215 protein-coding genes, 7 tRNA genes and 6 pseudogenes (1 of these 228 running past the window's edge) are annotated in these 224,468 nt (G+C 63.7%); 126 read left to right on the forward strand and 102 right to left on the reverse strand.

Features of this window, described 5'->3' with window-relative positions:
- Window positions 1-327 (reverse strand): Tad domain-containing protein (locus P1U48_RS00005; protein WP_301066071.1); only part of this gene is annotated, 327 nt, incomplete at its 3' end.
- Between the two features lie 338 nt (window positions 328-665).
- On the opposite strand from P1U48_RS00005, the gene P1U48_RS00010 reads away from it, so the two are divergent.
- The gene (locus P1U48_RS00010) at window positions 666-2,096 is read left to right on the forward strand and encodes a Glu/Leu/Phe/Val dehydrogenase (RefSeq protein ID WP_301066072.1); all 1,431 of its coding nucleotides are present in this window, start codon (window positions 666-668) and stop codon (window positions 2,094-2,096) included.
- Window positions 2,097-2,177: 81 nt separating this feature from the next.
- Here the strand turns inward: P1U48_RS00010 and P1U48_RS00015 are convergent, their stop codons facing one another.
- Window positions 2,178-2,681 (reverse strand): hypothetical protein, encoded by a 504-nt coding sequence (locus P1U48_RS00015; RefSeq protein WP_301066073.1) that lies wholly within the window; start codon window positions 2,679-2,681, stop codon window positions 2,178-2,180.
- Between the two features lie 177 nt (window positions 2,682-2,858).
- Here P1U48_RS00015 and P1U48_RS00020 point away from each other — a divergent pair, with 177 nt between their 5' ends.
- The 11 genes from P1U48_RS00020 (at window position 2,859) to ribD (ending at window position 17,055) form a co-directional block, all read left to right on the forward strand.
- Window positions 2,859-4,820 carry an acetoacetate--CoA ligase gene (locus P1U48_RS00020; protein WP_301066074.1) on the forward strand — a complete coding sequence of 654 codons (1,962 nt, stop codon included), beginning with the start codon at window positions 2,859-2,861 and terminating at the stop codon, window positions 4,818-4,820.
- A gap of 160 nt (window positions 4,821-4,980) precedes the next feature.
- A complete protein-coding gene (locus P1U48_RS00025) occupies window positions 4,981-6,234 on the forward strand; it encodes a sarcosine oxidase subunit beta family protein (protein ID WP_301066075.1) in 1,254 nt (417 codons plus the stop codon).
- A gap of 67 nt (window positions 6,235-6,301) precedes the next feature.
- Window positions 6,302-6,559, forward strand: a complete 258-nt coding sequence (locus P1U48_RS00030; protein ID WP_301066076.1) for a sarcosine oxidase subunit delta — start codon at window positions 6,302-6,304, stop codon at window positions 6,557-6,559.
- Complete coding sequence (locus tag P1U48_RS00035; protein WP_301066077.1) at window positions 6,556-9,489, forward strand: sarcosine oxidase subunit alpha family protein; 2,934 nt, start codon at window positions 6,556-6,558, stop codon at window positions 9,487-9,489. Before P1U48_RS00030 ends, P1U48_RS00035 begins: the two co-directional genes overlap by 4 nt.
- Window positions 9,482-10,033 carry a sarcosine oxidase subunit gamma family protein gene (locus tag P1U48_RS00040; protein WP_301066078.1) on the forward strand — a complete coding sequence of 184 codons (552 nt, stop codon included), beginning with the start codon at window positions 9,482-9,484 and terminating at the stop codon, window positions 10,031-10,033. Before P1U48_RS00035 ends, P1U48_RS00040 begins: the two co-directional genes overlap by 8 nt.
- Before the next feature lie 95 nt (window positions 10,034-10,128).
- Complete coding sequence (gene dnaG, locus P1U48_RS00045; RefSeq protein WP_301066080.1) at window positions 10,129-12,066, forward strand: DNA primase; 1,938 nt, start codon at window positions 10,129-10,131, stop codon at window positions 12,064-12,066.
- A gap of 148 nt (window positions 12,067-12,214) precedes the next feature.
- Window positions 12,215-14,191 carry an RNA polymerase sigma factor RpoD gene (gene rpoD / locus P1U48_RS00050; protein ID WP_301066082.1) on the forward strand — a complete coding sequence of 659 codons (1,977 nt, stop codon included), beginning with the start codon at window positions 12,215-12,217 and terminating at the stop codon, window positions 14,189-14,191.
- Between the two features lie 71 nt (window positions 14,192-14,262).
- Window positions 14,263-14,832 (forward strand): hypothetical protein, encoded by a 570-nt coding sequence (locus tag P1U48_RS00055; protein ID WP_301066084.1) that lies wholly within the window; start codon window positions 14,263-14,265, stop codon window positions 14,830-14,832.
- Between the two features lie 168 nt (window positions 14,833-15,000).
- The gene (locus P1U48_RS00060; protein ID WP_301066085.1) at window positions 15,001-15,273 is read left to right on the forward strand and encodes a hypothetical protein; all 273 of its coding nucleotides are present in this window, start codon (window positions 15,001-15,003) and stop codon (window positions 15,271-15,273) included.
- A 191-nt stretch (window positions 15,274-15,464) separates the two neighbouring features.
- Window positions 15,465-15,941: a transcriptional regulator NrdR gene (gene nrdR / locus P1U48_RS00065; protein WP_301066086.1), complete on the forward strand. Its 477-nt coding sequence runs from the start codon at window positions 15,465-15,467 to the stop codon at window positions 15,939-15,941.
- 10 nt (window positions 15,942-15,951) lie between these two features.
- A complete protein-coding gene (ribD, locus tag P1U48_RS00070; RefSeq protein WP_301066087.1) occupies window positions 15,952-17,055 on the forward strand; it encodes a bifunctional diaminohydroxyphosphoribosylaminopyrimidine deaminase/5-amino-6-(5-phosphoribosylamino)uracil reductase RibD in 1,104 nt (367 codons plus the stop codon).
- A gap of 6 nt (window positions 17,056-17,061) precedes the next feature.
- Here the strand turns inward: ribD and P1U48_RS00075 are convergent, their stop codons facing one another.
- Complete coding sequence (locus P1U48_RS00075; RefSeq protein WP_301066088.1) at window positions 17,062-18,243, reverse strand: cytochrome P450; 1,182 nt, start codon at window positions 18,241-18,243, stop codon at window positions 17,062-17,064.
- 59 nt (window positions 18,244-18,302) lie between these two features.
- Here P1U48_RS00075 and P1U48_RS00080 point away from each other — a divergent pair, with 59 nt between their 5' ends.
- From P1U48_RS00080 to P1U48_RS00100, 5 genes are all read left to right on the forward strand, one after another.
- On the forward strand, window positions 18,303-20,039 hold the full coding sequence (locus P1U48_RS00080) for an ATP-binding protein (RefSeq protein WP_301066090.1): 1,737 nt from the start codon (window positions 18,303-18,305) through the stop codon (window positions 20,037-20,039).
- Window positions 20,040-20,100: 61 nt separating this feature from the next.
- Window positions 20,101-21,333 carry a sigma-54 dependent transcriptional regulator gene (locus P1U48_RS00085; RefSeq protein WP_301066092.1) on the forward strand — a complete coding sequence of 411 codons (1,233 nt, stop codon included), beginning with the start codon at window positions 20,101-20,103 and terminating at the stop codon, window positions 21,331-21,333.
- A gap of 235 nt (window positions 21,334-21,568) precedes the next feature.
- Window positions 21,569-22,570, forward strand: a complete 1,002-nt coding sequence (locus P1U48_RS00090) for a DctP family TRAP transporter solute-binding subunit (RefSeq protein WP_301066093.1) — start codon at window positions 21,569-21,571, stop codon at window positions 22,568-22,570.
- Between the two features lie 107 nt (window positions 22,571-22,677).
- Window positions 22,678-23,346, forward strand: coding sequence for a TRAP transporter small permease (locus tag P1U48_RS00095; protein ID WP_301066094.1), 669 nt, complete (start codon window positions 22,678-22,680; stop codon window positions 23,344-23,346).
- 3 nt (window positions 23,347-23,349) lie between these two features.
- On the forward strand, window positions 23,350-24,744 hold the full coding sequence (locus P1U48_RS00100; RefSeq protein WP_301066095.1) for a TRAP transporter large permease: 1,395 nt from the start codon (window positions 23,350-23,352) through the stop codon (window positions 24,742-24,744).
- A gap of 173 nt (window positions 24,745-24,917) precedes the next feature.
- On the opposite strand, the gene tpiA is transcribed toward P1U48_RS00100, so the two are convergent.
- The 7 genes from tpiA to P1U48_RS00135 form a co-directional block, all read right to left on the reverse strand.
- Complete coding sequence (gene tpiA, locus P1U48_RS00105) at window positions 24,918-25,667, reverse strand: triose-phosphate isomerase (protein WP_301066096.1); 750 nt, start codon at window positions 25,665-25,667, stop codon at window positions 24,918-24,920.
- Between the two features lie 94 nt (window positions 25,668-25,761).
- Window positions 25,762-26,151 (reverse strand): TfoX/Sxy family protein, encoded by a 390-nt coding sequence (locus P1U48_RS00110; RefSeq protein WP_301066098.1) that lies wholly within the window; start codon window positions 26,149-26,151, stop codon window positions 25,762-25,764.
- Window positions 26,151-26,501, reverse strand: a complete 351-nt coding sequence (locus tag P1U48_RS00115; RefSeq protein WP_301066100.1) for an iron-sulfur cluster assembly accessory protein — start codon at window positions 26,499-26,501, stop codon at window positions 26,151-26,153. Before P1U48_RS00115 ends, P1U48_RS00110 begins: the two co-directional genes overlap by 1 nt.
- Window positions 26,502-26,526: 25 nt before the next feature.
- Window positions 26,527-27,261 (reverse strand): DUF3307 domain-containing protein, encoded by a 735-nt coding sequence (locus P1U48_RS00120; protein WP_301066102.1) that lies wholly within the window; start codon window positions 27,259-27,261, stop codon window positions 26,527-26,529.
- On the reverse strand, window positions 27,258-27,920 hold the full coding sequence (locus tag P1U48_RS00125; RefSeq protein WP_301066104.1) for a hypothetical protein: 663 nt from the start codon (window positions 27,918-27,920) through the stop codon (window positions 27,258-27,260). Before P1U48_RS00125 ends, P1U48_RS00120 begins: the two co-directional genes overlap by 4 nt.
- A gap of 76 nt (window positions 27,921-27,996) precedes the next feature.
- Window positions 27,997-28,359, reverse strand: coding sequence for an SUF system Fe-S cluster assembly protein (locus P1U48_RS00130; RefSeq protein ID WP_301066106.1), 363 nt, complete (start codon window positions 28,357-28,359; stop codon window positions 27,997-27,999).
- Between the two features lie 126 nt (window positions 28,360-28,485).
- Window positions 28,486-29,274, reverse strand: coding sequence for an enoyl-CoA hydratase-related protein (locus P1U48_RS00135; RefSeq protein ID WP_301066108.1), 789 nt, complete (start codon window positions 29,272-29,274; stop codon window positions 28,486-28,488).
- 108 nt (window positions 29,275-29,382) lie between these two features.
- On the opposite strand from P1U48_RS00135, the gene tgt reads away from it, so the two are divergent.
- Window positions 29,383-30,513 (forward strand): tRNA guanosine(34) transglycosylase Tgt, encoded by a 1,131-nt coding sequence (tgt, locus tag P1U48_RS00140; RefSeq protein WP_301066109.1) that lies wholly within the window; start codon window positions 29,383-29,385, stop codon window positions 30,511-30,513.
- 8 nt (window positions 30,514-30,521) lie between these two features.
- Here the strand turns inward: tgt and P1U48_RS00145 are convergent, their stop codons facing one another.
- From P1U48_RS00145 to P1U48_RS00155, 3 genes are all read right to left on the reverse strand, one after another.
- Window positions 30,522-32,384: a DUF4114 domain-containing protein gene (locus P1U48_RS00145; RefSeq protein WP_301066110.1), complete on the reverse strand. Its 1,863-nt coding sequence runs from the start codon at window positions 32,382-32,384 to the stop codon at window positions 30,522-30,524.
- Window positions 32,385-32,497: 113 nt separating this feature from the next.
- Window positions 32,498-33,307, reverse strand: coding sequence for a hypothetical protein (locus P1U48_RS00150; protein WP_301066112.1), 810 nt, complete (start codon window positions 33,305-33,307; stop codon window positions 32,498-32,500).
- On the reverse strand, window positions 33,304-34,359 hold the full coding sequence (locus P1U48_RS00155; protein ID WP_301066114.1) for a GSCFA domain-containing protein: 1,056 nt from the start codon (window positions 34,357-34,359) through the stop codon (window positions 33,304-33,306). The genes P1U48_RS00150 and P1U48_RS00155 overlap by 4 nt, the downstream gene beginning before the upstream one ends.
- A gap of 256 nt (window positions 34,360-34,615) precedes the next feature.
- Here P1U48_RS00155 and lon point away from each other — a divergent pair, with 256 nt between their 5' ends.
- The gene (lon, locus tag P1U48_RS00160; RefSeq protein ID WP_301066116.1) at window positions 34,616-37,024 is read left to right on the forward strand and encodes an endopeptidase La; all 2,409 of its coding nucleotides are present in this window, start codon (window positions 34,616-34,618) and stop codon (window positions 37,022-37,024) included.
- Between the two features lie 23 nt (window positions 37,025-37,047).
- Here the strand turns inward: lon and P1U48_RS00165 are convergent, their stop codons facing one another.
- The gene (locus tag P1U48_RS00165) at window positions 37,048-37,311 is read right to left on the reverse strand and encodes a hypothetical protein (protein WP_301066117.1); all 264 of its coding nucleotides are present in this window, start codon (window positions 37,309-37,311) and stop codon (window positions 37,048-37,050) included.
- A gap of 258 nt (window positions 37,312-37,569) precedes the next feature.
- Entirely contained in the window at window positions 37,570-37,758 is a 189-nt protein-coding gene (locus tag P1U48_RS00170; protein WP_301066118.1) for a hypothetical protein, read from the reverse strand.
- A 191-nt stretch (window positions 37,759-37,949) separates the two neighbouring features.
- Between P1U48_RS00170 and P1U48_RS00175 the strand changes: the two genes are divergently transcribed.
- From P1U48_RS00175 to P1U48_RS00190, 4 genes are all read left to right on the forward strand, one after another.
- Complete coding sequence (locus tag P1U48_RS00175; RefSeq protein WP_301066119.1) at window positions 37,950-38,429, forward strand: HU family DNA-binding protein; 480 nt, start codon at window positions 37,950-37,952, stop codon at window positions 38,427-38,429.
- 19 nt (window positions 38,430-38,448) lie between these two features.
- Window positions 38,449-38,523, forward strand: a tRNA-Val gene (locus P1U48_RS00180).
- Window positions 38,524-38,589: 66 nt separating this feature from the next.
- Window positions 38,590-39,162 (forward strand): histidine phosphatase family protein, encoded by a 573-nt coding sequence (locus P1U48_RS00185; RefSeq protein WP_301066120.1) that lies wholly within the window; start codon window positions 38,590-38,592, stop codon window positions 39,160-39,162.
- Window positions 39,163-39,321: 159 nt separating this feature from the next.
- Entirely contained in the window at window positions 39,322-41,067 is a 1,746-nt protein-coding gene (locus tag P1U48_RS00190) for a sugar phosphorylase (RefSeq protein ID WP_301066122.1), read from the forward strand.
- Here the strand turns inward: P1U48_RS00190 and P1U48_RS00195 are convergent.
- Both P1U48_RS00195 and P1U48_RS00200 read right to left on the reverse strand, forming a co-directional pair.
- Window positions 41,051-41,647, reverse strand: a complete 597-nt coding sequence (locus P1U48_RS00195) for a TetR/AcrR family transcriptional regulator (RefSeq protein WP_301066124.1) — start codon at window positions 41,645-41,647, stop codon at window positions 41,051-41,053. The genes P1U48_RS00190 and P1U48_RS00195 overlap by 17 nt on opposite strands.
- Before the next feature lie 107 nt (window positions 41,648-41,754).
- Complete coding sequence (locus tag P1U48_RS00200) at window positions 41,755-42,075, reverse strand: 2Fe-2S iron-sulfur cluster-binding protein (RefSeq protein ID WP_301066126.1); 321 nt, start codon at window positions 42,073-42,075, stop codon at window positions 41,755-41,757.
- Window positions 42,076-42,273: 198 nt separating this feature from the next.
- Between P1U48_RS00200 and P1U48_RS00205 the strand changes: the two genes are divergently transcribed.
- Both P1U48_RS00205 and P1U48_RS00210 read left to right on the forward strand, forming a co-directional pair.
- Entirely contained in the window at window positions 42,274-43,548 is a 1,275-nt protein-coding gene (locus P1U48_RS00205) for a cytochrome P450 (RefSeq protein ID WP_301066128.1), read from the forward strand.
- 89 nt (window positions 43,549-43,637) lie between these two features.
- On the forward strand, window positions 43,638-44,735 hold the full coding sequence (locus tag P1U48_RS00210) for a C4-dicarboxylate TRAP transporter substrate-binding protein (protein WP_301066130.1): 1,098 nt from the start codon (window positions 43,638-43,640) through the stop codon (window positions 44,733-44,735).
- 93 nt (window positions 44,736-44,828) lie between these two features.
- Here the strand turns inward: P1U48_RS00210 and P1U48_RS00215 are convergent, their stop codons facing one another.
- Together P1U48_RS00215 and P1U48_RS00220 are read right to left on the reverse strand one after the other, a co-directional pair.
- Entirely contained in the window at window positions 44,829-46,049 is a 1,221-nt protein-coding gene (locus P1U48_RS00215) for a glycosyl transferase (RefSeq protein ID WP_301066131.1), read from the reverse strand.
- 13 nt (window positions 46,050-46,062) lie between these two features.
- Window positions 46,063-46,875, reverse strand: a complete 813-nt coding sequence (locus P1U48_RS00220; RefSeq protein WP_301066132.1) for an HAD hydrolase family protein — start codon at window positions 46,873-46,875, stop codon at window positions 46,063-46,065.
- A 46-nt stretch (window positions 46,876-46,921) separates the two neighbouring features.
- On the opposite strand from P1U48_RS00220, the gene P1U48_RS00225 reads away from it, so the two are divergent.
- Both P1U48_RS00225 and P1U48_RS00230 read left to right on the forward strand, forming a co-directional pair.
- Window positions 46,922-46,997: transfer RNA gene (locus tag P1U48_RS00225), tRNA-Val, on the forward strand.
- 111 nt (window positions 46,998-47,108) lie between these two features.
- On the forward strand, window positions 47,109-48,326 hold the full coding sequence (locus P1U48_RS00230; protein ID WP_301066134.1) for an MFS transporter: 1,218 nt from the start codon (window positions 47,109-47,111) through the stop codon (window positions 48,324-48,326).
- Between the two features lie 292 nt (window positions 48,327-48,618).
- Here the strand turns inward: P1U48_RS00230 and P1U48_RS00235 are convergent, their stop codons facing one another.
- On the reverse strand, window positions 48,619-50,757 hold the full coding sequence (locus tag P1U48_RS00235) for an acetate--CoA ligase family protein (protein ID WP_301066135.1): 2,139 nt from the start codon (window positions 50,755-50,757) through the stop codon (window positions 48,619-48,621).
- Between the two features lie 256 nt (window positions 50,758-51,013).
- Here P1U48_RS00235 and P1U48_RS00240 point away from each other — a divergent pair, with 256 nt between their 5' ends.
- Genes P1U48_RS00240 through P1U48_RS00250 form a run of 3 tightly spaced genes read left to right on the forward strand, consistent with a single transcriptional unit; the run spans window position 51,014 to window position 57,637 of the window.
- Window positions 51,014-54,355, forward strand: a complete 3,342-nt coding sequence (locus P1U48_RS00240; protein ID WP_301066136.1) for a transglutaminase family protein — start codon at window positions 51,014-51,016, stop codon at window positions 54,353-54,355.
- 3 nt (window positions 54,356-54,358) lie between these two features.
- On the forward strand, window positions 54,359-56,755 hold the full coding sequence (locus P1U48_RS00245; RefSeq protein ID WP_301066137.1) for a circularly permuted type 2 ATP-grasp protein: 2,397 nt from the start codon (window positions 54,359-54,361) through the stop codon (window positions 56,753-56,755).
- Between the two features lie 3 nt (window positions 56,756-56,758).
- Entirely contained in the window at window positions 56,759-57,637 is an 879-nt protein-coding gene (locus P1U48_RS00250; RefSeq protein WP_301066138.1) for a transglutaminase family protein, read from the forward strand.
- A gap of 147 nt (window positions 57,638-57,784) precedes the next feature.
- Here P1U48_RS00250 and P1U48_RS00255 read toward each other — a convergent pair whose 3' ends face one another.
- Complete coding sequence (locus tag P1U48_RS00255; RefSeq protein WP_301066139.1) at window positions 57,785-58,888, reverse strand: hypothetical protein; 1,104 nt, start codon at window positions 58,886-58,888, stop codon at window positions 57,785-57,787.
- A gap of 429 nt (window positions 58,889-59,317) precedes the next feature.
- Window positions 59,318-59,401, reverse strand: a tRNA-Tyr gene (locus tag P1U48_RS00260).
- Window positions 59,402-59,553: 152 nt separating this feature from the next.
- On the opposite strand from P1U48_RS00260, the gene rlmB reads away from it, so the two are divergent.
- The 3 genes from rlmB to P1U48_RS00275 all read left to right on the forward strand — a co-directional run bounded on the left by rlmB (window position 59,554) and on the right by P1U48_RS00275 (window position 61,950).
- Window positions 59,554-60,336 (forward strand): 23S rRNA (guanosine(2251)-2'-O)-methyltransferase RlmB, encoded by a 783-nt coding sequence (gene rlmB / locus P1U48_RS00265; RefSeq protein ID WP_301066848.1) that lies wholly within the window; start codon window positions 59,554-59,556, stop codon window positions 60,334-60,336.
- 216 nt (window positions 60,337-60,552) lie between these two features.
- Complete coding sequence (locus P1U48_RS00270) at window positions 60,553-61,026, forward strand: CoA-binding protein (protein WP_301066140.1); 474 nt, start codon at window positions 60,553-60,555, stop codon at window positions 61,024-61,026.
- Window positions 61,027-61,155: 129 nt separating this feature from the next.
- Window positions 61,156-61,950 (forward strand): enoyl-CoA hydratase-related protein, encoded by a 795-nt coding sequence (locus P1U48_RS00275; RefSeq protein WP_301066141.1) that lies wholly within the window; start codon window positions 61,156-61,158, stop codon window positions 61,948-61,950.
- 13 nt (window positions 61,951-61,963) lie between these two features.
- On the opposite strand, the gene P1U48_RS00280 is transcribed toward P1U48_RS00275, so the two are convergent.
- The 3 genes and pseudogenes from P1U48_RS00280 to P1U48_RS00290 form a co-directional block, all read right to left on the reverse strand.
- Window positions 61,964-62,281, reverse strand: coding sequence for a phosphoribosyl-ATP diphosphatase (locus P1U48_RS00280; protein ID WP_301066142.1), 318 nt, complete (start codon window positions 62,279-62,281; stop codon window positions 61,964-61,966).
- Entirely contained in the window at window positions 62,278-63,039 is a 762-nt protein-coding gene (gene hisF, locus P1U48_RS00285; protein WP_301066143.1) for an imidazole glycerol phosphate synthase subunit HisF, read from the reverse strand. The genes P1U48_RS00280 and hisF overlap by 4 nt, the downstream gene beginning before the upstream one ends.
- 67 nt (window positions 63,040-63,106) lie before the next feature.
- A pseudogene (locus P1U48_RS00290) lies at window positions 63,107-63,475 on the reverse strand (DUF2867 domain-containing protein); the annotation flags it as partial.
- A 454-nt stretch (window positions 63,476-63,929) separates the two neighbouring features.
- On the opposite strand from P1U48_RS00290, the gene P1U48_RS00295 reads away from it, so the two are divergent.
- Window positions 63,930-64,175 carry an EF-hand domain-containing protein gene (locus tag P1U48_RS00295; RefSeq protein WP_300240033.1) on the forward strand — a complete coding sequence of 82 codons (246 nt, stop codon included), beginning with the start codon at window positions 63,930-63,932 and terminating at the stop codon, window positions 64,173-64,175.
- A gap of 114 nt (window positions 64,176-64,289) precedes the next feature.
- Here P1U48_RS00295 and P1U48_RS00300 read toward each other — a convergent pair whose 3' ends face one another.
- Window positions 64,290-64,589 carry a hypothetical protein gene (locus tag P1U48_RS00300; RefSeq protein WP_301066144.1) on the reverse strand — a complete coding sequence of 100 codons (300 nt, stop codon included), beginning with the start codon at window positions 64,587-64,589 and terminating at the stop codon, window positions 64,290-64,292.
- A gap of 39 nt (window positions 64,590-64,628) precedes the next feature.
- A complete protein-coding gene (hisA, locus tag P1U48_RS00305; RefSeq protein ID WP_301066851.1) occupies window positions 64,629-65,351 on the reverse strand; it encodes a 1-(5-phosphoribosyl)-5-[(5-phosphoribosylamino)methylideneamino]imidazole-4-carboxamide isomerase in 723 nt (240 codons plus the stop codon).
- 131 nt (window positions 65,352-65,482) lie between these two features.
- Between hisA and P1U48_RS00310 the strand changes: the two genes are divergently transcribed.
- Entirely contained in the window at window positions 65,483-65,866 is a 384-nt protein-coding gene (locus P1U48_RS00310; RefSeq protein WP_301066145.1) for a DUF2147 domain-containing protein, read from the forward strand.
- 90 nt (window positions 65,867-65,956) lie between these two features.
- On the opposite strand, the gene hisH is transcribed toward P1U48_RS00310, so the two are convergent.
- Both hisH and hisB read right to left on the reverse strand, forming a co-directional pair.
- The gene (gene hisH, locus P1U48_RS00315; protein ID WP_301066146.1) at window positions 65,957-66,595 is read right to left on the reverse strand and encodes an imidazole glycerol phosphate synthase subunit HisH; all 639 of its coding nucleotides are present in this window, start codon (window positions 66,593-66,595) and stop codon (window positions 65,957-65,959) included.
- 191 nt (window positions 66,596-66,786) lie between these two features.
- On the reverse strand, window positions 66,787-67,374 hold the full coding sequence (hisB, locus tag P1U48_RS00320) for an imidazoleglycerol-phosphate dehydratase HisB (protein ID WP_301066147.1): 588 nt from the start codon (window positions 67,372-67,374) through the stop codon (window positions 66,787-66,789).
- A 229-nt stretch (window positions 67,375-67,603) separates the two neighbouring features.
- On the opposite strand from hisB, the gene phnC reads away from it, so the two are divergent.
- From phnC to phnE (P1U48_RS00340), 4 genes are all read left to right on the forward strand, one after another.
- The gene (phnC, locus tag P1U48_RS00325; RefSeq protein WP_301066148.1) at window positions 67,604-68,440 is read left to right on the forward strand and encodes a phosphonate ABC transporter ATP-binding protein; all 837 of its coding nucleotides are present in this window, start codon (window positions 67,604-67,606) and stop codon (window positions 68,438-68,440) included.
- A 69-nt stretch (window positions 68,441-68,509) separates the two neighbouring features.
- A complete protein-coding gene (gene phnD / locus P1U48_RS00330; protein ID WP_301066149.1) occupies window positions 68,510-69,412 on the forward strand; it encodes a phosphonate ABC transporter substrate-binding protein in 903 nt (300 codons plus the stop codon).
- Between the two features lie 58 nt (window positions 69,413-69,470).
- Window positions 69,471-70,355, forward strand: coding sequence for a phosphonate ABC transporter, permease protein PhnE (gene phnE, locus P1U48_RS00335; protein ID WP_301066150.1), 885 nt, complete (start codon window positions 69,471-69,473; stop codon window positions 70,353-70,355).
- Complete coding sequence (gene phnE / locus P1U48_RS00340; RefSeq protein ID WP_301066151.1) at window positions 70,352-71,671, forward strand: phosphonate ABC transporter, permease protein PhnE; 1,320 nt, start codon at window positions 70,352-70,354, stop codon at window positions 71,669-71,671. The genes phnE (P1U48_RS00335) and phnE (P1U48_RS00340) overlap by 4 nt, the downstream gene beginning before the upstream one ends.
- 96 nt (window positions 71,672-71,767) lie before the next feature.
- Here the strand turns inward: phnE (P1U48_RS00340) and P1U48_RS00345 are convergent, their stop codons facing one another.
- The 3 genes from P1U48_RS00345 to ppk2 form a co-directional block, all read right to left on the reverse strand.
- On the reverse strand, window positions 71,768-72,544 hold the full coding sequence (locus tag P1U48_RS00345) for a PhnD/SsuA/transferrin family substrate-binding protein (RefSeq protein WP_301066152.1): 777 nt from the start codon (window positions 72,542-72,544) through the stop codon (window positions 71,768-71,770).
- Window positions 72,541-72,978 (reverse strand): TerB family tellurite resistance protein, encoded by a 438-nt coding sequence (locus P1U48_RS00350; RefSeq protein ID WP_301066153.1) that lies wholly within the window; start codon window positions 72,976-72,978, stop codon window positions 72,541-72,543. Before P1U48_RS00350 ends, P1U48_RS00345 begins: the two co-directional genes overlap by 4 nt.
- An 83-nt stretch (window positions 72,979-73,061) precedes the next feature.
- On the reverse strand, window positions 73,062-73,985 hold the full coding sequence (ppk2, locus tag P1U48_RS00355; RefSeq protein WP_301066154.1) for a polyphosphate kinase 2: 924 nt from the start codon (window positions 73,983-73,985) through the stop codon (window positions 73,062-73,064).
- A gap of 243 nt (window positions 73,986-74,228) precedes the next feature.
- Here ppk2 and P1U48_RS00360 point away from each other — a divergent pair, with 243 nt between their 5' ends.
- Complete coding sequence (locus P1U48_RS00360; protein ID WP_301066155.1) at window positions 74,229-74,558, forward strand: excalibur calcium-binding domain-containing protein; 330 nt, start codon at window positions 74,229-74,231, stop codon at window positions 74,556-74,558.
- A gap of 5 nt (window positions 74,559-74,563) precedes the next feature.
- Here P1U48_RS00360 and P1U48_RS00365 read toward each other — a convergent pair whose 3' ends face one another.
- The 3 genes from P1U48_RS00365 to P1U48_RS00375 all read right to left on the reverse strand — a co-directional run bounded on the left by P1U48_RS00365 (window position 74,564) and on the right by P1U48_RS00375 (window position 77,305).
- Entirely contained in the window at window positions 74,564-76,207 is a 1,644-nt protein-coding gene (locus tag P1U48_RS00365; RefSeq protein WP_301066156.1) for a CTP synthase, read from the reverse strand.
- Between the two features lie 179 nt (window positions 76,208-76,386).
- Window positions 76,387-76,743, reverse strand: coding sequence for a preprotein translocase subunit SecG (gene secG, locus P1U48_RS00370; RefSeq protein WP_301066158.1), 357 nt, complete (start codon window positions 76,741-76,743; stop codon window positions 76,387-76,389).
- A 166-nt stretch (window positions 76,744-76,909) separates the two neighbouring features.
- Window positions 76,910-77,305 carry a DUF6524 family protein gene (locus tag P1U48_RS00375; protein ID WP_301066159.1) on the reverse strand — a complete coding sequence of 132 codons (396 nt, stop codon included), beginning with the start codon at window positions 77,303-77,305 and terminating at the stop codon, window positions 76,910-76,912.
- 255 nt (window positions 77,306-77,560) lie between these two features.
- On the opposite strand from P1U48_RS00375, the gene P1U48_RS00380 reads away from it, so the two are divergent.
- From P1U48_RS00380 to P1U48_RS00390, 3 genes are all read left to right on the forward strand, one after another.
- Window positions 77,561-78,856: an adenylosuccinate synthase gene (locus P1U48_RS00380; protein ID WP_301066160.1), complete on the forward strand. Its 1,296-nt coding sequence runs from the start codon at window positions 77,561-77,563 to the stop codon at window positions 78,854-78,856.
- A 4-nt stretch (window positions 78,857-78,860) separates the two neighbouring features.
- A complete protein-coding gene (locus P1U48_RS00385) occupies window positions 78,861-79,082 on the forward strand; it encodes a DUF2842 domain-containing protein (RefSeq protein WP_301066162.1) in 222 nt (73 codons plus the stop codon).
- A 124-nt stretch (window positions 79,083-79,206) separates the two neighbouring features.
- The gene (locus P1U48_RS00390) at window positions 79,207-80,430 is read left to right on the forward strand and encodes a multidrug effflux MFS transporter (RefSeq protein WP_301066164.1); all 1,224 of its coding nucleotides are present in this window, start codon (window positions 79,207-79,209) and stop codon (window positions 80,428-80,430) included.
- 24 nt (window positions 80,431-80,454) lie between these two features.
- Here the strand turns inward: P1U48_RS00390 and P1U48_RS00395 are convergent, their stop codons facing one another.
- Together P1U48_RS00395 and P1U48_RS00400 are read right to left on the reverse strand one after the other, a co-directional pair.
- Complete coding sequence (locus tag P1U48_RS00395) at window positions 80,455-83,640, reverse strand: valine--tRNA ligase (protein WP_301066166.1); 3,186 nt, start codon at window positions 83,638-83,640, stop codon at window positions 80,455-80,457.
- A 127-nt stretch (window positions 83,641-83,767) separates the two neighbouring features.
- Window positions 83,768-84,202, reverse strand: a complete 435-nt coding sequence (locus tag P1U48_RS00400) for an Lrp/AsnC family transcriptional regulator (RefSeq protein ID WP_301066167.1) — start codon at window positions 84,200-84,202, stop codon at window positions 83,768-83,770.
- Between the two features lie 109 nt (window positions 84,203-84,311).
- Here P1U48_RS00400 and P1U48_RS00405 point away from each other — a divergent pair, with 109 nt between their 5' ends.
- The 3 genes from P1U48_RS00405 (at window position 84,312) to P1U48_RS00415 (ending at window position 88,856) form a co-directional block, all read left to right on the forward strand.
- The gene (locus tag P1U48_RS00405; protein WP_301066168.1) at window positions 84,312-85,436 is read left to right on the forward strand and encodes a type III PLP-dependent enzyme; all 1,125 of its coding nucleotides are present in this window, start codon (window positions 84,312-84,314) and stop codon (window positions 85,434-85,436) included.
- Between the two features lie 68 nt (window positions 85,437-85,504).
- Entirely contained in the window at window positions 85,505-87,799 is a 2,295-nt protein-coding gene (locus tag P1U48_RS00410) for a xanthine dehydrogenase family protein molybdopterin-binding subunit (RefSeq protein ID WP_301066170.1), read from the forward strand.
- The gene (locus tag P1U48_RS00415; protein ID WP_301066852.1) at window positions 87,777-88,856 is read left to right on the forward strand and encodes a DUF2235 domain-containing protein; all 1,080 of its coding nucleotides are present in this window, start codon (window positions 87,777-87,779) and stop codon (window positions 88,854-88,856) included. Before P1U48_RS00410 ends, P1U48_RS00415 begins: the two co-directional genes overlap by 23 nt.
- On the opposite strand, the gene P1U48_RS00420 is transcribed toward P1U48_RS00415, so the two are convergent.
- Genes P1U48_RS00420 through metF form a run of 4 tightly spaced genes read right to left on the reverse strand, consistent with a single transcriptional unit; the run spans window position 88,853 to window position 91,051 of the window.
- A complete protein-coding gene (locus P1U48_RS00420) occupies window positions 88,853-89,251 on the reverse strand; it encodes a PaaI family thioesterase (RefSeq protein WP_301066172.1) in 399 nt (132 codons plus the stop codon). The two genes, P1U48_RS00415 and P1U48_RS00420, sit on opposite strands and share 4 nt — an antisense overlap.
- Entirely contained in the window at window positions 89,248-89,655 is a 408-nt protein-coding gene (locus tag P1U48_RS00425) for a PaaI family thioesterase (protein WP_301066174.1), read from the reverse strand. Before P1U48_RS00425 ends, P1U48_RS00420 begins: the two co-directional genes overlap by 4 nt.
- Window position 89,656: 1 nt before the next feature.
- Complete coding sequence (locus tag P1U48_RS00430; RefSeq protein ID WP_301066176.1) at window positions 89,657-90,133, reverse strand: PaaI family thioesterase; 477 nt, start codon at window positions 90,131-90,133, stop codon at window positions 89,657-89,659.
- A 51-nt stretch (window positions 90,134-90,184) separates the two neighbouring features.
- The gene (gene metF / locus P1U48_RS00435) at window positions 90,185-91,051 is read right to left on the reverse strand and encodes a methylenetetrahydrofolate reductase [NAD(P)H] (RefSeq protein WP_301066178.1); all 867 of its coding nucleotides are present in this window, start codon (window positions 91,049-91,051) and stop codon (window positions 90,185-90,187) included.
- Window positions 91,052-91,143: 92 nt separating this feature from the next.
- Here metF and P1U48_RS00440 point away from each other — a divergent pair, with 92 nt between their 5' ends.
- Complete coding sequence (locus P1U48_RS00440; RefSeq protein WP_301066180.1) at window positions 91,144-92,049, forward strand: LysR family transcriptional regulator; 906 nt, start codon at window positions 91,144-91,146, stop codon at window positions 92,047-92,049.
- Between the two features lie 253 nt (window positions 92,050-92,302).
- Entirely contained in the window at window positions 92,303-93,091 is a 789-nt protein-coding gene (locus P1U48_RS00445; protein ID WP_301066182.1) for an inositol monophosphatase family protein, read from the forward strand.
- Window positions 93,092-93,138: 47 nt separating this feature from the next.
- On the opposite strand, the gene P1U48_RS00450 is transcribed toward P1U48_RS00445, so the two are convergent.
- The 3 genes from P1U48_RS00450 to P1U48_RS00460 all read right to left on the reverse strand — a co-directional run bounded on the left by P1U48_RS00450 (window position 93,139) and on the right by P1U48_RS00460 (window position 97,690).
- On the reverse strand, window positions 93,139-95,154 hold the full coding sequence (locus P1U48_RS00450; RefSeq protein ID WP_301066184.1) for a capsular polysaccharide biosynthesis protein: 2,016 nt from the start codon (window positions 95,152-95,154) through the stop codon (window positions 93,139-93,141).
- Between the two features lies 1 nt (window position 95,155).
- On the reverse strand, window positions 95,156-96,304 hold the full coding sequence (locus tag P1U48_RS00455; protein WP_301066185.1) for a polysaccharide biosynthesis/export family protein: 1,149 nt from the start codon (window positions 96,302-96,304) through the stop codon (window positions 95,156-95,158).
- Window positions 96,305-96,397: 93 nt separating this feature from the next.
- Window positions 96,398-97,690: a capsular biosynthesis protein gene (locus P1U48_RS00460; RefSeq protein ID WP_301066186.1), complete on the reverse strand. Its 1,293-nt coding sequence runs from the start codon at window positions 97,688-97,690 to the stop codon at window positions 96,398-96,400.
- Between the two features lie 252 nt (window positions 97,691-97,942).
- Here P1U48_RS00460 and P1U48_RS00465 point away from each other — a divergent pair, with 252 nt between their 5' ends.
- The 5 genes from P1U48_RS00465 to P1U48_RS00485 all read left to right on the forward strand — a co-directional run bounded on the left by P1U48_RS00465 (window position 97,943) and on the right by P1U48_RS00485 (window position 101,389).
- Window positions 97,943-98,539 carry a riboflavin synthase gene (locus P1U48_RS00465; RefSeq protein WP_301066187.1) on the forward strand — a complete coding sequence of 199 codons (597 nt, stop codon included), beginning with the start codon at window positions 97,943-97,945 and terminating at the stop codon, window positions 98,537-98,539.
- 256 nt (window positions 98,540-98,795) lie between these two features.
- Window positions 98,796-99,932, forward strand: coding sequence for a 3,4-dihydroxy-2-butanone-4-phosphate synthase (gene ribB / locus P1U48_RS00470; RefSeq protein ID WP_301066189.1), 1,137 nt, complete (start codon window positions 98,796-98,798; stop codon window positions 99,930-99,932).
- Complete coding sequence (locus tag P1U48_RS00475) at window positions 99,932-100,486, forward strand: 6,7-dimethyl-8-ribityllumazine synthase (RefSeq protein WP_301066191.1); 555 nt, start codon at window positions 99,932-99,934, stop codon at window positions 100,484-100,486. Before ribB ends, P1U48_RS00475 begins: the two co-directional genes overlap by 1 nt.
- A 21-nt stretch (window positions 100,487-100,507) precedes the next feature.
- Complete coding sequence (gene nusB / locus P1U48_RS00480) at window positions 100,508-100,990, forward strand: transcription antitermination factor NusB (protein ID WP_301066192.1); 483 nt, start codon at window positions 100,508-100,510, stop codon at window positions 100,988-100,990.
- 99 nt (window positions 100,991-101,089) lie between these two features.
- Entirely contained in the window at window positions 101,090-101,389 is a 300-nt protein-coding gene (locus P1U48_RS00485) for a hypothetical protein (RefSeq protein ID WP_301066193.1), read from the forward strand.
- 304 nt (window positions 101,390-101,693) lie between these two features.
- Here the strand turns inward: P1U48_RS00485 and P1U48_RS00490 are convergent, their stop codons facing one another.
- Window positions 101,694-101,831: a hypothetical protein gene (locus tag P1U48_RS00490; RefSeq protein WP_301066195.1), complete on the reverse strand. Its 138-nt coding sequence runs from the start codon at window positions 101,829-101,831 to the stop codon at window positions 101,694-101,696.
- Between the two features lie 3 nt (window positions 101,832-101,834).
- Here P1U48_RS00490 and P1U48_RS00495 point away from each other — a divergent pair, with 3 nt between their 5' ends.
- Window positions 101,835-102,308, forward strand: coding sequence for an MmcB family DNA repair protein (locus P1U48_RS00495; RefSeq protein ID WP_301066197.1), 474 nt, complete (start codon window positions 101,835-101,837; stop codon window positions 102,306-102,308).
- Between the two features lie 8 nt (window positions 102,309-102,316).
- On the opposite strand, the gene P1U48_RS00500 is transcribed toward P1U48_RS00495, so the two are convergent.
- Window positions 102,317-102,523: a DUF6324 family protein gene (locus P1U48_RS00500; protein ID WP_301066199.1), complete on the reverse strand. Its 207-nt coding sequence runs from the start codon at window positions 102,521-102,523 to the stop codon at window positions 102,317-102,319.
- 549 nt (window positions 102,524-103,072) lie between these two features.
- On the opposite strand from P1U48_RS00500, the gene P1U48_RS00505 reads away from it, so the two are divergent.
- Window positions 103,073-103,149: transfer RNA gene (locus P1U48_RS00505), tRNA-His, on the forward strand.
- Window positions 103,150-103,193: 44 nt separating this feature from the next.
- Here the strand turns inward: P1U48_RS00505 and P1U48_RS00510 are convergent.
- Entirely contained in the window at window positions 103,194-103,493 is a 300-nt protein-coding gene (locus P1U48_RS00510; protein ID WP_301066200.1) for a DUF6476 family protein, read from the reverse strand.
- Between P1U48_RS00510 and P1U48_RS00515 the strand changes: the two genes are divergently transcribed.
- The 5 genes from P1U48_RS00515 (at window position 103,492) to P1U48_RS00535 (ending at window position 107,783) form a co-directional block, all read left to right on the forward strand.
- Window positions 103,492-104,508, forward strand: coding sequence for an RluA family pseudouridine synthase (locus P1U48_RS00515; protein WP_301066201.1), 1,017 nt, complete (start codon window positions 103,492-103,494; stop codon window positions 104,506-104,508). The two genes, P1U48_RS00510 and P1U48_RS00515, sit on opposite strands and share 2 nt — an antisense overlap.
- 183 nt (window positions 104,509-104,691) lie before the next feature.
- Window positions 104,692-105,588, forward strand: a complete 897-nt coding sequence (rpoH, locus tag P1U48_RS00520; protein ID WP_301066202.1) for an RNA polymerase sigma factor RpoH — start codon at window positions 104,692-104,694, stop codon at window positions 105,586-105,588.
- A 75-nt stretch (window positions 105,589-105,663) separates the two neighbouring features.
- Complete coding sequence (locus tag P1U48_RS00525) at window positions 105,664-106,473, forward strand: hypothetical protein (protein WP_301066203.1); 810 nt, start codon at window positions 105,664-105,666, stop codon at window positions 106,471-106,473.
- Window positions 106,470-107,429 carry a hypothetical protein gene (locus P1U48_RS00530; RefSeq protein ID WP_301066205.1) on the forward strand — a complete coding sequence of 320 codons (960 nt, stop codon included), beginning with the start codon at window positions 106,470-106,472 and terminating at the stop codon, window positions 107,427-107,429. The genes P1U48_RS00525 and P1U48_RS00530 overlap by 4 nt, the downstream gene beginning before the upstream one ends.
- Window positions 107,430-107,492: 63 nt before the next feature.
- Window positions 107,493-107,783 (forward strand): DUF4389 domain-containing protein, encoded by a 291-nt coding sequence (locus P1U48_RS00535; protein WP_301066207.1) that lies wholly within the window; start codon window positions 107,493-107,495, stop codon window positions 107,781-107,783.
- Between the two features lie 192 nt (window positions 107,784-107,975).
- Here P1U48_RS00535 and P1U48_RS00540 read toward each other — a convergent pair whose 3' ends face one another.
- Window positions 107,976-109,799, reverse strand: coding sequence for a M3 family oligoendopeptidase (locus tag P1U48_RS00540; protein WP_301066209.1), 1,824 nt, complete (start codon window positions 109,797-109,799; stop codon window positions 107,976-107,978).
- Window positions 109,800-110,046: 247 nt separating this feature from the next.
- Between P1U48_RS00540 and P1U48_RS00545 the strand changes: the two genes are divergently transcribed.
- Window positions 110,047-110,874 (forward strand): fumarylacetoacetate hydrolase family protein, encoded by an 828-nt coding sequence (locus P1U48_RS00545; RefSeq protein ID WP_301066211.1) that lies wholly within the window; start codon window positions 110,047-110,049, stop codon window positions 110,872-110,874.
- Between the two features lie 3 nt (window positions 110,875-110,877).
- Here P1U48_RS00545 and P1U48_RS00550 read toward each other — a convergent pair whose 3' ends face one another.
- Together P1U48_RS00550 and P1U48_RS00555 are read right to left on the reverse strand one after the other, a co-directional pair.
- The gene (locus P1U48_RS00550; RefSeq protein WP_301066213.1) at window positions 110,878-111,816 is read right to left on the reverse strand and encodes an alpha/beta hydrolase; all 939 of its coding nucleotides are present in this window, start codon (window positions 111,814-111,816) and stop codon (window positions 110,878-110,880) included.
- A gap of 37 nt (window positions 111,817-111,853) precedes the next feature.
- Entirely contained in the window at window positions 111,854-112,141 is a 288-nt protein-coding gene (locus P1U48_RS00555; protein WP_301066214.1) for an SCP2 sterol-binding domain-containing protein, read from the reverse strand.
- Window positions 112,142-112,227: 86 nt separating this feature from the next.
- On the opposite strand from P1U48_RS00555, the gene P1U48_RS00560 reads away from it, so the two are divergent.
- The 5 genes from P1U48_RS00560 to P1U48_RS00580 all read left to right on the forward strand — a co-directional run bounded on the left by P1U48_RS00560 (window position 112,228) and on the right by P1U48_RS00580 (window position 117,292).
- A complete protein-coding gene (locus P1U48_RS00560; RefSeq protein WP_301066215.1) occupies window positions 112,228-112,776 on the forward strand; it encodes a tetratricopeptide repeat protein in 549 nt (182 codons plus the stop codon).
- Window positions 112,777-112,783: 7 nt separating this feature from the next.
- The gene (locus P1U48_RS00565) at window positions 112,784-115,687 is read left to right on the forward strand and encodes a helicase-related protein (RefSeq protein WP_301066216.1); all 2,904 of its coding nucleotides are present in this window, start codon (window positions 112,784-112,786) and stop codon (window positions 115,685-115,687) included.
- A gap of 9 nt (window positions 115,688-115,696) precedes the next feature.
- Complete coding sequence (locus tag P1U48_RS00570) at window positions 115,697-116,092, forward strand: RNA-binding S4 domain-containing protein (RefSeq protein WP_301066217.1); 396 nt, start codon at window positions 115,697-115,699, stop codon at window positions 116,090-116,092.
- Between the two features lie 53 nt (window positions 116,093-116,145).
- The gene (gene fdxA, locus P1U48_RS00575) at window positions 116,146-116,484 is read left to right on the forward strand and encodes a ferredoxin FdxA (protein WP_301066218.1); all 339 of its coding nucleotides are present in this window, start codon (window positions 116,146-116,148) and stop codon (window positions 116,482-116,484) included.
- 298 nt (window positions 116,485-116,782) lie between these two features.
- Window positions 116,783-117,292 (forward strand): CarD family transcriptional regulator, encoded by a 510-nt coding sequence (locus P1U48_RS00580; protein ID WP_301066219.1) that lies wholly within the window; start codon window positions 116,783-116,785, stop codon window positions 117,290-117,292.
- Window positions 117,293-117,368: 76 nt separating this feature from the next.
- Here P1U48_RS00580 and P1U48_RS00585 read toward each other — a convergent pair whose 3' ends face one another.
- Genes P1U48_RS00585 through P1U48_RS00600 form a run of 4 tightly spaced genes read right to left on the reverse strand, consistent with a single transcriptional unit; the run spans window position 117,369 to window position 119,422 of the window.
- Entirely contained in the window at window positions 117,369-117,638 is a 270-nt protein-coding gene (locus tag P1U48_RS00585) for a DksA/TraR family C4-type zinc finger protein (RefSeq protein WP_301066220.1), read from the reverse strand.
- 49 nt (window positions 117,639-117,687) lie between these two features.
- Window positions 117,688-118,029: an arsenate reductase (glutaredoxin) gene (arsC, locus tag P1U48_RS00590; RefSeq protein ID WP_301066221.1), complete on the reverse strand. Its 342-nt coding sequence runs from the start codon at window positions 118,027-118,029 to the stop codon at window positions 117,688-117,690.
- Window positions 118,026-119,087 carry a quinone-dependent dihydroorotate dehydrogenase gene (locus P1U48_RS00595; RefSeq protein WP_301066222.1) on the reverse strand — a complete coding sequence of 354 codons (1,062 nt, stop codon included), beginning with the start codon at window positions 119,085-119,087 and terminating at the stop codon, window positions 118,026-118,028. The genes arsC and P1U48_RS00595 overlap by 4 nt, the downstream gene beginning before the upstream one ends.
- The gene (locus tag P1U48_RS00600; protein WP_301066223.1) at window positions 119,084-119,422 is read right to left on the reverse strand and encodes a DUF952 domain-containing protein; all 339 of its coding nucleotides are present in this window, start codon (window positions 119,420-119,422) and stop codon (window positions 119,084-119,086) included. Before P1U48_RS00600 ends, P1U48_RS00595 begins: the two co-directional genes overlap by 4 nt.
- A gap of 113 nt (window positions 119,423-119,535) precedes the next feature.
- Between P1U48_RS00600 and P1U48_RS00605 the strand changes: the two genes are divergently transcribed.
- The 3 genes from P1U48_RS00605 (at window position 119,536) to P1U48_RS00615 (ending at window position 123,943) form a co-directional block, all read left to right on the forward strand.
- The gene (locus P1U48_RS00605) at window positions 119,536-121,095 is read left to right on the forward strand and encodes a bifunctional metallophosphatase/5'-nucleotidase (RefSeq protein WP_301066224.1); all 1,560 of its coding nucleotides are present in this window, start codon (window positions 119,536-119,538) and stop codon (window positions 121,093-121,095) included.
- A 147-nt stretch (window positions 121,096-121,242) separates the two neighbouring features.
- Window positions 121,243-122,070, forward strand: a complete 828-nt coding sequence (locus tag P1U48_RS00610; protein WP_301066225.1) for a TIGR00282 family metallophosphoesterase — start codon at window positions 121,243-121,245, stop codon at window positions 122,068-122,070.
- A 94-nt stretch (window positions 122,071-122,164) separates the two neighbouring features.
- A complete protein-coding gene (locus tag P1U48_RS00615) occupies window positions 122,165-123,943 on the forward strand; it encodes an SLC13 family permease (protein ID WP_301066226.1) in 1,779 nt (592 codons plus the stop codon).
- Window positions 123,944-124,066: 123 nt separating this feature from the next.
- Here the strand turns inward: P1U48_RS00615 and P1U48_RS00620 are convergent, their stop codons facing one another.
- Window positions 124,067-125,317, reverse strand: coding sequence for an Hsp70 family protein (locus P1U48_RS00620; RefSeq protein WP_301066227.1), 1,251 nt, complete (start codon window positions 125,315-125,317; stop codon window positions 124,067-124,069).
- Window positions 125,318-125,391: 74 nt separating this feature from the next.
- The gene (locus tag P1U48_RS00625) at window positions 125,392-127,164 is read right to left on the reverse strand and encodes an SLC13 family permease (protein ID WP_301066228.1); all 1,773 of its coding nucleotides are present in this window, start codon (window positions 127,162-127,164) and stop codon (window positions 125,392-125,394) included.
- 429 nt (window positions 127,165-127,593) lie between these two features.
- Here P1U48_RS00625 and P1U48_RS00630 point away from each other — a divergent pair, with 429 nt between their 5' ends.
- From P1U48_RS00630 to P1U48_RS00650, 5 genes are all read left to right on the forward strand, one after another.
- The gene (locus tag P1U48_RS00630; protein ID WP_301066229.1) at window positions 127,594-128,334 is read left to right on the forward strand and encodes a YebC/PmpR family DNA-binding transcriptional regulator; all 741 of its coding nucleotides are present in this window, start codon (window positions 127,594-127,596) and stop codon (window positions 128,332-128,334) included.
- Window positions 128,335-128,405: 71 nt separating this feature from the next.
- A complete protein-coding gene (locus P1U48_RS00635) occupies window positions 128,406-128,975 on the forward strand; it encodes a DinB family protein (protein ID WP_301066230.1) in 570 nt (189 codons plus the stop codon).
- Complete coding sequence (locus P1U48_RS00640; protein WP_301066231.1) at window positions 128,972-129,577, forward strand: LysE/ArgO family amino acid transporter; 606 nt, start codon at window positions 128,972-128,974, stop codon at window positions 129,575-129,577. The genes P1U48_RS00635 and P1U48_RS00640 overlap by 4 nt, the downstream gene beginning before the upstream one ends.
- Before the next feature lie 106 nt (window positions 129,578-129,683).
- Window positions 129,684-130,592, forward strand: a complete 909-nt coding sequence (locus tag P1U48_RS00645; RefSeq protein WP_301066232.1) for a DMT family transporter — start codon at window positions 129,684-129,686, stop codon at window positions 130,590-130,592.
- 207 nt (window positions 130,593-130,799) lie between these two features.
- Entirely contained in the window at window positions 130,800-131,051 is a 252-nt protein-coding gene (locus tag P1U48_RS00650; RefSeq protein ID WP_301066233.1) for a YdcH family protein, read from the forward strand.
- On the opposite strand, the gene P1U48_RS00655 is transcribed toward P1U48_RS00650, so the two are convergent.
- The gene (locus P1U48_RS00655; protein WP_301066234.1) at window positions 131,036-132,433 is read right to left on the reverse strand and encodes a helix-turn-helix transcriptional regulator; all 1,398 of its coding nucleotides are present in this window, start codon (window positions 132,431-132,433) and stop codon (window positions 131,036-131,038) included. The two genes, P1U48_RS00650 and P1U48_RS00655, sit on opposite strands and share 16 nt — an antisense overlap.
- A gap of 74 nt (window positions 132,434-132,507) precedes the next feature.
- The gene (locus P1U48_RS00660) at window positions 132,508-133,443 is read right to left on the reverse strand and encodes an MFS transporter (RefSeq protein ID WP_301066235.1); all 936 of its coding nucleotides are present in this window, start codon (window positions 133,441-133,443) and stop codon (window positions 132,508-132,510) included.
- A 264-nt stretch (window positions 133,444-133,707) separates the two neighbouring features.
- On the opposite strand from P1U48_RS00660, the gene P1U48_RS00665 reads away from it, so the two are divergent.
- The 6 genes from P1U48_RS00665 to P1U48_RS00690 all read left to right on the forward strand — a co-directional run bounded on the left by P1U48_RS00665 (window position 133,708) and on the right by P1U48_RS00690 (window position 139,267).
- Complete coding sequence (locus P1U48_RS00665) at window positions 133,708-135,240, forward strand: acyl-CoA carboxylase subunit beta (RefSeq protein ID WP_301066236.1); 1,533 nt, start codon at window positions 133,708-133,710, stop codon at window positions 135,238-135,240.
- A gap of 14 nt (window positions 135,241-135,254) precedes the next feature.
- Window positions 135,255-135,659, forward strand: coding sequence for a DUF6497 family protein (locus tag P1U48_RS00670; protein WP_301066237.1), 405 nt, complete (start codon window positions 135,255-135,257; stop codon window positions 135,657-135,659).
- A 214-nt stretch (window positions 135,660-135,873) separates the two neighbouring features.
- Entirely contained in the window at window positions 135,874-136,014 is a 141-nt protein-coding gene (locus P1U48_RS00675; RefSeq protein ID WP_301066238.1) for a hypothetical protein, read from the forward strand.
- Between the two features lie 81 nt (window positions 136,015-136,095).
- Window positions 136,096-136,452, forward strand: coding sequence for a hypothetical protein (locus P1U48_RS00680; RefSeq protein WP_301066239.1), 357 nt, complete (start codon window positions 136,096-136,098; stop codon window positions 136,450-136,452).
- Between the two features lie 403 nt (window positions 136,453-136,855).
- The gene (locus tag P1U48_RS00685) at window positions 136,856-137,071 is read left to right on the forward strand and encodes a hypothetical protein (protein ID WP_301066240.1); all 216 of its coding nucleotides are present in this window, start codon (window positions 136,856-136,858) and stop codon (window positions 137,069-137,071) included.
- A gap of 150 nt (window positions 137,072-137,221) precedes the next feature.
- Entirely contained in the window at window positions 137,222-139,267 is a 2,046-nt protein-coding gene (locus P1U48_RS00690; RefSeq protein WP_301066241.1) for an acetyl/propionyl/methylcrotonyl-CoA carboxylase subunit alpha, read from the forward strand.
- A 63-nt stretch (window positions 139,268-139,330) separates the two neighbouring features.
- On the opposite strand, the gene P1U48_RS00695 is transcribed toward P1U48_RS00690, so the two are convergent.
- The gene (locus P1U48_RS00695; RefSeq protein WP_301066242.1) at window positions 139,331-139,777 is read right to left on the reverse strand and encodes a DUF4174 domain-containing protein; all 447 of its coding nucleotides are present in this window, start codon (window positions 139,775-139,777) and stop codon (window positions 139,331-139,333) included.
- A gap of 515 nt (window positions 139,778-140,292) precedes the next feature.
- Between P1U48_RS00695 and scpA the strand changes: the two genes are divergently transcribed.
- The 6 genes from scpA to P1U48_RS00725 all read left to right on the forward strand — a co-directional run bounded on the left by scpA (window position 140,293) and on the right by P1U48_RS00725 (window position 145,688).
- Window positions 140,293-142,425, forward strand: a complete 2,133-nt coding sequence (gene scpA / locus P1U48_RS00700) for a methylmalonyl-CoA mutase (RefSeq protein WP_301066243.1) — start codon at window positions 140,293-140,295, stop codon at window positions 142,423-142,425.
- Between the two features lie 10 nt (window positions 142,426-142,435).
- Complete coding sequence (locus P1U48_RS00705) at window positions 142,436-142,939, forward strand: MAPEG family protein (RefSeq protein ID WP_301066244.1); 504 nt, start codon at window positions 142,436-142,438, stop codon at window positions 142,937-142,939.
- A 61-nt stretch (window positions 142,940-143,000) separates the two neighbouring features.
- Window positions 143,001-143,498 (forward strand): GNAT family N-acetyltransferase, encoded by a 498-nt coding sequence (locus P1U48_RS00710; protein WP_301066245.1) that lies wholly within the window; start codon window positions 143,001-143,003, stop codon window positions 143,496-143,498.
- Between the two features lie 31 nt (window positions 143,499-143,529).
- The gene (locus P1U48_RS00715) at window positions 143,530-144,219 is read left to right on the forward strand and encodes a TerB family tellurite resistance protein (RefSeq protein WP_301066854.1); all 690 of its coding nucleotides are present in this window, start codon (window positions 143,530-143,532) and stop codon (window positions 144,217-144,219) included.
- Window positions 144,219-145,244 carry an endonuclease/exonuclease/phosphatase family protein gene (locus P1U48_RS00720; protein WP_301066246.1) on the forward strand — a complete coding sequence of 342 codons (1,026 nt, stop codon included), beginning with the start codon at window positions 144,219-144,221 and terminating at the stop codon, window positions 145,242-145,244. Before P1U48_RS00715 ends, P1U48_RS00720 begins: the two co-directional genes overlap by 1 nt.
- Window positions 145,245-145,280: 36 nt before the next feature.
- Window positions 145,281-145,688 (forward strand): hypothetical protein, encoded by a 408-nt coding sequence (locus P1U48_RS00725; RefSeq protein ID WP_301066247.1) that lies wholly within the window; start codon window positions 145,281-145,283, stop codon window positions 145,686-145,688.
- 3 nt (window positions 145,689-145,691) lie between these two features.
- Here P1U48_RS00725 and P1U48_RS00730 read toward each other — a convergent pair.
- A pseudogene (locus tag P1U48_RS00730) lies at window positions 145,692-145,895 on the reverse strand (transposase); the annotation flags it as partial.
- 283 nt (window positions 145,896-146,178) lie between these two features.
- Here P1U48_RS00730 and P1U48_RS00735 point away from each other — a divergent pair.
- Window positions 146,179-146,417 (forward strand): annotated as a pseudogene (locus tag P1U48_RS00735) (transposase); the annotation flags it as partial.
- Window positions 146,418-146,454: 37 nt separating this feature from the next.
- Window positions 146,455-146,556: pseudogene (locus P1U48_RS00740) on the forward strand (IS5/IS1182 family transposase); the annotation flags it as partial.
- Between the two features lie 196 nt (window positions 146,557-146,752).
- On the opposite strand, the gene P1U48_RS00745 reads toward P1U48_RS00740, so the two are convergent.
- A complete protein-coding gene (locus P1U48_RS00745; protein WP_301066248.1) occupies window positions 146,753-147,259 on the reverse strand; it encodes a MarR family transcriptional regulator in 507 nt (168 codons plus the stop codon).
- Window positions 147,260-147,519: 260 nt separating this feature from the next.
- Between P1U48_RS00745 and ectA the strand changes: the two genes are divergently transcribed.
- The 4 genes from ectA to P1U48_RS00765 are packed head-to-tail and all read left to right on the forward strand — an operon-like array spanning window position 147,520 to window position 151,179.
- A complete protein-coding gene (gene ectA / locus P1U48_RS00750) occupies window positions 147,520-148,005 on the forward strand; it encodes a diaminobutyrate acetyltransferase (RefSeq protein ID WP_301066249.1) in 486 nt (161 codons plus the stop codon).
- A 53-nt stretch (window positions 148,006-148,058) separates the two neighbouring features.
- A complete protein-coding gene (gene ectB, locus P1U48_RS00755; protein WP_301066250.1) occupies window positions 148,059-149,348 on the forward strand; it encodes a diaminobutyrate--2-oxoglutarate transaminase in 1,290 nt (429 codons plus the stop codon).
- Window positions 149,349-149,353: 5 nt separating this feature from the next.
- Window positions 149,354-149,758 (forward strand): ectoine synthase, encoded by a 405-nt coding sequence (locus tag P1U48_RS00760; RefSeq protein WP_301066251.1) that lies wholly within the window; start codon window positions 149,354-149,356, stop codon window positions 149,756-149,758.
- Window positions 149,755-151,179 carry an aspartate kinase gene (locus P1U48_RS00765; protein ID WP_301066252.1) on the forward strand — a complete coding sequence of 475 codons (1,425 nt, stop codon included), beginning with the start codon at window positions 149,755-149,757 and terminating at the stop codon, window positions 151,177-151,179. The genes P1U48_RS00760 and P1U48_RS00765 overlap by 4 nt, the downstream gene beginning before the upstream one ends.
- Before the next feature lie 417 nt (window positions 151,180-151,596).
- Here P1U48_RS00765 and P1U48_RS00770 read toward each other — a convergent pair whose 3' ends face one another.
- From P1U48_RS00770 to P1U48_RS00795, 6 genes are all read right to left on the reverse strand, one after another.
- On the reverse strand, window positions 151,597-152,700 hold the full coding sequence (locus P1U48_RS00770) for an NADH:flavin oxidoreductase/NADH oxidase (RefSeq protein WP_301066253.1): 1,104 nt from the start codon (window positions 152,698-152,700) through the stop codon (window positions 151,597-151,599).
- Between the two features lie 140 nt (window positions 152,701-152,840).
- Window positions 152,841-153,587, reverse strand: coding sequence for an acyl-homoserine-lactone synthase (locus P1U48_RS00775; protein WP_301066254.1), 747 nt, complete (start codon window positions 153,585-153,587; stop codon window positions 152,841-152,843).
- A 225-nt stretch (window positions 153,588-153,812) separates the two neighbouring features.
- Complete coding sequence (locus tag P1U48_RS00780) at window positions 153,813-155,363, reverse strand: HAMP domain-containing sensor histidine kinase (protein ID WP_301066255.1); 1,551 nt, start codon at window positions 155,361-155,363, stop codon at window positions 153,813-153,815.
- Window positions 155,364-155,386: 23 nt separating this feature from the next.
- Complete coding sequence (locus tag P1U48_RS00785; RefSeq protein WP_301066256.1) at window positions 155,387-156,472, reverse strand: response regulator; 1,086 nt, start codon at window positions 156,470-156,472, stop codon at window positions 155,387-155,389.
- Window positions 156,473-157,057: 585 nt separating this feature from the next.
- Window positions 157,058-157,999: a nitronate monooxygenase gene (locus P1U48_RS00790; RefSeq protein WP_301066257.1), complete on the reverse strand. Its 942-nt coding sequence runs from the start codon at window positions 157,997-157,999 to the stop codon at window positions 157,058-157,060.
- 4 nt (window positions 158,000-158,003) lie between these two features.
- Entirely contained in the window at window positions 158,004-158,603 is a 600-nt protein-coding gene (locus P1U48_RS00795; protein WP_301066258.1) for an SDR family oxidoreductase, read from the reverse strand.
- A 296-nt stretch (window positions 158,604-158,899) separates the two neighbouring features.
- Between P1U48_RS00795 and P1U48_RS00800 the strand changes: the two genes are divergently transcribed.
- Window positions 158,900-159,793 carry an acyl-CoA thioesterase II gene (locus P1U48_RS00800; RefSeq protein WP_301066259.1) on the forward strand — a complete coding sequence of 298 codons (894 nt, stop codon included), beginning with the start codon at window positions 158,900-158,902 and terminating at the stop codon, window positions 159,791-159,793.
- A gap of 65 nt (window positions 159,794-159,858) precedes the next feature.
- Here the strand turns inward: P1U48_RS00800 and P1U48_RS00805 are convergent, their stop codons facing one another.
- The 4 genes from P1U48_RS00805 to P1U48_RS00820 all read right to left on the reverse strand — a co-directional run bounded on the left by P1U48_RS00805 (window position 159,859) and on the right by P1U48_RS00820 (window position 164,262).
- Window positions 159,859-160,749 carry an alpha/beta fold hydrolase gene (locus P1U48_RS00805; RefSeq protein ID WP_301066260.1) on the reverse strand — a complete coding sequence of 297 codons (891 nt, stop codon included), beginning with the start codon at window positions 160,747-160,749 and terminating at the stop codon, window positions 159,859-159,861.
- Window positions 160,750-161,416: 667 nt separating this feature from the next.
- On the reverse strand, window positions 161,417-162,544 hold the full coding sequence (locus P1U48_RS00810; protein WP_301066261.1) for an NADH:flavin oxidoreductase: 1,128 nt from the start codon (window positions 162,542-162,544) through the stop codon (window positions 161,417-161,419).
- Window positions 162,545-162,591: 47 nt separating this feature from the next.
- Window positions 162,592-163,005, reverse strand: coding sequence for a hypothetical protein (locus P1U48_RS00815; protein WP_301066262.1), 414 nt, complete (start codon window positions 163,003-163,005; stop codon window positions 162,592-162,594).
- A gap of 51 nt (window positions 163,006-163,056) precedes the next feature.
- Window positions 163,057-164,262 (reverse strand): pyridoxal phosphate-dependent aminotransferase, encoded by a 1,206-nt coding sequence (locus P1U48_RS00820; RefSeq protein ID WP_301066264.1) that lies wholly within the window; start codon window positions 164,260-164,262, stop codon window positions 163,057-163,059.
- A gap of 88 nt (window positions 164,263-164,350) precedes the next feature.
- Here P1U48_RS00820 and P1U48_RS00825 point away from each other — a divergent pair, with 88 nt between their 5' ends.
- The 3 genes from P1U48_RS00825 (at window position 164,351) to P1U48_RS00835 (ending at window position 165,608) form a co-directional block, all read left to right on the forward strand.
- Entirely contained in the window at window positions 164,351-164,752 is a 402-nt protein-coding gene (locus P1U48_RS00825; protein ID WP_301066266.1) for a helix-turn-helix domain-containing protein, read from the forward strand.
- Window positions 164,749-165,018, forward strand: coding sequence for a succinate dehydrogenase assembly factor 2 (locus P1U48_RS00830; RefSeq protein ID WP_301066268.1), 270 nt, complete (start codon window positions 164,749-164,751; stop codon window positions 165,016-165,018). The genes P1U48_RS00825 and P1U48_RS00830 overlap by 4 nt, the downstream gene beginning before the upstream one ends.
- A gap of 137 nt (window positions 165,019-165,155) precedes the next feature.
- Window positions 165,156-165,608 carry a winged helix DNA-binding protein gene (locus P1U48_RS00835; protein WP_301066270.1) on the forward strand — a complete coding sequence of 151 codons (453 nt, stop codon included), beginning with the start codon at window positions 165,156-165,158 and terminating at the stop codon, window positions 165,606-165,608.
- A gap of 11 nt (window positions 165,609-165,619) precedes the next feature.
- On the opposite strand, the gene P1U48_RS00840 is transcribed toward P1U48_RS00835, so the two are convergent.
- From P1U48_RS00840 to P1U48_RS00860, 5 genes and pseudogenes are all read right to left on the reverse strand, one after another.
- The gene (locus P1U48_RS00840; RefSeq protein ID WP_301066272.1) at window positions 165,620-166,360 is read right to left on the reverse strand and encodes a DUF1194 domain-containing protein; all 741 of its coding nucleotides are present in this window, start codon (window positions 166,358-166,360) and stop codon (window positions 165,620-165,622) included.
- A pseudogene (locus P1U48_RS00845) lies at window positions 166,357-167,096 on the reverse strand (DUF1194 domain-containing protein). Before P1U48_RS00845 ends, P1U48_RS00840 begins: the two are co-directional and overlap by 4 nt.
- Window positions 167,093-167,521 carry a VOC family protein gene (locus P1U48_RS00850; protein WP_301066273.1) on the reverse strand — a complete coding sequence of 143 codons (429 nt, stop codon included), beginning with the start codon at window positions 167,519-167,521 and terminating at the stop codon, window positions 167,093-167,095. Before P1U48_RS00850 ends, P1U48_RS00845 begins: the two are co-directional and overlap by 4 nt.
- A gap of 66 nt (window positions 167,522-167,587) precedes the next feature.
- On the reverse strand, window positions 167,588-169,000 hold the full coding sequence (locus P1U48_RS00855; RefSeq protein ID WP_301066274.1) for a hypothetical protein: 1,413 nt from the start codon (window positions 168,998-169,000) through the stop codon (window positions 167,588-167,590).
- Complete coding sequence (locus tag P1U48_RS00860) at window positions 168,997-169,998, reverse strand: thymidylate synthase (RefSeq protein WP_301066275.1); 1,002 nt, start codon at window positions 169,996-169,998, stop codon at window positions 168,997-168,999. Before P1U48_RS00860 ends, P1U48_RS00855 begins: the two co-directional genes overlap by 4 nt.
- 200 nt (window positions 169,999-170,198) lie before the next feature.
- Between P1U48_RS00860 and thyX the strand changes: the two genes are divergently transcribed.
- From thyX to P1U48_RS00875, 3 genes are all read left to right on the forward strand, one after another.
- Entirely contained in the window at window positions 170,199-171,104 is a 906-nt protein-coding gene (thyX, locus tag P1U48_RS00865; protein ID WP_301066276.1) for an FAD-dependent thymidylate synthase, read from the forward strand.
- A 326-nt stretch (window positions 171,105-171,430) separates the two neighbouring features.
- The gene (locus P1U48_RS00870; protein ID WP_301066277.1) at window positions 171,431-171,730 is read left to right on the forward strand and encodes a hypothetical protein; all 300 of its coding nucleotides are present in this window, start codon (window positions 171,431-171,433) and stop codon (window positions 171,728-171,730) included.
- Window positions 171,700-172,086 (forward strand): hypothetical protein, encoded by a 387-nt coding sequence (locus tag P1U48_RS00875; RefSeq protein ID WP_301066278.1) that lies wholly within the window; start codon window positions 171,700-171,702, stop codon window positions 172,084-172,086. Before P1U48_RS00870 ends, P1U48_RS00875 begins: the two co-directional genes overlap by 31 nt.
- Window positions 172,087-172,102: 16 nt before the next feature.
- Here P1U48_RS00875 and P1U48_RS00880 read toward each other — a convergent pair whose 3' ends face one another.
- Window positions 172,103-172,309 (reverse strand): cold-shock protein, encoded by a 207-nt coding sequence (locus P1U48_RS00880; RefSeq protein ID WP_301066279.1) that lies wholly within the window; start codon window positions 172,307-172,309, stop codon window positions 172,103-172,105.
- Between the two features lie 211 nt (window positions 172,310-172,520).
- Between P1U48_RS00880 and P1U48_RS00885 the strand changes: the two genes are divergently transcribed.
- Complete coding sequence (locus tag P1U48_RS00885; protein WP_301066855.1) at window positions 172,521-172,835, forward strand: ArsC/Spx/MgsR family protein; 315 nt, start codon at window positions 172,521-172,523, stop codon at window positions 172,833-172,835.
- Window positions 172,836-172,864: 29 nt separating this feature from the next.
- Complete coding sequence (locus tag P1U48_RS00890) at window positions 172,865-173,233, forward strand: hypothetical protein (protein WP_301066281.1); 369 nt, start codon at window positions 172,865-172,867, stop codon at window positions 173,231-173,233.
- On the opposite strand, the gene P1U48_RS00895 is transcribed toward P1U48_RS00890, so the two are convergent.
- The 4 genes from P1U48_RS00895 to P1U48_RS00910 form a co-directional block, all read right to left on the reverse strand.
- On the reverse strand, window positions 173,184-173,756 hold the full coding sequence (locus P1U48_RS00895; RefSeq protein WP_301066283.1) for a DoxX family protein: 573 nt from the start codon (window positions 173,754-173,756) through the stop codon (window positions 173,184-173,186). The genes P1U48_RS00890 and P1U48_RS00895 overlap by 50 nt on opposite strands.
- Window positions 173,753-174,502, reverse strand: a complete 750-nt coding sequence (locus P1U48_RS00900; RefSeq protein ID WP_301066284.1) for a DNA-binding domain-containing protein — start codon at window positions 174,500-174,502, stop codon at window positions 173,753-173,755. The genes P1U48_RS00895 and P1U48_RS00900 overlap by 4 nt, the downstream gene beginning before the upstream one ends.
- Window positions 174,499-175,362 carry a DUF692 domain-containing protein gene (locus P1U48_RS00905; RefSeq protein WP_301066285.1) on the reverse strand — a complete coding sequence of 288 codons (864 nt, stop codon included), beginning with the start codon at window positions 175,360-175,362 and terminating at the stop codon, window positions 174,499-174,501. The genes P1U48_RS00900 and P1U48_RS00905 overlap by 4 nt, the downstream gene beginning before the upstream one ends.
- 73 nt (window positions 175,363-175,435) lie before the next feature.
- Window positions 175,436-175,741, reverse strand: coding sequence for a DUF2282 domain-containing protein (locus P1U48_RS00910; RefSeq protein WP_301066287.1), 306 nt, complete (start codon window positions 175,739-175,741; stop codon window positions 175,436-175,438).
- A 165-nt stretch (window positions 175,742-175,906) separates the two neighbouring features.
- Between P1U48_RS00910 and P1U48_RS00915 the strand changes: the two genes are divergently transcribed.
- Window positions 175,907-176,461: a sigma-70 family RNA polymerase sigma factor gene (locus tag P1U48_RS00915; RefSeq protein WP_301066288.1), complete on the forward strand. Its 555-nt coding sequence runs from the start codon at window positions 175,907-175,909 to the stop codon at window positions 176,459-176,461.
- The gene (locus P1U48_RS00920) at window positions 176,458-177,099 is read left to right on the forward strand and encodes a DUF1109 domain-containing protein (RefSeq protein ID WP_301066289.1); all 642 of its coding nucleotides are present in this window, start codon (window positions 176,458-176,460) and stop codon (window positions 177,097-177,099) included. Before P1U48_RS00915 ends, P1U48_RS00920 begins: the two co-directional genes overlap by 4 nt.
- 43 nt (window positions 177,100-177,142) lie before the next feature.
- Here P1U48_RS00920 and thrS read toward each other — a convergent pair whose 3' ends face one another.
- Window positions 177,143-179,092 (reverse strand): threonine--tRNA ligase, encoded by a 1,950-nt coding sequence (gene thrS / locus P1U48_RS00925; RefSeq protein ID WP_301066290.1) that lies wholly within the window; start codon window positions 179,090-179,092, stop codon window positions 177,143-177,145.
- Between the two features lie 241 nt (window positions 179,093-179,333).
- On the opposite strand from thrS, the gene P1U48_RS00930 reads away from it, so the two are divergent.
- Both P1U48_RS00930 and P1U48_RS00935 read left to right on the forward strand, forming a co-directional pair.
- A complete protein-coding gene (locus tag P1U48_RS00930) occupies window positions 179,334-180,089 on the forward strand; it encodes an alpha/beta hydrolase (RefSeq protein WP_301066291.1) in 756 nt (251 codons plus the stop codon).
- Window positions 180,090-180,189: 100 nt separating this feature from the next.
- A complete protein-coding gene (locus P1U48_RS00935; protein WP_301066292.1) occupies window positions 180,190-180,900 on the forward strand; it encodes an alpha/beta fold hydrolase in 711 nt (236 codons plus the stop codon).
- An 8-nt stretch (window positions 180,901-180,908) separates the two neighbouring features.
- Here the strand turns inward: P1U48_RS00935 and P1U48_RS00940 are convergent, their stop codons facing one another.
- The 4 genes from P1U48_RS00940 to fsa form a co-directional block, all read right to left on the reverse strand.
- Entirely contained in the window at window positions 180,909-181,601 is a 693-nt protein-coding gene (locus P1U48_RS00940; protein ID WP_301066294.1) for a CDP-alcohol phosphatidyltransferase family protein, read from the reverse strand.
- Between the two features lie 47 nt (window positions 181,602-181,648).
- A complete protein-coding gene (locus P1U48_RS00945; protein WP_301066296.1) occupies window positions 181,649-182,569 on the reverse strand; it encodes a tyrosine recombinase XerC in 921 nt (306 codons plus the stop codon).
- The gene (locus P1U48_RS00950) at window positions 182,566-183,273 is read right to left on the reverse strand and encodes a DUF484 family protein (RefSeq protein ID WP_301066298.1); all 708 of its coding nucleotides are present in this window, start codon (window positions 183,271-183,273) and stop codon (window positions 182,566-182,568) included. Before P1U48_RS00950 ends, P1U48_RS00945 begins: the two co-directional genes overlap by 4 nt.
- A gap of 138 nt (window positions 183,274-183,411) precedes the next feature.
- On the reverse strand, window positions 183,412-184,065 hold the full coding sequence (fsa, locus tag P1U48_RS00955; protein WP_301066299.1) for a fructose-6-phosphate aldolase: 654 nt from the start codon (window positions 184,063-184,065) through the stop codon (window positions 183,412-183,414).
- Window positions 184,066-184,779: 714 nt separating this feature from the next.
- Between fsa and P1U48_RS00960 the strand changes: the two genes are divergently transcribed.
- On the forward strand, window positions 184,780-186,969 hold the full coding sequence (locus P1U48_RS00960; RefSeq protein ID WP_301066300.1) for a primosomal protein N': 2,190 nt from the start codon (window positions 184,780-184,782) through the stop codon (window positions 186,967-186,969).
- Window positions 186,970-187,080: 111 nt separating this feature from the next.
- Here the strand turns inward: P1U48_RS00960 and P1U48_RS00965 are convergent.
- From P1U48_RS00965 to P1U48_RS00990, 7 genes and pseudogenes are all read right to left on the reverse strand, one after another.
- Window positions 187,081-187,331 (reverse strand): annotated as a pseudogene (locus tag P1U48_RS00965) (IS5/IS1182 family transposase); the annotation flags it as partial.
- Between the two features lie 227 nt (window positions 187,332-187,558).
- On the reverse strand, window positions 187,559-187,684 hold the full coding sequence (locus P1U48_RS18155; RefSeq protein WP_366142858.1) for an IS3 family transposase: 126 nt from the start codon (window positions 187,682-187,684) through the stop codon (window positions 187,559-187,561).
- Window positions 187,685-188,267: 583 nt separating this feature from the next.
- Window positions 188,268-188,342: transfer RNA gene (locus P1U48_RS00970), tRNA-Gly, on the reverse strand.
- Window positions 188,343-188,938: 596 nt separating this feature from the next.
- Window positions 188,939-189,673, reverse strand: a complete 735-nt coding sequence (locus P1U48_RS00975) for a TerC family protein (protein WP_301066301.1) — start codon at window positions 189,671-189,673, stop codon at window positions 188,939-188,941.
- Window positions 189,674-189,724: 51 nt separating this feature from the next.
- On the reverse strand, window positions 189,725-190,246 hold the full coding sequence (locus P1U48_RS00980) for a DUF2314 domain-containing protein (protein WP_301066302.1): 522 nt from the start codon (window positions 190,244-190,246) through the stop codon (window positions 189,725-189,727).
- The gene (locus P1U48_RS00985) at window positions 190,243-193,686 is read right to left on the reverse strand and encodes a pyruvate carboxylase (RefSeq protein ID WP_301066303.1); all 3,444 of its coding nucleotides are present in this window, start codon (window positions 193,684-193,686) and stop codon (window positions 190,243-190,245) included. Before P1U48_RS00985 ends, P1U48_RS00980 begins: the two co-directional genes overlap by 4 nt.
- Window positions 193,687-193,972: 286 nt before the next feature.
- On the reverse strand, window positions 193,973-195,058 hold the full coding sequence (locus P1U48_RS00990) for an alpha-hydroxy acid oxidase (RefSeq protein ID WP_366142851.1): 1,086 nt from the start codon (window positions 195,056-195,058) through the stop codon (window positions 193,973-193,975).
- A gap of 108 nt (window positions 195,059-195,166) precedes the next feature.
- Here P1U48_RS00990 and P1U48_RS00995 point away from each other — a divergent pair, with 108 nt between their 5' ends.
- The 4 genes from P1U48_RS00995 to P1U48_RS01010 all read left to right on the forward strand — a co-directional run bounded on the left by P1U48_RS00995 (window position 195,167) and on the right by P1U48_RS01010 (window position 198,456).
- A complete protein-coding gene (locus P1U48_RS00995; protein ID WP_301066304.1) occupies window positions 195,167-197,518 on the forward strand; it encodes a UvrD-helicase domain-containing protein in 2,352 nt (783 codons plus the stop codon).
- 110 nt (window positions 197,519-197,628) lie between these two features.
- A complete protein-coding gene (locus P1U48_RS01000) occupies window positions 197,629-198,171 on the forward strand; it encodes an NADPH-dependent FMN reductase (protein ID WP_301066305.1) in 543 nt (180 codons plus the stop codon).
- Window positions 198,172-198,272: 101 nt separating this feature from the next.
- A tRNA-Asp gene (locus P1U48_RS01005) sits at window positions 198,273-198,349 on the forward strand.
- Between the two features lie 30 nt (window positions 198,350-198,379).
- Window positions 198,380-198,456 (forward strand) — tRNA-Asp (locus tag P1U48_RS01010).
- 21 nt (window positions 198,457-198,477) lie between these two features.
- On the opposite strand, the gene P1U48_RS01015 is transcribed toward P1U48_RS01010, so the two are convergent.
- Window positions 198,478-199,197 carry a hypothetical protein gene (locus P1U48_RS01015; RefSeq protein ID WP_301066306.1) on the reverse strand — a complete coding sequence of 240 codons (720 nt, stop codon included), beginning with the start codon at window positions 199,195-199,197 and terminating at the stop codon, window positions 198,478-198,480.
- Window positions 199,198-199,339: 142 nt separating this feature from the next.
- Between P1U48_RS01015 and P1U48_RS01020 the strand changes: the two genes are divergently transcribed.
- A complete protein-coding gene (locus tag P1U48_RS01020; protein WP_301066307.1) occupies window positions 199,340-200,218 on the forward strand; it encodes a glycosyltransferase family 2 protein in 879 nt (292 codons plus the stop codon).
- Between the two features lie 62 nt (window positions 200,219-200,280).
- Here the strand turns inward: P1U48_RS01020 and P1U48_RS01025 are convergent, their stop codons facing one another.
- Complete coding sequence (locus P1U48_RS01025) at window positions 200,281-201,654, reverse strand: M20/M25/M40 family metallo-hydrolase (protein ID WP_301066308.1); 1,374 nt, start codon at window positions 201,652-201,654, stop codon at window positions 200,281-200,283.
- A gap of 314 nt (window positions 201,655-201,968) precedes the next feature.
- On the opposite strand from P1U48_RS01025, the gene hemA reads away from it, so the two are divergent.
- The 3 genes from hemA (at window position 201,969) to ispG (ending at window position 205,763) form a co-directional block, all read left to right on the forward strand.
- The gene (gene hemA, locus P1U48_RS01030; RefSeq protein ID WP_301066309.1) at window positions 201,969-203,192 is read left to right on the forward strand and encodes a 5-aminolevulinate synthase; all 1,224 of its coding nucleotides are present in this window, start codon (window positions 201,969-201,971) and stop codon (window positions 203,190-203,192) included.
- A gap of 118 nt (window positions 203,193-203,310) precedes the next feature.
- Window positions 203,311-204,552, forward strand: coding sequence for a helix-turn-helix domain-containing protein (locus P1U48_RS01035; RefSeq protein ID WP_301066310.1), 1,242 nt, complete (start codon window positions 203,311-203,313; stop codon window positions 204,550-204,552).
- Window positions 204,553-204,626: 74 nt separating this feature from the next.
- Window positions 204,627-205,763, forward strand: coding sequence for a flavodoxin-dependent (E)-4-hydroxy-3-methylbut-2-enyl-diphosphate synthase (gene ispG, locus P1U48_RS01040; RefSeq protein ID WP_301066311.1), 1,137 nt, complete (start codon window positions 204,627-204,629; stop codon window positions 205,761-205,763).
- Window positions 205,764-205,842: 79 nt separating this feature from the next.
- Here the strand turns inward: ispG and P1U48_RS01045 are convergent, their stop codons facing one another.
- Window positions 205,843-206,484 carry a hypothetical protein gene (locus tag P1U48_RS01045; protein WP_301066312.1) on the reverse strand — a complete coding sequence of 214 codons (642 nt, stop codon included), beginning with the start codon at window positions 206,482-206,484 and terminating at the stop codon, window positions 205,843-205,845.
- A complete protein-coding gene (locus P1U48_RS01050) occupies window positions 206,481-207,230 on the reverse strand; it encodes a DsbA family protein (protein ID WP_301066313.1) in 750 nt (249 codons plus the stop codon). Before P1U48_RS01050 ends, P1U48_RS01045 begins: the two co-directional genes overlap by 4 nt.
- A 130-nt stretch (window positions 207,231-207,360) precedes the next feature.
- Between P1U48_RS01050 and P1U48_RS01055 the strand changes: the two genes are divergently transcribed.
- Complete coding sequence (locus P1U48_RS01055; protein WP_301066314.1) at window positions 207,361-208,515, forward strand: aminotransferase class I/II-fold pyridoxal phosphate-dependent enzyme; 1,155 nt, start codon at window positions 207,361-207,363, stop codon at window positions 208,513-208,515.
- A 67-nt stretch (window positions 208,516-208,582) separates the two neighbouring features.
- Here P1U48_RS01055 and P1U48_RS01060 read toward each other — a convergent pair whose 3' ends face one another.
- Entirely contained in the window at window positions 208,583-209,404 is an 822-nt protein-coding gene (locus tag P1U48_RS01060; RefSeq protein WP_301066315.1) for a helix-turn-helix transcriptional regulator, read from the reverse strand.
- A 236-nt stretch (window positions 209,405-209,640) separates the two neighbouring features.
- Here P1U48_RS01060 and P1U48_RS01065 point away from each other — a divergent pair, with 236 nt between their 5' ends.
- Window positions 209,641-210,036, forward strand: a complete 396-nt coding sequence (locus tag P1U48_RS01065; protein ID WP_301066316.1) for a hypothetical protein — start codon at window positions 209,641-209,643, stop codon at window positions 210,034-210,036.
- 75 nt (window positions 210,037-210,111) lie between these two features.
- Here P1U48_RS01065 and ilvN read toward each other — a convergent pair whose 3' ends face one another.
- From ilvN to P1U48_RS01080, 3 genes are all read right to left on the reverse strand, one after another.
- On the reverse strand, window positions 210,112-210,675 hold the full coding sequence (gene ilvN, locus P1U48_RS01070) for an acetolactate synthase small subunit (protein WP_301066317.1): 564 nt from the start codon (window positions 210,673-210,675) through the stop codon (window positions 210,112-210,114).
- 79 nt (window positions 210,676-210,754) lie between these two features.
- On the reverse strand, window positions 210,755-212,509 hold the full coding sequence (locus P1U48_RS01075) for an acetolactate synthase 3 large subunit (RefSeq protein ID WP_301066318.1): 1,755 nt from the start codon (window positions 212,507-212,509) through the stop codon (window positions 210,755-210,757).
- A 363-nt stretch (window positions 212,510-212,872) separates the two neighbouring features.
- A complete protein-coding gene (locus P1U48_RS01080) occupies window positions 212,873-213,328 on the reverse strand; it encodes an SRPBCC family protein (RefSeq protein WP_301066319.1) in 456 nt (151 codons plus the stop codon).
- 222 nt (window positions 213,329-213,550) lie between these two features.
- On the opposite strand from P1U48_RS01080, the gene P1U48_RS01085 reads away from it, so the two are divergent.
- Window positions 213,551-214,933 (forward strand): NAD(P)-dependent oxidoreductase, encoded by a 1,383-nt coding sequence (locus P1U48_RS01085; RefSeq protein ID WP_301066320.1) that lies wholly within the window; start codon window positions 213,551-213,553, stop codon window positions 214,931-214,933.
- Entirely contained in the window at window positions 214,926-216,230 is a 1,305-nt protein-coding gene (gene preA / locus P1U48_RS01090) for an NAD-dependent dihydropyrimidine dehydrogenase subunit PreA (protein WP_301066321.1), read from the forward strand. The genes P1U48_RS01085 and preA overlap by 8 nt, the downstream gene beginning before the upstream one ends.
- A gap of 141 nt (window positions 216,231-216,371) precedes the next feature.
- Here the strand turns inward: preA and P1U48_RS01095 are convergent, their stop codons facing one another.
- Window positions 216,372-217,019 carry a TetR family transcriptional regulator C-terminal domain-containing protein gene (locus tag P1U48_RS01095; protein WP_301066322.1) on the reverse strand — a complete coding sequence of 216 codons (648 nt, stop codon included), beginning with the start codon at window positions 217,017-217,019 and terminating at the stop codon, window positions 216,372-216,374.
- A 215-nt stretch (window positions 217,020-217,234) separates the two neighbouring features.
- Between P1U48_RS01095 and P1U48_RS01100 the strand changes: the two genes are divergently transcribed.
- From P1U48_RS01100 to P1U48_RS18160, 8 genes are all read left to right on the forward strand, one after another.
- On the forward strand, window positions 217,235-218,485 hold the full coding sequence (locus tag P1U48_RS01100) for a Zn-dependent hydrolase (protein WP_301066323.1): 1,251 nt from the start codon (window positions 217,235-217,237) through the stop codon (window positions 218,483-218,485).
- Between the two features lie 95 nt (window positions 218,486-218,580).
- Window positions 218,581-220,041: a dihydropyrimidinase gene (hydA, locus tag P1U48_RS01105; protein WP_301066324.1), complete on the forward strand. Its 1,461-nt coding sequence runs from the start codon at window positions 218,581-218,583 to the stop codon at window positions 220,039-220,041.
- Window positions 219,975-220,829 carry an ABC transporter ATP-binding protein gene (locus P1U48_RS01110; protein WP_301066325.1) on the forward strand — a complete coding sequence of 285 codons (855 nt, stop codon included), beginning with the start codon at window positions 219,975-219,977 and terminating at the stop codon, window positions 220,827-220,829. The genes hydA and P1U48_RS01110 overlap by 67 nt, the downstream gene beginning before the upstream one ends.
- Window positions 220,830-221,090: 261 nt before the next feature.
- Window positions 221,091-222,011 carry an ABC transporter permease gene (locus P1U48_RS01115; protein ID WP_301066326.1) on the forward strand — a complete coding sequence of 307 codons (921 nt, stop codon included), beginning with the start codon at window positions 221,091-221,093 and terminating at the stop codon, window positions 222,009-222,011.
- On the forward strand, window positions 222,008-222,853 hold the full coding sequence (locus tag P1U48_RS01120) for an ABC transporter permease (RefSeq protein ID WP_301066327.1): 846 nt from the start codon (window positions 222,008-222,010) through the stop codon (window positions 222,851-222,853). The genes P1U48_RS01115 and P1U48_RS01120 overlap by 4 nt, the downstream gene beginning before the upstream one ends.
- Before the next feature lie 33 nt (window positions 222,854-222,886).
- Window positions 222,887-223,885 carry an ABC transporter substrate-binding protein gene (locus tag P1U48_RS01125; protein WP_301066328.1) on the forward strand — a complete coding sequence of 333 codons (999 nt, stop codon included), beginning with the start codon at window positions 222,887-222,889 and terminating at the stop codon, window positions 223,883-223,885.
- 88 nt (window positions 223,886-223,973) lie between these two features.
- The gene (locus tag P1U48_RS01130) at window positions 223,974-224,354 is read left to right on the forward strand and encodes a hypothetical protein (protein WP_301066330.1); all 381 of its coding nucleotides are present in this window, start codon (window positions 223,974-223,976) and stop codon (window positions 224,352-224,354) included.
- Between the two features lie 102 nt (window positions 224,355-224,456).
- Window positions 224,457-224,468 carry the 5' portion of a hypothetical protein gene (locus tag P1U48_RS18160; RefSeq protein WP_366142852.1) on the forward strand. Its footprint extends 159 nt past the window's final position, so 12 of the gene's 171 nt are visible here — the first part of the coding sequence; the start codon lies at window positions 224,457-224,459; the stop codon falls past the right edge of the window.

Here is a 224,468-nt window from a genome sequence, read left to right on the forward strand (position 1 = left end):
AAAAACCCGTTGGCCCCTGAAAACCCGTTGGCCCCTGGGGTGCTTGGGAGTTACCTTGTCAAAATAATCCTCGACCACTTTTTGCGGGTCATATTGCTGGTCGAGGTCGGCGGCGGCCAGGATCGCCCGGTCCAGGGTGGATTGCACCCGCGCCCGGATCATTTCCTGACGCATGACGTCCACACCAATTCCGCCGACGGTGATCAGGATCAGCAACAGGAAGACGACAAAGCCGATCATGACGCCATCCTCTTCGCGCGCGAACCGCGCCAGGGGGGACATCAAACCTTTGCGCGGGGCGCGGTTCCGGTCGTTTTTGCGAGACATCTTCATCTCTACCTTTCCTGCCATCCTGGTCCCGGATGGGGCCGGACGGATCCGTTGCTTCGGTGAAATGGATAGACTCGGAACATGGCTGAATTGCGGCCATACTAGGGTGCATTTTGGGGCTATGTTTCGTCCCCGGCATCATTGCTTTTTGCCGAAGGGTCATTGCCGCCGGTTCATGGACAATTCGGCTGCATATGAGGCAAATTTGATAAACAATCTTGGCCAGTCAGGGCGGATGCGTGCGAATTTTCCTGTATCGTTCATCTTCCGGTCACGCTTAGGTTGAAATTGCGGCCCGGCATCCGGGTCCAACAACAATGAAGAGGGAGTGGATTATGTCAGCCAAAAAGGAAACGTCGTTCCGCGAAAGTGTCGATCTGATGTTCAACCGTGCGGTGGCGCTGATGGATCTGCCGCCGGGGCTGGAGGAAAAGATCCGGGTCTGCAACTCCACCTATACCGTCCGCTTCGGGGTGCGGCTGCGCGGCCAGATGCAGACCTTCACCGGCTATCGTTCGGTGCATTCGGAACATATGGAACCGGTCAAGGGCGGCATCCGCTATGCCCTCTCCGTGCATCAGGACGAAGTCGAGGCGCTGGCGGCGCTGATGACCTATAAATGCGCCCTGGTCGAGGCGCCGTTCGGCGGCTCCAAGGGGGGGCTGTGCATCGATCCGCGCGAATGGGACGATCACGAGCTGGAATTGATCACCCGCCGTTTCGCCTATGAGCTGATCAAGCGCGACATGATCCACCCGGCGCAGAATGTGCCGGCCCCTGATATGGGCAGCGGCGAGCGTGAAATGTCCTGGATCGCCGACCAATATGCGCGGATGAACACAACCGATATCAACGCCAAGGCCTGCGTCACCGGCAAGCCGGTGAATGCCGGCGGCATCCAGGGCCGGACCGAGGCGACCGGGCGCGGGGTGCAATATGCGCTGCGCGAGTTCTTTCGCCACCCCGAGGATATGGCCGAGGCCGGGCTTGAAGGAACGCTCAAGGGCAAGCGGGTGATCGTGCAGGGGCTGGGCAATGTCGGCTTTCACGCCGCCAAATTCCTGCGCGACGAGGACGGGGCGCTGATCACCGGGATCATCGAACGCGACGGCGCGCTGTTCAATCCCGAGGGGCTGGATGTCGAGGCGGTGCGCGACTGGATCGTGAAGCACGATGGCATTACGTCTTACCCCGCCGCCATCCACCGCGCCGATGGCGCTGCGGTGCTTGAAGAAGATTGCGACATCCTGATCCCCGCCGCGCTTGAGGGGGTGATCACCATGGCCAACGCCCCCCGGATCAAGGCGCCGCTGATCATCGAGGCGGCGAATGGCCCGGTGACGGCCGGTGCCGATGAGATCCTGCGCGACAAGGGCGTGGTGATTATTCCCGACATGTATGCCAATGCGGGCGGGGTGACGGTGTCCTATTTCGAATGGGTCAAGAACCTCAGCCATATCCGCTTTGGCCGGATGCAGCGCCGCCAGGAAGAGGCGCGGCACGAGTTGATCGTCGCCGAGCTGGAACGCCTGGACCGCTATCTTGGCGGGGCCTGGTCGATGAGCCCGGATTTCAAGGCGCGGTATCTGCGCGGCGCGGATGAGCTGGAGCTGGTCCGCTCTGGCCTCGATGACACGATGCGCACCGCTTATCAATCGATGCGCGAGGTCTGGCACGGCCGCGAAGATGTCACCGATTTGCGCACCGCCGCCTATCTGGTGGCCATCGACCGGGTCGCCGCCAGCTATCGCGCCAAGGGGATCTGACCCCGCGCGCAGCGGCTCGCCCCCGGTCCGGCCCGGTGCCATTGGCGGCCGGGTTGTGCCCCCCCCCTGACGGGGGCGACATCAGGCCCGTTTGGCCAGGGGGCGGGCGGTGATCGCCCGGCAGCTTTCGGCAAAGCTGGCGATCTTTTCGCTGTCGGCGCCGTTTTCCAGATCGGCCTGGCTGAGATGCAGCAGCGCCGCCGCCTCGCGCCCGGTGGCGGCGGTAAACTCGGCGGCCAGCCCCTCGGGCAGGGCAGGGGCGCCGGAGGAAACGACCAGCGCGATACGCGCCGGCAGGTCGGGCGCCTGGCGCAGCCATTGCCGCATCGGCAGCGCCACCCGCCCGGCCCAGACCGGCGCCGCCAGGATCAGCAGATCCGCCGCCGCCCAATCGCGGGCGGGCACCGAAATCTCTGGTCCCAGCCCGAACAGCGACCGCGCGCCCAAGACAACCATAGCCCAGACACCACGGCGCGGTGCTGGTGCGGTGATCGTATCCAGTTCGGCGCCAAGCGAGTCGGCCAGCCGCTGGCAGGCGTCACGAGTGTGCCCGGTGAAGGAATAATAGAGAATTCGAATGGCCATTTCCGACCCTCAGCGATTGCGCCTGACCCGGGTCATAATCGGGATCAACCGCCGTCGCGCTCTGATTTGGATCAATCCGGCGGTCGCGCCCAGGCTGTTCCGGGCGGATTGAACGACAACTGAACTTGCGCCAGAGCCTGCTACATGAAAGCCTCAGCGCCGAGGAGGAGACCCACCATGGCAGATCAACGTCCCGTACTTTGGACCCCGACACCAGAGCGTGCCGCTGCGACCGAAATGGCCCGCTATATCCGTTGGCTTGAGGCAGAGCGCGGCCTGACATTCGCCGATTATCCGGCGCTGTGGGCCTGGTCGGTCAGTGATCTCGACGGGTTCTGGACCTCGATCATCGAATTCGGCGACCTGCCGGTGAGTGCCTGGGACGCGGTGTTGCGCGAACGCAAGATGCCCGGTGCCGACTGGTTTCCCGGCGCGACCACCAATCTCGCGGCGCAGATCCTGCGCCATGCCGACACCCGGCCCGGGGATCAGGTGCTGGTTCTGCAGTCAGAAACCTTTGGCCGCCTGACGCTGAGCTGGGGCGAGCTGGCGATGCGGGTCGGCTCGGTCCAGGCGGCGCTGGCCGCGATGGGGGTCAAGCCGGGCGACCGGGTGGTCGCGGTGCTGCCGAACACGCCGGAGGCGCTGATCGCCTTTCTGGCGACGATTTCGCTGGGCGCGGTCTGGTCCCTCTGCGCGCCGGATATGGGCGATGTCGCCATCCTTGACCGGTTCCGGCAGATCGAGCCCAAGGTGCTGATCGCCCAGGATGGCTATGTCCATGCGGGCAAGCAGATCGACCGGCGCCAATTGCTGATCGACATCGCCGATCAATTGCCCAGCCTGCAGCACCGGGTAATGGTGCCGGTCCTTGGCGAGGCGCCCGCGGGCTGGACCCGCTGGAGCGATCTGCTGGCCGCCCCGCAAGCACCGCAGATCGCCATGGTGGCGTTTTCCCATCCGCTGTGGATCGTCTATTCCTCGGGCACCACCGGCAATCCGAAACCGATCGTGCATGGCCATGGCGGGGTGCTGCTGGAGGGGGCCAAGCAGGCGCTGCATCAGGATCTGGGGCCCGAAGACCGGTTTTGCTGGATGACCTCGTCCGGCTGGATCATGTGGAATTCGCAATGGAATGCCCTGGCCAAGGGCGCCATGGTGGCGCTGTTCGATGGCGCCCCGAACCATCCCGACATGCTGGCGTTGTGGCGCATGGTGGCGGACGAAAGGCTAACCTATTTCGGTGCCGGGGCGGCGTTCTACATGGGCTGCGACAAGGCCGGGATCCGGCCGGCGGCAGAGCTGGACCTGAGCGCGCTGCGCGCGCTCGGCTCGACCGGATCGCCGCTCAGCCAGGAGGGCTATGACTGGATTTACCGCGAGGTGAAGCGCGACCTCTGGCTGGCGCCGATTTCCGGCGGCACCGATCTGGCCGGCGCCTTTGTGGTCGGCAATCCGATGCTGCCGGTGCGGGCGGGCGAGATGCAGTGCCGGGCGCTGGGCAATGCGGTGCGTGCCTATGACGAGGCCGGGCGCGAGCTGATCGGTCAGGTCGGAGAGCTGGTCTGCACCGAACCCTTGCCGTCGATGCCGCTGTATTTCTGGGGCGATGACGACGGCTCGCGTCTTCATGAGAGCTATTTTGACACCTATCCCGGGGTCTGGCGTCATGGCGACTGGATCGAATTCACCCCTGAGGGCGGATCGGTGATCTATGGCCGCTCCGACGCCACCATCAACCGGCGCGGGCTGCGGCTGGGCAGTTCCGAAATCTATCGCGCCGTCGAGGGGCTGGAGGCGGTGCTCGACAGCCTGGTGATCGATCTGGAATTCCTTGGCCGTGAGAGTTTCATGGTGCTGTTCGTGGTGCCGCGCCCCGGCCAGGCGCTGGACGCGGCGCTGCGGGCCGAGATCATGGGGGCGATCCGTGCCAAGGTCTCGGCCCGGTTCCTGCCTGACGAGATCGTCGAGATGGCCGAGGTGCCGCGCACCCTGTCGGGCAAGAAGCTGGAAGTGCCGGTCAAGAAACTGCTGCTGGGCGGCGATCCGGCCAAGGTGGTGAACCGCGATTCAATGGCCAATCCGGCCAGTTTCGACGCTTATCTCGCCTATGCCGCCGCGCGTGAGGCCAAGGCCTGAGGCGCAGCGGGCGCGTCTTTGCGCCTTTCGGCGAGGTCGCGGATGGGCCCGCTTGTGACGGTCCCGGCGATGGACAAGCTGGGCGACACTTGCTTCACTCGGCCCAGCGATGTGATTCCGGCGCTGCGGCAGGCGGGATCGGCCAAACACGGAGAAGTTCATGCGGTTTTCCGCCCTGCGTGTCCTGCAAGAGGGGCTGACCGGCATTCGCGGCCGGCGCCCACACTGGCGTGATCCCGAGCCGAAGGCCGCGTATGACATCGTGATCATCGGGGGCGGCGGTCATGGGCTGTCGACCGCCTATTATCTGGCCAGGGAACATGGGCTGACCAATGTCGCGGTGCTGGAAAAGGGCTATCTCGGCGGCGGCAATGTCGGGCGCAACACCACCATCGTGCGCGCCAATTATTTTCTGCCCGGCAATTCCGAGTTCTATTCGCATTCGCTGAAGCTCTGGGAAGGTCTGTCGCAGGATCTGAATTACAACGTGATGCACAGCCAGCGCGGGCTGATCAACCTGTTCCATTCCGATGGTCAGCGCGATGCCTTTGCCCGACGCGGCAACGCGATGATCAATCAGGGTGACGATGCCGAACTGCTGGACCGCGACGGGGTGCGGGCGCATCTGCCCTACCTCGATTTCGACAATGGCCGGTTTCCGATCTATGGCGGGCTGTTGCATCGGCGCGGTGGCACCGCGCGCCATGATGCGGTGGCCTGGGGCTATGCCCGTGGCGCCTCGGACCGGGGCGTCGATCTGATCCAGAATTGCGAGGTCACGGGCATCGATATCTCGGGCGGCAAGGTGACCGGGGTGCAGACCTCGCGCGGGGCGATCCGGGCGAAAAAAGTGGCGATCGTGACGGCGGGGCGGTCCGGCCAGGTGGCGGCGATGGCCGGGATGCGGCTGCCGATCGAGAGCCATGTGTTGCAGGCCTTTGTCACCGAGGGGCTGAAACCGGTGATCGATCATGTGGTCAGCTTCGGCATGGGGCATTTCTATATCAGCCAGTCGGACAAGGGCGGACTCGTCTTTGGCGGCGATCTGGATTTCTATCCCTCCTACGCGCAGCGCGGCAATCTGCCGATGGCCGAGCATGTGATGGAGGCGGCAATGACCCTGATGCCGATGATCGGCAAGGCCCGGGTGCTGCGGTCCTGGGGCGGGATCATGGATATGACGCCGGACGGGTCGCCGATCATCGACAAGACCGACACCGAAGGGCTCTATGTCGATTGCGGCTGGTGCTATGGCGGCTTCAAGGCGGTGCCGGGGTCGGGGTTTTCCTTTGCCCATCTGCTGGCAACGGGGCGGCATCATGAACCGGCGGCGGGTTTCCGGCTGGACCGGTTCCGCACCGGAATCGGGATCATCGATGAAGAAGGCACCGGGGCGCAGCACAATCTGCATTAGCTCCGGTGGCCGCGGCGGATGCCTCCGGCGGGAATATTTTTGGCAAGATGAAGCGAGACGCGGTGCGATGAGGATCAACTGTCCAACCTGTGGCGAGCGCGACCGGCGCGAGTTCTATTATGGCGGCGCGGCGCTGGCACGGCCCGCCGAGGACGCCGGGCCGCAAGCCTGGGACGCGTATCTGCATCTGCGCGACAACCCAGCCGGGCGCGCGCGCGAGTGGTGGTTTCACGAGTCCGGCTGCAGCGCCTGGCTGCTGGTCGAGCGCAACAGCGTGACCCATGAGGTCTATGGCGTGGCGTTGGCGGACGGGGGGCGGTCATGAGGCTGGCGACAGGCGGGCTGATCGACCGGGGCGACGCGGTGTCGTTTCGCTTTGACGGGCACAGCTACACCGGGTTTCGGGGGGACACGCTGGCCTCGGCGCTGCTGGCCAATGGCCTCAAGGTGGTGGCCCGGTCGTTCAAATACCACCGGCCGCGTGGCGTGTTCAGTGCCGGTAGTGAAGAGCCGAATGCGCTGGTCACCCTTGGCCGCGGGCCGGGGGCGGAACCGAATGCGCGGGCAACGATGGTCGAGCTGCGCGAAGGGCTGGAGGCGCGGGCGCAGAATTGCTGGCCCTCGGTGACTTGGGATCTGATGGAGGTGAATGACCTCTTTGCGCCGCTGCTGGGCGCCGGGTTCTATTACAAGACCTTCATGTGGCCGCGGGCATTCTGGGACAAGCTCTATGAGCCGCTGATCCGCCAGGCGGCGGGGCTGGGGGCGCTGTCGGTCACGGCCAACCCGGACCGCTATGAAAAGGCCTATGCCCATTGCGACCTGCTGGTGGTCGGTGCCGGGCCGGCCGGGCTGATGGCGGCTCTGGTGGCGGGCGAGGCCGGGGCGGATGTGATACTGGCCGATGAGGATGCGCGGCCTGGCGGGCGGCTCAACAGCGAGCGGTTGCAGGTCGGCGGTCAACCGGGCGCGGACTGGGCGGCGACGGTGCTGGCGCGGCTTGAGGCGCTGCCGAATGTGCGGGTGATGCGGCGCACCTCGGTGACCGGGGTCTATGATCAGGGGACCTTTGGCGCGCTGGAACGGGTCGGTCAGCATCTGGACACCCGCGCCCCGGATCTGCCGCTGGAGTGTTTCTGGCGGATCGCGGCGAAACAGGTGGTGCTGGCCTCCGGGGCGCTGGAGCGTTCTGTGGCCTTTGCCGGCAATGACCGGCCCGGGGTGATGCTGGCCGGCGCGTTGCGCAGTTATCTCAACCGCTATGCGGTGGCACCGGGGCGGCGGGTCACGGTGTTTGGCAATTCCGACGACGCCCATCGCACCGCCGCCGATCTGCTGGCGGCGGGGGTGCATGTGGCGGCCCTGATCGACGCACGTCCCGAGGCGCGCTGCGATCTGGAGGTGCCGTTCTATCCCGGCGCGGTGGTGTCCCAGGTCAAGGGCCGGATGGGGGTCGAAGCGGTGCGGGTCAAGACCGCCAGTGGCACCCAGGCCATCGTCAGCGATTGCCTGGCGGTCTCCGGTGGCTGGAACCCGAATGTGCATCTGAGCTGTCATTTGAACGGGCGCCCGGTCTGGGACGCGGCGTTGGCCGCCTTTGTCCCGGCGCCCGACGCGGTGCCGGGGCTGATCCCGGCCGGGGCGGCGGCGGGGGTGATGTCGACCGCGGGCTGCCTGGCCGATGGGGCGCGGGCGGCGGGCGTGGCGCTGGCGGCGCTGGGGCGCAAGGTGCCGGATCTGGCGCTGCCCGAGGCCGAGGATGCGCCCTATCGCATTCGCCCGCTTTGGGTGGTGCCGGGGCGCGGGCGCGCCTGGCTCGATCTGCAAAACGATGTGACAGTGAAGGATGTGCAAGGCGCTGCGCAGGAAAATTTCCGCTCGGTCGAGCATATGAAACGCTACACCACCCAAGGCATGTCGCCGGATCAGGGCAAGACCTCGAACATCGGCGCCTTGGCGGTGCTGGCCGATGCCACCGGGCGTGGCATTGCCGAGACCGGCACCACCACTTACCGCCCGCCCTATACGCCGGTGGCGATTGCGGCGATGGGCGCCGGGGCGCAGGGCGCGGGCTTTGCCCCGGAGCGGTTCACCTCCAGCCATGCGGCCAGCCTGGAGCGGGGCGCGCCGATGATCGAGGCCGGGCTGTGGTATCGCCCGTCCTATTTCCCGGCCAAGGGCGAGGCGACCTGGCGGCAGGCTTGCGATCGCGAAATCGGCTGGGTGCGCAACGCGGTCGGACTCTGTGATGTCACCACCCTGGGCAAGATCGACATTCAGGGGCCGGATGCCGGGGCGCTGCTGGATTTCGTCTATACCAACACCTTTTCGACGCTGAAACCGGGGCGGGTGCGCTACGGGGTGATGCTGCGCGAGGATGGTTTTGTGATGGACGACGGCACCACCGCCTGTCTGGCGCCGGGGCACTATCTGATGACCACCACCACCGCTGCCGCCGGCCCGGTGATGCGGCATCTGGAGTTCGCGACGCAGGTGTTGCGCCCGGAACTGGATGTTCAGATCACCTCGGTCACCGAGCAATGGGCGCAATTCGCGGTGGCCGGGCCGAAATCGCGCGCGCTGCTGAGCGAAGTGCTGGAGTCGCCGCTCGATCCGGCGGAATGGCCGTTCATGGCCTGCGGTGCGGTTCGGGTCGGCGGGGTGGCGGCGCGGTTGTTCCGGATCTCGTTCTCGGGCGAAGAGGCCTATGAAATCGCGGTTCCGGCGCGGTTTGGCGACAGCCTGTTCCGGGCCCTGGTGGCGCGGGCCGAAGCCCTTGGCGGCGGCGCCTATGGGATGGAGGCTTTGAACGTGCTGCGGCTTGAAAAGGGGCTGCTGACCCATGCCGAATTGCACGGGCGCACGACCTCGTTTGATCTGGGGCTGAGCGGGATGATGGCGAAGAAAAAGGATTTCATTGGCCGCGCCGCCGCCGCCCGGCCCGGCCTGCTGGCCGGGGATCGCGAGCGGCTGGTCGGGTTGCGGCCCAGGGGGCCGGTGCAGCAGTTGACCGCGGGGGCGTTCCTGTTTGCGCCCGAGGCACCGGCCACGCGCGCCCATGCCGAGGGCTATACCACCTCGGTCGGGTTTTCACCGACCCTGGGCCATTCCATCGCCCTCGGCTTTCTGAAATCCGGGCCGGAGCGGCAGGGTGAGACGGTCCGGCTGGTCGATCACCTGCGCGGCATCGAGGTGCTGTGCGAGGTCTGTGCGCCCTGTTTCTATGATCCTGACGGAGGACGGATGCGTGGTTGAATTGATCGCCAAATCCGCCGCTGCCGGGCTGTTGCCGCGCCAGATTGGCAGGGTGAGCCTGAGCGAGGCCGTGTTTCGCCCGATCACCGGGATCAGCCCGTATGCCGGGATGGTGGCGCAGGCCGCGGCGGCGGTCACCGCCGCGCATGGTGTCGGGCTGCCCGGCCCGAACCGGCTGGTTTCGGGAAAGGGGGCCGAGGTGCTCTGGGTCGGGCGCAACCGTTGGCTGCTGATCGGGCCGGAGCCGGACCCGAGATTGACCGAAACAGCGGCGCTCAGCGATCAATCGGACGCTTGGGTCTCGGTTCTGATCTCCGGGGCCGATGCGGCGGCGGTGCTGGCCCGGCTGACGCCGCTCGATCTGCGCGATCGGGGCTTTGCCATCGGCACCTCGGCGCGCAGTGAGCTGTTTCATATGCCCGCGATCATCGCCCGCACCGGGGCAGTGGAGTGGCGGGTGATGTGCTTCCGCTCAATGGCCAGGACCCTGGTCAAGGATCTGAGCGTCGCCGCGCAATCTGTCGCGGCCCGGGCGGCGCTCTGAGCGGGGCCAGCTGCGGCGGTTCAATGCCGATCCGGTTAACGGAAGCTTCACGCGGCATCTTTCGGCGGTCGCCCGAATCCCGGTATAGTCATGCGATGGCACTGCCCCCAGGTTTCCTTGATGAATTGCGGACCCGCATCTCGCTCTCGCAGGTGGTCGGGCGCAAGGTCATGTGGGACACCAGAAAATCCAATCAGGCCAAGGGCGACATGTGGGCGGCCTGCCCGTTCCATCAGGAAAAATCGGCCTCGTTCCATGTCGATGACCGCAAGGGGTTCTATTATTGCTTTGGGTGTCAGGCCAAGGGCGATGCGATCTCGTTCATCCGCGAGACCGAGAATGTGGATTTCATGGAAGCGGTCGAGATTCTGGCGCGCGAGGCCGGGCTGCCAATGCCCGCCCGCGATCCGATGGCGCGCGAAAAGGCTGATCATCGCAGTCAGTTGGTCGAGGTGGTCGAGGCCGCGCAGCGCCATTACCGGATGATGCTGGCCACCAATGTCGCCGCCCCGGCGCGCGACTATCTGGCGCGTCGCGGGCTGGACGCCGCCGCGCTGGAGCGGTTCGAGATCGGCTTTGCCCCGGATACACGGCAGGGCGCGTTCCAGGCGCTGAGCGCCAAGGGCATCACGCCGGATCTGATCGTCGAGGCCGGGATTTGTGCGCGCCCCGAAGACGGTGGTCCGCCCTATGACCGGTTTCGCGGGCGCATCATCTTTCCGATCCGTGACGGGCGTGGCCGGGCCATCGCCTTTGGCGGGCGGGCGATGGATCCGAATGCCAGGGCGAAATATCTGAACTCGCCGGAAACCCCGCTGTTTGACAAGGGCCGGACGCTTTATAATCAGGCCCCGGCGCGTGAGGCGGCGGGCAAGGGCGCGGCGCTGATCCTGGCCGAAGGCTATATGGATGTGATCGCCCTGTCGGAGGCCGGGTTCACCGGTGCGGTGGCGCCGCTGGGCACGGCGGTGACGGCGGATCAGCTGCAATTGCTCTGGCGGATCGCGCCCGAACCGATCGTCTGCCTGGATGGCGATGCCGCCGGTCTGCGCGCCGCCTTTCGGGTGATCGACCTTGCCCTGCCGCTGCTTGAGGCCGGACGCTCGCTGCGCTTTGCGTTGCTGCCCGAGGGCAAAGACCCTGACGACCTGATCCGGGCCAAGGGCGCGGCGGCGATGCAGGAGGTTCTGGATGCGGCCCTGCCGCTGGTTGATCTGCTCTGGCGGCAAGAGACCGAGGGAAAATCCTTTGACAGCCCGGAACGGCGCGCGGCGCTGGACAAGGCGCTGGCCGACCGGATCGGCCCGATCCGCGACCCCGGCCTGCGCCGCCATTATGACAGCGCCCTGCGCGATCTGAAATGGCGGCTGTTCCGGCGCAAGCCCGAGGCGAACAGCTGGAACAGGCGGCGGATGGCGATCCTGCCGGTGCAGAGCGCGACCCGCGCCTCGCGCCTGGTTGCCGGTGGCGCCAGCGCCGAGGAACATCTGCGCGAAGCGGTGATCCTGGCCACGATCATCGCCACGCCGGCGATCCTTGGCGAATTCGAAAGCCAGCTGGAACGGATGGAATGCCGCGATCCCGGCCATGCGGATATCCTGGCGGTGATCCTGCGGCACGATGCCCGCGGCGGTGCCAGCCTGCGCGACAAGATCGCCGAAACCTTTGGCAATGAGGTGGTTGACAGGCTGATGAGCGATCCCCATGTCGCATTGACGCCGCCACTGCGCCGCCCCGGCGACCTGGAAGCGGCGCGGATGTCGCTGGCCGAGGCGCTGGCGAAATTGCAGAGCGCCCGGGGCCTGGCCGCCGAGGTGGCCGAGGCGATGGATGAGATGCAGGGCAGCGCCGACGAGGCGGTGACCTGGCGATTGGGGCAGGCCGCCGCCGCCCTTGAAAAAGCCGAACGTGCCTTTCACGAGGATCGGGCGGAATACGACACTGGTGACAATGGCGCCCGGATCAATCGCGCCGAACGTGATGCGCTGGACAGCCTGCTTGAGGTGATTCGCGATGGCAAACGGCGCAAATAGGCCGCGCTTGGTGACGAAAGACTAAAGAAAACAGGGTAACCGGGTGTGCGGGCTGGCGAATCAGGCTAATGATTCGTTCCAAACTGCAGTGAATAAACCGGTGATTCGCGAATCATCATGATCTGCCACCCTTTACGGAGCTTTGTGCATGGCCGCCAAGGACACGGACGACACCCCGCAAACCGACGATCAGGATACCGAAGGCTCGCTCGACGTTAGCCAGACTCGGGTCAAGAAGATGATCGCCGACGCAAGGGAAAAGGGCTTCATCACCTATGATCAGCTGAATCAGGTGCTGCCGCCGGATCAAGTGTCGTCGGAACAGATCGAAGACGTGATGTCGATGCTCTCGGAAATGGGCATCAATATCATTGAGGATGAAGAGGCCGAAGAGGACGACGGTAAATCAACCGCCGTTGTCGAGGCCACCTCGAACCGCGAAATCACCCTCGGCTCGGGCACCGCTGAAAAGCTTGACCGCACCGATGACCCGGTGCGGATGTATCTGCGCGAAATGGGCTCGGTCGAATTGCTGTCGCGCGAGGGCGAGATCGCCATCGCCAAGCGCATCGAGGCCGGGCGCAACACGATGATCGCCGGGCTCTGTGAAAGCCCGCTGACCTTTCAGGCGATCACCATCTGGCGCGACGAATTGCTGAGCGAAGACATTCTGCTGCGCGACGTGATCGATCTGGAAACCACCTTTGGCGACCAGATGGAAGAGGAACAGCCGGTGGTCGGGGCGGCGAATATCGCCACGGCCCCGTCGCGTGAGGCCGAACCGGAACTGGATGCCGACGGCAACCCGATCCAGAAAGACGATGACGACGACGAGGATGACGACGAACAGGCCAACATGTCGTTGGCCGCGATGGAAGCGGCGCTGAAGCCGCGGGTTCTGGAATCCCTGGACCGGATCGCCAATGATTATGTGCTGTTGTCGGAGCTTCAGGACAGCCGGATCAGCGCGACGCTGAACGAAGACGGCAGCTTTTCCAACAAGCAAGAGGCGAAGTATCAGAAACTGCGCTCGGAAATTGTCGAGCTGGTGAATGAGCTGCACCTGCATAACAACCGGATCGAAGCGCTGATCGACCAGCTCTATGGCATCAACCGCCGGATCATGGCGATTGACGGCTCGATGGTGAAACTGGCGGATCAGGCCCGGATCAACCGCCGCGAATTCGTCGAAGAATATCGCGATCACGAGCTTGATCCGAACTGGATGGACCGGATGGCCGAAAAGGCCGGTCGAGGTTGGCAAATGTTCATCGAACGCTCGGCTGACAAGGTCGAGGGACTGCGCAATGACATGGCCCAGGTCGGGCAATATGTCGGGCTCGATATTTCCGAATTCCGCCGCATCGTGCAACAGGTTCAGAAGGGCGAGAAAGAGGCGCGTCAGGCCAAGAAGGAAATGGTCGAGGCGAACCTGCGACTGGTGATCTCGATCGCCAAGAAATACACCAACCGCGGGTTGCAATTCCTTGATTTGATTCAAGAAGGCAACATCGGCCTGATGAAGGCCGTCGATAAATTCGAATACCGGCGCGGCTATAAATTCTCCACCTATGCCACCTGGTGGATCCGGCAGGCGATCACCCGCTCGATTGCCGACCAGGCCCGCACCATCCGGATCCCGGTGCACATGATCGAGACCATCAACAAGCTGGTCCGCACCGGGCGCCAGATGCTGCACGAGATCGGGCGGGAGCCGACGCCGGAGGAACTGGCCGAAAAGCTGCAGATGCCGCTGGAGAAGGTTCGCAAGGTGATGAAGATCGCCAAGGAACCGATCAGCCTCGAAACGCCGATCGGCGACGAGGAAGACAGCCAGCTTGGCGATTTCATCGAGGACAAGAACGCCGTCCTGCCGCTGGAAAGCGCCATTCAGGAAAACCTCAAGGAAACCACGACACGGGTGCTGGCCAGCCTCACCCCGCGCGAGGAGCGGGTGCTGCGGATGCGCTTTGGCATCGGCATGAACACCGACCACACGCTGGAAGAAGTCGGCCAGCAGTTCAGCGTCACCCGTGAGCGGATCCGGCAGATCGAGGCCAAGGCGCTGCGCAAGCTGAAGCACCCGAGCCGGAGCCGGAAATTGCGCTCGTTCCTGGATCAATGAGGGTCGTTCAGCCCGTTGGGCTGAAGGGAAGTCTGAAATGGATTCAACGGGCCGTCGCAAGGCGGCCCGATTTGATTCAGCCCGCTGGCCTTGCCGAAGTGCGCTGGGTTTCTCCTATCGCGACGGATGATTTTGCCGAATACCGCGATGCGGCGTTCCTTGATCGCCTGGGCTTGGCGTCACATCGCGACGCATTGGCTGATTTCTGGCCGAAACGCGGCCCGCAATGGGATGCGCTGGGTGTCGCGGGCACGGCTGTCGTGCTGGTCGAGGCCAAGGCGCATCTGCGTGAATTCAACACGCCGCCGTCGCAGGCGGCAGAGGTTTCACGGCGCCGGATTGCCACCGCTTTCGATCAGGTCCGCGCAGCTTTGCACGTCACTTCGGGCGCGGATTGGGCTGAGGCGAATTATCAATTCGCCAACCGGCTCGCGCATTTGTGGTGGCTGCGTGACCGCGGTGTGGATGCGCATTTGCTGTTCGTCGGCTTTTTGAATGATCAGGACATGAACGGTCCGACGCACGCCAGCGACTGGCATCAGGCCTTTGCCAGCGCCACCGAAAAGCTGGGGCTTGCCGCAGAGCATGGGCTTTCACCCTTTATTCACCACGCGACCCCCGACGTTACGGAACTCGTCTGAGTGATTGCCGAGCGGGCGGACCGTCACAGGCCCATTTCGGCACAAATGGTCAGGATTTCCTGACTGTCTGGCACGGCGCAGGTCCGGCTATTCTGCGGGTATCGGGATGATCGGCTGAAACTCTTGCTTCGGGAGTTTCCTGTATCTTCCCAAACCGGAGGAAACCCAATGCGCCGCGCTGCCCTTTCGTTCACCCTGTTCACCGCCTTGACCACAACCGCGGCATTTGGCGCCTATGCCACCCTGCCGCTGAACGATCTGACCCGTCCGGAACCCGGGGCGGCGGATCAGGTGATCATCATCACCGTGCCCGCCGCTGATCTGGCGCGCTGCCAGGCGACGTTGGCAGAGGTGTTGCACTTGCCGCTGGCGGAATCGGATGTGGCCAGAGTGTCCGTCGACATGCCGCAGGCCCGCACAGCGCGCTGCGAAGCGGAATAAGCCAAGGCCCTCGCAGGCCGCCAGAGCGCGACCCACCCGCAGGAAACCAGCCTCGATTTGCCGCCGAGATGTCACAGCACATTTGGGTGGTTAAAATCCGCACTACCCAAAACCCGGTGGCCCTCCTATAGTGACTGTGGATAAGTGGGAGGGAACCCCACGGCAGGTCTTGGGAATTGGGGGACACGGCGATGCGCTGTCCATTTTGCGGAAATATTGACACCCAGGTAAAGGACTCACGGCCAGCTGAGGATCACGTTGCGATCCGGCGGCGCCGGTTCTGTCCGGCCTGTGGTGGGCGGTTCACCACCTATGAACGGGTGCAATTGCGCGATCTGGTGGTGATCAAGACCAATGGTCGTCGCGAGGATTTCGACCGCGACAAGCTGGAGCGCTCGATCCGCATCTCAATGCAGAAGCGCCCCCTTGATCCGGAACGCATCGACCAGATGATTTCCGGCATCGTGCGCCGGCTGGAAAGCATGGGCGAAACCGATATTCCGTCCAAGGTGATCGGCGAGATCGTGATGGAAACCCTGGCCCGGATCGACACCGTGGCCTATGTGCGCTTTGCCAGCGTTTACAAGAACTTCCAGGCGGCGGACGATTTCGACAAATTCGTCAGCGAATTGCGTCCCGACGCCAAAACGTCCGAAGACGACAGCTAGGTCCCCGGCAATGGCCGGGACGGCGGATGACAACCGATACATGACGCTGGCCCTGTCGCTGGGGCGGCGCGGCCAGGGTCGGACTTGGCCCAATCCGGCGGTCGGCTGCGTGATCGTTGCCGAGGGCCGGATCGTCGGGCGCGGCTGGACCCAACCGGGCGGGCGGCCGCATGCGGAACCGGTGGCGCTGGCCCAGGCCGGAGACCGGGGGCGCGGCGCCACGGCCTATGTCAGCCTGGAACCCTGCGCCCATCACGGCCAGACCCCGCCCTGCGTCGAGGCGCTGATTGGCGCTGGGATCGCACGGGTCGTGGCGCCGATGGATGACCATGACCCACGGGTCGCCGGGCAGGGCTTTGCCATTTTACGCGCCGCCGGGGTCGAGGTGGTCACCGGGGTGCTGGCGGATCAGGCGGCCCGCGATCTGGCCGGGTTCTTTCTGAAAACCGATCAGGGCCGCCCCTTTGTGACGCTAAAGCTGGCGACGAGTTTTGACGGGCGCATTGCCACCGCGACCGGGGAAAGCCAGTGGATCACCGGGCCCGAGGCGCGGCGCGCGGTGCATGCGATGCGGATGCGCCATGACGCGGTGCTGATCGGGGCGGGCACGGCGCGTGCCGATGATCCATCGCTGACCGTGCGCGACCTCGGAAGCCGCCATCAGCCGGTGCGGGTGGTGATCAGCCGCCGCCTCGACCTGCCGCTGACCGGCAAGCTGGCGCATACGGCGTGCGAGGTGCCGGTCTGGCTCTGCCATGGTCCCGATGCCGATGCCGAACGGATCAGTGCCTGGCGTGGGCTCGGCGCGCGGCTGTTGCCCTGTACGCTGTCCGGGCGCAGCCTCGATGTCGGATCGGCGCTGGCGGCGCTGGGCGCGGCCGGGCTGACCCGGGTGTTCTGCGAAGGCGGTGGCACCCTGGCCGCGTCGCTGTTGCAGGCCGGGTTGGTCGATGAGGTGGTCGGGATGACCGCCGGGCTGATGCTGGGCGCCGAGGGGCGTCCGGGAATTGGCGCGCTTGGGCTTGACCATCTGGCCACAGCGCCGCGGTTTCAGCTGCGCGAGGTCCGCCCGCTGGGGGCGGATGTGCTGCATGTCTGGACCCGCACCGATTGATCCGGCTCAGTGGCCGACCTGCAACCGCTCCAACCCGTGAAAATGATAGAGATTGGCATAATGCGGCGCATCGGCGATCCGCAGCTTCGGGCAGCGCTCGAACAGGATCGGCAGCGCCACCTGCAGTTCCAGCCGGGCCAGCGGCGCGCCGATGCAGAAATGCAGCCCGGCGCCAAAGCTGGCATTGGTCTTGACCGGGCGGCTTGGGTCAAAGCGTTCGGCATCCTCCCAGATCCCGGCGTCACGGTTGGCCGAGGCCAGCAGCAGCGCGATCCGGTCGCCGCGTTTGAAGGGCCGGCCCATCACCTCAAGATCCTCATAGACCCAGCGGGTGAACATATGCAGCGGCGGGTCATAACGCAGGATTTCCTCGACCGTGCCCACGATGGCGCCGGGGGCCAGCGCCCTCCGGTCGGTGCCGGTTTCGAGCAGGGTTTTCACCCCGTTGCCGATCGCCTGCACCGTCGCTTCATGCCCGGCGTTCAGCAGCAGGATGCAGGTCGAAATCAGCTCGTCCGTGCTCAGCCGGTCGCCATCCTGTTCGGCGGCGATCAGATGGGTGATCAGGTCATCCGCCGGGCGCGACCGGCGCTCATCGACATAGCGGCGCAGGAAGGCGGCGAAATCGCTGGCGGCGGCGCAGGCGGCGGCCTCGATCTCGGGTGTGCGGCGGGCCTGGTACATCGCCACCATCGCATTCGACCAGCGCAGCAGATCATCGGCCATCTCGGCGGGGACACCCAGCAGCCGGGCGATGACGATGACCGGGATGCGGCTGGCAAACTGCGGCAGCAGATCGAAGGGCTGATCGGGAAAGGCGTCGATCAGCCCATGGCTCAGCCCGGCGATATCCGGCGCCAGCGCGTTGATCCGCGCCGAGGTAAAGGCCGAGACCACCAGCCGCCGCAAGCGGCTGTGGCGTGGTGGTTCGAGCTCCAGCATCGAATGCGCCTCGATGTCATAGAAGGGGCGCAGATGTTCGGGGATCGCGGGGGCGAATTCGGGCGGTGCCTCGCGGCCCATCCGCCGGTCCTTCAGGCAATGCGACACCGCGGCATGGGAAAAGGCACAGGCAACGCCGTAATCCGTCCAGTAGTGGATCGGCCCACGGGCGCGGGCCTCGGCGTAGAACCGATAGGGGTTCTGCACGAATTCGGGGTCGGTGGGCGATTGGCTGAGGCTCTGCATATCCCTTTGTCCGTGGATGGGCTTTCCAAGGCAAGGGGCGACACGATAGATTGGCGCGCATGACTGCAACCGGGATCAGACGCGTGGGCCTGATGCTGGCGGTGCTGGCTGCGGTGGCGGCAATCGCCGCCGGGGTCTGGCGCTATGGCTTCGTGCAGGCGCTGGACGGGCTGGCCCGACGGGGCGAGGCCGATCTGACGCTGGCGGCGGATCGGCTGACCGGGCAATTGCAGCGCTACCGCGATCTGGCGGTGCTGATCGCGGTGCATCCCGGCCTTGACGGCGCCGATCCCGACGCGGTGCTGCTGCATGCCGCCGACCGGACCAGCGTGCTGAATATCATGCTGGTCGGGGCGCAGGGGCAGATAATCGCCGCCGCCCATGCGGCCCCGGCGCGGGCCAATGCGGCGCTGGAACAATCGGAATACCTGGCCCGCGCCTTTGACGGCGCGCTGGGCAGTGGTCATGGCATCGACCCGGGGCAGGGCATTCGCGCCTTTTACATCGCCGCGCCGCGGTTCGCGGCGAGCGGGCGGGTGATCGGCGCCCTGGTGGTGGCGGTGAACCTTGAGGCGCTTGAGGGCGAATGGCGTGGGGATCGCCCGGCGGTGTTCTTTACCGATGATGATGGCCGGGTGTTCATCTCCAACCGCTCCGAAATCCTGTTCTGGCAGCGCGAGGGCGACCGCCTGCGCCCGCCGCAGGGACCGATACCGCCATTTGAGCATTGGCAGACCGGGGCGCATGAGATCTGGCGCCTGGATTGGGGCCCTTATCTGCCGCGCAGCGGGCTGCATCTGGCGCAGGACCTGCCCAAGATCAGCATGCGCGCCGAGGCGCTGATCGATGTCGCCCCGGCACGGCGGCTTGCCGGGTTGCAGGCGGCGGTGGTGGCGCTGGTCGGGCTGGCGGTGGCGGCCATGCTGTTCTGGGCGCTGGAACGGCGGCGGGTGCTGGCCATGGCCAATGCGACTCTGGAAAGCCGGGTGGCGGAACGGACCACGGAATTGTCGGGTGCCATTGCCGCCTTGCGCCGCGAAGTAGCGGAGCGGCAAGAGGCCGAGGCGTCGCTGAAGCAGGCGCAGGCCGATCTGGTGCAGGCGGGTAAGCTGTCGGCGTTGGGCCAGATGTCGGCAGGGATTTCGCATGAGTTGAACCAGCCGCTGATGGCGATTTCGCAATTCGCCGAAAATGGCGCGCTGCTGATCGAACGCGGCAAGTCCGAGGCGGCGGCGGGCAATCTGGCGCGGATCGCCGAGCTGGCGGGGCGGATGGGGCGGATCATCCGCAACCTGCGCGCCTTTGCCCGCCAGGAGAATGAGCCGGTGCGCCGGATCGATGTGGTTGCGGTGGTCGAGACCGCGCTGGAGATGACCGAGGCGCGAATGGCCAAGGACGGCATCGACGTCGACTGGCAGGCGCCGAGCGGCCCGGTCTGGGCCATGGGCGGCGAGGTGCGGCTGGGCCAGGTTCTGGTCAATCTGATGAGCAACGCCGCCGATGCCATGGCCGGGCGCGAAGAGTGCCGCCTGCTGGTGCGGGTTGATGCGGCGGCAGAGCGGCCGGTGATCCTGATCCGCGACAACGGGCCGGGGATCTCCGCGCCGGAAAAGATCTTCGATCCGTTCTATTCGACCAAAGAGGTCGGCGCCTCGGAAGGCATGGGGCTGGGCTTGTCGATCTCATACGGGCTGGTGCAGAGCTTTGGCGGCGCGATCCGGGGCCACAACGCGCCTGAGGGCGGCGCCGAATTCAGCGTCGAACTGGAACCTTGGCAAGGCGAGGTGGCGGCATGAGGGTGCGGCAGACGGATCACCCAGCCGACAGGCTGCAACGCCGTAGCGGCGGAGCCAGGCGATGACCACCCGCGTGTTGCTGGTCGATGACGATTCCGCGGTCCGCGAGGCGCTGGGCCAAACCCTGGATCTGGCCGATCTCGACCCGGTTCTGGCCGCCAGTTTCGTGGCGGCCAAGGATTATATCACCGCCGATTTCACCGGGGTGATCCTGTCGGATATCCGGATGCCGGGGCGCGACGGGTTTCACCTGCTGGGCTACACCCAGGGCATCGACGCCGATCTGCCGGTGATCCTGCTGACCGGCGAGGGCGATATCCCGATGGCGGTTGAGGCGATGCGCCAGGGCGCCTTTGGATTTCTGGAAAAACCCTGCGCCAGCGCCGATCTGCTGCCGATTGTCGAGCGGGCACTCAAGACCCGGGCGCTGGTGCTGGAAAACCGCCGCTTGAAGGCGCAGCTGCAAACCGGCGATCCGGCGGCACGGCTGATCTTTGGCTCGTCCGATCTGTCTGACCGGTTGCGTGATCAGGTGCGTCAGGTGGCGGGCACCGGCGCCGAGGTGCTGATCACCGGCGCCCCCGGCACTGGCATCCCGAAAATCGCCGAGATCGTGCATCTGATGTCACCGCTGGCCCGGCGTCCCTTTGTCAAACGCCCGGCCGCCGGGCTGACCCGCGATGCCTTTGACGCTGCCTGTGATGAGGCCAAGGGCGGCACGCTGTTTCTGGATGAAATCGCGGCAATGCCGCGCGACACCCAATTTGCGGTGACCGAGCGGCTGGAACAGGGCGCGGGCACACGGGTGATCGCCGGCGCCTCCACCGATCTGAGCCAGGCCGCAGAGAGCGGCGCGTTCAGTCCCGATCTCTATTACCGTCTCGATGTGATGCGGGTGCGGATCCCGGCGCTGTCTGAGCGGCCCGAGGATATCCCGGTGATGTTCCGCCAATATGTCGCCCAGGCCGCCGATCAGGCCGGGCTGAAACCGCCGGTGATCACCGAAGAGGTGGTGGCGGCACTGATCGCCCGCGACTGGCCCGGCAACGCCCGTGCCCTGATGAGCGAGGCGATGCGCTTTGTCCTCGGAATGGAGGCACCACGATCTGAGGGCGCGGCGCATGATCTGGGGCTGGCGGAACAGATGGCGCGGGTCGAACGCTCGCTGTTGACGGCGGCATTGCGACGGCACGGTGGCCATGCCAGCGCCGCCGCGCAGGCGCTGAAACTGCCGCGCAAGACATTCTACGACAAGCTGGCCCGCTATGGGCTGCGCCCCGAGGATTTTCGATAATGTGCGGAAATCCGCACAAATCCCGGCGGTGACGTGCGGGCAACCGCACAGGCGGGCGGCGGCGGCGCTGACGGAGCTCACAGAAATGTGACCCAAGCATATAATAAATATGCAAAAAATCTTCGACGCTTGCGCTGGTGTCACGGCCACTTGCGGCCGGGATTTGCATGTAATCCTCTGCGCGCAGGGGCCTGACGCCCTGAGAATCGACCGCATATCCCGGGAGGAGAAACCGATGAAATTCCTGTCCACTGCTGCTATGGCTCTGGCGCTCAGCGTCACCGCGAACACCGCGCTGGCCAATTGCGACGCCGGTGAAATCGTGATCAAGTTCGCGCATGTCACGAACACCGACAAACACCCCAAAGGCATCGCCGCCGATCTTCTGAAAACCCGCGTCAACGAAGAGATGAACGGCAAGGCCTGTATGGAGGTCTATCCGAACTCGACCCTCTACAACGACGATCAGGTGATCGAAGCGATGCTGCAGGGCGATGTGCAGCTGGCCGCACCGTCGCTGTCCAAATTCGAAACCTTCACCAAGAAATATCGCCTGTTCGATCTGCCGTTTATGTTCAAGAACATCGATGCGGTGGACGAATTCCAGAACTCCGATGCCGGTCAGGCGTTGCTTGACTCGATGCAGAAACGCGGGCTGCAAGGCCTGGCATTCTGGCACAATGGCATGAAACAGATGTCGGCCAACAAGCCGCTGGTCCTGCCGACCGACGCCAAGGGCCTGAAGTTCCGTGTGCAACCCTCCGAAGTGCTGGTCGCCCAGATGGAAGCCATCGGTGGCAGCCCGCAAAAAATGGCGTTTTCCGAGGTTTATGGCGCCCTGCAACAGGGTGTTGTGGACGGTCAGGAAAACACCTGGTCCAACATCTATGGCCAGAAGTTCTTTGAGGTGCAGGACGGCTCGACCGAAACCAACCACGGCATCATCGATTATCTCGTCGTTGCTTCGGTTGACTGGCTGGATAGCCTCGACCCGGCGACCCGCGATCAGTTCATGACCATCCTGAGCGAAGTGACCGCGGCCCGGAACGCGGAATCGACCGCCGTGAACGAAGCCGCCAAGCAGTCGATCATAGCTGCCGGTGGCGTGGTGCGGGCGCTGAGCGCCGAGCAGCGTCAGGCCTGGGTCGATACCATGCGCCCGGTCTGGGACAAGTTCCTGACCGATGTCGGGCAGGAAAGCATCGACGCCGCCCAGGTGATCAACGCCAAACACTAAGAGCCGATACTGTGGTATCGTCGTGACAAGGCGGGGCGCGGAGCCAATCAGGGAACCGCGCCCCGTCACCCAACGGGAGATTGGGTCTTTAGGGGGGAGTGAGGCCGATGCATCCAGCGCCGGGCACCAATATCATCGACCGGATCGAGGAAACTCTGATCGCGGCTATTCTGGGCATCATGACCTTGGTGACCTTCGCCAATGTTGTCGCCCGCTATGTGTTCAACGCCAACATTCTCTGGGCGCTCGAGTTCACAGTGTTTCTGTTCGGCTGGATGGTGCTTCTGGGCGCCTCCTACGCGGTCAAGAAAGGCGCGCATCTCGGGGTCGATGCGATCCTTGATGTGGTCGCCGCCCCGATGCGGCGCCGGCTCGGCCTGCTCTCGGTGCTGGTCTGCCTGGCCTTTGCCTGCCTGCTGCTGAAAGGCGCCTGGGATTACTGGGCCAATTTCGCCAACCTGCCGCAAACCGAAGGCCGCTGGTTCCCGCTGGGGTTCGAGGACACGTTTCGGGGCAAGGCCTGGTATGAGGTCAATGACATCCCCAACCCGCCATTCCTGAAATTCCTCGAAACCGCAATGAATGACGGCGATGCCTATGAAAAGCTGCCGCGCTTCATTCCCTATGCGGTGCTGCCGTTTTCAATGGCCCTGCTGCTGTTCCGCTTTGCCCAGGCCGGGCTGGCGCTGTGGCGCGGTCAGATCGACCGCATGGTCGCCAGCCACGAGGTCGAAGACGACATCGCCGAAGTGCGCGAACAGCGCGGAGAGATCTGAACCATGGACGTCGCCATCCTCTTCATCATGGTCATCGGCTTCATGCTGATCGGCGTGCCGATCGCGGTGTCGCTCGGCTTTTCCTCGATCCTGTTCCTGCTGTGGTTCTCGGACACCTCGCTGGCCTCGATCGCGCAGACGCTGATGCAGGCCTTTGTCGGCCATTACACCCTGCTGGCGATCCCGTTCTTCGTGCTCGCCTCCAGCTTCATGTCGACCGGCGGCGTGGCGAAACGGATCATCCGCTTTTCCATCGCTTGCGTTGGCCATCTGCGCGGCGGGCTGGCGATTGCCGGGGTCTTTGCCTGCATGATCTTTGCCGCCCTGTCGGGATCATCCCCGGCCACCGTGGTCGCCATCGGCTCGATCGTCATCGCGGCGATGACCCAGGCCGGCTATACCAAGGATTTCGCCGCCGGGGTGATCTGCAATGCCGGCACCCTCGGCATCCTGATTCCGCCCTCGATTGTCATGGTGGTCTATGCCACCGCCACCGATGTCTCGGTCGGGCGGATGTTCCTGGCCGGGGTCATTCCCGGGATTCTGGCGGGCTGCATGTTGATGCTGGCGATCTGGATCATGGCCCGGCTGCGCGGCATGCCCAAGGGCGAATGGCTGGGGTGGGGCGAGGTCTGGGACAGCTTCCGGGATGCCTTCTGGGGGCTGATGCTGATCGTGATCATCATGGTCGGCATCTATGGCATTCCCGGCATCACCGGCGCGATCTTCACCCCGACCGAAGCCGCCGCTGTCGCCTCGGTCTATGCCTTCATCGCCGCCACCTATATCTACCGCGATATGGGCCCGTTGATGACCGAAGGGGCGGGCCGCAACCTGACCCTGATGCAAAAACCGATGGCGCTGGTCACCGGCTTGTTCCACCACGACACCCGGCGCACCCTGTTTGAGGCGGGCAAGCTGACCATCACCCTGATGTTCGTGATCGCCAATGCGCTGATCCTGAAACATGTGCTGACCGACGAACAGGTGCCGCAAAAGGTCGCCGAGGCGATGCTCGGCGCCGGGTTTGGTCCGGTGACCTTTCTGATCGTGGTCAATTTGATCCTGCTGATCGGTGGCCAGTTCATGGAACCTTCCGGCCTGTTGGTGATCGTGGCGCCGCTGGTGTTCCCGATTGCCATTCAGCTCGGCATCGACCCGATCCACCTGGGCATCATCATGGTGGTAAATATGGAAATCGGTATGATCACCCCGCCGGTGGGGCTCAACCTCTTCGTCACCTCCGGCGTCGCCGGGATGCCGATGATGCGGGTGGTGCGGGCGGCGCTGCCGTTCCTCGGGGTGCTGTTTATCTTCCTGATCATGGTGACCTATATCCCGATCCTCAGCACCTGGTTGCCGACCCTGATGATGGGCCCCGAGATCATCACCAATTGAACCGGCCGCGGCACCATTCCGTGCCGCGGCCCGTCCGCTTCATCTTGCCAAAAATATTCCGGGGGTGAATTGGCCAAAGGCCAAGAGGGGGCAGCGCCCCCTTTGCGGCGCGGGGCACCGCCCCGCGCAAACCCTCAGGCAGGACCTCTGAGGCGGGGCCCTCAGGCGACCCCTCAGGCGGCTTCCAGCGCCTCGATGATCGGGCTGAAATCGCTGGCTTTCAGGCTGGCGCCGCCGACCAGCGCCCCGTCGACATCCGGAATCGCAAAAATCTCGGCCGCATTTTCCGCCTTCACCGAGCCGCCATAAAGCAACCGCACCGAGCGGCCGATTCCGGGGCCGAAACGGTGCTCGAGCCGGGCGCGCATAAAGGTATGCACCTCGCCGATCTGCTCCGGTGTCGGGGTCAACCCGCTGCCGATCGCCCAGACCGGCTCATAGGCCACCACCAGGTTCTCGCCGGTGGAACTGTCTGGCACCGACAGCGACAATTGCGCGCCGATGATATCAAGGGTGTTGGTCGCCTCGCGCTGAAACCGGCTTTCGCCGAGGCAAACCACGCTCATCAGCCCCGCCGCCTGGGCGGTATTGGCCTTGAGCCGCACCTCTTCCGAGGTTTCGCGATGGCTGGCACGGCGTTCGGAATGGCCGAGGATCACCGCGCTGGCACCGGCATCACGCAGCATCATGGCCGAAAGGTCGCCGGTATAAGCGCCGCTGGTCTCGGCGTGGCAATCCTGGCCGCCGATCTGCAGCGGGCTCCCGGCCAGGGCGGCACGGGCCGGGGCGATCAGCGTCGCGGGCGGGCAGATCAGCAGATCGACACCGGTGTCGGGATGTTCGGCGGCCAGCGCCGACAACTCGGCCAGCGTGGCGTTGAGCCCGTTCATCTTCCAATTGCCCGCCGCGAGTTTTCTGCGCATCTCTGCCCCTTGTCTTGATGTCGGCCCTGTGACCATAGGCTCTTTACGTCCTCGGCCCAATTTTTGCCAGCGCGCCCGGCGCGTCAAGCGTGGCTCAGGTTTTTGCGGCGCGCGCGGCCTTGCGTGCCTTTTCGGCCCGTTTCTTTTCTGCCGCCGCCCGGGCTGGACCCATCGAGATCCGGGCCCAGCCCAGCGCCTCGCCGGGATCGTCCAGCGCGCTTTCCGGCAGCGCCATCAGCGAGGTGACCTGCCGCTCGCCGCTGCCACGGCTATACCAGAACGGCTCCGATCCCGCCGCTTCATAGGCCGGGCGGGTGGCGTCGTCGGATTTCATATAGACCACGCCGGAGGAGGAGATCATCGCGAACATCGCATCCTCCTCGGCATAGACCGCAACGCCGGAAAACATCCGCCCGGTGCGCAGCGGCCCGAGCTCCGCGAACAGATCGATCACATGGTCGACAAAATCCGCATCGACCGCCATCAGGCGTCGTTGAACTTGATCGATTCACCGCAACCGCAGGCTTCGCTGACATTGGGATTGTTGAACTTGAAGCCGCTTTCCAGCAGCGTGGTTTCATAGTCGATCTGGGTGCCGAACAGGAACATCTGCGCCATCGGGGCGATCATCACCCTGGCGCCATCCTGTTCCACCACCTCGTCATGTGGATCGACCTCGGTGACATATTCCATGGTGTATTCCATGCCTGCGCAGCCGCCTTTCTTGACGCCAATACGCAGGCCGCTGTGGCCGTCCTTGTCCATCAGTCGCGCGATCTGGGTCGCCGCCTTGGGGGTCATGGTCACCGCCTGTTTGCCTGGAATGCCGAACATGGGATGGGTCTCCTTCCTCGTCAATCTAATGCGCGGAGGGCGCAATCTCAAGTGCGGGCAGGGCGCTGCGCAGGGTCATCACGCCCATGGTGACGGCCAGGGCCCAGCCGAATGAGGCCAGGGTGCCGATGATCACATATTCCGCCGCCTTTTGCTCCTTTGAGGCGGTTTCAAACCGCATCACCGATTTCGCGGCAATCAGGAACCCGATTGAGGCGGCTTGGCCGAACAGCACCAGCAGGTAGATCAGCCCGCGTTCCAGCAGCCCGATCATCAGCCCGCCACTGGGCAACCCGCCCGAGGTGAAATCAGCGCCGAACGGCGCCATCAGCTTGCCCACCGCAAAGCCGCCGGCGCGGATTGCGTAGAGGCCGCCGCCGGTCAGCGCCATCAGATGCAGGATCAGCGGCGCGGCGATTTCAGTCTGCGCCGCCCAGAGCCCCGCGTTCCAAAGCCCCGGCGCATAGAGGGCGATGCCCCCGATCACCGCCAGATGCGCGATCTGGTCGAGCAGAAACGCCGCGGCACTGTCGCGTGCGCCATAGGTTTTCACCAGGTCGATGGCCAGATGCAGGGTGGCCAGCGCCAACAGCGCCGGAACCGCTGCCAGGCCAAGCGCGGCGCAGGCGCAGGCCAGTACGATGAGAATATGCAGCAGGATCACCAGAGGATTGCGCTTGTGGCGGACCATCCACCTGTTCTGAAAGACAAAATCCGCCAGGACATGGGCAAAGAACAATGCGGTCAGGGTCTCGATCATGGTGCCACCTTGTCCAGTTCGGAGGTTCGTAATTCGTCTTCCCAATCGCTGAGGCTCTTGCGCAGCCGCGCGCCGCCAGCACCGCCCAGCCGATAGCTGACCGCCTGTGGCGAGATTGCCAGAGGTCCGGCAATTGCGGCAAGTGTCGGGTTGTCCGGCAGGAGGTAGAGCGCGGCGGCCTCGGCTTGCTCGGGTGTCCACCGCGTCATGCGCTCATCGATCAGGTCGAAGATTATGTCGGCGAGCGGCGAGAGCCCCGGCGCGGCCAAGGTCAACCGCCGGGTGCGACCCATCGAGTCAAGGGTTTGGCCCGAGCGTTCAAACGCCGTGCCGCGCGCGTCAGAGAGGTCTTTGCTGCCGAAATGGTCGACATGGCCAAGCCCGATGGCGATCCGGGTTCCCGGTGTCGGGCCGGCGGCGCGCAGGCTGGCTTGCAGGACGATGGCCGCTCGCAGCGCCAGTTCCGGGTTCGCGCTGAGCATCATCTGCCAGCCGTCGCCACGGAACCGGGTAAATCTGGTGTCGGTCGGCGGTCCCTGCCACCCGGCGATGCTGTCGGCGGTGGCGGATAGGATGCGCATCGCCCGCTCGACGGCATCGGGCTCTGCGTTGCTGGACTCGATCAGATCGCCGGTGAGCACCGCAGAGATCGTGGACATGGGATTTCCTGATGCGACGGGAGCACCATCAAGTCATAAGGTTTTAATCCGCTAAAATCAAGCCTCAGACATTGATTTACATGAATCCCAGCTCCAGCCGCGCCGCATCGCTCATCATGTCCATGCCCCAGGGCGGATCCCAGACCATTTCGACATCGACATCCTTGACCCCATCGACCGGGCCAATCGCATCGACCACCCAGCCGGGCATTTCACCCGCCACCGGGCAGCCCGGCGCGGTCAGGGTCATTGCGATGCGCACTGAATTCTCGTCCGAGATCTCGACCGTGTAAATCAACCCCAGATCATAGATGTTCACCGGAATCTCAGGATCATAGACGGTGCGACAGGCCTCGACCACGCTGTCATAGAGCGGGTGGTCAGTGCTTGAAGGCGCGATCAGCGGCGCGCCTTCCAGTGGCTCGGGGCTTTGGGTCATTTGTGCCTCACGGGTTTCCTGAGCGAATATATAGGGAATTAAGCCGCCCGGGTCCATAGAGCGCAGAAAAATCGCCGAACCCTTCTGCCGACGCTGCCGCAATCCAGCCTGAAATAGGTCCCTGCCTCAGGCCTTGGCGCTGAACTTGCTCGCCTTTTCCCTCTCGCGGCGACCGGGATCCATGAAATGGCTGATCATCACATCGCGGGCCATGCCATAGGCCGTGTCCAGCTCCATTGGCTGATGCCGGTTGATCGTTGCGATCCCGGCCTGGATCGGGCCGGGGTTGCGGGCGGCCAGGCCAGCGGCAAAGGTGCGTGCCCCTTGCTCCACCGCCTCGGCGGGCAGCACCCGGTTGATCAGCCCGGCGCGCAGGGCCCAATCGGTGTCCAGCATCTCGCCGGAAAACACCAGCTCCATCAGATGCTTGCGCGCCACGGCCCGGCTGACCGCAACCGCTGGTGTGGTGCAGAATCCGCCATTGTTGACGCCGGGCAACTGGAACTGCGCGCCCTCGGCGGCAAAGGCCATATGCGACGAGGCAACCATCTGGCACCCGGCGGCGGTGGCAATGCCTTCGACCAGGGTGATCACCGGTTTCGGCGATTGCGCCAGGGTCAGCATCAGCCCGGCGCAGGCGTCAAACAGAACCCCGAGAAAGGCGACACCCTCATCCGCATCGTCGCGGTGCCGCGCGATTTCCTTGAGGTCATGCCCGGCGCAAAAGATCGACCCCGGCCCGTGCAGCAGGATCACCCGGGCCGCATCATCGGCCAACGCGGTGTCGAGCGCCGCCTGCAGCGCCTTGATCATCGCCAGCGACAGCGGATGTGCCTTGCCATTGCCAAGGGTCAGCGTGAACAAACCGGCGTCCAGCGCGGTTGTTACCAATTCGGGGGGCGTCATCTGGTTCATCGGGTCATCCTTTGTTTCGCGCTAAAATGAACCCTGGCGATTGCGCTGGCAAGGCTTGGCTTTGCCTGTCGGGCGGGATTATAGGGGGCCGGTCAGGAAATGGATGCAATGACCCAGCGTTTCAGCTTTAGCCTCAAGGCCACCGACGGCGCGGCGCGCACCGGGGTGATCGACACCCCGCGCGGCACCATTCGCACGCCCACCTTCATGCCGGTGGGCACCGCCGCGACGGTCAAGGCGATGCTGCCGGAAAGCGTGGCGGCGACCGGCGCCGATATCCTGCTGGGCAACACCTATCATCTGATGCTGCGCCCCGGCGCCGAGCGGATCGCCAGGCTGGGCGGGCTGCACCGGTTCATGAACTGGGACAAGCCGATCCTCACCGATTCCGGCGGGTTTCAGGTGATGAGCCTGGCCGACCTGCGCAAGCTGACCGAGGATGGCGTGACCTTTCGCAGCCATATCGACGGCTCAAAACACATGCTGTCGCCGGAAACATCGATGCAGATCCAGCGCCTGCTGGGGTCGGATATCGTGATGTGTTTCGACGAATGCCCGGCGCTGCCCGCGACCGAGGCGACGGTCGCGGAATCGATGCGCCTGTCGATGCGCTGGGCGCAGCGGTCGCGCGATGCCTTTGGTGATCGGCCCGGCCATGCGCTGTTCGGCATCCAACAGGGCGGTGTCACCGAGGCGCTGCGCGGTGAGAGCGCCGAGGCGCTGAAGGCCATCGGCTTTGACGGCTATGCCATTGGCGGGCTGGCGGTGGGCGAGGGACAAGAGGCGATGTTCGGCGTGCTGGATTATGCACCGGGGATGCTGCCTGAGGACAAGCCGCGCTATCTGATGGGGGTGGGCAAGCCCGACGATATCGTCGGCGCGGTGAAACGCGGTGTCGACATGATGGATTGCGTTTTGCCCAGCCGCTCGGGGCGCACCGGCCAGGGCTGGACCCGGCGCGGCCAGATCAACATCAAGAACGCCCGCCATGCCGATGATCCGCGCCCGCTGGACGCCGATTGCACCTGTCCCGCCTGCCGCAGCTACAGCCGCGCCTACCTGCATCATGTGTTCCGCGCCGGAGAGATGATTTCCGGTATGCTGCTGACCTGGCACAATCTGCACTATTTCCAAGAGCTCATGCAGGGCATGCGCGATGCCATTGCCGCCGGGGCATTTGCCACCTGGGAGGCGGAGTTTCACCGCCAGCGGGCGCTGGGCGATATCGAACCGATCTGAAATGCCGGTCAGGTGCCGTGGTCCGCTTGCAGGCGGAACACCACGTCCTGGTAATCCAGATCGCCACCACCCGAGAGATCCTCAAAGCCAAAGGTGACCGCGCCGCTGTCCGGGTCGGCACCGGCAACCGCATGGGTGATCCCGTCGGCATTCATCGCCGCAGATTCGGAATGGAACACCACCACATCCACCTCATCGCCATCAGCACTCAGCATGATTTCGGCATTATCACTGAGGGTCGCGGGGTCGCCCGCCCGGGTCTGAAACGCCAGGTGCTCTGCGTCGCGCAAGGTGGCGGCAATGTCGGCGCCGTCCTGGATCAGGAAAAAGCCGAGCCGATTGCCCGCCTCGATCCCGTCCAGCACCACTTCTGATTGCTGCGCATTGGCATTGCCAAACAGGATCCTGGTGTCGATCAGCCGTCCGGCGGGATCGATCTCATAGACCCCGAGGGTATTGTCGAACTCGGCGCTCGAGTCATTGCCCAGCGAGACCCGAAAGGTTTTCACCCCGTCGCCGGTCAGCATTTCGGGATTGTTCAGCCCAATGATCCGCTCAGACGCCAGGGCCTGGCCATTGGTCAGTTGCGGCAGGGCGCGTTCATAGACGATCTGGGTGTCGGCCCCGTCCGGCACCATCAGAAACACGCCATTGTCCTGCGCCGCCTGAAATTGCAGGGCACCGTCGAGGCGGCCATCGCCGGTGCTGTCGATCCGCAGTTCCGCCGTGCGCGCGCTTTGTATCAGCTCCAGCGCTTCGGCGCGCGTGTCCTCGACCACCAGCCGGTCGTCATAGTCAAAGCCGGTCACCACATCGCCCAACAACTCGGACCCGGTGCCGCGAATGTCGTCAGCGCCCGCGCCGCCATCGATCAGGTCGCCGCCGGGGCCGCCGCGCAGCAGATCGTCGCCGGCGCCACCGAACAGCGTGTCATTGCCCGCGCCGCCGTGCAGTTCATCCGCGCCCCTGGCCCCGTCGAGGCTATTGTCCCCGGCATTGCCGGTGATCCAGTTGCCCAGATCATTGCCGACGCCGCGCAGATCATCCTGCCCGGTCAGCACCAGATCCTCGACATTGTCGGCCTGCCGCCACAGCACATAATTGACCGAGGCCGCGACCCGGTCGAGGCCGCCGCCCGGTGCCTCGATGATCCGGTCATCGCTGTGATCGACATTGTAGCTGTCGTTGCCATCGCCGCCGCGCAGCACATCGGCACCGGGCGGCAGATCGGCGGCGACGGCCAAGGTGGCGACCAGTTCCGTTGCCAGCAGGGCGCTGAAGTCATCGGAGTAATGCAGATCATCGGCGAACATCGCATCGGGTTTGATCCCGGCGCTGGCCGCGATGTCGTCGGGGTCGCGCGTCTCGATCCAGTCCTGTGTCTCGGCCAGATCCTGCTGCGCGTCGATGATCGCGTCCCAATGCACCCGCCCCGGGGCCGCCGGGGCCTGATCCGAGAGTTCGGACAGAACGATCCGCGCCGTGCCGATCCCGGCGGCCCCGGCGCCGAAGCGCGCCTCGACCGCGCCGCGCAGGTCCTGCCAGAGACCGGTCAGCGCCGAGGCGTAATCCTGCGGCACCCCCTCGCCATGGCTGTCGCCTTCGCCCTGCACCCAGATCATCCCGGCGATCCACCCGTCAGGATTGGCGGCAATGGCGTCGATCACCTGAGTCGTCAGCGCCTGGGGCAGTTCCGAGGCTGTCGCCCAATCGTCGCCGTCGCGGCTGCGGGTCAGCGGGGCGCCGGGCGCATGCACCTGCACCAGCGCGTAGTTTCCGGCGCCGTGTTCGGAATCGAGCGCCGCGCTGACCTCGTCCGCAATGCGCCGGGCGTTGCTTTGCCCGGCCAGAATATAGATTGGCTTGCCCATATCGATCCCATTCACACCACACCGGGCAGGGTGGCGATGCCGGGCTAAGGCCCGGTTAAGGGGTCAATTGATCTTGCTGCAATTTTAGCGGTTTTGTGGCGCTTGTGACGGGATCAGACCAGGTCGGTCACCGCAGCCACCATCCGGTCAAGGATCAACCGCCCATAGTCCGGCCCGGCATGCAGCACGTCATCCTCAGGCAGCGCCTGATTGAGGCTGAGCCGCATCGCGCCGCGGCTGAAGTCGTCGCGGGTGAAGAAGTGTTTGGCGATGGTCTCGTCCGGTTGCGCGATCAGGTGCAGGTTTTCGATCCCGACAAAACTCTCGGCCTGCGCCCGGGTCAGGGCGGCGGCCAGATGCGGCCCGTCGCCGGCCTGATGCACCCGCCGGAACACCGGATATTTCGCCTTGTCCTGCAGCATCCGCGCCGCCGGATAGGGCTGTGGCACCAGCATCAGCGGCAGCGGGCAGGCGGCGCGGATCTCCAGCGCCAGCCGGTGGCTGAGCTTGGCGTGGTTGGCCGCTACCAGCGCTGCGTGGAACGCCGCCGGTGACAGCAGCGCGCGTTTGTTCGGCGCGGAAAGCGGCGTGGCCTGCGCGGCGATGTGACTCGCCGCCGAGGGCCATCCGGTGACAAAGTGACGGCGCAGCAGGGCAATGGCGCTGAACGCCGAGATCACTTCGCCGACCAGCACCACCGCGTCGAAATCCATCAGGTCCAGCCGCTGCGGCGTGCCAATCGCATCCAGCCGTTCCTGCAGTTCGGGGTCTTCGGCGATCAGCGTGGTGCCGTCGATCCGCGCGCCTTCGGGTCCGCCCGCGGGTTTGGCAAAGAACGTCAACGCCAGATCATCCGAGGGCGCGGCGCGATCGGCCAGCATCAGCATGGCGACATGCGAATTTCCGAGGATGCAGAGTTTCATTTCGGGGCAAACGCCTCGAGCATCGCCTCTTCGCAGATCAGATCGTCGCCTGCCTCCGCTTCGGCATCCGGCGCCGGGCTGGTCAATGCCGCACCCCGCTGGAGTGGCGCCAGATCGGGATGCGCGCCAAAGAACACCGACATCACGCTGTCCACCGCTTCGGCGCGGACATTGCGCAGGTTGGGCTCATACATCCGTGCGCCGAACGGCAACCCGGTGATGATTTCGTAAGCGGCAAAGTAATCGACATGATCATGCATCTGCGTCAGCTCTTCGGCCACCGCGCGCAGCACCGATTTCGAATAGGTGTTGGCGCGCAGCACATGCTGGCCGCTGGCGGTGGCGGTCAGAGGCACCGGCGACACGGTCAGGATCACCCTGAGTTTCGGTGCCAGTTCGCGCATCAGGTCCAGCGCGACGGCCATATCTTCCAACGTGTCGGCAAAGCCGAGATTGATGAAATGATGGCGGGCCGGATCGTGCTGCCCGGCGATCACCCCGGGGGCGGTGGGATAGATGGTGCCGCTGTGCCGATCCGCCCAGGTCTCGGTCAGCCCGAGGGTAAAGACAAAGACATCGGCGCGTTTGAAAATGCTGCGCACCCGGCGCAGATGATCCAGCCGATGCGCCCGAGCCTGGTCGAGATCGGCAAATCCGTCGGGCTCGACATTCGGGCGCAGCGCGTCGAACACCTGTCCATCGCGGTCCCAGAACGCATCCTCGCGCAGGGTTTCGGACAGGCAATCGCTGAGCAGCTGGCGCAGCTGACGGGCGGTATAGACATTGCCGTAGCGCGCCGAAAACAGGCCATAGCCGAACCGCATCGCCACCTCGGCGGGCATCGAGGCGGGGGCGGGTTCGACATCGACCAGCCGCAGATCCGAGCGGCGGATATAACGGCCGATATTCTGCGCGAAACAACTGCCGGCGGTGGCCACCCGGTCACCGGGGGCGAGCGCGAATTTCGGCTGATAGATGGACTCGATCAGAAAATCGCCGTCGTCGCGGCAAAGCTTCCAGAACGCATGGGCGGGCAGGTTGGAATAGGGCATGGGCCATCGGTTCGGGTAATGATCACGATCACTATAGGCGCGTGCCGCAACGTCGACCAGCGGACCCGGGCAAATGCACCGGTTTTCACTGAAACCGCGGCATTCCTGCCTTGCCGCGCGCAGAGCGAGAAGGCATGTTGAGGCAACCGAGGTTGAAACTGGCCAGAACGGCCCCAAATTAAGCCTCTATAAACCGGAGAAGGCCGGAGCCGCCGCGAACGGGGCCGGAGCCTTCTGCCAAAGCCAAGGATAGAGCATGACGCACCCTCTCAACCCGTCGTATCCCGTGCTGCCTTTGCGGGATATTGTGGTGTTCCCCCATATGATTGTCCCGCTGTTCGTCGGCCGTGAAAAGTCGGTCCGCGCGCTGGAAGAAGTGATGGCCGACAATCGCCAGATCCTGCTGTCCAGTCAGATCGATCCGGGCGAAGACGACCCCGACGCTGACGGGATCTATGACACCGGCGTGCTGGCCAATGTATTGCAATTGCTGAAACTTCCCGATGGCACCGTGAAGGTGCTGGTCGAAGGTCAGGCGCGGGTTCACATCCTCGACTACCTCGACAATCCCGACTTCTTTGAAGCCCGCGCCGAGCCTCTGGAAGAGCAACCCGGCGATCAGGAAACCACGACCGCGCTGCTGCGCACCGTGGGCAGCGAATTCGAACGCTATGCCAAGATCAAGAAGAACATCCCCGAAGAGGCGCTGACCGCAGTCTCGGAAACCACCGAGCCGGACAAGCTGGCCGATCTGGTGTCGGGCCATCTGGGCATCGAGGTGGATCAGAAACAAGACCTGCTGGAAACCCTCAGCGTCAGCGAGCGGCTGGAAAAGGTCTATGGGCTGATGCAGGGCGAATTGTCGGTCCTGCAGGTCGAGAAAAAGATCAAGACCCGGGTCAAAAGCCAGATGGAGCGGACCCAGCGAGAATATTATCTGAATGAGCAGATGAAGGCCATTCAGAAGGAACTGGGCGATGGCGAGGACGGCCAGAACGAGGTCGCCGAGCTGGAAAAACGCATTGCCGAGACCAAGCTGAGCAAAGAGGCCCGCGAAAAGGCCGATGCCGAGGTCAAAAAGCTGAAGAACATGAGCCCGATGAGCGCCGAGGCGACCGTCGTGCGCAATTACCTCGACTGGATGCTGTCGATCCCGTGGGGGGTGAAATCCCGCGTCAAAAAGAACCTTGGCAATGCCGAAAAGGTTCTGGATGCCGATCATTACGGGCTGGAAAAGGTCAAGGAACGGATCGTCGAATACCTGGCGGTGCAACAGCGTTCGGCCAAATTGAAGGGGCCGATCCTCTGCCTCGTCGGCCCTCCGGGTGTCGGCAAGACCAGCCTTGGCAAATCCGTGGCCCGTGCCACGGGGCGCGAATTCATTCGCATCAGCCTGGGCGGTGTCCGGGATGAAAGCGAAATCCGTGGCCACCGGCGCACCTATATCGGCTCGATGCCCGGCAAGATCATTCAGGCGCTGAAAAAGGCGAAAACCACCAATCCGCTGATCTTGCTCGATGAAATCGACAAGATGGGGCAGGATTTCCGTGGCGACCCGGCCTCGGCGATGCTTGAGGTTCTGGATCCGGAACAGAACTCGACCTTTGTCGATCACTATCTTGAGGTCGAATATGACCTCAGCAACGTGATGTTCCTGACCACCGCCAACACCTACAACATGCCGGGCCCGCTGCTCGACCGGATGGAGATCATCAGCCTCGCCGGTTATACCGAGGATGAGAAACGCGAAATTGCGCGTCAGCACCTGATCGACAAGCAGATCAAGAACCATGGGCTGCGCAAGGGTGAATTCGAGATCACCGACGGTGCCTTGAACGAGATGATCCGCCGCTACACCCGCGAGGCGGGGGTGCGGAATCTGGAACGCGAAATCGCCAAGCTGGCGCGCAAAGCGGTGACCCAGATCGTCAAGGGCGAGGCCAAGCAGGTGACGGTGAGCGAAGACAACCTGGACGAGTTCCTGGGCGTCAAGAAGTTCCGCTATGGCCTGGCCGAGCAAGAGGATCAGATCGGTGTCGTCACCGGGCTGGCCTGGACCAGCGTCGGCGGCGATCTGCTGCATATCGAGGCGCTGCGCCTGCCGGGCAAGGGCCGGATGAAGACCACCGGCAAGCTTGGCGATGTGATGAAAGAATCGATCGACGCCGCCGCATCCTATGTGCATTCCATCGCGCCTAAGATCGGGGTGAAACCGCCGCGGCTGAACAAATGGGACATCCATGTTCACGTCCCCGATGGCGCCACCCCCAAGGACGGGCCCAGTGCCGGTCTGGCGATGGTCACCTCGATCGTGTCGGTGCTGACCCAGATTCCGGTCCGCAAGGATATCGCGATGACCGGTGAAGTGTCGCTGCGCGGCAATGCGATGCCGATTGGCGGGCTCAAGGAAAAACTGCTGGCGGCCCTGCGCGGCGGGATCACCACGGTGTTCATCCCCGAGGAGAACGAAAAGGATCTGGCCGAGATCCCGGACAATGTGAAAGAGGGGCTGACGATCATCCCGGTGTCGCATGTGTCCGAGGTGTTGAAACAGGCGCTGATCCGTCAGCCGGAACCGGTGGATTGGGACGAAGAGGCCGAAGAGGCGGCTGCGGTGGCCCTGACCAAGGGCGCTGGTGCCTCTCCCGAGGCGGTTGCCCACTGATCTGGCGCGGGTCTTGGCCCGGCTCAGGATTTGAAACGGCGCGGGGGCAACCTCGCGCCGTTTTTCTTGGGCCGGATCGGCGCAACGGCTCCGACCCGCGCGCCACCCACAGTGCGATCAGCGCCAGCGCCGCCCCAAAGCGCCAGGATCGGCAGGGGCAGCGCCTCGCCGTTCAGCCTCGACAGCCAGCCGAACGGCGCCGCACCGATGGCAAATCCAGCGGTTTGCAGGGTCGGAATGAAAGGGGCGATGTGCGATTTCTGCGCCGCTTCGGCTTTGCCGTTCACCAGCTCATTCGGCGCCCCTCCCTTTGCCGAAGGTCAGGCCGGAGGCGCATGGCCAAGGGTCATCAATGTCAGAATGCCGGTCATCCCCCCGGCGGCGATCAGCCGTTTCGCGCAGGCTGAGGCGGATCAGATGGAGGGGCGGCAGGCAACGCGCAGCCTTTCGAGCCAAGCCATCGGCAAGGCTGAAGCCTCAAGCGCGGTTGAGGTCAAGACCGTCGTTTTCGTGCCGGGGCCGGTTGCCCGACCCGCCGGGCAGGATCAGCCTGCGGCGAGGATCGGCAGCGCAAGCACCACGCCGAGGAACAGCACAAACATGGTCCCGGAAGAGGACGAGGTGGTTTCTTCCACCACGATGGTCTTTTCGATCACCGGATCAGCCAGGCTGCCGGCTTGGGCAGGCAGGCTCAGACTCATCGCGACCAATGCGGCGGCGGTCAGATTTTTCATCACGTTACCCTTTCCATGGTTCCGGTTCTAAAGACCGGTTTCCGAATGGTCACAAGCTTGGCCTCGCCTCCGGCTCAGGTCAATGTGCGCTTAAAGGCGCTCTGCGCAGGATTCTGGAATAGTTACATGGAAGCTGCTAATGTGATTTTATTACTAAATTGACCGAAGCCAAGAATGAACCGAGGCAGGCAATGACCAAAGTCACCACGGGCGGCACCGACTCCGGCGAAACCAACTCCGATGAAATCGTGAAACCGACCGCCAAGACCCGCGCCGATGCGACCACGCTGCGCCCCGGCGGAACCACGCCCCGGTCCCGCGCTGCCGCGGCCAAACCGGCGTTGTCGGTGGTCGTGGACAATGTGCCCGTTGGCGCCACACCGGAATTGAAGAAATCCGAATTGCTGGACCGGGTCGCGGTGCTCTCCGGGCTCAAGAGAAGGGACATCAAAGCCACGGTCGAGGCCACCCTCAACGTCTTGGGCGAGGCGATTGGCGAGAGCCGTGAAATGAACCTGCAACCTCTGGGCAAGATCAAGGTGACCCGGGTCAAGTCGGCATCGGGCAGTCGCATCGTCACCGCAAGGTTTCGGCAGAGCCAGGCCAGCGTCGACAGTTTGGCTGCTGTGACCACCGAGTTGAAAGAGCAGCTTGCAGAGGACGAAGACTAAGGTTATGCAGCCCCCCGTTGGGTGATTAGCTCAGTGGTAGAGCGCTTCGTTCACATCGAAGATGTCAGGGGTTCAAATCCCTTATCACCCACCATTACCTATTCAGGCGCGTCCCAGCGGCGCGCTTTTTTCGTTTCGGGCCGGGGGAGGGCCGCTGACCATGAACCTGCCACCGCTTTACCTGCTGCGTCATGGCCAGACCGATTGGAACCGCGACGGGCGGATTCAGGGTCAGATGGAATCCGACCTGACCGACCTGGGCCGCGCACAGGCCGGCCGACAGGGGGAAATCCTGACCGGGTTGAGCCTGCCCAAAGATATCCGCGCCCATGTCAGCCCGTTGCGCCGGACCCGGCAGACCGCCGATCTGGCGGTGGCGCCGCTGGGCCTGACCCTGAATCTGGACGACCGGCTGAAAGAGGTCACCATGGGCGAGTGGGAGGGGCATTATTATGCCGCGCTGCGCCCGACTCTGGACGCTGAATTCCAGACGATGAGCGGCTTTGACCTCTGCCTGAACAGCCCCGGCGAATCCGAAGCAGAACTGCGCGCCCGTTGCCAGTCGTTCCTTGAAGACATCACCGGCCCGTCGATCATCGTCTCGCATGGCATCGCGCTGACGATTCTGCGCGGTGTGGTGCGCGGGCTGAGCTATGACGAAATGGCGGCGCTGGAGCGTGAACAGGGCGTGGTCATTGCCTTGATCGACGGGGCCGAAACCCTGCACCGGTAATGGCCGGGCGGCGCTTTGGCCCGCCTGCTGACCGGCTGGATGAGTGCGCAATAATCATTTTCCGTCTGATTTGCCCGGCAAGCGCGGTGACCGGTTGGCAAGGCTTGAATCCTGCCCGCCGATCCCGGACACAGAAGGGCAAAGCGAAAGGCGCCCCCGATGATCGACGCCCGGTCGCCCTTTTGGGCGAAACTGCATGGTCTGATCCAGCAAATCTATCCCGACGTCGACGCGTCCGCGTTGGGGCGGCAGCTGGTCGATGCGTTCTGGCCAGATGGCAGCCAGATGCGCAAACGCGGGCGGGTGCCGGGCAACCGGCAATGGTCGGAACGCGACGCCCTGGTCATCACCTATGGCAATTCGATCACTGACGGACAGCACAAGCCGCTGGATCTGCTGCGCGATTTTCTGCACCGGCATCTGGCCGGGGTGATCAATGGCGTGCATGTGCTGCCATTCTTTCCCTATACCTCTGACGACGGCTTTGCGGTGACTGATTACCGGGCGGTGAACCCCAGCCTGGGCGATTGGGCGGATATTCAGCGGATCGGGTCGGAATTCCTGCTGATGTCCGATCTGGTGCTGAACCATGTCTCGTCGCAATCGCAATGGTTTAACGCCTATCTGCAGGGGCACGAGCCGTTTGATCGCTTTTTCTTTGAGGCCTCGCCCGAGGATGACCTGTCCGAAGTCGTGCGCCCGCGCACCCATCCGTTATTGCGGCGGGTGGAGACCAGTCGTGGCCCGCGCCATGTCTGGTGTACCTTCAGCCACGATCAGGTCGATCTGGATTTCCGTAATCCCGAGGTGCTGCTGGAATTCCTGCGGATCATGCGGCTGCATATGGACAACGGGGTGCGGATTGTCCGTCTCGACGCGGTGGCGTTCCTGTGGAAACAGATCGGCACGAGCTCGATCCATATGCCGCAGACCCATGCCATTGTCCGGCTGATGCGCCATTTCGCCGATTATGCGGTCGAGCCGCTGATCCTGCTGACCGAAACCAATGTGCCCAATGCCGAAAACCTGTCCTATTTCGGCAACCGGAACGAGGCGCATGCGGTCTATAACTTTTCGCTGCCGCCGCTGGTGCTGCATGCGATGCTGGCGGGGACAGCGGCAAAGCTGGTGCGCTGGCAGGGGGCGATGCCACCGGCGCAGCTGGGTTGTGCCTATCTCAACTTTACCGCCAGCCATGACGGCATCGGCATGCGCCCGGCCGAGGGCATCCTGACACCAGAGGACCGCGCCGGGGTGATCGACGCGGTGCATCGGTTCGGCGGTGCGGTGTCGATGCGTGCCACCCCGGGTGGCGGGCAATCGCCTTATGAGCTGAACATCACCTGGTTCGAGGCGATGAAGGGCACCTTCGCGGGCGAGGACGATTTGCAAATCCCGCGGTTTCTGGCCAGCCAGACGCTGGTGATGGCGCTGGAGGGGATCCCAGCGTTTTACATTCATGCGTTGTTGGCAACGCCGAATGACACCGAGGCAATGGAAAAGACCGGCCAGAACCGGGCGATCAACCGGCACCGCTGGGATTACACCGAGCTGCGCGCCCGGCTGGCCGATCCGGCAACGCCGCAACATATCGTGCTGAATGCCATGTTGCACCGGCTGGCGATCCGCCGCCGACAACCGGCGTTTCACCCCAATGCGACGCAATTCACGCTGCAGCTCGACCATCGGATATTCGGGCTCTGGCGGCAAAGCCTGGACCGGGATCAGTCGATGTTTGCGCTGCATAATGTCAGCGCCGATACGGTTGAGGTCGATCCGCTGACGATCAACCTGATCGAGGGCGAGTCATGGGTGGATCTGCTGTCAGACGAGGTGATCGACGCGAGCGTCGGGCCGATCCGCCTGGCGCCTTACCAATGCCGCTGGATCACGAACCGGGGTTGAGGTCCTCGCGATCGAGCAACCAGGCCACCCCGCGCGACATTCTGTCGGCCATCTCGCGCGGCATCCGTCCGCCGGGGTAGGAGGCATTGACCGCCATCATGCCCCGCCCGAGTGCCCAGACCGCCGCCGCCGCGTCGGCGCGGCGCTCGTTCGGCAGCCGGTCGTCGGCCAGAACCGCGCGTTCGTAATGGGCAAAGGCCCCACGTTCGGCCTCGCGCAGCTTTTCGTGGCGCGACAGCATCCGCGGGTCAAACATCAGCGCAAACAGCGGTGCCCGGCGGTCGGCAAAGGTCAGATAGGCACGCGCGGCGCTGCGCATCGGCCCCTGCGGGCCAGGCGTGATTCGGCAGGCTTCGAGATCGGCGTGCAGATCGACAAAGCCGCGCAGCGCAAGACGCAGGAGGATATCCTCCTTGCTGTCGAAATGGTGGTAGATTGAGGCGAGGCCGATCCCGGCCCGTTCGGCAATGCCCCTCAGGCTGAGCTTTCCCGTCCCACCTTCGGACAGGATCAGGCTGGCCGCCGCCAACGCGCGCGCGCGCACGCCTTCTGCGCCGCCGATCCGTCTCTGATGGTCCATTGTTCTGCCGTTTGCCGCAGGTGCGGCACCTTCCCGGAATCTTGCCCACAGGCGGATCGGTGCCGCCCTGTGGGTTAAGATAACATCCGTCCCGGGCGCAGCAAGCGTCAGTGCTGGTTTTCGGGCAGAAGCACTTCGATGCCGTCCAGAGCGCTGGACACCGAAATCTGGCAACCCAGCCGGGAATTCGAGCCTACGCCCTCGGCAAAGTCCAGCATCGACAATTCCATGTCGGACTGCGGTTCGAGCATGGCAAGCCATTGATCCGGGACTTGAATATGACAGGTCGCGCAGGCGCAAGCGCCGCCGCAGTCACCGTCAATGCCCTGAATTCCATTCTGCACCGCGCCTTCCATGACACTGGTGCCCTCGGCGACCTCGATTTCGTGCCGGGTGCCATCGTATGTTTTGTAGATAATGCGGGGCATGCTGCGGTGATCTCCTCCTCGTGTTCGACCTCAATCGGCAGACTGCGCCGCCCGAACGGTGTTCGGAAACCCCCCTGTCGGAAAAATCGCAAATGCGGATGATGACGTGTTGGGCTTGTGGAACGCTGTTCGGGCGCTTTGCATGGGGCATGCCCGAATGGGTTGATGGACCCGCATGGGTTGATGGAGGAGATGACAATGAAGGATATCACCGATCCAGGGCTGGACGCCGCCCGGGAGGAGGCGTGGAACGCGCCGCTGAAAAACCTGAACGTGGCCGTGCGCGAGCGATTCGTGAACGATACCATGTGGCCATATTTCGAACGGCTGCGTGCCGAATCGCCGGTGCATTGGTGCGATACCGGTGATTTTGTGCCGCATTGGTCGATCACGCGCTACAAGGATATCATCGCGGTCGACAGCGATCATCAGACTTTTTCAAGTGCTGAAGGCATTACGCTTCAGACGCCCGACAGCTTGGATTTCATCCGCAATCGGCGCCCGTCCAAGAACAGCTTCATCGCGATGGACCCGCCCGAGCATGATGTGCAGCGCAAGTCGGTTAGCCCGGCGGTCGCGCCGACCAACCTGGCCCGGCTTGAGCCATTGCTGCGCGAACGCGCGCAGGTCCTGCTGGACAGCCTGCCGATTGGCGAGGAGTTCGACTGGGTCGACCGGGTGAGCAAAGAATACACCTCGATGACCCTGGCGACCCTGTTTGATTTCCCGTTCGAAGATCGCCGGATGCTGCCCTACTGGTCTGACATCTTTACCAATGTGCCGGGCCATGGGCCGGTCACCAGCTGGGACCAGAAGCTGGAGGAATCCAAGAATTGTTTCGCGCGATTCACCGAGCTCTGGAACGAGCGGGTGAACAAGGAGCCGGGCGGCGATCTGATCTCGATGCTGGCGCATGGCGAAACCACCCGCCACATGACCATGGAGGAATACCACGGCAACGTCGGCCTGCTGATCGTTGGCGGCAATGACACCACGCGCAACACGCTGTCCGGGTCGGTCTATGCGCTGAACAAGCATCCCGAGCAATATGACAAGCTGCGCGCCGACCCGTCGCTGATCACGCCAATGGTCAGCGAAACCATTCGCTGGCAGACGCCGCTGGCGCATATGGCCCGTGTCGCGACCAAGGATGTCGAGATGCACGGCAAGACCATCCGCAAGGGTGACTGGGTGGTGATGTGGTATGCCTCGGGCAACCGGGACGAGACCCAGATCGAAAATCCGAACGAATACATCATCGACCGGGCACGCCCGCGCAACCACCTGTCGTTCGGCTTTGGCATCCACCGCTGCGTGGGCAACCGCCTTGCGGAACTGCAACTGACGATCCTGTGGGAGGAGATCCTCAAACGGTTCCCCCGGATCGAACTTCTGCGCGAACCGGAGCGGACCTATTCGGTCTTCGTCAAGGGGTACGAGACCCTGCCAGTGATGATTCCAGCGCGTTACTGACGACAGGCTTCTAGCGAAGCTTGCAGCCCGTTTGGCTCACCTGCCAGACGGGTTTAATTTGCGACACCAGAGAACTTGGAGGAGAACTCATGAAAACTGGATTGATAACCGCGGTGACAGCCGCTCTTTGCCTGGGCCTGACCGGCCCATCTATGGCGCGTGAAATAACCGTCGGGGCCTATACCGCGCCCGGCAGTACGCCGAACGCGAAAGGGCTGTTTCCCGGTTCCAAACGAATCACCGAAGCGACCAATGGCGAATTGACTTTCGAAATCTTCACCGGCGGTGCCATGGGCGGACCAAAGGAGCTTTTGGGCAACATCGGCAGCGGCATCCTCGATGCAGGCTCGGTCGTGGTGGTCTACGTCAAGTCCGCGCTGCCAACGACGGACATGCTGGCTTCGCTGATGGTGCTGCGCGACGACACCAAGGCAACAGTCGCTGCGATGAACGAGATGCAGCTGCTGCATTGCCCGGAATGCAAAGCCGAGCTGGAAAGAAACAATGTGGTCGGCCTGTCCTGGACCGGGATCGCCACAGTGCACATGATTTGCCGTGATCCGGTCAAGAACTTGGAAGAATTGAGGCGCCAGAAGGTCATTGCGCCGTCGGGCTGGGGCATTGCCGTCAAAGGCCTTGGTGCCACCCCGATCTCGATCACCACGGCAGAAATGTATGAGGCGATGCAACGCGGTCAGGCCGATTGCGCTGTCGGCTCCCCCGCCTGGCTGGACACCTACAACCTCAAGGATTTCTCCAAGGAACTCTGGTCCAACCCGCTCGGTTCCTACTTCGGGGTGATGAACTGGACCTTCAACCGCGACGTCTGGAACGATCTGACGGACATGGAGAAAAAGGCCTTTACCGACAACCTCGCGCAGCAGGTCGGTGATGTCACCTGGGGCTATGAAGAGGACAACAACAACGCGATCGCGACCTATGTGGCGGCCAACGGGCCGATGACCGACCCGGACCAGGCCTTTCTGGACGCCTGGGCCGAACAGCAGGAAAAGGCCGTGGCCACCGCGATCGAAAAGGGCAAGTCTGCCGGCATCCCCAATGCCGAGAAAAACGTGACCACCTACATTGGTCTGGTTGCGAAATGGATGAAGATCATCGAAGAGAGCGATGGTTCGAAAGAAGCCTATGTCGAGGCGCTTCAGCGCGAGATTTTCGACAAAATGTGAATGATTTTCGCGGAACCGGCCACGGTCGGTTCCGCGATCATCCAGACGGCAATCGTCCAGCCAACGATTGCTCAGCCAGCGCGCCGCGCTGCCTCAGCCGAATTCCACCAGATCGGCGGCCACCGCTTTCAACATGTCGGGCATCAGATCGGGATCGGCGGAATGCACCCGGTTCCAGGTCGGGATGAACGGGGTCTCGGCGGGGTTGTCGAGGAACAACTGCCCAGCGGCGATGATGTTTTCGGCAAACATCTCGATCGCCGCCTCTTCCTGATGGCGGTCGACCGCCAGACCGTTCATCCGGGCATCGTTGTAATAGCTGTCGAGCAAATCCAACGCCGAGCGGTAATAGGTCGCCTTGAGGGTGCGAAACACCTCTTCGTTGAACACCGTGCCATCGGCGGCCAGCTTGCGAAACACCGCCTTGCAGATGTCGATCGACATGCGCGACAGGCCGGTCGATTTGTCTTCGGGCGACAGCGCCTGATGCTTGTGATCATAGGCATCGGCAATCTCGACCTGGCAGACCGATTTCGGCGCGAAATTGCGCCAGGCTTCGGACAGGACACCGATTTCCAGGCCCCAGTCAGACGGGATGCGCAGGTCCGGCAAAACATTGGTGCGCAAGGCAAATTCGCCAGACAATGGATAGCGAAAGGCGCGCAGAAAATCGAGGTAGTCGCGATCGCCGATCACCCGTTTCAGTGCAATCAGCAGCGGTGAAACCAGCATCCGGCTGACCCGGCCATTGATCTTGCCACCGCCGATCCGGGCGTAATAGCCCTTGGCCATTTGATAGGGAAAATTCGGGTTCGCCACCGGGTAGACCAGCCGCGCCAGCAGCTCGCGGTCATAGGTGACAATGTCGCAATCATGGATCGCCACCACCGCCGAATCCGCGCAGGCGATCAGAAAGCCGAGGCAGGACCAGACGTTCTTGCCCTTGCCGGGCTCGGAGGGGGCCAGCCCCAGCTCTTGCAGCCGCGTCTGGATCGCCGTCATCCGTGGGCTGTCGTTCCAGATCACCACATGGTTCTGCGGCAGCTTGGCGAAAAAGCCGCGCGCGTGCCGGTATTGCGCCTCATCGGCGCGGTCCAGCCCGATGATGATCCGGTGCAGATAGGGCACCTGGGCCAGCTCATCGACGATATGCGGCAGGGCGTCACCCTCAAGCTCGGAATAAAGCGAGGGCAGGATCAGCGAGATTTTGCGGGACGAGGCGAAATTGACCAGATCGCGGCTCAGGTCTTCGGCGGTCTGGGTTCTGAGATTGTGGAGGGTGGCGATATTGCCGTTCTGATGAAAATCCGCCAAGAAACTCTCCTGTTCAGCTGCCGGTCGCGCCGGTCAGTTCAGATGTTAGCGCCAGCATCGCCGTGTTCCAACCCGCCGGACCCGGATTCTCGCTCCGTCTGATGCGGGCGCTGTGTTCTCCGGCCAAAATGGGCAATTCGGCGCCGTTTGGGTTCGGGATGATCACCCCATAGTCGGCCTGGTTCAGCATATCGACGTCATTTGGCGCATCGCCGAGCGCCACCGCCAGCGGCCGGGGGCCGCCCACCACGGTGTAGCGGCTGAGCAGGGCGTCCATGTGATCGGCCTTGGTGGCGCCAAAGGACAGGGTCAGGAACCGGCCGCCGCGCCGGGCCGTCACCCCGGCAGCGGCGAGGGCGGCGACAAATGCGTCGCGCGCGTCCCTGGTGCCGGTGAACAGGCCAGGTTCCGAGAATTGCCGGGCCTTGGCCAGGGCGGCCCGCTCGGGCGGCAGGCCGGTTTGCAGAGCGACCTCGTCCACGTCCCAATCGCCAAAGCCGAAGAAATGGTTGCGCAGCCGTGGGTCCAGCGTCGCGATCAGCGCGCGCAGGCGCGGGTAATCGCCACTTTCGGCGTCTGTCGCGACGCCGGCACCGGCTTCAAGCAGCCCGGCGCCATTTTCGACAATGGCGGGCACATGGGTCAGCCTGAGATCGGCGCGGATTGTGACAATTTCTGCTGCGGTTTTCGACGAGGCCAGCACCACCGGCACCCCAAGGCCGCGCAACCGGGACAGGGCGGGCAGGGCCGGCAGCCAACCGTAATCGGCATGGTCCAGCAGGGTGCCGTCGAGATCGGTGAAAACGACGAATGGCGGTCTGCTCATCTGGCCTCTTGCCTCGGTCTCTGGCTTTGCGATAGACCCGCCGGGCGGGTGATTAGCTCAGTTGGTAGAGCGCTTCGTTTACACCGAAGATGTCGGGGGTTCGAGTCCCTCATCACCCACCATTTCCCGTTACCGAGCCATCTGGCGCGGGCCCGCGCGGTCCGGTTTCGATGCACGCTTGCGATCCGGTCCGGTAAGGTGTCACCATGACTGCGGTCCAGCAAGGTGCCACGATGACCAGCGATTCCGCCACCTCCACCCGGCAGCGCGCGATTCCCCGCGGGATTTGGGCGCTCGGCTTTGTGTCGTTGCTGATGGATGTGTCCTCCGAACTGATCCATGCGTTGTTGCCGGTCTATCTGGTGACAGTGATGGGGGTCTCGATGATCACCGTCGGCGTCATCGAAGGCATCGCCGAGGCCACGGCCTCGATCGTCAAGGTTTTCTCGGGGGCGTTGTCGGATTGGCTGGGCAGACGCAAGCTGCTGGCGGTGATCGGCTATGGGCTGGCGGCGCTGACCAAGCCGATCTTTCCGCTGGCCGGATCCGTTGGCTGGCTGATCGCGGCGCGGTTCATCGACCGGATCGGCAAGGGCATTCGCGGCGCGCCGCGTGACGCGCTGATTGCCGATATCGCCCCCCCGGATCTGCGCGGGGCCAGTTTCGGGTTGCGGCAATCGCTGGACACCGTCGGTGCATTCCTCGGGCCGCTGCTGGCGATCGCGCTGATGTGGCTGACGGCGAACCATTTTCAGACCGTGTTCTGGGTCGCGGTTCTGCCGGCCTTTCTGGCGGTGGCGCTGCTGGTGTTTGTGGTCCGCGAACCGCCGCGTCCGGCCGGGCTGCGCCAGGTGCGGTTTCCGCTGAGCCTGGCAGAGTTGCGGCGCCTTAGCCCCGCCTATTGGCTGGTGGTCGCGGTCGCGACGACCTTCACCCTGGCCCGGTTCAGCGAGGCGTTTCTGATCCTTCGGGCACGGGGCACCGGCCTGCCCCTGGTGCTGGTGCCGCTGGTGCTGGTGGTAATGAACGCGGTCTATGCCTTGGCCGCTTACCCGGCGGGCGCGCTGTCGGACCGGGCCAATCGACTGACCGTGCTGATCATCGGCTTTACCCTGCTGATCGGCGCTGATCTGGTGCTGGCCTATGCGCCGGGGCTGACCGGCGTCGCCATCGGTGTCGCGCTCTGGGGGCTGCATATGGGCCTGACGCAGGGTTTGCTGACCACGCTGGTCGCCGACACCGCGCCGCCAGAGCTGCGCGGCACCGCCTATGGTCTGTTCAACCTCGCGTCCGGCGTAGCCCTGTTGGCGGCCAGTGTTCTGGCCGGGGTCTTGTGGGAGGGTTTTGGCCCCCGCGCGACCTTCCTGGCGGGGGCCGGCATCACCGCCGCGGCGCTGATCGGCTTGGGCATGGTGCGGCTGCGTCTGCCCGGCCTCGGGAAAACGCGGTAAACACGACGCCGGGCGGTGGCGGCGATGGTTTCGGCAGAGGCGCGGGTGACGGCCCTGAGGTCACCCGGCGGCCCGAGATCATCATGGTCTTGGCGAGGCCCGGCCCGACCGGATCGACCAGGGATTTCAGCCGACTGATCGCGTTCAGCCTGGTCGGGTTGTCGAGCACCAGCCAGCCAATCGTTCCTTCCGTGACGCAATAGGCGCGGTCATCGCGACCCCAGTATCCATTTGATTGGTCTTTGGATGTCTGTTGGTCAGCGATGCCGCGATAGGCCGTGCCCGGCAAGGATCAGTCCTTTGGAATGATCAGTGCATCCACCGCGCAGAGCCGGTCCGGAGTGGCAATCACCGGGTTGATGTCAAGTTCGGCGATCCAGTCCCGACCGCGTGCCAGCACCTCCGAGACCGTGACCACCAGATCGACCAGGGCATCGACATCGACCGGCGGCGCACCACGCCAGCCGTCAAGCAGCGGGCGCATCCGCAGGCTATCCAGCATTGCCCGCGCCTCGGCCTTGTTGACCGGGGCCAGGGCGGTGGCGCTGTCCTGCAAGAGCTCGGCCATGATGCCGCCAGCGCCGACGGTGACCACCGGGCCGAACACCGGGTCGTTGACGCCGCCGATCAGCACCTCGATCCCGTCGGGGATCATTTCCTGCACCAGCACCCCTTCAAACGCCAGCCCGGGCAGGGCGCGGGATTGCGCCAACTCCAGCTCGGCCCAGGCGGTTTGCATCGCGGCGGCGTCGCAGATGTTCAACCGCACGCCACCGGCTTCGGTCTTGTGGGCGATCCGCGGCGTGGCCAGCTTGACCGCGACCGGACCGGCGATCTCGGCCTGCGCCGCCTGGGCGGCGGCGAGAGTCATCGCCACCACCTCACGCGGCACCGGCAGGCCCTCGGCGGCGAGCAGGGTGCGGCTGGCAGCCTCGCTGAGGGGGCCGTCAGGGCGCGGCAGGGCCGGGCTGTCGCTGGCCGCTTCCTGCGCCGCACCGGGGCCGGGCAACCAGGCGGCCAGCGCCTGCATCGCCTGGTCCATCGACTGGAACAGCGCCACGCGGGGGTCGGTTTCGGCGATCAACGCCGCCGGGGCGGTGCCCCATTCGACCATCCAGATCAGTCCGATTGCAGTGTCGGGATGCGCCTCGGCCAGCGCTGCGATGCCACGCACCCGGTTTTCCGTCGAGCCCGGGACCATGGCCGGCGTGGCGATCAGCAGGGCCCCGATCCCGGCATCATCGAGAAACGCGGTGGCGCTGTCGTCGAACAGGGTCTTGTTGCCCAACGTCATGCCGGTGATGTCGCAGGGATTGGCCGGGGTTACGAAATCCGGCATCGCATCGCGCAGCCGTTGCCAGGTGGTGCCGGTGGGTTCGGGCAGGGGCACCCCCGCCGCTTCGGCCTTGGAGGCGGCGATCACGCAGGCCCCGCCCGAGGTCGACATCACCGCCGCGCCCGGGCCTTTGGGGGTCTTTGGCGCCTTGGCCAGGAACGCAGCGGTGGGGCAGAGATCCTCGATCCGGTGCACGATGACAAAGCCCGCCCGTGCCATGGCGGCCGCGACAATGGCGTCGTTGTTGGCCAGCGCCCCGGTATGCGAAGCGGCGGTGCGCTTGGCGCTTTGGCCGGTGGCGGCGTTATAGGCGACGATGCGCTTGCCCGCGCGCCTTGCCTTGTCGCCCGCCGCCAGCATCCGGGCGCCGTCCGAGACCCCCTCGAACAGCAGCACGATGACCTCGGTTTCCGGGTCGTCGCAGAGGTATGAGACAAAATCCCAGACATCGACATCGCTGGAATTGCCCGCCGACAGCAAATAGGTGAACCCCATGCCGCGATTGGGCAATTCGCGGAACGCGTCGCGCAGCGCGCCGCTTTGCGACACCACCCCGACCTTGCCGGGCAGCGGCGGCACCTCGGGATAGCCGGGCGCAAACGACACCGCCAGGCGGCTGGGGTGATGCACAAAGCCCATGCAATTCGGCCCGATCAGCGGCAGGCCCAGGTCTTGGGCCTGCGCCGCCAGCGCCGCCTGATCGGCCAGCCCCTCGGCGGAGCCGGTTTCGCCATAACCCGAGGCATAGACCACAACCCCGCCCGCCCCGGCGGCGGCGCACTCGTCCATCAACCCGGTGACACTGGCGCGCGGGGTGCAGATCGCCACGCAATCGGGGGCACCCGGCAGATCGGCGAGGTTGCGGAACCCGGGCCGCCCGAACACGCTGTCGCCCCTGGGATTGATCGCCCAGACATCGCCCTCATAGGCCGACATATTCTTGATGGTTAGCCCGCCGAAATTGCCTTCGCGTTCCGAAGCGCCGACAATGGCCAGACTTTGCGGATGCAACAGCCGCCGCAACTCAGCGGCGCCATAGAGTGGGCGATTCATTGGCAGGGTTCCGGCTGGCGCCGGGGTCGTGGCTGATGTCATTTGTGATCCTCCTGGCCGGGCAGGTTAGCGGCGCGGTGCGATTTTGCAATTCGGCGGCCCCAGTTTGCATATCCTTGAGAGAACAGAGCGCGGCAGGCAGGCGGCGTCGCGGATCCGGCTGGATGAGCTGCTCAGAGCCGCGGGGATGAGCGCCCAACCCTTGGGCGGAATATGGGATCGGGAAAGGTGGAACCGGTTCCGTAGTTGCTGCGCTGCAACATCACAGGCATGATGGCCGCAACAGGAGCGCGCAATCATGTCGATTACAGCCGGAATCTATCACCTAACCCATTACAAATACGACCGATTGGTCACTTTGGGGCCGCAGGTGATCCGGCTGCGACCGGCGCCGCATTCGCGCACGCGGGTGATTTCGCATGCGCTCAAGGTCTCGCCGGGCGGGCATTTCGTCAATCATCAGCAGGATCCATACGGAAACTGGCTGGCGCGTTTCGTGTTTCCCGAACCGGTGCGCGAATTCAAGATCGAGGTCGATCTGGTTGCCGATATGTCGGTCTACAACCCCTTCGATTTCTTTGTCGAAGACAGCGCCAAGGACTATCCCTTTGCCTATGGTCCCGATATCGTCGAGGACCTGAGTATCTATCTGCAGACCGAGCCGGTGGGGCCGCTGCTGGCGGATTTGCTGGCCACGATCCCGCGCGATCGGATGGTGACGGTCGATTTTCTAGTGATGCTGAACAGCCGGCTGGCCGGGCAGATCAACTATGAAATACGGCTGGAACCCGGGGTGCAGACCGCCGAGGAAACCCTGGGTCGGGCCGCCGGATCCTGCCGCGATTCATCGTGGCTGCTGGTCCAGACCCTGCGCAACCTCGGCCTCGCGGCGCGGTTCGTGTCGGGCTATCTGATTCAGCTGAAACCCGATCTGGTGGCGCTGGATGGCCCGGCGGGCACCGATCACGATTTCACCGATCTGCATGCCTGGGTCGAGGTTTATCTGCCCGGCGCTGGCTGGGTCGGGCTGGACCCGACCTCGGGCCTGTTGGCCGGGGAAAGCCATATTCCGCTGGCCGCAACGCCGCATTACAAGAACGCCGCGCCGATTTCCGGCGTTGCCAGCTTTGCCGAGGTCGAGTTTTCCTTTGACATGCGGGTCACCCGCACCGCCGAACATCCCCGCATCACCAAACCGTTTTCGGATCACGACTGGCAGGCGCTGAACACGCTCGGCCATCAGATCGACGACCGGTTGCAGGCGGGCGATGTGCGCCTGACCATGGGCGGCGAGCCGACCTTCGTGTCGATCGACGATTTCGAGAGCGAGGAATGGAACACCGACGCGGTTGGTCCGGCCAAGCGCGGGCTGGCGGATCAGTTGATCCGGCGGCTTGACCAACGCTTTGCCTCAGGCGGGTTGCTGCATTACGGCCAGGGCAAATGGTATCCCGGCGAAACCCTGCCGCGCTGGACCTTCTCGCTTTATTGGCGCAAGGATGGGCATCCGATCTGGAACGATCCGGCGCTTTTGGCGCGTGAGGACACGCATGAGGATGTCGGGCCAGAGGATGCCGCGGCGCTGCTCGAATCCATCGCCGAGACCCTTGCGGTGCCCCAGGAAAACGTGCTGCCCGCGTTCGAGGATCCGGCTGAATGGATCATCAAGGAGGGCAAGCTGCCGGAGAATGTGACGCCGGAAAATTCGCAGCTGAAAGACCCTGAGGAACGCGCCCGCATCGCCCGGGTGTTCGAACGCGGGCTGACCACGCCTGCGGGCTATGTGCTGCCGGTGCAACGCTGGCAGGCACGGGCGCAAAAGGGCTGGATGTCCGAGGTCTGGAACCTGCGTCGGGGCAAGGTGTTTCTGGTCGCCGGTGACAGCCCGGTCGGCTATCGCCTGCCGCTGGGCACCCTGCCGCATATCCCGGAATCCGACTATCCCTATGTCTATCCACAGGACCCGACCGACACCCGCCCACCCTTGGCAACAAGTGCCGCGCCCGCAGCTGAACCGGAGGCGGACGGCAAAGATCTGCTGAACCAGGCCATCGCCAGCCGCACCTCGGCCCCGGCGGGGCAAGAGCGGATCGAGCAGACGCTGGGCGATCTCGACGGGCGGGTGCGCACCGCGATTTCGGTGGAACCGCGCGACGGGCGGCTCTGCGTGTTTCTGCCGCCGGTGGAAAAGCTGGAGGATTACCTGGAGCTGATCGCCGCCACCGAAAAGGCCGCGAAAAGCATCGGTCGCAAGGTGCTGATCGAAGGCTATGCGCCGCCCAGCGATCCCCGGATCGAGGTCATTCGCGTCGCCCCGGATCCCGGGGTGATCGAGGTCAATATCCACCCGGCGGCCAGTTGGGATGCCTGCGTCGCAACCACCGAGATCGTCTATGAAGAGGCGCGCCAGACCCGGCTTGGCGCTGACAAATTCATGCTCGACGGGCGCCACACCGGCACCGGCGGCGGCAACCATGTGGTGGTCGGCGGCGCCACGACACTGGATAGCCCGTTCCTGCGCCGCCCCGATCTGCTGAAAAGCCTGATCCTGTTCTGGCAGCGTCATCCCAGCCTGTCCTATCTGTTCTCGGGCATGTTCGTTGGCCCGACCAGCCAGGCGCCCAGGATCGACGAGGCCCGCCATGACAGCCTCTATGAGCTGGAAATCGCGCTCGATCAGATCTGGCCGCCGGACCGGGCCACGCCGCCAACGCCATGGTTGACCGACCGGCTGTTGCGCAATGCGCTGATCGACGTCACCGGCAACACCCACCGGGCCGAAATCTGTATCGACAAGCTGTTCTCGCCGGACGGTCCGACCGGGCGGCTGGGGCTGGTCGAATTCCGCGGCTTCGAGATGCCGCCGAACCCGAGGATGAGCCTGGCCCAGCAGGTGCTGCTGCGTGCCATCATTACCCGCTGCTGGGAGGCGCCGATCAGCGGTGCGCTGACCCGCTGGGGCACGGCGCTGCACGACCGGTTCATGCTGCCCGCCTTCATCTGGGAGGATTTCCTCGATGTGCTCGGCGATCTCGGCGATCACGACCTGCGGCTCGATCCGAAATGGTTCGAGGCCCAGGCCGAGTTCCGGTTCCCGTTCTGCGGTGAGGTCACCTATGAGGGGATGACTCTGGAGGTCCGGCAGGCGCTGGAACCCTGGCATGTGATGGGCGAGACCGGCGCGATCGGTGGCACCGTGCGCTATGCTGACAGTTCGGTGGAACGCCTGCAGGTGCGACTGAGCGGCGTCAATCCGGATCGCTACAAGGTCACCGCCAATAAACGGCTGGTGCCACTGTCGCGGACCCGGCAATCGGGCGAACGGGTGGGGGGGGTGCGCTACAAGGCGTGGAAACCGCCGATGTCGCTGCATCCGGTGCTTGAGGTCGATGCGCCGCTGACGTTCGACATCTTCGACACCTGGACCGGGCGTGCGGTGGGCGGCTGCCGCTATCACGTCGCTCATCCCGGCGGGCGCAGCTTTGACACCTTTCCGGTGAATGGCAACGAGGCCGAGGCGCGCCGCCTTAGCCGGTTCGAACCCTCGGGCCACAGCGTCGGGGCGTATGAGCCCGGGTCGGAATCGCCACATCCGGAATTCCCGATGACTCTCGACCTCAGGCGCAGGTCGGGATTGTAGGCCATGCAGACACCGCAATATTCAGCGCCGAACGATACCGGTCACCTGCTGGCCAATTATCGCGCCCAGGTCACGGATCGGGACGAGATGTTGCGCCCGGATGGCAGCCTGCGCCCGGTCTGGGCCGATCTGCTGAACCATATTTCTGGCTTCGGCGCAGAGGAATTGCAGCGCCGGTTCGCGCGTGGCGATCAATATCTGCGCAATGCCGGGGTGCTGTTCCGCAAATACGATGACAGCGTTTCCTCAGAGCGCGATTGGCCGCTCAGCCACATGCCGGTGCTGCTGGACGAAACCGAATGGGCGACGATCTCTGCCGGGTTGATTCAGCGCGCCGATCTGCTTGAGGACGTGGTGCGCGACCTCTACGGCGCCAACACCCTGGTCGCCAGCGGCCAGTTGCCCGCCACCCTGTTGACGCAGAACCCGGCCTGGCTGCGCCCGATGGTGGGGGTGACACCAGCGTCGGGGCAATTCCTGAACTTCCTGTCCTTTGAAATCGGCCGTGGCCCGAATGGTAAATGGTGGGTGATCGGCGACATGATCGAGGCGCCGGGCGGCGCCGGTTTCGCGGTCGAAAACCGGGTCGCGATGCGCCGGGTGTTCCCGAATTTCTTTGCCAATGCCAATATCCACCGGCTGGCCGGGTTCTTTCAGGATTTCCAGCAAAGCCTGCTGGACCTGCGCGGCACCAAGGATGGCGAGGTCGCGGTCCTGTCACCGGGGCCGATGAACGAGGGCTATTTCGAACATGCCTATCTGGCCCGTTACCTGGGTCTGCTGCTGGTCGAGGGCGAGGATCTGATCGTGCAGGACGGGGTGGCAATGGTGCGCACCGTCGCCGGCCCGAAACCGCTGAGCCTGCTGTGGCGACGGTTGAACAGTGCCCTTTGCGACCCGCTGGAGCTGAACGCGAAATCGGCGCTGGGCACGCCTGGGCTGCTGGATGCGGTGCGGCGGCAGAACCTGAATGTGGTCAATGCGCTGGGCTCCGGCGTTCTGGAAACCCGGGCGCTGATGGCCTTCATGCCGAAATTCTCCAGGGCCCTGCGCGGCGAGGCGCTGTTGATGCCAAATATCGCCACCTGGTGGTGCGGCCAGAACAAGGAGCAGGCGCATGTGATCGCCAACCGCGCCACGATGATGATCGGATCGGCCTATTCCACCGCGCCGCTGATGTCGGATGAGGGCGGAGTGCTGCTGTCGACCGAATTCAAGGATCAGAAGGATGCGGCGATTGCCGATATGCTGCGCAACCGTGGCCGCGATCTGGTCGGCCAGGAGGCGGTGACCCTGTCCACTGCACCGGTCTGGGAAAACGGCCAACTGGTGCCGCGCCCGATGTGCCTCAGGGTGTTTCTGGGCCGCACCGATGCCGGGTGGCAGGTGATGCCGGGCGGCTATGCCAGGGTCAGCGCTGGCAATGACGCCACCGCATTCGCGATGCAGCGCGGTGGTCAGGTGGCCGATGTCTGGATCAACAGTGCCGCGCCGGTGCCGCTGACGTCGATGCTGAGCAACCGGTCCGGCGCCCATCCGCTCAGCCGGGTTCTGCCCAGCCGGGCGGCGGACAATCTGTTCTGGATGGGCCGCTATATCGAGCGGGCGGAAATGAACATGCGGCTCTACCGGGCCTATTTCGCGCGGCTGCGCGACGGCGAAACCCATGACGCGCCGCTGCTGGAGCATATGCGCCGGACCCTGCTGGCCGAGGCCGCCCCGGTTGCCAATGAGATGGCGGCGCTGTTCGAGGCCCCGTTGAAGGACGCGTTGCAGGCGGCAGGCAAGGTTGGCGACCGGTTTTCGCCGGACGGGATGATGGCGCTGAAAGATCTGAACCGGCTGGTTCAGGAGCATCGCGCCCAGAACGTCCCGCTGGACGAAGAGCCGATGGCGATGAGCCAGCTCCTGCGTCATATCACCGGCTTTTCCGGGCTGGTGCATGAAAACATGTATCGCTCACTCGGCTGGCGCTTCCTCAGCCTCGGCACTTCGATCGAACGGGCGGCGAACATGTGCACCCTGCTGTCGCAGCTGGCCGGGCCCGAGGCCCCCGAAGGGGCGCTGGATCTGGCGCTTGAGATCGGCGACAGCGTGATTTCCCACCGCACCCGGTTTTCGATTATCGCCTCATCGGCTTCGGTCTGTGACCTGCTGGCGCTGGATGGCCGCAACCCGCGCTCGATCCATTACCACCTCAGCCGCATTCGAACCCATATTCACGAATTGCCGGGCAATTCGAACGAATATGCGCTGACCGATCTGGGCCGCAAGGCGCTGCAGCTGGAAACCGATCTGAGCGTGCAGCGGGCGCGGGATTTCGATCCGGCCAGCCTGATCGCGGTCCGCAGCGAGGTCTGGGCCCTCTCTGACCTGCTCGGATCGGCGCATCTGGTGTGATCCATGCTCTATGACATCCGCCTGACCATCGCGCATAAATACGACCAGCCCGCAGACCACAGCCGCCATTTGATCCGGGTTCTGCCGCGCAGTGACGGCCAGGCACAGCGGGTCACCGCCCATCTGATCGAGATCCTGCCCTATCCGGCCGAACGTTATGACGTGATTGATTTCTTTGGCAATGCCGTGACCTCGATCAACCATACATTGCCGCATGACGCGATGGAGATCCGGCTGTCCTGCCGGGTCGAGGTCTTTGCCCCGCCGCCGTTCTTTGACATCTCGGCCGGGGTGGGCGACCTCGGCCGCGAACTGGTTGCCTCAACCGATCTCAGCGCCGGATCGCCGATGCATTTCCTTGGCACCTCGCCGCTGCTGCGCCCGAACGCGGAGATCACCGATTTCGCCTTTGGTGCGGTGAATGCCCAGGCCTCAAGCGCCAGTCAGGTCATTCAGCTGGGCCAGGCGCTGCACGCGGTCATGGCGTTTGACCCCGAGGCCACCACCGTCGAAACCGACCCGCTGGATGCCTTTCGCCAGCGCGGCGGCGTCTGTCAGGATTTCACCCATATCATGATCCTCGGTTTGCGGGCGCTGGGGATCCCGGCGGGCTATGTCAGCGGCTACCTGCGCACCCTGCCGCCCCCGGGCGGGGTGCGGCTTGAAGGTGCCGACGCCATGCACGCCTGGGTGCGCGCCTGGTGCGGCGCGGCGCAGGGCTGGATCGAATACGACCCGACCAATGCCACCCTGGCCTCGACCGACCACATCGTCGTCGGCTACGGGCGCGATTATTCCGACGTCAGCCCGGTGATCGGCCACCTGCGCGCCGCCGGCGGGCAGAAGAACACCCAGTCGGTGGATGTGCGGGCGATTGGATGAGGGGGGCAGGGGAATAGTATTGGCGAGATTCTCGGCCCACAGCGGACACCTGCTGTTAGGCTTGGATGTAGTGGTTGCAGCCCGCATAGCAGACCTTCGGGCCAATAGGGTTCATTATGTTACTTTGTTAGCGGATTGACTTAAATGTCATGTCCATTTCCGCCCATTCAAAAACGCTCCGCCATTCGGGTATCTCGGGTTTTGCTTTAATAGTTCATCAACCTCACGAGAGATAGCAGCCTTCGCGTCATCTGACAGATTTCGGAAGCGATCTGCTAGAGTGGTAAGGACAGTGCGCACATCATCTTCAGACAATGTGCTATTCAATGTTTGTTCTATGAGTTTTTTGTCCACAGTTCTGGATAGAATGGTGGTTGGGCGTTTGAAAATTGCGCCCATATCTGTAACAGACTTTGCAAGGTGCTGATATCTGGAGCGCTCATATCGATATGTGTCAAAAGCCAGCTTTGAAGTACGGAGTTGTTTTTCGGCCATTTTTCGGTGGAATCGAACTATCCGACTGACGTTTCGCAAGACGACACTTGTTGTCGCGATAACGTCCAGTTCCTTCTGCTTTTGGATATATAAACGAGCATTAGCGGTCCAATCAAAACCACCATACAATAAGGAATTAGGGTTTAAGAGCAACTTAGCCGTGCGTTCATCGCCCCAAGTGATAGTCACGGAGGGTTCAGCTAAGTGATAATGGAGAATAAAATTCCTTAACCCTTTAGCAAAATCGTGTTCACCAGATTTTTCACCAATAAGCCGTCCAATTGCACGCCGATAAGCCTGACTCTTTTTCAAGCCGCAATAGTCTCTTATTCGATAACACACCTCGATATACGAAGCGTACAGGGCAGAGAATGTGAGAAGATTAGATGTGGCCTTAGATTGTTCACGTACGTAGGCTGATGTGTCGCGATCATGAAGCTCCATTGCCGCTGCCATGCCAGCCATCGCTGTATTCAAACCAATGCAGGATTCTTGCATGGCTGAATGCACGCGCTCGAGATTATTTAGAGCATTATCGACTTTGGAGTAAGGAGAGAAACGCAACGCGAATTCCCATGCCTCGTCACTGAGACGAGAAGTGTAAAATGTGAAACCCTTGGTTTCACTGACGCCGTTTTCTGCCATGTATTGCGCAACTGCAAAAGCCCGCCCCAACTCTGCAAGCTGCCCGTCCCCTCCATTCCAACTGAGCATTTGAAACGGAGGGAAATTCTTAGAAATTTCAAAGTCGTGCATTGTAGCACCGTTAGACACAGTCGGCAACACATCGCGTAGATTGAAGCGGTGCCTAGTTAGAAACAGTGCAAAGCTGGGCTTTAACAAAGATACCCCACCCCATTGAAAATGATCAAATCTATCACCTACTCATAGCTCTTCTTGGCCTTCAGCATAAGCCCTTGATGTTAAATCTTCCGTCCGCAAAACTAGTGCGTATGTCTGCTGTGGTTAGTCAATCACAGAACGTTCGCAGTTGCGGCTATAGTCCGGTTCCCGCCCCATATCGAAATCATCGGATTAGACAGCGACCTCAATCCAAAGTTGAATTTTGCGCTTGGGTGGTTGCTGAATTTGCGGGACAAATGCGCCGTAAGTCTTTGAAATCACTAAATATAAACGTGATTCCTTTTGGGAAAGCAATTGATCTCAAATGATTTTTGTAAGAAATGGTGGGCGACCCTGGAATCGAACCAGGCGTGGGTCTCCCCGGCGGAGTTACAGTCCGCTGCCGCACCTTGCAGCCCGTCGCCCGACCAGGGGAGCGGCACAGCCGTCCCGGATCGTGATGGGGTGAATACGCGGGGCCTTAACGAGCGTCAACAGGAAATTCCCGGCCCGGCCATGCCCCCTTGCGCCAGGGTCGCGCGGGTGCCACAGACGGGGGATCAATGGGCGAGGATGTGATGAAAAAGCCGAAATGGGTGGTTGAAAAGGAACGCGGGAAAAAGGCCGATGCGGCGGAAACCCTCTGGCTTTTCGGGATCCATGCGGTGCGCGACGCGCTGCTGAACCCGGCGCGGCAAAAGCTGCGGCTGATCCTCACCCGCAATGCCGCCGACCGGCTGGGCGAGGCGGTGGACCTGTCCGGGATCACCCCCGAGATCGTCGATGCCCGCGCGTTCAACGCCCCGCTCGACCCCGGGTCGGTGCATCAGGGGGCGGCACTCGAGGCCAAACCGCTGGATTGGGGCCCGGTGGCCGAGCGCTGTCTCGGCGATGGTCAGAGCGCCCCTCGGGTGCTGTTGCTCGACCGGGTGACCGACCCGCACAACGTCGGCGCGATCCTGCGCTCGGCCGAGGTCTTTGGCGCGCTGGCGGTGATCGGCACACGGCATCATTCCGCACCCGAAACCGGGGCGCTGGCCAAGACCGCCAGCGGCGCGCTGGAACGTCAGCCCTATCTCAGGGTGCGCAACCTGGCGGACACCATGGTCGAGTTGCGGGCGATGGGCTATCTCCTGCTTGGGTTGGACGGCCAGGGTGAGGGCGATATCGACAGCGCCTTGAGTGGCAAGCGGGATCGCGCGGTGGCGCTGGTGCTGGGCGCCGAGGGGCCGGGCCTGCGCGAACGCACCCGCGAGACCTGCGATGCGCTGGTCCGGATTCCGGCGCTGGGTGATTTTGGCTCGCTCAACGTGTCCAACGCGGCGGCGGTGGCGCTCTATGCTTCGCGGGTCGGCGGCTGAGGAGCCTGTCGAGTCTTCACAAATCCTTTACCTGCCCTACCTAAGTTGCTCTTGGGTGCCTAAGTGTTGTCCAGAAGCGTCGAACCGGAACTTCGATGTTTCCTTTCACTGTCCCTCGTTCCGTGACTGCGCCCGGTCCATCCGGGCGCTTTTTTTGGGTAAGGGGGCAATGAATTTCCTCTTGCCGCCGCCCGCAGCCGCGCCCATTCTGGCGGCATGAGCGAAACATATACCGACGACTTCCTGAAACACATCCTGGGCCGCACCCGGGTGATTGCCGTGATCGGCGTTTCTCCGAATGAAACCCGGCCGAGCCACTATGTGGCGCGTTATCTGGGGCTGAAAGGCTACCGGGTGATACCGGTCAATCCTGGCCATGCAGGCAAGACCCTGCTGGGCGAAACCGTGCGTGCCGATCTCGATGAGATCGACGAGCCGGTCGATATGGTCGATATCTTTCGCCGCTCCGAACATGTCCCGCCGATTGTGGACGCGGCGTTGGCGCGGTTTCCCGATCTGAAAACCATCTGGATGCAGATCGGGGTGGAACATCCCGGCGCTGCCGAAACCGCCCGGGCGCGCGGTGTCGATGTGGTGATGAACCGCTGTCCCAAGATCGAATATCAACGGCTGTTCGGCGAATTGCGAATGGACGAGCTCAACACCGGTATCGTGTCCTCAAGCCTCTGAGCGATACGCCTTGACCGAGCTGCCGTGGCCGGTGTTCGGCCAGATCTCTGTTTTTTGACGCCTGACACTGGTCGAAGCGGGCGCGATGCGGGATGTTGGCGCGATCTCTTTTGACAAAGGAAACGGTGTATGACTTCACTGGTGACAACTTCGGATGACGGGCACGTCCGCACAATCACATTGAACCGTCCGGATAAGATGAACGCCCTCAGTGGGGCCTTGGCCTGGTCGCTGATCGAGGCCATCGATGCGGCGGTCGCGGATGACAATGTCTGGGTGGTTGCGCTCACCGGCAGCGGCCGGGCGTTCTGTGCGGGCCTCGATCTGAGCGGGCCGCCGAATTATTCGCCGAAATCGCCGCAGAACGCCCAGCTTGATGATATCAGCTGGGTCGGCAATTTCGTGCTGGCATTGCGCAAACGCTGTGACAAGCCGGTGGTCGCCGGGATCAATGGCGTCGCGGTTGGGGCCGGGCTGGGGCTGGCGATGGCCGCCGATGTGCGGCTGATCGCGGAGAGTGCCCGGCTGATGGCCGGATACACCAGGATCGGCGGATCGCCCGATGCCGGGCTGACCATGACCTTGCCGCAGGTCATGGGCTATGAACGCACGATGCGCTTCATGATGGAAAACCGCACCGTCACCGGCGCCGAGGCGCTGGAATGGGGCATGGCCGGTGAGGCGGTCGCCGACGACGCCTTTGCCGCGCGGCTGGCCGAATATTGTCAATCGCTCTGCGAATGGTCGCCGATCACCCTGCGGCTGCTGAAACGTGGCGTGGTCAAAGCCTGTGAATCCAACGATATGGAACAGCAACTGCGCTATGAGGTGACCAATATCCGCATGGCTTTTGGCAGCGAAGACGGGCGCGAGGCCCGCGCGGCCTTTCTGGAAAAACGCAAGCCGGTGTTCAAAGGGCGCTGAACGGCGGGCCGCGTCAGCCCTTTGGGCGCGCGGCCTTTTCGGCAATGCCCGAGGTGCCCTCGCGGCGAGCCAGCTCGGCCTCGACCTCGGCCAGGGTGACGTCACGGGCGGTCAGCATGACCAGCAGGTGATAGAGCACATCCGCCGCCTCGGACGTCAGTCCGGCGCGGTCGCCCTTGGTGGCCTCGATGATCGCCTCGATCGCCTCTTCGCCAAATTTCTCGGCGCATTTCTCCGGCCCCTTGGCCAGCAGCTTCGCGGTCCAGGAGGTGTCAGGATCGGCCCCCTTGCGGGCGACGACGGTGGCGGCAAGGTCGTGCAGAATGCTCATGTCAGCCTCATCGGGATACCGGCGGCGGCCATATGGGCCTTGGCCTCGGCAATGGTGAATTCGCCAAAGTGAAAGATCGAGGCGGCCAGCACCGCAGAGGCGTGGCCCTCGGTCACCCCTTCGACCAGGTGATCCAATGTGCCGACCCCGCCCGAGGCGATGACCGGGATATCCACCGCATCGGCAATGGCGCGGGTCAGTGGCAGGTTGAAACCAGAGCGGGTGCCGTCACGGTCCATCGAGGTCAGCAGGATCTCTCCGGCGCCTTTCGCGGCCACGGCAAGTGCGAATTCTACCGCGTCAATGCCGGTGGATTTGCGCCCGCCATGGGTAAAGATCTCCCATTTTCCAGGGCTGACGGTCTTGGCGTCGATGGCGACGACGATGCATTGACTGCCAAAATGATCCGCCGCATCGGCGACCACATCGGGATTGGCGACGGCGGCGGAATTGAAACTGACCTTGTCGGCCCCGGCCAGCAGCAGATTGCGCACATCCTGCGACGTGCGCACGCCGCCGCCGACGGTCAGCGGCACATAGCAGCTTTCGGCGGTGCGGGTGACCACATCGAACATGGTGCCGCGGTTTTCATGGGTGGCATGGATGTCGAGGAAACAGATCTCATCCGCCCCGGCGGCATCATAGGCGCGCGCCGCGTCCACCGGATCACCGGCGTCGCGCAGGTCGACAAAATTCACGCCCTTGACCACACGGCCATCGGCCACATCGAGGCAGGGGATGATCCGGGTTTTCAACATGGGGCCGCTCCTTTGCCGCCTTCATAGCGCCGGGGGGGCAGGGGGGAAAGGGGGCAGCCAGCCCTACCTAACGGGCGGCGGCGATGCGGCGGATGGCGCTGCGCGGGATCAGCCGGTGGAACGGGGCGATCAGCGCGAGATAGGCCCGGCCAAGCGCGTTGTTGCGGTGCACCCAGGTGGCGATATGGACCGTGCCTTCGGATTTCAGCACGGTGATGCGGAAATCCAGGTGGCGGTCGTCCATGCCGACGATGAGTTCCTCGTCGCATTCATATTCCACCGGGAATCCGGTTCGGGCGTCGTCCGCGGCGGTCTTGAGGCCGAAGGGGCCCACCACCGCGTCGCGCAGGCGCAGGAGCGTGCGGGCCCAGGCGGGCGAGCGCAAGGCGAGGTCGAGCGCCGCGCGCGGGGTGAGCGGGGTGCTCACGGTGTAATTGTCGAGGAAATCGCCCGGTTACACGCGGCCCCAGATACGGGCGTGGCGGGGCAGGGGGACTGCGGTCATCGGGGGCCTCACGGGGTGCTCGCGGGCGACAGGGGAGCACGATCCGCAGCGCCGGGCCAGTGGGCGGATCGCCTCAGGCGAGGGGTTTCCTGCCCAGCGGCGGCGGCCGGTTTCGGGCCGCGGGTCAATGGGGCGCCGCGGGCAGAGCGGGCGATGCGCCGGAAGTCGCGCGCAGCGGGTATGCGGGTCGGCAAAGATCCGATCACGGCATCCGCCGGGCGGTGAACCGCCCGGAATTTTTGGTTTTATGGCAATGTCTTGCCGGTGGTTGAAGCCGCCTTCATTTTCCCTCTCGCGGAGAATGAAAAGCCGGCGTAGCGTCCGCTCACGACTCACCGGATGGTCCGGGAGTTGCGGACAAACTGACTATAAAAGGAGTGTTGTCATGAAGACGTTTGCCCTGAAATCGGTTGCCCTTGCCGCGCTGATCGCCAGCCCGCTGGCGGTACAGGCGTTGACGGCCGAGCAGGACGTTGACGGCAATGGCAGCTATTCGCTGGAAGAGCTGCAGGCAGCTGTTTCGGACATGACCGAAGACACCTTTGCCGAGATCGACGAGAACGGCGACGGCGAGGTGGACATGACGGAGGTGGAGACCGCGCAATCCGCGGGCCTGCTGCCCGAGAATTGATCCGCAGGTGACCGGCGACATGGATCACGCGCCGGTCCCGTCCCGGTCTGCCCGCGCCTGACGCGGCGGACCGGGCGCATCCTGGCCCCGCGGTATCGCGGGGTCAGGTTGGGGTCAGGCGCGGTGGGCGCGGCGGCGCAGGAAGGCCCGAACCAGCGCGAAGAGCCCCCAGAGCGCAGCCGAACCGATCACCACCGGGGCGAAGATCAGCGGCCCCCAGGCGGCCAGGAGGTCAAGGGTATAGGCGGCCTCGCCCCAGTCGGTCCCGGCGACCAGGCAGGGGGTGGCAAAGCCTTCGTGGATGGTGCAGCCGAAGCCATTGGCCAGCGTCAGCACGCCGACGGCCGCCCCGAGCCAGATCAGGATCGGGCCGATCACCAGCAGCGCGAAGACAAGGTGGATCAGGCGGGCCATGCGGGCAGGCTAGCACGGATTGTCGGCGGAGGCGCCGCCCTAGCCGCGCAGCACCGTCAGCGCCTCTTTCAAGTCGATCGCCCCGTCATAGAGGGCCCGGCCCGAGATCGCGCCGTTCAGCGCCGCGCCGCAGTCGCGCAGGGCGATGAGGTCGGCGATGGAACTGACTCCTCCACTCGCGATGACCGGGATCGAGACGGCGCGGGCGAGCGCGGCGGTCGCCTCGACATTCGGGCCCTGCATCGCGCCGTCGCGGTTGATGTCGGTGTAGATGATCGCAGCGACGCCCGCATCTTCGAAGCTGCGGGCCAGATCGGTGGCGTCGACATTGGTTTCCTCGGCCCAGCCCTTGGTCGCGACCTTGCCGTTTCGCGCGTCGATGCCGACCGCGACCTGACCGGGAAAGGCACGCGCCGCCTGGCGCACCAGATCGGGATTTTCGACCGCCACGGTGCCCAGGATCACCCGGGCCAGCCCCTTGGACAGCCAGGCCTCAATCGTGGCCATGTCGCGGATGCCGCCGCCGAGCTGCGCCGGGACCGGGCAGGCGGCGAGGATCGCCTCGACCGCTGCGGCGTTCACCGGGGCACCGGCGAAGGCGCCGTTCAGATCGACGAGATGCAGCCACTCGCAGCCCGCAGCGACGAATTCAGTGGCCTGGGCCGCCGGGTTGTCATTGAACACCGTGGCCTTGTCCATCTCGCCGCGCAGCAGCCGCACGGCCTTGCCGTCCTTCAGGTCGATGGCGGGATAAAGGATCATGGCGGTCTGTCCGGTCAGGTTGGGCGGGATGTCGGCGGGGTTTTGCATGACGTGGCGAGATTTGCAATCGGACTTGTCCGGCGCGCGACATCCGGTCAACCTGCGGGCGGGATGAATTGAGGAGAGAGACGATGCGGAGAGTGACGAGTGCGATTGCGGCCTGGGCACTGCTGGCGGGGATGGCTCTGGCAGATCCGGTTGAGGGAACCTGGAAGACCGAGGTGGATGACGGGGCCTATGCCCATGTGACGGTTGCACCCTGCGGCGCGGCGATCTGTGGCGTGATCAGCCGCACCTTCAACGACACCGGCGAATACAAGAGCCCCAATCTGGGCAAGAAACTGGTCTGGGACATGCAGCCGAACGGCAATGGCGCCTATCGCCACGGCAAGATCTGGCAACCGTCGACGGACAAGGTCTATGCCTCGAAGATGGATATGACCGGCGACGTTTTGAAAGTGCGCGGCTGTATCGGGCCGATCTGCAAGAAACAGACATGGAACCGGGTGAAATGATCTGACGCTGACATCGGGGCGGCGAATTTTCGCGAAAATTCGCGAGAAAAGTCTTGGCCAAGACTTTTCGCCCGGTGGGGGCGGTGGCGCTCAGGGTGTCCAGGTCAGGAAGTTGGCGATCAGCCGCAGCCCGGTCGCCTGGCTTTTCTCCGGGTGGAACTGGGTGCCGATCATCGTGTCGCGCCCGACAATGGCGGTGATCGGTCCGGCGTAATCGGCATGCGCCAGCAATTGGTCGGCGGCATTGACCTGCATCTGGTAGGAATGGACGAAATAGGCGTGTTGGCCGGTCTCGATCCCGGCCAGAACCGGATGCGGGCGGTCGATCACCAGATCGTTCCAGCCCATATGCGGCACCTTGAGGGCCGGATCATCTGGGGTGATGCGGGTCACCTCTCCGTCGATCCAGCCAAGGCCCGGGGTGTCCTGATATTCATGGCCGATCCGGGCCATCAGCTGCATTCCGACGCAGATGCCCAGAAACGGGCGACCCCGGGTTTCGACCGCCTCGCGCAGCGCGTCAAACAGGTTTTCACGCCCCTTGAGGGCCTGGGCACAGGCCGGAAAGGCGCCGTCGCCGGGCAGGACGATACGGTCGGCACGCGCCACGTCCTCGGCCCGGTCACTGACGATCACCTGACCGCCGCCAACCTCACGCGCCATCCGCTGAAACGCTTTTTCGGCGGAATGCAGGTTGCCGCTTTCGTAATCGATCAGAACGGTGAGCATGGTCTTGGCCTTTTGCTGGGGCAGAGGCAGCAGGTCGCGCGAAATCGCGATGGGGTCAAGGGGGGGGAAGGGGGGGGCGCGCGGGGGCCCTGGGGGGGAACGGGCTGGGGGCGCTGCCCCCAGGCCCCCGAGATGTTTTTGACCAGAAGAAGAGCAAGGCAGCTGGCGCCTTGGTCGGCACCGGGACGGGCTCAGAGCGCGCCTTTGGTCGAGGGGATCGCGTCGGATTTGCGCGGGTCGGTTTCCACCGCCTCGCGCAGGGCGCGGGCCACCGCCTTGAATGCCGCTTCGGCGATGTGGTGGGAATTGATGCCGTGCAGCGCGTCGATATGCAGGGTGATGCCGCCATGGCTGCTGAAGGCCTGGAAGAATTCACGCAGCAATTCGCTGTCGAATGTGCCGATCTTCTGGGTCGGCAGGTCCAGGTTCCAGACCAGATAGGGGCGCCCCGACAGATCGAGCGCGGCACGCACCAGCGCGTCGTCCATTGGCAGCAGGCAGGCACCGTAGCGGCGGATACCGCGTTTGTCGCCCAGCGCCCGGGCCAGGGCCTGACCCAGCGCGATGCCGGTGTCCTCGACCGAGTGGTGATCGTCGATATGGGTGTCACCGCTGCAGGTCACATTCATGTCGATCAGCGAATGGCGGGCGAGCTGGTCCAGCATATGGTCAAAGAAGCCGATGCCGGTGCGGTTGTCATACCGCCCGCTGCCATCCAGATCGATCGAGACGGTGATGTCCGTTTCGGCCGTCTTGCGGGTGATCTCTGCCTTGCGCATGCCGCCTCCGCTGTCGCTGCCCGGGCCTTATAGGGCCGCCACCCCGGGGCGCCAAGATGGTTGAGGCAGATTGCTGGCGGCGTGATGCAATGTGGCCATTGCTGGCCGTGAGCCGAGTCGCGGGGCATTTTGCGCCCGGTTGCAGGCCGCGTAACAAAAGTTTCACGGTCAGGTTACAAAGCCGTTTCGCAGCGTCCCTAACAGGACCTCATCCATTGGAGGGCCGCGCGTGCTGAGCATTGACCATCTGACCAAATCCTTTGGCCGCACTATTGCGGTCGACGCGGCGCGCATCGAGATCGCGCAGCCGATGATGATCGGTATCATCGGACGCTCGGGGGCGGGCAAATCAACCTTGCTGCGGATGCTGAACCGGCTGACCACGCACAGCTCGGGCCGGATCCTGTTCGAAGGGCGCGACATCACCGCCCTGAAGGGCGCCGCGGTGCGGGGCTGGCAGGCCGATTGCGCGATGATCTTTCAGCAGTTCAACCTGGTGCCACGCATGGATGTGGTCTCGAACGTGTTGCATGGCACGCTGAACCGTCGCTCGACCCTGCGCAGCCTGTTCAATCTGTTCCCAAGCGCCGATATCCACCGCGCCATCGACATCCTAGAGCGGCTGGGTATCGCCGAGCACGCGCCCAAACGCGCCGAGGCACTGTCGGGTGGCCAACAGCAACGGGTGGCGATTGCGCGGGCGCTGATGCAGGATCCCAAGATCATTCTGGCGGATGAGCCGATCGCCAGCCTTGACCCGATGAATGCCCAGCTGGTGATGGCGGCGCTGCGCCGTATCCACGAAGAGGACGGGCGCATCGTCATTGCCAATCTGCACACGCTGGACACCGCGCGGCGCTATTGCGACCGGGTGATCGGCATGCGCGACGGGCGTATCGTGTTTGACGGCACCCCGGCGCAGCTGACCACCGGGGTTGCCCGCGACATCTATGGCGCCGATGCCAGTTTTTCTGAATCCGCGACCTCGACCGAGATCGAAACACTGGATCGCGAGGGGCCAGGCTCTGGCCCCGGCGGCCGCCAGGCTGCCGGCGCGACGGTCTAGCCCAATTCCACCCACAATCACCCGCCGCCCGGGATCAACCCGGCGGCTTATCACAGAGGGAAACCCGAGATGAAAACGCTGATCGCTGTCATTCTGGCCACCACCGCATTGGTGACACCTGCCGCTGCAGAAGAGATCAAGGAATTCCGGATCGGCATTCTGGGCGGCGAAAACGCCCAGGACCGGATGAACAGCCACGAATGCCTGAAGAAACACACCGAAGAGGCGCTGGGCGTTCCAACCAGGCTGTTTGCCCCCGCCGATTACAACGGGGTGATCCAGGGGCTGCTCGGCGGCACCATCGACATGGCCTGGCTGGGCGCCTCGGGCTATGCCAAGACCTATCTCGACGACCCTGACGCGGTTGAGCCGGTGCTGGTCAAGATCAATGTCGATGGCTCTTATGGGTACCATTCCATCGGCTTTGCCCGCAAAGACAGCGGCATCACCAGGATCGAAGACCTGAAGGGCAAGAAATTCGGCTTTGGCGATCCGAACTCGACCTCCGGCTACCTGATCCCCTCGATCGAGATCCCGGCGCAATTCGGGGTGACGATGAACTCCGGCGATTACTTTGGCGAAGTTGCCTTTACCGGCGGCCATGAGCAGACCATCGTCGCGGTCAATAACGGCGATATCGACGGCGGCGTGACCTGGGCCGATGGCCAGGGCACCTGGGAAGACGGCTATAATTCCGGCGCCCTGCGCAAGGCGGTGGATGCGGGTCTGGTGGACATGAACGATCTGGTCGAGATTTGGCGCTCCAAGCCGATCCCCGAGGGCCCGGTCGTGCTGCGCAAATCGCTGCCCGCCGAGGTCAAGGCCAAGATGACCGCGCTGATCGACGGCATGTATGAGAGCGACCGCGACTGCACCTACAACATCTCGGCCGGTGAATCGCTGGGTTTCGATCCGATCACCCATGACGCCTATCTGTCGATCATCGCAGCACGTCGCGCGAAATCGCAATAAGCGCAACCTGACCGGGCGGGCCTGCCGGGCCCGTCCGACATTCTTGGGGGTTTCCGACATGGCCGAGATCACTGCGCAAGCCCGCACCGGGGTGCAGCATATTCGCGACGATTACCTCGCTCTGACCCGGCGCAAGCGGCTCTATTCCGCGATCCTGCTGGCGCTGTTCGTCGCGGCGATGACCGCCGGGTTCATGGTCGCCGACAGCCGCAATGCAGGCGGGTTCTGGGACGGCGCGGATAACATCCTTGATTTCCCGATCATCGTGCTGCGCGAGGCTTCGGACAAGTTGGAACAATTGCCGGGCCATATGGTGGCTTTCCTGCCCGCCCTGCTGGAAACCATCAATATCGCCGCCGTCTCGACCCTGATCGGGGCGCTGGTTGCGATCGTTCTGTCGATGCTGTCGACCCGGGGGCTGGCGCGCTGGCCGCGGTTGATCCCGCTGTTCCGCCGTTTGATGGATGTGCTGCGCGCGGTGCCGGAAATCGTCGTCGCGCTGATCCTGATCTTTGTACTGGGCGCCGGCCCGGTGCCGGCGATGATTGCGATTGCGTTGCACAGTTCGGGGGCGCTGGGCAAATTGTTTTCCGAGGTCAATGAAAATGCCTCGTTGAAACCGGTCGAGGGGCTGGCCTCGGTCGGGGCCAGCTGGTCGCAGCGGATGCTGCTGGGGGTGCTGCCACAGGTGGCGCCGAATTACCTTAGCTATGCGTTGCTGCGGTTCGAGATCAACATTCGCGCCTCCGCCATCCTCGGCTTTGTCGGGGCTGGAGGCATTGGCTATGAGCTGAAGAATGCGATGACTTGGGGGCAGGGAAAATACGACGAGAGCGCTGCGATCTTTCTGCTGCTCTTTGCCACCATCGTGCTGTTTGATCAGCTGTCGTCGATGGCCCGCAGCCACCTGACCGAAGGTCGCACCTCGGAGATGCTGACATGAGTATGGCCCTCGCCCCGCAAGTCATCCACGCCCAGGCCGACGCGCTGTTCCGGCGCAAACGGCTGACGGCTTTTGCCATCCCGCTGCTGGTCCTTGCCTATCTGACCTACGCGTTCTTTGCCTTTGATGTGCCGGGTCTGGCCGACCGGGCCAGCCTGAAAAACGCCCGCACCCTGGTGGCCGACGCCTACAGTTACAAGACCCATGTCAGCCGCGACAACCGCAGTGGCATCATCGACATCGCCATCGAAGGCGAGCGCAAGGGCACCTATCCTGAGGGCAGTGCGCCGGATTGGGTGACTCGCGGGGCCGTCACCCTGGTTCAGCTGCGCGACGGCCATCTGGTGCGGCTTGGCCCGGATCAACAGGTCAGCTATGACATCCCCGGTTATGGCATCCTGCGCGCCAATCCCTCACGCGACGGGGTGAACGCAACCTTCCCGGAGGGGCCGCTGCCCACCTTCATCAACGCCTCGAAGAACCGGGTTGCGATCACCACCGATGCCGGGCGGGTGACGATCACCCGCAACAAGACCGAGGTGTTTCGCTATTTCATCGGATGGGAGATGTTCTTTTTCACCCTCGACAGCCGCTTTCACGGCATGGCGCCCGGCACGCTGCTCAGCCAGGCGCTGAACGGTGAGGCCGGGGCGATCTGGCATGATTTCTGGCAAAATCCGATGTGGCGCCATGGCGAGGTCGCCTGGGCGCTGTTCGAAACCATCCTGATGGCGTTTCTGGGCACCTTCGGCGCCGCGATCGTGGCGCTGCCGCTGGCCTTCCTGGCGGCGAAATCCTTTACCCCGCTGGTGCTGATCCGTCAGGCGGCGCGGCGGCTGTTTGATTTCTGCCGCGGGGTGGATGCGCTGATCTGGACCATCGTGCTGGCCCGCGCCTTCGGCCCCGGGCCGCTGACCGGGGCGCTGGCGATCCTGATCACCGACACTGGCAGCTTTGGCAAGATGTTCTCGGAAACCCTGGAAAACGTCGACACCAAACAGATCGAAGGGCTGCAATCGACCGGGGCCAAACCGCTGCAACGCTACCGTTTCGCGGTGATCCCGCAGGTGACACCGGTATTCCTCAGCCAGATCCTCTATTACTTTGAATCCAACACCCGCAGCGCCACCATCATCGGCGCGATCACCGGCGGCGGCATCGGCCTGCTGCTGACCCAGGCGATGATCACCCAGAAGGATTGGGAAGAGGTCAGCTATTACATCACCCTGGTGATCCTGATGGTGTTTGTGATGGATTGGCTTTCCGGCTGGCTCCGCCGCCGCCTGATCGCCGGGGGCCGTGACGGCCAGCCTTGAGCGCGCAGGTCCCCGGCTTCCTCTGGTCGAAAATATCCCGGGGGTGAGGCCAAAGGCCGAGGGGGCAGCGCCCCCTGCGACGGCAGGGTCCGCGCCTCAGACGCGACCAATGGGCGGCGGTGCCGGGATCGGCTGCGCCAGATAGGCGGCTTCGGGCAACACCACCAGCCCGTTGAGGCCAAGTTGCGCGCGACGCGACTCAGACAGCGCCGCAATCGCCGCGCCGACCGCCGTGCGCAGGGCAATGACATCGCGGCCCGGCGCGGTGATCAGCGGCAGGCCCGGGGTCGGCGGCGTGCGTCCGACCTCGGCCAGTGCCGCAATCACCGGATCATCCCGCCGCATCAACCGCCAGCTCTGCGCGTCGATGAAACAGATATCGGCGCGGCCCTCGGTGACGGCGCGGGCCGATGCCGCATGGCCGCCGGTTTGCAGGCATTCGGCAAAGCCGCCGCCGCGCTGCGCCACCGCGTCGACGGCGGCCGCCCAGCCGGATTGCGACAGCGGATCGTTATAGGCCAGCCGCAGATCCCGCCACTGCGCCGAGGCCCGGCGCGGATCCCCGGCGCGCATCGCGATGACGGAATTGTACTGGCCCGCGGCGCAGCCGGGCAGGCCGTAATCCGGGGTGGCGACCAGCGCCACCTGGCGGTGCAGGCGGCTGCGAAACGGCAATCCGCAGGTCTGCGACAGCAGCAGGTCAGGCGATTGCCACTCGGCCCAGAGATCGCCGTCATGGCTCAGCCCCTCAGGCGCGGCAATCCCGGCTGTGCGCAGCTGATCCCGGATCGCGACCCAGAGCGCATCGGTGGCGCTGCGGCTCTCGGGGCGGTCATACATCGGCAGCGCGGCGATCAGCCCGCCGCGGCTCATCCCGGTGTCACCCGCCGCCGTGCTGCATTGCTGTCCTGATCGGTGATCCCCAGCAGGTTGGCCACCAGCCGCATCAGCGCGTTTTCGGCGTCATTGCGGGTGCCGTCCTCCAGCACCACCGCCCAGAGCGCCTCAACCACGGCGATGCGATCCTCCAGCGGCACCGCATCCTTGATCGCGCGGGTAAAGCGGACGGTGTCCGGCGCCTCGACCTCCAGCACTTCGCCATTCTGGCGCAGCTCCAGCGCCTCGGCGGCGGAGAGGTGATAGCGGTTGGCGAGGATCCGAGAGATGCGCGCCTGCTCGCCGTTGTCGTAATGCCCGTCGCTGCGCGCGGCGCGCACCAGCAGGGCGGTCAGGGCCAGACGCGCGTCGGCATCGGGCAAGGGGGCGGGGTCGGGCCGGATCAGCCGGGACAAGAGATCAGCGAACATGTCTCAGACATAGGCCTTGGCCGCCGCCGCGCCAATGCGCAATCCGATCCGGTTGATTGATTTTGCCGTGAACGGGTGCGGCGTCAGTATTTCGACGGCACGTAGAGCTCGGCCGGCATCCGTGACCGTTCGTAATCGGGGTTGAACACCCGCTCCGGCAGGCTGGCGTCCTCATGCGGCACCTCGCAATAGTCAAACAGGCTGAGCAGATGGTCGATGCAGTTCAGCCGCGCCCGTTTCTTGTCATTGCCGGGTACGATATACCAAGGCGCCTCGGGGATATTGGTGCGCTGCATCATATCCTCCTTGGCCTTGGTGTAATCTTCCCAGCGGATCCGCGATTGCAGATCCATCGGGCTCAGCTTCCATTGTTTCAGCGGGTCATGGATGCGGATCAGGAACCGCATCTGCTGTTCCTCGTCGGTGATCGAGAACCAGTATTTCACCACCTTGATGCCGGACCGCACCAGCATCCGTTCGAATTCCGGCACATCGTGAAAGAAATCGGCAAGCTCCTGGTCCGAGGCGAATCCCATCACCCGTTCGACCCCGGCGCGGTTGTACCAGGACCGGTCGAACAGCACGATTTCACCACCCGCCGGCAGATGCGGCACGTAGCGCTGGAAATACCATTGGGTCTTTTCCCGATCCGAAGGCGCGGGCAGGGCGACGGTGCGCACCACGCGGGGGTTCAGCCGCTGGGTGATCCGCTTGATCACCCCGCCCTTGCCGGCGCTGTCGCGGCCCTCAAAGATCACCACCACCTTTTCGTTGTTGGCGACCACCCAATCCTGCAGCTTGATCAGCTCCGCCTGCAGTTTCAGCAGGGCGCGGAAATACTCCGGGCGCGGCAGCGTCGGCCCATGCGCCTTGCGATAGATCTCGGCGATCTTCATCGACAGGATTGAGTCTTCCATCTCCAGCTCGACCTCTTCGTCGAACGAGTCGAGGAGTTCGGCCTCGAGCCAGTCTTCGGGCGAAATATTGCTGTCGTCTGGATTGCTCACGGCCTGTCCTTTCCGGTTCCCGGCGGTTTCGCACGAGTATGTGACGGATTCGTATGGGGGGCCAGAGACGCCCGCTGAGATTTGGCGGGGGCGAGGGGGCAATCGCCGGTGCCGCCCGATCTGATGACCGGTTCAGGCCGGGCGCGCCATCCAAATTTCTAATATTTGACTGAAATCTGACGATTTTTTGATCCATCACCCTGGCACCCGGGAAACCCAGATACCGCTGTACGGGAGGCAGAGATGAAGAAGGACATATACCCGTTGCAGCGCCGCGACACGTGGCGGCCTCAGGGCGCGCGGATGGCGTCGCGAGCCAGGTCGGCTTTGCTGGCATTCGTTGCGGCGGCGGCGCTGGCTTGGATCGCTGATCGTTGCGTGGCAGAGCTCAATCGTCCATTTCCGGTGTCGATCAAGCGGGCAAACCAGGGGCCGGATTTGGATTGCGCGGACTTTGTCACGCGCTGGCAGGCCACCCGCTTCCTTCGCGCCCTAGGCGGAGATCGGCACAGGCTGGACGATGACCGGGATGGCGTCGCGTGCGAGCGTCTGCCCTGGATCACGCTGCGCTAGCGCGATCACACCAGCCGCGACACATCCCTTGCCGCCCGCACGAAATCGGCGAACAGCGGATGCGGCTCGAACGGTTTCGATTTCAGCTCCGGGTGGAACTGCACGCCAAAGAACCAGGGGTGGTCCTTGATCTCGACGATCTCGGGCAGGCGGCCATCGGGGGACATGCCGGAAAAGCACAGCCCCTTGGCCTCCAGCGCCTTGCGGTATTTGGTGTCCACCTCATAGCGGTGGCGGTGGCGTTCCTCGATCTGGGTGCTGCCATAGATCTGGGCCACCCGTGAGCCTTCGGCCAGGGTCGCGCTATAGGCGCCCAGCCGCATGGTGCCGCCCTTGTCGTCATCGACCTTGCGTTGCACCGCATGGCTGCCCTGAATCCATTCTTTCAGGTGGTAAACCACGGGCTCGAAACGTTTTTCACCTGACTCGTGATCAAATTCCTCGGATCCCGCCTTGGCCATCCCGGCCAGATTGCGGGCCGCTTCGATCACCGCCATCTGCATGCCGAGGCAGATGCCCAGATAGGGGATGTTGCGCTCTCGCGCGAATTGCGCCGCCTTGATCTTGCCCTCGGTGCCGCGCTCGCCAAAGCCGCCGGGAACCAGGATGGCGTGAAAGCCCTCAAGATGCGGCGCTGCGTCCTCATGGTCGAAGACTTCGGAATCGACCCATTGCACATTGACCTTGATCCGGTTGGCCATGCCACCGTGGATCAGCGCCTCCTTGATTGATTTATAGGCGTCCTCAAGCTGGGTGTATTTGCCGACAATGGCGATATTCACCTCACCGTCGGTGGTGTGGATGCGGTCATAGACATCCTCCCAGCGGCTGAGATCGGGACGTGGCGCCGGGCTGATCTGAAACGCATCCAGCACCGCCTGATCGAGGCCCTGCGCGTGATAGGCCAGCGGCGCCTCATAGATCGATTTCAGGTCATAGGCCGGGATCACCGCATCCGGGCGGACATTGCAGAACAGCGCAATCTTGGCGCGTTCCTTTTCCGGGATCGGCTGTTCGGAGCGGCAGACCAGGATATCCGGCTGCAACCCGATCGAGCGCAGCTCTTTGACCGAGTGCTGGGTCGGCTTGGTCTTCAGCTCGCCACTGGCCGCCAGATAGGGCAGCAGGGTGAGATGCATGAACAGGCATTGGCCGCGCGGCTTGTCCTGGGCAAATTGGCGGATCGCCTCAAAGAATGGCAGGCCTTCGATATCGCCGACGGTGCCGCCGATCTCGCAAAGCATGAAATCGACCTCATCTTCGCCAATCTTGATGAAGTCTTTGATTTCATTGGTGACATGCGGAATCACCTGGATGGTTTTTCCCAGGTAGTCGCCGCGCCGTTCCTTATCCAGAACGTTCTGGTAAATGCGCCCGGAACTGACCGAATCCGTCTTGCGCGCCGCCACCCCGGTAAAGCGTTCGTAATGGCCAAGGTCGAGGTCGGTTTCCGCGCCATCGTCGGTGACAAAGACCTCGCCATGTTCGAACGGGCTCATCGTGCCGGGATCAACGTTGAGATAGGGATCGAGCTTGCGCAGCCGCACGGTGAATCCGCGCGCCTGCAACAGCGATCCCAACGCCGCCGAGGCCAGGCCCTTGCCCAGCGACGATACGACGCCACCGGTGATAAAGATAAATCTGGCCATGTTCGGATGCCCCCGTGAAATCTGTGTGTCGGACTGGGAATCGTTGCCAAAACACCAGTGCCAGAGGCGGACGAATAACCACCACTCACGGGATTTAACAGGTAACAGATTCGCCCCACGGACGCAAGGCGACCGCTAGATGGTGTTGGATCGGGCGCGCGGCCCTCAAAAAGTTGTGGTCAGTCCGCCGAAGGTGTCAGCCCGCCGTCGCCGGATGCGGGCGGCGGAACCAATCCGCCGTCACTGTCGGCGGGTGGGGTGGTGCCATCGACCGGCGCCTCGACGTTGCCGCCCAGCCGGTCCAGAACCGAGGTGCCGGCGCTTTTCTCGGCTGAAATCACGGTCAGCGCGATCGAGGTGGTGATAAAGGCCGCCGCGATCACCCAGGTGACCTTGCCCAGAGCGGTGAGCGTGCCGCGTCCCGAGCCACTGCCGCCGCCCATGCCAAGTCCGCCGCCCTCAGAGCGTTGCAGCAGCACCACGCCGATCAGCGACAAAGCCAGGATCAGGTGGATGATAAGGACGACGTTTTCCATGCGATTGGCCTGTCGGTTCGCGGATCGGGACGATGCCGGGTCTGGCGGATGCGGGTCCGGCCAAACGGCACAGCGGTATCGGCGCTATCTAGTGGAGCAGCGGGCGCAGGGCAACCCCCGGATCACGCATCGTCTCGGATCGCCCCGGATTGCCTGATAGCCCGGGTCATTCATCGACATCATCGACATCGGCCTGACCGGACAGACGGCGACGCACCAGCGACCAGGACAGCCCGATCCCCAACACCAGCGACAGGGCAAGCAGGCCCAGCCAGGTGTTCAGCGTCGGGTTGTCCAGCGACAGCAATCCCAGATCCGCCAGCACCCAGGTCAGCGATCCGGCCAGCGCCAGGATCAGTGTCATGCCGAACACCCCGATCGAACGCAGGGTGGCGCGCAGATAGATGATATAGCCGGTCAGCAGCAGCAGCCCGCAGAACAGGATGATCGGCATCTGATCCGGCCAATTGGCGCGGCTCCAGCCGAGGTAATTGTATTTGCCGGGGTTGAAAGTGGCCGACAACAGCAGGAAAGCGGCCAGCCAGCGCAGAATAAAGCTCATCGTCATGCCCCGGATCGTTTCGGTTACGGACTCTGACCCAAGAACATGATCGCTGTCCAGAGGCCAGCGTTGCGGCGCAGTGCCGCCGTCGGGCCTGCGCGGCATCGAGGGCGCGCCGGTCCTGCGATTTCGGTGATTTCGGCCATTTCGAGGCGGGTAAATCGCCGCTGTGCCCCGGTGTGGCGAAAATCCGGTTTCGCAGCGGCCAGCGCTTCGATATGAGGGGCGCGGGTTTTCTCCTCAAAGGGGTAGGGTATGGCCAATGTGGTTGTCGTGGGCGCTCAATGGGGCGACGAGGGCAAAGGCAAGATCGTCGACTGGCTGAGCGAGCGGGCCGATATCATCTGTCGCTTTCAGGGCGGTCATAACGCGGGCCACACGCTGGTCATCGACGGCGAGGTGTTCAAGCTGAACGCGCTGCCTTCGGGCGTGGTGCGCGGCGGCAAGCTGTCGGTGATCGGCAATGGCGTGGTGCTGGACCCCTGGCATCTGGTGAAGGAAATCGACTCGATCCGCCAGCAGGGCGTCGAAATCACGCCCGAGACGCTGATGATCGCCGAGAACACGCCGCTGATCCTGCCGATTCACGGCGAGCTTGACCGCGCCCGCGAAGAGGCGGCCAGCAAGGGCACCAAGATCGGCACCACCGGGCGCGGCATTGGCCCGGCCTATGAAGACAAGGTCGGGCGCCGCTCGGTCCGGGTGGCCGATCTGGCCGATGACGCGACGCTGGGCGCGCGGGTCGATCGCGCGTTGCAGCACCATGATCCGCTGCGCAAGGGGCTGGGGATCGCGCCGATCGACCGCGACGCGTTGGTGGCGCAGTTGCAAGAGATCGCGCCGGAGATCCTGAAATACGCCGCCCCGGTCTGGAAAATGCTGAACGAAAAGCGCAAGGCCGGAAAGCGTATCTTGTTCGAGGGCGCGCAGGGCGCGCTGCTGGACATTGATTTCGGCACCTATCCTTTCGTGACCTCGTCCAATGTCATCGCCGGGCAGGCCGCGACCGGTGTCGGCGTCGGCCCCGGCGCGATTGATTACGTGCTGGGCATCGTCAAGGCCTATACGACCCGGGTCGGCGAAGGCCCGTTTCCGACCGAACTGGACGATGACGACGGCAACCGTCTGGGCACCCGCGGGCATGAGTTTGGCACCGTCACCGGGCGCAAGCGGCGCTGTGGCTGGTTTGACGCCTGTCTGGTGCGCCAGACCTGCGCCACCAGCGGGGTGAACGGCATCGCGCTGACCAAGCTCGACGTGCTGGATGGATTCGAGGTGCTGAAAATCTGCGTCGGGTACGAATTGGACGGCGAGCGGCTGGATTACCTGCCGACGGCGGCAGACCGGCAGGCGCGCTGTCAGCCGATCTATGAGGAGCTGCCAGGCTGGTCGGAATCGACCGAGGGTGCGCGCAGCTGGGCAGACCTGCCTGCCAATGCGATCAAATATGTCCGCCGGGTCGAGGAATTGATCGAATGCCCGGTGGCGATGTTGTCGACCAGCCCGGAACGCGAAGACACCATCCTTGTCACCGACCCGTTTGCGGATTGAGCGGATGGCACTGACCCACAAGGCCCGCCGCCGCTGGGCGCTGATCATCCTGCTGATCGGCCTTCCGCTCTATATCGTGGCGGCCGTCAGCGTGATGTCCTGGCTCGACCGGCCCGGCATTCTGGTCGAGTTGCTGGTCTATCTCGGCCTCGGGGTGCTCTGGGCGCTGCCGTTTCGCGCGGTGTTCCGCGGTGTTGGCCGCCCGGCGCCCGACGACGAAAGCTGACCCCCGGCACCCCGGCTATATCCGGGGCGCATGGCAGATTTGCTTTCCGAACGGCAAGTAGGGGACTTACACTCGCCGCACAATCGGCCTAGAAAGGGGCAAATCAATTGCTCTGACGGTTTTCATGGCCTTACGCGCCGCTACCACTCCTCCGCATATCGCCACACTGGTGCTGCTGACCGGCAGTTCGGTCCTGACGCTGAACATGTTCCTGCCGTCGCTGGCGCATATGGCGCAGGATTTCGGCGTCGATTACGGGGTGATGAGCCTGGCCATCGGCGGCTATCTGGCGATGACCGCCGTCACCCAGATCGTCATTGGCCCGATTTCCGACCGCTATGGCCGCCGTCCGGTGGTTCTGGTCGGGATGGCGGTGTTTTTCATGGCCTCGCTGCTCTGCACGCTGACCGAGGATTTCCACTGGTTCCTGTTTGGACGGATGATGCAATCCTCGGCGGCAACTGGCATGGCGCTCAGCCGGGCGGCAATCCGCGATCAATATGACGAACGCGAATCCGCCGCCAAGCTGGCAGTGATCTCGACGCTGATGGCGGTGGCCCCGATGATGGGGCCGATGCTGGGCGGGTTCCTCGACAGCGTGTTCGGCTGGCGCGCCAATTTCGCCGTCTATTCCGCTTCGGGTGCGATCCTGTTCGTGCTCTGCTGGCTGGACGCGGGCGAGACCCATCACAACCGCTCGTCCAGTTTCGGCGCCCAGTTCCGCGAATATCCCGAGTTGATCACTTCGCGCCGGTTCTGGGGCTATTCCTTTTGCGCCGCCCTGTCGGTGTCGACCTTCCACATCTTTGTCACCGCCGCGCCGCTGGTGGCGCCCGCCCAATTCGGCATGGGCACCGCCGAGCTCGGCATGTGGATGGGCTCGATCACCCTGGGGTTCATGATCGGCACCGCAATTACCAGCCGGATGTCACGCTCCTATCCGCTGACCACGATGATCATCGCCGGGCGGGTTCTGGCGATTGTCGGGATCGGGGTGCCGGGGCTGATCCTTGCGGCGGGCTATGTGTCCGAGCCGCTGTTCTTTGGCGCGATGATCCTGTCGGGGATCGGCAACGGGCTGACCTCGCCCAATGCCAATGCCGGGTCCATCTCGGTGCGCCCGCATCTGGCTGGCAGTGCCTCGGGCCTGTCTTCGGCGCTGATCGTTGCCACCGGTGCGGTGGTCACCACCTTGACCGGCAGCCTGGTGACCAAGGACAACGGGCTGATCCTGGTGCCCGTGATGATGGTCATAGCCAGCGTTCTAGGGCTGTTGGCGGCGCTCTATGTGCGCCGAATCAACCGGATCGAGGCGCAGATCGGCGCGCAACAGGCCGCCGCCGAATAAGGCGCCGGCCGCAGGGCGCCCCCCTCAGCCCAGTTCGGCAAGCCGCGCCAGCGCTGCCTCGATTTGCCGTGCCTCGTCCTGGCGCGCTGCCAGATTGGCCTGCGCCTCTGCAACCACCTCTTCGGGCGCGCTTTCGGCAAATTTCGGGTTCTTCAGCCGGCCCTCAAGCCCGCCGATTTCCTTGCCCAGCTTTTGCAGCGTCTTGTTCAGCCGCGCCTGTTCCTCGGCGACGTCGATCACCCCGGCCAGCGGCAGGCCAAAGGTGGCGCCCTCGGCGGGGATGGTGATGCAGCCCTTGGGAAAGGCCTCGACAAGGCTCAGCCCCTCAAGCCGCGCCAGCCGGGCGATCAGCGCCTCATTGCGCGCCCAGGCGCCCTGCGCGGCCGCGTCGAGCCCGGTCGAGACCAGCGGCAAGTGCAGCCCGGCGGGCACATGCACCTGGGCGCGGGCGGAGCGGATGTCTTCGATCAGCGCAATCACCCAGCCCATTTCGCGATCCGCCTCTGGATCGGCCAGATCGGCGGCGGCAATCTCGGGCCAATCGGCATGGATCAGCATCTTCGCCCGTGTGCCGGTGGTTTGCCACAGCTCTTCGGTGACAAAGGGCATGATCGGGTGCAGCAGGATCATGCATTGATCCAGCACATAGGCCATCACCTGCCGAGTCTCGGGTTTTTCGGCGGCATCCTCCTGCAGCAGCGGTTTCGAGAATTCGACATACCAGTCACAGACCTTGCCCCAGACGAACCGGTAAAGTGCCGCGGCGGCGTCATCAAAACGATAGGCGGCGAGCGCGGCATCGACCTCTTCGCGCACCCGCGCGGTTTCGCCGAGGATCCAGCGGTTCAGCGTCGCGGTGGCGGCGGGCGGCGTGGCTTGCGTCTCATGCCCCTCCCAGACGCCGTTCATCTCGGCAAAGCGGGCGGCGTTCCACAGCTTGGTGCCGAAATTCCGATAACCGGCGATGCGCTGCATGTCGAGCTTCAGCACCCCGCCGAGCGAGGCCATGGCGGCATTGGTAAAGCGCAGCGCATCGGCGCCGTATTCACCAATGATATCCAGCGGATCGACGACATTGCCCAGCGATTTGGACATCTTCTTGCCCTTGGCGTCGCGCACCAGCCCATGCAGATAGACCTCGTGGAACGGGATATCCTGGACCACCGCCAGCTGCATCATCATCATCCGGGCGACCCAGAAGAACAGGATGTCCTGCCCGGTGATCAGCACCGAGGTCGGAAAGTATTTCTGCAATTCCGGGGTGTTGTTGGGCCAGCCCAAGGTGCCGATCGGCCAGAGGCCGGAAGAGAACCAGGTGTCGAGCACGTCGGGGTCGCGACGCATTGAAATCTTTATGTGCTGTGTGCCGGAAACACTGTCGTTTTCTACCTGGAACCGCGAGCTTCGAGGTTGTTCAAGTCGCCGTTTTGGATAAAGGTTCTCCAGTCCTGTACCCTTCATCAGTTTCCGGAAATCACCATATTCCTTATCTGTGGTCGGCCACGACGGTTCAGGGTCGACGAGAATTTCGTCCATCTCGAGTGTTGTCGCGCGTTCGAATATTTTGGAGTATTTTTCGAGCGCAATTTCTTTTGCAGATTGAAAGTCGTGGGCACAAAACATGAAATCGTTCCCGCGCACAATTTCCCCTTCCTCATTCAAGGAAAAGCCTGGCCCATACCAAACCGGGATCTGATGCCCCCACCACAGCTGGCGCGAAATGCACCAGGGTTCGATATTGTCGAGCCAGTGAAAATACGTCTTTTCACCGCTCTCCGGCAGGATCTTCACCTTGCCATCGCGCACCGCATCCAGCGCCGGGCCGACGATCTTTTCCGCATCGACAAACCATTGGTCGGTCAGCATCGGTTCGATCACCACTTTCGAGCGGTCGCCGAACGGCTGCATGATCGGCTTGGCCTCGACCAGCGGCACCAATGCCTCGGCGCCCTCGGCATCGGGTTTCAGCGCGGCCTTGCCCAGCACCGGATTGTCGGCGCGGGTCATCACCGCCAGCCCCTCGGCGGTGATTTCCTCGATCACCCGCTGGCGCGCCTCGAACCGGTCAAGGCCGCGCAGATGGTCGGGCACCAGGTTGATCGCATCCGCCTCGGCGACGCTGAGCTGCACCTCGCCCTTTGCCGCGTCTTGGGCGATTTTTGCTGCTTCGGCATAGGGTTGGCCGTCATTCCTCATCCGCGCCCTGGTGTCCATCAGCCGATACATCGGGATGTCATTGCGGCTGGCAACGCCGTAATCGTTGAAATCATGTGCCCCGGTGATCTTGACCGCGCCCGAGCCGAAATTGGGATCGGGATAGTCATCCACGATGATCGGGATCAGCCGCCGATGCGCTTTCGGGCCAACCGGAATTTCGCAAAATTTCCCAATGATTGAGGCATAGCGTTCATCCGATGGATGAACCGCCACCGCGCCATCGCCCAGCATGGTTTCAGGCCGGGTGGTGGCGATCGAGATGTAATCGCGGGTCTCGCGCAGGATCACCGTCCCGTCTTCATCTTTCTCCAAATACTCATAGGTCGCGCCGTCCGCCAAAGGGTATTTGAAATGCCACATATGCCCGGCGACTTCCAGGTTTTCGACCTCGAGATCGGAAATCGCGGTTTCGAAATGCGGGTCCCAATTGACCAGCCTTTTGCCGCGATAGATCAACCCCTTGTCATACATGTCGACAAAGACCTTGATCACCGCGTCATGGAAATTCGGGCCTTTGCCCGCCTCGGGATCGCCGGGCGCGCCGCCCATGGTGAACGCCTCGCGCGACCAGTCGCAGGAGGCGCCGAGGCGTTTCAGCTGACCAATGATGGTGCCGCGCGATTGCACCTTTTGCTGCCAGACCCGGTCGAGGAATTTCTCGCGCCCCATCTCGGCGCGCGTCGGTTCCTGATTGGCCGCCATTTCGCGTTCGGTGACCATCTGGGTGGCGATGCCAGCGTGATCGGTGCCGGGCTGCCAGAGCGTGTCAAAACCGCGCATTCGGTGCCAGCGGATCAGGATGTCCTGCAGGGTGTTGTTAAAGGCATGGCCCATATGCAGCGAGCCGGTGACATTCGGCGGCGGGATCATGATGGAAAACGGCTTTGCTCCTGGGCGGGCATTGGCCCCGGCGGCAAAGGCGCCGGACTCGTCCCAAGCGCGGTAAATCCGGGCTTCGGCTTCGGCAGCGTCGAAGGTTTTTTCCATCGCCATGGCATGTCTCCTCTGGTCCGGGGTCAGATAGCGAAATGGCGGGGCGAGGGAAAGGGGGCGCTGTCCCCATCGCCCTTTGGGCGATTCCCCCGAGATAGTTTGGAACAGAAGACGCGGGCCGGAGCTCTCAGAGGCCGCGGTCGATCTTGGTGCTGAGGTGGATCAGGCTTTCGGAGGAGCGCACCCCGGGCGCGTCATGGATGGCGTCGAGCAACTGGTCGAGGGTTTCGGTATCCGGCGCGGCGATCTGGATCAGCAGATCGAAGCGGCCGGACAGGGTGTGCACCCGCTCGACCTCGGGCATGGCGCGCAGCCGGGTGAGCAGGCCGGGCATCTGCCGCGACTCGGCCGAAACCAGGGCGGTTGCGCGCAGCGGAGGCGCCAGGGCGCGGCCGGGGCGGATGGTGTAACCGGCGATCACCCCCTGGGATTCGAGCCGTTCGATCCGCGCCTGCACCGTGGTGCGGGCCAGGCCAAGGCGGCGCGCGAGGTCAGCCACCGGCAGCCGGGCGTTTTCGCCAAGCAGGGCGAGGAGGGCGCGGTCTGTTTCGTCAGGTTGCATGGATACCTCGGCAAAGTGACGCAAATTTCGGGCATTATGGGCGGTCTCACGGGGGAAATCGAGCGCAATTCGCGGCAGACTGAACCAGAGCGGGCAAGCGGAGGGTGACATGCAGGGTATCAGGTTGAACGATCCGGTGGCGCATTTGCGCCGGGTCAGGCCGGATCAGGCGGTGATCTATTTTTGCCCGGAGGTGTTGCAAGCCGCGGCGCGGCGCTTCGTGGTCGGGTTTCCCGGGCAGGTGTCCTATGCGGTCAAGGCCAATGACCGGCGCGAGGTGTTGGAAAATCTCTCCACCGCTGGAATCAACGCCTTTGACGTGGCCAGCCCGGCGGAAATGGATGCGGTGCGGGACATCGCGCCGGGGGCGGTGTTGCATTACAACAATCCGATCCGCTCTCCGGGTGAGATCGCCATCGCGGCGCGGCATCGGGTGCGCTCCTGGGCCATCGACGAGGCTGGCGAACTGGCCAAGATTGCCTCTGCGGCACAGGGCGGCGAGGTGGCGGTGCGGCTGAAACTGCCGGTCGCCGGGGCAGTTTATGACTTCGGTTCCAAATTCGGCGCAGCGCCGGATCAGGCGGCGACGTTGCTGCGCCAGGTGGCAGCGATGGGCCTCAGCCCGGCGATGACCTTTCACCCTGGCACCCAATGCACCGATCCGGCCGCCTGGACCGCCTATATCCGCGCCTGCGCCGAGGTGGCGCAGGCGGCGGGGGTGCGGCTGGCGCGGCTGAATGTCGGCGGCGGGTTTCCGTCGCATCGCGGCGGCGAGGCACCGGGGCTGGAGCGGATTTTCGCAGCGATCAAAAGCGCTGTCCGCGCCGCATTCGGCGCCGAGGCGCCGACGCTGGTCTGTGAGCCGGGGCGGGCGCTAGTGGCTGAGGCCTTTATCCTGGCGGCACGGGTCAAGGCGCTGCGCGCTGACGGACGGGTCTATCTGAACGACGGAATTTACGGCGGGCTGTCGGAATTGCGCGACATCGGCCCGATCGACCGGATCCGGGTGCTGACGCCGGACGGGCAGTTCCGACGCGGTGCGGCGCGACGGCGGCAGGTGTTCGGCCCGACATGTGACAGTCTCGATCTGCTGGCCGAGGGCTTGGCGCTGCCTGCGGACCTTGCCGAGGGCGATTATCTGATGATTGCCGGGATGGGGGCCTATTCGCTGGCGCTGTCGACCCGGTTTAACGGCTACGGCCTGAGCGATCCGGTGACTGTCTCCCGCCTCTGACCGACATGCTCTGGACACTCGGGGCAATGCCGTTAGTGTCCAACTCAGTCGTCAGTAGGGGGCAGGTCATGCAAAAATTCGGCAAAAGCCAACCGGTGAAACGGTTCGAGGATCCGCGTCTGGTCAGCGGGCGCGGCGGCTATGTGGATGATGTGGCGCCGGACGGCGCGCTCTATGGCTATGTGCTGCGTTCCAGTGTCGCACATGGCGAGATCCGGAGCATCGACCTCAGCGCCGCGCGGGCGGCTCCGGGGGTGCATCTGGCGATCAGCAATGACGATATCCTGGCCGGTGGCGTGACCGAAGGGCTGACGGCCACCCTGCAGAAAAACCGGGACGGCACCCCAGCGGCCGCACCGCGTCACCCGATCTTGGCCGAGGGGCGGGTGCGTTTTGTCGGCCAGCCGCTGGTGCTGATCGTTGCCGAAACCCTGGCCCAGGCCCGCGACGCGGCTGAGCTGGTCGAGGTCGACATTGACGATCTTCCGGCCCAGATGGCGCTGGCGCGTGGCACGGTCGATATCCACCCCGAGGCGCCGGGCAACCTGGGAGTGGACTGGCACGAGGGCGATGGCGCGGCGGTGGCCGAGGCGCTGGCCGGGGCGGCGCATGTGGTGCGCGCCCAGGTCGTCGACAGCCGCTGCATGGTCAACGCGATGGAGCCGCGCGGCTGTTACGCCGAATGGGACGGCACCAGGATGCATCTGTGTTTCGGTGGTCAGGGGGTCTGGGGCGCCAAGACGAACCTGACACGGATTTTTGACCTGGCGCCAGAGAATGTTCGCGTCACCCATCCCGATGTCGGCGGCGGTTTCGGGATGAAGACCAAGGCCTATCCGGAATACCTGGCCTGCTGCTTTGCGGCGCGGGAATTGGGCCGTCCGGTGCGCTGGATCGCCGATCGCACCGAATCGATGCTGTCGGACAATGGCGCGCGTGATCTGGAACATGATGTCGAGATGGGCTTTGACGCGGATCACCGGCTGATCGCCTATCACGTCAAGACCCGCTACAACCTCGGCGCCCATAATTCCGGCTTTGGCCAGATGATCCAGACCTACCTGTTCGCGCGGGTCTGCTCAGGTGTCTATGACGTGCAGAACGTCTATCTCGAGGCCGAAGGCTATTACACCAATACCGCACAGACCGATGCCTATCGCGGCGCCGGGCGGCCCGAGGCGATCTTCCTGCTGGAACGCTCGATGGATATCGCGGCGCGTGATCTGGGTGTCGATCCCTGGGACCTGCGCCGCAAAAGCTTCGTTCAGGTCGATCAATTCCCCTACACCAGCTTTTCCGGCGAATTGTATGATGTCGGCGATTTCAACCGGATCCTCGACCTGGCGGCGATCAAGGCGGATCGTGATGGATTTGCCGCCCGCAAGGCGGCATCGACCGCGGCGGGCAAGCTGCGCGGGGTGGGTCTGTGCTATTATATCGAAAGCATTCTGGGCGATCCCACCGAGGGCGCCAAGGTCGAGTTTCTGGATGATGGCCAGGTGAATATCTATGTCGGCACCCAGTCGAACGGGCAGGGGCATGAGACCGTGCATGCGCAATTCCTGGCCGATCAGACCGGCATTCCGGCCGAACATATCCGGGTCATTCAGGGCGACAGCGATCTGATCGCCAAGGGCGGCGGCACCGGCGGATCACGCTCGGTCACCAACCAGTCGAATGCCACCTTGGCGACGGTGACCAAGATCATCGAAGCCTTCAGCGGGTTTCTGGCCGAGGTGATGGAGGTCGATCCCGAAAAGATCAGCTTTGACGACGAGAGCTTTCGCATCGAGGGATCGAATGCCGCGCCGTCGATGCTGGATGTCGCCGACTGGGCGCGTGAACGGGGCCGCAGCGAGCTCTTGGTGCACAGCGGTGTCGCCAAGCTGCCGGGCCGCTCCTATCCCAACGGGGCCCATGTCGCGGAGGTTGAAGTCGACCCTGACACCGGCAAGGTCGATCTGGTGAAATACACCGTGGTCGACGATTTCGGCAATCTGATCAATCCGATGCTGGCCGAAGGTCAGGTGCATGGCGGGGTGGTTCAGGGCGCTGGCCAGGTGCTGATGGAAAAGGTGGTCTTTGACGAGGACGGCCAGTTGCTGACCGCGACCTTCATGGATTACGCGATGCCACGGGCGACGGATATGCCGTTTATTTCCTTCACCAGCGAACCGGTGCCTTCGACCGCCAACCCGATGGGGATGAAGGGCTGCGGCGAGGCCGGGACCGTTGGTTCGATGGCGGCGGTGACCAATGCGGTGGCGGACGCGCTGCACCAGCGCGGGGTGCGGCAGGCGGATATGCCATTCACCTCTGATCGGGTATGGGCGATGTTGAATCATGCTGAGGCGGCTGAGTAAAACCCTTCTCGCCCGGCTTCTGCCGGGCAGTGCCCGCCGACGGCGGAACGCGCCAAGCGCCCGACGCCGTGGCCCGGTCACCCATGTGGTGATCCTTGATGGCACCATGTCGACGCTGGACCCGGGCGAGGAAACCAACGCCGGGCTCACCTATCAGCTGTTGCTGGAACGCGGCGGCGCCGATCTGTCGCTCTATTACGAATCCGGAATTCAGCTGCAATCCTGGAAACACAGCTGGGACGTGATGGTCGGCAAGGGGATCAATCGCCAAATCCGGCGTGCCTATGGCTATCTCGCCTCGCGTTACCGCCCTGGCGACCGGATTTTCCTGCTGGGCTATTCGCGCGGTGCCTTCGCGGTGCGCTCGCTGGCCGGGGTGATCGACCGGGTCGGTCTGCTGCGCGCCGAAGAGGCGACCGAACGCAATGTCGAACAGGCCTATCGTCATTACCGCTCCGGCGCTGCCGGGATCGCCACGGTGGCGTTCCGGGGGGCGCATTGCCATGACCATGTGGCGGTCGAGATGATCGGCACCTGGGACACGGTCAAGGCGTTGGGGGTGCGGTTGCCGCTGATCTGGAAGCTGACCGAAAAATCGCATGATTTCCACAATCTGCACCTGTCGCATTGCGTCAAGGCGGGGTTTCACGCGCTGGCGCTCGAGGAATCGCGTGACGCCTATCGCCCGATCCTTTGGGAAACGGATCCGGATTGGGATGGGCGGCTGGAACAGGTCTGGTTTCCGGGCAGCCATGGCGATGTCGGTGGCCAGCTTGGCAATTTGCAGGCGGCGCGGCCGTTGTCGAATATTCCGCTGGTCTGGATGCTGAACCAGGCCGAAGCCTCGGGGCTGGATCTGCCGCCGCGCTGGCGCGACCGGTTTCCGACCGATGTCCACGCCCCGTCCAGCGGCACCTGGCAGGGCGTGGGCAAGCTTTTCCTGCTGCGTCATCCGCGCCAGGTTGGTGGTGATCCATCCGAACGGCTGCACGAATCCGCGATTGCGCGCGGCTTGCGGATGCCGCAGCCGGCGCAGCGCCGCCGATCCCAGGGTTAGCCGATCGGCACCGGCACCCCGGTTGAGGTGCCCCGCGCCAGCAGGATGCCGTCGGTGTCGAATAATTCCGCCTCAAGAAACGCGATGCTGCGGCCCTGTTTGATCACCCTGCCATGGCCAATCACCCGGCCCGGTTTCACCGGGCGCAGAAAGGCGACGTTCAATTCGACCGTGGCGGCGATCACCTTGCCCGCGTTCATATCGGCCAGCGCCCGTGCCATCGCGTTATCGAGCAGCGCCGCGACGATGCCGCCCTGCACATCACCGCGCGGATTGATCATTCTCTGATCCGGGTGATAGGCGACTTCGATCTTCCCGGGTTCGGGCCCGGTGGCAATCGGTTCGATCCCGAACAGCTTGGTGATGTTCGAGCGGGTGTCGAGTGCGTTGCTCATGCGATTTCCATTGGAATGGCCGAGGACGTGGCGCGCGCCAACAGCTTGCCCTCAGCGTTGAACAATTCGGCCTCGAGAAAGGCAATGGTGCGGCCCTTGCGGATCACCCGGCCACGGGCGATCACCCGGCCCGGATGCATGGGGCGCATATAGCTGATATTGATATCCAGCGAGGCGGCGATGCAGCGCCCGCCGGTCAGCGACATCAGCGCCGGGCCCATGGTGTCGTCGAGCATCGCGGCAACGATACCGCCCTGCACATCGCCGCGCACATTGGTCATCTCGTCGGTCGGATGAAAGGCGATTTCGATATCCCCGGTTTCGGGGTCCTCTGAAATCAGCTCCCAGCCGAGGAATTCGGCAATCGGCGGCGGCGGGAAGCGATCAAAGACGCTGTCAGTCATTTCAGGAGTCCTTGGGCAGGTTGAACACCATGCAGGTGGTGGTCCCGGTGGCGTAAAGCCGGTCATCCTCGATGCCGCGAATTTCGCCCGAGGCGATGCCGGTGGACCGGCCGACATGTTGGGTGGTGCCGATGGCGCGCACCGGCGTGCCGGGCAGGATCGGGCGGATGATATTGACCTTGAATTCCAAGGTGGTGGAAGCTTGCCCGGCCTGCATCATGGTCGACACCGCGCTGGCCATGCAGCTGTCAAGAAAGGTGCCGACCCAGCCGCCATGCATGCCGCCACTGCCGGCATTGCGCAGCTCTTCGCGCGGGGTCGAGATCAGCGTGGCCCGGCCTGGTTCCGCCGTTTCCAGCTGAAAGCCCAGCACCTTCCAGATGCCCGGCCCACTGCGGCGCCCGGCAATGGTTTCATGCTGGCGTTCAAGGCCGCTCATCCCCTTTGCGGCAGCGGCAAGGGTTTTGACTTGATTCATTCCGGATCTCCTTTCCGGCAACCTAGGAACCGGTTCCGGCGAGGTCCAGACTCAGGCCACGTTTTCCAGACGCATGTCAGGGGTGATGCCCAGGGCATGACAGACATCACGGGTCAGCTCGGGTTTGTTCATCGTGTAGAAATGCAGGCTGTCGACGCCTTCGTCGATCAAAGTCGTGCACATTTCGCTGCACAGCGCGGTGGCTAGCAGATCCTCGCGCCCGTCGCGGATCGCCTTGTCAAACGCCTCGTCCAGCCAGACCGGCACCGCGGTGCCGCAGCGTTCGGCAAAACGACGCACGCCCTTCCAGTTCTCGATCGGCAGGATGCCGGGCACGATTGGCGCGGTGATCCCGGCCTTGGCACAGGCATCGCGGAAGCGCAGGAAATGTTCCGGCTCAAAGAAGAACTGGGTCAGCGCCTCGGCGGCACCGGCGTCGATCTTGCGTTTCAGCCAGTCGACATCGGCCTTGGCATTGGCGGCCTCGGGATGTTTTTCCGGATAGGCGCCCACCCGGATGGTGAATTTGCCGGTGGCGGACAGCGCCGCGATCAGTTCGACCGAATTGGCGAATCCGCCGGGATGCACGGCAAAGGCGCCGGCGCCCTTGGGGGGGTCACCACGCAGCGCCACCAGCTCGGTGACCCCGGCGGCGGCAAAGCCATCGGCGATCTCCATCGTCTCTTCACGGGTGGCGTTGACGCAGGTCAGATGGGCCGCGACATTCAGCCCGGAATGACCATGCAGCGTCGCCACCGCGTCACGGGTCAGGTCCCGCGTGGTGCCGCCGGCGCCATAAGTCACGGAAACGAAACGCGGTTTCAGCGGCGACAGCACCTGAACCGTGTCCCAGAGCCGGAACGACGCGGCCAGGCTTTGCGGCGGAAAGAATTCGAATGATACGGCGGGCACGGTCATCTTGGGCATCCTTTGGTTGCCGTCTTGTCGCAGATTGGATGATGTGAGACAACTTCAAGATTCTCATCCTGAACATGAGGCGGGTTCAGATCATGCATATCGAACTGCGGCATCTGCGCACTGTGCGGGCGATCCACGAGGCCGGAGGCATGGCCCGCGCCGCCGACAGGCTGCATATCACCCAGTCGGCTTTGAGCCATCAAATCAAGGGCCTGGAGGATCAGACCGGGGTCGAATTGTTCGTGCGCCGCTCAAAACCCCTGCGCCTGTCGGCGGCAGGCGAGCGGTTCCTGCGCACTGCCGAACGGGTGCTGCCGGAAATCGACGCGCTGCAGGAGGAATTCGAAGGGCTGCGCGACGGCAGTGCCGGACGGTTGCATATCGCCATCGAATGCCATGCCTGTTTCGACTGGCTGTTGCCGGTGCTGGAGAAATTCCGCCGCGCCTGGTCGGATGTCGATGTCGATATCCGCCCCGGCCTGGCATTTACCGCGATGGATGCGTTGCAGCGCGAGGCGGTGGACCTGGTGGTGTCCTCGGACCCGGAAGAGGTGCCGGGCATCACCTTTGCGCCGCTGTTTGACTATTCGCCGGTCTTTGTCGCCGCCGCCAGCCATCCGCTGGCCGCCAAGGCCTTTGTCACGCCTGAGGATTTTCGTGGCGAGACGTTGCTGACCTATCCGGTCGACCGCACCCGGCTCGACGTGTTCTCGATGCTGCTGGAACCGGCCGGGGTGGAACCGGCGGCGGTGCGCCAGGTTGAGCTGACCGAGATGATCCTGCTGCTGGTCGCCTCGGGGCGTGGGGTGGCGGTGCTGCCCGATTGGGTGTTGCGCGAGGTCAAGTATCACAGCGATTACGTCACCCGCCCGATCACTGAGGCCGGGCTGACCCGGCGAATGTTCGCGGCGGTGCGCGCCGATGATCTGGACAAACCCTATATGGCGCATGTGATCCGCCTGGCCCGCACCGAAGCGGTGAAGCTGCAGCGGGCCTGAGAGTGCTGAGGCTGGGATAGCCCGAAGTCGGGGGGCAGAGGGGGGGGGGGGGGGCCCCCCCCCCGGGGGGGCCCCCCCCCCCACCGCCTGCGGCGCCCCCCCCCCCGAGGATATTTCTGACCAGAGGAAGCGGGGGAGGAAAGGCGACAATCGCCGGGTGGAACATGTTCGATTACCAGAGACGCAGGAGGGCGGGCCTTGGCAAGGGGCGGGGGGCGGTCTATACGCGCGGCTCGACCGACAGGAGTCTCCCATGCCCGGCAGTGCCAATCTGAACATCATGCTCAAGGCCGCCCGCAAGGCCGGCCGGTCGCTTTCCAAGGATTTCCGCGAGGTCGAGAACCTGCAGATCTCGATGAAGGGGCCGGGCGATTTCGTCAGCCGCGCCGATATCTCGGCGCAGGCGATCCTGAAGGAAGAGCTGCTCGGCGCCCGTCCGACCTATGGCTGGCTGGCCGAAGAAGAGGCCGAGATCGAGGGCCAGGACCCGACCCGGCGCTGGATCGTCGATCCGCTGGACGGCACCACCAATTTCCTGCACGGGTTGCCGCATTGGGCGGTGTCGATCGCGCTGGAACATAAAGGTCAGATCGTTTCCGGGGTGATCTATGACCCGGTCAAGGACGAGATGTATTTCGCCGAAAAAGGCGGTGGCGCCTTCATGAACGATCAGCGGATCCGGGTCTCGGGCCGGGCGCAGATGATCGAGGCGGTGTTCGCCACCGGCCTGCCCTTTGCCGGGCGCACCGATCTGCCTGCGGTGTTGCAGGACCTGGCCCGGATCAGCCCGGTCTGTGCCGGGGTGCGGCGCTGGGGCGCTGCGGCGCTCGACCTCGCCTATGTCGCGGCGGGGCGCTATGAGGGGTTCTGGGAGCGGCGGCTACACGCCTGGGACATCGCCGCCGGGGTGATCATCCTGCGCGAGGCCGGCGGGTTCATCGAACCGCTCGATCCGACTGGTGACCTGCTGGCCGATGGCGAGGTGCTCTGCGGCAATTCCAACTTGTTCGAGAATTTCGCCAAGATCATCCGCAACACCTGATCGGCAGCACCAGATCGGCGACAACTGAATGGCACCGCGCGCGGCGCTCAGCGCCACAGATGCGCGCGGCTGGCCAGCAGCCCCTGCGCCTTGCTCAGCAGCCGATTGGCCAGTCCGGGGCGCGCCACCTTGCCGCTGGCAAGCCGGTCGACCACCAGTTCGACCGGGCAGGGCAGGCCGCTGACCGGGTCACGGTAGCGCGGATAATCGATCAGCGTGGCATGGGCGAGCCCGGCCAGTGACACCCGCGCCCGGCGCCGTGGCGGCACATCGCCAAGGTCGCGGGTCAGCCCCCAACCGGCATAGAAGGGCGCGCCGGTGGTCACCACCCGCTTGCCGCGCAGCAGCGCCTCAAACCCGATCAGCGAGGTCATCGTCCAGACCTCGTCGATCTGGTCCAGCAGCGCGGCGGGATCGGTGCCGGTCAGCACCGCATCGGCCAACCCCTGAAGCGACTCGGGATCGACGGCGCCGGGGCGCAGCCCGGCCTCGACATCGGGGTGCGGCTTGAACAGGATCACCGCGTCGGGATTGGCCTGACGGGCCGCGCGGAGCAGGGCGAGGTTGCTGGCCACCGCCCCCGCGCCCCGGCGGATCGAGGCATCGTCCTCGACCTGGCCGGGGACCAGCACCCGGCGGCCGATGGGCAGATCGGGCAGCGCCCCGCCGAGGTTGTATTTCGACAGGCCCAACCCGACCAGCCGGTCGATCAGCGCTTCGGCCCGCGCCTGTTGTTCGGGGCGCAGCCTGGCGCGTTGGGCGATCAGCCGCTCAAGCCGACTTTCGCCGCTCGGATCATAGTAAATCCCGAGGTCGTCGAGCACCAGCGACAGCGGCGGCACCAAACGCGCGCCGAGCCCGCGTGAGCGCAGGAACCCGTCCTCGACCCGCACGAACCGCCCGACCTCAGCGGCCCTGCTGGCCCAGCACATCCAGCGCCGTGGCGGCGCCGGGCGGTCGGCGAAACGCACCCGCTGCTGGCGCCCAAAGAAGGCCTGCAGCACCGGGCGTTTCCACAGCCGCATGCCGGAGGCGACCCAGCCCAGATGATCGTCGCGCCAGGCGCGCGCCTCGGCGGCGAGTTGTTCAACCGCGTCCTCGAACCGGCACAGCCGGTCGCGGGCCGGGTCATACCAGACCGGGAATTCCAGCATCACCCCGGCGAACAGCTGGGCCCGGGTCAGCTTGCGCCTGCGTCGAGGGAAGTCTTGCGGATGGCGGTCATCGCTGAGTCCCCATCCGGCATAGAAGGGCCGTCCAAACACCACCGGGCGGTGCCCGGCCAGGATCGCCTCGAAGCCGAATTGCGAGGACACCACATAGACGGCGACCGCCCCCTCCATCAGCGCCCAGGGCGAGACCGGATCGCTGAACAGGCTGACCCGGCCATTGACATCGGTGGCATCGAAATAGCCGCCGCGCAGCCCGGATTGGGTTTCGGGATGGGTCTTGACGATGATTCGTGCGGCGGGAAAATCCTCCTGCGCCCAATACAGCATTTCGCGGAATGTGTTGCGATCGGCGCCGCCAAAGCGGACCGAGGCATCGCCATGGGTCTGGTCGATGACCAGCACATAGCCCGGGTCGGGCAGGGCGGCATCAGGGTCAAAGGCGTTGTATTTGCTCAGATGCGCCTCGCGCATCCGGGCAATGCCGCCGCGGGCGCGGTTCAGCAGGGTGGTGTCATCGAACGGATGGCTGGCCAGCAGGGTTTCCAGATCGGACGGCGCAGAAGCATCGAAATGCACGCCGCTGTGGTCGATCATCAGACCGATTGGCGGTTCTCCGGCGCGGCCTGGGAACAGCGAGCGCAGAAAGGCGTCCTCGATCCGCACCAGCGCGGCGCCGCTGTGTTCCGCCACCGCCTCGCCGCGCGCCGCATAGGGGGAACGGCCCCAGACCGCGATCTCGTCACCGGCACCGGGGCGACCGAGGCGCAGGCGATACCCGGCCAAATGCAGGATCCGGCGCAGCCGTCGCTGCCGCAGAAAGCCCGCGTTGAAAAAATAAAGCCGCCGGGGGGTGTCCCCTCCGGCGGCTTGGGTCCGTGTCTCGGAGCTCACGTCAGAGGCCACCGATCCCGGTTGCCGCAGTGTTGAGCGTGTTGACCGCGCTCAGCGATCCGGTCAGGGCCGAGATGGTCTTGCTCCACTGGGTGAAGGGCGCTTCGGTGACATAGAGCGTGTCGCCGTCGCGGATGACAAAGTCGCGGGCCATGAACATGCCATTGGGCTTGGTCAGGTCGAGCACATAAACCATCCGCTGGGCACCGATCAGATCGGTGCGTCCCAGAACCTTGTTGGAAATCTCGGCATCCTCGTTGCGGAACACGAACACCCCGGTCGGGTCAGAGGTGTTGGTCAGCAAACCGCCAACCTGGGCGATGGCCTCAAGCCCGGACAGGGTCTGGGTTTCGAACTTGACCCGGGATTGCGATCCGGTGGCCCCGAGCGCGGTGAAGGACCGGGTGTCCTCTTCGATCAGGATGCGGTCGCCACCACGCAGGGCGATGTCGAATTTCGGGTTCTCGAACAGATCCTGGAACCAGACCGTCGAGCGATGGCTGCCACGAATCACGGTGATCTTGGCAATCTCCGGCGCAATGGTGATGCCGCCAGCCCGGGCGATCATTGCCGAAAGTGTCCGGGTCGGGCGTTCGATGGCATAGACACCTTGCCCGCCGATCGAGCCGACCAGCGACACCGTCGATCCGTCACCGGCGATGCGGCGCACCTGGACTTGCGGATCCGGGGTCTGTTCCTTGAGCTTGTTGGTGATGATCCGGCGCACCGCATCCGGCGTGTTGCCCGCGGCGCGGATCCGTCCGGCATAGGGCACAAAGATAAAGCCTGCGCCGTCCACCTGCACCTCTTCGAGGATGGTGGCATTGGTGCCTTCACCGGCCAGCAACCCGTCATCGACGTTTTCCCAGACCGTCAGGCCCAATGTGTCGCCGGGGCGGATGGTGTCCGATCCGATCTGACCGGCATTGATGAAACCCTCGGAAAAGCCAAGGGCGGGGACGACAGCAGTCGAGCGCGTCACCCGGTCATTCACTGCAACAACAAAGGCATCGCCCTCACGTTGCACGGATCCGGCGAAAATCTCGCTCTTGCTTGGTCCGACTCGGGGCAACAGGGTGCAGCCCCCAATGCCAACGATGACGGCCAATAGGGCGACGGATCTCGCCCAGCGGTTTGCCTGGAATTTCACTGCCCGGTCTCCTCGACCTATTATTCTGCCTCAACTTTTTTTGCCAAGGTATCGGAATCGAGCGAGAAAAGCCAGCAGCGCGTGTGCGACGGCTCAGGTGATGGCGCGCAACTGTTGCCGCGGCGCCGCGGTGCCGGATTTTAACGCGTCATAGGGATCTTCGCGGGCCAGCATCATGTCGACCACAGTGCGCAGCAACTGCCGGCGGGCGCGCGCGGAATAGAATCCGCCCGCCACCTGGCTGGTTTCCAGCAAATAGCGGCGATAATCCTGATAGGCGCGCCGGTCCGGGCGACCGGCCCCGGCAAAAAACTCTGGCAGCGGCTGGGTCGAAACGAACTCAGGCTTGGCATAGACCGCCTTGCCGAAGACCTTGAGCGGAATTCCGCGAAACAGCACCTGCTGCGCGGCGGTGGAATTGACCGTCACCGCGCTGCGGGCATCGTCCAGCAATTGCGCCAGCTTGCCGCCACGCACATAATGCACCCGGCCCTTCAGGCCATAGGCGCTGGTCAGGCGGCGGATTTCGCGGCGCATTGGCACCCGTCCATCTTCTAGCGGATGCGCCTTGAACACCAGGTGATGATGGCGCGGCGCGCCTTCGGCAAAGCCCTTGATCACCAGCTCCAGGAAATCCGGCATCGTGGTGAACGGCGAATGTTTCTGGAATGAACTGTCGTGTTCAAGCTGCAGCAGCGCCAGATGATAGGGAAAGCCGCTATGGCGGATGCGAAAGCTGGCCGCCCAGCGTTCGGCGGCCTGAAACGGCATCAACAGCAGGCGGCGCAGGTAAAGCTGGAATTCCTTGGTCACCGGGATCGACCGGTGCGGGGTGAAATTGCGGTACGCGCCATTCCGGAACATCACGAACCAATGATAGAGCGCGCCGTAAAAGATATGGTGGCGCATATCGCCCCAGCGCGCCGGTGGCAGCGCGGTGTCCATATCGGAATTTTCCAGCGCGTGACGCATTTCCGGCACCGACATATCCATCAGCCGCGAATGGCCGTTGGCGCCGTCGCGTTCATAGGTCACCCAATAGGGCCGCATGTAGCCTTCTTCGAACACATGCACCTTGAGGCCAAGGACGCGGGCACGGCTGACGGCCTCGGCATGGATGGCGCGGGTATCACCATAGAGCACGATGTCGGTAATGGATTTATCGGCCACCAGGGTTTCGAAGCGGTCCGGCCAGTCCGCGACCGCGCCGCGATAGGGGATATAACTGTCTGGATCGAACCAGAACGCCCGGTCCCCGGCATTGAAGCCGACGCGCCAGACCTCGGCCCCCGCCAGGCGCAGCATCCGCCCAAGCCGGTGAAAGAACGGCCCATGCGGCCCCTGCAGAAACAGGAAAACGCGGTTATCTCCGGTGATCGCAGTCATGGGGATGTCGTTACCTTATTGCCTTTCCTGAGTAGTAGCCGCCCGCAACGGCGAAATTGTGACCGTATTGGGAATAATCTCGACCGTCGCTCGGGGCCGTCGCCCTCGGCCATCTCTCGCGCGGTCGCCTTCGGGCAGGATACCGCCATCGGCGGGGCCGGTCGCCGTGACATCTGGTGCCAGGCAGAGGGCCAAGCATCTTGCCCTGCGCCGCTGCCAGAGTTAGGTCAGTATCGGCAAGGAGAAATCATCATGTTCACCGGTATTGTCACGGATATTGGCATCGTCCGCCAAGTGGAAAAACGCGGCGACCTGAAGGCGCGGATCGGCACCGGCTATGACATCGACGGCATCGAGATCGGCGCGTCCATCGCCTGCGACGGGGTCTGTCTGACGGTGATCGCGCTTGGCGCCGACTGGTTCGATGTCGAAATCAGTGCGGAAACCATGGACACGACCACCATCGGGCGCAACGGCTGGGCATCTGGCAAACGGCTGAATCTGGAACGTGCTCTGAAGGTCGGGGATGAGCTCGGCGGGCATATCGTCTCGGGGCATGTCGATGGCGTCGCCGAGGTGGTTTCGATGCTGGACGAAGGCGACAGCACCCGGATCGAATTCGCTGCCCCGGCGGCGCTGGCCCGGTTCATCGCGCCAAAAGGCTCGGTCGCGCTGAACGGCACCTCGCTGACGGTGAATGATGTCGAGGGTGTCCGCTTTGGGGTCAACCTGATCCCGCATACCAAGACGGTGACCACCTGGGGCGATGTGAAGACCGGCGATTTCGTGAATATCGAGATCGACACCATGGCCCGCTATGTCGCGCGCCTGAACGAGGTTGCGGGCTGACCGGCCAGTCCGAGGACGCCCCCACCTTGTCAGTGGTGTTGCCGCTGCACCGGCTTTGCCGCGCGCCGCCAGGCAAACCGATTGGGGTGCCGCCGGGGGGCTGGGGGCCTATCTGGCGGCAGAAAGCTGTTTCGTTCCGCTGGCCTGAACTGGGGATGACCCGCTTCATATCCGCGCGCCAACGCCGCGTCGCTCTGGCAAACCGGGCGCATGTGGTCTATCTGCCCGGTAACGCTCATCGAACGGGATCATGACCATGCCGAACACTGCCACTTTCGAAAATCCCGGGCCGGTGGAAGACAATTGGCGCGATGCCATTTCCTCGGTCGAGGAAATCCTCGATGACGCCCGCAACGGCCGGATGTTCATCCTTGTCGATCACGAGGATCGCGAGAATGAGGGCGATCTGGTGATCCCGGCGCAGATGTGCACCCCCGACGCGATCAATTTCATGGCCACCCATGGCCGCGGGCTGATCTGCCTGTCGATGACCGGCGAACGGGTCGATCAGCTGGGCCTGCCGCTGATGTCCTCGACCAACTCGTCGCGGCACGAAACCAACTTCACCGTGTCGATCGAGGCGCGCGAGGGGGTTTCAACCGGGATTTCGGCGCATGACCGGGCCCACACTGTCGCGGTCGCCATCGACGCCGCCCATGGCGCCCAGGATATCGCCACGCCGGGCCATGTATTTCCGCTGCGCGCCCGTGAGGGCGGAGTTCTGGTGCGTGCCGGGCATACCGAGGCGGCCGTCGATATCTCGCGGTTGGCGGGGCTGAATCCCTCGGGCGTGATCTGTGAGATCATGAACGAAGACGGCACCATGTCGCGGTTGCCCGAGCTGGTCGCTTTCGCACAGAAACACGGGCTGAAGGTCGGCACGATTTCCGATTTGATCTCCTATCGCCGCCGCCACGACAATCTGGTGCGGGTGCGGACCGAAGAGGTGGTGCAATCGGAATTCGGCGGTGAATGGACCCTGCGGGTCTATACTGACGCGACCCAGGGCAGCGAACATATCGCGCTGATCAAGGGCGATGTGGCTGGCGATGATCCGGTGCTGGTGCGGATGCATGCGCTGAACCCGTTGCGCGATGTCGCCGGGCTGGGCGGGCCGGGCCGGGCCAGTGAGTTCGCCGACGCGATGCGGGTGATTGCCGCCGAGGGGCGCGGGGTGCTGGTGTTGCTGCGCGACACCCACATGCGCCTGGCCACCGGCAAGGAGATCAGTCCGCAAGTGCTGAAGCAATATGGGCTGGGCGCGCAGATTCTGTCCTCGCTCGGCCTGCACAAGCTGGAGCTGCTGACCAATTCGCCGAAACCCTCGATCGTCGGGCTCGATGCCTATGGCTTGGAAATCACCGGTACCCGCAAGATCTCCGGGGGTGCGTGATGGCCGCTTCTGAAACCCATTACACGATGTCGCGCGCCAGCTTGAGCAAACCCGCCAAGGTGCTGATCGTGGTGGCGCCCTATTATCGCGATATCGCCGATCAGTTGATCGCCGGTGCCAAGGCCGAGATCGAGGCCTGGGGCGCCAGCCATGACCTGATCGAGGTGCCTGGCGCGCTGGAAGTGCCGACCGCGATCTCGATGGCCGGGCGGCTGTCGAATTTCGACGCCTTCGTCGCGCTGGGCTGCGTGATCCGTGGCGAAACCACCCATTACGAAACCGTCTGCAACGACAGCTCGCGCGGGCTGACCCTTCTGGGGCTGTCCGGCTATGCGGTCGGCAATGGCATTCTGACGGTGGAAAACCGCGATCAGGCGCTGGTTCGGGCGCGGGTGACGGAGCAGAACAAAGGCGGTGGCGCCGCTGCGGCGGCCTTGCATCTGCTGACGCTTTCACGCAAGTGGGGCGCACCGCGCGCTGGTGTCGGTTTCCGCCCTGCGGAACCGATGGGCGAGGACACGATCATCGCCGGGCTCGCCCAAACCACCCTCTGATCTGCGATAGAATTGATCTCCATGACTGGCCAAGCCCCCGCCCTTTCCGGCAACCAGAAACGCAAGATGCGCAGCGCCGCCCGGCTCTATGCGGTGCAGGCGCTGTTCCAGATGGAAGCCTCGGGCCAACCTGTGCAAAAGGTCATTGCCGAATTCGAGGATCACCGCTTTGGCGCGGTCTATGAGGGCGATGAGATGGCCGAGGGCGACGCGGTGCTGTTTCGCAAGCTGATGGCGGATGCGGTGAACTGGCAGGCCAAGATTGACCAGATGACCGACCGGGGGCTGGTGGCGAAATGGCCGATCGCCCGAATCGACCCGACCCTCAGAGCGCTGTTTCGCGCGGCGGGTGCCGAACTGGTCGAAGGCGCGGCGCCGCCGCGGGTGGTGATCAGTGAATTCGTCGACATCGCCAAGGCGTTCTTTCCCGACGGCAAGGAATCGAAATTCGTCAACGCGGTGCTGGATCACATGGCCCGCGAGGCGCAGCCGGACAAATTCTGATCGTCGCACCCCGGGACCAGCTCCGGCAGGCGAAAAAGTCGCGGCGACATTCTGAGTACATTCAGTTATGGTAATGTGATCTGAATGGGGGGTCGCATCATGCCCAAACTTGTTCGCCTCTATATCCTCAGCGTGGTTGTCGGTTTCGCGGTGGCCGCATTATTCGTCGCCGGGCTGGTCCTGCTGGACGTTGGCGGCTTGCGTCACTTGGTCCAGGGCGACTCTGGCCCGCTGGCGATCTTCCTGCTGTGGTTCTTTAACGGGATCGTTTTTTCCGGGGTGCAATTCGCCTATCGAATCATGCGGATGGCGGAAAAACCGCAGCCGCCGCAGGGCGGCAACCGGGCACCGGTCACGGCGCCAAGGCCCGCCTTGGCCAAGGCGCCTGCGCGGCGCTGAAATCGAAGCGGCGGGACCACCACAAACGTGTGGTTAGTGCATTCCCGAGGACCTGTATACACAGGTGGGCGCCAGGTAATCGGACCACGGCCCGGACAGAGCCAGCTCCCTCGGATTTGCTTAAGGCCACCGGAATGTAACCGTTCACTGGAAGGGCAGAACCCGCCTGTCCCTGATCTAGGCTGCGCCGGGGCGGGCGGCAAGGGCGATGAGCGCAGGTTTTTAGCTTTGCTCTGGCGGGTGACGCGCGGCGCATCGCTTCTTCCCCTGAACGTCGCCGGGTAAAAGTCTTCGGCGAAGACTTTTACAAACGGTTTTCGCGAAAACCGTTGCGTGACGCCAGGGCGCGGGCAGTTGCGTCGAGGCAAAAAACTTCGTCGAAGTTTTTTCTGCGGTGCCCGGTCCGGGCCGGGCTTGCGGCACCGGCCTTGTCTTTGTTCATGAAATGTTCGATATTTTGCGCATGATTGATCCGCTGCTTTCTCCGGCGCCGACACCACAGCCGGGCCAGATTCTCGCCCGTGGCGTCTGTCGGTTTCTGACCCATGCGCTCGACTTTGCCTGTCTTGAGGAATTCGTCCCCGAACGCGGCAAGCGGGTGGATGTGATCGCCATCGGGCCAAAGGGCGAGATCTGGGTGATCGAGTGCAAATCCTCACGCGCCGATTTCCTGTCGGATGCGAAATGGGATGGCTATCTGACCTGGTGTGACCGGTTCTTCTGGGCGGTCGATGTGGATTTCCCGCTCGATCTGCTGCCCGAGGAAACCGGGGTGATCATCGCCGATGGCTATGGTGCCGACCTGCTGCGCGAGGCCCCCGAGGCGCCGTTGGCCGCCGCCCGGCGCAAGGTGATCACCCGGAAATTCGCCCGCGATGCGGCGCGACGGTTGCAGGGCTGGCGTGATCCGCGGGTCTGAATCCGTGCCTAGCGGCGCTTGCCGGAACGGGCGCCCAGGTGCCGTGCCGTTTCGGCGGCGGCCCGAATCTCTTCGGCGATCTCGATCGCCTCGTCGGGATCGAAATCCATCGGGATCTCGGTGGTGCCGGAGTCGATGAACAGCCGCACCATGCCCTGATCGGTCGGCCCGATCTGCAAGTTCGCCTCGATATCGCGTTCTTTGTCGATGCCCATGTTCTCATTTCCTGGCAGGATCGGCAGGGGGGTACGCGCGGCGGCCTTGAAATGCAAGTGGCGACGCGCTTCGATGCGGCGGTGACCGATGTGAGTCCCTGCCCGTGTGCGCCGCGGGACAGGACCTGGCTGATCGCGCGCCATGCGTTGCTCTACGCGGATGCGGCGGGGGGCGGCGCCCGCTTTGGTGAGCTGGTGCGCAGGAGGCTCACGGCATTTGTCGCCTGCGCCGCAGGGCCGCGCGTCGGCACTGTCCGGTCCACCCGGCCGGATCAAAGCACCGGGCAGGTGCGGTTGTTTCGGGTCAACCGGAGCGGCGCGGCAGCGGCATTGCCCCACGATTACTGCAGGCGGGCGAAGATTTCGCGCGCGATGAGGGCCGCACCATGATGAAGCTTTGGCCCCCTGAAAGCCACCGCGCCGCCTGCGCGCGGCGGGCGGTCGCCAATAACGCTCAGGCCCTGGTCGAGGTGGTTTGGACGAAACCACTTTAACGCCGCCGCAAGCCCTTGCATTCAGTGGCCGGGGCGGCTACATCGCCCCCCACGTGCCGCCTTAGCTCAGTTGGTTAGAGCGCTGGATTGTGGATCCAGAGGTCCCCCGTTCAAGCCGGGGAGGCGGTACCATTCAGCTCCAAAGCCTCACAAATGTTGCAAAACGCCCGGATCACCTATTCGGTCAGCGCGATCACCTGTTTCAACCGCCCGGTCAGCCGGTCGTGGATCAGCACCCGGTTGCTGTCGGTGACCACGATCACCAGCCCCTCGGCCAGGGTCACCGCACGGGCGATCTCACCCTCCGGCAAGTGGATATCAGCGGGCAATGGCGGCGCGGTGTCGCGGAAACGCATGACAATCAGCGCAATGATCAGTATCAGGCCAGCCAACATCACCGCGGTCAGACCCGTCACCAGCCTGCGCAGGAACCGCAGGTTGGCGGGTTCGGGCGCCTGATCTTCGGGATTCATCATGCCTGACACCTTGGTTTTCCGGATCAATGCCGATCCGCCGCAACGTCTGGATAAGGCACTGGCCCGCGATGTGCCAGCGTCTGCCGCCCTGTCACGCACAAGGCTGACACGGTTGCTGGCCGAGGGCGCGGTGCGGGTTGCCGGGGCGGTGGCGACGGATGCCAAGGCGCGGGTGGTCGCGGGCGATCTGGTGGAAATCGCGTTGGAGCCGGCGGTCGAGACCGAGCTGCTGGCGCAGAGTATCCCGCTCGATATCCGCTATGAGGATGCCGATCTGATCGTGCTGGTGAAACCGGCCGGCATGGTGGTGCATCCGGCGCCGGGGTCGCCATCCGGCACGCTGGTCAATGCGCTGCTGGCCCATTGCGGCGACGATTTGGCCGGGATCGGTGGCGAAAAACGCCCCGGCATCGTGCATCGGATCGACAAGGACACCAGCGGCCTGCTGGTGGTTGCCAAATCCGATCGGGCGCATCACGGCCTGGCCGAACAATTCGCCGCCCATAGTGTCGAACGCGCCTATCTGGCGATCTGCCACGGGGTGCCCGATCCCGGCGATCCGCGCCTGCATGGGATGCGCGGGGTCAGTTTCGAACCGGGTGGGGTGATGCGGGTGACCACCCAGATCGGGCGGCATCGCAGCGACCGGCAGAAACAGGCGGTGCATTGGGCGGGTGGCCGCCATGCGGTGACCCGGGCGCGGGTGCTTGAGGCGTTTCACGGCACTGCCGCGCTGGTCGAATGCCGTCTGGAAACGGGACGCACGCATCAAATCCGGGTGCATATGGCCTATTGTGGTCATGGTTTGATTGGCGATCCGGTCTATGGCGGCAACCGGCGGCTGTCCGCGCGTGCCGCTGGCGAAGTGGCGGCCGAGGCGGCCGCGCGGTTTCCCCGCCAGGCGCTGCATGCGGCGACCTTGGGTTTTGTGCATCCGGTGTCCGGCGATTCGCTGGTGTTTGAGGCCGACCCGCCCGAGGATTTTGCCACGCTTCTGGCGATATTGCGGGGCTGAGGCGGGTGGAGCCTGCCGCAGACACATCGCTGTGAGAACCCGGAAACATCACCGCTTTGCCGACGGATCCGCCTTCACGATGCGTTAGGAATTCTGTGGCTAGCGTCTTGAAGCTGGGGAGCGGGCTGCCTATTTGGATGTTAAGGTCGTAAACATCAAGCCAAGAATACGAAAGGACAGGGTGTGAGCAATTACGCAAATCTGCCGGCCCCGACGCCGGAAGGCGGTTTGAACCGCTACATGCAAGACATTCGGAAATTCCCGCTGCTTGAGCCGGAAGAAGAATACATGCTGGCCAAACGCTGGGTCGAAAAACAGGACACCGAGGCGGCGCATCGCATGGTCACTTCGCATCTGCGTCTGGCCGCCAAGATCGCCATGGGCTATCGCGGCTATGGATTGCCCCAGGCCGAAGTCATTTCCGAGGCCAATGTCGGTCTGATGCAGGCGGTCAAACGCTTTGATCCCGAACGTGGTTTCCGTCTGGCGACCTATGCGATGTGGTGGATCCGCGCTTCGATCCAGGAATATATCCTGCGCTCTTGGAGCTTGGTGAAACTCGGCACCACCTCAGCCCAAAAGAAATTGTTCTTTAACCTGCGCAAGGCCAAGGCCCGCATCGGCGCCTTGGAAGAGGGCGATATGCACCCCGACAACGTCAAGCGAATCGCCACCGATCTCGGCGTGACCGAGGCCGAGGTGATCTCGATGAACCGGCGGATGTCGGGCTCTGATGCCTCGCTCAACGCGACGGTGGGTGCCGAGGGCGAAGGCACCATGCAATGGCAGGATTGGCTGGAGGACGAAGACGCCAACCAGGCCGCCGATTACGCCGAAAAGGATGAGATGGACACCCGCCGCGAAATGCTGGTGTCGGCCATGGCGGTGCTGAACGATCGCGAGCGCGATATCCTGACCAAACGCCGGTTGAGCGAGGATTCGATCACCCTTGAGGATTTGTCGACCGAATACGGTGTCAGCCGCGAACGGATCCGCCAGATCGAGGTGCGCGCCTTTGAAAAGCTGCAAGAGCGGATGCGCGAACTGGCCGCCGAAAAGGGCATGCTGGTCTCGGCCTAGCGCCCTTGCCCATCGCGTAACCGTCAAGAAACCCCACGCCGCAATATCCTCTGACAGGGATTGGGGCTTGGGGTCATGGACAGACATCTAATAATTGCCGGGCAGGGACGGGCGGGCAGCACCCTGTTCTACAGTATGTTGCGCCACACATTGCGCGGCGTTCACCTGCCCGAAACCGAGATGAGCGCCGCCGCGCTACTTGCCCTGCCGGGCGATTTCTGCACCAAGCGGCCCAATGATATCCTGGACATCGATCAGATCGGCGCGGCGGCCAAGGGGCGCAAGCGGATCGATCTGATCGTCACCCTGCGCGATCCCCGCGATATCCTGACCAGCCGCCATGACCGGGTGCCGGACGATTATTTCTGCAGCGCCGACGCCTGCTATACGATGTTCGGCGTGGCGGCGCCCAAGCGCAACGGCCCCGGGCTGATCGAGGTTCACCAAGCGATTATCGACGTTGCCCAGGGCCCCTGGTTCCCGCAGGGGGTGTATTTCTTGAAATACGAAGATCTTCTGGCCGACCCGGATGCGGTGCAGCGGGATTTGGCGGCAGGGTTCGGCTTGCGCTTTGACGCGGCCTTCAGCGCCACCCGCCCGCCGGTGCAGAGCTGGGAAATGCAGCGGGCCATGGGCGGTGATCGCCCGCTTGAGCACAGCCGCAAGGGCCGTTGGCGTGGCCCCGAACACCGCGACCGGATCCTTGACCAGTTTACCCGCTTCCCGCAGTTGCTGGATATTCTGGTGGCGCTGGAATACGAACCAGACGCAGGTTGGTTTGACGCCTTTCGCGCCCAGCCGCCGATGACTGGCCCGCTTGCCGAAGGGGCTGCGCCCGCCGCAGCGTGGCGCGGGTCGGGGCGGCAGGAAAAGGGGGAGTCATGACCGGCAGTTTGCCGTCGCGGCGCATTCAGTTCCACGTCCCCGGCGATTGGCTGACCGCTGACCGGGCGCTGATGCTGCCGTTCTATCGCAAGCTGTCCGACGGCCTGACCGACCGCGGCGTCGATCATGGATTCGTGCCGATGGACCGTGATCGGCTGGCCGATCAGGTGACTGACGGCCAGTTGCACATCCTCAACCACGCGCGCTTTCCGCACCCTTCGGTATTGAGCGCGGGCGTCGCCTATATCTATCCGTTCTGGCATCTTGACCCGCAGGGCATCCGGGCCTTTTCCTCGATCCGCGACCGGGCCTTCCGCCCGGCCCAGGTCGATGGCGACAAGGCCTCGGCGTTCTTTCAGCGGCTGCGCGCCCGCCTGGTCGCCGCGCGCAGCTCGCGCTACGAACAGCCCGCTGCGATGGAACCGGTGCCGGAGGGCTGTATCGCGGTGTTCTTGCAGAGCGAGGGCCACAGGATCGTTGGTGAAACCCTCTGGCTGGACCGTTGGAGCATGTTGCGCGCCTGCCTTGAGGTGGCCAAGGGCCGCCCGGTTCTGGTCAAGCCGCATCCAAGGGATCTGGACCAGACCACCTTTGACGCCCTCAGCAATTTGCAAAGTGAATTTGGCAATCTGCACATCAGTTTTGCAAATATTCACGACATTCTGGCGGTCGCCGAACGGGTGGTGACGATCAATTCTGCCGTCGGGATCGAGGCCTATCTGCATCGCAAGCCGGTGATCCTCTGCGGTCAGGCGGATTTTCAGCACATCGCGGACGAGGCGCGCAGCAGCGCCGACCTCGCCGCGCTCCTCGCCGCGCCGCCGCGCAACCGGCGCTATGCCAAGTATCTCTATTGGTATTTCGGGCTGAATTGCCTGAACGCCGGTTCGGGCGATTTGGTCGCGCGGTTCCTAGCCCGCCTGCCGGATGGGGCGGGGCCGCAGCATCGCATTTGATCTAGGCAAGATGCGCTGTCACACTTTGCCAATATCGCTGTTTCGCTGCTCAGAGGTGCCCCGATGACCGACCCGCAAGACCCCGATACTGCCGCCATTCCCGAAAGCTGGGATCGCAACGCGCGCTGGCTGCGTCTGCTCTATGTGATCGTTTTTGCGATCCTGTTCCGGATTGGCGACACCGTGCTGGGCATCGCCGCGCTGTTGCAGGCCCTGTGGATCCTGGTCACCGGTCGTCGCAACGATCTGATCGCGGGCTTTGGCGTCGATCTGGCGCGCTGGCTGGCGGCTGTGGCCCGGTTTCAGAGTGCTGCGAGTGATGAGAAGCCGTTCCCCTGGCGCCCCTGGCCCTGATCCAGCGCCAGAGCGGCACAACATCCAGCGCCGCCAGCGCCACGCCCAGCGGCGCCAACCAGAAGCCGAGCACCGGTAGAAATCCAAGGATCCCGCCGAGGATCATCAGCAGGCCAAGCAGCAGCCTGAGGCCCGGCGGAATCCGCCGCCGCGCCCAGACCTGAAACCGGCGCAGGCGTCTGCGCCAGGAGGTCACCCCTCCATCGCCTCCAGCTCGTCGATCATGCCCGAGATCATCGACAGGCCCTTGTCCCAGAAAGCCGGGTCCGAAGCGTCGAGGCCGAACGGCGCCAGCAGCGCCTTGTGATGCTTGGAGCCACCGGCCTTCAGCATATCGAAATATTTCTCCTGAAAGCCCTCCGGCGCCTCCTGGTAGACCGCATAGAGCGCGTTCACGAGGCCGTCGCCAAAGGCATAGGCATAGACGTAGAACGGCGAATGGACGAAATGCGGGATATAGGCCCAGAAGGTCTCATACCCTTCCATGTAATCGAATGCCGGGCCCAGGCTTTCGGCCTGCACCGACATCCACAGCGCGTTGATATCGTCCGGGGTCAGTTCCCCCTCGCGCCGGGCCGCGTGCAGCTTGCATTCGAAATCGTAGAAGGCGATCTGCCGGACCACGGTGTTGATCATATCCTCGACCTTGCCGGCCAGCAGGGTCTTGCGCTCGGCTTGATCCTTGGCGTTGTCGAGTAACCGGCGGAAGGTCAGCATTTCACCGAAAACGCTGGCGGTTTCAGCCAGGGTCAGCGGGGTCGAGGACAGCATCTCGCCCTGATCGGCGGCCAGCACCTGGTGCACGCCGTGCCCCAGCTCATGCGCCAGGGTCATCACGTCGCGCGGTTTGCCGAGGTAGTTCAGCATCACATAGGGGTGCACCTCGGTCACCGTCGGATGCGCAAAGGCGCCCGGTGCCTTGCCCGGTTTCACCCCGGCGTCGATCCAGCCCTTGTCAAAGAACGGCTGTGCGATCTCGGCCATCCTCGGGTCGAAATCGCCATAGGCGGTCATCACCATGTCGCGGGCCTGGGGCCAGTCGATGGTCTTGATGTCTTCGCTCGGCAGCGGCGCGTTGCGGTCCCAGACCTGCATCCGATCCAGCCTCAGCCATTTGCGCTTCAATTCGTAATAGCGGTGCGACAGCTTGGGATAGGCGGCGACCACCGCATTGCGCAGCGCCTCGACCACCTCGGGTTCAACATCGTTGCTGAGGTGGCGGCCGGTCTGCGCGGTCGGCATCTTGCGCCAGCGGTCGAGGATCTCCTTTTCCTTGGCCTGGGTGTTGTGCACCCGGGCAAAGGTTTTCACATTGGCGCCGAACACCCGCGCCAATTCGCGCGCCCCGGCTTCGCGGCGGTCGCGAACCGGGTCGGTCAGCAGGTTCAGCGTGCCCTCGATGTTCATTTCTTCGCCGTCGACTTCGAAATTCAGCCCGGCGATGGTTTCATCGAACAGCCGCTCCCAGGCGTCGCCGACAACCCCCAGGTCATGCAGGAATTTTTCCAGCTCATCAGAGAGCTGATAGGGTTTCATCGCCCGAATCCGGTCGAACACCGGCTTGTAGCGTGCCAGTTCGGCATTGGCGGCGAAGAGCCCGTCCAGATGATCGTCGGGCAGGCGGTTCAACTCCAGCGTGAAAAACACCAGCGGGGTGGTGAAGGTGGTGATCTTGTCCTGGCAATCGGACATGAATTTCGCCCGCTCGGCATCGATGGTCAGCTGGTAATAGCGCAGCCCGGCATAGGACATGATCCGCCCGGCGACGGTCTGAATCCGCTCATTGCGCTGGACGCAGGTCAGAAACCCCGCCGCGTCAAGCTGGGCGAGCTTGCCCTCGTATTCCCCGGCAAACCCGGCACATTCCTTTTCGAGCCAGCTCATGTCGCGGGTGATTTCCGGCGCGTCCGGCGCGGTATAAAGATCGCTCAGATCCCATTCTGGCAGATCGCCCAGGTCCGGGCCGCCCCCTTTGGTGGCATTGGCATCAAGCAGCGGCAAGGGAAGGGGGATCATCGCGCGTCCTTTCGTGACCTCGGGGGTTGCCCCACAGATAGGCGCTGTGGCGCCCGCTCTCAACCCTGCCTCTCCGGCGATCTACAGCTCTCCTGTCCTCCGCTTCTTCTGGTCGCAACTATCTTCGGGGGGCGGCGGCGCCGTCTAGCCACGCCGTGGGGGCAGACAGCCGCCTCGATGGCTGACCACCCTTGCGCTGAGCCCCGGCATCGGCGACCGTTCCGGCGCAAATCTGAAGGAGGCACGGATGAAATTTCTTCGCTATGGCCCGCTGGGCGCCGAAAGGCCCGGGGTTCTGGATGCTCAGGGGCGGATCCGCGACCTCTCCGGGGTGATCGACGACCTGACCGGTGCGGCGTTGGAAAACCTGCCCGCCATCGATCCGGACTCGCTGCCGCTGGCCGCGGGTGATCCGCGCCTCGGTGTGCCGGTCGCCGGGGTTGGCAAGATGGTGTGCATCGGGCTGAACTATTCCGACCACGCCGCTGAGGCGGGGATGCCGATCCCCGATGAGCCGATCGTGTTCATGAAGGCGACCTCGGCGCTGATCGGGCCGAATGACGATGTGGTGCTGCCGCGTGGGTCGCAGAAGGGCGATTGGGAGGTCGAGCTGGGCATCGTCATTGGCAAGCGGGCGAAATACGTCAGTGAGGCCGAGGCGCTGAGCCATGTTGCGGGCTACACCATCGTCAATGACGTCAGCGAGCGGCATTTTCAAATCGAACGTGGCGGTCAATGGACCAAGGGCAAGAGCTGCGACACCTTCGGCCCGGTCGGGCCCTGGATCGTCACCCCGGACGAGGTTGCGGATCCGCAGAATCTGGCGCTCTCCTGCGATGTGAACGGGCAGCGACGCCAGACCGGCAGCACCGCCTCGATGATTTTCCCGGTCGCCCATATCATCAGCTACCTGAGCCATATGATGAGCCTCAATCCCGGCGACATCATCGCCACCGGCACCCCGCCGGGGGTCGGCAGCGGCCAGAAACCGCCGCAATATCTGAAAGCGGGCGATGTGATGGACCTGGCCATTGCCGGGCTCGGCCAGCAGCGCCAGCAGGTACGCGCCGATTAACGCCTAGCTGGCGGCCGCCCGTGGCGTGGTCGCGCCGGAATGGGCATCGAAATGCGCCGCCATCGCGTCAAACAGGGCGCGGCGGCGGCCGGGCGTGTCCATCAACACCTCGTGGCGGCCGTGTTCGATAATCTCCAGCCGGCCATTGGGCCAGCGCGCCATCAGGGTCTGGACCGCAGCGACATCGACAATACCCTCGTCGCTGCCCAGAAAGGTCAGGCCAGGCACTGCTGGAGCGGGCAGCCGGGCCAGGGCGCTGGTTTCCTTCAGCGCGGCGTTGAGCCAGCCATAGGTCACCCCGGCCAGCGCGATCTCGGGATGGGCACGGGTCTGGCGGATCATGAAGTCATACATGTCCGGGTCATTGGTCAGGTTGTTGCCCTCGAACGACTGGATCAGCACATAGGCATCGCGCACCACCCCGGGGGCGTAGCTTTCGGATCGGCCGACCAGGGTGCCCAGCACCCCCAATGCCCAGGCGAGCGGCCGCATCGCGGCGGGCATGCCGATGCCCCACATCGGCCCGGTGAAGCTGGCAGAGGCCACCGGCACCCCGTCATGCAGCGCGCGCAGCCCGATGCAGCCGCCCATCGAATGGCCCAGCAGATGCCAGGGCCGGGGCAGATCGAAATGTTTGGCCACCGCCAAGGCGGCCTGAACGTCGCGTTGATACTCGTCGAAATCGCCGACATGGCCCTTGAGCGGGTCTTTGGTTAGCCGGTCGGCAATGCCTTGCCCGCGCCAGTCCACCGTCAGGGTCGCATAGCCGCGCGCCGCCAGATCCCCGGCGGCAGGCCCGTATTTCTCGATATATTCGGTGCGCCCGGGAAACAGCAGAACCGTGCCGCGCGCCCCCGCAAGCGGCCAGAGGCCGACGCGGATGCGCACCCCGTCCGAGGTGCGCGCCCAGACCGCATCACCACCCGCCGGGCCCTCATCCACATCGGAAAAGTACGGCGCGGGGTCGAATGTCGGGTGATCAGGCAAGGGCCGAACCCAGCGCCATCGCCTTGCCCATGTCGCCATCCACCGCCAGCTTGCCGGTCATGAAGGCGGTGGTCGGGTTCACATCGCCGGTCATCAGCCCCATGAAGGTTTCGCGATCGGCGGTCAGGGTCACATCGGCCTCTTCATCGCCGACCCGGGCGCCATTGGCATCGACCATGATCGCGCCTTCGCCTTCGACCACGAATTTTGCAATCCCGTCAAAGCCGCCACCGATCTTTTCGTTCAACTGGGCCGCGGCCGCGTTCAGATCATCGCTCATAATTTGGTGTTCCTTGTTCAAATCGCCGTGGCGGGGCTTCCATGCCCCGAACGGCACGCTACAGTGATATCGTTATGGGTGTCTCTATGCACAAATTCAAAATTGCCGTTGCGGCACTTGTCACCTGGGCGCTGCTGGCCCTGGCCGCCCCGGCGGCGAGCGACTCGACCGCTTCTCTTCTAGACCAGTTGCGTCTTGCCGATCCAGCCGATGCCAAAAAGATCGAGCGGGAAATCCGCCTGGACTGGGCGAAGTCCGGCTCACCAGCGCTGGATCTGCTGCTGAAACGCGGCAAGGATGCGCTGGAAGCGGGCGATCTCGACCTGGCCATCGGCCATCTGACCGCGCTGACCGACCACGGGCCGGATTTCGCCGAAGGCTGGCACACCCGGGCGATGGCGTTTTTCCAGCAGGAAAGATACGGTCTGGCGGTTCACGATCTGGAACGCACCCTGGCGCTGAACCCGGACCATTTTGCCGCGATCTATGGTCTGGCGATTGTATTCGAAAGCCTGGAACGGCAGGACGAGGCCTATAAGCTTTATCAAATGGTATTGGCGCTGCATCCCAATCACGAGGAGTCGCAAAAGGCGGTTGATCGCCTGCAGACCCGCGTCACCGGCTCAGATCTCTGAGGCGCCGATGTCAGGCTTGACCGAACGCGGCGGGATCACCGCAGTCCTTGGGCCGACCAACACCGGCAAGACCACCTATGCCATCGAACGGATGCTGGGCTATCGCAGCGGCATCATCGGCCTGCCGCTGCGGCTGCTGGCGCGCGAGGTCTATGACCGGATCGTCGATCTGCGCGGCCCCTCGGTGGTGGCGCTGGTCACCGGCGAAGAACGGATCGTGCCGCCACGCACCCAATACTGGGTCTGCACGGTCGAGGCGATGCCCGAGGGCATGGGCGCCGATTTCGTCGCCATCGACGAAATCCAGCTCTGCGCCGATCCCGAGCGCGGCCATGTCTTTACCGACCGGTTGCTCAGGTCGCGCGGGTTGCATGAAACCCTGTTCCTCGGCTCTGACACCATGCGCCCGACGATTGCGGCGCTGGTGCCACGGGTGCAATTCATGCGCCGCGAACGGATGTCACAGCTCACCTATGCCGGGTCGAAAAAGATCAGCCGGATGCCCGCGCGCTCGGCCATTGTCGGGTTCTCGGTGGATAACGTCTATGCCATCGCCGAACTGATCCGCCGTCAAAAGGGTGGGGCGGCAGTGGTGATGGGCGCGCTCAGCCCCCGCACCCGCAATGCCCAGGTCGAGATGTATCAGAATGGCGATGTCGATTACCTGGTGGCGACTGACGCGATTGGCATGGGGCTGAACCTTGATATCAACCATGTCGCCTTTTCGGCGCTGATCAAATTCGACGGCCGGCGGATGCGGCACCTCGCGCCCAATGAGTTGGCGCAGATCGCGGGACGGGCCGGGCGCGGTATGCGCGACGGCACCTTTGGCGTCACCGGCGAGGCCGCGCCGCTTGAGGATGAGGTGGCGGCGGCGATCATGGATCACAGCTTTACGCCGCTGCGTAAATTGCTATGGCGCAATACCGACCTCAATTTCGGTTCTGTCGACGGGCTGATTGCGGCGCTAGAGGCGTCACCGGACAATCCGATCCTGATCAAGGCGCGTGAGGCCGACGATCTGATGGCGCTGAAAACCCTGGGGCAGAACGACGATATTCGCGCCCGCACGGGCGATGTGGCGGCGGTAAGGCTGCTTTGGGATGTCTGCCGGGTGCCGGATTTTCGCGGCATCAGCCACATCGAACATGCCAGTCTGCTGCAGCGTCTGTTCGGCGATCTGCACGCCAATGGCCGGATTTCCGACGACTGGCTGGCGCGCCAGATTCAGCGGATTGACCGCACCGATGGGGATATTGATGCGCTTTCCAAAAGATTGGCCTATATTCGAACTTGGACCTATGTGGCGCAGCGTTCCGGCTGGGTCGCGGACGAATCCCATTGGCGCGGCGAGACCCGCGCTGTAGAAGACCGTCTGTCAGATGCGCTACACATGCGTCTGACCCAGAGATTTGTTGACCGGCGCACATCTGTATTGATGCGCCGGTTGAAGCAGAAGGAAGCCTTAGTGGCCGAAGTAAATGACAAGGGCGAAGTGATGGTCGAGGGCGAGTTCGTCGGCCGTCTCGAGGGGTTCCGGTTCCGGCAGGACAAATCCGCCGAAGGGCAAGAGGCCAAGGCCGTTGCTCAGGCCAGCGCTCAGGCGCTGGCGCCGCATTTTCATCTGCGCGCCGATCGGTTCTATAATGCGCCCGATACCGAGATCGACTTTACCGAACAGGGTGGGTTGATGTGGGGCACGGATGCGGTGGGCAAGCTGACGCCCGGCGACGATCCGCTGAAGCCGCAGGTCGCCGCCTTTGTCGACGAGGCCGTTGGGCCGGATGTCGCGCAAAAGGTGCAGCGCCGGTTGCAGCATTTTATCGACCGCAAGATCGCTGCGCTGTTCGAGCCGCTGCTGGCGGTGCAGGACGACGCGACGCTGAACGGCCTGGCGCGCGGCTTTGCCTTTCAGCTGGTCGAAGGCTTTGGCATTCTGCCCCGTCAGCAGGTTGCTGATGACGTCAAGGCGCTGGATCAGGATGCGCGCGGCGCGCTGCGCAAGCATGGCGTCCGGTTCGGGCAATTCACCGTCTTCATGCCGCTGCTGTTGAAACCGGCGCCGACCCGGCTGCGGCTGGTGCTCTGGTCGCTGTCCAAAGGTCTGGACGAATTCCCCGAAGCACCGCCGCCGGGGCTGGTTACCGTGCCCAGCGGCGAGGGGGTGCCCGAGGGCTATCACACCATGGCCGGCTATCGCGCGGCCGGGACCCGGGCGATCCGCATCGACATGCTGGAACGGCTGGCCGACATGCTGCGCGTCGAAAACAGTCGGGCCGGGTTTGAAGCCAAGGCCGACATGCTGTCGATCACTGGGATGACGCTGGATCAATTCGCTGATCTGATGCAGGGCCTGGGCTACAAGGCTGAAAAGGCCGAGCGCGCGAAGGTCAAGGCGGCAGCTCCCGTGACACCTGAGGCACCGGCTGCGGATGCCGCTGCGGCCTCCGAACCGGCTGCAACGACCGCGCCGCCCGCAGAGGCCGCACCGGTCGCGGCTGACTCCGCCGGTGAAAGCGCCGCCCCCGACGCCGCAGGAGCGCCCGAAACCCCAGCGGCCGAAACCCAAGTGCCCGAAGCGCAGCCCGTCGAAGCGCAGCCCGCCGAAGAGTCAAGCGCCGAGGTCCCTGCGGCTGCCGAGGTCGAGGTCTATTACACCTTCACCTGGGGCCGTCAGCGCTCGGCCAACGCCGGTCGCCCGCAGCACCAGGCCCGCAAGGGGGGCGATCGGCCCGAGGGCGGCAAGCGGCCGCGCGGGGGCAAGGGCAAGCCGCCGCCGCGTGGCAAGGGCCCCAAACGCGAAGCGGGGCCAAAGAAATTTGCCGCTGGTCCCAGCAAGCCCGGCAGAGATCGGATCGACCCGGACAACCCCTTTGCCGCGGCGCTGATGGGGCTGAAGAACAAGAGCTGAGGCCTCGGGATGTCAGATGCGACGCCCGTCCAGGACGACCGGATCCGCCTCGACAAATGGCTCTGGTATGCGCGCTTTGTGAAAAGCCGCAGCCTGGCGGCGCGGCTGGTCGGCGCCGGTCACTGCCGGGTCAACGCTGCAAGGGTGACGAAACCGGCGACGGCGGTCGGCCCTGGCGATGTTCTGACTTTTCCCATGGGCGAGCGGATTCGGCTGGTGCGGGTTCTGGCCGCCGGCACACGGCGCGGACCGGCACCTGAGGCACAGACGCTCTATATTGATCTCGAACCATCCCCTGAAATCCAGAAAGACAGCCCGCCAATCCAGCGCGATGCAGGAAATTCGCGTCCGACCAAGCGTGACCGCAGGAAACTCGACCTTGATCGGCGTCGGGCGCTTGAATGATCCGGAACAGCGGGTTAGCTAGCGGCTGAGCCGTTCAAATTTCGGGGGTCACGATGACCTATATCGTCAACGACAGTTGTATCGCCTGCAAATATACCGATTGCGTAGAAGTCTGCCCGGTGGATTGCTTCTACGAAGGCGAGAATATGTTGGTGATCCATCCCGACGAATGCATTGATTGCGGCGTCTGCGAACCGGAATGCCCGGCCGATGCGATCCGCCCGGACACTGAGCCGGACATGGACAAATGGGTTGAATTCAACCGCAAGTATTCCGAGATGTGGCCGGTGATCATCACCCGCAAGGACCCGCCAGCCGATGCCGAAGAGCATGATGGTGAGTCAGGCAAGCTTGAGAAATACTTTTCCGAGAAGCCCGGCTCGGGCGGCTGACATCGATTCGGACGCGGCTCGGCGGGAAATCGCCGCTTCGCCGGGTGAAACAAGTTCGAATTGTGGCGATTTTTAAGCGAAAACCGGGCGCTGACAGGCGAAGCGCTTTCTTGGGGGCGGTTTTTGTGGTATGGTCTTCCTGCCTATGAACAAGACTGCCTGCCCCCCGATGCGCGGACGTTGCTGACCGCGCCCCGGAAACCTTGACAGATACTTTGAACGGTGTGTTGGCTGCCGCCTCGCGCCCGTTGTCTGTGTCGCTGCGTCAGGCTGGGAAGATGGCACCAGGAAGGACTGCGTGACCAATATGAAGAAAAATGAATTCCGTCCGAATGACTACGTTGTGTATCCCGCCCATGGCGTGGGTCAGATCGTGTCCATCGAAAAGCAGGAAATCGCCGGCATCCAGTTGGAGTTGTTTGTGATCTCCTTCGAAAAGGACAAGATGACCCTCAGGGTGCCGACCCACAAGGCGACGGAGATCGGTATGCGGTCGCTGTCCAGCCCGGACGTGGTGACCAAGGCGATGACGACGCTGAAGGGCAAGGCCCGGGTGAAACGCGCGATGTGGTCGCGCCGTGCCCAGGAATACGAACAAAAGATCAACTCGGGTGACTTGATCGCAATTGCCGAAGTGGTGCGCGACCTGCACCGCAACGACGACCAGCGCGAGCAGAGCTATTCCGAGCGTCAGCTTTACGAAGCCGCGCTTGAGCGTCTGACCCGTGAAGTCGCCGCCGTGTCCGGTGGTGACGAAATGGCCGCCGCCAAGCAGGTGGGTGATGTTCTGGTATCGCGCGCCGCCTGAGCGGCCTGATATCGCACGTTAAAAAAACCGCGCCCGGGGATCCGGGTGCGGTTTTTTCATGGCCTTTGACTTTCGCCTATTTCAGCTGGCTGTCCTTGAACCCGCGCCGGTTGATGCCGCTGCGCTGTGCCGGTCTGCCGTCACGCTCTAACTGGCAGTCGATGCAGAGTTTCACGCCGGGCAGGGCGGCGCGGCGGGCGCTTGGGATTTCCTCTTCGCATTCAGCGCAATGGGTCAGGCTGACGCCCACCGTTGCCCGCCGGGCCTGAAGGCGCTGCAATTCGTCCTGGATCGACGCTTCGATCTGGTCCTGCACCGCGCCGTCGCGCGACCATCCACCGGCCATGGCTCTGCTCCGCTATTTCAGGCGAGGATAGCGAAATCGCGGCCTTCGGTCAAAGCAGCGCCAGCACGTTTTCCGGCGGACGGCCAAGCGCCGCTTTGGCCCCGACAAAGACCACCGGGCGTTCGATCAGTTTCGGATGCTCGGCCATCGCGGCGAGGATGGTGGCGTCATCCGCCGTCTTGAGGTTCAGCGATTTGAATTCTGGCTCGCCCCGGCGCAACACTTGCGAGGGCGTCAGCCCCAGCATTTGCAGCGCCGTCTGCAGTTCGTCCTGCGTCGGTGGGTTTTCCAGGTAAAGCCGCACCTCGGGTGTGATCCCGCGATCCTGCAACAGCGCCAGGGTCTGGCGCGATTTCGAACAGCGCGGGTTGTGCCAGATTTCCACTTTCATAGCCATTCCTCACGTTGGCAGCCCACCGCCTGGGTGACGTTCTCAAACCCGTCGCGTTCCAGCAGCCGGTCAAGGCCGCGGGCGATCTCGGCGCCCAGCGACAGGCCTTTGTAGACCAGCGCCGAATACAATTGCACTGCCGAGGCGCCGGCGCAGATCTTGGCATAGGCGTCTTCGGGGGTCGAAATCCCGCCGACGCCGATCAACGGGATCCGCCCGCCGGTGATCTGCGACAGCCGGGCCAGAACCCGGGTCGAGCGCTCAAACAGCGGCGTGCCGGACAGCCCGCCGATGATATCGGCCGCGCCGGGGGTCTTCAGCCCGTTGCGCGCCAGGGTGGTGTTGGTGGCGATGATCGCATCGACCCCGGTGGCCAATGCCACCTCGGCCAGATCGGCCAGCGCCGCCTCGTCCAGATCCGGGGCGATTTTCAGAAAAATCGGCAGCGGGCGGATCATCCCGTCGCGCGCCGCCATCACCCCGGTCAGCACTTGCGTCAGCGCCGCCTTGCCTTGCAAATCCCGCAGCTTTTCGGTGTTCGGCGAGGACACGTTGACGGTGGCGAAATCCAGATAGGTGCCGCAGCGCGCCAGCACCCGGGCGAAATCCGCGATCCGGTTGTCGCTGTCCTTGTTGGCGCCGAGGTTCAGCCCGATCACCGCGTCGCGGGGCCGCCGGACCAACCGCTCGCGCACCGCCTCCATCCCGTCATTGTTGAACCCGAAGCGGTTGATCACCGCGCCGTCCTGCGGCAGGCGGAACAGCCGCGGGCGCGGGTTGCCCGGCTGCGGCTTCGGGGTCACCGCGCCCAGTTCGATAAAACCGAACCCCGCCCGCGACAGCGGCAGCAGCGCGGTGGCATTCTTGTCGAACCCGGCGGCCAGGCCGACCGGATTGCTCAGCGTCAGACCGGCCAGGGTGCTGCGCAGCCGGGCCGAGGTGACGAGGCCGGGCAGGGGCACCGCCCCCAGTTGCAGCGCCTTCATCGCCAGGTGATGCGCCTGTTCCGGGTCGAGGCGCCGCAGCGCCGCCAGCCCCAGTTTCTCGATGAAGTTCATGTCAGCCCCTCGGGGAAGCGATGGTGCCCCGCGACCAGCGGCAAATCCCGCGCCCAGAGCACGTCCTTGCTCCGCAAGGCACGGTAGAGATGCGGGAATAATGCGCCGCCCCGCGACGGCTCCCAGCGCAGATCCGGGGCCAGCGCATCGGCCTCAAGCGCCAGCAGCACCAGCCCGTCTTCAGTGGCGAAATGCTTGGCGGCGGTCTCAGCGACCTGCGCGGCGGTCGAGAAATGGATGAACCCGTCAGCGATATCGACCGGGGCGCCGGCTGTGGTGCCCGCGGTCGTCAGCGCCGCATATTCGGACGCGCGAAAAATCTTGTAGATCAGCATGCCCTCACTTGCCTCTGGCATGGACCGTTGGTCAAGCCGGTAGTTTGGCCTTTGACTATGGCGTCTGATCCGGGCAGCATCGAAGCCATAACTCCCACAAAGAGGTTACTGCCATGACCTTCCGCCTACTTGCAGGCTCCGCTGCCCTGGCCCTATGCGCCGGGATGGCCCAAGCCGATTATTCCCTGACGATTCTGCACACCAATGATTTCCATGCCCGGTTCGAACCGATCAGCAAATACGACAGTGGCTGTTCGTCCGAGGACAACACCGAGGGCAAGTGCTTTGGCGGCTCCGCCCGGCTGGTGACAGCGATTGCCGATGCGCGCAAACGGTCGAACAACTCTATCCTGGTGGACGGTGGTGATCAATTTCAGGGCACCCTGTTCTACACCTATTACAAGGGCAAGCTCGCCGCCGAGATGATGAACAAGATGGGCTATGACGCGATGACCGTGGGCAACCACGAATTCGACGATGGCCCGGAGGTTCTGCGCGGCTTCATGGATGCGGTGAAATTCCCGGTGCTGATGAGCAATGCCGATGTCAGCGGCGAACCGTTACTGGCCGATACGCTGGCAAAATCCGCAGTGATCGAACGCGGTGGAGAAAAGCTGGGCCTGATCGGGCTGACCCCGCAGGACACCGATGAATTGGCCAGCCCCGGCCCGAATGTGATCTTTACCGATCCGTCGGACGCGGTGCAGCATGAGGTCGACAAGCTGACCGCGATGGGGGTGAACAAGATCATCGTGCTCAGCCACTCGGGCTATCGCGTCGATCAGGTGGTCGCGGCCAACACCAAGGGTGTCGATGTGATCGTCGGCGGCCATACCAACACCTTTCTGTCCAACACCTCTGACCGCGCCGAGGGACCCTATCCGACCATGGTCGGGGCGACCGCGATCGTGTCGGCCTATGCCTATGGCAAATTCCTGGGCGAGCTGAACGTGACCTTTGACGATGCCGGCAATGTCACCGCCGCCACCGGCGAACCGATCATCATGGATGCCGCGGTCGGCGAGGACGAAACCACAAAGTCGCGGATCGCCGAGGCGGCGGTGCCGCTGGACGAAATCCGCAACAAGGTGGTTGCCGAATCCTCGGCATTCATCGATGGCGAGCGTGAGACCTGCCGGGCGCAGGAATGTGCGATGGGCAACCTGGTCTCTGACGCGATGCTGGCGCGGGTTAAATCGCAGGGGGTCGAAATCGCGATCTCCAACAGCGGTGGCCTGCGCACCTCGATCGACTCCGGTCCGGTGACGATGGGCGAAGTGCTGACAGTGCTGCCGTTCCAGAACACCCTGTCGACCTTTCAGACCACCGGCGCGGTGATCGTCGAGGCGCTGGAAAACGGCGTCAGCCAATATGAGGATGTTGCCGGTCGTTTCCCGCAGGTTGCCGGGCTCAGCTTTGCCTTTGATGTCTCCAAACCGGTGGGCGAACGGGTCAGCGACGTGGTGGTCGGCGGCGCGCCGATTGACCCTGCCAAGGTCTATGGCGTGGTCACCAACAATTACGTCCGCAATGGCGGTGACGGCTACAAGATGTTCCGCGATGGCATGAACGCCTATGATTTCGGCCCCGATCTGGCCGATGTGACGGCGGAATACCTGGCGGCTCAGGGGCCCTATACGCCCTATACCGACGGTCGCATCGTCAAGAAATAAGCCGTTTCAATGGCCTGAGCTGCGGGCGCGTCAGTGATGGCGCGCCCGTTTTCCGTGTGAAGATGGCCCGGGATTCAGGCCTGGTCTGCACCTGGGCGTCACACTTCCTCTTGCCCCTTGCGCCGTCCGGGCCTAGGGAGCGTTGCCATGCGAATGTTATTTCTTGGTGATGTGATGGGCCGGGCCGGGCGGCAGGCGGTGGCGGAAATGCTGCCGCGTCTGCGCGCTGACTGGCGGCTCGATTTTGTCGTGGTCAATGGCGAGAACGCCAGCAACGGCGCCGGGCTGACTGCGGCCCATGCCAAGGGGCTGCTTGAGGCCGGGGCGGATTGCCTGACCTTGGGCGATCACGCCTTTGATCAGCGCGACATGATGCAATTCATCGAGGTCGAGCCGCGCATCGTCCGGCCAGTGAATTACGCCAAGGGCGCACCGGGACGCGGCTTTGGTGTGTTCGAGGCGACCCAGGGCCGCAAGGTGCTGGTGACCCAGGTGCTGGGCCAGGTGTTCATGAAGCGCCCCTTTGCTGATCCGTTCAGCCAGATCGAAGCGGTGCTGAAGGCTCATCCGCCCGGCGGGCTGGTGCAGGCCAGCCTGGTCGATGTGCATTGCGAGGCGACCAGCGAAAAGATGGCGATGGGCCATTGGTGCAATGGCCGTGCCAGCATGGTGGTGGGCACCCATACCCATGTGCCGACAGCCGATGCGATAATCCTCTCTGGTGGCACCGCCTATCTGTCCGATGCCGGGATGTGCGGCGATTACGACAGCGTCATTGGCATGGACAAGGCCGAACCGATGCGCCGCTTCGTGACCGGCATGGACAAGGCGCGGTTCAGCCCGGCGCTGGGCGCGGCGACGCTGTCGGGCCTTTATGTGGAAACCGATGACCGCACCGGCAAGGCGACGCGGCTTGCCATGGTGCGCCAGGGTGGCCGGTTGCAAGCCTCCGGCCCCGAGGCTGCCGCCGGGTGACGCCCCGGCACGGTCCGGGCGCAAAGCCCGCTGGACGCGGCGGGCGGGCTGCGCCTAGATAGGGTATGTGGACAATCCGGGACCGGCGCAAAGAATGACATTTCTGGAAATCCCACAGGCGGGCCAGGCGGTGATGACGCTGCTGGTGGTGGTTGGCATGTTCGTGCTGTTCGTGCGCGAATATTATCCGACCGAGGTGGTGGCGATTGGCGGCGCTTGCGTGATGCTGCTGCTTGGGCTCTTGCCCTATGATCAGGCGCTCGCGGTGCTGTCGAATCCTGCCCCCTGGACCATCGCGGCGATGTTCATCGTGATGGGGGCGCTGGTGCGCACCGGCGCGCTGGAAGGGGTGACCAAGACCGCCGAACGCCAGGCAACGAAAAACCCGGTTCTGGCGATCGGTGCGCTGATGGCGGTGGTGGTGGCGGCCTCGGCCTTTGTGAGCAACACCCCGGTGGTGGTGGTGATGATCCCGGTGTTTGTGCAGATCTCGCGCCGTCTCGGCGTCAGCGCCTCGAAATTGCTGATCCCGCTGTCCTATGCGGCGATCATGGGCGGCACCCTGACCCTGATCGGCACTTCGACCAACCTGCTGGTCGATGGGGTGGCGCGCAGTCGCGGGCTTGAACCGTTTACGATCTTCGAGGTGGCGCCGCTGGGTCTGGTCATTGTCACCTGGGGGATGCTCTACCTGGCGGTGGTCGGGCGCTGGCTGTTGCCGGACCGGCCCAGCATGGCCAACCTGCTGTCGGATCGCAGCCAGATGAAATTCTTTACCGAGGCGGTGATCCCGCCGGAATCCAATCTGGTCGGCCGCGAGGTGTCCGGGGTGCAATTGTTCAAACGCGAAGGCGTGCGGCTGATCGACGTGATCCGCGGCGATGTCTCGCTCCGGCGCGATCTGAACGGGGTCGAGCTGCAGGTCGGGGATCGGGTGGTGCTGCGCACCCAGATGACCGAATTGCTCAGCCTGCAACGCACCAAGAGCCTGAAGCGCGTCGATCAGATCTCGGCGGTGGAGACCACTACGGTCGAGGTGCTGATCACCCCGGATTGCAAGATGGTGGGGCGCTCGCTCGGCTCATTGCGGTTGCGGCGGCGCTATGGCGTCTACCCGCTGGCGGTGCATCGGCGCAATCAGAACATCGGACGGCAGCTGGATGAGCTGGTGGTGCGGGTCGGTGACACCCTGCTGCTGGAAGGCGCGCCCGAGGATATTCAGCGGTTGGCGACGGAGATGGATCTGGTCGATGTCAGCCACCCGACCGCGCGGGCGTTCCGGCGCAGCCATGCGCCGATTGCGGTGCTGGCGCTGTTTGGCATCGTGGTGCTGGCGGCGCTGAATGTGGCGCCGATCCTGATGCTGTCGGTCTTTGCGGTGGCGGTGGTCCTGCTGACTCGCTGCATCGACGCGGACGAGGCCTTTGGCCAGGTCGATGGTCGCCTGCTGACACTGATCTTTTCGATGCTCACCATCGGCGCGGCGCTGGAACATTCCGGTGCCATTGCGCTGATCGTCAATGCGGTGGCGCCCTATCTGATCGGTCTGCCGGGGTTCTTTGTGATCTGGGCGATCTACCTGCTGACCTCGGTGTTGACCGAGCTGGTGTCCAACAACGCCGTGGCGGTGGTGGTGACGCCCATCGCCATCGGGCTGGCGCAGGCGATGGGCATCGACGCACGGCCGCTGGTGGTGGCGGTGATGGTTGCCGCCTCGGCCAGTTTCGCGACGCCGATCGGCTATCAGACCAATATGCTGGTCTATGGGCCGGGCGGGTATAAATTCACTGATTTCCTGCGGGTCGGCATCCCGCTGAACCTGACCACCGGGCTGCTGGCCTCGGCGGTGATCCCGCTGATCTGGCAATTGTGAGACCGGTCACGGGTTTGATCAGCGCGGTGATCCAGTTCGCGGTGCAGCGGGCCGGATCGGGATGCTCCGGCATCGGGTAACCACATGCCGGGGCGGCTTTGATCCCGGCGGGGTATCGTCGGGCTACCGTCCCTCGGCTGTCGCCAGGGCGAGCCCGTCGACCACTGCGGTGAATGCTTCGGACATATGCACCGCCGCTCCCGGGCAGAGCGCGCGCATGGTTTCGGGGACCAGCTGCATCAGGCTTGAGCCGCCGACCAGGATGATGCTGCCGATCTGCTCTGCCGCGATCCCGGCGAGGGTCAGCGTCTCGGCGGCCGCGCCATGCAGGTCGTCGTGAAACCGGGCCAATGCCGCCGCCATCTCGGTCGGGGACAGCGGCACCTGCAGCCCGGTTTCGATCACCCCAAGGGCAATCGCCGCATCCGCCGCGCCAGCATTGGCGGCGATCTTGCCGCGCTCGACCGCAAAGGCGATGTCATGACCCAATTCGTCGCGCAGCACAGTGGCCAGCCGTTCCAGCGCCCGCCGGTCGGTCGCCAGCCGCAGCATCGCGTCGACCTTGCGCCGGGTCTCGGGGGAATAAAGCAGCGGAATCCGCGCCCAGGTCGCCAGATCGGCATAGATCGCGGCGGGCACCGGCAGCAACTCGGAGCCGAACTCCCGGCGCAAGGTGCCGCCGCGCCCCAGCTCTGGCATCACCTGATCGAGCGAGATCGCCCGATCGAAATCGGTGCCGCCGAGGCGGATGCCGTGGCTGGCCAGAATCCGCAGTTGGCCGGACTCGACCCGGAACACCGAGAAATCCGAAGTGCCGCCGCCGATATCGACGATCAGCCCGGTGGCACCGGGCTGGCTCAGGCTGTGGCTGGCCAGCGCCGCCGCCTCCGGTTCGAACAGAAAGGCGACCTCGTCAAACCCGGCGGCGAGGTAACAGGCGCGCAGATCAGCCTCGGCCTGCGCATCCTTTTCCGCGTCGCGGGTGTGAAAATGCACCGGGCGGCCTGACAGGGCGCGGCGCAGCGGCTGGCCGGTGGCGGCCTCGGCGCGGCTGCGCAGGGTGGCCAGAAAGGCGGTGATCACCTCGGCGATGCTGCGTCGCTTGCCGCCGATCAGCCGCGACTCATGCAACAGCGGATCGCCCAGCACGCTTTTCAGCGCCCGCATATAGCGGCCTTCCTCCCCCTCGATCAGTGCCGTGCCGGCGGCGGCACCGATCCGCATCGCGCCCTTGTCGGCGGGAAAGAACACCGCCGTCGGCAGGGTCTGTGAGCCCGGTTCGGCGGGCAGGCGGCGCAGCTGGCCATTCTCGATCACCGCCATCGCGGAATTCGAGGTGCCAAAGTCGATGGCGAGCGTGGTGGTGGCGGTCATCTGTGGCCCTCGACCCCGACGGAAAGGCGCGCCGTGTAGCCCGCCGGTGCGGGGGGCGCAAGCGGCTGCGTCGCTCAGAGCGGCCAGAACACCAGGATCAACGGGATCGATACCGCAATCACCAGCAGTTCCAGCGGCAAGCCCATGCGCCAGTAATCGCCAAAGGAATAGCCACCTGGGCCCAGTACCAGGGTGTTGTTCTTATGCCCGATCGGGGTCAGGAACGCCGCCGAGGCGGCAATCGCCACCGCCATCAGGAACGGGTCCGGCGACACGCCAAGGCTCTGCGCCATCTGCACCGCAATCGGTGCCGCGATAATCGCGGTGGCGGTGTTGTTCAGCACATCCGACAGGGTCATGGTGACCACCATCAGCGCGGTCAGGATGGCCCAGGCGGGCCAGCCCGCCGAGATTGACACCAGCCCGTTGGCGATCAGCGAGGTGCCGCCCGAGGTTTCCAGCGCCACGCCCAGCGGGATCATCGATCCCAGCAGCACCACCACCGGCCATTCGATATGGGTATAAAGCTCTTGCAGCGGCAGGACGCGGAACAGCACATAGCAGATCACCACCAGCCCCAGCGCCACCGGCAGATAGACCAGCCCCAGCGAGGCCGCCAGCACTGCTGCGGCGAACAGGCCGATGGCCAGCCAGGTCTTGGAATTCTCGGTCACCGCCAGGCCACGGTCGGCCAGCGGCAGACAGCCCATCCATTCGGCCACATCCGGGCCGCTGTCCTTGGGCACCAGCACCAGCAGGATATCGCCCGGCTCGATGATGGTCTTGCGGATCTGCGAGCGGATCGGTTGACCCTGACGCGACAACCCGAACAGCACCGCCCGCATCCGCCAGGCCAGCCCGACCGCCTGGGCGCTGCGCCCGGCCATCCGGCTTTCCGCCGGCACCACGACTTCGAGGATATCGAGCCCCTCACCGGCGGCGGTCAGCAATTCCTCACGCCGGTTGTCGGAAAACGCCAGTTTCAGCGCCGCGCGGAATTCGTCCAGCGCCTCCGGCGTTGCCTCAAGCACCAGCGCGTCGCCCGCTTTCAGGATTGCGGTGCGGGCATTGCCATAGAGGCGGCGACCATCACGGATCAGCCCGATCACTGCCACATCGGCCTTTTCCGCCACCGGCCAAAGCTCACCCAGGCGCTTGCCGATCTGTTCGTTGCCCTCGGGCACCGTCAGTTCGGCGACATAGGCGCTCATGTCGCCGGTTTGGGCCAGCGGATCAGCGCGCTGCGGAATCAGCCGCCAGCCGACCGTGGCAACAAAGATCAGCCCGACCAGAGCGGTCAGGCCACCGACCGGCGCGAAATCGAACATGGTGAAAGGTTCACCGAGGGCATCGCCACGAAAGGTGGCAATGATGATATTCGGCGGGGTGCCGATCAGCGTCGCCATGCCGCCGAGGATGGTGGCAAAGGACAGCGGCATCAGTGACAGGCCGGGGGCACGCCCGGCCTTTCTGGCGGTCTGGATATCGACTGGCATCAGCAGCGCCAGCGCCGCAACGTTGTTCATAAAGGCCGACAGCACCCCGCCGATGCCGCCCATCAGCACGATATGGCTGCCAAGGCTGCGGCTGGAATCGACCAGCGTCCGGGTGATCAGATAGACCGCCCCCGAGCGCACCAGCCCCGCCGACACCACCAACACCAGCGCCACCACCAGCGTCGCCGGATGGCCAAAGCCGGAAAACGCGTCCTCGGCGGGCACGACTCCCGCCACCACCGCCACCATCAGCGCCGTAAAGGCGACCAGATCATAACGCCATTTGCCCCAGAGAAGCAGGCCAAAGAATGAGGTGAACAGGGTGAAGAGGATGATTTGATCGTTGGACATGATGCGCCTTTTTCTGCCCGGTCAACCAATCCGATCGGCGCGCCATGTGCAAGCCACAGGATCGCCTTTGGCGCTCAAGGGCCGTCGCGGACCAGCTGGAAAATCGCTTCGATCATATTGTCCACGGCCACCGCCGCCAACACCATGCCCATCACCCGGCTGACAATCGCCGCCCCGCTGCGGCGCAGCGCGGGCGGTGACAGGGGGGGATGGGGAGGAAACGCGCAGGCAAACGCATCGGAGCGGCGCGATCAGGAAAGCCCGGCGCTGTCCATCTCAGCGGGCCGTAAATAGCAGTGAATCTGCATGGAATAGGGCGAAACGGCCGATTTTTGCGCCGCAGCCCTGGTTGCACGGGCTTGCGGCGCGCCTGAGGCCTGACATATAGAGGCGCAACCCGAAATTCCGGACGTTCTTGAAGGAGTCACCATGGCCGGCCATTCCAAATGGGCGAACATCCAGCACCGCAAGGGGCGTCAGGACGCCCTGCGCTCCAAGCTGTTTTCAAAGCTTTCCAAGGAAATCACCGTCGCCGCCAAGATGGGCGATCCCGATCCTGACAAGAACCCGCGCCTGCGCCTGGCGGTGAAAGAAGCCAAATCGCAATCGGTGCCCAAAGATGTGATCGACCGGGCGATTAAGAAAAGCCAGATCGGCGATGGCGATGATTACGAGGAAATCCGCTATGAGGGATATGGCCCCGGCGGTGTCGCGGTGATTGTCGAGGCGATGACCGACAACCGCAACCGGACTGCGTCGAACGTGCGTTCGACCTTCAGCAAGCATGGCGGCAACCTGGGCGAGACCGGCAGCGTCGGTTTCATGTTCGACCGCAAGGGCGAGGTGACCTATGGTGCCGAGGTTGGCGATGCCGACACGGTGATGATGGCGGCGATCGAGGCCGGGGCCGAGGATGTCGAAAGCGCCGAGGACGGCCATGTCATCCTCTGCGCCGACACCGATCTGAACGAGGTCGCCACCGCGCTTGAGGCAGAGCTGGGCGAATCCGAGTCGACCAAGCTGATCTGGAAGCCGACCACCACCACCGAGCTTGACCTCGAGGGCATGCAAAAGCTGATGAAGCTGCTCGACTCGCTGGAAGACGACGATGACGTGCAGAATGTCACCGCCAATTTCGAAGCCTCTGACGCGGTGATGGAGGCGCTCTGAGCCGCCGCTTGCCGCGCGCTCCTTGAATGGTAAGGTGAGGCGGCTTCGGCCGCCTTTTCCATGGGGCCCCTATGAGTGCAGATCTCACCGACCCCTGCCGCCCGCATCGGCTGACCGCCCGCCAGAACGCCCTGGCCAATCTGCGGTTGCTGAACGCCTGCGCCCGGCTGGAGCCCGGTGACTGGACGGCGCCGCGAGTCGGCTTTTTCGGGTCTTTGCAGGCAACGCTCAATCACCTTTACACGGTCGATCTGTTTTACATCGATGCGCTGCACGGCGGTCGGGCCGGGTTCCTCCATCGCGACAATCCGCTGCCGCTGCCCGATCTGGCGCGGCTGCGCGCCGCGCAGATGCAGCTGGATCTGCGGCTGGTGGGGTTTTGTGATGCGCTGAAACCGGCGGGTCTGACCCGGATCGTCGCGGTGCAGCGCAGCGCCGGTGTTCAACACGAACCGCTGCCGGATCTGCTGTTGCACCTGGCCCTGCACGCGGTGCACCACCGGGGCCAGGCGCATACGATGCTGTCGGCCACATCGGTCGCGCCGCCGCAGCTGGATGAATTCATCTGCCGCAATGATTGCGTGGACCGCACCGCCGAAATGGCGGATCTGGGCTGGACCGAAGAGTACCTCGGTTCATGAGCGCTGCCGCTCTGGCCGGATTCGCCACCGGGCTGTCACTGATCCTGGCCATCGGGGCGCAGAATGCCTTTGTGCTGCGTCAGGGGCTGCGGCGCGAACATGTTGGCGCGGTGGTCGCGGTCTGCGCGCTGTCGGATGCGGTGCTGATCGGCGCCGGGGTGGCCGGGTTCGGGGCCCTGACCGCGCGGTTTGGCTGGCTCGACCCGCTGCTGCGCTATGGCGGTGCCGGGTTCCTGATCGTCTATGGCGGGATCGCGCTGCGCAGCGCCTGGATCGGCAGCAGCGCCCTGCGTGCCGCCAGCGGCCAGGCGGATCAGCCGCTGGGCCGGGTGATCGCGATCTGCCTGGCGCTGACCTGGGGCAATCCGCATGTCTATCTCGACACCTTGGTGCTGATGGGCGCGGTCAGCGCCGATTGGCCGGACAAGCGCGCCTTTGCCCTGGGCGGGATGACGGCCAGCCTGATCTTTTTTGCCACGCTCGGCTATGGCGCCCGGGCGTTGGCGCCGCTGTTTGCCCGCCCCGCTGCCTGGCGACTGCTGGATCTGCTGGTCGCAACGATCATGTGGGCGATCGCGGCGCGGTTGCTGCTGGGGGGCTGACTCGGGCGGCAGGCCCGGCTTGCGGCATCCGGTGCTGCCGAATCTGCAACCGTGACAATCGCCGCGCCGCTCTTGCCGCCGTGGGCACAACGTGATTGGTGGAGGCATGATCGACGCACGGCCTTCGCGCCCGGTTGTTGGCATTCTGTGGATGCTGGTGTCGGGCCTTCTCTTTGTCTTTGTGAACACCGGGGTGAAATTCCTCGGGCCGCGGGTGCCCGCGCCCGAGGCGGCGTTCCTGCGCTATGCGCTGGGGCTGGTGCTGCTGATCCCGACCATCCGGCCGATCCTGGCGGCGCGGATCACCGCGCGGCAATGGCGGATGATCGGGTTCCGTGGCGCTCTGCATGCCACTGGCGTGGCGCTGTGGTTCTTTGCGATGGCGCGGATCCCGATCGCCGATGTCACCGCGATCAACTATATTTCGCCGATCTTTGTCGCCATTGGGGCCGCGATTTTCCTGGGCGAAAAGCTGGCGGCGCGGCGCATCGTGGCGGTGGTGATCGGGCTGATCGGCGCCCTGGTGATCCTGCGCCCCGGGCTGCGTGAGATCGAGCCTGGGCACACGATGATGGTGATCGCGGCGATGGTCTTTGCCGCGTCCTATATGTTCGCCAAACGGCTGTCGGATGAATTGCCGCCGATGGTGGTGGTGGCCTTGCTGTCGATGTCGGTGGCACTGGCGCTGGCGCCGGTGGCGCTGATGCAATGGGTGACCCCGGACCTGACCACCCTGGCGGTGCTGTTCGCGGTCGCCTGCGTGGCGACCACCGGTCATTACACGATGACGCGGGCGCTGCAGGCGGCACCGATTTCGGTGACCCAGCCGGTGACCTTTCTGCAATTGCTCTGGGCGGTGCTGCTGGGATATTTCGTCTTTGGCGAGGCGGTCGATCCCTATGTCATCCTCGGCGGCGGCATGATCATCGCGGCGGTCAGTTTCATCGCCTGGCGCGAATCCAAGGTGAAGCGGGACGGTATGAAGGTGCCACCGCCGCAGGCGACCAAGCTGTGAGCCGGGGCGGGGGTGCCGGCGCCGACGCGGGCTGATCGACCGGGCAGGGGGCGCTGCCCCCTCGGCCTGCGGCCTCACCCCCGGGATATTTTGAACCAGAGGAAGCGGGGGCAGGGTGCATTGTGGTGCCGGGTTGATCCTGGTCAAGGAGCGGCGGCGGCAAGTGGGTACACTGGGCGCAACAATTCAAGGAAAAGGAACGCTCCCATGACTCATACCCCACATGAACTGCACGAGGAATTTCCCGATTTCGCCGCCGCGATCACCCTGTTGAAGACCAAGGATGCGCATTTTGCGCGGCTTGCGGCGGAATATCACGACGTCAACAACCAGATTCACCGGGCCGAGACCAATATCGACCCGATGGAAGATCTGGCGATGATCGAGCTGCGCAAGGAGCGTAGCCGCCTGAAGGACGAGGTGTTTGCGGCGCTGAAGGCGGCTCAGCCGACCACATAGGGCAGCACGCCACGCGAATCCGGATCGATCACCAGCCGCCGTTCCAATGGCGGAACCGCGCGCTGGTGGCATTTCTCGCGCTCGCAGATTCGGCAGGAAATGCCGATTGGTTCGAATGCGCGCGGGCGGGTCAGGTCCAGATCGTCGGCATAGACCAGCTGATCGGCATGGGCGACCTCGCAGCCCAGGGCGATGGCAAAGCGCCGGGTCGGGGCGCCAAAGGCCCCGCCGGATTTCGAGACGTCGCGGGCCAGCGAGATGTAGCGCACCCCGTCCGGCGTCTCGGCCAGTTGTCGCAAGAACCGCCCTGGCGTCTCAAAGGCGCGGTGCACGTTCCACAGCGGGCAGGCGCCGCCAAACCGGGCGAATTGCAGCCGCGTCGCTGAATGCCGTTTGGTGATCGTTCCGGCCTGATCAACGCGCACGAAAAAGAACGGCACCCCCTTGGCACCGGGCCGTTGCAGGGTCGACAGCCGGTGCGCCACCTGTTCGATCGAGGCGCCAAACCGGGTCGCCAGCACCTCAAGATCATGGCGGGCCTCGATCGCCGCAGCCTGAAAGGCGCCATAGGGCATCAGCGCCGCCCCGGCGAAGTAATTGGCAAGGCCGATCTTGGCGATGGCGCGGGCGGCAGCGCTGTGAAACCGCGCCAGATCGAGCGTTGCCTCAAGCAGCGCGTCCTGGGTCAGCAGCGCCACCTGCAACAGCAATTGAAAGGTCTGGGTCTGCGGCGCGGCGCGCAGGGACAGGGTCAGCCGCCCGGTGTCGCGATCAAACTGGCGCAGCGTTTCGGTGTCGGCGAACTGCACCTTGACATTGTGCTGGTCCAGCTCGGACATTGCCCTGACCCGGATGGTGTCCTTACCGCGCAGCGGCTGGGCAAAATGTTCGGCGGCGCGATCGACGGCGTCGATGTAATTGTCGCAATAGTGAAAGAAATCGCGCACCTCTTCCCAGGGGCTGGCCTGGGTGCGGACGTCGTCGCGCCCCAGCGCCTCGTCCAGCGAGGCCAGTCGTTCATGGGTCTGCCGATAGGCCTGGTGCAGATGCAGAAACGCCCGTGCCAGCGCCGGGGCGTTGGAGGCGGTCAGCCGCAGATCGGCCAGTGGCGGGGTGTGTTCGGCCAGCACCGGGTCGGCCATCGCCTCGCGCATGTCCGAGACCAGCCGCTCGCTGTCGCCGATCGAAAGCTCGGTCACGTCGAAACCGAATTCATTGGCGAGGGCCAGGACAACCGTGGTCGAAACCGGGCGGTTGTTGTTTTCCATCTGGTTCAGATAGGGCAGTGACACGCCCAGCTTGGCGGCGAAATCCTTTTGTGTCAGCCCCAGCCGCTGGCGGGTTTCGCGCAGCTTGGCCCCGGCGTAAAGTTTCTGTGCCATGCCGCCCCCGTTGATTTGCAAAGTTGCATATTCAATCGGTAGCTTTGCAAAGCCGACTTAACAAGGGCCAAGGTTCAGCGTGGGGTCAGGCCCATCTGGCGTTCGCGCCGGATCACCAACAGGATCGCAACCAGCCCGGCGAGGGCGGTGCCGAACATCAGCCAGATCAGCGGCGCCTCGTCGCGCCCGGGGCCAAGGATCAGCCCGGCGATCAGTGACAGGGTGGCGCCGCTGCCGATGGCAATGGCGCCGCCCAGCCCCGAGGCGGGCGCGCGCACCGACAGCATCCCAGATGTGGCCGAGGGCATGGTGAGACCGTTGCCCATGCCGACAAAGAACATGCCGCCGAAAAACACCGCCACCCCACCCAAGTCGGCCAGATTGAGGATCAGGGCGGTGGCCAGCCCGGCAGCGGTGAGCGAGGTGCCGATCATCACCATCCGGTTGACCCCGAGCCGCGCGGCCAGCAGCCCGACCAGCAGCAGGAACCAGAAGGCAGCGCGCCAGCCCAGGGTTTCATCCAGCCAGCCGCCAAAGGCCGGGGCCATCATCGGCACCAGCGCCATGCCCATGGTGACATAGCCGAGCCGCGCCGCCGCCTCATCCGGTGGAAACATGTCGCGCACCACCGCCCGCCCCAGGACGAGGCCGACCGCAATTCCGGATTGGATCATCCGAAACGCCAGAAACACATAGACATTGGTGGCCAGCGCGCAGCCCAGGGTCGCCAGGCAGAAGGCCGCGACCCCCCAGAGCAGCACCGGGCGGCGGCCAAAGCGATCGGCAAACGGGCCGATGAAGATTTGCAGGATGGCATTGGTGGCCATATAGCCCGCCACCGCCAGCTGGATCAGTGCATAGGTCGCAGCAAAATCTTCGGCCATCCGCGGCAGCGACGGCAGGAACAGGGTCATCGACATCGCGCTGGCGCCGGTCAGCAGGACCAGGGTCAGCATATGCGGCGGCGATCTGCGGTCGAGAAAGCGAACAGGCTGGTTTTGAGGCAGCATGGATCGGTAGGATCGGTGGCGGGCAAAGTCCATCGCGAGTCGCTGAGGTTTGCGGTTTTGCAATTTGCAAAACGCTTTCTGCATTATATTTGCAAATTTGCCCTATTTTTCTTGTCCTGCCCCGGCTTTTCCCTATGGTCCGGGCAGATCCATTCGGCCCATGATATCCTGGTCATCAATTCGGAACAATCAGGTCCGGCGCCTGCGGTGAACGCCATCCGGCAGGGGCATCCAGTGAAGGCCATCCAGTTAAAGGACGCAGCGATGAAGGACATTCTTCAGGAACTCGACAACCGGCGCAAGGTGGCCAGTCTCGGAGGCGGTGAAGCGCGGATCGAGTCGCAGCACGCCAAGGGCAAGCTGACCGCGCGCGAACGGGTCGAGCTACTGCTCGACGCCGACAGTTTCGAAGAATTCGACATGTTCGTCAGCCACCGCTGCACCGATTTCGGCATGGAACAGCAGCGCCCCTATGGCGATGGCGTGGTCACCGGCTGGGGCACGATCAATGGCCGTATGGTCTATGTGTTCAGCCAGGATTTCACCGTCTTTGGTGGCTCTCTGTCTGAAACCCATGCGCAAAAGATCTGCAAGATCATGGATATGGCAGTGCAGAACGGCGCCCCGGTGATCGGGCTGAACGATTCCGGCGGGGCGCGGATTCAAGAGGGCGTTGCCTCGCTCGCGGGCTATGCCGATGTGTTTCAGCGCAATATCCGGGCCAGCGGTGTGGTGCCGCAGATCAGCGTGATCATGGGGCCATGTGCCGGCGGCGCGGTCTATTCTCCGGCGATGACCGATTTCATTTTCATGGTCAAAGACAGCTCTTACATGTTCGTCACCGGCCCCGACGTGGTGAAAACCGTCACCAACGAGGTGGTTACCGCCGAGGAACTGGGCGGCGCCAGCACCCATACCCGCAAATCCAGCGTCGCCGACGGCGCCTTTGAAAACGATGTCGAGGCGATGGCCGAGGTCCGCCGCCTGGTCGATTTCCTGCCGATGAACAACCGCGAGAAACCGCCGGTGCGGCCGTTCTTTGACAGCCCTGACCGGATCGAGAACAGCCTCGACACCCTGGTGCCGGAAAACGCCAACAGCCCCTACGACATGAAGGAGCTGATCCTGAAAGTCGCGGATGAGGCGGATTTCTATGAGATCCAGGAAGATTACGCCAAGAACATCATCACCGGTTTCATCCGCATCGAAGGTCAGACCGTCGGGGTTGTGGCCAACCAGCCGATGGTGCTGGCCGGGTGCCTGGATATCGATTCCAGCCGCAAGGCGGCGCGCTTCGTGCGCTTTTGCGACGCCTTTGAAATCCCGATCCTGACCTTTGTTGACGTGCCCGGGTTCTTGCCCGGTACCAGCCAGGAATTTGGCGGCGTCATCAAGCACGGCGCGAAACTTCTGTTCGCCTATGGCGAGGCGACGGTGCCCAAGGTGACGGTGATCACCCGCAAAGCCTATGGCGGCGCTTATGACGTGATGAGCTCGAAACATATCGGTGCGGATTTCAACTATGCCTGGCCGACGGCGGAAATCGCGGTGATGGGCGCCAAGGGCGCGACCGAGATCATCCACCGCTCGGATCTGGGCAATGCCGAAAAGATCGCCCAGCACACCAAGGATTATGAGGATCGTTTCGCCAATCCGTTTGTCGCGGCCGAACGTGGCTTTATCGACGAGGTGATCCAGCCGCATTCGACCCGCAAGCGGGTGGCGCGGGCCTTTGCCAGCCTGCGCAACAAGCAGCTGCAGGCACCGTGGAAGAAACACGACAACATTCCTCTGTGACAAAGGGGCCGGTGATGCGTCTGCGTCTGGCGAAAATCGTCGCGGCAGGAGGGGCCCTGACCTGGGCCGCGACCACGGCACCGGGGCAGGAGGAGGCCCCGACCGTGCCCTCCGGCATTTCGCTGACCCTGCAGGAGGTCCTGCTCGACACCCAGGTCAGCGGCGGCGCGCTGGTGCGGTTCCGCTATGTTGCTCCAGCGGTCCAGGCCGATGGCTTTGCTGCGGTCGAGGCGGATTTTCCAGCGCTCTGCACCCAGCAAGTGCTGCCCTGGGCCGCGACGCAGCCGACGCCAATCGCGCGAACGGTGATTTCGATGGCCAGCGCCGAGGTCGAGTTCGGTGTCGCATCGCCCGATGTGATCCAGTTCTTCGAACAGTTTCAGCTGCAAAAAGACGCCTGTATCTGGGAAGGTTTTTGACGGTGCCACAATATGTTGCGAGAGGTTGTTCAGCCCACGCGGGTTTTGAGGCTTTCGAGTCACAAAACGCGTGGGCGATGGCGTCCCAATGTCTTTCGCGGCCACTCTCCTGTATCTTGTCGTCAGGCCGCGCCAATGCGGTCGATACGACGCAGGCCGCAAGCTGGGGCGATTTCCGGTCCGGAACGGCCTGTGACCGAGACAGGAGAAGCAGATGTCGAAAACCGTTAAGAGCCTCTTCGCCTTCAGCCTGGTTGCCTTTGTGGCGGCCTGTGCAGCGAAAGAAGAAGAATACGTTGTGGTCGAGCCCGAGCCGATCAGCCAAGAACCCGTTTACACCGGCAAATACAAGTAAGCCGGATACGGTAAGACTCTGGGGTCCGGCCCTGGTGCCGGGCCCTAATTGCCATCTGCCCCAGGGTGCGGGGGGTGGATCATGCTGAAACATCGCGGCTTTCCCAGCCGTCTTTCGGGCACAGATTTTCAATTCACCATCCGCCGTGGCAATCCGCGCGGCATCACCCCGCTGACCCGGCGCGAACGGTATCGCGATCGCAAGGCGGTCGATCGGCTGGCCGATGCGGCATTTCTGGCGGCGCTCTGGGAACATTTCGGCGAGGCCCCGTTCGAGCGTGGCAATCTGGATGCCGGGCGGCTGAGCTGGCTGTTTGGGCGCGAGGTGGTGGCCGCCGAGGATCCCTTCGATCCGGCCAGCTACGAGGCGCTGTTGCGCGTCGATCGTCGCGCCGCCGAGGTCAGCTTTCCCGATGTTTTTGCCGGAGGATCGGCATGATTTTGCCGCCCGATCAAGGCGATGGGCGGTGCGGCGCCGAAATCGGCGGCGGCGGCGCTGTGTGCTTGGCGTCCGGCCCGGGGCGCGGCAGCATGGCGGCAGTTGGATTGTTTGGGCCTGCCTCTTTTGGTCCACCCCATGTCGATCCGGCATGTCTATACTGTTACCCTTCCACTGAAGGGCGGTCGATTCCCCCCCACGGGACGACCGCCCATTTTTTCCCTGAAACCCGGCACGGGTGCCCCAGCCGCCGACCGCAAGGCCGCGTGATTCGGCGCCTTCTTGCCGAGTGCGGGTCATTCCTGGCGGCATCGCGCCCGCGGCTCAGTTCGGGCTTGCGCGTTGCCCACAAGGCTGAGATCCTGACGCCAGGCAGTGAATGCAAAGTCAGGGGAACACAGACATGCAGATCAACACATTCAAGACCTTCGCCTTGGCGGCCGCGCTTCTTGGCGGGCTGGCGGCCTGCGGCAATACCTTTGGAGAACAGGCCGTCATCGGCGCCGGTGGCGGGGCGATCACCTCGGGCGTTCTGGGCGGCGGTATCGGCACCGGCGCGCTGGTCGGGGCGGCGGCCAACGTCGCCTATTGCCAGCATTATCCAAGCCGCTGCAACTGACGCCAACCTGATCCATTTTCCGCGCCCGCACCTTGTTGCCGGGCCGCCCGTATCATCTCACCAACCGCCAAGGCCGCGCGCCTTGGCGGGTTTTTGCATGCTTACATCGGTGGCACCCATGACCACCAAAAGACGAGAAGGGGACAGCTGATGTTCGACAAGATCCTGATTGCCAACCGGGGTGAAATCGCCTGCCGGGTCATCAAGACCGCGCGCAAGATGGGGATCGCCACGGTTGCGGTCTATTCCGATGCCGACCGCAATGCGCTGCATGTCAGCATGGCGGATGAGGCAATCCATATCGGCCCCCCCGCCGCCAACCAGAGCTATATCGTGATCGACAAGATCATGCAGGCGATCAAGGAGAGCGGCGCGCAGGCGGTGCATCCCGGCTATGGTTTTCTGTCCGAGAACCCGAAATTCGCCCAGGCGCTTGAGGCGGCAGGGGTGGCCTTCATCGGCCCGCCGGTCGGCGCGATCGAGGCGATGGGTGACAAGATCACCTCGAAAAAGCTGGCGCAGGAGGCCAATGTTTCCACCGTGCCCGGCTACATGGGGCTGATTGATGACGCGGATCATGCGGTCGAGATTTCCGGCCAGATCGGTTATCCGGTGATGATCAAGGCCTCTGCCGGTGGCGGCGGCAAGGGCATGCGTATCGCCTGGGACGAAGCCGAGGCGCGCGAGGGCTTTCAGAGTTCCAAGAACGAGGCGGCCAGTTCCTTTGGCGATGACCGGATCTTCATCGAGAAATTCGTGACCCAGCCGCGCCATATCGAGATCCAGGTGCTCTGTGACAGCCATGGCAACGGTGTCTACCTGGGCGAGCGGGAATGTTCGATCCAGCGCCGCAACCAGAAGGTGGTCGAAGAGGCGCCCAGCCCCTTCCTCGACGAGGCCACGCGCAAGGCGATGGGCGAACAGGCGGTGGCCCTGGCGCAGGCGGTGGATTACGCCAGCGCCGGCACGGTGGAATTCATCGTCGATGGCGACAAGAACTTCTACTTCCTGGAAATGAACACAAGGTTGCAGGTGGAACACCCGGTGACCGAGCTGATTACCGGCGTCGACCTGGTCGAGCAGATGATCCGCGTTGCCGCCGGCGAAAAGCTGACGATCACCCAGGACGACGTGAAACTGACCGGCTGGGCGATCGAGAACCGGCTCTATGCCGAAGACCCTTACCGCAACTTCCTGCCCTCGATCGGGCGGCTGACCGCCTATTGCCCGCCGGTGGAGATTGCCGCCGGGCCGTTGCAGGTGAATGGCAAATGGCAGGGCGACGCGGACACCGGACCGGTCGCCGTGCGCAATGACACCGGCGTCTATGAGGGCGGCGAGATCAGCATGTATTACGACCCGATGATCGCCAAGCTCTGCACCTGGGCCCCGACCCGGGACCAGGCGATCGAGGCGATGCGGGTGGCGCTGGACAGTTTCGAGGTCGAGGGGATCGGCCACAACCTGCCGTTCCTGTCGGCGGTGATGGATCACCCGATCTTTATCAACGGCGAGATGACCACCGCCTTTATCGCGGAGGAATGGCCCGAAGGCTTCGAAGGCGTGACCCTGCCCGAAGCCGACCTGCGCCGTATCGCCGCCGCCTCAGTCGCGATGAACCGGATCAGCGAAATTCGCCGCACCCGGGTTTCGGGGCGGATGGACAATCACGAACGCAAGGTCGGCGACCGCTGGGTGATCACCCTGCAGGGGATGGATTTCGAGGTGACGGTCAAGGCCGATCATGACGGATCGACGATCCTGTTTGACGATGGCACAGCACTGCGTGTCGAGGGCGATTGGGTGCCGGGGAGGACTCTGGCGCATATGAACGTTAATGGTACGCCGCTGGTGCTGAAGGTCGGCAAAATCTCGGGCGGCTTCCGGATCCGGGCCCGCGGTGCCGATCTCAAGGTGCATGTCCGCAATCCGCGTCAGGCGGCGCTGGCCCGGTTGATGCCGGAAAAACTGCCGCCCGATACTTCGAAACTGCTGCTCTGCCCGATGCCGGGGCTGGTGGTAAAGCTCGAGGTCGAGGTCGGCGACGAGGTCCAGGAGGGGCAGGCGCTCTGCACCATCGAGGCGATGAAGATGGAAAATATCCTGCGCGCCGAGAAAAAGGCGGTGGTGACCAAGATCAACGCCGCTGCCGGTGACAGCCTGGCGGTTGACGAAGTGATCATGGAGTTCGAATGAGATGACTGCGGGCGCGGCGGTCTATTCTGGCCGGGCAAGGCGGGCGGTGGTCATGCCGCGCCGCTACTTGCTGTCGCGCCGGTCTTCGACCTCTTGCTGGCGCTGCGGATCCTTGTCGATCACCCGGGTCAGCTCGCGCACATCCCAGGGTTGCGGTTTGCGCAGTTTTACCTGTCCGTCCTTGCCCAGCAGCACCAGCATGAAACCGCGCGGGCGCAGGGTCATCCGGATGGCGCTTTCCGCCGCCGGGTCGGTATCTGTGATCACCACCACATCGCGGTCGATCAATTCCTGCGGCAGCGCGTTGAGCACCCGCATCTGGTGGATGAACCGCGGATCGGCCGGGCTGTCGGCAAACACCACCACCGGGCGGTTCACCCAGGCGAATTCCTCAAGCGTGACATCGGCCGCATTGTGGAACAGCACCGGCTCCGCCGGTTCGGTGGCCGTCGCGGCCGCTATTGGCCAGATCAGGCCAAGGGCAAGGATCAAGGGTCTGAGTGGGATCATGAATCCTCCTGTTGCCGGTAATATAGGGCGGCGTGGTCAAGGATACACGCGAGGACCGAAAGATTTTTCGATAAATCCGAAGGTTAAGCACATCGTCACCGGGGGCTTGCGATGACTGACGCATTGGCTCCTGTGCCGTTGCAACACGCGGCGAACCGGGCGTTCTGGCAGGGAAACCAGGCCCTTGGACATCATTTTGCCCATCGGGGCGCATCCCGCCGCCTCGACCTCGTTTCAGGCCTATATGCGGGCCAATGCCGATCCGCCGTCCAGTTTGGGCCTCGGAATCAGGGCGCCGCACCGGCCCGGCAACCGGGGGCACTCCGGGGGGCTGACGCGACCCGGCCCGGTCTCCAGAGCGCGGCAATTCCGGCGGCAGGAGACCTGTGCCGACGATCTGTTCGGGCTGCGCGCCGGGGCCGACGGGCTGGCCCGGCTGGTCGAACATCAACAGAATTTCATGGGGCAGGCGGGGCCAAACCCGCCGCCAGACGATAGGACAAGAGGACGCCAAGATGACAAACAAACGGGACGAATGGTCAGCCATCGCCAAAAAGGAACTGCGCGGGCGCGCGGTCGAGGACCTGAACTGGAAAACCCTGGAGGGGATCGAGGTCAGGCCGCTCTATACGGCTGAGGACACCGCCGATCTGCCGCATATGAACAGCCTTCCGGGCAAGCCGCCGTTCACCCGTGGCGTCAAGGCGACGATGTATGCCGGGCGCCCCTGGACCATCCGCCAATATGCCGGGTTTTCCACCGCCGAGGAATCCAACGCCTTTTATCGCCGCAACCTGGCCGCCGGCCAGCAGGGGGTCTCGGTCGCCTTCGATCTGGCCACCCACCGCGGCTATGACAGTGATCACCCCCGCGTCGTCGGCGATGTCGGCAAGGCGGGCGTGGCCATCGACAGCGTCGAGGACATGAAGATCCTGTTCGACGGCATCCCGCTGGACAAGGTCTCGGTGTCGATGACGATGAACGGGGCAGTGGTGCCGATCCTGGCCAGTTTCATCGTCGCGGGTGAGGAACAGGGCCACGACAAGTCGCTGCTCGCGGGGACCATCCAGAACGATATCCTGAAGGAGTTCATGGTCCGCAACACCTATATCTATCCGCCCGAACCCTCGATGAAGATCATCTCGGACATCATCGAATACACCAGCAACGAGATGCCGAAGTTCAACTCGATCTCGATCTCCGGCTATCACATGCAGGAGGCCGGCGCGAACCTGGTGCAGGAGCTGGCCTATACCCTGGCGGACGGCAAGGAATATGTGCGCGCGGCGATGGCCGCCGGTATGGATGTGGATAAATTCGCCGGTCGGCTGTCGTTCTTTTTCGCCATCGGCATGAACTTTTTCATGGAAGCGGCGAAATTGCGTGCGGCAAGGCTGCTCTGGTATCGCATCATGGACGAGGTCGGGGCCAAGGACGAACGCTCCAAGATGCTGCGGACCCATTGCCAGACCTCGGGCGTGTCGCTGCAAGAGCAAGACCCCTACAACAACGTCATCCGCACCGCTTACGAGGCGATGAGCGCGGTGCTCGGCGGCACCCAGTCGCTGCACACCAACGCGCTGGACGAGGCGATCGCGCTGCCCACCGAATTCTCGGCCCGGATCGCGCGCAACACCCAGCTGGTGCTGCAAGAGGAAACCGGCGTCACCAACGTGGTCGATCCGTTGGCCGGGTCCTATTACGTCGAAAGCCTGACTCATGAGCTGGCCGAAAAGGCCTGGGCGCTGATCGAGGAGGTTGATGCGATGGGGGGCATGACCAAGGCGGTGGCTTCGGGCATGCCGAAACTCCGGATCGAGGAAAGTGCGGCCACAAGGCAGGCGCTGATCGATCGGGGTGATGAGGTGATCGTTGGGGTCAACAAATACCGCAAGGACAAGGAAGACCCGATCGACATTCTGGATGTCGACAACGTCGCCGTCCGCAAGAGCCAGATCGAACGTCTCGACCGGATCCGTGCCAGCCGCGACCAGGCCGCCTGCGACGCGGCCCTGGCCGAGTTGGAGCGGCGCGCCAGCGAAGGCGGCAACATCCTGCAAGCGGCGGTTGAGGCGGCGCGGGCGCGGGCGTCGGTAGGGGAAATCAGCATGGCGATGGAAAAGGTGTTCGGGCGTCACCGGGCCGAGGTGAAAACCCTCGCCGGGGTGTATGGCAAGGCCTATGAGGGCGACGCGGAATTCGAGGCGATCCAGAAATCGGTCGAGGCGTTCGCCGAGGACGAGGGTCGGCGCCCGCGGATGCTGGTGGTCAAGATGGGCCAGGACGGCCATGACCGCGGTGCCAAGGTGATCGCCACTGCTTTCGCCGATATCGGCTTTGACGTTGATGTCGGGCCGCTGTTCCAGACCCCGGAAGAGGCGGCGCAGGACGCCGTCGACAATGACGTGCATGTGGTCGGGATCTCCAGCCAGGCCGCGGGGCACAAGACCCTGGCGCCGCAGCTGATCCAGGCGCTGAAGGACAAGGACGCAGGCGAGATCATCGTGATTTGCGGCGGGGTGATCCCACAGCAGGATTACGATTTCCTGACCAAGGCCGGGGTCAAGGCGATCTTTGGTCCGGGCACCAATATCCCCTCGGCGGCGCAGGATATCCTGAAGCTGATCCGCCAGGCACGGACGGCCTGAGGCGGCAATCATGCCCAAGCGCGGCGTCATCCTGGCCAGCATGGCCCTCGGCTTGATCTGGGGGCTGGTGCTGCTGCGGCTGGGGGCGGGCTTGCGCCTGCCGCTGCCGCCCAGCATGGCGCTGGCGCTGGCCGGGTTTCCCGCCGGGCTGATCCTGATCGTGATGGTCGGGCGGCTGGCGCAGCGGCGGTTCTTTGACGACGCCAGCATCGACGGCGCCGCCTTTGCGCCGGGCGGGGCGGCGGCGATCGATCAATCGGTGCTGACCAACACCGTCGAACAGATCGCCCTGGCGCTGACCATCTGGCCGTTTGCCGCCTATGTGCTCGGCCCTGGCGTGGTGCTGGCGTTGGCGCTGAATTTTGCCGTGGCGCGGCTGTTGTTCTGGGCGGGCTATCACCTGTCGCCACCGCTGCGCGGCTTTGGCTTTGCGGCGACGTTTTACCCGACGGGTCTGGCGGCGCTCTGGATCCTCTGGCGGCTGCTGGGCGGGGCCTTTCCCCTGCCGTTCTGATCTGCCCTTGCCTTTGCCCGGGCAATCGGAAAAATCGGCCTGACAGCACAGGCGAGCCAGCATGCAGAATTTCACCATCCGCCCGGTCCGGGATGCGGATCATTCGCAGATCCTCGCGATCTGGAACCCGATCTTTCGCGACACGCTGGTGACCTTTGCCAGCGTCGAAAAGACCCCGGAGAGCCTGCGCGACTACATTGAGGCCCGGCGCGCCAATGGTCGGGAGTTTCTGGTCGCGGCCGAGGCGGATGAGGTGCTGGGCTTTGCCAGCTACGATCAGTTTCGCGGCGGCGATGGCTATGTCCATGCGATGGAACACACGGTGATCCTGGCGCAGGCGGCGCGCGGGCGCGGCATCGGGCGCGCCCTGATGCGCGCGATCGAGGATCACGCCCGGGCATCGGGCGCGCATACCATGGTGGCGGGGATCAGCGGCGGCAATCCCGGAGCGGTGCCGTTTCACGCCGCTGTCGGTTATCAGCCCTGCGGGCGGATGCCGCAATCGGGGCGCAAGTTCGGTCAATGGTATGATCTGATCCTGATGCAGAAAACCCTGTGATTCTGCGCTGCAGCGGTTAATGTCTGCGCCCATGTCGATCTGGACTCGCATCACCGAAGCGATTGCCGCCCTTGCCAAGGGCGAAGGGCTGACCGCTGTTTTCGACAAGCTGCGTGGCCCGCGTGAAAAAGGCGTCGCCTTTGCCATCGCGGTGATCGCTCTGGGGGCCAAGATGGCCAAGGCCGACGGCGTGGTCAGCCGGGTCGAGGTGCGCGCCTTTCGCGAGGTGTTCCGGATCGCGCCCGAGGACGAGGCCTCGGCGGCGCGGGTGTTCAACCTGGCCCGCCAGGATTCGGCCGGGTTCGAAGCCTATGCCAAGCGCATTGCCGGCATGTTTCGCGATGATCCCGGGGTGCTGTGCAACCTGTTGGAAGGGCTGTTTTATATTGCCATGGCCGATGGCGGATACCACCCCGAGGAAGACGCCTATCTGAAACAGGTGGCCGAGATTTTCGGTCTGGATGAGCGGGCCTTTAGCCGCCTGCGCGCCCGTTTTGTGCCCGAGGCCGAGCATGATCCCTATGACGTGCTCGACGTGGCGCATGACGCGCCGATGCCGGTGGTGCGCGCCGCCTGGCGGGCGGCGGTGCGGGCCAGCCACCCGGATCAATTGCAGGCCCAGGGTCTGCCGAAAGAATCGATCCGGATGGCAGAAAAGCGCATGGTCGACATCAACCGGGCCTGGGCCGAAATCCGCGAAGAACGCGGCGCGGCGGCCTGATGCGGATCGCCACCTGGAATGTCGAATGGTTCAATTCGCTGTTTGATGATCACGGCGCGCTGCTGCTGGATGATCGCTGGTCGGCCCGCCGCGATATCACCCGCGCGCAGCAGGCCGAAGCCATCGGCATTGTGATGACCGCGCTGGACGCCGATGCGTTGATGATCATCGAGGCGCCGGATCACAATGATCACCAGACCACAGTGACAGCGCTGCAAGGCTTTGCCGAGGTGTTTTCGCTGCGCGCCCGAAAAACCGTGGTCGGGTTTCCCAATGGCACCCAACAGGAAATCGCGCTGATGTATGACCCGGACGTGCTCAGCGCCCGGCACGCGCCCCTGGGTGATCCGACCGGCAAGAAGGGGGCGGAGGATGCGCCGCGCTTTGACGGGGTGTTCCGCATCGACCTCGACATCGACGCGAACGAGGATCTGGTGCGGTTTTCCAAGCCGCCGCTGGAGCTGGTGATCGAAACCCGCAAGGGGGCGACGTTTCGGATGATCGGCGCGCATCTGAAATCCAAGGCGCCGCATGGCGCGCGCGACCATGACGAGGTGATGCGCCTGTCGATCACCAACCGGCGCAAGCAATTGGCCCAGGCAATCTGGCTGCGTCAACGGGTGGTGCAGCATCTGCAGGCCAAGGAGTCGCTGATCCTGCTGGGCGATTTGAACGACGGGCCGGGGCTCGATCAGTATGAAAGCCTGTTTGGCCGATCCTCGGTTGAAATCGTGATGGGTGAGTCCGGTGAGCTGGGGCTTGTTGACCCGCATGCCCGCGCCGGGCTGACCCGCAAGCTGAGCGCGGTGCCGACCAGTGCCCGGTTCTATATTGCGCCGGAAAAGCGCTATCTGCAGGCGCTGCTCGATTACATCATGATCTCGCCCGATCTGGCCGAGCTTGCGCCGAGGTGGCACATCTGGCACCCGTTCGACGATCCCGCCTGCTGGGAGGTACCGGAATTGCGCGATGCGCTGATGACCGCCAGCGATCATTTCCCGGTGACGCTCGACATCGACTTGTGATTTGGGAATGGCGACGGCTGCGCCTATATTGACGCCATGAAACACACCGGATTGATCCTGGCCGCGCTGCTGGCCAGCGCCACACCGCTGGCCGCTGAAGACAAACGCCATGCCCCGGGCGAGGGGCTGTCGCTGATGGAACGCGGGGCGCAGATGTTTTTCCGCGGCCTGATGAGCGAGATGGAACCGGCGCTGAAGGAATTGCAGGGCTTCGCCATCGAGGTCGAACCGGCGCTGCGCAGTTTCGCCAAGGAAATGGGCCCGGCCCTGTCGGACATCCTGCGCAAGGTCGAGGATTTCAGCGTCTATCACCCGCCGGTGATCCTGCCGAATGGTGATATCATCATGCGCCGCAAGGTGCCGTTGGAGCCTGACGCGACAGATCCGGAGGCGACGCCCGAAACACCGGATCAGGGGCCGCCTGGCAAGCAGATCGACCTCTAGACATGTTGACAAAAGGCGCAGCCAGAGGCGGATTGAGGTGCTGTCTATGAAGCCCAGGAAACTTTCGGCAGTTTTGTCGTAGCGGGCTGCGACGCGGTGTGCGTTCTTGAGCGTGTTGAAGCACCGCTCGACCAAGTTGCGCAAGGAATCCGGCGAATGATCGGCACCGACGCGCATCTTGCGTGCTTTGCGCACCGGCATTCTGGGCGGACACTGAACCGGCAGCAAAAGGGGGCTGTCTGCCCCCTCGCGGCCGTTTCGGCCGCTCACCCCCGAGGATATTTTCGACCAGAGGAAGCCATGGGTGTCCCTCTGCTTCCTCTGGTGTCAAATATCCGGCCTTATGTATCAAACGTACCAAGAAACCGGAATCCTTGACCGCCGGTTTTAACTATCCTGCACCCATGTAGGACAAGTCGATAGATGGTGATCTGCCACGGGATTTTTCCTCCACCGTCGATTAGAGTCCGATCCAACTTGAGGACGGACAATGAGGCGGACAAGATTTACGGACGAGCAGATCATCGGCATTCTGAACGAGCACGATGCGGGCGCGAAGTGCGCGGAGCTGTGCCGCAGGCACGGCATGTCGGAAGGCCCCTTCTACAACTGAAAGCCAAGTTCGGCGGCATGACGGTGTCGGCGGTAAAGCGTCTGAAGGCGCTCGAGGGTGAGAGCGCGAAGCTCAAGAAGCTGCTGGCCGCGATGAAAGAGCTGGTTTCAAGAAAGTGGTGACGCCGGCCGTGCCGGATTGTCGGGGCCGCTGCGACAGGGTTTTGGCCGCTCAAGAGGTGGCCTCACGACCAAGAGCCATCTGCGCGTCAACGCAGCAGGCCTGCCCATGAGAACCGAGATCACACCGGGCCAGCAGATCGGCGCTCTCTTCGTTCTCGGCCTTCAGCTTCGGACCATACCGATAGCAGATCTCGCTGACCTCGAAGGTTTGTTCGTTCCGGTGAAGCCGAACGGCTCCACGCTCTGGCAGATGAAGTATCGTCTCTTTGGCAAAGAACGTCTGTTTTCGATTGGGGTCACATCGCGACGTCCCAAGGTCGAGAGCGGTGTTACCCAGAGGTTTTGGCGGCTTGGATTTCACCTGTGGTCAGGACCGGGGACGCGTCGAGGTCGTCGGCGTCAAGCATCGCGGCCACCCGTTCGAGCGAGGCCACAAGCTGAGCCTGCTCCCAGTCATGCAAGGTTTCGAACGCGCGCACAAAACGCTGCTGAAGCGCATCCGGCGCCGCCTTCACGGCGGTGCTGCCGCGCTCGGTGATTGTCACGTTGGTCTGGCGCCGGTCGGTCTCGGAGCGCTGCCGGACCACCAACCCGCCGACCACCAGTTTGTCGACCAACGCCGTCACTGTCGCCTGGGCCACGCCCATCCGCGTGGCGAGCGCCTTCGGGGTGGCGTTTTTTCCCGGCTGGCCTTGTAAAATCTGCAGCACTCGAAGCTTGGCCGGGGTCAGTCCAACCGCCTGCGCGAGGTCGCGTTCGTAAAGCTCAGTCGCGCGCAGAACACGCCGTAGCGCGATCAGACTTTCATCGATGCGATCGTGGCCTGGCTCTGTCATGGCGTCAGTATCGCATGAAGGTGCAAGCGGCTTCAATCCTCGGAAAACCCACGCCATGCTTCGCTTGTCTAAGATGTTTTTGTGTAGAGTGCTTCCGGTAATGTTATAATAATATGTAGAAATTTGTGGTTTTTGGGGAATATCCTTCGACTATTGAAGTTTTCCTTACAACCTATTAGTTAGTAAGGTGAAGCAATTGAGGGACGACCAACATGCCTGTGAGCACCGCAAAAACCCGAACTCGGACGCCCCTTCTGCGCATGCCGAATGCGACGGACGGGGCCGATATCTGGGCGCTGGTGAAAAACTGCAAGCCGCTCGACGAGAATTCGATGTACTGCAACGTGATCCAGGCAGATCATTTTTCTGACACCTGCGTGGTGGCAGAACTCGATGGCGAGGTCGTTGGTTGGATTTCGGGTCACATGATCCCGACCAAAAACGAGCTGTTCGTCTGGCAGGTCGCCGTCAGCCCCAAGGCGCGCGGCCTTGGGCTTGGCAAGTTGATGCTGCTTGAGCTGATCGAGCGCGACGCCTGCGACGGCGCCACGCATCTGAAGACAACGATTACCGAGAGCAATGCGGCGTCGTGGGCTCTGTTTCGCGGCTTTGCCCGCGCAATCGGCGGCACGCTTGACGATGCACCGCATTTCCAACGGCACGCGCATTTCGACGGGCGCCACCCGACCGAGCATCTGGTCTCGGTGTCGCTGCCCGACGGCAAAGAAGCCGCCCGCGCAGCCTGATCGTTCTTCATCTCAGACATTCCAGCAACGCATTCTGTGCGAAAGGAACTTCCATGCCGAATGACATGAACCAAGCCGATGATATCTTTCACCGCCGCGAGAGCGCGGCGCGATCGTATTGCCGCAACATGCCGACTGTTTTCACGGCGGGCCGTGGGTCTGAGTTGTTTGGCGAGAACGGCGAGCACTATATCGACTTTCTCGCCGGGTGTTCCTCGCTCAACTACGGCCACAATGACCCGGATATGAAAGCGGCATTGATCGCGCATATCTCGGGCGACGGTATCGCCCATGGGCTCGATTTGCACACCGACGCAAAGGCGGGCTTCTTGCGCGCCTTCGAGACGCATATTCTGCAGCCTCGCGGTATGGATCACCGCGTCATGTTCACCGGACCGACCGGCGCCAACGCTGTCGAGGCGGCGATGAAGATCGCGCGCAAGGTGACGGGCCGGAGCAACGTAATCGCGTTTACCAACGGTTTTCACGGCGTCACCATGGGCGCGCTGGCGGCGACAGGCAACGGTTACCACCGGGGCGGCGCGGCGATGGATACCCAAGGCGTCACCCGCATGCCGTTTGATGGTTATGCCGAGGGCGTCGACAGTGCCGCGCTGCTGGATCAGATGCTGAGCGACCCGTCCGGCGGCATTGATGCCCCGGCTGCGATCTTGTTTGAGACCGTTCAAGGCGAAGGTGGGCTGAACGCCGCCAGCCCCGAGTGGGTTCGCAAGGTTGCCGATATCGCCAAGAAACACGGCGCGCTGTTGATCATCGATGATATTCAGGCGGGGGTTGGCCGCACCGGCACGTTCTTTTCGTTCGAAGAGATGGGCGTGATCCCGGATATCGTGACCTTGGCAAAGTCGATCTCTGGCTTTGGCCTGCCCTTGGCGCTGGTTCTGGTGCGCCCCGAATGTGACGTGTTCGGCCCGGCCGAGCACAACGGCACCTTTCGTGGCAATACCCATGCCTTTGTGACGGCCCGTGTGGCGATCGAGAAATTCTGGGCCGACGCGGGGTTTCAGCGTGACCTGGCCGCAAAGTCGGTGTTCGTGACGAGCGCTTTGTCCGAAGTCGCCGCACTGGTGCCGGGGGCCAAGCTGAAGGGCCGTGGATTGATGCAAGGCGTCGATGTCGGCACCGGCGCGCTCGCCGCCGAGATTTGCGCGCGCGCTTTCGAAAAAGGGCTGATCATCGAGACTTCGGGCAACGAAGACCAGGTGGTCAAGGTTCTCGCCCCGCTTACCACCACGACCGAAACCCTACGCGCCGGGTTCAACATCCTGCTGGCCGCCACCCGCGACGCGATCACTGACACAACCTTGCTGGCAGCGGAGTAATCACCATGATTGTACGCGATTTCAACGACATCGTAAAAAACGACCCGAGCCGTGTTGTCACCGACGCCAAGTGGACGTCAGTGCGCATGCTGCTGGCAAACGACGGCATGGGATTTTCGTTCCATCTGACGTTTCTTGAAGCCGGTTCGGAGCACACGTTCGAATACAAGAACCATTTCGAGAGCGTTTATTGCATTCAGGGCAAGGGCTCGATCACCGATCTGGCCACCAACGAGACCCATGAGATCAAGCCGGGCGTGATGTATGCGCTGAACGAACATGACCGCCACGTGCTGCGGGCAGAAGAAGAACTGGTGATGGCCTGCGTTTTCAACCCGCCAGTCACCGGCACCGAAGTTCACCGCGCTGATGGCTCTTACGCCGCGGCAGAGGATTTGGCAGACGCATGAGCCATACGGTTGAGAAAATCGGCGGCACGTCGATGTCACGGCTCGCCGAGTTGCGCGATACGCTGATCATCGGCGACCGGGACGCAGCCAATATGTATGGCCGGATCTTTGTTGTCTCGGCCTTCGGCGGGATCACCAACCTACTGCTCGACCACAAGAAGACCGGCGAGCCGGGCGTGTTTTCGGCCTTTGCCAATGATGACAACGGCCACGGCTGGCACGACCGGCTCGACCTTGTTCAGGCGGCGATGATCGACGCACACACCGGCTTGCTCGACAATTCCGCCGACAGCGAGCGCGCCGACGCCTTTGTGCGGGACCGCGTGCTTGGCGCCCGCAACTGCCTGATCGACTTGCAGAGGCTGTGTTCTTACGGGCACTTCCGGTTGTCTGAACACATGGCCCAAACCCGCGAGCTGCTGTCGGGTCTGGGCGAGGCGCATTCGGCCTTTGTCACCACGCTGATGCTGCTACGCGCCGGGGTCAACGCCCGCTTTGTCGACCTGACCGGTTGGCGCGACGAGGGCGACGTGAGCCTTGATGAACGGATTACCGGTGCCATGGAGGGCGTCGACCCGATGCGCGAAATGCCCATCGTCACCGGCTATGCGCAATGCGCCGAAGGGCTGATGGGGGAATATGATCGCGGCTATTCCGAGGTCACTTTTTCGCGGCTTGCGGCGCTGACCGGCGCCCGCGAGGCGATCATCCACAAGGAATATCACCTGTCCTCGGCCGATCCGCTGCTGGTTGGCGCCGATTCTGTGCGCAAGCTCGGGCGGACCAATTACGACGTGGCCGACCAGCTGTCGAATATGGGCATGGAGGCGATCCACCCCAAGGCGGCGAAAACCATGCGCCAAGCCGATGTGCCGCTGCGTGTGACCAACGCCTTCGAACCGCAGGACCCGGGAACCTTAATCGACGATCAACCGGCTGAAACGCCCGCCGTCGAGGTCGTGACCGGGCTCGATCTGGTGGCCTTCGAGGTGTTCGAGCAGGACATGGTCGGCGTGAAGGGCTATGACGCCGCGATCCTGGAGGTTCTGACCCGCCACAACGTGCGGATCGTTTCGAAAGTGTCGAACGCCAACACGATCACCCATTATGTCGATGCATCGCTGAAGGCGCTGCGCCGGGTCGAAAAAGACCTTGCCGCGCGCTATCCCGCGGCGGATATCTCGTCGCGCACGGTCTCGATGGCCGCGGTCATCGGGCGCGACCTGGCGGGGCTGTCGGTGTTGACGCGTGGCCTGCAGGCGATTGCCGAAGCGGGGCTCAGCGCAATCGGAGCAAGTCAGGGCCCGCGCAACGTGGACGTGCAGTTCATCCTAGATCGGGCCGATCTGAAGCAGGCCATTGTGGCGTTGCACGGGGCGCTCGTGGTGCAAACCCGAACTGGGTTAATGAAGGCCGCGTAAACGCGACGCCAGCGCACCGGTGGACCGGCCTCTCTGGCGCGGCTTTGCCTTTACCGGCTCCAGGCAAGGCGAGGCAATTTGAGAGCGGCCAAACCAGTCGTAAATGCCCGCTGGCGCTGCTCGGCCGCATCCCGCCCGACCGGTAGCTTTCGCGGGCGCAGCATAGGCTGGATCCGAACGGCGGGACGTGTCGTTCGGGCACCGTGGTGCCTTCCTCGCCTTGTTTGATGATGAACGCCCGCTGCGGGTTCAACGCGGCCCGAATGGGGCGCCAGTTCCTCACCCCAACATGTTGATGTAGAGGGAAAGCGTTTCTGCCTGAGGCCCACACGGCCCAAGGCTTGCGCCATCCGCTGGATCAGATGGGGCAACACACCGCTGTTCGCGGTTCCAATGGATCAGCGCTTTAGGCGTCAATCACCGCCAACCGCGCTTGGCGCGATTGGCCAGCCAATGGCGCTGCTGGTCTGGCAACAGATCGAAGGGTGACTCTTCGCCAAGCGCCACGGCCGCGTGAAACGGCCAATTCGGGTCGTTCTGAGCTTCGCGTCCAACGGCAATCAAATCGGCGTCTCCGGCCTCTAGGATCTGTTCGGCATGCGCGGGGTCGATGATCAGCCCGACCGCCATGGTCTTGATCCCGGCGTCCCGACGCAGCGCGGCGGCATAGGGCACCTGATAGCCAAGCTCCAGCGGCGACCCGCCTGCGCTGCGCCCGATCCCGCCCGAGGAACAATCGATCACGTCGACACCCAGATCGGCCAGCCGCTTGCTCAGCGCGATGCTGTCGGCGACCGTCCAATTCGCATGATCCTCGACCGAAAGCCGCACGAACAGCGGCTTGTCATCGGGCCAGATCTTGCGCACCCCCTCGATGATCTCGCAGAGGAAGCGGGTGCGGTTCTCGAAACTGCCGCCATATTCGTCGCTGCGCTGGTTGGTGACATCCGAGAGGAACTGGTTGACCAGATAGCCATGCGCCCCGTGGATTTCGAGCACTTCAAAGCCCGCCTTGCGTGCCCGGTCGGCCGCTGCAATCCAGTTGGCAATCACGGTGCGGACGCCGGCGGTATCCAGCGCCTCCGGGGTTTCATACCCATTGCCCTGGGCGATGGCGCTCGGGCCGATGATGCGCCAGCTGGGGTCCTCGGAGTCCGGCCCGGTCAGCGCCTGCCCGCCCTCCCAGGGGCGAAAACGCTTGGCCTTGCGACCGGAATGGCCAAGCTGGATGCCGGGGACCGCACCGCAGTGGCGAATGAAATCCGCCAGCCGCGTCATGCCGGGGATGAATTTGTCGTCCCAGAGTCCCAGGTCGCCCACGGTGCCGGCGCCGCGCCGTTCCACCTTGGTGCTTTCCACAAAGAACAAGCCCGGTCCGCCAGCCGCGAACCGGCCCGCGTTCATCATCGTCCAGTCAGAGACGTGACCCTGGTCGGCGGCGTATTGGTGCATCGGTGGAATGACGATCCGATTGCGCAGGCGCACGCCGCGCAGGTCGATTGGCGAAAACAGCTTGCTCATAAGGTGGCCTCGTATGTGCGAAGGGGTGCTGCTGTGATAGGGCGCAAGCCGCCCAAGTCCAAGCATTGGCCGCAAGCTGCACATGCGTGTCCAGAATTGTGGTCGTCGCTCTCACCAGGCAATGAGCCCGGCTCGGCCGCTCAATGCAGCCGATCACCCAGCCCGAACAACGCGGCCTGGCTCCAGGTGCCGTCGATGTTGAATTTTGGTCCGACCGGCGCGGCGTCCATACCGATGCGCTTCAGCCAACGCGAGAACACCGACGGAACGATGCCGATGACGTTGGTGGCGCCGCATTGGGCGGCGGTGGCTTGCATGGCGTTCAGCAGCAGGCGCTGGACCAATGGCCGGCGGCCAGCGTCGACGCTGTCAACGATGAACAGACGGGTGGCCTCCCAGGTGCGCTGATCGACCGGGGCCTCGAAAAACAGCACATCATCGGGAATGCCGGGCAGCAGGCCAAGCTGGGCATCGCGCAGCATATAGCTGTAATGCGCACAATGGGCGGTGGTCGGCATCAGGCGAATACCCGCCAGCACCTGGCCATATTCATGGACCGCGACCCAGCGCGCTTCGGGGGTGTCGTATTGGTCGAATTCCAGCCCCTCGGTCTGCGGCAGGTTCCAGTGCAGCCGGTCGATGAACACCTCGTGCCGGGCGCGCATGAATTGCAGCATCAGATCGCCATATTGCGACATCGTCATCCAGGACATCGCGGTGACCTGAATGGCACCCAGTTTCGCGGTTTCTTCGCCGGTCAAAGTCGAGCGCGCGGCACCGCGTTTCAAAATGATAGGGGCGGCCTTACTGTCGGTGTCGCCCGGTTCCAATTCTGGAAATACGATGTCGGCGCGTTTGCTTAGCGCCAGCCCCCTTTGATGCTGCATGTCAGCCAGTGCCCCATTTTTCCCAAGGTCAATTTGACGGGTCGTGGGAGGGCTGTCTACTCAACTAAGTCAAGAGTGTGGCAAGAATTGGATTCCTTATGCGTGTATCGCATTCCTGCAACAGTTTCTGGTCAATTTGCAGGCATTGGGCAGGGAAGTCTTCAGGAAAATTCGTAAAATCAGACGTTTCCCGGACATACCTCAGGTTCCTTCTGCTGGGGTCTCCTAGATCTGCCCCACGGATGGCATCGGAATCGTGTCGGGGTCGTTCCACGGTGCCGGGTCTTTGGGCGGCCTGCTGGCACTGGCCGCTTTTCTGGTGCCGGCCGCTTTGGCGTGTCGCGGTGTCACGGGTCTTGGTTTAACGACTTTTGCCTTGTTGGGCTTTTCTGCGACGGCGTCCTTGCTGGGTTCTGGGATCCGGTCAAAGGCAACCATGAAGGTGGTGCCGACGCCCAATTCACTGAAATAGTCGATCACCCCTTTGTGCAGCTCGACGATCTGCTTGGTGATGTTCATACCGAGTCCGGTGCCACCAACGTCGCGCTCATCCGAACTGTCGACCTGGCTGAACTGGCCAAAGACCTTGTCCTGGCTGCCCTCGGGAATGCCGATGCCGTTATCCTCGACAAAGACCACCACCTTGGTGTCGGCCTGTTCGCAGCGCAGGGTCACGGTTTCACCGTGATCGGAAAACTTCACCGCGTTGGAAATCAGATTGGTCATCACCTGGGTCATCCGGCGGCTGTCGGCCGAGATAAAGGTCCGTGTTCCCGGATTGACGTAATCGAGATAGACGCCATGGGTGTCGGCAAAGCCGTGATTCATCTGCACCGCATCCTCGATCAGTTCCTCAAGGCAAAGTGGTTTGAGGTCGCTCAGGAAGTGGCCGGCCTCCATGCTTTGCACGTCCAGAATATCGTTGATCAGATCGGACAGGCGCTTGCAGTTGCGCCCGGCCAGATCGAGAACGGGCGCCAGTTCCTTGGGAAAGGTGCCAAGCGCGCCGCTGGCGATCAGATCCAGCGAGCCTTTGATCGAGGTCAGCGGAGTGCGCAATTCGTGACTGACGGTCGAGACGAAATTCGATTTCACCTTGAATGCCGACATGGTCTTGGCGTGTTCGGCCTCAAGCTTGGTGATATAGGCCTGATTTTCGCGATACATGCCGAGGAAGAGCCGCGACACGTCGAGGATGAAATACATCACGAACACGACGGTGAAGAACTGCAACCAGATCGGCGAGGTGATCGGTGGCATATAGCGCACCACATCTATCAGCGCGATGGTGGTAAAGCCGACCGCGTAAATCGCCAGCCGTATCACCAAGGCACCGATGATATTGTGATTGTTCATCGCACAGAACAGGGCCGCCGCGAACAGGAAGAACAACGGTGCGAAATGGTCGCCGCTGCGTTGTTCCAGGGCGACCATCAGCACGAAAAGCGTGATCGCTGTGGCGCTGAGCGCCGTGTTGAGCAGGATCTGGATAGAGAAGGCGCGTGCTTGCTTGGCGCCCGTGCCTTCCCAATTCGCGACGCGACGGGCCAGGCGCAGATCAAGCAGCTCGGTGAGCAAGACTATGGAATAGCACAGCAGGGCCTTGGGCGCGTTGATATAGGCGACGGCAAGGACCGTCGCCGCTGCAAAAATGCCTTGGCGCTGCCAGATCAACGCGCGGATGGCGGTGGTGTAATCGACAATCTGCTGACGGGTTTGGTGCAGGAATGCCCGGCGCAGGAATCGGATGTATTTTGTGTCGGTCAAAGCGGTCATCGCGAAGCCCCTCGAATATATGATCAGCCGTTGCGCAGAGAATCGAGCAACATTTTCTCATAGGCCTTTCGGTCCGGGCGCCGCTGAGCGCGTGGAGCGTCGGGCTGGGGGGGCTGCGCCGAGGGCCGGGCCCGAAGCGCCGGTGCGGTGCGGGGCAGGGGCGCCTCGGCGATTTCCACCGGGGCGGGGTCGATGACGATCGGATCGAGGTTTTCGGATTTCTCAATCGCCGCCTGCAGCAGGTCGCCGCCCGAGGTCTCGGTAAAGGCAGACATTTCGGCATGGTCGCCGACCACGGTCTCAGGGCGGGGATGGGAAAACGCATCTGCCGCCATCGCAGTGGCAATTTTGCGCGCCAGCGCCGAGGTGTTGGTTTTGCGGCTGCCATATTCGGCGCAGAGGAAGATGCCATTGCCCTTGTAGGTCAGCAGGCTACCGTTCACCTTGGTCGCCTTGGACAGTTGCTCGGCCACCTTGAATATGGCGTTGTAGAAATCCATCGACGACACGCTGGCATTGATTGCCGCGCCATTGGTCACCCGAACCGCAAAGGCGCAGGTGTGCGTCGCCTTGGAGCGTGACATCTGTTGCACATAGTTTTCGAACTCGGAGGCACCGATGAAGCGTTCGACCTGCGAAAAGTCGAGTCCGGTGGTGTAATCGTGCTTTTCGTGGAAAAACACCGAGCGCATCATCGCCGGATTGGCCTCGGTCGCGGAGGCAGGCGCCTTGGAGTATTTCAGCTTGCGTGCCGCGTTCAGCCGTTGCTTGAGGTTCTCAAAGTCAAACGGCTTGGTCACATAGTCGGTGGCCCCGGCGTCAAACGCCTTTTCCACATAGGACATCTGCGACATCGCGGTGAGCATCAGGATCGGCGCGGATTTGTAGAGGTCAGAGGCCCGGATTGCGCGGCACAATTCGATGCCGTTCATTTCGGGCATCTGAATGTCGAGCAGGAACGCATCGAACTCGCGCGGCTTGCCTTCAATCATTTCCAGCGCCTGCTTCGCAGACCTGGCTGTCTTGATTTTGTAGGTCCCCAGAGCCTTGAGCGCAACGCTCAGGAGCTCAAGGATGCTTGGTTCGTCATCTACAATTAGAAGTCGCATTTCACTGTTCCATCACTGCTGCCAATAGCCTGCCCGTTCGCGCCTTCTGATGTGACCGTAGCGGATAGACTATTTTCTTTCTGGGGCCTCTCGCTACATGCGTAACAGCGAATTTTGTCAAAAAAGTGCCCATGGGTAATTAATTGTTCGGTACAATGGGCTGATAGGGCGCTTTTGGTGCTTTTTTAACTTTTATTTAACCAGATGGCAGGCTTTGGCAGTGGAGATGGCTGTCAGACTGCAAGAGCAGGGTCTTGCTCTGGGGTTGGAGTTCCCCCGGTTCGATGGCCACTTTTCACTGATGAAGGAGAGTGTTTTCATGCCGGGAACGCGGAACCCGTAGCCTGCGGAATTCAGGGATCAGATGGTCACGCGGGTGCGCATTGGGCGCAGGGTTGAAAGTTTGGCGCGGGCGTATGAGCCTTGCGACGCCAACCGGCGGCGCAAACCTGTTTTCGCGCACAGACCTCGGGCCGCGCCGTCTGCGACGTCGCGCGAGGGGCGGGCGCAGAGGGGATTGACCCTTCTGCAGCCGCAGCTTCCGGCCCGCAGCGTCCGACGATGGGCGTGAACTCCAGGAGAAGATCAGGCGGCGTCGAATTCCGCGGCCATCTCGGCGACGAGTTCGGCTACGGGTCGGGGGGCGCCGACGCCCGAGACCGAATGCCCGGCGGCCCAGATGTTTTTCCAGCGTTTCGGGCGCTCATGGCCACCAGCGCCGTAGAGTTCCGAGGCCCGGGCCGGGGTCATGGTCTCGTCGAGATCGTCAAGGCCGAGGCCGGTGGACAGGATCGAAGGTTTCAGGAAATTCGCCGCCAGCCCGGTGAAGGTCTTGGTGGTGATCACCTCATCGAGGCTGCTGTCGGCCAGCATCTGTTTGTAGCCCGCTTCGGCCAGGCTTTCATCCGTGGCGATGAACCTTGTGCCGAGATAGGCGAGATCGGCGCCGAGCACCCGCGCCGCACGAATCGAGGCACCGTCGGTCAGCCCGCCCGACAGGATCACCGGCCCGTCATAAAAGCGGCGCACCGCCCGCACAAAGGCAAAGGGGTTGGCCCAGCCGGTCTGCCCCCCGGCACCGGCCGAAAGCAGCACCAGCCCGTCGACCCCGGCTTCGACCGCGCGGCGGGCGTGATGCAGCGAGGCGATATCGGCAAAGACCAGGGCCCCGGCCTGTTTCAGCACCGGCATCACCGGCACTGGCGAGCCGACGGCGGTGATCACGATCTCGACTCCGGCCTCGGTCAGGATCGCCGCATCCTCCTGCACCCGAGGGTTGCGCATGATCAGGTTGGCGGCCCAGGGCGCGGCATTGGGAGTGAGCCCGGCGCGGATCGCGTTGACCCAGTCGCGCAGCTGATCGGTGCTGCGGGCATTCACCGTCGGAAAGGATCCGATCACCCCGGCATTGCAGCAGGCGGTCACCAGATCGACCCCGGAAATCCGCAGCATCGGGGCCGAAACCACCGGCAGACGCAGGCGCGAGGTGATGCTGGCGGGCAGGCGGGAGGGGGGCAGGTCGCTCATCGTCTCATACCCCCAGATGGAAACCGCCCGAGACCGAATAGGTCTGGCCGGTGATCCATTCCGAGGCGTCCGAGGACAGGAACAATGCCATATTGGCAATATCGGTGGGCTCACCCGGGCGGCGGACAATACGGCGGCTCATCATCTTTTTCAGCCGCTCCGGGTCGGCCTCGTATTTCTTGCGCACATCGGGCGTGGCGGTAAAGGCGATGGCGATGCAGTTCGCGGTGATGCCGTGCCGCCCCAGGGTGCGGGCGCAGCCGCGCAGGAAGCCTGCAGCCCCGGCCTTGGCCCCGGCATAAATCTCCAGCTCGCTGTCGCCGAAATGGGCCGCCTCCGAGATGATGGTGATGATCCGGCCTGGTGCCTGACGTTCGATCAGCCCCGCGATTACCGCCGAGGTGGCGTTGATTACCCAATAGAAATTCACCCCTATAAAGCTGTTCCAATCCGCGGGCCCGGTGGTCCAGAACGGGGCGCGGGCGTTGTCGGTCGGGGTGGCGCCGATATTGCCGACATTGCATTGATAGGCCAGGGCGGTGCCGCCCGCAGCGCGCACCTCTTCGGCCACGGCTTCGACGCGGTCGGCCTGGAAATCACTCACCACCACACCGGGGCAGCCATGGCTGGCCAGATGCAGGGCGATCTGGCGGCCCCCCCCTGGCCGGCGCCGGTGATCAGGGCTGGACGCCCGCCCGGGGTCAGAATATCGTCGCTCATGGCATGCTCCTCCGCTCGATGCTGGGCCTAGGATCGAGGCATTCTACCGCGCGGTCAATCCTTGGTCTGATCGGTTGTGGTTTGCATGCGGCATTGCAGAATCCGCTTGCATTCGGACTATGCTTGCAGGACGTAGCACCCGGCCCGCGCCAGTGGCGGGCGAGCAGACTGGAGAAACCGATGAGCGACGCAGTGGCAAACCGGGCACCCCAGGGCGAGGATGAGCTGACTACAATCCTTGACGTGGAGCGGCTCGAAGACAATTTCTTTCGTGGCATCGCAACCCCGTCGGGGCGTGGCCGCAGTTTCGGCGGTCAGGTGATCGCCCAGGCGCTGATGTCCGCGACCCGCACGGTCAGCGACGACCGGGCGGCGCATTCGCTGCATGCCTATTTCATGCGCCCCGGCAATGCCGCCGAACCGGTGCTCTATCAGATCGAGCGTGACCGCGACGGTGGCAGCTTTACCACCCGTCGGGTGGTGGCGGTGCAATCGGGGCGCCCGATCCTGAACATGGCCGCGTCGTTCCAGGTGGATGAACCGGGGCTGCATCACCAGGAAGACATGCCCAAGGTGCCGCCGCCCGAAGACCTGTTGAACGAACAGGAGCTGGCCGAGGCGCATCGCGAAAACCTGGAGGATGAATATTACAAGTTCCTCAAACGCGCCCGCCCGATCGAGGTCCGCCCCTGCGAGCCACGGCCGCCGTTTGAGGAAACCGGATCGATCCTGGTGCAGCATGCATGGATGCGCGCCCGTGCGGCGATGCCGGACAGCCCGGCGCTGCATCGCACCGCTTTGGCCTATACTTCGGATATGGGTATCCTTGGCGCCTCGCTGACCCGCAACGGGGTCAGTTTCGGACGTGAGGATATGATGGTTGCCAGCCTCGACCATGCGCTGTGGATGCATGGCGATCTCCGGATGGACGAATGGCTGCTCTATGTGATGGACAGCACCTGGTCGGGTAAAGCTCGCGGCTTTACCAGGGGCCGGATTTTCACCCGTGATGGCCGCATGGTCGCCAACGTGGCGCAAGAGGGGCTGATCCGGAAAATTTCCGCCAAGACGTGATCGCCTGAAAACCGGCGATGGCACATGGCCCCGGGTCACCAGAGCGGTGGCCCGGGGTTTTGCGTTCAGACCTTGAGCGCTGCGGTTTCGATGCCGTCGATGATCCGGGGCCAGATCTCGGGGGGCATGTTGTGGCCCATGCCGTCGATCTCGATCAGGTCGGACCCTGGCACATTGGCGGCGGTGTCGCGCCCGCCCGCAATTGGCACCAGCGGATCCTGTAGCCCGTGAATGACCACCGTCGGCAGCGTCAGCTTGTTCAGGAACGGCCGCCGGTCATAGGTGGCAAGGATCGCGGCATATTGCCGGGGAAAGCCGGTCGGATGGAACGAACGTTCGTAGTCAACCAGGATCGCGGCGCGAATATCGGCGACTGGCTGCGGCCAGGCCGGGCTGCCGATGACCTGGGCGGTGTTGACGCCATGGGCGATGAAAGCCTCCAGATCCTGGGTCGGGTCCGGGCGCGGGGTGGTCAGCGCCGCCAGTGCCTCAGGGGTGCCGTTGGGCAATTCGGGATTGCCGGTGTTCGACATGATCGAGGTCAGCGACAGCGCCTTGGCGGGATGTTCGATCGCCACCAGTTGGGCGATCATCCCGCCCATCGAAAAGCCGCAGATATGCGCCTGCGCAATCCCGAGGTGATCGAGCAACGCCGCGCAATCCCCAGCCATATCCGATAGCTGATAGGCGAGGTCGGCCTTGCGGCCCTCGGCCTTGGCTTTTGAGGCTTCCCGAAAATCGGGTATGCCGTGGTCGGTGAATTTCTGGCTCAGGCCAATGTCGCGGTTGTCCATCCGGACCACCCGATATCCACGTCCGGCCAGCAGGTCGACAAAGCCCTGGGGGAAGCGGGTCATCTGGGTGCCGACACCGGTGATCAGCAGAATGGGTTTGCCATCATCCGGTCCTTCGACCTGATAATAGATATCGATCCCGTTGACATCGGCCTGGGGCATGCGCGTGTCCTCCGTTTCACGTGATCCTCAGGTTAAGCGGGCAGGGCGGGGAAGGAAACCGGATTTCAGCGATCTGTCGAGGCGAACGAGGCGAGTTTCGGGGCCCCATTTGACCCTTTCACCGGCAGCAAGATGTAGGCTTTTAGAGAGATGGGTATGTTGAATGGCGCGGGTGAGCCTGGATCGTCTGATCTTCGGGGCAGGGTTGTCGGGTATCGGCGTGGCGCGCTATTGGGTCCGGCAATTTCCTCAAGGCGATTATTCCCGGTCAGCTTGGCGATTTCCTGACCCGCTGGAAAATCATCCTGGCCGGGGCGGCGGATACAGCGGCACTGTCGGCCACCGGTCGGTTGGATTTGGGGCGCGCAGAGACAACCATTGGCAGTGAATAGCAGGCGCGGGAATCGAAGTCACCGGCGCCGCATCAGGAGGGAGCGATAGGGCAGGAATACCAGTGATCTGAACGGTCAGGGCGCCATCCTCACCGGCGCGGCCTCAGGCATCGGGCGGGCGAGCGCGTGGATGCTGGCCGAACCCGGGGCGGCGCCGAAGCCGCCTGTGGCGGGCGCGACATCTTGCACGCCAATGCCGGGATCACCGGCGGCGGGGCAAGCCGCTGATCCCGGCTGGTCAGGTCAAGTGCCCAGCCGGGATGCGGTTGGCTGTCTTAGACCAGGGTTTTCAGCGCTTCCGCGTCAAAGCCGCTGGTTTCAGCGCCGGTGCGCACCTTTTGCACCCAATCCGGGTCGCTGATCAGGATGCGGCCGACCGCGATCAGGTCGAATTCGTCGCGCTCCATCCGCTCGATCAGCTTGTCGACACCGCTGGGCCCGGCGCTACGACCCCGGAAGGCGCCGAAGTATTCGCCGTCCAGCCCGACCGAGCCGACGCTGCAGGTCAGCTTGCCGGTCAGCTTCTTGGCCCAGCCGGCAAAGTTCAGCCCGTCCTCGCCATCGAGTTCAGGGAATTCCGGCACCCAGAACCGGCGCTGCGAGCAGTGGAACACGTCGACACCGGCATCGGCCAGCGGGGTCAGCCAGGCCTCCATCTCGGCCGGGGTCGGGGCCAGGCGGGCGTCGTAATCCTGCTGTTTCCATTGGCTGAGGCGCAGGAACACCGGGTAGTCCGGGCTGACCGCGGCGCGGATCGCCTTGATGATTTCGACCAGCACCCGCGTACGCTCGGGCAGGGTCGGGCCGCCCCAGGAATCGTCACGCAGATTGGTGCCGTCCCACATGAACTGATCCAGCAGATAGCCGTGGGCGCCATGCACCTCGGTCATGTCAAAGCCGCGCGCCTCGGAATCGGCGGCGGCGCGGGCAAAGGCGGCGATCAGGTCGGCGATATCGGCATCACTCATCACATTGCCGCGCGGCTCGCCCGGCTTGACGATGCCCGAGGGGCTTTCGACCGGGCTGTCCGGTTCCCAGCCGGCTGAGCCGCGGGTCGATCCGGTGTGCCAGATTTGCGGCCCGATCTTGCCGCCCGCGCCATGCACGGCCTCGGCCACCTGCTGCCAGCCTGTCAGCGCGGTGTCGCCGTGGAAGAACGGCACATGCGGCAGGTTGCGCGAGGTCGGGCGATCCACCACCGTGCCTTCGGTCAGGATCAGACCGACACCACCGACGGCGCGCTTGCGATAATATTCGGCATTGGTGTCCGCCGGGATCCCGTCCTGCGCCTTGTTGCGGGTCATCGGGGCCATGACGATCCGGTTTTTCAGGGTCATCGAGCCGATGGTGATCGGACGGAACAGGGTTTCGGTTCCGGCGGCGGGTTGGGCGTTCGATGGCATATTTGGTCTTTCTGTTAGATAAATGAATAGGGGGGGCGGGGCGGAGTCTAGACCATGCCGCGCTCGCGCATCACCCGGTCGGCCTTCTTGCGCACCAGAACGGTGCGCAGGTCATGCATGGCCAGCAGCAGCGCGTCGGTGACCGTTTCCAGCTGTTCTTCGCTGGCGCGGGATTGGGCCCAATGGGTGGTCAGGTTCATATGGTCGATGGCGCGCAGGATGTCGTCGATGTCACGCTTGGCCAGAAGGGCAATGCGCTCTTCCATCCAGGCGGTGATCGCCGCGATATCGGCCTCGCTCAGCCCGCGGTCGCCATGCGGCTTGATCTCGCCGTTGCGGATGTTGACCACGGCGATCTGGTCCATCTCGATCCGGCGCATCCGGTCAGCGGTGTCGATGCGATAGACAAAGGCGCCGTTTTCACGCACACGAAAATAATATGGCGGGAGGTCCTGGCTCATCTCGGATGGCTCCTGGTTATCCTGTAGCGACGCGGTGACGCGACGGGCCGTTCAGCCCGTCAGCCCGGCGCAAAATTTCTGAATCCGGCTGCAGGCCTCGGTCAAGGCCGCGTCGGATGTGGCGTAGGAGATGCGAAAATTCGGGGACAGACCGAAGGCCGCGCCGAACACCACCGCCACACCGGTCTCTTCCAGCAGCGCGGTGGCGAAGGCTTCGTCATCGACAATCCTGGTGCCGCCGACGCTGGTCTTGCCGATCAGCCCGCTGATCGAGGGATAGACATAGAACGCGCCTTCGGGCACCGGGCAGACCATGCCGTCGATCTGGCTCAGCATCGCCACCACCAGATCGCGGCGGCGTTTGAACAGGGCGTTGTTGGGTGCCAGGAAATCCTGCGGCCCGTTCAACGCCTCGACCGCCGCCCATTGGCTGATCGAACAGGGGTTCGAGGTGCTTTGCGACTGCACCTTGCGCATCGCCCCGATCAGGCTTTCCGGCCCGGCGGCATAGCCGATCCGCCAGCCCGTCATCGCATAGGCCTTGGACACGCCATTGACCGTCAGGGTGCGGTTATACAGGCCCGGCTCGACCTCCGCGGGGGTGCAGAATTCGAAATCGTCATAGGCGAGATGTTCATACATGTCGTCGGTCATCACCCAGACATGCGGGTGACGCATCAGCACATCGGTCAACCCTTTTAGCTCCTCCCGCGAATAGCCGGCACCGGTCGGGTTGGAAGGCGAGTTGAAGATGAACCATTTGGTGTTCGGGGTGATCGCCGTCTCAAGTTGATCTGGGGTCAGCTTGTAATTGGTCTGGATCGAGGCCTCGGCGATCACCGGGGTGCCGCCAGCCAGCAGCACCATATCCGGGTAGGACACCCAATAGGGTGCCGGGATCACCACTTCGTCGCCGGGATTGAGGGTTGCCATCAGGGCATTATAGAGGATCTGTTTGCCACCGGTGCCGACACTGACCTGGGCCGGGGTGTAGTCAAGTTCGTTGTCGCGCTTCAGCTTGGCGCAGATCGCCTGTTTCAGCTCAGGAATGCCATCCACCGCGGTGTATTTCGTTTTTCCGGCATTGATTGCCGCAATCGCCGCAGCCTTGATATTGTCGGGCGTGTCAAAATCCGGCTCACCGGCCGCCAGTCCGATGATGTCGCCGCCTGCTGCTTTCAGCTCGTCCGCCTTGTTGGACATGGCGATGGTCGGCGAAGGCTTCACGCGTGAAAGTGTGTTCGACAAAAAGGGCATGTCCGGGCCTTGGATTTGTGATCTGTGCGTCCCTGTCTTAGTTACAGGGCCAAAGCCGTTCAAGCGGGATCGGCGGAAAGGGCAAAAGATGACACCTCAGGATATCGACGAACATTGGTTCGATCCCGAAACCTCGACCTTTGGCGACCGGATTGCCGGCGCGCGCGAGGCCGCGGGGATGACCCAGAGCGAGCTGGCCCGACGGCTGGGGGTGCGGCTGGCGACCCTGCGCGGTTGGGAGGATGACCTTTCCGAACCGCGCGCCAACAAGTTGCAGATGATGGCGGGATTGCTGAGCGTCTCGCTCGGCTGGCTGCTGAACGGTGAGGGCGATGGCGCCCCCAACCCGGGCGAAGCCGGAGAGCTGAGCGGGGATGCGATGGTAATCCTGACGGAAATGCGCGACATCCGGGTGCAGATGGCCCGGATGACCGAACGTCTGGGGCAATTGGAAAAAAGTCTGCGCAAGACATTGAAGGGTGAGGCATGAGCGAGAGTCACGAGGATCGGCTGAAACGCCTGCGGATGCGCTCGATGCGGCGCGGGATCAAGGAAATGGATATCCTGCTCAGCCGCTTTGCCGATGCCGAGCTGGCCACGCTGTCCGAGGCCGAGCTGACCACCTATGATGCGCTGCTCTGGGAAAACGATCAGGACTTGCTGGTCTGGGTCACCGGGCAGCAGGCGGCACCGGCGCAATATCATCCGCTGATCGCGCGGATCATGGCAGGTCCTGCCGCGGCAGGCGGCGGCTGATCACCTGCGCACGCTATCTTTACCGGTTTAACTGATTTTTCGGATTTGTCGGTCAATACCATCCCGAGCAGCTGCGGATGGAGATAGCAATGAGCATTCACAATGCAATGCCTACGCGGACAGGTCCGGCGGCCTATATGGCTTCTTACCTTGACGCGCTGGCGCTGGTCGAACGGTTGCACCGGCTGCTGCTGGACGTGATCAAGGATGAATTCGAACGGGTCGGCGTGCTGGAAATCAACGCGGTGCAGGCGCTGTTGCTGTTCAATATCGGCGACCATGAGGTCACCGCCGGTGAACTGAAATCGCGCGGCTATTACCAGGGCTCCAACGTCAGCTACAACCTCAAGAAGCTGGTCGAGATGGGCTATATGCATCATCAGCGCTGCGAGGTGGATCGCCGGTCGGTGCGGGTCAAGCTGACCTCGAAGGGGCGCGAGATCCACGATGTCGTCACCCTATTGTTCGATCGCCATGCCGACGGGCTTGAGGCCAAGGGGGTGCTGGGCATGCAGGCCATCGACGATGTGACCACCACCCTGCGCCGGCTGGAACGCTATTGGACCGACCAGATCCGCTATATCTACTGACGGCTCAACCTTTACTGAGGGCTCAGAGGCGCGAACCGCAACGGCTCGGCGTCCGAAACTGCCAGTATCTGCAATTCGCGTTTCAACTTGCGCACCATCGCCTCCTGAAAGGCGCTGAACCCGATTGCGGTTTCGACAAAGGCTTGCGGACCACGCAGGACATAGGCGCGGAAATAGGCTGTCAGCTCGGCCAGCCCGACAGGGCGCAGTTCCGCCGGGTCGATCAGCTCACCGCCGATCGCCAGCGCGTTGATGGTCACCTGCGGCAACAACAGCACATCGCGTGGGTTCGGGCCGTTGTTCGATTTGCCATCGCCGGAAATGTCGATCACCTCGCGGTCACAGCGCGGCCCGTTCAGCAGGCTGGCGGCGGCAAAGGCCATGGCATTGCCGATTGCGGTGGAGGGTTCGGTCGGGCTGCGTTTGGTGGCGCGCAGGGTGGCGGCGACCCGCAGGATATCCTCGGCGGTTGCCAGATCGGACCAGTCGACCAGCACCCGCTGAAATCGTGGCCCGCTCCATTCGAACACGGTGAGCCCGACGGTGGCACCGGGAATCGCCAGAATGGCCTCGCTCACCTCCGGGTTCATCAGCGCATTCGCCACCCCGTCGAGCTGCAACCGGTATTCGGTGCCGCTGACCGAGCCCGAGACATCCAGTGCTAGCACCAGCGCCAGGCGACACTCGGCCAGCGCCGCCGCGCCGAGGCCCAGCCAAAGGGCCAGCGCCGTGCCGATGAGTTTGCGCATCATCCCTGATCCTCCGACCCGGTGTCTGATAGGCTGCCAACCACGATATCATTGATTTCGCGATAGAGCTTCTGGGTCATCGCCTCGGCGAAATCGGCAAAGCCATGGGCGGTTTCAACAAAGGCGCCTGGCCCGCGGCGCAATTCCCGTCGATAGAACGGCAGCACCAGCGGGTCGGTGTCGATGATCACCAGCCCATTCACCGTCACCCCGTCGAGCGGGAAGTTGCGATAGGCGAGGGCGGGGCCAAAGCCCTCTTGTTGACCCCGTCGCCGGAAATATCGATCACCCGGCGCTTGCAGGTCGGCGCCCGGTGCAGCACCCCGGCGGCATAGGCCAGCGCATAGCCGATCGCAGTGGGAAACCGCGAATAGCTGCGCTCGGCCCGGGCGATCTGCAGCACCGCCATGTCCAGCGCGGCGGGCAGGTCCATCCGGGTCCAGTCCAGCACCATCTTTTGTTGATAGCGCCCGGACCATTCGAACACCGCCAAGGTGACATAGCCGCCGGTGACATTCAGCAATGCCTCGCGCACCGGGACTGACCCGAGGGCCGTGGCCAGCCCGTATTTCTGCAGGTCATATTCGCCGGGATCGACGGAAGAGGACACGTCGAGCCCCAGCACCAATGCCAGGCGACACTCTGCCGCCGCGCCGGTGCCAAGCGCCAGGCCAAGGCCCAGGGCAAGAACCCGCAACAGGCCCCGGGGGCGCGACCGGAAAGGCGGCAGGTCTGTCACCAATGACCGGTGTTCTCCATGCTGGCCCAGGGTTCGGCGGGGGCTTTTGCCTCACCGGATTGCAACAATTCAACCGAGATATTGTCGGGTGAGCGCACGAAGGCCATGCGCCCGTCACGCGGCGGTCGGTTGATGGTAACCCCGTTCTTCTGCAAATGCGCGCAGGTCGCGTAAATGTCATCGACCGCATAGGCCAGATGGCCGAAATGGCGGCTGTCCGAGGGCAGGCCGTCGTCGCCGTCCCAATTGTAGGTCAGTTCGACCGGGCAGTCCTGTTGGTCGGGCGGGGCCATGAAGACCAGGGAAAACCGCCCGGCTTCATTGTCGATGCGCCGGGTTTCGACCAGGCCCAAAAGCTCAAAGAATGCCATGGTCTTTTCCAGGTCCTTCACCCGGACCATCGTATGCAGATAGGTGATGCCCATTTGGTGCCTCTTCTGATGATTGCAGAAGAGACAGCTTAGCCCGGTGACGGCAAAAGTCGAGCGACCTCAGAACGCCGAGCGGATGCCGAAGCCGACCGAAAAGGTACGGGTTTCAAATCGGCTGACGTTGGAGGTGGTCCGGGACAGGCCGATATCCATTGTCGGAACAAAGCCGGCATAGCCGAAATCGTCGAACACCGCCCGGGCATGCACGCCGATGGTCTTGTCCTGGCGACCGCCGGGAACCACAATGAAACCAACCATGTAGTCGGGATAGTTGGCGTAGCTGGCATTCACCCCCAGGGTCAGATGCGCCGGGCCGATCTTTTCCTCCGGGCTCCAGTCCAGCCGCGCCGACAGGCTGTGGCTGTCGCGGGTCTTGCCGGTCAGGTTGGAATTCACATAGGTCAGCCTGAGGCCGAGCTGGCTGCCATCCGGCAGTGCCTGGCTCGCCCAGAGGCCGATCTGCGCCAGGTTTTCCGTCGTCGGGCTGGCGTCGTAATCGCGGCGTTCGAAATACCCCGCGACGCCGATCCCGGTGCTCTGGCCCAGCCGGCGCGACCAGCTGGCTTCGCCCCGGAAAAACCCGAAATAGCGGCTGCCGCCATACCAGCTTTGCCCGGCGATCAGGCCGCCGCCAAGGCGGGTGCCATCCTCGGCGCTGGTGGCCAGGCGCAATCCGGCCTCGGCCAGGATCAGGGCAAAGTCACTGTCCCGCGCCGTCGGTGCCTTGGCCCGGGCGCTGTCGGACAGATGCACCTGCTTGGTGTAGAGCCGGGCGACGGCGGTCAGCCGCCGGTCCTTGCGCAATTCACCCAGGCGGTAGCCCAGGGACAGATCGGCGGAATAGACCAGCCCGGACAGCGCCTGCGCCGTGGGGCTGAGGACGCCGACCAGCGGCACCCCGTCGATGATATTGAACTGCGAGCCGCTGCCGTTGTTCACATTTGACGAGGGCGCAACGCTGGCCGCCATCTGGAAACTGAATGGATTGATCGCCCGCAGGATCCGGTAGTCGCGGGCAATCGCCTTTCGGTCCGCCGGGTTGTCAGTGTTCTGATAGACCCGGCGCAGCCACAATTGCGCGGTGGTGCTGCGCCCTGCCGCCTGCGCGGCGGCCGCCGCCAGCTGCGCGGCGTCGAAGCGTTGCCGTTTGCTGCCCGCCAGCCGGTAGGAGGTCCGCGCCGCGTCCAATGCCGGGACAGGGCGGCCGAGGTCCATCTCGGCCCGTGCCAGCAGGTAATGCATCTGACCATCGGCGGCCCCGGCCTGTTTCAGTCCAAAGGTCAGCAGCCGCACCGTCTCCGCATCGCCGTGCTGCGCCGCCGCCAGGGCCGCCGCGCGGGCCTGCGGCAGGGTCAGCGTGACCGAGGTCTGGGCCGGTTGCGCGGCCAGGGTTCCCGGCAGCGCCAAACCCAGCGCCAGCGCGATGGCCCGGCCCCGAGATTGCAGTCGCCGGGCCCAATGGCCCCGGCTCAATTTACCGAATTGCAAAGGGTGGAATTGGCGCCGGTGGTGCCGCATTGCTGCAGGACAAAGACGCCGTATTCCTCTTCGCCCTCATAAGTCAGGCGATCGTCCGGCCCGTCGAGTTCGGTCAGGTGCACCAGGCCACCGACCGAGGCGGAATCGGTGCCGCCGAAAATCCCGGCGTAATCGCCAATGTCATTGTCGGTGGTCGGATCGAGCCCGGCATAGGTCGGATCGGTTTGAAAGCTGTCATATTCGACCTCGCCGCTGAAGGTCCCGTCGGTGGCGATGCTGCTTGCCACCAGAACCAGTGAGGGCAGGTTCTGACCGGTGGGCACGATCGTCCGGTTGTAGATATTGCCTTCGACACTGTTGTCGCCGAAATCGGCGTTGAGAAACACATTGCCGGTGACCTGCGCCGCCCGGTAGGGCTGCAATTCGATCGGCACGGTCGGATCGACCGCAATCAGCAGCCCATCGCGGACCCCGATATTGGTCAGCCCGACATAGGATCCGGCATAGGACACCAGCCCCGAGGTTGCCGAGACATCGGGCGGATCGTAGTCGCCGTCGCGTTCGTAATAGCCACCGGCGAAATAGCGGTTGCGCGGTCCGCCGGTCGCGGCGACGCCGGCCCGCACCTGCCCGGTCTGCGCGGTGCCCTGCGATTGCAGCACCAGCGCGATGGCGTGGCGGTCCAGTGAATCGTCCTGCGAGGTAAACACCTGATAGCCGCCGAATTGCGCATCCAGCGCCGCCTGGCGCACATAGGTGCCCTCGACCGGCTTGTCGTCCAGGGTGATGCCGCTGACCACAAGGGTCTGGGCGGTGGCATCATAGGTGATCGAACTCAGATCACCGGCCACGCCCGAAGGAATCGTCGTGGTCGTCGTTGTATCGGTTGTCGTATCGGTCGTCGTCTCGGCGGTGAACGGGTTGGTTCCGGAGCCGGAACACGCCGCCATGACCACAAGTGCCGCAACCGAAAACGTTGCCTTTCTGAACATTGCTCTGCCTCGTTGTTCTTCCGGGCCGCTCGATTGGCGGCGGTTTCGGGCAAGATCCGTTATCCATGTCCCTGCTGTCAATCCGCCCGGTTTGGAATGCGCCAAGGTGCGGCGGAAAATCCCTACCGCATATGGCATTCAAATGTGGGCCAACTGCTATATACTGCGGCTTCGCCGTGTTGGAGCAGAAAGGATTCGCCATGACCCTGACCCCTGAGGCCCAGGCAGAGATCGACGCGCAGCGCGCCCGCCCGCGCCAGACCCTGCGCGCCGTGTCCGAGGGCATGGAGGCGCATCTCTATTCCGCCCGCCCGGTGCTGGATCACGGCTTTGTCCGGGTGATCGACTATATGGGCGATGATGCCGCCATCTGTCAGGCGGCGCGGGTCAGCTATGGCAAGGGCACCAAGTCGGTGCAGAATGACGAAGGGCTGATCCGTTACCTGATGCGGCACTGGCATTCGACGCCGTTTGAAATGTGCGAGGTCAAGCTGCATGTGAAGCTGCCGGTGTTCGTCGCCCGGCAGTGGATCCGCCACCGCACCGCCAATGTGAACGAATATTCCGCCCGCTATTCGATCCTCGACCGCGAATTCTATATCCCCGCCCCGGATGCGCTGAACGCGCAATCGGTGGTGAACAACCAGGGCCGCGGAGAGCTGCTGGAGGGCGCGGAAGCGGCGCGTGTCCTCGATTGGCTGAAAACCGATTCCATGCGCGCCTATGACCATTACGCGGCGATGATTTCCGACGAGGGTCAGCAGGGGCTGGCCCGCGAGCTGGCGCGGATGAACTTGCCGGCCAATATCTATACCCAATGGTATTGGAAGGTCGATCTGCACAACCTGTTCCATTTCCTGCGCCTGCGCGCCGATGCCCATGCGCAATACGAAATCCGGGTCTATGCCGATGCGATCTGTGAAATGGTCGCCGATTGGGTGCCCTTCGCCTATAAGGCGTTCGAGGATTACCGGCTGGGATCGGTCACCATGTCAGCGCAGATGATGGACTGCCTGCGGCGGATGCTGAAAGGCGAAGAGGTGACCGCCGAGAATTCCGGGATGAGCAAACGCGAATGGCGGGAGTTTGAGGGGGTTTTGGGGTAGAATTTCGCATTGAGCCGAAGGTTGCTCGATACTTCAGTTTTTGAAAAGGCATCTCACTCCCGGTTCGCCTGCGAACCGGGTCGCGCCCGACCCGCCCCCAGGGCGGGCGCGAGCGCCCACCCCGGGCCGGGCGCGACCCTCTGGTCTGCGCGGATCGGATCGGGCTGTGGCATCGGCGTGGCGTTTGACTGTGGGCTTGCCCGCACAACCTCAGAATGAAACGAATTGTTTCCGTTCAGCACCTTGACCGAAACCCCGCAGCCGATACCCTGCATCCGAACAAATCCGTCCGTTGGGGGCGGGATTGCGCATTGGGGGACCATGTGATGAAGAAATTCCTGTTCGGCGCCGGGCTGGCCTGCCTTGCCCTCTCCGCCGCGCCTGCGATGGCGATGGATGCCAAGCTCTATCCCTATCAGGCCTCGGCGAATTACTGCCCTGCGGGCCTGCAACCGATCGTTCTGGGCGGCGTCATCTGCTGTGGCGTCCCGAACCAGTCGGTGTCCTATACCTCGATGAAGCAGCACCCGGTGTCGCAACGTCGGGTCTATCGGCAGAAATCGACCTGGGACGGGTCGAAATCGCCCGAGGGGTATTGGGACGGATCGAAGTCGCCGCGCGGCTGATCGGATCGCAGTTTAACGGAATACGGGCGCCCTTGGGCGCCCGTTTACCGTTGCCGAAACCCGGTTTTCGGCAGGGCGCCCTGCCGATCTGCCTTGCCGCGATGGCCACCCCGTTGCAACCGATCAGCCCGGTTGCCGAGGTGATCTGCGAGACCCGCGAGCGGTTTGCACAGCGGTTGCCGGGGCGGATGCGCTCAGAGCGCACAGCCATCGGGCCACGCGGACCGGAACAGGTGATCAAGCTCTGGACCGGCGCGAATGACAACTGGACGCTGGCCGTGAGCGACGCCAGCGGCACCTCGTGCATCATCGCCATGGGCGAGGAGTGGCAGGTTCTGGACCGCAATCCGGCCTGATCACCCGCGTATCTGTTTACAGCAGCTTGATATCGCCCGCCATTTTACGGCCGTCGCGCCCATCCAGCAGCTCGAACTGAACTTTCTGATTGTCTGCCAGCCCGGTCAGACCGGACCTTTCCACGGCCGAGATATGCACGAACACATCCTTGCCGCCATCTTCGGGCTCAATGAACCCGAACCCTTTGGTGGTGTTAAACCATTTCACGGTGCCAACCGGCATTCCGTTTCTCCTTCTGACTTCTGACTGCAGCCCACCGGAAATCGGGGGGCAGACACCAGCCGGATCAGGACCGCCGACTGCAAGCAGCCGGAGTGGAAACGGCCAGGGTCACCGCACCAAGATTGCAATCCCGTTGTAAAAATCAAGCAAAAGTAGGGTGCAGGCCCCAGCAATGCCCGCTATTTCTGCGATGGCTGAAGTTGAGGGCAATATGATCATCTATGGCATCAAGACCTGCGATACTTGCCGAAAGGCACTGAAATCGCTGCAAAACGCGCGGTTGCACGACATCCGCGCCGAGGGCTTTCCGCCGGGTCTGCTGGAGCGGGCCGAGGCGGCATTCGGCCAGGATTTGCTGAACACCCGCTCGACCACCTGGCGCGGATTGGGCACCTCCGAACGGGCGCGGCCGCTGCGTGACTTGATCCTCGCGCATCCGACTTTGATGAAACGCCCCCTTATCGAAACCCAAGGCAGGCTCTATCTGGGATGGGGCGCGGCGGTGCAAAAGGCGCTGCTGCCCTAGAAGCTGGCGGCGGAAAGGAACACAGAGAGATGCGCAATGCGGCATTGATATTGGGGCTGATCGGCGGGCTTCTGGGGCTGGTCGTCGGCATGGCCAGCTATGGCTATACCGAGGCGATTGACCGCTTTGGCGAGGTCGAGGGGCTGTTCGAACAGGTCGGCAATGTCGATCTGATCCGCGCCGCGTCGTTCCTGTCGCCGCTGCTGGCGATTGCCGGGGCCGGGATGGCCAAGGTGCGCGCGCTCTGGGGCGGGCTGTTGCTGATCGCCTCGGCGGCGGGGATGTATGTCGGCTTCGGGGTCAATGTCTTTACCCTGTTCCCGATGGGATTCTGTGCGGTGGCCGGGCTTATGGCACTGGCCGCCGGGCGTCCGGATGAACCAAAGGCGCATTTCTGAATATTGCCTGATCCAGGGCCAGCCAGCCGCCGCCCTTGATCACCAGAACGATCAGCAAGTAAATCCACAAGGCGCGTTGATCGAGGATGGCGCTGTCCGCCGCCGGGTCGAACCAGGCACCAAAGGTTTCGAGATGAGCGAGGCCGCCATGGCCAAAGAGGTCGGTGAGGCTCTGCACGGTGATGAAACCGATCATCCCCAGCGCTGCAAGCCGGGTGAACAGGCCCAGAACCACCGCAAGGGGCAGCAGGAATTCGGCCCAGGTGCCCGCCACCACCACCGCCCAGTGAAACAGCCCAAGCTGGTCGGTGTCATAGCCGACCGCCTCCAGCTGCCGCGGGAAGATCTGCGCATAGGCACCGAGCGAGGGTTTGAAGATGCCCAGCAGCCCATCGCCGAGCTTGGTCAGGCCGGAGGCCCAGAAGTAGCGCAGCAGCACGGCGGCAAAGACAAAGCGAGCCAGGGTCGCCAGCAGCGGCTCGACCCGGGTCAGGGCTGCGGCGAATTGGTTGAAATGTCTCATGTCTGGCTCTCCATGCCGGTGATGCATTGGTCCTGGATCAACAACGCCAGCAGCGCCGACAGATCGAATTCGGGTGTGTCCGTGCTGGCCGCTTCAAAGGCGTCCCCCAGCGTCGCGCCGTTGAGGATCGCGGTGATGAACACGGCGCCGCCCGGCGGCAACACCCATGGAACCGGATCGAACTCTGGCCGGGTGATCAGCACCGCCTCGGCGCGGGGGGCGGGCGCCGGCCCATCGTCGTGATTGAAGCGCCAGATCGCATGCAGCGGCCAGTCCGAGCGGATCAGCCGCAGTGCCGGGGCCAGCGTTAGCCGCGCGACGCTGAGATCGCCGGACATCAGGGTTTGCAGGGCCTCGGGCGCCAGGGCCTGCGCATCGGCGGCGTGATAGGACAGTCGCATCGCGTAATCGAGCCGCGCCACATCGGCCAGATAGCCCAGATGCTGCACCGGCGCGAAGCCGGCGAGGAAATCGGCAAAGCCGCTGCCATAGGTCATCATCAGCGGGCTCTGCGGCGGGGTGGCACGCAGGAACAGCGCGGCGATGCCACGGAAATTCTGTTCGCCCAGCAGCTTGGCGACGGTGGGAAACCCGGTCTCCAGCGCCTCGCCCAGCGAGACCGCGACATTGTTGCGATAGACCGCAAAGCGACGTCCGGCGGCACCGCCGCGCCCGTCTTGCAGATTTGGCGGGGCAGGGCGGTCGGGATCGAGCAGCGCCATGCGAAAGTCGGTCTGGGTGCTCATGCTGGCACCTTAGTCAACGGGTCCAGCGCGCGGGCGGCGCGGCTGGCCTCGGCCGCCAGCACCGGCCAGTCCGGCACGTCATTGTCCCATTCAACCAGAACCGGGCGTGGGCCGCTCAGCGCAAGAGTTTCGCCCAGCAGCGTCCAGACCGGGTCGGCGATTTCGGCGCCGTGGCTGTCGATCAACAATGGACGGCCCTGATCGTCGTGATCCTCGTCATGGCCGCCGAGGTGGATTTCACCGACCTGATCGAGCGGGAAATCGGCGATATAGGCGCGGGCGTCGAGGCCCAGGTTGGTCGCCGACACGAACACGTTGTTCACATCCAGTAGCAGTCCACAGCCGGTGCGCCGCGCCACTTCACGCAGGAAATCGGTTTCCGACCAGTGGCTTTCGGCAAAGGCCAGATAGCTTGACGGGTTTTCCAGCAGGATCCGGCGGCCCAGAACCGCCTGCAGCTCATCAACATGATCGGCAACCCGGGTCAGGGTGGCGTCCGTATAGGGCAGCGGCAGCAAGTCGTTGAGAAAGGCGCTGTCATGGGTGGACCAGGCCAGATGTTCGGAAAAACTCGCCGGGTTCAGCCAATCGCAGAGGTGTTTCAGCCGTGCCAGATGATCGGCGTCAAGCCGCCCGTCGCCGCCAATCGACAACCCGACCCCATGCACCGAGATCGGAAAGCGCTCGGCCAGGTGACGCAGCTGCGCCAACGGGCGGCCACCGTCGCCCATGTAGTTTTCGGCGTGGATTTCCAGCCAGCCAACCGGGGCGGGGTCAGCGATGATCGACGCATAATGCTGCGGCTTGTATCCGACACCCGGCAGGGCGGGCAGATCGTTTGGAAACGCGCGGTCGAGCATGGCAGAACCTCCCCAGAAAGAAATGCAGTGTGAAATTCGGTGCGCCCCCGAGGGGAGACGCACCGAAATGACCTTAGCCGTTCATCGGCAGGTCGCGCTCAAGCGGTTCGAGCGATCCCATGCGGGCTTCGCCATTTTCCATCGCGGGCAGCATCATCGTGGTGCAGGTGCCGGCATCGACCAGGGTCCAGGCGTTGCCCTGGTAATTGACCTTGGAGGTGCCGGCGCAGGTGGTGCCGGGACCGGCGGCGCAATCGTTCTCGCCCGCCATCGAGACACCATAGCATTTTTCCTTCTCGGCAGCAGCAGCGGTGTGCGGCATCGAGATCAGCGCGGTGGCGAATGCGGTGGCGATCAGGGCCTTGTTGGTGGGTTTCATAAAAAAAGTTCCTCCGGTTGGATCGGCGCCGTCGTGGCGTCCGTGCTAACCACTTCGCGGCAACCGGTGGAAATGTTACGCTGCTCACAAACAGGTGATGTATTTGCACATTTCGGATTGAAGACTGTAACGTTTGCGCGGCAAGCGCGAATGGAGAGAGGCAATATGGATCGCAACGACCGCTGGGGCGATCTCCTGCGCCGGGCCAACCGGGGCGAGGGGGCAGCCTATGCGCTATTCCTGACCGAATGCGCGCCGGTGATCCGCAATGTCGTGCGTGGCCGCAGAGGCGACAGCGGCGCGGATGATATCGAAGATATCGTGCAAGAGGTCCTGCTTGCGGTGCATGCCAAGCGTCACACCTGGCGCGAGGCGGATCCGGTGACGCCATGGCTCTACGCCATTGCCCGCTACAAGACCGCCGATGCCGGGCGCAAGCGGCGGACAGGCGGGACGCAGGTGCCGCTGGACGATGTCGCCGAGGTGCTGCCGGACGAGGCATCGGGCGAGATCATGGCGGTGCGCGATCTGGGCGTGATGCTGGACCGGATCGACGAAAGATCGGCCGGTATTGTCCGCGCCGTCGGCATTGCAGGCGAAAGCGCCGGAGAAGTCGGCGCCCGCCTGGGAATGAGTGAAGGGGCGGTGCGCGTGGCCTATCACCGTGCCATGACCCGGCTAAAGGATCTGGCCGAAGCGAAAGACGAGACCCGCGAATGAAGACCGAAGACCTGATAAATGCGCTGGCGGCAGAGGCCGCCCCGGCCCCCGCTGCCTCGGTTGAGACGCGGGTGGGGCTGGCTTTGCCACTGGCAGTACTGGTGTCGGTGGTGCTGTATTTCCTCTTTCTCGGCCCGCGCCCGGATCTGGCCGAGCGCATCATTGATCCGGTGGTGGCGGCAAAAACGCTCCTGCCGCTGGGTCTTGCGATGCTGGCATTGGTGCTGGCGCTGCGCTCGGCACGGCCTGCGGTGCCGCTGGGCCTGCCCGCCCGGGTGGTCTGGCTGGTGCCGGCAATCGCTCTTGGGCTGTTCGTCTGGGCCTTTGTCACGACGGCGCCGGACAGCCGGTTCATGCTCTGGCAGGGCAAATCGATCCCGGTCTGCCTGCCGATGATCGTGATTCTGTCGCTGCCGCTGACGGCGGGCATGCTGGCGGCGATGCGGCGCGGCGCATCCGTGCGCCCCGGGTTCAGTGGCGCGCTGGCCGGGCTGGCGGCTGCGGGCCTCGCGACAACGATCTATTCAACCTTCTGCAACGAAGATTCCCCGCTGTTCTATGCCACCTGGTATTCGCTGGGGATCCTCCTGGCGACCCTGATCGGCGCGCTGGCCGGATCGCGGCTGCTGCGCTGGTGAGGGCGGCAAGGCGGGTGTGGCCCGCCTTGCGTTTTGTTGATCCTCAGGCGCTCATATCGGGCGGCAGTGCCTCGTCCCGCAACCGCGCGATGATCTCGTCGAGCGTCGCCATCGCGGTCTGTTTCTCGCCCAGCCTGCGCACCGAAACGCTGCGATCCTCGACCTCGCGCTGACCGCAGGCCAGGATATAAGGCACCTTGGCGACCGAATGTTCGCGGACCTTGTAGTTGATCTTTTCGTTGCGCAGATCGGCCTCGGCGCGGATGCCGGCGGCTTTCAGCGCCGCAACCACCTCAAGGCAATACTCATCCGCATCCGACACGATCGTGGCCACCACGACCTGGCGTGGCGCCAGCCACAGTGGCAGGTGACCGGCAGAGTTTTCGATCAGGATGCCGATGAAGCGCTCAAACGATCCCAGCACCGCGCGGTGCAGCATGAAGGGACGGTGCTTTTCGCCATCTGGGCCGATGTAATCCGCATCCAGCCGCTCAGGCAGGTTCGGATCAAGCTGCAGCGTGCCGCATTGCCAATCCCGGCCAATCGCATCGGTCAGCACGAATTCCAGCTTGGGCGCGTAAAAGGCGCCTTCGCCCTCAAAGATCTCATAGTCATATTCGGCGGCCTTGCAGGCATTGGCCAGCGCCGCCTCCATCCGGTCCCAGCTTTCTTCGGTGCCGACCCGCTTTTCGGGGCGGGTGGAGAGTTTCACCCGCCATTTGTCAAACCCGAGGTCGGAATAGATCCGGGCCAGGAATTCGATGAATTTCTTTGATTCACCCTCGATCTGGTCATCGGTGCAGAAGATATGCGCGTCATCCTGGGTAAAGCCGCGCACCCGCATGATACCGTGCAGCGCGCCCGAGGGTTCGTAACGGTTGCACGAGCCGAATTCGGCCATGCGGATCGGCAGATCGCGATAGGATTTCAGACCGTGGTTGAAGATCTGGACATGGCAGGGGCAATTCATCGGTTTCAGCGCGTTAATGGTCTTTTCGCGCGCATGCTCCTCGTCGACTTCGACGATGAACATGTTTTCCTGATAATTGTCCCAATGGCCTGAATCCTCCCACAATTTGCGGGAGACGACCTGCGGCGTGTTCACCTCGACATAGCCATCGGCCTGTTGCCGGCGGCGCATGTAATCCTGCAACTGGGAGTAGATGGTCCAGCCATTCGGGTGCCAGAAAATCTGACCCGGCGCCTCTTCCTGCATATGGAACAGGTCCATCTCGCGGCCCAGCTTGCGGTGGTCGCGCTTGGCGGCCTCCTCCAGCATCGTCATATGCGCCTTGAGGTCGTTGCGGTTCTTGAACGCCACGCCATAGATGCGTTGCAGCATCGGCCGGGTGTTGTCGCCCAGCCAATAGGCCCCGGCGACATGGGTCAGCTTGAAGGCATCGGCAGGCAATTGGCCCGTCGATTGCAGATGCGGGCCCCGGCACAGATCCTGCCAGTCGCCGTGCCAATACATCCGAATGTCCTGGCCTTCGGGGATCCGCGCCAGCAATTCGACCTTATAGGGCTCGTCGCTGTCCTGGTAATGTTTCAGCGCCCGGGCGCGATCCCAGACTTCGGTCCGGACCGGATCGCGGGCATTGATGAATTCCCGCATCTTGGCCTCGATGGCGCCGAGGTCTTCGGGGGTAAATGGCTCTTCGCGGTCGAAATCATAGAACCAGCCGAAATCGCGGATCGGGCCGATGGTGACCTTGACGTCCGGCCAGATCGCCTGAACCGCGCGGGCCATGACATGGGCCAGATCGTGGCGGATCAGTTCCAGCGCCGCCGCGTCATCCTGCATCGTGTTGATGGCGATGCTGGCGTCCGCCTCGATCGGCCATTGCAGATCGTAATGGGCACCGTTCACCGTGGCGCTGATCGCCTTTTTGGCCAGCGACGGGGCGATGCCCGCGGCCACTTCGGCCGGGGTGATTCCGGCGGGGACGGATTTGGAATTGCCATCGGGGAAGGTGAGGGTGATCTGGGACATATCTGTCCTCCTCGTCGGTTTGGCGCCCACGGAACGCCCGGTTGCGGGTTATATCGTCCGGTTTCATTGATCCGCGCGGCTGACGGTGTCAAGCGTGGCGCGCCGGGCTGCGGCCAATTGCGCGCGAGCGTGACCATAGAACGCAGGTGGCTATCGGCGGTGCCCTGCCAGCGCGCGCAACGCAGGGCTGACAATCCCGGCGGGCAATGGCAGATATTGTCGGCAGCACAGGAGGTCGCAAATGGCGGATGCAAAATACCTGACGACACCACAGGGGCGGCGTCTGGCCTATCACCTGACCGAAGGGCAGGGGCCGGTTCTGGTGTTCCTGGGCGGGTTCAAATCCGACATGGAGGGCAGCAAGGCGCTGCATCTGGAAGGCTGGGCCCGGGCCCGGGGTCAGGCGATGCTGCGTTTTGATTATTCCGGCCATGGCCAAAGCGACGGCGCCTTTACCGAGGGCTGCATCGGCGACTGGGCCGAAGATGCCGAGGCGGCGATCGAGGCGCTGGTGAAGGGACCGGTGCTGTTGGTCGGATCGTCGATGGGCGGCTGGATCTCGCTGCTGCTGACCCGGCGGATGTCCGAGCGGATTGCGGGGCTGGTGACCATCGCCGCCGCGCCGGATTTCACCGAAGACAGCATGTGGGCCGGGTTTGACAAGGCACAGCGGCTGGCGCTGGAAATGGTCGATCAGGTGGCGCTGCCGTCAGAGTATGGCGAACCCTATATCATCACCCGGCGGCTGATCGAGGACGGGCGCAATCATCTGGTGCTGCGCGACCCGCTGCCGCTGCCGTTCCCGGTGCATTTCCTGCAAGGCACCGCCGATGCCGATGTCGCGCTTTCGGTGGCGCTGCGGCTGATGGAGAGGGTCGAGGGGCCGGACATCCATCTGGAGCTGGTCAAGGGTGCCGATCACCGGTTCTCCAACCCTGAATGCCTGCGCCTGCTCAGCGACCGGATCGCCGAGGTGCTGACGCGCGCCAAAGGCTGAGTCTCGTGGCGCGGGCGGCAAGGTTCCCCTTGCTTTCGAAGCGGGGATCGGCACGCTGACGCCAAAGCGCGACGCAGACGCGACAATGAGGAGGGCAGCGATGACAGAACCCCTGGTGCTGATTCCAGGCATGGCCTGCGATGCGCGGCTGTTCGAGGCGCAGATCCGCGCTCTGGGCCGGGATCGGCCAGTCACCATCGCCCTGCCGACCCAGGGCGAGCGGATCGAAGAGATCGCTTCGAACCTGCTGACCCAGTTGCCGTCGAAATTCGCGCTGCTTGGTCTGTCGATGGGCGGATGTCTGGCGATGGAAATCCTGCGTCACGCGCCGGACCGGGTGCAGCGGCTGGCGCTGCTGTCGACCACGCCACTGGCTGATACGCCGCAGCAATCGGCGGCGCGCGAACCGCTGATCGTCAAGCTCCGCTCGGGCAAGCTGGACGAGGCTCTGCGCGAGGCGCTGCCGCCTTCGGCCTTTGCCGCCGGACCGGGCCGGTTCGAGGCGATCAACCTGTTCCTGGCGATGGGCGCCGAACTGGGCCCGGCGCTGATCGAGCGGCAGATCCGGGCGCTGCAACGGCGGCGCGACCAACAGGCGACCCTGCGCCGGTTGAAGGTGCCGACGCTGGTGCTCTGCGGTGCCGAGGACGATCTGTCGCCGGTGAAACGCCATGAATTCATGGCCGACCTGATCCCGCAGAGCCATCTGGCGGTGATCGACGGGGCCGGGCATCTGCCCAGCATCGAACAGCCCGAGGCGGTAACCGAAGAATTGCGGCGCTGGCTGCGCCAGCCCTATTTGCTGAAATAGGCTGCCGGTCAGGCGCGCCGCGGCAGGGTCTGCTGCGCGACTCCGGCAAACAGCAGGTAGATCGAGCTGACCAGCAACCCCGAATGCGCCCAGCTTTCGGGGTGAAAATCAACCCAGGCGGCCCAACCGGCGAAATAGGTCCAGATCAGCGCCATCGGCAAAGTCAGCCAGCGCCAGCGTTCGGTGCGCACCGGATGCACGAATTTCAGCGGCATGAACATCGCCGCCGCCAGCAGGCTGACCACCGCCAGAATGATCCAGAAGTTCGGCGCCAGTGCGAACAGAACCAGCACCACCATATTCCAGCATCCGGGAAAGCCGGAGAATGAATTGTCCTTTGTCTTCATTCGCTTGTCGGCGAAATACATGGCTGAGGCAAAGGTGATGATGATGATCGCGCACCAGCCGGTCCAGCCCGGCAGCAGGTCGGATTTGAACAGCGCAAAGGCGGGCACGAAGACATAGGTCAGATAATCGATGATCAGATCGAGCAGGGTGCCGTCGAATTCCGGCGCGTTGCTGGCCACGTCGTAGCGTCGGGCCAGCGGGCCGTCGATGCCGTCAACAAAGAACGCCACCACCAGCCACAGGAACATCAGGCTCCACTTGTCTTCGACCGCGGCCAGCATCGCCAGCATGGCAAACACCGCGCCAGAGGCGGTCAGCAGATGGATGCTCAGGGCTTTGGCGCGCAGGGTCATTGCCATCTCATGCCTGAAAACAAATTGCGGATCAACGCGGGCGCGGGTCAGGCGCGCGGATGCGCGGCGGCATAGACCTGCATCAGCCGGGCGGTGTCGACAGCGGTATAGGCCTGGGTGGTCGAGAGGCTGGCATGGCCCAGCAATTCCTGGATCGCCCGCAGGTCGCCGCCTGCATTCAGCAGATGGGTGGCAAAGGAATGGCGCATCGCATGCGGGGTGGCGGTGGCGGGCAGGCCGAGCTGGTTGCGCGCCCGTTCCATCGCCTTCTGGATGGCGCGGGCCGACAGCGGACCGCCACGGATGGCGCGAAACAGCGGATCAGTGGCATGGCAAGGGTAGGGGCAGAGGGCGAGATAGGCCTCGACCGCCTCGCGTGCCGGGCGGATCAGCGGCACCACCCGTTCCTTGCGGCCCTTGCCGATGATCCTGAGGGTGCCACCCAGCGGCAGATCGGCGGCGCTCAGCGACAGCGCCTCGGAGATCCGCAAGCCACAGCCGTAGAGCAGGGTCAGCACTGCCATGTCACGCGCCTGCACCCATTTCTGTTCAGACTGCAGGGCGATGGTCTCGATCATCTCGATCGCCGCATCCTCTTGTAGCGGGCGTGGCAGTTTGCGCTGATATTTCGGCGCCCGGGCCGAAAGCACCGCGGTCGGATCGAAATCCTCGCGCTCGGCCAGCCACCGGAAAAAGGTCTTCACCGCGCTCAGCTTGCGGGCCAGCGACCGGGCACCGACACCCTGGCCCCGGGTCTGCGCCATCCAGGCGCGCATGTCGGTGACGCTGATCTGTTTCAGCGGTCCCAGACCCTGCGCCGCGCCCTTGTGGGCGCCGATGAAGGCCAGGAAATCGGCCAGATCGTGGGAATAGGCGGTAATGGTGTTGTCGCTGGCGTCCTTCAGGGCCCGTTCGCTGTCGAGCCACCCTTGCAGGGCGTCACGCGCGGCGGGCGAAATCAGGCTCACGACAACCAGCGCCGCATCGTGCGTTCAAAGACGCAGCCAAAGAAGGACAGGAGGTCGGTGCCGTGCTGGGGTGAAAACATATGCGGATCCTCGGATCCCATCACCAGCATGCCGGGCAGGCGGCCGGGGCCGAAATCGAGCCGCAGGCAGGCCTCGGAGCGGACCCATTCGGCATTGTCGCCATAGACATCGCCCTTGCCCTGACCGATCTGACGCAGCACCACCTGCCGCGCCGGGGCGTTGCGGTCGCGTTCGACATAATCATGGACAAAGCCAGGTTCGACCACCCGCAGCACCGCGCCCATCCGGCGCACGGCCGGGTCTTCTTCGTTCTGCAAGGTCTCCAGCACCAGATGGACGAAATCGAGCCCGAGGATTTCGGCCACTTCCCCGCCGAGGTCGCGCAGGAAGGTTTCGAAATCGCTGGGGTCCAGCATCCGCAGCACCGCGCGATGCACCTGGTTCATGCCCGCAAGGTTCTCATAGGCGGCGGCAATCACCGAACGGTGGGTGTCCTCAAGCCGGTCAAGCCGGGCCTCCAGCCGTTCCATCGCGATACCGCGCAGATCGACGACATTGCCGCCCATGGTGCGTTCATTGGCGGCCACCAGGGCGCGCATCAGGGCCTGATCGTTCAGGATAACGTCAGGCTGGTCGATGATCTGCTCGCGCAGGTCATCGTCGATTTTCACTGGATTGGTCATAAACTGCCTGTCTTGATCTGCATTTTTTTGTTTGAGCAGATACTAGCAGAGCCGGACGGCAATTGCGCAGGCAAAATGGCGGCCCATCCGGAACCGGGGGCAAGTGTTGCGCCTGCGCCCCGACCAAGGGTGATAGGATCAGAGAATTTTCTGACCGGTTTTTGCCCAGTCGGCCATGAAGGCCTCAAGCCCCTTGTCGGTCAGCGGATGTGCCACCATCGCCTTGATCACGTTTGGCGGGGCGGTGGCGACATCGGCACCGATCTTGGCGGCTTCGGACATGTGATTGACGCTGCGGATCGAGGCCGCGAGGATCTGGGTCTCATAGCCGTAATTGTCATATATCACCCGGATGTCATGGATCAAATCCATGCCGTCGAGGTTGATATCGTCCAATCGTCCGATGAACGGGCTGACAAAGGTCGCGCCGGCCTTGGCCGCCAGCAGCGCCTGATTGGCGCTGAAACACAGGGTGACATTGACCATCCGGCCCTCGTCGCTGAGCGCCTTGCAGGCTTTCAGCCCGTCCCAGGTCAGCGGCACCTTGATCGCGATATTGTCGGCGATCTTGGCCAGTTCGCGGCCCTCGGCGATCATGCCCTCGGCGTCCAGCGCCACGGTTTCGGCGCTGACCGGACCATCGACCAGATCACAGATTTCCTTGGTCACTTCGCGGATGTCGCGGCCTGATTTCATGATCAGCGAGGGGTTGGTGGTGACCCCGTCGACCATGCCCAAAGCATGCAGTTCACGGATCGCGTCGATCTCGGCGGTGTCGACAAAGAATTTCATGAGCGGAGCCTCCGGCGGGTTGGACTTGCCCCCGTGTTAGCCGATAAGCTGAGCCTCCGAAACCCCGCACCTGTGACGGCGCCGGGAACCTAGATGCAGTAGCCAATGTTAACGATTGCCGAAGGAACATGCGCGCACATTGTCCAATTAACAAAATTATTGTCAGTAACCGCTATAATTGGAAAAGCCGCCGTAATTATTCGAGGGGCTAACTATGATAGGCGCTTGGGTGGCATAGGGATTTCGGGCGCTCTGGGAACCGTATGGCGAACCGTATTGGCCGTATGGGTTGTTAATACTATCGGAACTATACGGGCTTCCATATTGTCCATATGGGTTAGCCACGCTATTTGGATCATACGGGTTGGAGTTGAGGTTCCCCAGATATTTGCCAGTTTGTGGGTCGACCAATATCAGGCTTTGGGCATGGACCGCAGTGGAGCTGATCATTGTCAGTATGAAGAGAGAAGTTATCGTGCGCATTGGACCCTCCGAATCTAATCCGAAGAATAATAGCAGCAAAGTTAGCGCGGGGATTGCAGAATGGGCCGAAAGCCGCAGAAAAATTTAGACATCCGTCTTGAGACGCTCTGCATGAACGACACACATTCAAGATTTTCTGAGGCTGCAAGCGTAGACATGACCCGGCGGCAGCAAGCTTGACCTTACCTCGCGGCAGGGCGAGGTAGAAGTACATAACCTTTTCCGGGTCCCATGATAAACCATTTTGCTGAAGACGATCTTGTCGCCGTTCTGACCACCCAGCCGCTGGACCGGACCCTGGATTACCGGGCGCCCGAGGGCGGCTGCGCGCTGGGGGCCTTTGTGCAGGTGCCGCTGGGACCGCGCCAGGTGCTGGGGGTGGTCTGGGGGCCGGGGCGCGGCGATTTCGACCTGGCCAAGATCCGGCCGGTCACCCGGGTGCTGAATGTCGCCCCGATGCGCGACGAGATGCGCGACTTCCTGACCCGTGCCGGCGCCTATACCCTGACTCCGTTGCCGGCGATGTTGCGGCTGGCGACCCGGGCACCGGGGCTGACCGACCCGCCCTCGATGCGGGTGGTCCTGCGGCTTGGCGACGGTGAACCGGCGCGGATGACCGAGGCGCGGACCCGGGTGCTGGACGCGCTGGCCGAAAGCGGCGATGCGGCGGTGACGATGCGCGAGCTCTGCGAGGCGGCGGGCACCTCGTCCTCGGTGGTCAAGGGGCTGATCAAGGCCGGGGCAGTGCGCGAGGAAACCGCGCCGCGCGACCAGCCGTTTGCCCGGCTCGACGCGGCGCGGGCGGGCAAGCCCCTGACCGCGGATCAGACCGCCGCCGCCGCCGCGCTGGGACGCGGCATTGAGGCCGGTGCCTATGGCACCACGCTGCTGCGTGGGGTCACCGGCTCCGGCAAGACCGAGGTCTATCTCGAAGCCGTCGCCGCCTGCCTTGCCAAGGGCCGTCAGGCGCTGGTGCTGTTGCCGGAAATCGCGCTGACGGCGGGATTCCTGACCCGGGTCGAGGCGCGCTTCGGCGCCCGCCCGGCCGAATGGCACCACGGGGTGACGATGACCGAACGCCGCCGGATCTGGAAGATGGTCGGGCAGGGCGGCGCCGAACTGGTGGTCGGCGCCCGCTCGGCGCTGTTCCTGCCGTTCCGCGACCTCGGGTTGATCGTCGTCGATGAGGAACATGACAGCTCTTACAAGCAGGAGGAGGGGGTGCATTACAACGCCCGCGACATGGCGGTGCTGCGCGCTTCGCTGACCGGCGCGCAGGTGGTGCTGGCCTCGGCGACACCGTCGCTGGAAAGCTGGGCCAATGCCGAGGCGGGCAAATACCAGCGCCTCGATCTGGAAAGCCGGTTTGGCGGCGCGGTGCTGCCGCAGATGCACGCCATCGACATGCGCCACGAGGCGCTGGAGGCCGGACGCTGGATCTCTCCGACCCTGCGCAACGCGGTCAATGACCGGCTGCAAAAGGGCGAACAGGCCCTGCTGTTCCTGAACCGGCGCGGCTATGCGCCGGTCACCATCTGCCGCGCCTGCGGCGAAAAGATCGGCTGTGAGCAGTGCGACGCGGCCATGGTCGAACATCGGTTCCTGAAACGGCTGGTCTGCCACCAATGCGGCGAAAGCCGACCGATGCCCGAGATTTGTCCGTCGTGCCAGGCCGAGGGGCGCCTGGCCCCGGTCGGCCCCGGAGTTGAGCGGCTGACCGAAGAGGCGGCCGAGGTATTTCCCGAGGCCCGGATTGCCACCCTGTCCTCGGATCTCTTCGGCACCGCCCGCGCGTTGAAAGAGCGGATCGAGGCGATTGCCGATGGCGGCGCCGACCTGATCATCGGCACCCAGCTGGTCGCCAAGGGCCATAACTTTCCGCTGCTCACCCTGGTCGGGGTGATCGACGCCGACCTGGGGCTGCAAGGCGCAGATCTGCGCGCCGCCGAGCGCAGTTTTCAACTGATGCGCCAGGTGTCGGGCCGGGCCGGGCGTGCCGACCGGCCGGGGACGGCCCTGATGCAGACCCACCAACCCGATCACCCGGTGATTCGCGCCATCCTGGGCGGCAAGGAAGAGGAATTCTGGCAGGCCGAGGCCGACAGCCGCCGGTCCATCGGGATGCCGCCCTTTGGCCGTCTTGCCGGGCTGGTGCTGAGTGGGCCGGAAGCCAGCCTGCCGATGCGGATCGGCGCCGATCTGGCGCGCAATGATGCGGCGCTGCGCGCCATCGGTGCCCAGGTCTTTGGCCCGGCCCCGGCGCCGATTGCCCGGGTGCGGGGACGCCACCGGGTGCGCTTGCTGGTCAAGGCCCCGAAAGGCGCACCGATCCAGGAGGCCATTGCCCGCTGGCTGGGGCCGCTGACCCTGCCCAAGGATGTGCGGCTATCGGTGGATATCGACCCGCAGAGCTTTCTTTAACAGGGTGCCGAAAACAGTCCCTTTTCAGGAACGCTGTCCCCGCATCAGGGCTGTTTCGCCTGATCGCGATTCCCGCGGCTCGATATATGCCCCGTGGGCCGTCTCTCCGCGTCATGGGGCACGCAACCGGGGTGGCCTGGCGAGGTTGTTGGCGGCCAGGTCGAGCGAATGAACCGCGACCGGACCCGTTCGACGCCGCGATCCATGGTCCGAGCCATGCCGCCGACGGTTTTGGCCCATCCGAACGCTTCCTCGCTCTTCTTTCGGGGCTTCAGGGGCTGGGCGTGGCCCTCGTGCCGGGTGGTTCGGCCATCGATTGCTGAATGTCTCGCTTTCCGGGCGACATGCGGTGTGACGCAAAGTGCCGCGACGCCCATGTGTTTCATCAGCGTCGCGACATGCAACCGCCCGACCTTGAAGCCCTCCCGGACCAGCAGCCCTTGCAACATCCGGCTGCCCGCGAACCCACAGCACGTTCGGCGCATCGGCATAGAAGTTGCGGTAACCAGATCGGCGGCAGGGCGTCCCCTTGGATCGCGCTCCGTGGGGGTCACGAACTTGCGGCGACGAACGCCTCTCAAGCCGTTGGCTAGCATAGACGCTCGACACGCTTCCGGCCGACCTGGATGCCTTCATCGGCCAGCTCGGCGTGAATGCGGGGTGCCCCACAGGTCTCCTTCGACGCTTCATGGATTGCTGCGACCGGCTTGCTCAGCCTCTCGTCGGCAACCCGCCAGACGCTCGGCGGGCGGCTGTGATGGCATGGAACCCGCTGCGGGACATCCCCAGCCTGCGCGACATCATCTGGACAGAATGCGCGGCCTGGTTCGCGGTCATGAACTCGAAGACCTCCGCGATGTCACGTTGTCTTGTGCAAACCAGGCCGCGGCCTTTGAGAGGATATCGCGCTCCTGGCGAAACGGCCTCACCTCGCGTCGAAGTTGACGCAGGATGTGATCAACCGCGATCATGGCGGCGCAGGGCTCATACGCCCGCGCCAAACTATCAACCCTGCGCCCAATGCGCACCCGCGTGACCATCTGATCCCTGAACTCCGCAGGCTACGGGTTCCGCGTTCCCGGCATGAAAAACACTCTTCTTCATCAGTGAAAAGTGTCCGTCAAACCGGGGGAACTCCAACCCCACTTGGGCAAGGTCCGGGGTCTTGGGTCTTGCGCTGACGCAGTGCCGCGTGCCGAAATCCGCTGCCGGGTCCGATCCGGCGCGGACTTCCGCCCAAATCTACCCGGCCGGTCACGCTGTGACCTGCCGCTCATCCCGATAAGGCTAAGAAAATTTGGAGCGGGCGATGAGATTCGAACTCACGACCCTAACCTTGGCAAGGTTATGCTCTACCCCTGAGCTACGCCCGCGTCCTTGGGTGAGGGATGATCTATTGGCTCTCGCCCAAGGCTGCAAGTGGAAAAATGCACCCGCCGCCAAGAAATCCAGAACCTCAGAAAACCGCGCTTGCCTCAACGGGCTGAGCATCCGAGGGGTGGCCAGGGGCAGAGGCCGTTCGGGCCGCGATCGGATCGGGTGGAGCGGCGTGCAATGCCTCTTCCTCGGGGCAGGATCCGTCATTCCTGTCGGCCTGCTGGAGGCTGGTTTTTTCCAGACGCCCTGATTGTATAGAATCCGCAAAGAGAATCAGCCTTCGGCTGTGTGATCTGTTGTGGCCGCATCAGGGTGTCGGCGCGACCATGTCGCCTGACGGTGTGTGCATCCGAAATAGGACAGCCGTCGAAATCTACATTTTTTACCGGTTTCATGCGGTCAACCTGGGTGACTTGTTTGCCCGATACTCTGATCAGGGGCGCCGGTCGCGCAGATGCTCCGCCGCCCGAAAATTTGGTTCGGTTCAATCCAGAGGCGATCCAGAATTTTCGACACTATATAATAGAGAGAAAAGTAGATGCCGGAAGAACCGTCCATGGGTTGTCTGGTTCCCGCGCAAACCCGGCTCCGGTCAGCCCTGTTCTGACTCGGCTTTCAGCTTGCGTCGCCGGGCGGCACGCAACAGGTTCAGCGCCTCGACGGATCCGGAAAAGACCATGGCGGCGTAGATGAAGCCCCGTTCAAAATGCACGCCAAAGCCATCCGCGACCAGCGCCATGCCGACCATGACCAGGAACGCCAGCGCCAGCATCTTGGTCGAAGGATGCGCCTCGACGAACTTGGCGATCGGCTCTGCGGCCACCATCATCACCAGGATCGCCACGACAATTGCGGCGACCATGACCTCCAGATGATCCGCAATACCGATGGCGGTGATCACACTGTCGAGCGAGAACACCAGATCGAGCAGGATGATCTGGAAGATCACGGCGCCAAAGGTGGCACGGCCGACGCCTGCTTGATCCGTTTCGCCCTCGACCTCGTTGAAGATTTCGCTCGAGGCTTTCCACAGCAGGAACAGCCCACCGGCCAGAAGGATGATGTCGCGCCATGAGACGCCATGGCCCATGACGGTCAGGACCGGGGCGGTCAGCCCTGCGATCCAGGCAATCGAGACCAACAACAGCACGCGCACCACCAATGCACCACTCAGCCCCAGCAGGCGCGCCGCGCGGCGCTGGCTTTCGGGCAGGCGCGAGGCGGTGATCGAAATGAACACCACATTGTCGACGCCCAGAACGATCTCAAGCACTGTCAGGGTCAGGAAAGAGGCCCAGATCGCCGGGTCGCTCAGAATCTCGAACATGGTATTTCCTTGTGCTGTCGTCTCAGATAACCGACCAGCGGCACGGCGCGGTCATTTCCAGGCGGCGGGAACCGGATCCGCCGACAGGGTGCCACTATGCCGCGCGGCATCTTCCGGTGTCATCTGGTCAAGCTGCGCCCGCAGCAGATAATCGCCATAGATCTTGCCATCATCCAGATAAATCGCCCAATCCATGATCTGTGCCTCTTCGAAGGGCAATTTCTGACCGATGATATAGCCGGTCAGCACCACAGGCAGCCCGGCGATATGACCGGCAAAGCCGCCCTCCGGCAGTAGAAAGAACGGGCTGACCCAGATCAGTTCGGTGGTTGGCGCTTCGCCCAACTGGATCAACAGCCGGGTGCCGCGGATGCCCTCGCCAGAGCGGTCGATGGCATGGGCCAGAAATTTCGGTAGCGTTGCCTGTGCCGCCTGCACCGGGGTCACCAGATCGGCCACGCTCGGCTGGCGATATTGAACGCTGTCAGCCTGGGCAATGACCGGGAACACCGCCAGAAGCGGGCTCACTACGAGGGCGAGAGTGGTCAGAAGTCGCAGGTTTGGACGTGTCATTCGTATTCCAATAGCAAATCCTTGGCGTCGATCTGTGCCCCAATCGAGACCTGCACCGATTTGACTGTACCGGTGCGATCGGCATGCAGACCAGTTTCCATCTTCATCGCTTCGATGGTCAAGAGCAGGTCGCCCTCGACCACCGAACTTCCAGCCGCGACTGCCAGAGAAGCCACAACCCCCGGCATCGGCGCGGCGATATGGTTGGCGTTACTCGGGTCGGCCTTGGGCCGCGCCGCCTTGGCGCTGGCCGCCTTGCGATCCGGCACCCGGATGATCCGGGGCTGGCCGTTCAGCTCAAAGAACACCCGGACCTCGCCGTCATCCTGGACCTCGCCGACCGCTTGCAGGCGGATTTCCAGGGTCTTGCCTGGGTCGATTTCGGCGGTGATCTCTTCGCCCGGGTCCATGCCGTAAAAGAAGGTCCGTGTCGGCAGGGCCCGCACCGGGCCATAGATAGCGTGACGATGGGCGTAATCCTCGAAGACCTTGGGATACATCAGATAGCCGTTCAGGTCCTCGTCATCGACATCAATATCGCTCAGCCTGGCTTTGATTTCGCGGCGGCTTTCTTCGACATCGACCGGATCCAGATGCAGGCCGGGCCGGTCGGTCCTGGGGGGCTCGCCCTTCAGCACCCGGGACAGGATCGCGGCGGGGAAACCACCCGGAGGCTGGCCGAGATTGCCGCGCAGCATGTCGATGACAGAGTCGGGAAAGCTGACCTCCTTATCCGGGTTTTCGACATCGGCCCGGCTCAAACCCTGGCTGACCATCATCAGCGCCATGTCGCCGACCACCTTGGAAGAGGGCGTCACCTTGACGATATCGCCAAGCATCTGGTTTACGTCCGAGTAGGCCTGCGCCACCTCGTGCCAGCGTTCTTCAAGCCCGAGGCTGCGCGCCTGCGCCTTGAGGTTGGTGAACTGGCCGCCGGGCATTTCATGCAGGTAAACCTCTGAGGCCGGGGCCTGCATGCCGCTTTCGAACGCCGCGTATTGGCCGCGCACCGCCTCCCAGTAATTGCTGATCTCGCGCACCGCGCCGATGTCGATGCTGCTGGCGCGGGGCCCGTGTTTCAGCGCTTCGAGCACCGAGCCAAAGGTCGGTTGCGAGGTGTTGCCGCTGAATGAATCCATCGCCACATCGACGCAATCCACCCCCTTGGCCGCCGCCGCCAGAACCGTGGAAATCGCCGCGCCGCTGGTGTCATGGGTGTGGAAATGGATCGGCAGGTCGACCGCGTCCTTCAGCGCCGGAAACAGCTTTTCCGCCACCGCCGCCGTCATCACCCCGGCCATGTCCTTGATCCCCAGAACATGCGCGCCTGCGGCCTGCAAGTCTTTGGCCATGCTGACATAATAGGCGATGTTGTATTTCTCTCGGGCCGGATCCAGCGCGTCGCCAGTGTAACAGATCGTGCCCTCAAGCAGCTTGCCGGAATCCAGCACCGCATCCATCGCCACCCGCATGTTTTCGACCCAGTTCAGGCTGTCAAACACCCGGAACACATCGACACCGCTCGCCGCTGCCCGGGCGACGAAGCCCTGCACCACATTGTCGGGGTAATTGGTATAGCCGACGCCGTTGCTGGCGCGCAGCAGCATCTGGGTCATCACATTCGGCATCGCCGCGCGGATGTCGCGCAGCCGCTGCCAGGGGCATTCCTGCAAGAACCGATAGGCGACATCAAAGGTCGCGCCGCCCCAGCATTCGACACTGAACAGCTGTGGCAGGTTGGCGGCATAGGCGGGCGCGACCTTGATCATGTCGAGGCTGCGCATTCGGGTTGCCAGCAGGCTCTGATGACCGTCGCGCATTGTGGTGTCGGTGAACAGCAATTCCTGCTGCGCCTTCATCCAGTCGGCCACCGCCTGCGGGCCCTTTTCCTCAAGCAGGTTGCGGGTGCCATAGGTCATCCGCTCCTGCCGCAGCTCGGGCAGGCGCGGCGGTTTCAGATCGGGATGCGGGCGCGGGCGGCCCTGCACTTCGGGATGACCATTGACGGTGATGTCGGCGATATAGGTCAGCACCTTGGTGCCCCGGTCCCGGCGCTGCTCGAAGTCAAACAGCGCGGGCGTGTTGTCGATAAAGGTCGTGGTGTAGTCGTTTGACAGAAACACCGGGTGTTTCAGCAGGTTCTCGACAAAGGCGATATTGGTGCTGACCCCGCGAATCCGGAATTCGCGCAGGGCGCGGTCCATCCGGGCAATCGCCTTTGCGGGCGTCTGCGCATGGGCGGTGACCTTGACCAGCAGGCTGTCATAGAACCGGGTGATCACCCCGCCCGCATAGGCGGTGCCGCCGTCCAGGCGAATGCCCATGCCGGTGGCGGACCGAAAAGCGGTGATCCGGCCATAGTCGGGGATGAAATTGTTCTGCGGATCCTCGGTGGTGATCCTTGTCTGCAGGGCATGACCGTTCAGCCGGATCTCATCCTGGCTGGCCTTGCCGGTCGCCTCGGCCAGGCTCTTGCCTTCGGCAATCATGATCTGCGCCTGGACGATGTCGATGCCGGTGACCTCTTCGGTGACCGTATGTTCGACCTGCACCCGCGGATTGACCTCGATGAAATAGAATTTGTCGGTGTCCATATCCATCAGGAATTCGACAGTGCCAGCGCATTCGTAATTCACATGGGCGCAGATCTTGCGGCCCAACTCGCAGATTTCTGCGCGCTGCGCCTCGCTCAGATAGGGGGCGGGGGCGCGTTCAACCACCTTTTGGTTGCGGCGCTGGACTGAACAATCGCGCTCATACAGATGGTAAATCTCGCCGTGCCGGTCGCCGAGGATCTGCACCTCGACATGGCGGGCGCGGGTGATCATCTTTTCCAGATAGCCCTCACCATTGCCAAAGGCGGCCTCGGCCTCGCGTCGGCCTTCACGAACCAGTTCCGGCAGTTCGGCGGCGCTGTGGATCGGGCGCATGCCGCGCCCACCACCGCCCCATGAGGCCTTGAGCATCAGCGGGTAGCCGATTTTCTCGGCCTCGGCGCGGATCACATCCATGTCCTCGCCCAGGACTTCGGTGGCAGGGATCACCGGCACCCCGGCGGCCATTGCCACCCGGCGGGCCGAAGCCTTGTCGCCAAGGGCGCGCATGGTTTCGGCGCGCGGACCGATAAAGGTGATCCCGGCCGCGTCGCAGGCCTCGACCAATTCGGGGTTTTCCGACAGCAGGCCATAGCCGGGATGCACCGCGTCGGCGCCCGCCATCTTGGCCACCCGGATGATTTCGGGGATTGCCAGATAGGCGGCAACGGGGCCGAGCCCGGCACCGATGCGATAGGCCTCATCCGCCTTGAAGCGATGCAGGCCGAGCTTGTCCTCTTCGGCATAGACCGCGACTGTCTTTTTCCCCATCTCATTGGCCGCGCGCATGATGCGGATGGCGATCTCACCGCGGTTGGCGATCAGGATTTTCTTGAATTCGGGCATGGGCCGCGTCCTTTCCGGTCAGGGCCGGGGCGTTGGCTGCGCGCCCGTCTTTCGAACAGCAAACAATACGCTGCGGCGCAGCGCAAGGGGCGTTGCGGCTGTGGCCAGTGGCGGGGGGGGGCTGTCTGCCCCCCAACCGGGTCTGTGACCCGGTTCCCCCCCGAGGATATTTATGACCAGAGGAAGCGGGGATGTTTCGGCAACAGCGAGGCTCAGACGACGTCTGACCAAAGCCGCCCGCGCACCTCTTCGGGTCGGGTCAGGCCCATCTGGATCAGCCCGGAGGTCATGTCTTCGCTGAGGATATGGCTGACCTGGGCGGGGGGGGGGGGGGGGGGGCGGCGCCGTTTGCGCCAAAGGCGCCGACCCCCCAGATCCAGGCGCGACCGAGCATCACCAGGTCGGCGCCGAGCGCGATGGCACGCAGGATGTCGAGGCCCGATTCGGTGGCGCCGTCATAGATCAGCGGGTAATCCGGGCCGACCGCGGCGCGGATCAGGGGCAGGGCGGTGGCCGATCCAGGCGCGCCGTCGAACTGGCGGCCACCGTGGTTGGAGACCCAGACCGCATCGACGCCCAGGTCGCGCAGCAGCACCGCCTCGGATGGGACCAGCACGCCCTTGGCGATGATCGGGCCATCCCAGAGATCGCGCAGGCGTTTCAGCAGCTCCGGATCGGGGGCGGCATGCGGGGCCAGGCCGACATGGCGGGCGGGTTCGTGCACTCCGGCGTATTTCTGCAGCGAGCGGACGGTCGGGGGGCCGGCGCGGGCCACCGCCAGCGCCCAATGCGGGCGCAGCAGCGATTGTGCGAACAGGCGCGGGGTGATCCGCGGCGGGGTTTGCAGGCCACCGCGGCGCTGGCGTTCGCGCCGGGACGGGCCGGGCACGTCGACAGTCAGCACAAGGGTATGAAACCCCGCATCCTTGGCGCGTTTGAGCAGGTCTTCGCAATGCTCGGGGACGCGCGGCGGATAGAGCTGGAACCAGCCGTTGTCACCGATATGCGGCGCCAGATCCTCGACCGAGGCGGCGGCGACGGTGGAGAGGCCAAAGGGCATGCCCTGGGCGACGGCGTTCTTGGCCAGCATCACCTCGGCACCGGGCCAGAACAGCCCGGTCATGCCGACCGGCGAGACCCCGAAAGGCCGGTCATAGGCGCGTCCCAGAAAGGTCGTGGTCAGATCCGGTTCGGTCCGTCCTTTCAGCACTGCTGGCGCCAGGATCACGTCGTCCAGCGCCGCCCGCGACCGGTGGATCGCCAGGTCGTCACCGGTGCCGCTGTCGAGATATTCCCAAGCGAAATGCGGAATCCGGCGTTTGGCACGGCGGCGCAGATCGGCGATATTCGGGTATTTGAGGTCAAGTGTCATGGGCGCTGACTTTGCGAATTAACCGGGCGCAAGGCAAGTTGAAATCAGACGTGAACATCTGGTGAACATGCTCTTTTGTTTTGGTGGCTCTGCGGGTAAACTGAAGCGATGAGCAGTCATGACGAATTCGACGCCTTTGAAGGCGCGGCCAGCGTATCCCTGTCCTCGCGCGCGATGGCCGCCCGGCCTTCGCCCTATCTGGATGAATTGAACCCGGCCCAGCGAGAGGCGGTCGAGGCGCTGCAGGGGCCGGTGCTGATGCTGGCGGGGGCGGGCACCGGCAAGACCAAGGCGCTGACCGCGCGGATCGTGCATCTGCTGAACACCGGCGCGGCGCGGCCCAATGAGATCCTGGCGGTGACCTTTACCAACAAGGCGGCGCGGGAGATGAAGGACCGGGTCGGCCGGATGCTGGGCGAGGCGGTCGAGGGGATGCCCTGGCTCGGCACCTTTCACGCGATCTGTGTCAAGCTGCTGCGCCGCCATGCTGAGCTGGTCGGGCTGAAGTCGAATTTCACCATTCTGGACACTGACGATCAGCTGCGGCTGCTGAAGCAATTGATCGCCGCCAACAGCATTGACGAAAAACGCTGGCCGGCGCGGCAGATCGCCTCGATCATCGATGGTTGGAAAAACCGCGCCTGGACGCCGGACAACGTGCCCGCATCCGAGGCTGGGGCCTATAACCATCGCGGCACCGAGATCTATGATCAGTATCAGACCCGGCTGCGGGAGCTGAACGCGACCGATTTCGGCGATTTGCTGCTGCATGTGGTGACGATTTTCCAGAAACATGGGGATATCCTGGCGCAATATCAGCGCTGGTTCCGCTACATCCTGGTGGACGAATATCAAGACACCAATGTCGCGCAATATCTCTGGCTGCGGTTGCTGGCGGCCGAGCACAAGAACATCTGCTGCGTCGGTGATGACGATCAGTCGATCTATGGCTGGCGCGGTGCCGAAGTGGGCAATATCCTGCGGTTCGAAAAGGATTTTCCCGGCGCCAAGGTGGTGCGGCTGGAACAGAATTACCGCTCGACCCCGCATATCCTGGCCGCCGCTTCGGGCGTCATTCGCGGCAATCAGGGGCGATTGGGCAAGGAATTGTGGACCGAGGCGGCCGAGGGCGAAAAACTGCGCCTGATCGGCCATTGGGACGGCGAGGAAGAGGCGCGCTGGATCGGTGAAGAGATCGAGGCGATGCAGCGCGGCACCCGCGGGATGGCGGGGTTTTCGCTGGATCAGATGGCGATCCTGGTGCGCGCCAGCCACCAGATGCGCGCCTTTGAGGACCGGTTCCTGACCATCGGGCTGCCCTATCGGGTGATCGGCGGGCCGAGGTTCTATGAACGGATGGAGATCCGCGATGCCATGGCCTATTTCCGGCTGGTGGTGTCGCCTGAGGACGACCTGGCCTTTGAGCGGATCGTCAACACCCCCAAACGCGGCCTCGGCAACAAGGCGCAGCAGAATATTCAGCGGGTGGCGCGGGCCAATGGCGTGCCGCTGATCGAAGGCGCGCGGATCCTGCTGGCCGAAGGCGGCATCACCGGCAAGGGCGCCGGGCAATTGCGCGCCCTGGTCGAGGGGCTGGCACGCTGGGGGCGGATGACCGGCGACGCCGACATGACACACATGGAACTGGCCGAGATCGTGCTGGACGAAAGCGGCTATACCGCGATGTGGCAGAACGACAAGACGCCCGAGGCGCCGGGGCGGCTGGAAAACCTCAAGGAACTGGTGAAGGCGCTTGAAAACTTTGAGAATCTGCAAGGGTTCCTGGAGCATGTCAGCCTGATCATGGACAATGAATCCGACGATGGCGGCGCCAAGGTATCGATCATGACGCTGCATGCCGCCAAGGGGCTGGAATTTCCGGTGGTGTTCCTGCCGGGCTGGGAGGACGGGCTGTTTCCCTCACAGCGCACCATGGATGAAAGCGGGCTGAAGGGCCTCGAGGAAGAGCGCCGCCTGGCCTATGTCGGCATTACCCGGGCCGAACAGGTCTGCACCATCTCCTTCGCTGGCAACCGGCGGGTCTTTGGCCAGTGGCAATCGGCGCTGCCGTCGCGGTTCATCGATGAATTGCCCGAGGAGCATGTCGAGGTGCTGACGCCGCCGGGGCTCTATGGCGGCGGCTTTGGCGCGGCCGCGCCGCAGAGTCAGATCCACGAAAAGGCGGCGCGGGCGGATGTCTATAACTCGCCGGGCTGGAAACGCATGCAGGCGCGACAATCCAATCGCCCGATGGCGCAGCCGCAGGAGGTGCGCCGCCAGGTCATCGACCTGGAGGCGGTCAGCGCCTTTACTGTCGGTGAGCGGGTGTTCCACCAGAAATTCGGCTACGGCGCGATCACCGCGATCGAGGGCGACAAGCTCGACATTGCCTTTGACAAGGCCGGGCAGAAAAAGGTGGTGGCGAAATTCATCATGGGCGCGGATGACGTGCCGTTCTGAGGTCATGGCATTGGGTTGGCCTGGGCAGAGGGTCGCCGCAAGCGGCGATGCCTCCGGCGGGAATATTTCTGGCAAGATGAAGCCTGGCTGTTCGAGGGGCGGGGGGTGACATGCGGATCTTGGGGCTCTGTGGCTCGCTGAGGGCGGAGTCGAGCAATATGGCATTGTTGCGAGGCCTGGCCGAGGTGGCGCCGATGGGGATGGATCTGCGCCTGCGCACCCCCGCCGGATTGCCGTTGTTTTCACCGGATCTGGAAGGGCCACCGGCCGCGCAGGCGGTCGAGGCCTTTGCCGCCGAGGTCGGCGCCGCCGACGGGATGGTGATCGCCTGTCCGGAATATGTGCACGCGCTGCCGGGAGCCTTCAAGAATGCGCTGGATTGGCTGGTCAGCCGGGACGAGATCATCGGCAAGCCTATCGCCCTGCTGCATGCGACCCACCGGGGCGCCGATGTGGCGCGCCAGTTGCACCTGGTTCTGGGCACACTGTCCGAGAGGTTCTGGCCCGATCTCGAGGCCAGGTTTCACCTGATGAGGCAGACACCGGATGAGATTTCTGCACATCTGCGGATGCCGGTGAATCGGCAGATTCTGCAGCAATTCCTGAGCGATTTCACCGGGCGAATCCAAACGCGTGGTGATGTCGGCGAATGAACCGCGAAACTTGCACCGAATTCTGTGACTTGCGGCTTGACGGGGGCAGGGGTTGCCCCTAGAACGCCCGTCACGTCCGGGCATGCCCGGGCGGGCAGTCAGCGGTTGTAGCTCAGCTGGTTAGAGTACCGGCCTGTCACGCCGGGGGTCGCGGGTTCGAGCCCCGTCAACCGCGCCACTGCCCCGTCCGATGTCCGTCGCGTCCCGCGCGGTTGTAGCTCAGTTGGTTAGAGTACCGGCCTGTCACGCCGGGGGTCGCGGGTTCGAGCCCCGTCAACCGCGCCACTTTCTTTCAGTTCGAATTATTCAGTAAGAATAGCCGAGGGCGGCCTCCTGCGCCGGATCGAGGCGTGATTTCAGATGCTGAAGGTCGGCCGGGCTGAGCTGTGCCGGGGTCGCCGGGCGGTGGTCCAGCGCCGGTTTGAATTTCGAACCCAACCGTCGGGTGATGCCACGGAAATTGCCGCCGGGCGCGGGCAGGGCAAAGGCTGCGCTGAAGGCTGCGACAAAGATCTCGGGATCGCCGATCAGGGTTTCCATCCGGGCAAAGACCACGTTGCAATCACGGGCCAGATAGCTGCTCAACCCGGCCAGCTTGGCCTGGCGCAGGGCAAAGATATCGGCAAAGCGGGCGCCGGTCAGCGGGTGCCGGTCATGTTGCAGCGGCTGGCCGGTCAGCCCCAGTGACGCGGCCTCTTCGAAATAGCGGTCACGGTCGACGAGACTGTCCCATTCGGCGCGGATGAAACCGGAGAGATCGAGGCGCTGCATCTCGGCGCTGCAATGCCAGGGCTTGGCATGCATCGAGCGGACCCAATCGACCGCGTTGCGCACCATGCAGACGATCACCGTATCGGCGGGGACCGCCGCCATCTGGGCAAACCCGTGTTTCCAGCCCAGGGCCTCGGTGGGTTTCAGCGGCGTGTTGCGGCCCAACACCCGTTTGGCGAAGTTGGTGCCGGAGGAGCGTTCGCCCATCACCTGAAACCGGGTCACCGGCACGCCGGTGCGGTGAGCAAAAAACACTCCGGTCCGGGCGAAATCAGATGGCAGCAAGGCGAGATCCCTTCTTGCGGCACGGGTGCAACGGCGCCTGCTCAATCGATTTCCACGATTCTCCTTTCACCGCAACCGCGCTATGGTCGGAAAAACTGGAAAGCCCGAGAAGATGCAATCCACCGCCTGTGCCATCACCATGCTGCGCGACGATCTCTTTTTCCTGGAGATCTGGCTGCGCCATTACGGCGACATGCTGGGGCGGGAGAATTGTTATGTCATCGCCCATGGTCGTGAGCCCGAGGTGCTGGCGATGGCCGAGGGCTGCAATATCATCGGCATTCCCGGCGAACATCACAAGAATTTCGACATGAAGCGCTGGCGGCTGTTGAACAATCTGGTGATGGGGCTGAACCCCTATTACAAGCATGTCATCGTTGGCGATGTTGACGAATTGGTGGTGGTCGACCCGGCCGAGGGCAAGACCCTGCTGGACTGGCTGGAGGACGCGCCAGAGCGGCGGGTGTTCACCCCGCTGGGGCTGGAGGTGCTGCACCGCATCGACGTCGAGGATGAGGCGATTGGGGCGCAGGTGCTGGGCCCGCGCCGCCATGTCCGGGTGGCGCCGCATTATTCCAAGCCCTGCATCGTCTCGATCGGCACCAAGATCGCCCGGGGCGGCCATTTTGCGCAATTCGACAAACTGTTCACCCCGGATGCGCTTTACCTCATGCATCTGAAATTCGTTGATTTCGGCGCCTATTCGGCGGCCATGGACCGGCGCAATCAGGTGACCGAGGCGGTGCAGGTGGAAAGCTACAAGGATGCGGCGATCGGGCGGCATTGGTTTGCCGCCGAACGTGGCGAGGACCGGGCGGTGTTCGAGGCCTTTGCCGAGATGCCGCTGGCGTCGGATTTCGACATGCGCCCGATCCGCCGGGCGATGCAGCGCAGCTGGAAGGCCCGCGGCAACACCGGGTTCTGGGCCTTTGACCGGCCGGAATACGACCAGCTTTATATCTTGCCAGAACGCTTTAACGGCGCCTTGTAGGGCACAGTAGATAAAGCATTTTCGATGGATCGATCGGGGACGCGTCTCGCTTCGCCGCGCGGCTATCGGGTCAGTGCATCCAGGATTCGGGCCCAGCTGCGCATGCCCTTGTGAAAGGAGTCGACGTCGTATTTCTCATTCGGGGAATGGATTTGGTCGTCATCCTTGCCAAAGCCGACCAGCATCGCGTCCATTCCGAGGATCGATTTGAAATACCCGGCAATCGGGATCGAGCCGCCACAGCCGACATAGGCGGCAGGCAGTGGCCATTCATCGCTCAGCGCCTGGCGGGCCTTGTCAAATGCCGGGTCTTCGATCGACATCTGGCTGGCGGGCGAGGCGCCATGACCGCGGAACTCCACCTCGACATCGGGCGGCAATTGCGCGCTGACATGGGCGCGAAAGTTTTCGCGGATTTTATGCGGGTCCTGGGTGCCGACCAGCCGGAACGAGATCTTGGCATGGGCATCGGCAGGCAACACCGTCTTGAAGCCGTCGCCGGTGTAGCCGCCCCAGATGCCGTTGACCTCGCAAGTCGGGCGCGACCAGATCATTTCCAGCGGCCGACGACCGGTTTCGCCGGAGGGTTCGGACAGGCCGACACTGTTCAGAAAGGCGGTATGATCGAATTTAAGGTCATCCCACTGCGCAATGATTTCATTGCTCATTTCCGGGACACCATCATAGAATCCCGGCACCGTGACACGGCCAGTCTCATCATGCAGACCGGCGATGATCCCAGACAACACCCGGATCGGATTGGCGGCGACGCCGCCATACATGCCCGAATGCAGATCGCGGCTGGCGGCCTTGATTGTCAGCTCTTCGCCCAGCATCCCGCGCAGCATGGTGATGATCGCCGGGGTCGTGCTGTCGAACAATCCGGTATCGCAGATCAGCGCAATATCGGCTTTCAGCTCGTCCGCGTTTTCCTTCATGAAGGGGATCAGAGAGGGTGAGCCGGATTCCTCTTCGCCCTCGAAGAAAAAGGTGATGCTGCAGGGCAGGCTGCCATATTCGGCTTTCCAGGCGCGGCAGGCCTCGACAAAGGTCATCAGCTGGCCCTTGTCATCCGAGGATCCGCGCCCGCGAATGACCGGCCCGGCGGCGGTGTCCTGAACCTGTGGATCAAACGGGTCGCGATCCCAAAGGTCAATCGGATCAACCGGTTGCACGTCGTAATGGCCGTAAAACAGCAGATGCGGCCCGTCGCCCTCGACATGGCCGACAACCATCGGATGGCCGGTGGTCGGGCGTTTCTCTGCGGCAACGCCGATGCTGCGCAAGTCCGCGACCAGCCAATCGGCGGCACGCTCGCAATCGGCCTTGTTGGCGGGGTCGGTGGACACCGATGGGATCCGCAGCAGGTCAAGCAGGCGTTCGGTCGCGGCGGGCAGTTCGGCATCAAGGCGGGCAAGGACGGGTTCTAATGACATGGTCGACTCCGGTGGCTTTGGCGTGAGGGTAGCAGCCCGTCACCGGGTGTCCAGCGCCGTTGCGCGGTGCAAAATCCTGCCTGCACCGATTTGACGCAGGCCGGGCTGATTCGGCATATCTAACTGAAAATCAGAGAAAACCCTGACAAATCCGGGGCAAGTTTGACCTGAGTCAAAGTGGTTATGCCCGAACCTGGCCTAAGGCGGTTGCGAAAACCAAGCGCGGCTTATATCCATTTCAAATCTTTCGGCGTCCCCGGGGGGCGTGAGGAGCGGCCAACGGCGCGCAATACATCGCAACGGAGGGGATGGCTGTGGACTATTCTGCCCATCTGGACAAAGCTTTGAACGATCTGCACGAGGAAGGGCGCTATCGCACCTTCATCGACATCGTGCGTCACAACGGCACTTTTCCGCATGCGACCTGGCACCGTCCCGACGGCACCGATCAAGAGGTCACCGTCTGGTGTGGCAATGATTACCTGGGGATGGGCCAGCATCCGGTTGTCCTGAGCGCGATGCATGAGGCGATCGACGAAGCCGGCGCCGGTTCCGGCGGCACGCGCAACATTTCCGGCACCACAGTCTATCACAAGCAGCTTGAGACCGAATTGGCCGATCTGCATGGCAAAGAGGCGGCGCTGGTCTTTACCTCAGCCTATATTGCCAATGACGCGACCCTGTCGACGCTGCCTTTGCTGTTTCCCGGTCTGATCATCTATTCCGACTCGCTGAACCATGCCTCGATGATCGAAGGGGTGCGCCGCAACGGTGGCGCCAAGCGGATCTTCCGGCACAACGATGTGGCGCATCTGCGCGAATTGCTGGCCGCCGACGATCCGGCCGCGCCCAAACTGATCGCCTTTGAATCGGTCTATTCGATGGATGGCGATTTCGGCCCGATCGAGGCGATTTGCGATCTGGCCGATGAATTCAACGCGCTGACCTATATCGACGAGGTCCACGCGGTCGGCATGTATGGCCCGCGCGGTGGCGGGGTCAGTGAACGCGACCGTCTGGCGCATCGGATCGACATCATCAACGGCACCTTGGCCAAGGCCTTTGGGGTGATGGGCGGCTATATCGCGGCCTCCGAGCGGCTGGTCGATGCGATCCGCTCCTATGCGCCGGGGTTCATCTTTACCACCTCGATCCCCCCCGCGATCGCGGCAGGGGCGGCGGCCAGCGTGCGGCACCTGAAAACCGATCAGGCCCTGCGCGAGCGGCATCAGACCCAGGCCAGCATTCTCAAGCTGCGGCTCAAGGGGCTGGGGCTGCCGATTATCGACCATGGCAGCCATATCGTGCCGGTCATCGTCGGCGACCCGGTGCACACCAAGATGCTGTCGGACATGCTGCTGGATCAATTCGGTATCTATGTTCAGCCGATCAATTTTCCGACCGTTCCGCGCGGCACCGAACGGCTGCGGTTTACCCCGTCGCCGGTCCATGGCCCCAGGGAAATGGACACGTTGGTGAACGCAATGGATCAACTTTGGTCGCATTGTGCGCTGAATCGCGCCGACATGGCCGGTTAACCCTGCCGAAGGCTTACAAAAGTCTTGTTCTATGTTACCCTTAATTTGATAAGGGCGCGACTCGACCGACCGGGGGGTGGGATCGAGTCGGAAGCGACATAATGGGGCAGTCTGAACGATGCGGCGTAGACCACAGCCAGACATCGATACCGGGACCGCAAATCCCAAGGGCTTTGACGATTTCGATCTGAAGCTCGGCGATATCATGCGCGGCGAACGCGCGACGATCGGCAAATCCCTTCTCGATGTCCAGCGTGAGCTGCGCATCAAGGCCGCCTATATTGCCGCCATCGAAAATTGCGACCCCGACGCCTTTGATACCCCTGGGTTCATCGCCGGTTATGTGCGCTCTTACGCGCGCTATCTGAATATGAACCCGGATGAGGTGTTTGCCGCCTTCTGTGCCGAAAGCGGCTTTGCCACGCCCCATGGGGTGTCGGCGCAGGCCTCGTCGAAACGCCAGGCCGATGTGGTGATCGGCGCTGCGGCCCCCAAGGTGCCGCGCGATCCCTTTGTCACCCCGAGCACCCCGTTTGCGCCCAAGGGCGAAAGCTTTCTGTCGCGGATCGAACCCTCGGCGATTGGCTCGGCCTTTGTGCTGATCGCGCTGATTGCCGGGCTCGGCTATGGCGGCATGGCGGTGCTGAGCGAGGTGCAGCGGGTGCAGGTGGCGCCGTCTGAAAACACCCCCGATGTGCTGACCGATCTTGATCCGCTGGACGGTGTCAACCGCCCGGCGCCCGAACAGCTGACCGAGGTTGCCGGGGCCGGGGTGTTCACCCCGCCGCCGGATTCGCTCGACCGGCTCTATCGCCCGCAGGCGCTGGATGTGCCGATCATGGTCGCCCGCGATGCGCCGATTTCCACCCTTGATCCGGCCCGAATCGGCAGTTTCACCGGTGATGAGGCACAGCGTCCACGCAGTGGTTCGGCGATTGAGACCGCGCTTGAGCGGGCGATGGCCGGGGTCAATGACAGCAGTCTGGCAACGCCGCAGGTGGTTGAGGATCGCGCACCGGGCGTGTCGGTCTTTGCGGTGCGTCCGGCCTGGATCCGGGTGCGTTCGGCCAATGGTTCGATCATCTTTGAAAAGGTGCTCGACGCCGGGGAAGCCTATGAGCTGCCGCAGACCGAAGAGGCACCGATGCTGCGCGCCGGGATGTCCGGGTCGATCTACTTCAAGGTCAATGGCAAGATTTTTGGCCCCGCCGGTGACGGCACCGCCACGGTGCGCGACGTGGCCCTATCGGTCGATGCGCTGACTGGAAAATACCAGATCGCCGATCTGGCCGCCGATCCGGTGGCCGCCAAGGTGGTGGCCGAGGCGACCCAGATCCTCGACCCGTTGCCGCGGGATTGATCCGCAGCGGATTGCGTCCCGGCGCGCCCCGTCCTATGTCACGGTGAAACCGCCCGCCATCGGAGCCGTTGACCATGTCACATAATCCCATTCGCCCCTGGCGCGATATCGCCCGCCGCAAGAGCCGCCGGATCATGGTCGGCAAGGTGCCGGTCGGTGACGGCGCCCCGATCTCTGTTCAGACGATGACCAACACCGAGAGTTCGGACGTTGCCGCGACCGTCGCGCAGGTGCAGGCCGCCGCCGAGGCGGGCGCCGATATCGTCCGGGTTTCAACCCCGGATGAGGCATCGACAAAGGCGCTGCGCGAAATCGTGCGCGAAAGCCCGGTGCCGATCGTCGCCGACATTCATTTCCACTACAAACGCGCCATCGAGGCGGCCGAGGCGGGTGCGGCCTGTCTGCGCATCAACCCCGGCAATATCGGCAGCAAGGACCGGGTGCGCGAAGTGATCCGCGCCGCCCGCGACCATGGCTGCTCGATCCGCATCGGGGTGAATGCCGGCAGTCTGGAAAAGCACCTGCTGGAGAAATACGGCGAACCCTGCCCGGCGGCGATGGTGGAAAGCGGGCTGGATCATATCCGCATCCTTGAAGACAATGATTTCCACGAGTTCAAGATCAGTGTGAAGGCCAGCGACGTGTTCCTGGCCGCCGCCGCGTATCAGGAGCTGGCCGACGCCACCGATGCGCCGATCCATCTGGGCATCACCGAGGCCGGCGGGCTGACCACCGGCACCATCAAATCTGCCATCGGCATGGGCAATCTGCTGTGGATGGGGATTGGCGACACGCTGCGGGTCTCGTTGAGCGCCGATCCGGTGGCCGAGGTCAAGGCCGGGTTTGAAATCCTGAAGGCGCTGGGGCTGCGGCATCGCGGGGTCAACATCATTTCTTGCCCGTCCTGCGCCCGCCAGGGGTTTGACGTGATCAAGACGGTCGAGGCGCTGGAGCAGCGGCTGGAGCATATCAAGACCGCGATGAGCCTGTCGATCATCGGTTGCGTGGTGAACGGGCCGGGCGAGGCGCTGATGACGGATGTCGGTTTCACCGGCGGCGGCGCCGGAACCGGTATGGTCTATCTGGCCGGTAAGCAATCGCACCGGATGTCGAATGAGCGGATGGTCGATCACATCGTCGAGGCGGTCGAGCGCAAGGCGGCGGAGATTGAGGCGACGCAGGCCCGGGGCGTCGAGCAGGCGGCGGAGTAAGCGCGGCGGCGGCCCTGCGGGCCGTGCCTCCGGCGGGAATATTTTTGGCAAGATGAAGCAGAGGTCGGGCGCGGCCAGGTTACCGCGGCGCCAGGTAGCGCGGCAGGATCTGGGCCGGCATCCAGCCACGCAGCAGCATGTCGGGCAGCACATAGCTCGGCGCGATATCGAGCTCGAGCGCGGTGGCGAGGTCGGCGCCGTAATTCACATCGGTGCGGGCTGGGGGCCCGGGGGTCAGATCGGCACCGGCAATCAGCCGGGCCGGGCCTTCGGCGGCGAGCCGGGCCATCAGACCGGCGGTGGCGGTGGTGGTGTCAAGCGCGCGCAGTTCGACGCGCAGGTCAGGACGGGTTTGCGTCAATGTCAGCAGTTCGGTCAGGGCGGTGAGGCAATCCGGGCAATCGGCACTGACAAAGACGGTGAGGATTTCAGCCGGGGAGTCGGCGCCAAAGCCGAACCCGGTCAGCGCGAACAGGGGCTCGGCCAGCGCGGCGATTCGGGCGCGGTCGCTGGCCGCAGCATCGGCATAGATCTCGGCCGTGGTGATGTCGGGGGCGGGCGGTTGCGCCGCCAGGGCGCGCTGCAGGATTTCCGGCTCCTCCAGCAGCAGGGCGCGCAGTTCCGCCCGAAAGGCGGCACGCGCGCCGGGGCTGAGATCGAGCCCGTCAGCCGCCAGCGCCGAGGGCGCCAGCAGCAGCACGCAAACCGCGACACGGATCATTCGGCGCGGGCGTCCTCGACAAAGCCGCGCATCGCCGCCAGCGGCGCATAGCCGCGCAGCATCTGGGTGCCGATGACAAAGGTCGGGGTGCCGTTGATCTGCAACCGCTGGGCCAGCGCCCTTGTTTCGGCGATTTCGCGCAGCACCGCGTCGCTGTCCATCGCTGCCAGGATCGGCGCCGGATCCAGCGCCAGGCTACCGGCGAGCCGCGCCAGGGCGGTTTCGTCAGGCTGGCCGGTAAAGGCCATCAGCGCGTCATGCACCTTTTGATAGGCGGCGTCACCGGCGACAATCTTGGTGGCCACGGCAAAGTGCGACGAGATCGTTGAGGCCTCGCCCAGGATTGGGAATTCCTTGACCACGAAGCGGATATTGCCGTCGCTCGCGATCAGTTCGTTCACATCTTCAAAGGCCTTGCGGCAATAGCCGCAGCGGTAATCCATGAATTCAACGACGGTGATGTCGCCGTCGGGGTTGCCGCCGACAAAGGAAAAGCCGTCGTTAAAGATTGCCTCGGCATTTACGGTGACCAGATCGTCGTCCTGTGCCGCCTTGCGATCGGCCTCGCGGGCCTCGAGGCTCTGCACCGCTTCGATGATCACCTCGGGGTTGTCCATCAGATAGGCGCGGACCTCGGCACGAAACGCCGCGCGCTCGCTGTCGGACATGCTGGCGGGGTCAAAGGCCAGGGCCGGGGTGGCAATCGTGAGGGCGAAAACGGCCGCGAGGGCGAGGGGACGGGGCATGGGCAAATCCTGACTGGTCCAGAAGGTCCTGCCGCGTCAGACCATATTCGCGCCCGATTGCCAAGCACCGGCGGCTTTTCGTCCGAGGCAGGGCGCGCTATTGCGGGTGGGCGCAGTGTCGGAGGGTTGGATGCGGGTTTCAAGACGTGGTGAGGTCGATCCCTTTATTGTGATGGATGTGGTGCGCCAGGCGCAGGAGATGGAGGCGCGGGGACGGCGGATCATCCATCTGGAGATTGGCCAGCCCGGGACCCCGGCGCCACGGGGCGCCCGCGCGGCGCTGGCCGAGCGGATGCAGGCGGATCCGCTGGGCTATGCGGTGTCGCTGGGGCTGACGCCGCTGCGTCAGGGCATCGCCCGGCTCTATGGCGACTGGTATAATGTCGATCTGGATCCGGCGCGGGTGATTGTCACCCCGGGATCCTCGGGGGCGTTCCTGCTGGCGTTTACCGCGCTGTTCGACCCTGGCGCCCGGGTTGGGATCGGGGTGCCGGGCTATCCTTCGTACCGTCAAATCCTAAAGGCGCTGAGCCTTGACCCGGTGTTGATCGAGACCGAGGCGGCGGCGCGGTTTCAACCGCTTCCGGGCGATGTGGCGGCGCATCGGCTCGACGGGTTGCTGGTCGCCTCACCGGGCAATCCCACCGGAACCATGCTGGACCGGGGGGCAATGACGGCGTTGATCGAGGCCTGCGCGGCGACGGACACCGCGTTCATCTCGGACGAGATCTATCACGGGTTGGAATACCAGGCCAAGGCGGTCAGCGCGTTGGAAATCAGCGACGATTGCTATGTGATCAATTCGTTTTCCAAGTATTTCTCGATGACCGGCTGGCGAGTCGGTTGGCTGGTGGTGCCGCAGGATCATGTGCGCCGGATCGAGCGGATCGCCCAGCATCTGTTCATCTGCGCCCCGCATGCCAGCCAGGTGGTGGCGCTGGCGGCGCTGGACTGCCGGGATGAGCTGGATGGCAATCTGGCCACCTATGCGACCAACCGGGAATTGATGATCGCGGGGCTGGCAGAGGCCGGGTTTGACCGGTTCGCGCCGCCGGATGGCGGGTTTTACATCTATGCCGACGTGTCACATCTGACCGATGACAGCCTGGCCTTTGCTGGGCAGATTCTCGAGCAGGCGGGGGTGGCGGTGACGCCGGGACTGGATTTCGATCCCGGTCGCGGCGCGGGCACCCTGCGGTTTTCTTATTGCGGCACCAGCGATGACATCCGCGAGGGGCTGCGGCGGCTGCGTGACTTCATGGTCGGGTATCTGGCCACGCGCTGAGCCTGCGGCAGGAGCCAAGGGCGAACAAAAAGATCAGACCGGGTTCAGGTGGCGGGGAGTTTGCCGATCAGTTGAACGGTTCGCGGAACCGGAGCAGCCTTTGGTGAAAGGCGGGCAGGCCGGTCGGCGCGATAAAGCCGGCCTTGCGCGCCGCCTCCAGGATCGTCCCGTGATCGGAGCCGAGATGCTCATAGACCATCCGGGTGGCGCGGTGACCGGCGATGGTTTCGGCGACCGTGCGGGTGACATAGCCGACCCAGAAATTGTTCTCAAAGGCCGGCACCCGGCTGAGGAAGTTGAAGGTGCAGGTGATCGCCCCGTGTCGCGAGATCAGCGCGGCGACGCCTTCCTCTTGTTTCAGAAAGATGCCGCGGAACTCGCGGGTCGCGGCGCGCGCATCCAGCCCCTGCTGGCGCATCGCCTCCTTGGCCTCGTAGCCGCGCACGAAGGTGAATCCGTCAATCCGATACACCCGCACGATGCCGGTTACGGCGACCTCGGAATCGATAAAGCTGCGGCGTGAGAACCGATAGAGACCGGCGGGCAGCAGGTCGGGCGACACCGTTGTCGATTCGCTGCCCAGATAGGGGGCGATTTGCGGATGGCTGAGCAGATCCGAGGCGATCGGCGACAGCTGATCGACCGGTTCCAGCAGAATGCGGGCATCCGTGTCAAAGAAAGTGCAGATCCGCTGCAGGACGTCCGGGCGCGGAAAGCTCTCACCAGAGAGATAGCGGTTGTATTGGGTCCGGTTGATCCCCAGCTCGCGGCACAATCCGGCGATTGACGGGTAGCGATTGCTGAGCTGGCGCAGGTTGGTTCCGAAAATGCCACGAACTTCGACAGGATCGGTCATGTCACGGTCAGGACGTATCACGACACGGTTCATTTCAGGCGCTCCTGCATGGTTCAATCGAACAAATCATCGGCTTCTGTCACATATTGGGACAGATTTGGCGGTGTCATGACGTCAACCCGCGTCATACGTGATGTTGTATAGCGCCAATTAGATTTTAAGGCGACACAAAAATCCAGCCAACGTTTCAGAATGAGGAATGTGCAGGCCGCATGTATTTTCAGAGACTGTTGGGGGGTGGGTGCAACGTATTGAACGCATTGGGGAAGATGATGTTCGGAGTGGTTCTCTGGAGCGATAACACAGAGATGAAAGCCGTCGTCTGGTGTGAAGATCAGGGCGAATTGGCCTTTCTCGGACCGGAGCCGGGATCAGATGCCGGTGCCAATACCTTCGAATCTGGCGATCTGGTCCAATTCGAGCTGGAAATGGACGGTGCGATCCGGCGCGTGCGCGGGGCCGTTATCGTGGCCGAAGCGCAATTCCCGACACTGGCACGCAGCCTGCTGGAGGTCGGCAATGACGCCGAGGTTATTGCCAATGCTGGATCAGACGAGGAACGGCCCGATGCCGGTGACGTCCGGCGAAAGGGCATCGTGTTGCCGTTTATTCGCCGCCGTCCGGTTCAGCCGCCAGTTGGCACGGCACAGCGCAGCGCGGTCTGATCGGGTCGAACGTCGCACGCCCGGCCCGGGAGAGTGGCGCCGGGCGGATGATTTGGGGTCGCGATAAACCCGACCTTAAAGCGCGCCACGGGACAGGGCGGCAACACCGGTGCGGGCCATTTCCAGCAATCCCAGCGGGCGCATCAGATCGGCAAAGGCGTCGATCTTCTCCGGGGTGCCGGTCAGTTCGAACACAAAGCTGGTCAGCGTGCTGTCGACCACATTGGCGCGAAAGATATCCGCAAGCCGCAGCGCCTCGACCCGCTTTTCGCCCTCGCCTGCCACCTTGATCAGCGCCAGTTCGCGTTCCACCGAGGCCCCGTCGACGGTCAGGTCATGCACCTCATGCACCGGAATGATCCGACCCAGCTGCGCCTTGATCTGCTCAATCACCTGCGGCGTGCCCCGGGTCACCACGGTGATCCGCGACCGATGGCCGGTGTGATCGACCTCGGCCACTGTCAGGCTGTCGATGTTATAGCCGCGCCCGGAAAACAATCCGATGACCCGGGCTAGAACCCCGGCCTCGTTGTCGACAACGACGGCCAGGGTGTGGGATTCGATAACGTCCGAGAAGTTGGGACGCAGGTTATAGGCCGAGTGTTTGGTCGACCCCTTTTTGATATGCAATGCGCTCATCTTGTTTTCACCGGTTGGGCTGGGGGAAAGACTTTTCGCGAAAAGTCTTGGCAAAAATCTTGGCTAAGATTTTTCCCGCTCAGACCATCACCGCGCCTCCTGATTTGATTGCGTCCTGGGTGCTGGCGTTGCCCATCAGCATCTTGTTATGGGGCTCGCCCGACGGGATCATCGGAAAGCAGTTTTCATGCTTTTCGACCAGGCAGTCAAAGATCACCGGCCCGTCGTGGTTGATCATCTCCATGATCGCATCGTCCAGATCGGCCGGATCCTTGCACAGAATCCCTTTGGCGCCAAAGGCCTCGGCCAGTTTCACGAAATCCGGCAGCGATTCAGACCAGGAATGCGAATAGCGCTCGCCATGCAGCAATTCCTGCCATTGCCGCACCATGCCGAGGCGTTCGTTATTCAGGATGAACTGCTTCACCGGCAGGCGGAATTGCATCGCCGTGCCCATTTCCTGCATGTTCATCAGCCAGGACGCCTCGCCGGCGACATTGATCACCAGGCTGTCGGGATGCGCCATCTGCACCCCGATCGAGGCCGGGAAGCCATAGCCCATGGTGCCCAGCCCGCCGGAGGTCATCCAGCGGTTCGGTTCGTTAAAGCCCAGGAATTGCGCCGCCCACATCTGATGCTGGCCGACTTCGGTGGTGATGTAGCGATCCCGGTCCTTGGTCAGCGCCTCCAGCCGTTGCAGGGCGTATTGCGGTTTGATCGTGGTTTTCGACCCGGCGTAATTCAGGCAATCGACCGCCTTCCAGCTGTCGATCTTTTCCCACCAATTGGCCAGCGCCTCGCGGTTGGTCTTGCGGCCACGGGCCTTCCAGACCTTGAGGATGTCCTCCAGCACATGCGCGACATCGCCGACGATCGGGATATCGACCCGGATCACCTTGTTGATCGAGGACGGGTCGATGTCGATATGGGCCTTTTTCGAATGCGGCGAAAAGGCATCGATGCGGCCGGTGATCCGGTCGTCGAACCGGGCACCGATATTGATCATCAGGTCGCAATCATGCATCGCCATATTGGCCTGATAGAGCCCATGCATGCCCAGCATTCCGAGCCAGCCCTTGCCGCTGGCCGGATAGGCGCCGAGCCCCATCAAGGTCGAGGTGATCGGCGCGCCGGTGGCATCGACCAGCTCGCGCAGCAATTGCGCCGCCGCCGGGCCAGAGTTGATCACCCCGCCGCCGGTATAGAACACCGGCCGCTTGGCGGTTTCCAGTGCCGCGACCAGTTCGGTGATCTCTTCCATGTCGCCCTTGACCGGCGGGTTGTAGCGATAGCTCGACGGTTTCGGCACGGGCTTGTAAGTGCCGTTGGCGAATTGCACATCCTTCGGGATGTCGATCAGAACCGGGCCAGGACGGCCGGTGGTGGCGACGTGAAAGGCATGATGCAGCACATCGGGCAGGGCGTCGGTGTCCTTGACCAGCCAATTGTGCTTGGTGCAGGGGCGGGTGATGCCAACCGTGTCTGCCTCCTGAAACCCGTCGGTGCCGATCATGAAGGTCGGCACCTGGCCGGTCAGCACCACGATCGGGATCGAATCCATCAGCGCGTCGGTCAGCCCGGTGACCGCATTGGTGGCGCCGGGGCCAGAGGTGACCAGCGCAACCCCAGGCTTGCCGGTCGAGCGGGCATAACCCTCGGCGGCATGCACCGCGCCCTGCTCGTGGCGCACCAGGATATGGCGGATGCTGTTCTGCTGGAAAATCTCGTCGTAGATCGGCAAGACCGCGCCGCCGGGATAGCCGAATACCGTGTCCACACCCTGATCTATGAGGGCTTGGACCACCATTTTGGCTCCTGTCATCTGGCGTGTCATCGTCTTTTCTCCGTCCTGCGTGTTCGGTTCATCGGATACGAAAAAGCCCCCGGGGTTTGATCCGGGGGCGCATGGGAAACCTGATGGGTCAACCGGTGTTACCGGCCCATGCGCCAAACTCCTACGATGACCACTAGTGCGTTCATTGCCTGAAGGCTCCTTCGTTCAGAATGAAGCAATATTGCGCAGCTCGGAGAAGGTCAACCGCCAATCGGGTGAGTAAAGTATCAAGATGGGTCATTTTTCATTCCATTTATTGCGCAAATGGTGCGTCGGGCGAAATTTAGCTAAACGATCAGGCGAATCCGGCGGCGGAGGGCGGTCAATCCTGCGTCATGACCGCTCCGCCGCCCGGCCGCTGGGTCAAGGCGCCTCGAGCAGCCTCTTGATGTTCGCCAGCCCTTCGTTGGACTCCGCGTCGATCCGCGCGAGCAGGTCGTCGGTGGGCAGTTTCGGGCGCGCCGGGTTGCGCATCATACGGGTGAACCTTGTGCCGCCGGGCACGTCGTCAAAGGTATAATGCAGCACGATCGGCCCCATGAAATCGGTCTGCGCGATCCCCATCCAAAGATGCGGAGGTTCGCAGGCGATCACCAGCCAGTCGAGGTCGACCGGGGCGGTACGGGTCGACCAGTGTTCGTGAAAGGTATCGCCAAAGCGCATCGGACGGTCGTCACAGTCGATCTCGTGCGAAGAGGACAGCCATTTCGGCCAGGTCTTTGGATTGGTGACATAGTCGAACACAGCCGTCGGCGCGGTGGCGATGACAATGGAATGGCTGCGCTGAAAGGGGTAGGTGATCGGGGTGTCGCTGGTCATTGTTTGCTCCGGATGAGTGCTGCTGCGCCATAGGGGCGGGATCGGCAGCCAAGGTCAACCGCGGGCAGGTCCGGCAGCAACTGCCTTATTCAGTGGCAGAAAGGGGGCAAGCGGGCGGATTTGGAAATTTACCATTTGATAAAAAAATAATCCGTGGCAGGCTGGGTTCAGAGAATTCGAACTGACCCCGCGCGGCCTGCGCCGGTATGACAGGATGACCCGATGAGCAACAGCCCCACGACCCCCGGCCTGGCCGCCGGACGCCTGGCCCCGGCGGTGCTGGCCGAGAATTTCACCGATCTGCATCCGGCTCTGGACCGGCACGAGGCGCAGGTGGCGGCTGACCGCTGCTATTTCTGCCATGATGCACCCTGCATGACCGCCTGTCCGACCAGCATCGATATCCCGCTGTTCATCCGCCAGATCGCCACCGGCACCGCCGAGGCGGCGGCGCGCACGATCTTCGATCAGAACATACTTGGCGGGATCTGCGCCCGGGTCTGTCCGACCGAGACGCTCTGCGAAGAGGCCTGTGTGCGGATGGAGGCCGAAGGCGCCCCGGTCGAGATCGGCCGGTTGCAGCGTCACGCCACCGACCGGTTGATGGCGCGCAATGATCACCCCTACCAACGCGCTGCCGAGACCGGCAAGCGGGTGGCGGTGGTCGGGGCCGGCCCCGCCGGGCTGGCCTGCGCCCATCGGCTGGCGATGAAGGGGCATCAGGTGGTGATCTATGACTCCCACCCGAAGCCCGGCGGGCTGAATGAATATGGCATCGCCGCCTATAAAAGCACCGAGGATTTCGCCCAGGCCGAGGTGAACTGGCTGCTCGGGATCGGCGGCATCACGGTCGAAACCGGGCGCGCGCTCGGCTCGGATCTGACGCTGGCGGGGCTGCAACAGGAATATGATGCGCTGTTCCTGGCCATCGGTCTGGCCGGGGTGAATGCGCTGTCAGTGCCAGGCGATGATCTGGCAACCGATGCGGTGTCCTTCATCTCTGATCTGCGTCAGGCCAGCGATCTGGACAACCTGCCGGTGGGGCGGCATGTGGTGGTGATCGGCGGCGGTATGACGGCGGTGGATGCGGCGGTGCAATCGCGGCTGCTGGGCGCGGAAAACGTGACCCTGGCCTATCGGCGCGGGCCGGAGCAGATGGCCGCCTCGCAATTCGAACGCGATCTGGCGGCCTCGAACGGCGTGCGGATCCTGACCAATGTGCGCCCGGTGGCCCTGCATGGCGACGCTGGGCTGCGCGAGGTTGAACTGGAACATACCAGCACTGCGGACGGCACGTTGCGCGGCACCGGCGAGACCTTTCGCCTGCCCGTCGATCAGCTGTTCAGCGCCATCGGCCAGACTCTGCAGGGCGCACCCGAGGGGCTGGAAATCGACGGCGGCAAGATCCGGGTCGATGCGACGGGGCGCAGCACGCTGCCGGGCATCTGGGCGGGCGGCGATTGCGCCAGCGGCGGTGAAGACCTGACGGTGACGGCGGTGGCCGAAGGCCGCGATGCCGCCGAGGATATTCACCGGGCGCTGATCCATGACAGCGAAGGCAATCTCCTTCTTCTTCAGACAACAGGGGGCCGTTCGGATGGCTGATCTGACCACGAATTTCATCGGCATCACCTCGCCCAATCCGTTCTGGCTGGCCTCGGCGCCGCCGACCGACAAGGAATACAATGTCCGTCGCGCCTTTGAGGCCGGTTGGGGCGGGGTGGTCTGGAAAACGCTGGGCGAACCGGGGCCGCCGGTGGTCAATGTCAACGGGCCGCGCTACGGTGCGATCTGGGGCGCGGACCGGCGGTTGCTGGGGCTGAACAATATCGAGCTGATCACCGACCGTGACCTGCAAACCAACCTGGAAGAGATCACCCGGGTCAAGGCCGATTACCCGGACCGGGCGATCATCGTCTCGATCATGGTGCCCTGCGAAGAGGAAAGCTGGAAAACCATCCTGCCGCTGGTCGAGGCCACCGGCGCCGACGGAATCGAGCTGAACTTTGGGTGTCCGCACGGGATGAGCGAGCGGGGCATGGGCGCCGCCGTCGGCCAGGTGCCGGAATACATCCAGATGGTCACCGAATGGTGCAAGAAATATTATTCCAAACCGGTGATCGTGAAGCTGACGCCGAACATCACCGATATCCGCTATCCGGCCCGCGCCGCCCATGCCGGGGGGGCCGATGCGGTCAGCCTGATCAACACCGTGTCCTCGATCATTTCTGTCGATCTCGACACGCTCAGCCCGGAACCCTCGATCGACGGCAAGGGCAGCCATGGCGGCTATTGCGGCCCAGCGGTGAAACCGATCGCGCTGAACATGGTGTCCCAAATTGCACGCGATGCCGATTGCGGGGGGACCCCGATCAGCGGCATCGGCGGGGTGACCACCTGGCGCGACGCGGCGGAATTCATGGTGTTGGGGGCGGGCAATGTGCAGGTCTGCACCGCGGCGATGACCTATGGATTCAAGGTGGTGCAGGAGATGATCTCGGGCCTGTCACAATGGATGGATGAAAAGGGCTATGCCAGCACCGCCGATTTCGTCGGTTCGGCGGTGCCCAATGTCACCGAATGGCAATTCCTGAACCTGAATTATGTCACCAAGGCGCAGATCGATCAGGAGGCCTGTATCAAATGCGGGCGCTGCTATGCCGCCTGCGAGGACACCAGCCATCAGGCGATTTCAATGAGCGCGGACCGGGTGTTTGAGGTGATCGACGAAGAATGCGTTGCCTGCAACCTCTGCGTCAATGTCTGCCCGGTCGAGGATTGTATCACCATGGTCGAGCTGGACCAGGGCGCCACCGATCCGCGCACCGGGCGCAAGGTCGGCGAATATGCCAATTGGACGACCCATCCCAACAACCCTGGCGCGCTGAAGGCGGCGGAATAGGGTTCAGCCAAACCCACGGACCGGGGGCGGCATCCCCTGGCCTCCCGACGTGGGGCAAGGGCACCGCATTGCGACGTAGCACACAATGCGGTGCCCGAATTGAAAGTGCCATTCAGCCAGCACCATTCAGAATGTCCGGTGTCAGACTTTCAGCATCCGGGTGAACAGGGTGATGAGATACTCCTCGGCCGCTGGAAACGGATCGGTGACCTCGCAGCCCAGTACCGCGCGCACCTGGACATCGAAATCGGCGTAATGCTGGGTCAGCGACCAGATCGAAAAGATCAGGTGATGCGGATCGGCTTTGGCCAGACGTCCGGCATCCATCCAGCTCTGAAACAGTGCTGCCTTGTCATCGACCAGCGATTTCAGCTCGGTTTCGAGCAATGGCAGGATGCGCGGTGCCCCCTGCACGATCTCATTGGCGAACAACCGGCTTTCACTGGGGTGGTCGCGGCTCAACTCCAGCTTGCGGCGGACATAGCCGAGGATCTCGTCCAGCGGCTCGCCCTTTGCGTCAATCTCGCGCAGCGGGTCGAGCCAGGTGACCATCAGCGTCGAGAGAAGGTAATCATGCACCGCTTCCTTGGATGGGAAGTAATACAGCAGGTTGGGTTTCGACAGCCCGGCCTGCTTGGCGATCTGATCGACGGTTGAGCCGCGGTAGCCATGCGAGGAAAACACCTCAAGCGCGGCATCGGCGATCAGCGCGATGTTGCGTTTTTGAATGCGGGTGGTGGCCACCGGGGTGACCTTGGAGCCGGTGCTGGTTTTTGACTGCTCAATCATCGGCTGGGCGCAATCTCCCGATTGGAAAGGCATGTCGGGCCAATGTCTCCCGGGTCGGGCTGAAAGTCCAGCCGCGATGAAAATTTGGTCAGCCCGCGACGCAACCCGGCCATGGTGCGATGGGTCGGGCGATTTTCTTGACTGCGGCGGGTGCCGTGATAGCGTTGCTTTGACCTTTTGGTCAAATGCCGCCCCGTCAAAGGAAAGGATCGTCGATGTCCGCGCCCGGAGAGAACCTGAGGATCAACGCCGACCGGCTGTGGGACAGCCTGATGGAAATGGCCAAGATCGGCCCCGGGGTCGCGGGCGGCAACAACCGCCAGACCCTGACCGACGCCGATGGCGAGGGCCGGGCGCTGTTTCAGCGCTGGTGCGAGGCGGCGGGCTGTTCGATGGGGCTGGATTCAATGGGCAATATGTTTGCCCGGCGCGAGGGCAGCGATCCCGAGGCGCTGCCGGTCTATGTCGGCAGCCATCTGGACACCCAGCCGACAGGCGGCAAATACGATGGCGTGTTGGGGGTGCTGGCGGGTCTGGAAATCCTGCGCAGCCTGAATGATCTGGACATCAAGACCCGGCATCCGATCGTGGTCACCAACTGGACCAATGAGGAGGGCACCCGCTATGCCCCCGCAATGCTGGCTTCGGGCGTCTTTGCCGGGGTGCATGCCGAGGATTGGGCCAAGGCGCGGCTGGATGCCGAGGGCAAAAGCTTTGGTGACGAATTGAAGCGGATCGGCTGGGAGGGTGACGAACCGGTCGGGGCCCGCAAGATGCAGGCGTTCTTTGAGCTGCATATCGAACAGGGCCCGATCCTTGAGGCCGAGGGCAAGGATGTCGGCATCGTCACCCATGGCCAGGGGCTGAGCTGGACCGAGGTGACAATCACCGGCAAGGATTCCCACACCGGCTCAACCCCGATGCCGATGCGCAGGAACGCCGGCCTCGGCATGGCGCGGGTGCTGGAATTGGTGGATCAGATCGCCCTCAGCCACGCGCCCGATGCGGTCGGTGCGGTGGGGCATATCGATGTCTATCCGAATTCGCGCAATGTGATCCCGGGCAAGGTGGTGTTCACCGTCGACTTCCGTTCGCCCGATCTGAGCGTGATAGAGGATATGGAGGCGCGGCTGAAAACCGGCGCGGCCGGGATTTGCGACGAGATGGGGCTGGGGATCAGTTTTGAAAAGGTCGGCGGGTTTGACCCGGTGGCCTTCGATCCCGCCTGTGTCGGGGCGCTGCGCAATGCGGCGGAGCGACTGGGTTATGCGCATCGCGATATCATTTCCGGCGCCGGGCATGATGCCTGCTGGATCAACCGGGTGGCGCCGACGGCCATGGTGATGTGCCCCTGCGTCGACGGGTTGAGCCATAATGAGGCGGAAGAGATTTCCAAGGATTGGGCGATGGCCGGGGCCGATGTGCTGCTGCATGCGGTGGTCGAGACGGCGGGGATCGTCGAGTAAGCGGTCAGGCCGGGGGCGCTGCCCCCGGACCCCCGGAATATTTTTGGCAAGATGAAGCGGGGCGCGGCGCGCCTCCGGACAGAAGGAGTTTCGGGATGAGCAAGGTTATCAAGGGCGGCACGATTGTCACTGCTGACCGGCAGTTCGAGGGCGATATCCGGATCGAGGGCGAGGTGATCGCCGAGATCGGGACTGGCCTGACCGGCGACGAGGTTGTCGATGCGGAAGGCGCCTATGTGATCCCCGGCGGCATTGACCCGCATACCCATCTTGAGATGCCGTTCATGGGGACGACGGCGGCGGAGACCTTTGAGACCGGCACCTGGGCGGCGGCGGTGGGTGGCACCACGATGCTGGTGGATTTCTGTCTGCCGGGTGCGGATGGGTCGATCAAGAACGCGATTGCCGAATGGCACCGCAAATCGGCGCCGCAGATTTGTACGGACATCGGCTATCACATGGCGATCACCGGCTGGAACGAGAACGTCTTTGACGAGATGAAGGACGCGGTTGACGCGGGCGTGAACAGCTTCAAGCATTTCATGGCCTACAAGGGCGCGCTGATGGTCGAGGATGACGAGATGTTCGCGTCATTTTCGCGCTGTCGCGAGTTGGGCGCGCTGCCGATGGTGCATGCCGAGAACGGCGATCTGGTTGATGCCCTGCAAAAGCAGTTTCTGGCCGAGGGCAAGACCGGGCCGGAATGGCACGCGCGCTCGCGCCCGCCGGAATTCGAGGGCGAGGCGGCCAATCGGGCGATCACCATCGCCGATGCCGCCGGCACGCCGCTTTATATCGTGCACGTCTCCTGCGAGCAGTCGCATGAGGCGATCCGCCGGGCCCGGCAAAAGGGGATGCGGGTGTATGGCGAGCCGCTGGCGCAATTCCTGACGCTCGATGACAGTGAATATCTGTCCAAGGATTGGCTGCATTCGGCGCAGCGGGTGATGTCGCCGCCGTTCCGGGGCAAGGAACATCAGGACGGGCTCTGGGCCGGGCTGCAAGCGGGATCCTTGCAGGTGGTGGCGACCGATCATGCGGCGTTTTCCTCGGAGCAGAAGAAGCTCGGGCTGCAGGATTTCACCCAGATTCCCAATGGCAGCAACGGCGTGGAAGAGCGGCTTGCGGTGCTCTGGACCCACGGGGTGGAGACCGGGCGGCTGACGCCGGAGGAATTTGTCGCCGTCACCTCGACCAATATCGCCAAGATATTGAATATCTATCCGAAAAAGGGCGCGCTGGTGCCGGGTGCCGATGCCGATATCGTGGTTTGGGATCCGAAAATCTCCAAAACCATCAGCGCCAGCAATCATCATTCGATCCTGGATTACAACGTGTTCGAGGGTATGCAGGTCAGCGCCCAGGCGCGTTACACGATCAGCCGGGGTGAGGTGATCTGGGCCTGGGGCCAGAACAGCCAGCCGCAACCGGGGCGTGGGCGTTTCGTGCCGCGACCGGCGTTTGCAAGTGCTGCCAAGGCCTTGAGCAAATGGAAGGCGCTGAACTCGCCCCGGTCGGTGCAGCGGGATCCGATGAACATTCCGGCGGGGATCTGAACTTCGTGCCACAAACCCCAGTCATCGAAGCGAAAAACCTGGATCTGACATTTCAGACCAATGACGGGCCGGTGCAGGCCTTGTCCGACATCAGCCTTGAAATTCGAGCCGGAGAATTTGTCAGCTTCATCGGCCCGTCAGGCTGTGGCAAGACGACGTTCCTGCGCTGTGTTGCGGCTTTGGAAACACCAACCGGCGGCAGCCTCAGCGTCAACGGCATGACGCCAGAGGCGGCGCGCCAGGCGCGGGCCTATGGGTATGTGTTTCAGGCGGCAGGGCTTTACCCCTGGCGCACCATTGCCGGGAATATCCGGCTGCCATTGGAGATCATGGGGTTTTCCAAGGCCGAACAGTTGAGCCGTGTCGACAAGGTGCTGGATCTTGTCGATCTGACCGGGTTTGGCGGCAAGTATCCCTGGCAATTGTCGGGCGGCATGCAGCAGCGGGCCAGTATCGCCCGGGCGCTGAGCTTTGACGCCGATATCCTGTTGATGGACGAACCCTTTGGCGCGCTGGACGAGATCGTGCGCGACCATCTGAACGAAGAATTGCTGAAGCTCTGGGCGCGGACCGGCAAGACCATCGGCTTTGTTACCCATTCGATTCCGGAGGCGGTGTATCTGTCGAGCAAGATCGTGGTGATGAGCCCGCGTCCCGGGCGGATCACCGATGTGATCGACAATCCGCTGCCGCGCGAACGCCCCCTGGATATCCGCGACACGCCGGAATTTCTGGCCGTCGCGCATCGGGTGCGCGAAGGGCTGCGGGCGGGGCATGCCTATGACTAAGGCGGAGACCAATCCCCTGCGCCGCGCGGCGGCTATCCGGAGCGCTTCGGGCGCCCTCCACCCTCCGGATTCGCCCCGCTGTTGCTGTAGGGTCGCGAGAGCCCCTTTCACCTTTCGCGGTCATCGGCTCTCCAGCCTGTACCGCCCCGACACTCAAACCGGAAATCCTTTCATCTTTCCTAAAATACTCAAAAAACGGCACGGGCTTCGGGCGTCGCAAGGTGAGTATTTGGAGAAAGCTGAATTGGGGCAGGTGGCGTCATGAGGCGGGTGCTGTTGCCAGTGTTGAGCGTCGTCGCGGTGATCGTGGCGCTGTGGTATCTGGCCTGCGTGCCGATGAACATGCACACGGCGCTGACCGAGGCCGAGCGGGCCGGGGCGGTGGTGAGCCCGACGGGCGCCAAGGCGCGACGCGACCTGTCGGCGATCGGGCTGGCGCTGAGGAATCCGGCGCAATGGGCCGATACCCTGACCCAGGCCAAGCCGCGCTTGCCGGCGCCGCATCAGGTCCTGGTCGAATTGTGGGACACCACGGTGAACAAAAAGATCACCAGCAAGCGCAGCCTGGTGTTTCATGGCTGGGTCACCTTGTCGGCGACGCTGCTCGGCTTTGCCATTGGCACCCTCGCCGGAATCGTTCTGGCGATCGGCATCGTGCATTCGCGGGCAATGGATATGTCGGTGATGCCCTGGGCGATTGCCTCGCAGACCATCCCGATCCTGGCGATTGCGCCGATGATCATCGTGGTGCTGAATTCATTGGGGGTGCAGGGGCTGATCCCGAAGGCGATCATCTCGGCCTATCTCTCGTTCTTTCCGGTGGTGGTGGGCATGGTCAAGGGGCTGCGCTCGCCTGCGGGAATGCAGCTTGACCTGCTCAGCACCTATCACGCCAGCCGGGCGCAGGTGTTCTGGCTGCTGCGGCTGCCAGCCTCGGTGCCCTATCTCTTTGCCTCGCTCAAGGTCGGGATCGCCGCCTCGCTGATCGGCGCCATTGTCGGGGAATTGCCGACCGGGGCGGTGCGCGGCTTGGGTGCGCGGCTGTTGTCGGGGAGCTATTATGGCCAGACCATCCAGATCTGGTCGGCGCTGTTCGCCACCGCGATCCTGGCGGCGGTTCTGGTGGCGCTGATCGCCGGGGTCGAACGGCTGACGCTGAAACGCATGGGGATGAACGGATGAACCTGGTTCTTGCCGCGCTCGCCCTCTGGGGCCTGGCCTGGGCGCTGAACGTTCGACTGGCCAATGGACCGGCTTCGGGCTGGGGGCTGACACGGCTGGCGGTGCCGGTGATCTTTGGCCTGACGCTGCTGATCATGTGGGAGCTGATCGTGCGCGGGCTGGCGGTGCCGGGGGTGATCCTGCCGCCGCCGTCGATGATCCTGGCGCGGATCGGGCAGGAGGGGCCGATCCTCTGGGCGGATTTCGTGCAGACCTTCGTCAAGGGGGCGCTGACCGGCTATGTGATCGGCTGCGCCGCAGCCTGTGTTGCCGCCATCGCGGTCGATCGCAGCGATTTTCTGCGCCGTGGCTTGCTGCCGGTCGGGTCGTTTGTCGCGGCCCTGCCGATCGTCGGCACCGCGCCGATCCTGGTGATGTGGTATGGTTTTGACTGGCACTCCAAGGCGGCGGTGGTGGTGGTGATGGTGTTCTTTCCGATGCTGGTGAACATCGTCGCGGGCCTGAGTGAGACCACCCAGATGCAACGCGACCAGATGCAGACCTGGGCGGCCAGCTATTGGCAGGGGCTGTGGAAGCTGCGCCTGCCTGCGGCGATGCCGTTTATCTTTAACGGGTTGAAAATTTCATCGACCCTGGCCCTGATCGGGGCCATCGTGGCGGAATTCTTTGGTTCTCCTATTGTCGGCATGGGATTTCGCATTTCAACATCGGTCGGGCAACTCGCGCTCGACATGGTCTGGGCTGAAATCGTCGTCGCCGCGGTGGCGGGATCGGCGTTTTACGGGTTAGTGGCGCTGATCGAAAAATGGGTCACATTCTGGCATCCGTCGCAAAGACGGTAACGCGAAAATAAACATCAACATGGGAGTTATCAAATGAAACGAGTATTGACCGGGGCCGCGATGGCCCTTGCCCTGGCCGCGGGCCCCGCAGTGGCGGCATCGCACAGCGACAACAGTGTGAAGCTGCAATTGCAATGGGTCACCCAGGCGCAATTCGCAGGCTATTATGTCGCACTTGAGAAGGGCTTTTATCAGGATGAAGGCATTGAGGTCACCATCCTGCCCGGTGGTCCGGACATCGCGCCGCCGCAGGTTCTGGCGGGCGGCGGTGCCGATGTGATGCTGAACTGGATGCCTTCGGCGCTTTCGGCGCGCGAAAAGGGCTTGCCGGTGGTGAACATCGCGCAGCCGTTCAAAACTTCGGGTCTGATGCTGACCTGCTGGAAAGACACCGGAATCACCAGCCCGCAGGATTTCAAGGGCAAGACCATCGGCGTCTGGTTCTTTGGCAATGAATACCCGTTCCTGAGCTGGATGAGCCAGGAAGGCATTTCCACCGATGGCGGACCGGATGGGGTGACGGTGTTGAAACAGGGCTTTAACGTTGATCCGTTGATCCAGCGTCAGGCCGATTGCATTTCGACAATGACCTATAACGAATACGGTCAGGTTCTGGATGCCGGGGTCAGCCCGGATGAATTGATCACGTTCAAATACGAAGATCAGGGGGTTGCCACGCTGGAAGACGGGATCTATGCCCTTGAAGAGAATTTGAAAGACACGGCATTCAAAGAAAAGATGGTGAAATTTGTGCGCGCTTCGATGAAGGGCTGGAAATACGCTGAAAGCAACCCTGACGAAGCGGCCGAGATTGTTCTGGAATACGATGAAACGGGTGCCCAGACCGAATCTCACCAAAAACGGATGATGGGCGAAATCGCCAAATTGACGGCTGGATCGAACGGCGCACTGGATCTGGCGGATTACAAGCGCACGGTCGACACTCTGCTGGCCGGCGGATCTGATCCGGTCATCAGCAAGGAACCTGTCGGAGCCTGGACGCATGAGATCACCGACGCCGCGTTGAAATAAATGCTTCGGGGCAGGGCGTCTGTCCTGCCCCGGACAGTTGAGGGGGAGAGAAACTGCAGGTGAGGGAGAGAGAAATGGCAGGTGACCTGTGACATTGAATGAAGTGGTGGACACATGGCTGAGCGCCTGGTCCGAGCCGGACGAGGCAACCAGGTTGGAGTTGCTGCGGAAAACGGTGCTGCCCGATATTCGTTATATCAGCCCGACCGGCGATGTGGTCGGACATGAGGGCGTGAATCAGATGATCGACGCGCTGCACAAGACGATGCGGCTCCAGGTGGTGAAGCGGGTAAGCAAGATCAACCACCACCATGATGTGGCCCGCTATCAATGGGAGTTTTCGCTGGAGGACGGCAATCCGTTTCCGGATGGCTATGACGTCGCCGAAATTGACCCGGAAACCGGCAAGCTGGCGCATGTCACGGTGTTCATGGGCGATCTGATCCCGCTGGCTCAAGAGGCCGGTTAAACGGCGGGCCGGGATCGGAGATTGATCATGATAAGTCCGCTTTTGCCGCGGAATTGGTAAATTAGATTGGTCTGACAGCAGGCAACGGGTGGCTCCACGGGCTTGAAAGACGAC

This window comes from Pseudooceanicola sp., from assembly GCF_029213205.1.
In the GTDB taxonomy this organism is placed as follows: domain Bacteria; phylum Pseudomonadota; class Alphaproteobacteria; order Rhodobacterales; family Rhodobacteraceae; genus Pseudooceanicola.

Coding starts and splice junctions, on each gene's coding strand:
- P1U48_RS00010 (WP_301066072.1), top strand. CDS start 666: ATGTCAGCCAAAAAGGAAACGTCGTTCCGCGAAAGTGTCGATCTGATG.
- P1U48_RS00015 (WP_301066073.1), bottom strand. CDS start 2,681: ATGGCCATTCGAATTCTCTATTATTCCTTCACCGGGCACACTCGTGAC.
- P1U48_RS00020 (WP_301066074.1), top strand. CDS start 2,859: ATGGCAGATCAACGTCCCGTACTTTGGACCCCGACACCAGAGCGTGCC.
- P1U48_RS00025 (WP_301066075.1), top strand. CDS start 4,981: ATGCGGTTTTCCGCCCTGCGTGTCCTGCAAGAGGGGCTGACCGGCATT.
- P1U48_RS00030 (WP_301066076.1), top strand. CDS start 6,302: ATGAGGATCAACTGTCCAACCTGTGGCGAGCGCGACCGGCGCGAGTTC.
- P1U48_RS00035 (WP_301066077.1), top strand. CDS start 6,556: ATGAGGCTGGCGACAGGCGGGCTGATCGACCGGGGCGACGCGGTGTCG.
- dnaG (WP_301066080.1), top strand. CDS start 10,129: ATGGCACTGCCCCCAGGTTTCCTTGATGAATTGCGGACCCGCATCTCG.
- rpoD (WP_301066082.1), top strand. CDS start 12,215: ATGGCCGCCAAGGACACGGACGACACCCCGCAAACCGACGATCAGGAT.
- P1U48_RS00060 (WP_301066085.1), top strand. CDS start 15,001: ATGCGCCGCGCTGCCCTTTCGTTCACCCTGTTCACCGCCTTGACCACA.
- nrdR (WP_301066086.1), top strand. CDS start 15,465: ATGCGCTGTCCATTTTGCGGAAATATTGACACCCAGGTAAAGGACTCA.
- ribD (WP_301066087.1), top strand. CDS start 15,952: ATGGCCGGGACGGCGGATGACAACCGATACATGACGCTGGCCCTGTCG.
- P1U48_RS00075 (WP_301066088.1), bottom strand. CDS start 18,243: ATGCAGAGCCTCAGCCAATCGCCCACCGACCCCGAATTCGTGCAGAAC.
- P1U48_RS00080 (WP_301066090.1), top strand. CDS start 18,303: ATGACTGCAACCGGGATCAGACGCGTGGGCCTGATGCTGGCGGTGCTG.
- P1U48_RS00085 (WP_301066092.1), top strand. CDS start 20,101: ATGACCACCCGCGTGTTGCTGGTCGATGACGATTCCGCGGTCCGCGAG.
- P1U48_RS00090 (WP_301066093.1), top strand. CDS start 21,569: ATGAAATTCCTGTCCACTGCTGCTATGGCTCTGGCGCTCAGCGTCACC.
- P1U48_RS00095 (WP_301066094.1), top strand. CDS start 22,678: ATGCATCCAGCGCCGGGCACCAATATCATCGACCGGATCGAGGAAACT.
- P1U48_RS00100 (WP_301066095.1), top strand. CDS start 23,350: ATGGACGTCGCCATCCTCTTCATCATGGTCATCGGCTTCATGCTGATC.
- tpiA (WP_301066096.1), bottom strand. CDS start 25,667: ATGCGCAGAAAACTCGCGGCGGGCAATTGGAAGATGAACGGGCTCAAC.
- P1U48_RS00110 (WP_301066098.1), bottom strand. CDS start 26,151: ATGGCGGTCGATGCGGATTTTGTCGACCATGTGATCGATCTGTTCGCG.
- P1U48_RS00115 (WP_301066100.1), bottom strand. CDS start 26,501: ATGTTCGGCATTCCAGGCAAACAGGCGGTGACCATGACCCCCAAGGCG.
- P1U48_RS00120 (WP_301066102.1), bottom strand. CDS start 27,261: ATGATCGAGACCCTGACCGCATTGTTCTTTGCCCATGTCCTGGCGGAT.
- P1U48_RS00125 (WP_301066104.1), bottom strand. CDS start 27,920: ATGTCCACGATCTCTGCGGTGCTCACCGGCGATCTGATCGAGTCCAGC.
- P1U48_RS00130 (WP_301066106.1), bottom strand. CDS start 28,359: ATGACCCAAAGCCCCGAGCCACTGGAAGGCGCGCCGCTGATCGCGCCT.
- P1U48_RS00135 (WP_301066108.1), bottom strand. CDS start 29,274: ATGAACCAGATGACGCCCCCCGAATTGGTAACAACCGCGCTGGACGCC.
- tgt (WP_301066109.1), top strand. CDS start 29,383: ATGACCCAGCGTTTCAGCTTTAGCCTCAAGGCCACCGACGGCGCGGCG.
- P1U48_RS00145 (WP_301066110.1), bottom strand. CDS start 32,384: ATGGGCAAGCCAATCTATATTCTGGCCGGGCAAAGCAACGCCCGGCGC.
- P1U48_RS00150 (WP_301066112.1), bottom strand. CDS start 33,307: ATGAAACTCTGCATCCTCGGAAATTCGCATGTCGCCATGCTGATGCTG.
- P1U48_RS00155 (WP_301066114.1), bottom strand. CDS start 34,359: ATGCCCTATTCCAACCTGCCCGCCCATGCGTTCTGGAAGCTTTGCCGC.
- lon (WP_301066116.1), top strand. CDS start 34,616: ATGACGCACCCTCTCAACCCGTCGTATCCCGTGCTGCCTTTGCGGGAT.
- P1U48_RS00170 (WP_301066118.1), bottom strand. CDS start 37,758: ATGAAAAATCTGACCGCCGCCGCATTGGTCGCGATGAGTCTGAGCCTG.
- P1U48_RS00175 (WP_301066119.1), top strand. CDS start 37,950: ATGACCAAAGTCACCACGGGCGGCACCGACTCCGGCGAAACCAACTCC.
- P1U48_RS00185 (WP_301066120.1), top strand. CDS start 38,590: ATGAACCTGCCACCGCTTTACCTGCTGCGTCATGGCCAGACCGATTGG.
- P1U48_RS00190 (WP_301066122.1), top strand. CDS start 39,322: ATGATCGACGCCCGGTCGCCCTTTTGGGCGAAACTGCATGGTCTGATC.
- P1U48_RS00195 (WP_301066124.1), bottom strand. CDS start 41,647: ATGGACCATCAGAGACGGATCGGCGGCGCAGAAGGCGTGCGCGCGCGC.
- P1U48_RS00200 (WP_301066126.1), bottom strand. CDS start 42,075: ATGCCCCGCATTATCTACAAAACATACGATGGCACCCGGCACGAAATC.
- P1U48_RS00205 (WP_301066128.1), top strand. CDS start 42,274: ATGAAGGATATCACCGATCCAGGGCTGGACGCCGCCCGGGAGGAGGCG.
- P1U48_RS00210 (WP_301066130.1), top strand. CDS start 43,638: ATGAAAACTGGATTGATAACCGCGGTGACAGCCGCTCTTTGCCTGGGC.
- P1U48_RS00220 (WP_301066132.1), bottom strand. CDS start 46,875: ATGAGCAGACCGCCATTCGTCGTTTTCACCGATCTCGACGGCACCCTG.
- P1U48_RS00230 (WP_301066134.1), top strand. CDS start 47,109: ATGACCAGCGATTCCGCCACCTCCACCCGGCAGCGCGCGATTCCCCGC.
- P1U48_RS00235 (WP_301066135.1), bottom strand. CDS start 50,757: ATGACATCAGCCACGACCCCGGCGCCAGCCGGAACCCTGCCAATGAAT.
- P1U48_RS00240 (WP_301066136.1), top strand. CDS start 51,014: ATGTCGATTACAGCCGGAATCTATCACCTAACCCATTACAAATACGAC.
- P1U48_RS00245 (WP_301066137.1), top strand. CDS start 54,359: ATGCAGACACCGCAATATTCAGCGCCGAACGATACCGGTCACCTGCTG.
- P1U48_RS00250 (WP_301066138.1), top strand. CDS start 56,759: ATGCTCTATGACATCCGCCTGACCATCGCGCATAAATACGACCAGCCC.
- P1U48_RS00255 (WP_301066139.1), bottom strand. CDS start 58,888: ATGCACGACTTTGAAATTTCTAAGAATTTCCCTCCGTTTCAAATGCTC.
- rlmB (WP_301066848.1), top strand. CDS start 59,554: ATGAAAAAGCCGAAATGGGTGGTTGAAAAGGAACGCGGGAAAAAGGCC.
- P1U48_RS00270 (WP_301066140.1), top strand. CDS start 60,553: ATGAGCGAAACATATACCGACGACTTCCTGAAACACATCCTGGGCCGC.
- P1U48_RS00275 (WP_301066141.1), top strand. CDS start 61,156: ATGACTTCACTGGTGACAACTTCGGATGACGGGCACGTCCGCACAATC.
- P1U48_RS00280 (WP_301066142.1), bottom strand. CDS start 62,281: ATGAGCATTCTGCACGACCTTGCCGCCACCGTCGTCGCCCGCAAGGGG.
- hisF (WP_301066143.1), bottom strand. CDS start 63,039: ATGTTGAAAACCCGGATCATCCCCTGCCTCGATGTGGCCGATGGCCGT.
- P1U48_RS00295 (WP_300240033.1), top strand. CDS start 63,930: ATGAAGACGTTTGCCCTGAAATCGGTTGCCCTTGCCGCGCTGATCGCC.
- P1U48_RS00300 (WP_301066144.1), bottom strand. CDS start 64,589: ATGGCCCGCCTGATCCACCTTGTCTTCGCGCTGCTGGTGATCGGCCCG.
- hisA (WP_301066851.1), bottom strand. CDS start 65,351: ATGATCCTTTATCCCGCCATCGACCTGAAGGACGGCAAGGCCGTGCGG.
- P1U48_RS00310 (WP_301066145.1), top strand. CDS start 65,483: ATGCGGAGAGTGACGAGTGCGATTGCGGCCTGGGCACTGCTGGCGGGG.
- hisH (WP_301066146.1), bottom strand. CDS start 66,595: ATGCTCACCGTTCTGATCGATTACGAAAGCGGCAACCTGCATTCCGCC.
- hisB (WP_301066147.1), bottom strand. CDS start 67,374: ATGCGCAAGGCAGAGATCACCCGCAAGACGGCCGAAACGGACATCACC.
- phnD (WP_301066149.1), top strand. CDS start 68,510: ATGAAAACGCTGATCGCTGTCATTCTGGCCACCACCGCATTGGTGACA.
- phnE (WP_301066150.1), top strand. CDS start 69,471: ATGGCCGAGATCACTGCGCAAGCCCGCACCGGGGTGCAGCATATTCGC.
- phnE (WP_301066151.1), top strand. CDS start 70,352: ATGAGTATGGCCCTCGCCCCGCAAGTCATCCACGCCCAGGCCGACGCG.
- P1U48_RS00345 (WP_301066152.1), bottom strand. CDS start 72,544: ATGAGCCGCGGCGGGCTGATCGCCGCGCTGCCGATGTATGACCGCCCC.
- P1U48_RS00350 (WP_301066153.1), bottom strand. CDS start 72,978: ATGTTCGCTGATCTCTTGTCCCGGCTGATCCGGCCCGACCCCGCCCCC.
- P1U48_RS00360 (WP_301066155.1), top strand. CDS start 74,229: ATGAAGAAGGACATATACCCGTTGCAGCGCCGCGACACGTGGCGGCCT.
- P1U48_RS00365 (WP_301066156.1), bottom strand. CDS start 76,207: ATGGCCAGATTTATCTTTATCACCGGTGGCGTCGTATCGTCGCTGGGC.
- secG (WP_301066158.1), bottom strand. CDS start 76,743: ATGGAAAACGTCGTCCTTATCATCCACCTGATCCTGGCTTTGTCGCTG.
- P1U48_RS00375 (WP_301066159.1), bottom strand. CDS start 77,305: ATGAGCTTTATTCTGCGCTGGCTGGCCGCTTTCCTGCTGTTGTCGGCC.
- P1U48_RS00380 (WP_301066160.1), top strand. CDS start 77,561: ATGGCCAATGTGGTTGTCGTGGGCGCTCAATGGGGCGACGAGGGCAAA.
- P1U48_RS00385 (WP_301066162.1), top strand. CDS start 78,861: ATGGCACTGACCCACAAGGCCCGCCGCCGCTGGGCGCTGATCATCCTG.
- P1U48_RS00390 (WP_301066164.1), top strand. CDS start 79,207: ATGGCCTTACGCGCCGCTACCACTCCTCCGCATATCGCCACACTGGTG.
- P1U48_RS00395 (WP_301066166.1), bottom strand. CDS start 83,640: ATGGCGATGGAAAAAACCTTCGACGCTGCCGAAGCCGAAGCCCGGATT.
- P1U48_RS00400 (WP_301066167.1), bottom strand. CDS start 84,202: ATGCAACCTGACGAAACAGACCGCGCCCTCCTCGCCCTGCTTGGCGAA.
- P1U48_RS00405 (WP_301066168.1), top strand. CDS start 84,312: ATGCAGGGTATCAGGTTGAACGATCCGGTGGCGCATTTGCGCCGGGTC.
- P1U48_RS00410 (WP_301066170.1), top strand. CDS start 85,505: ATGCAAAAATTCGGCAAAAGCCAACCGGTGAAACGGTTCGAGGATCCG.
- P1U48_RS00420 (WP_301066172.1), bottom strand. CDS start 89,251: ATGAGCAACGCACTCGACACCCGCTCGAACATCACCAAGCTGTTCGGG.
- P1U48_RS00425 (WP_301066174.1), bottom strand. CDS start 89,655: ATGACTGACAGCGTCTTTGATCGCTTCCCGCCGCCGCCGATTGCCGAA.
- P1U48_RS00430 (WP_301066176.1), bottom strand. CDS start 90,133: ATGAATCAAGTCAAAACCCTTGCCGCTGCCGCAAAGGGGATGAGCGGC.
- metF (WP_301066178.1), bottom strand. CDS start 91,051: ATGACCGTGCCCGCCGTATCATTCGAATTCTTTCCGCCGCAAAGCCTG.
- P1U48_RS00440 (WP_301066180.1), top strand. CDS start 91,144: ATGCATATCGAACTGCGGCATCTGCGCACTGTGCGGGCGATCCACGAG.
- P1U48_RS00445 (WP_301066182.1), top strand. CDS start 92,303: ATGCCCGGCAGTGCCAATCTGAACATCATGCTCAAGGCCGCCCGCAAG.
- P1U48_RS00460 (WP_301066186.1), bottom strand. CDS start 97,690: ATGACTGCGATCACCGGAGATAACCGCGTTTTCCTGTTTCTGCAGGGG.
- P1U48_RS00465 (WP_301066187.1), top strand. CDS start 97,943: ATGTTCACCGGTATTGTCACGGATATTGGCATCGTCCGCCAAGTGGAA.
- ribB (WP_301066189.1), top strand. CDS start 98,796: ATGCCGAACACTGCCACTTTCGAAAATCCCGGGCCGGTGGAAGACAAT.
- P1U48_RS00475 (WP_301066191.1), top strand. CDS start 99,932: ATGGCCGCTTCTGAAACCCATTACACGATGTCGCGCGCCAGCTTGAGC.
- nusB (WP_301066192.1), top strand. CDS start 100,508: ATGACTGGCCAAGCCCCCGCCCTTTCCGGCAACCAGAAACGCAAGATG.
- P1U48_RS00485 (WP_301066193.1), top strand. CDS start 101,090: ATGCCCAAACTTGTTCGCCTCTATATCCTCAGCGTGGTTGTCGGTTTC.
- P1U48_RS00490 (WP_301066195.1), bottom strand. CDS start 101,831: ATGAACAAAGACAAGGCCGGTGCCGCAAGCCCGGCCCGGACCGGGCAC.
- P1U48_RS00495 (WP_301066197.1), top strand. CDS start 101,835: ATGTTCGATATTTTGCGCATGATTGATCCGCTGCTTTCTCCGGCGCCG.
- P1U48_RS00500 (WP_301066199.1), bottom strand. CDS start 102,523: ATGGGCATCGACAAAGAACGCGATATCGAGGCGAACTTGCAGATCGGG.
- P1U48_RS00515 (WP_301066201.1), top strand. CDS start 103,492: ATGCCTGACACCTTGGTTTTCCGGATCAATGCCGATCCGCCGCAACGT.
- P1U48_RS00510 (WP_301066200.1), bottom strand. CDS start 103,493: ATGATGAATCCCGAAGATCAGGCGCCCGAACCCGCCAACCTGCGGTTC.
- P1U48_RS00525 (WP_301066203.1), top strand. CDS start 105,664: ATGGACAGACATCTAATAATTGCCGGGCAGGGACGGGCGGGCAGCACC.
- P1U48_RS00530 (WP_301066205.1), top strand. CDS start 106,470: ATGACCGGCAGTTTGCCGTCGCGGCGCATTCAGTTCCACGTCCCCGGC.
- P1U48_RS00535 (WP_301066207.1), top strand. CDS start 107,493: ATGACCGACCCGCAAGACCCCGATACTGCCGCCATTCCCGAAAGCTGG.
- P1U48_RS00540 (WP_301066209.1), bottom strand. CDS start 109,799: ATGATCCCCCTTCCCTTGCCGCTGCTTGATGCCAATGCCACCAAAGGG.
- P1U48_RS00545 (WP_301066211.1), top strand. CDS start 110,047: ATGAAATTTCTTCGCTATGGCCCGCTGGGCGCCGAAAGGCCCGGGGTT.
- P1U48_RS00555 (WP_301066214.1), bottom strand. CDS start 112,141: ATGAGCGATGATCTGAACGCGGCCGCGGCCCAGTTGAACGAAAAGATC.
- P1U48_RS00560 (WP_301066215.1), top strand. CDS start 112,228: ATGCACAAATTCAAAATTGCCGTTGCGGCACTTGTCACCTGGGCGCTG.
- P1U48_RS00565 (WP_301066216.1), top strand. CDS start 112,784: ATGTCAGGCTTGACCGAACGCGGCGGGATCACCGCAGTCCTTGGGCCG.
- P1U48_RS00570 (WP_301066217.1), top strand. CDS start 115,697: ATGTCAGATGCGACGCCCGTCCAGGACGACCGGATCCGCCTCGACAAA.
- fdxA (WP_301066218.1), top strand. CDS start 116,146: ATGACCTATATCGTCAACGACAGTTGTATCGCCTGCAAATATACCGAT.
- P1U48_RS00585 (WP_301066220.1), bottom strand. CDS start 117,638: ATGGCCGGTGGATGGTCGCGCGACGGCGCGGTGCAGGACCAGATCGAA.
- arsC (WP_301066221.1), bottom strand. CDS start 118,029: ATGAAAGTGGAAATCTGGCACAACCCGCGCTGTTCGAAATCGCGCCAG.
- P1U48_RS00595 (WP_301066222.1), bottom strand. CDS start 119,087: ATGAACTTCATCGAGAAACTGGGGCTGGCGGCGCTGCGGCGCCTCGAC.
- P1U48_RS00600 (WP_301066223.1), bottom strand. CDS start 119,422: ATGCTGATCTACAAGATTTTTCGCGCGTCCGAATATGCGGCGCTGACG.
- P1U48_RS00605 (WP_301066224.1), top strand. CDS start 119,536: ATGACCTTCCGCCTACTTGCAGGCTCCGCTGCCCTGGCCCTATGCGCC.
- P1U48_RS00610 (WP_301066225.1), top strand. CDS start 121,243: ATGCGAATGTTATTTCTTGGTGATGTGATGGGCCGGGCCGGGCGGCAG.
- P1U48_RS00615 (WP_301066226.1), top strand. CDS start 122,165: ATGACATTTCTGGAAATCCCACAGGCGGGCCAGGCGGTGATGACGCTG.
- P1U48_RS00620 (WP_301066227.1), bottom strand. CDS start 125,317: ATGACCGCCACCACCACGCTCGCCATCGACTTTGGCACCTCGAATTCC.
- P1U48_RS00625 (WP_301066228.1), bottom strand. CDS start 127,164: ATGTCCAACGATCAAATCATCCTCTTCACCCTGTTCACCTCATTCTTT.
- P1U48_RS00630 (WP_301066229.1), top strand. CDS start 127,594: ATGGCCGGCCATTCCAAATGGGCGAACATCCAGCACCGCAAGGGGCGT.
- P1U48_RS00635 (WP_301066230.1), top strand. CDS start 128,406: ATGAGTGCAGATCTCACCGACCCCTGCCGCCCGCATCGGCTGACCGCC.
- P1U48_RS00640 (WP_301066231.1), top strand. CDS start 128,972: ATGAGCGCTGCCGCTCTGGCCGGATTCGCCACCGGGCTGTCACTGATC.
- P1U48_RS00645 (WP_301066232.1), top strand. CDS start 129,684: ATGATCGACGCACGGCCTTCGCGCCCGGTTGTTGGCATTCTGTGGATG.
- P1U48_RS00650 (WP_301066233.1), top strand. CDS start 130,800: ATGACTCATACCCCACATGAACTGCACGAGGAATTTCCCGATTTCGCC.
- P1U48_RS00655 (WP_301066234.1), bottom strand. CDS start 132,433: ATGGCACAGAAACTTTACGCCGGGGCCAAGCTGCGCGAAACCCGCCAG.
- P1U48_RS00660 (WP_301066235.1), bottom strand. CDS start 133,443: ATGCTGCCTCAAAACCAGCCTGTTCGCTTTCTCGACCGCAGATCGCCG.
- P1U48_RS00665 (WP_301066236.1), top strand. CDS start 133,708: ATGAAGGACATTCTTCAGGAACTCGACAACCGGCGCAAGGTGGCCAGT.
- P1U48_RS00670 (WP_301066237.1), top strand. CDS start 135,255: ATGCGTCTGCGTCTGGCGAAAATCGTCGCGGCAGGAGGGGCCCTGACC.
- P1U48_RS00675 (WP_301066238.1), top strand. CDS start 135,874: ATGTCGAAAACCGTTAAGAGCCTCTTCGCCTTCAGCCTGGTTGCCTTT.
- P1U48_RS00680 (WP_301066239.1), top strand. CDS start 136,096: ATGCTGAAACATCGCGGCTTTCCCAGCCGTCTTTCGGGCACAGATTTT.
- P1U48_RS00685 (WP_301066240.1), top strand. CDS start 136,856: ATGCAGATCAACACATTCAAGACCTTCGCCTTGGCGGCCGCGCTTCTT.
- P1U48_RS00690 (WP_301066241.1), top strand. CDS start 137,222: ATGTTCGACAAGATCCTGATTGCCAACCGGGGTGAAATCGCCTGCCGG.
- P1U48_RS00695 (WP_301066242.1), bottom strand. CDS start 139,777: ATGATCCCACTCAGACCCTTGATCCTTGCCCTTGGCCTGATCTGGCCA.
- scpA (WP_301066243.1), top strand. CDS start 140,293: ATGACAAACAAACGGGACGAATGGTCAGCCATCGCCAAAAAGGAACTG.
- P1U48_RS00705 (WP_301066244.1), top strand. CDS start 142,436: ATGCCCAAGCGCGGCGTCATCCTGGCCAGCATGGCCCTCGGCTTGATC.
- P1U48_RS00710 (WP_301066245.1), top strand. CDS start 143,001: ATGCAGAATTTCACCATCCGCCCGGTCCGGGATGCGGATCATTCGCAG.
- P1U48_RS00715 (WP_301066854.1), top strand. CDS start 143,530: ATGTCGATCTGGACTCGCATCACCGAAGCGATTGCCGCCCTTGCCAAG.
- P1U48_RS00720 (WP_301066246.1), top strand. CDS start 144,219: ATGCGGATCGCCACCTGGAATGTCGAATGGTTCAATTCGCTGTTTGAT.
- P1U48_RS00725 (WP_301066247.1), top strand. CDS start 145,281: ATGAAACACACCGGATTGATCCTGGCCGCGCTGCTGGCCAGCGCCACA.
- P1U48_RS00745 (WP_301066248.1), bottom strand. CDS start 147,259: ATGACAGAGCCAGGCCACGATCGCATCGATGAAAGTCTGATCGCGCTA.
- ectA (WP_301066249.1), top strand. CDS start 147,520: ATGCCGAATGCGACGGACGGGGCCGATATCTGGGCGCTGGTGAAAAAC.
- ectB (WP_301066250.1), top strand. CDS start 148,059: ATGCCGAATGACATGAACCAAGCCGATGATATCTTTCACCGCCGCGAG.
- P1U48_RS00760 (WP_301066251.1), top strand. CDS start 149,354: ATGATTGTACGCGATTTCAACGACATCGTAAAAAACGACCCGAGCCGT.
- P1U48_RS00765 (WP_301066252.1), top strand. CDS start 149,755: ATGAGCCATACGGTTGAGAAAATCGGCGGCACGTCGATGTCACGGCTC.
- P1U48_RS00770 (WP_301066253.1), bottom strand. CDS start 152,700: ATGAGCAAGCTGTTTTCGCCAATCGACCTGCGCGGCGTGCGCCTGCGC.
- P1U48_RS00775 (WP_301066254.1), bottom strand. CDS start 153,587: ATGCAGCATCAAAGGGGGCTGGCGCTAAGCAAACGCGCCGACATCGTA.
- P1U48_RS00780 (WP_301066255.1), bottom strand. CDS start 155,363: ATGACCGCTTTGACCGACACAAAATACATCCGATTCCTGCGCCGGGCA.
- P1U48_RS00785 (WP_301066256.1), bottom strand. CDS start 156,472: ATGCGACTTCTAATTGTAGATGACGAACCAAGCATCCTTGAGCTCCTG.
- P1U48_RS00790 (WP_301066257.1), bottom strand. CDS start 157,999: ATGAGCGACCTGCCCCCCTCCCGCCTGCCCGCCAGCATCACCTCGCGC.
- P1U48_RS00800 (WP_301066259.1), top strand. CDS start 158,900: ATGAGCGACGCAGTGGCAAACCGGGCACCCCAGGGCGAGGATGAGCTG.
- P1U48_RS00805 (WP_301066260.1), bottom strand. CDS start 160,749: ATGCCCCAGGCCGATGTCAACGGGATCGATATCTATTATCAGGTCGAA.
- P1U48_RS00810 (WP_301066261.1), bottom strand. CDS start 162,544: ATGCCATCGAACGCCCAACCCGCCGCCGGAACCGAAACCCTGTTCCGT.
- P1U48_RS00815 (WP_301066262.1), bottom strand. CDS start 163,005: ATGAGCCAGGACCTCCCGCCATATTATTTTCGTGTGCGTGAAAACGGC.
- P1U48_RS00820 (WP_301066264.1), bottom strand. CDS start 164,262: ATGCCCTTTTTGTCGAACACACTTTCACGCGTGAAGCCTTCGCCGACC.
- P1U48_RS00825 (WP_301066266.1), top strand. CDS start 164,351: ATGACACCTCAGGATATCGACGAACATTGGTTCGATCCCGAAACCTCG.
- P1U48_RS00830 (WP_301066268.1), top strand. CDS start 164,749: ATGAGCGAGAGTCACGAGGATCGGCTGAAACGCCTGCGGATGCGCTCG.
- P1U48_RS00835 (WP_301066270.1), top strand. CDS start 165,156: ATGGCTTCTTACCTTGACGCGCTGGCGCTGGTCGAACGGTTGCACCGG.
- P1U48_RS00840 (WP_301066272.1), bottom strand. CDS start 166,360: ATGATGCGCAAACTCATCGGCACGGCGCTGGCCCTTTGGCTGGGCCTC.
- P1U48_RS00850 (WP_301066273.1), bottom strand. CDS start 167,521: ATGGGCATCACCTATCTGCATACGATGGTCCGGGTGAAGGACCTGGAA.
- P1U48_RS00860 (WP_301066275.1), bottom strand. CDS start 169,998: ATGTTCAGAAAGGCAACGTTTTCGGTTGCGGCACTTGTGGTCATGGCG.
- thyX (WP_301066276.1), top strand. CDS start 170,199: ATGACCCTGACCCCTGAGGCCCAGGCAGAGATCGACGCGCAGCGCGCC.
- P1U48_RS00870 (WP_301066277.1), top strand. CDS start 171,431: ATGAAGAAATTCCTGTTCGGCGCCGGGCTGGCCTGCCTTGCCCTCTCC.
- P1U48_RS00880 (WP_301066279.1), bottom strand. CDS start 172,309: ATGCCGGTTGGCACCGTGAAATGGTTTAACACCACCAAAGGGTTCGGG.
- P1U48_RS00885 (WP_301066855.1), top strand. CDS start 172,521: ATGATCATCTATGGCATCAAGACCTGCGATACTTGCCGAAAGGCACTG.
- P1U48_RS00890 (WP_301066281.1), top strand. CDS start 172,865: ATGCGCAATGCGGCATTGATATTGGGGCTGATCGGCGGGCTTCTGGGG.
- P1U48_RS00895 (WP_301066283.1), bottom strand. CDS start 173,756: ATGAGACATTTCAACCAATTCGCCGCAGCCCTGACCCGGGTCGAGCCG.
- P1U48_RS00900 (WP_301066284.1), bottom strand. CDS start 174,502: ATGAGCACCCAGACCGACTTTCGCATGGCGCTGCTCGATCCCGACCGC.
- P1U48_RS00905 (WP_301066285.1), bottom strand. CDS start 175,362: ATGCTCGACCGCGCGTTTCCAAACGATCTGCCCGCCCTGCCGGGTGTC.
- P1U48_RS00910 (WP_301066287.1), bottom strand. CDS start 175,741: ATGAAACCCACCAACAAGGCCCTGATCGCCACCGCATTCGCCACCGCG.
- P1U48_RS00915 (WP_301066288.1), top strand. CDS start 175,907: ATGGATCGCAACGACCGCTGGGGCGATCTCCTGCGCCGGGCCAACCGG.
- P1U48_RS00920 (WP_301066289.1), top strand. CDS start 176,458: ATGAAGACCGAAGACCTGATAAATGCGCTGGCGGCAGAGGCCGCCCCG.
- thrS (WP_301066290.1), bottom strand. CDS start 179,092: ATGTCCCAGATCACCCTCACCTTCCCCGATGGCAATTCCAAATCCGTC.
- P1U48_RS00930 (WP_301066291.1), top strand. CDS start 179,334: ATGGCGGATGCAAAATACCTGACGACACCACAGGGGCGGCGTCTGGCC.
- P1U48_RS00935 (WP_301066292.1), top strand. CDS start 180,190: ATGACAGAACCCCTGGTGCTGATTCCAGGCATGGCCTGCGATGCGCGG.
- P1U48_RS00940 (WP_301066294.1), bottom strand. CDS start 181,601: ATGACCCTGCGCGCCAAAGCCCTGAGCATCCATCTGCTGACCGCCTCT.
- P1U48_RS00950 (WP_301066298.1), bottom strand. CDS start 183,273: ATGACCAATCCAGTGAAAATCGACGATGACCTGCGCGAGCAGATCATC.
- fsa (WP_301066299.1), bottom strand. CDS start 184,065: ATGAAATTCTTTGTCGACACCGCCGAGATCGACGCGATCCGTGAACTG.
- P1U48_RS00960 (WP_301066300.1), top strand. CDS start 184,780: ATGATAAACCATTTTGCTGAAGACGATCTTGTCGCCGTTCTGACCACC.
- P1U48_RS00975 (WP_301066301.1), bottom strand. CDS start 189,673: ATGTTCGAGATTCTGAGCGACCCGGCGATCTGGGCCTCTTTCCTGACC.
- P1U48_RS00980 (WP_301066302.1), bottom strand. CDS start 190,246: ATGACACGTCCAAACCTGCGACTTCTGACCACTCTCGCCCTCGTAGTG.
- P1U48_RS00985 (WP_301066303.1), bottom strand. CDS start 193,686: ATGCCCGAATTCAAGAAAATCCTGATCGCCAACCGCGGTGAGATCGCC.
- P1U48_RS00990 (WP_366142851.1), bottom strand. CDS start 195,058: ATGACACTTGACCTCAAATACCCGAATATCGCCGATCTGCGCCGCCGT.
- P1U48_RS00995 (WP_301066304.1), top strand. CDS start 195,167: ATGAGCAGTCATGACGAATTCGACGCCTTTGAAGGCGCGGCCAGCGTA.
- P1U48_RS01000 (WP_301066305.1), top strand. CDS start 197,629: ATGCGGATCTTGGGGCTCTGTGGCTCGCTGAGGGCGGAGTCGAGCAAT.
- P1U48_RS01020 (WP_301066307.1), top strand. CDS start 199,340: ATGCAATCCACCGCCTGTGCCATCACCATGCTGCGCGACGATCTCTTT.
- P1U48_RS01025 (WP_301066308.1), bottom strand. CDS start 201,654: ATGTCATTAGAACCCGTCCTTGCCCGCCTTGATGCCGAACTGCCCGCC.
- P1U48_RS01035 (WP_301066310.1), top strand. CDS start 203,311: ATGCGGCGTAGACCACAGCCAGACATCGATACCGGGACCGCAAATCCC.
- ispG (WP_301066311.1), top strand. CDS start 204,627: ATGTCACATAATCCCATTCGCCCCTGGCGCGATATCGCCCGCCGCAAG.
- P1U48_RS01045 (WP_301066312.1), bottom strand. CDS start 206,484: ATGATCCGTGTCGCGGTTTGCGTGCTGCTGCTGGCGCCCTCGGCGCTG.
- P1U48_RS01050 (WP_301066313.1), bottom strand. CDS start 207,230: ATGCCCCGTCCCCTCGCCCTCGCGGCCGTTTTCGCCCTCACGATTGCC.
- P1U48_RS01055 (WP_301066314.1), top strand. CDS start 207,361: ATGCGGGTTTCAAGACGTGGTGAGGTCGATCCCTTTATTGTGATGGAT.
- P1U48_RS01060 (WP_301066315.1), bottom strand. CDS start 209,404: ATGAACCGTGTCGTGATACGTCCTGACCGTGACATGACCGATCCTGTC.
- P1U48_RS01065 (WP_301066316.1), top strand. CDS start 209,641: ATGATGTTCGGAGTGGTTCTCTGGAGCGATAACACAGAGATGAAAGCC.
- ilvN (WP_301066317.1), bottom strand. CDS start 210,675: ATGAGCGCATTGCATATCAAAAAGGGGTCGACCAAACACTCGGCCTAT.
- P1U48_RS01075 (WP_301066318.1), bottom strand. CDS start 212,509: ATGACACGCCAGATGACAGGAGCCAAAATGGTGGTCCAAGCCCTCATA.
- P1U48_RS01080 (WP_301066319.1), bottom strand. CDS start 213,328: ATGACCAGCGACACCCCGATCACCTACCCCTTTCAGCGCAGCCATTCC.
- P1U48_RS01085 (WP_301066320.1), top strand. CDS start 213,551: ATGAGCAACAGCCCCACGACCCCCGGCCTGGCCGCCGGACGCCTGGCC.
- preA (WP_301066321.1), top strand. CDS start 214,926: ATGGCTGATCTGACCACGAATTTCATCGGCATCACCTCGCCCAATCCG.
- P1U48_RS01095 (WP_301066322.1), bottom strand. CDS start 217,019: ATGATTGAGCAGTCAAAAACCAGCACCGGCTCCAAGGTCACCCCGGTG.
- P1U48_RS01100 (WP_301066323.1), top strand. CDS start 217,235: ATGTCCGCGCCCGGAGAGAACCTGAGGATCAACGCCGACCGGCTGTGG.
- hydA (WP_301066324.1), top strand. CDS start 218,581: ATGAGCAAGGTTATCAAGGGCGGCACGATTGTCACTGCTGACCGGCAG.
- P1U48_RS01110 (WP_301066325.1), top strand. CDS start 219,975: ATGGAAGGCGCTGAACTCGCCCCGGTCGGTGCAGCGGGATCCGATGAA.
- P1U48_RS01115 (WP_301066326.1), top strand. CDS start 221,091: ATGAGGCGGGTGCTGTTGCCAGTGTTGAGCGTCGTCGCGGTGATCGTG.
- P1U48_RS01120 (WP_301066327.1), top strand. CDS start 222,008: ATGAACCTGGTTCTTGCCGCGCTCGCCCTCTGGGGCCTGGCCTGGGCG.
- P1U48_RS01125 (WP_301066328.1), top strand. CDS start 222,887: ATGAAACGAGTATTGACCGGGGCCGCGATGGCCCTTGCCCTGGCCGCG.